The organism is Pseudomonas migulae NBRC 103157 (assembly GCF_002091715.1).
In the GTDB taxonomy this organism is placed as follows: domain Bacteria; phylum Pseudomonadota; class Gammaproteobacteria; order Pseudomonadales; family Pseudomonadaceae; genus Aquipseudomonas; species Aquipseudomonas migulae_A.
Map to the genome: position 1 here is coordinate 111181 of NZ_BDAG01000001.1, position 230686 is coordinate 341866.

At 56.0% G+C, this 230686-nt stretch carries 205 protein-coding genes and 4 pseudogenes (2 of these 209 running past the window's edge); 119 read left to right on the top strand and 90 right to left on the bottom strand.

Annotated features, from left to right (window positions below; all coding sequences use genetic code 11):
* The 3 genes from PMI01S_RS00580 to PMI01S_RS00590 form a co-directional block, all read right to left on the bottom strand.
* Positions 1 to 166, bottom strand: the 5' end (the start) of a protein-coding gene (locus tag PMI01S_RS00580; RefSeq protein ID WP_083375368.1) for a response regulator. It extends 500 nt beyond the left edge of the window; only the first 166 of its 666 coding nucleotides appear in the window; the start codon lies at positions 164 to 166; its stop codon lies beyond the left edge, outside the window.
* Positions 167 to 266: 100 nt separating this feature from the next.
* Positions 267 to 704 carry a hypothetical protein gene (locus tag PMI01S_RS00585; protein WP_083375369.1) on the bottom strand — a complete coding sequence of 146 codons (438 nt, stop codon included), beginning with the start codon at positions 702 to 704 and terminating at the stop codon, positions 267 to 269.
* A gap of 28 nt (positions 705 to 732) precedes the next feature.
* Positions 733 to 1497, bottom strand: coding sequence for a COG4705 family protein (locus tag PMI01S_RS00590; RefSeq protein ID WP_083375370.1), 765 nt, complete (start codon positions 1495 to 1497; stop codon positions 733 to 735).
* Between the two features lie 609 nt (positions 1498 to 2106).
* Between PMI01S_RS00590 and pmrG the strand changes: the two genes are divergently transcribed.
* Positions 2107 to 2778, top strand: a complete 672-nt coding sequence (gene pmrG, locus PMI01S_RS00595; RefSeq protein WP_084317564.1) for a lipopolysaccharide core heptose(II)-phosphate phosphatase PmrG — start codon at positions 2107 to 2109, stop codon at positions 2776 to 2778.
* Between the two features lie 145 nt (positions 2779 to 2923).
* Here pmrG and PMI01S_RS00600 read toward each other — a convergent pair whose 3' ends face one another.
* Positions 2924 to 3610, bottom strand: coding sequence for a response regulator transcription factor (locus PMI01S_RS00600; protein ID WP_084317565.1), 687 nt, complete (start codon positions 3608 to 3610; stop codon positions 2924 to 2926).
* A gap of 184 nt (positions 3611 to 3794) precedes the next feature.
* Between PMI01S_RS00600 and PMI01S_RS00605 the strand changes: the two genes are divergently transcribed.
* Together PMI01S_RS00605 and PMI01S_RS00610 are read left to right on the top strand one after the other, a co-directional pair.
* Positions 3795 to 4109, top strand: coding sequence for a hypothetical protein (locus PMI01S_RS00605; RefSeq protein WP_084317566.1), 315 nt, complete (start codon positions 3795 to 3797; stop codon positions 4107 to 4109).
* 156 nt (positions 4110 to 4265) lie between these two features.
* Entirely contained in the window at positions 4266 to 4946 is a 681-nt protein-coding gene (locus PMI01S_RS00610; RefSeq protein ID WP_083375374.1) for a class I SAM-dependent methyltransferase, read from the top strand.
* Between the two features lie 190 nt (positions 4947 to 5136).
* Here the strand turns inward: PMI01S_RS00610 and PMI01S_RS32280 are convergent.
* From PMI01S_RS32280 to PMI01S_RS00625, 4 genes and pseudogenes are all read right to left on the bottom strand, one after another.
* A pseudogene (locus PMI01S_RS32280) lies at positions 5137 to 5259 on the bottom strand (hypothetical protein); the annotation flags it as partial.
* 122 nt (positions 5260 to 5381) lie between these two features.
* Positions 5382 to 6452 (bottom strand): ABC transporter ATP-binding protein, encoded by a 1071-nt coding sequence (locus PMI01S_RS00615; RefSeq protein WP_084317567.1) that lies wholly within the window; start codon positions 6450 to 6452, stop codon positions 5382 to 5384.
* A complete protein-coding gene (locus PMI01S_RS00620; protein ID WP_084317568.1) occupies positions 6449 to 8047 on the bottom strand; it encodes an ABC transporter permease in 1599 nt (532 codons plus the stop codon). The genes PMI01S_RS00615 and PMI01S_RS00620 overlap by 4 nt, the downstream gene beginning before the upstream one ends.
* Before the next feature lie 4 nt (positions 8048 to 8051).
* Positions 8052 to 9065, bottom strand: a complete 1014-nt coding sequence (locus tag PMI01S_RS00625) for an iron ABC transporter substrate-binding protein (protein ID WP_084317569.1) — start codon at positions 9063 to 9065, stop codon at positions 8052 to 8054.
* Between the two features lie 552 nt (positions 9066 to 9617).
* Between PMI01S_RS00625 and PMI01S_RS00630 the strand changes: the two genes are divergently transcribed.
* Entirely contained in the window at positions 9618 to 11552 is a 1935-nt protein-coding gene (locus PMI01S_RS00630; protein WP_084317570.1) for an LTA synthase family protein, read from the top strand.
* A 305-nt stretch (positions 11553 to 11857) separates the two neighbouring features.
* Here the strand turns inward: PMI01S_RS00630 and PMI01S_RS00635 are convergent, their stop codons facing one another.
* Together PMI01S_RS00635 and PMI01S_RS00640 are read right to left on the bottom strand one after the other, a co-directional pair.
* The gene (locus PMI01S_RS00635) at positions 11858 to 12247 is read right to left on the bottom strand and encodes a hypothetical protein (protein ID WP_084317571.1); all 390 of its coding nucleotides are present in this window, start codon (positions 12245 to 12247) and stop codon (positions 11858 to 11860) included.
* A 350-nt stretch (positions 12248 to 12597) separates the two neighbouring features.
* Entirely contained in the window at positions 12598 to 16218 is a 3621-nt protein-coding gene (locus tag PMI01S_RS00640) for a hypothetical protein (RefSeq protein ID WP_139273144.1), read from the bottom strand.
* A gap of 548 nt (positions 16219 to 16766) precedes the next feature.
* Between PMI01S_RS00640 and PMI01S_RS00645 the strand changes: the two genes are divergently transcribed.
* The 3 genes from PMI01S_RS00645 (at position 16767) to PMI01S_RS00655 (ending at position 18821) form a co-directional block, all read left to right on the top strand.
* Entirely contained in the window at positions 16767 to 17840 is a 1074-nt protein-coding gene (locus PMI01S_RS00645; protein ID WP_084317573.1) for a DUF6516 family protein, read from the top strand.
* A gap of 159 nt (positions 17841 to 17999) precedes the next feature.
* Positions 18000 to 18218 (top strand): hypothetical protein, encoded by a 219-nt coding sequence (locus tag PMI01S_RS31890; protein WP_084317574.1) that lies wholly within the window; start codon positions 18000 to 18002, stop codon positions 18216 to 18218.
* Between the two features lie 270 nt (positions 18219 to 18488).
* Positions 18489 to 18821, top strand: a complete 333-nt coding sequence (locus PMI01S_RS00655; protein WP_084317575.1) for a hypothetical protein — start codon at positions 18489 to 18491, stop codon at positions 18819 to 18821.
* Between the two features lie 155 nt (positions 18822 to 18976).
* On the opposite strand, the gene PMI01S_RS00660 is transcribed toward PMI01S_RS00655, so the two are convergent.
* The 4 genes from PMI01S_RS00660 to PMI01S_RS00675 form a co-directional block, all read right to left on the bottom strand.
* Complete coding sequence (locus tag PMI01S_RS00660) at positions 18977 to 19678, bottom strand: DUF2290 domain-containing protein (protein WP_084317808.1); 702 nt, start codon at positions 19676 to 19678, stop codon at positions 18977 to 18979.
* A complete protein-coding gene (locus tag PMI01S_RS00665; protein ID WP_084317576.1) occupies positions 19671 to 21806 on the bottom strand; it encodes a DEAD/DEAH box helicase in 2136 nt (711 codons plus the stop codon). Before PMI01S_RS00665 ends, PMI01S_RS00660 begins: the two co-directional genes overlap by 8 nt.
* A 244-nt stretch (positions 21807 to 22050) precedes the next feature.
* Positions 22051 to 23043, bottom strand: a complete 993-nt coding sequence (locus PMI01S_RS00670; protein ID WP_084317577.1) for a hypothetical protein — start codon at positions 23041 to 23043, stop codon at positions 22051 to 22053.
* Between the two features lie 219 nt (positions 23044 to 23262).
* A complete protein-coding gene (locus tag PMI01S_RS00675; RefSeq protein WP_084317578.1) occupies positions 23263 to 23898 on the bottom strand; it encodes an antitoxin Xre/MbcA/ParS toxin-binding domain-containing protein in 636 nt (211 codons plus the stop codon).
* A gap of 370 nt (positions 23899 to 24268) precedes the next feature.
* Here PMI01S_RS00675 and PMI01S_RS00680 point away from each other — a divergent pair, with 370 nt between their 5' ends.
* The 3 genes from PMI01S_RS00680 to PMI01S_RS00695 all read left to right on the top strand — a co-directional run bounded on the left by PMI01S_RS00680 (position 24269) and on the right by PMI01S_RS00695 (position 27810).
* Positions 24269 to 24859 (top strand): hypothetical protein, encoded by a 591-nt coding sequence (locus PMI01S_RS00680; RefSeq protein ID WP_084317579.1) that lies wholly within the window; start codon positions 24269 to 24271, stop codon positions 24857 to 24859.
* Positions 24860 to 25532: 673 nt separating this feature from the next.
* Positions 25533 to 27086, top strand: coding sequence for a hypothetical protein (locus tag PMI01S_RS00690; RefSeq protein ID WP_084317581.1), 1554 nt, complete (start codon positions 25533 to 25535; stop codon positions 27084 to 27086).
* 103 nt (positions 27087 to 27189) lie between these two features.
* Positions 27190 to 27810 (top strand): HAD family hydrolase, encoded by a 621-nt coding sequence (locus PMI01S_RS00695; RefSeq protein ID WP_084317582.1) that lies wholly within the window; start codon positions 27190 to 27192, stop codon positions 27808 to 27810.
* A gap of 111 nt (positions 27811 to 27921) precedes the next feature.
* Here the strand turns inward: PMI01S_RS00695 and PMI01S_RS00700 are convergent, their stop codons facing one another.
* The 8 genes from PMI01S_RS00700 to dnaA all read right to left on the bottom strand — a co-directional run bounded on the left by PMI01S_RS00700 (position 27922) and on the right by dnaA (position 40353).
* Positions 27922 to 29751, bottom strand: coding sequence for a TniQ family protein (locus PMI01S_RS00700; protein ID WP_084317583.1), 1830 nt, complete (start codon positions 29749 to 29751; stop codon positions 27922 to 27924).
* 79 nt (positions 29752 to 29830) lie between these two features.
* Complete coding sequence (locus tag PMI01S_RS00705) at positions 29831 to 30772, bottom strand: TniB family NTP-binding protein (protein ID WP_084317584.1); 942 nt, start codon at positions 30770 to 30772, stop codon at positions 29831 to 29833.
* Positions 30769 to 32724, bottom strand: a complete 1956-nt coding sequence (locus PMI01S_RS00710) for a TnsB C-terminal domain-containing protein (protein WP_084317585.1) — start codon at positions 32722 to 32724, stop codon at positions 30769 to 30771. The genes PMI01S_RS00705 and PMI01S_RS00710 overlap by 4 nt, the downstream gene beginning before the upstream one ends.
* Positions 32705 to 33343: a TnsA endonuclease N-terminal domain-containing protein gene (locus PMI01S_RS00715; protein WP_084317586.1), complete on the bottom strand. Its 639-nt coding sequence runs from the start codon at positions 33341 to 33343 to the stop codon at positions 32705 to 32707. The genes PMI01S_RS00710 and PMI01S_RS00715 overlap by 20 nt, the downstream gene beginning before the upstream one ends.
* A 799-nt stretch (positions 33344 to 34142) precedes the next feature.
* Positions 34143 to 36560, bottom strand: coding sequence for a DNA topoisomerase (ATP-hydrolyzing) subunit B (gene gyrB, locus PMI01S_RS00720; RefSeq protein WP_031319202.1), 2418 nt, complete (start codon positions 36558 to 36560; stop codon positions 34143 to 34145).
* Between the two features lie 5 nt (positions 36561 to 36565).
* Entirely contained in the window at positions 36566 to 37669 is a 1104-nt protein-coding gene (recF, locus tag PMI01S_RS00725) for a DNA replication/repair protein RecF (protein ID WP_084317587.1), read from the bottom strand.
* Between the two features lie 20 nt (positions 37670 to 37689).
* A complete protein-coding gene (dnaN, locus tag PMI01S_RS00730; RefSeq protein ID WP_017341709.1) occupies positions 37690 to 38793 on the bottom strand; it encodes a DNA polymerase III subunit beta in 1104 nt (367 codons plus the stop codon).
* Positions 38794 to 38832: 39 nt separating this feature from the next.
* Positions 38833 to 40353, bottom strand: coding sequence for a chromosomal replication initiator protein DnaA (dnaA, locus tag PMI01S_RS00735; RefSeq protein WP_008027554.1), 1521 nt, complete (start codon positions 40351 to 40353; stop codon positions 38833 to 38835).
* 566 nt (positions 40354 to 40919) lie between these two features.
* Here dnaA and rpmH point away from each other — a divergent pair.
* From rpmH to rloA3, 31 genes are all read left to right on the top strand, one after another.
* Positions 40920 to 41054, top strand: a complete 135-nt coding sequence (rpmH, locus tag PMI01S_RS00740; RefSeq protein WP_003213577.1) for a 50S ribosomal protein L34 — start codon at positions 40920 to 40922, stop codon at positions 41052 to 41054.
* 16 nt (positions 41055 to 41070) lie between these two features.
* Positions 41071 to 41472 carry a ribonuclease P protein component gene (rnpA, locus tag PMI01S_RS00745; RefSeq protein ID WP_208603357.1) on the top strand — a complete coding sequence of 134 codons (402 nt, stop codon included), beginning with the start codon at positions 41071 to 41073 and terminating at the stop codon, positions 41470 to 41472.
* Positions 41465 to 41710, top strand: coding sequence for a membrane protein insertion efficiency factor YidD (gene yidD, locus PMI01S_RS00750; protein WP_010207715.1), 246 nt, complete (start codon positions 41465 to 41467; stop codon positions 41708 to 41710). Before rnpA ends, yidD begins: the two co-directional genes overlap by 8 nt.
* A gap of 2 nt (positions 41711 to 41712) precedes the next feature.
* On the top strand, positions 41713 to 43401 hold the full coding sequence (yidC, locus tag PMI01S_RS00755) for a membrane protein insertase YidC (RefSeq protein ID WP_084317589.1): 1689 nt from the start codon (positions 41713 to 41715) through the stop codon (positions 43399 to 43401).
* Between the two features lie 79 nt (positions 43402 to 43480).
* A complete protein-coding gene (gene mnmE / locus PMI01S_RS00760) occupies positions 43481 to 44851 on the top strand; it encodes a tRNA uridine-5-carboxymethylaminomethyl(34) synthesis GTPase MnmE (protein ID WP_084317590.1) in 1371 nt (456 codons plus the stop codon).
* Between the two features lie 551 nt (positions 44852 to 45402).
* Positions 45403 to 47301 (top strand): tRNA uridine-5-carboxymethylaminomethyl(34) synthesis enzyme MnmG, encoded by a 1899-nt coding sequence (mnmG, locus tag PMI01S_RS00770; protein ID WP_084317591.1) that lies wholly within the window; start codon positions 45403 to 45405, stop codon positions 47299 to 47301.
* On the top strand, positions 47298 to 47942 hold the full coding sequence (gene rsmG / locus PMI01S_RS00775; protein WP_084317592.1) for a 16S rRNA (guanine(527)-N(7))-methyltransferase RsmG: 645 nt from the start codon (positions 47298 to 47300) through the stop codon (positions 47940 to 47942). Before mnmG ends, rsmG begins: the two co-directional genes overlap by 4 nt.
* An 18-nt stretch (positions 47943 to 47960) precedes the next feature.
* Positions 47961 to 48758 (top strand): ParA family protein, encoded by a 798-nt coding sequence (locus PMI01S_RS00780; protein ID WP_017341702.1) that lies wholly within the window; start codon positions 47961 to 47963, stop codon positions 48756 to 48758.
* 9 nt (positions 48759 to 48767) lie between these two features.
* Positions 48768 to 49640 (top strand): ParB/RepB/Spo0J family partition protein, encoded by an 873-nt coding sequence (locus tag PMI01S_RS00785; protein ID WP_008027541.1) that lies wholly within the window; start codon positions 48768 to 48770, stop codon positions 49638 to 49640.
* Positions 49641 to 49788: 148 nt separating this feature from the next.
* A complete protein-coding gene (locus PMI01S_RS00790) occupies positions 49789 to 50196 on the top strand; it encodes a F0F1 ATP synthase subunit I (RefSeq protein ID WP_010465473.1) in 408 nt (135 codons plus the stop codon).
* Positions 50197 to 50212: 16 nt separating this feature from the next.
* The gene (gene atpB / locus PMI01S_RS00795) at positions 50213 to 51082 is read left to right on the top strand and encodes a F0F1 ATP synthase subunit A (RefSeq protein ID WP_084317593.1); all 870 of its coding nucleotides are present in this window, start codon (positions 50213 to 50215) and stop codon (positions 51080 to 51082) included.
* A 133-nt stretch (positions 51083 to 51215) separates the two neighbouring features.
* Entirely contained in the window at positions 51216 to 51473 is a 258-nt protein-coding gene (gene atpE, locus PMI01S_RS00800; protein WP_002555987.1) for a F0F1 ATP synthase subunit C, read from the top strand.
* Positions 51474 to 51529: 56 nt separating this feature from the next.
* Positions 51530 to 52000 (top strand): F0F1 ATP synthase subunit B, encoded by a 471-nt coding sequence (locus PMI01S_RS00805; protein WP_008027535.1) that lies wholly within the window; start codon positions 51530 to 51532, stop codon positions 51998 to 52000.
* A 12-nt stretch (positions 52001 to 52012) separates the two neighbouring features.
* A complete protein-coding gene (locus tag PMI01S_RS00810; RefSeq protein WP_054594854.1) occupies positions 52013 to 52549 on the top strand; it encodes a F0F1 ATP synthase subunit delta in 537 nt (178 codons plus the stop codon).
* Between the two features lie 21 nt (positions 52550 to 52570).
* Positions 52571 to 54115, top strand: a complete 1545-nt coding sequence (gene atpA, locus PMI01S_RS00815; protein WP_008155713.1) for a F0F1 ATP synthase subunit alpha — start codon at positions 52571 to 52573, stop codon at positions 54113 to 54115.
* 50 nt (positions 54116 to 54165) lie between these two features.
* Entirely contained in the window at positions 54166 to 55026 is an 861-nt protein-coding gene (atpG, locus tag PMI01S_RS00820; RefSeq protein WP_007934344.1) for a F0F1 ATP synthase subunit gamma, read from the top strand.
* A gap of 27 nt (positions 55027 to 55053) precedes the next feature.
* Positions 55054 to 56433, top strand: a complete 1380-nt coding sequence (atpD, locus tag PMI01S_RS00825; protein WP_008155715.1) for a F0F1 ATP synthase subunit beta — start codon at positions 55054 to 55056, stop codon at positions 56431 to 56433.
* A 45-nt stretch (positions 56434 to 56478) separates the two neighbouring features.
* Positions 56479 to 56904, top strand: coding sequence for a F0F1 ATP synthase subunit epsilon (locus PMI01S_RS00830; protein WP_007969909.1), 426 nt, complete (start codon positions 56479 to 56481; stop codon positions 56902 to 56904).
* A gap of 116 nt (positions 56905 to 57020) precedes the next feature.
* Positions 57021 to 58388, top strand: a complete 1368-nt coding sequence (glmU, locus tag PMI01S_RS00835; RefSeq protein ID WP_084317594.1) for a bifunctional UDP-N-acetylglucosamine diphosphorylase/glucosamine-1-phosphate N-acetyltransferase GlmU — start codon at positions 57021 to 57023, stop codon at positions 58386 to 58388.
* 196 nt (positions 58389 to 58584) lie between these two features.
* Complete coding sequence (locus PMI01S_RS00840; protein WP_084317595.1) at positions 58585 to 59361, top strand: DeoR/GlpR family DNA-binding transcription regulator; 777 nt, start codon at positions 58585 to 58587, stop codon at positions 59359 to 59361.
* A gap of 1 nt (position 59362) precedes the next feature.
* Positions 59363 to 61195: a glutamine--fructose-6-phosphate transaminase (isomerizing) gene (gene glmS, locus PMI01S_RS00845; RefSeq protein ID WP_084317596.1), complete on the top strand. Its 1833-nt coding sequence runs from the start codon at positions 59363 to 59365 to the stop codon at positions 61193 to 61195.
* A 283-nt stretch (positions 61196 to 61478) separates the two neighbouring features.
* Positions 61479 to 62336, top strand: a complete 858-nt coding sequence (locus PMI01S_RS00850; protein ID WP_084317597.1) for a TnsA endonuclease N-terminal domain-containing protein — start codon at positions 61479 to 61481, stop codon at positions 62334 to 62336.
* A complete protein-coding gene (locus tag PMI01S_RS00855; RefSeq protein WP_084317598.1) occupies positions 62333 to 64498 on the top strand; it encodes a TnsB C-terminal domain-containing protein in 2166 nt (721 codons plus the stop codon). Before PMI01S_RS00850 ends, PMI01S_RS00855 begins: the two co-directional genes overlap by 4 nt.
* Positions 64498 to 65967 (top strand): ATP-binding protein, encoded by a 1470-nt coding sequence (locus PMI01S_RS00860; RefSeq protein ID WP_084317599.1) that lies wholly within the window; start codon positions 64498 to 64500, stop codon positions 65965 to 65967. The genes PMI01S_RS00855 and PMI01S_RS00860 overlap by 1 nt, the downstream gene beginning before the upstream one ends.
* Positions 65968 to 65982: 15 nt before the next feature.
* Positions 65983 to 67707: a TnsD family Tn7-like transposition protein gene (locus PMI01S_RS00865; protein ID WP_084317600.1), complete on the top strand. Its 1725-nt coding sequence runs from the start codon at positions 65983 to 65985 to the stop codon at positions 67705 to 67707.
* A 274-nt stretch (positions 67708 to 67981) separates the two neighbouring features.
* On the top strand, positions 67982 to 69652 hold the full coding sequence (locus PMI01S_RS00870) for a TnsD family Tn7-like transposition protein (protein WP_084317601.1): 1671 nt from the start codon (positions 67982 to 67984) through the stop codon (positions 69650 to 69652).
* A gap of 565 nt (positions 69653 to 70217) precedes the next feature.
* Positions 70218 to 70610 carry a DUF6957 family protein gene (locus tag PMI01S_RS32285; protein WP_371850907.1) on the top strand — a complete coding sequence of 131 codons (393 nt, stop codon included), beginning with the start codon at positions 70218 to 70220 and terminating at the stop codon, positions 70608 to 70610.
* 424 nt (positions 70611 to 71034) lie between these two features.
* Positions 71035 to 73395, top strand: coding sequence for a heavy metal translocating P-type ATPase (locus PMI01S_RS00880; RefSeq protein ID WP_084317602.1), 2361 nt, complete (start codon positions 71035 to 71037; stop codon positions 73393 to 73395).
* Positions 73396 to 73449: 54 nt separating this feature from the next.
* Positions 73450 to 73860 (top strand): TFIIB-type zinc ribbon-containing protein, encoded by a 411-nt coding sequence (locus tag PMI01S_RS00885; RefSeq protein ID WP_084317603.1) that lies wholly within the window; start codon positions 73450 to 73452, stop codon positions 73858 to 73860.
* 179 nt (positions 73861 to 74039) lie between these two features.
* Entirely contained in the window at positions 74040 to 74954 is a 915-nt protein-coding gene (locus PMI01S_RS00890) for a cation diffusion facilitator family transporter (protein WP_084317604.1), read from the top strand.
* A 70-nt stretch (positions 74955 to 75024) separates the two neighbouring features.
* On the top strand, positions 75025 to 75540 hold the full coding sequence (gene rloA3, locus PMI01S_RS00895) for a retropepsin-like aspartic peptidase RloA3 (RefSeq protein ID WP_167362945.1): 516 nt from the start codon (positions 75025 to 75027) through the stop codon (positions 75538 to 75540).
* Positions 75541 to 75675: 135 nt separating this feature from the next.
* On the opposite strand, the gene PMI01S_RS00900 is transcribed toward rloA3, so the two are convergent.
* The 5 genes from PMI01S_RS00900 to PMI01S_RS00925 all read right to left on the bottom strand — a co-directional run bounded on the left by PMI01S_RS00900 (position 75676) and on the right by PMI01S_RS00925 (position 82949).
* A complete protein-coding gene (locus PMI01S_RS00900; RefSeq protein ID WP_084317605.1) occupies positions 75676 to 77253 on the bottom strand; it encodes a sensor domain-containing diguanylate cyclase in 1578 nt (525 codons plus the stop codon).
* A gap of 1030 nt (positions 77254 to 78283) precedes the next feature.
* A complete protein-coding gene (locus PMI01S_RS00910) occupies positions 78284 to 79696 on the bottom strand; it encodes a heavy metal sensor histidine kinase (protein WP_084317606.1) in 1413 nt (470 codons plus the stop codon).
* Positions 79693 to 80367, bottom strand: coding sequence for a heavy metal response regulator transcription factor (locus PMI01S_RS00915; protein ID WP_084317607.1), 675 nt, complete (start codon positions 80365 to 80367; stop codon positions 79693 to 79695). Before PMI01S_RS00915 ends, PMI01S_RS00910 begins: the two co-directional genes overlap by 4 nt.
* Before the next feature lie 480 nt (positions 80368 to 80847).
* Entirely contained in the window at positions 80848 to 82278 is a 1431-nt protein-coding gene (locus PMI01S_RS00920; protein ID WP_084317608.1) for a heavy metal sensor histidine kinase, read from the bottom strand.
* On the bottom strand, positions 82275 to 82949 hold the full coding sequence (locus PMI01S_RS00925) for a heavy metal response regulator transcription factor (RefSeq protein WP_084317609.1): 675 nt from the start codon (positions 82947 to 82949) through the stop codon (positions 82275 to 82277). Before PMI01S_RS00925 ends, PMI01S_RS00920 begins: the two co-directional genes overlap by 4 nt.
* 366 nt (positions 82950 to 83315) lie before the next feature.
* On the opposite strand from PMI01S_RS00925, the gene PMI01S_RS00930 reads away from it, so the two are divergent.
* The 5 genes from PMI01S_RS00930 (at position 83316) to PMI01S_RS00950 (ending at position 89924) form a co-directional block, all read left to right on the top strand.
* Positions 83316 to 84602, top strand: a complete 1287-nt coding sequence (locus PMI01S_RS00930) for a TolC family protein (RefSeq protein WP_139273142.1) — start codon at positions 83316 to 83318, stop codon at positions 84600 to 84602.
* Between the two features lie 88 nt (positions 84603 to 84690).
* Positions 84691 to 85914, top strand: coding sequence for an efflux RND transporter periplasmic adaptor subunit (locus tag PMI01S_RS00935; protein WP_084317610.1), 1224 nt, complete (start codon positions 84691 to 84693; stop codon positions 85912 to 85914).
* Positions 85915 to 85940: 26 nt separating this feature from the next.
* The gene (locus tag PMI01S_RS00940) at positions 85941 to 89108 is read left to right on the top strand and encodes a CusA/CzcA family heavy metal efflux RND transporter (RefSeq protein WP_084317611.1); all 3168 of its coding nucleotides are present in this window, start codon (positions 85941 to 85943) and stop codon (positions 89106 to 89108) included.
* A gap of 142 nt (positions 89109 to 89250) precedes the next feature.
* A complete protein-coding gene (locus PMI01S_RS00945; RefSeq protein ID WP_084317612.1) occupies positions 89251 to 89448 on the top strand; it encodes a co-regulatory protein PtrA N-terminal domain-containing protein in 198 nt (65 codons plus the stop codon).
* A gap of 143 nt (positions 89449 to 89591) precedes the next feature.
* Positions 89592 to 89924: a DUF2790 domain-containing protein gene (locus tag PMI01S_RS00950; RefSeq protein WP_084317613.1), complete on the top strand. Its 333-nt coding sequence runs from the start codon at positions 89592 to 89594 to the stop codon at positions 89922 to 89924.
* A gap of 374 nt (positions 89925 to 90298) precedes the next feature.
* On the opposite strand, the gene PMI01S_RS00955 is transcribed toward PMI01S_RS00950, so the two are convergent.
* Positions 90299 to 91624, bottom strand: a complete 1326-nt coding sequence (locus tag PMI01S_RS00955; RefSeq protein WP_084317614.1) for an OprD family porin — start codon at positions 91622 to 91624, stop codon at positions 90299 to 90301.
* Positions 91625 to 92555: 931 nt separating this feature from the next.
* Here PMI01S_RS00955 and PMI01S_RS00960 point away from each other — a divergent pair.
* On the top strand, positions 92556 to 92882 hold the full coding sequence (locus PMI01S_RS00960) for a hypothetical protein (protein WP_084317615.1): 327 nt from the start codon (positions 92556 to 92558) through the stop codon (positions 92880 to 92882).
* A gap of 30 nt (positions 92883 to 92912) precedes the next feature.
* Here PMI01S_RS00960 and PMI01S_RS31895 read toward each other — a convergent pair.
* Positions 92913 to 93244, bottom strand: a pseudogene (locus tag PMI01S_RS31895) (hypothetical protein); the annotation flags it as partial.
* A gap of 520 nt (positions 93245 to 93764) precedes the next feature.
* Here PMI01S_RS31895 and PMI01S_RS32290 point away from each other — a divergent pair.
* The 13 genes and pseudogenes from PMI01S_RS32290 to PMI01S_RS31900 form a co-directional block, all read left to right on the top strand.
* Complete coding sequence (locus PMI01S_RS32290) at positions 93765 to 94016, top strand: BPSL0761 family protein (protein WP_371850908.1); 252 nt, start codon at positions 93765 to 93767, stop codon at positions 94014 to 94016.
* A 284-nt stretch (positions 94017 to 94300) separates the two neighbouring features.
* Positions 94301 to 95446 carry a nucleoid-associated protein gene (locus PMI01S_RS00975; RefSeq protein WP_084317616.1) on the top strand — a complete coding sequence of 382 codons (1146 nt, stop codon included), beginning with the start codon at positions 94301 to 94303 and terminating at the stop codon, positions 95444 to 95446.
* Positions 95447 to 95448: 2 nt separating this feature from the next.
* Positions 95449 to 96711 (top strand): hypothetical protein, encoded by a 1263-nt coding sequence (locus PMI01S_RS00980; protein WP_084317617.1) that lies wholly within the window; start codon positions 95449 to 95451, stop codon positions 96709 to 96711.
* 318 nt (positions 96712 to 97029) lie between these two features.
* A complete protein-coding gene (locus tag PMI01S_RS00985) occupies positions 97030 to 97362 on the top strand; it encodes a DUF2790 domain-containing protein (protein ID WP_084317618.1) in 333 nt (110 codons plus the stop codon).
* 221 nt (positions 97363 to 97583) lie between these two features.
* The gene (locus PMI01S_RS00990; RefSeq protein ID WP_084317619.1) at positions 97584 to 98909 is read left to right on the top strand and encodes an OprD family porin; all 1326 of its coding nucleotides are present in this window, start codon (positions 97584 to 97586) and stop codon (positions 98907 to 98909) included.
* Positions 98910 to 99650: 741 nt separating this feature from the next.
* A complete protein-coding gene (locus tag PMI01S_RS00995) occupies positions 99651 to 100064 on the top strand; it encodes an arsenate reductase ArsC (RefSeq protein WP_084317620.1) in 414 nt (137 codons plus the stop codon).
* An 8-nt stretch (positions 100065 to 100072) separates the two neighbouring features.
* Positions 100073 to 100435, top strand: coding sequence for a metalloregulator ArsR/SmtB family transcription factor (locus tag PMI01S_RS01000; protein ID WP_030131004.1), 363 nt, complete (start codon positions 100073 to 100075; stop codon positions 100433 to 100435).
* Between the two features lie 8 nt (positions 100436 to 100443).
* Positions 100444 to 100608: pseudogene (locus tag PMI01S_RS01005) on the top strand (arsenical-resistance protein); the annotation flags it as partial.
* Positions 100601 to 101317: an arsenical resistance protein ArsH gene (gene arsH, locus PMI01S_RS01010; protein WP_084317621.1), complete on the top strand. Its 717-nt coding sequence runs from the start codon at positions 100601 to 100603 to the stop codon at positions 101315 to 101317. The pseudogene PMI01S_RS01005 and the gene arsH, both read left to right, overlap by 8 nt.
* 12 nt (positions 101318 to 101329) lie before the next feature.
* A complete protein-coding gene (locus tag PMI01S_RS01015) occupies positions 101330 to 101842 on the top strand; it encodes a cyclin-dependent kinase inhibitor 3 family protein (RefSeq protein ID WP_084317622.1) in 513 nt (170 codons plus the stop codon).
* A gap of 23 nt (positions 101843 to 101865) precedes the next feature.
* Complete coding sequence (locus PMI01S_RS01020) at positions 101866 to 102870, top strand: ArsJ-associated glyceraldehyde-3-phosphate dehydrogenase (RefSeq protein WP_084317623.1); 1005 nt, start codon at positions 101866 to 101868, stop codon at positions 102868 to 102870.
* A gap of 9 nt (positions 102871 to 102879) precedes the next feature.
* Positions 102880 to 104100, top strand: coding sequence for an organoarsenical effux MFS transporter ArsJ (gene arsJ, locus PMI01S_RS01025; protein ID WP_084317624.1), 1221 nt, complete (start codon positions 102880 to 102882; stop codon positions 104098 to 104100).
* Positions 104101 to 104186: 86 nt separating this feature from the next.
* Positions 104187 to 104336 (top strand): annotated as a pseudogene (locus PMI01S_RS31900) (hypothetical protein); the annotation flags it as partial.
* A 210-nt stretch (positions 104337 to 104546) separates the two neighbouring features.
* On the opposite strand, the gene PMI01S_RS01030 reads toward PMI01S_RS31900, so the two are convergent.
* A complete protein-coding gene (locus PMI01S_RS01030; protein WP_084317625.1) occupies positions 104547 to 105200 on the bottom strand; it encodes a transmembrane anchor protein in 654 nt (217 codons plus the stop codon).
* Between the two features lie 12 nt (positions 105201 to 105212).
* Entirely contained in the window at positions 105213 to 105950 is a 738-nt protein-coding gene (locus PMI01S_RS01035; protein WP_084317626.1) for a HupE/UreJ family protein, read from the bottom strand.
* A 513-nt stretch (positions 105951 to 106463) separates the two neighbouring features.
* Here PMI01S_RS01035 and PMI01S_RS01045 point away from each other — a divergent pair.
* The 4 genes from PMI01S_RS01045 to PMI01S_RS01060 are packed head-to-tail and all read left to right on the top strand — an operon-like array spanning position 106464 to position 109091.
* The gene (locus tag PMI01S_RS01045) at positions 106464 to 106763 is read left to right on the top strand and encodes a metal-sensing transcriptional repressor (RefSeq protein ID WP_047528761.1); all 300 of its coding nucleotides are present in this window, start codon (positions 106464 to 106466) and stop codon (positions 106761 to 106763) included.
* A gap of 7 nt (positions 106764 to 106770) precedes the next feature.
* Entirely contained in the window at positions 106771 to 107901 is a 1131-nt protein-coding gene (locus tag PMI01S_RS01050; RefSeq protein ID WP_084317628.1) for a nickel/cobalt efflux protein RcnA, read from the top strand.
* 12 nt (positions 107902 to 107913) lie between these two features.
* Positions 107914 to 108351: a YqaA family protein gene (locus PMI01S_RS01055; RefSeq protein ID WP_084317629.1), complete on the top strand. Its 438-nt coding sequence runs from the start codon at positions 107914 to 107916 to the stop codon at positions 108349 to 108351.
* Complete coding sequence (locus PMI01S_RS01060) at positions 108348 to 109091, top strand: TraX family protein (RefSeq protein WP_084317630.1); 744 nt, start codon at positions 108348 to 108350, stop codon at positions 109089 to 109091. The genes PMI01S_RS01055 and PMI01S_RS01060 overlap by 4 nt, the downstream gene beginning before the upstream one ends.
* 35 nt (positions 109092 to 109126) lie before the next feature.
* Here the strand turns inward: PMI01S_RS01060 and PMI01S_RS01065 are convergent, their stop codons facing one another.
* Entirely contained in the window at positions 109127 to 110443 is a 1317-nt protein-coding gene (locus PMI01S_RS01065; protein ID WP_084317631.1) for an MFS transporter, read from the bottom strand.
* 359 nt (positions 110444 to 110802) lie between these two features.
* Here PMI01S_RS01065 and PMI01S_RS01070 point away from each other — a divergent pair, with 359 nt between their 5' ends.
* The 4 genes from PMI01S_RS01070 to PMI01S_RS01085 are packed head-to-tail and all read left to right on the top strand — an operon-like array spanning position 110803 to position 112656.
* Positions 110803 to 111078: a metal/formaldehyde-sensitive transcriptional repressor gene (locus PMI01S_RS01070; protein ID WP_028621219.1), complete on the top strand. Its 276-nt coding sequence runs from the start codon at positions 110803 to 110805 to the stop codon at positions 111076 to 111078.
* Between the two features lie 11 nt (positions 111079 to 111089).
* Positions 111090 to 112055, top strand: a complete 966-nt coding sequence (gene dmeF / locus PMI01S_RS01075) for a CDF family Co(II)/Ni(II) efflux transporter DmeF (protein WP_084317632.1) — start codon at positions 111090 to 111092, stop codon at positions 112053 to 112055.
* A gap of 43 nt (positions 112056 to 112098) precedes the next feature.
* Positions 112099 to 112470 (top strand): hypothetical protein, encoded by a 372-nt coding sequence (locus tag PMI01S_RS01080; RefSeq protein WP_084317633.1) that lies wholly within the window; start codon positions 112099 to 112101, stop codon positions 112468 to 112470.
* 3 nt (positions 112471 to 112473) lie between these two features.
* Entirely contained in the window at positions 112474 to 112656 is a 183-nt protein-coding gene (locus PMI01S_RS01085) for a DUF1289 domain-containing protein (RefSeq protein WP_084317634.1), read from the top strand.
* 161 nt (positions 112657 to 112817) lie between these two features.
* Here the strand turns inward: PMI01S_RS01085 and PMI01S_RS01090 are convergent, their stop codons facing one another.
* The 6 genes from PMI01S_RS01090 to PMI01S_RS01110 all read right to left on the bottom strand — a co-directional run bounded on the left by PMI01S_RS01090 (position 112818) and on the right by PMI01S_RS01110 (position 117653).
* Positions 112818 to 113285 carry a DUF411 domain-containing protein gene (locus PMI01S_RS01090; protein ID WP_084317635.1) on the bottom strand — a complete coding sequence of 156 codons (468 nt, stop codon included), beginning with the start codon at positions 113283 to 113285 and terminating at the stop codon, positions 112818 to 112820.
* Positions 113275 to 114090, bottom strand: a complete 816-nt coding sequence (locus tag PMI01S_RS01095) for a c-type cytochrome (protein WP_084317636.1) — start codon at positions 114088 to 114090, stop codon at positions 113275 to 113277. The genes PMI01S_RS01090 and PMI01S_RS01095 overlap by 11 nt, the downstream gene beginning before the upstream one ends.
* A gap of 9 nt (positions 114091 to 114099) precedes the next feature.
* The gene (locus PMI01S_RS01100) at positions 114100 to 115074 is read right to left on the bottom strand and encodes a copper resistance protein B (RefSeq protein WP_084317637.1); all 975 of its coding nucleotides are present in this window, start codon (positions 115072 to 115074) and stop codon (positions 114100 to 114102) included.
* Entirely contained in the window at positions 115046 to 115294 is a 249-nt protein-coding gene (locus PMI01S_RS30790) for a hypothetical protein (RefSeq protein ID WP_174602641.1), read from the bottom strand. Before PMI01S_RS30790 ends, PMI01S_RS01100 begins: the two co-directional genes overlap by 29 nt.
* A 12-nt stretch (positions 115295 to 115306) precedes the next feature.
* Positions 115307 to 117226, bottom strand: a complete 1920-nt coding sequence (locus PMI01S_RS01105; protein ID WP_084317638.1) for a copper resistance system multicopper oxidase — start codon at positions 117224 to 117226, stop codon at positions 115307 to 115309.
* Positions 117227 to 117446: 220 nt separating this feature from the next.
* Entirely contained in the window at positions 117447 to 117653 is a 207-nt protein-coding gene (locus tag PMI01S_RS01110; protein WP_046056971.1) for a co-regulatory protein PtrA N-terminal domain-containing protein, read from the bottom strand.
* Between the two features lie 354 nt (positions 117654 to 118007).
* Here PMI01S_RS01110 and flgB point away from each other — a divergent pair, with 354 nt between their 5' ends.
* On the top strand, positions 118008 to 118418 hold the full coding sequence (gene flgB, locus PMI01S_RS01115; RefSeq protein WP_084317809.1) for a flagellar basal body rod protein FlgB: 411 nt from the start codon (positions 118008 to 118010) through the stop codon (positions 118416 to 118418).
* A gap of 116 nt (positions 118419 to 118534) precedes the next feature.
* On the opposite strand, the gene PMI01S_RS01120 is transcribed toward flgB, so the two are convergent.
* The 5 genes from PMI01S_RS01120 to PMI01S_RS01140 form a co-directional block, all read right to left on the bottom strand.
* Positions 118535 to 118735, bottom strand: coding sequence for a heavy-metal-associated domain-containing protein (locus PMI01S_RS01120; RefSeq protein ID WP_046056972.1), 201 nt, complete (start codon positions 118733 to 118735; stop codon positions 118535 to 118537).
* A gap of 111 nt (positions 118736 to 118846) precedes the next feature.
* Positions 118847 to 121204 carry a heavy metal translocating P-type ATPase gene (locus PMI01S_RS01125; RefSeq protein WP_084317639.1) on the bottom strand — a complete coding sequence of 786 codons (2358 nt, stop codon included), beginning with the start codon at positions 121202 to 121204 and terminating at the stop codon, positions 118847 to 118849.
* A gap of 2 nt (positions 121205 to 121206) precedes the next feature.
* Complete coding sequence (locus tag PMI01S_RS01130; protein WP_080932105.1) at positions 121207 to 121458, bottom strand: DUF2933 domain-containing protein; 252 nt, start codon at positions 121456 to 121458, stop codon at positions 121207 to 121209.
* 93 nt (positions 121459 to 121551) lie between these two features.
* Complete coding sequence (locus PMI01S_RS01135) at positions 121552 to 122088, bottom strand: cupredoxin domain-containing protein (RefSeq protein ID WP_046056975.1); 537 nt, start codon at positions 122086 to 122088, stop codon at positions 121552 to 121554.
* A gap of 165 nt (positions 122089 to 122253) precedes the next feature.
* Positions 122254 to 122607, bottom strand: a complete 354-nt coding sequence (locus PMI01S_RS01140; RefSeq protein ID WP_046056976.1) for a co-regulatory protein PtrA N-terminal domain-containing protein — start codon at positions 122605 to 122607, stop codon at positions 122254 to 122256.
* 205 nt (positions 122608 to 122812) lie between these two features.
* On the opposite strand from PMI01S_RS01140, the gene PMI01S_RS01145 reads away from it, so the two are divergent.
* From PMI01S_RS01145 to PMI01S_RS01185, 10 genes are all read left to right on the top strand, one after another.
* Positions 122813 to 123502, top strand: a complete 690-nt coding sequence (locus tag PMI01S_RS01145; protein ID WP_046056977.1) for a heavy metal response regulator transcription factor — start codon at positions 122813 to 122815, stop codon at positions 123500 to 123502.
* Positions 123499 to 124887: a heavy metal sensor histidine kinase gene (locus PMI01S_RS01150; protein WP_084317640.1), complete on the top strand. Its 1389-nt coding sequence runs from the start codon at positions 123499 to 123501 to the stop codon at positions 124885 to 124887. Before PMI01S_RS01145 ends, PMI01S_RS01150 begins: the two co-directional genes overlap by 4 nt.
* Before the next feature lie 369 nt (positions 124888 to 125256).
* Entirely contained in the window at positions 125257 to 125640 is a 384-nt protein-coding gene (copC, locus tag PMI01S_RS01155) for a copper homeostasis periplasmic binding protein CopC (protein ID WP_019821291.1), read from the top strand.
* Positions 125641 to 125643: 3 nt separating this feature from the next.
* On the top strand, positions 125644 to 126582 hold the full coding sequence (copD, locus tag PMI01S_RS01160; RefSeq protein ID WP_084317641.1) for a copper homeostasis membrane protein CopD: 939 nt from the start codon (positions 125644 to 125646) through the stop codon (positions 126580 to 126582).
* 95 nt (positions 126583 to 126677) lie between these two features.
* Complete coding sequence (locus PMI01S_RS32295; protein WP_371850909.1) at positions 126678 to 126857, top strand: co-regulatory protein PtrA N-terminal domain-containing protein; 180 nt, start codon at positions 126678 to 126680, stop codon at positions 126855 to 126857.
* A gap of 98 nt (positions 126858 to 126955) precedes the next feature.
* Positions 126956 to 127312 carry a hypothetical protein gene (locus PMI01S_RS31600; RefSeq protein ID WP_159439548.1) on the top strand — a complete coding sequence of 119 codons (357 nt, stop codon included), beginning with the start codon at positions 126956 to 126958 and terminating at the stop codon, positions 127310 to 127312.
* A 120-nt stretch (positions 127313 to 127432) separates the two neighbouring features.
* On the top strand, positions 127433 to 127876 hold the full coding sequence (locus PMI01S_RS01170) for a DUF411 domain-containing protein (RefSeq protein ID WP_235864457.1): 444 nt from the start codon (positions 127433 to 127435) through the stop codon (positions 127874 to 127876).
* Positions 127877 to 127943: 67 nt separating this feature from the next.
* Entirely contained in the window at positions 127944 to 128234 is a 291-nt protein-coding gene (locus tag PMI01S_RS01175) for a hypothetical protein (protein ID WP_084317644.1), read from the top strand.
* A complete protein-coding gene (locus tag PMI01S_RS01180; RefSeq protein WP_084317645.1) occupies positions 128227 to 128502 on the top strand; it encodes a hypothetical protein in 276 nt (91 codons plus the stop codon). The genes PMI01S_RS01175 and PMI01S_RS01180 overlap by 8 nt, the downstream gene beginning before the upstream one ends.
* 162 nt (positions 128503 to 128664) lie before the next feature.
* Positions 128665 to 129327: a methyltransferase family protein gene (locus PMI01S_RS01185; RefSeq protein ID WP_084317646.1), complete on the top strand. Its 663-nt coding sequence runs from the start codon at positions 128665 to 128667 to the stop codon at positions 129325 to 129327.
* A gap of 261 nt (positions 129328 to 129588) precedes the next feature.
* On the opposite strand, the gene PMI01S_RS01190 is transcribed toward PMI01S_RS01185, so the two are convergent.
* The 8 genes from PMI01S_RS01190 to PMI01S_RS01225 all read right to left on the bottom strand — a co-directional run bounded on the left by PMI01S_RS01190 (position 129589) and on the right by PMI01S_RS01225 (position 137424).
* On the bottom strand, positions 129589 to 129951 hold the full coding sequence (locus PMI01S_RS01190) for a copper-binding protein (RefSeq protein ID WP_084317647.1): 363 nt from the start codon (positions 129949 to 129951) through the stop codon (positions 129589 to 129591).
* Positions 129948 to 133106: an efflux RND transporter permease subunit gene (locus tag PMI01S_RS01195; RefSeq protein ID WP_084317648.1), complete on the bottom strand. Its 3159-nt coding sequence runs from the start codon at positions 133104 to 133106 to the stop codon at positions 129948 to 129950. The genes PMI01S_RS01190 and PMI01S_RS01195 overlap by 4 nt, the downstream gene beginning before the upstream one ends.
* Positions 133103 to 134587, bottom strand: a complete 1485-nt coding sequence (locus PMI01S_RS01200) for an efflux RND transporter periplasmic adaptor subunit (protein ID WP_084317649.1) — start codon at positions 134585 to 134587, stop codon at positions 133103 to 133105. Before PMI01S_RS01200 ends, PMI01S_RS01195 begins: the two co-directional genes overlap by 4 nt.
* Positions 134584 to 135840 (bottom strand): TolC family protein, encoded by a 1257-nt coding sequence (locus PMI01S_RS01205; protein WP_084317650.1) that lies wholly within the window; start codon positions 135838 to 135840, stop codon positions 134584 to 134586. Before PMI01S_RS01205 ends, PMI01S_RS01200 begins: the two co-directional genes overlap by 4 nt.
* 98 nt (positions 135841 to 135938) lie before the next feature.
* On the bottom strand, positions 135939 to 136280 hold the full coding sequence (locus PMI01S_RS01210) for a hypothetical protein (RefSeq protein WP_084317651.1): 342 nt from the start codon (positions 136278 to 136280) through the stop codon (positions 135939 to 135941).
* A gap of 160 nt (positions 136281 to 136440) precedes the next feature.
* The gene (locus PMI01S_RS01215; RefSeq protein WP_084317652.1) at positions 136441 to 136683 is read right to left on the bottom strand and encodes a DUF2933 domain-containing protein; all 243 of its coding nucleotides are present in this window, start codon (positions 136681 to 136683) and stop codon (positions 136441 to 136443) included.
* The gene (locus PMI01S_RS01220) at positions 136680 to 137090 is read right to left on the bottom strand and encodes a MerR family DNA-binding protein (RefSeq protein WP_235864456.1); all 411 of its coding nucleotides are present in this window, start codon (positions 137088 to 137090) and stop codon (positions 136680 to 136682) included. The genes PMI01S_RS01215 and PMI01S_RS01220 overlap by 4 nt, the downstream gene beginning before the upstream one ends.
* 100 nt (positions 137091 to 137190) lie before the next feature.
* Positions 137191 to 137424, bottom strand: coding sequence for a hypothetical protein (locus PMI01S_RS01225; RefSeq protein WP_174602643.1), 234 nt, complete (start codon positions 137422 to 137424; stop codon positions 137191 to 137193).
* 325 nt (positions 137425 to 137749) lie between these two features.
* Between PMI01S_RS01225 and PMI01S_RS31905 the strand changes: the two genes are divergently transcribed.
* Positions 137750 to 137920: a hypothetical protein gene (locus PMI01S_RS31905; RefSeq protein WP_235864455.1), complete on the top strand. Its 171-nt coding sequence runs from the start codon at positions 137750 to 137752 to the stop codon at positions 137918 to 137920.
* A 267-nt stretch (positions 137921 to 138187) separates the two neighbouring features.
* Positions 138188 to 138826, top strand: coding sequence for an antitoxin Xre/MbcA/ParS toxin-binding domain-containing protein (locus PMI01S_RS01230; protein WP_084317653.1), 639 nt, complete (start codon positions 138188 to 138190; stop codon positions 138824 to 138826).
* A 381-nt stretch (positions 138827 to 139207) separates the two neighbouring features.
* Here PMI01S_RS01230 and ppk2 read toward each other — a convergent pair whose 3' ends face one another.
* Entirely contained in the window at positions 139208 to 140029 is an 822-nt protein-coding gene (ppk2, locus tag PMI01S_RS01235) for a polyphosphate kinase 2 (RefSeq protein WP_084317654.1), read from the bottom strand.
* A gap of 107 nt (positions 140030 to 140136) precedes the next feature.
* Between ppk2 and PMI01S_RS01240 the strand changes: the two genes are divergently transcribed.
* From PMI01S_RS01240 to PMI01S_RS01260, 5 genes are all read left to right on the top strand, one after another.
* Entirely contained in the window at positions 140137 to 141039 is a 903-nt protein-coding gene (locus PMI01S_RS01240; protein WP_084317655.1) for a LysR family transcriptional regulator, read from the top strand.
* 127 nt (positions 141040 to 141166) lie between these two features.
* Positions 141167 to 141793, top strand: coding sequence for a glutathione S-transferase family protein (locus PMI01S_RS01245; protein WP_084317656.1), 627 nt, complete (start codon positions 141167 to 141169; stop codon positions 141791 to 141793).
* A 62-nt stretch (positions 141794 to 141855) separates the two neighbouring features.
* Positions 141856 to 143886 (top strand): pyridoxamine 5'-phosphate oxidase family protein, encoded by a 2031-nt coding sequence (locus PMI01S_RS01250; protein WP_084317657.1) that lies wholly within the window; start codon positions 141856 to 141858, stop codon positions 143884 to 143886.
* Positions 143887 to 143928: 42 nt separating this feature from the next.
* Positions 143929 to 145125, top strand: a complete 1197-nt coding sequence (locus PMI01S_RS01255; protein WP_084317658.1) for a DUF3142 domain-containing protein — start codon at positions 143929 to 143931, stop codon at positions 145123 to 145125.
* On the top strand, positions 145112 to 147235 hold the full coding sequence (locus PMI01S_RS01260; RefSeq protein ID WP_084317659.1) for a hypothetical protein: 2124 nt from the start codon (positions 145112 to 145114) through the stop codon (positions 147233 to 147235). The genes PMI01S_RS01255 and PMI01S_RS01260 overlap by 14 nt, the downstream gene beginning before the upstream one ends.
* Here PMI01S_RS01260 and PMI01S_RS01265 read toward each other — a convergent pair whose 3' ends face one another.
* A complete protein-coding gene (locus PMI01S_RS01265; protein ID WP_084317660.1) occupies positions 147236 to 147865 on the bottom strand; it encodes a LysE family translocator in 630 nt (209 codons plus the stop codon). It abuts the gene before it with no gap.
* A 146-nt stretch (positions 147866 to 148011) separates the two neighbouring features.
* Here PMI01S_RS01265 and PMI01S_RS01270 point away from each other — a divergent pair, with 146 nt between their 5' ends.
* A complete protein-coding gene (locus tag PMI01S_RS01270) occupies positions 148012 to 148485 on the top strand; it encodes an Lrp/AsnC family transcriptional regulator (RefSeq protein WP_038980472.1) in 474 nt (157 codons plus the stop codon).
* Positions 148486 to 148609: 124 nt separating this feature from the next.
* On the opposite strand, the gene lpdA is transcribed toward PMI01S_RS01270, so the two are convergent.
* The gene (lpdA, locus tag PMI01S_RS01275) at positions 148610 to 150010 is read right to left on the bottom strand and encodes a dihydrolipoyl dehydrogenase (protein WP_084317661.1); all 1401 of its coding nucleotides are present in this window, start codon (positions 150008 to 150010) and stop codon (positions 148610 to 148612) included.
* A 217-nt stretch (positions 150011 to 150227) separates the two neighbouring features.
* On the opposite strand from lpdA, the gene hflK (PMI01S_RS01280) reads away from it, so the two are divergent.
* From hflK (PMI01S_RS01280) to cfaB, 5 genes are all read left to right on the top strand, one after another.
* Entirely contained in the window at positions 150228 to 152186 is a 1959-nt protein-coding gene (gene hflK / locus PMI01S_RS01280; RefSeq protein ID WP_084317810.1) for a protease modulator HflK, read from the top strand.
* Entirely contained in the window at positions 152183 to 153223 is a 1041-nt protein-coding gene (gene hflC, locus PMI01S_RS01285) for a protease modulator HflC (RefSeq protein WP_084317662.1), read from the top strand. The genes hflK (PMI01S_RS01280) and hflC overlap by 4 nt, the downstream gene beginning before the upstream one ends.
* Positions 153220 to 154278 carry a protease modulator HflK gene (gene hflK, locus PMI01S_RS01290; RefSeq protein WP_084317663.1) on the top strand — a complete coding sequence of 353 codons (1059 nt, stop codon included), beginning with the start codon at positions 153220 to 153222 and terminating at the stop codon, positions 154276 to 154278. The genes hflC and hflK (PMI01S_RS01290) overlap by 4 nt, the downstream gene beginning before the upstream one ends.
* Positions 154275 to 156185: a heavy metal translocating P-type ATPase gene (locus PMI01S_RS01295; protein WP_084317664.1), complete on the top strand. Its 1911-nt coding sequence runs from the start codon at positions 154275 to 154277 to the stop codon at positions 156183 to 156185. The genes hflK (PMI01S_RS01290) and PMI01S_RS01295 overlap by 4 nt, the downstream gene beginning before the upstream one ends.
* 190 nt (positions 156186 to 156375) lie before the next feature.
* Positions 156376 to 157563: a C17 cyclopropane fatty acid synthase CfaB gene (cfaB, locus tag PMI01S_RS01300; protein WP_084317665.1), complete on the top strand. Its 1188-nt coding sequence runs from the start codon at positions 156376 to 156378 to the stop codon at positions 157561 to 157563.
* Here the strand turns inward: cfaB and cls are convergent.
* Positions 157560 to 158999, bottom strand: a complete 1440-nt coding sequence (cls, locus tag PMI01S_RS01305) for a cardiolipin synthase (RefSeq protein ID WP_084317666.1) — start codon at positions 158997 to 158999, stop codon at positions 157560 to 157562. The genes cfaB and cls overlap by 4 nt on opposite strands.
* A gap of 131 nt (positions 159000 to 159130) precedes the next feature.
* Between cls and PMI01S_RS01310 the strand changes: the two genes are divergently transcribed.
* Positions 159131 to 159652 carry a DUF3617 domain-containing protein gene (locus PMI01S_RS01310; protein ID WP_059403786.1) on the top strand — a complete coding sequence of 174 codons (522 nt, stop codon included), beginning with the start codon at positions 159131 to 159133 and terminating at the stop codon, positions 159650 to 159652.
* 79 nt (positions 159653 to 159731) lie between these two features.
* Here the strand turns inward: PMI01S_RS01310 and PMI01S_RS01315 are convergent, their stop codons facing one another.
* Genes PMI01S_RS01315 through folE2 form a run of 7 tightly spaced genes read right to left on the bottom strand, consistent with a single transcriptional unit; the run spans position 159732 to position 165851 of the window.
* Complete coding sequence (locus PMI01S_RS01315) at positions 159732 to 160622, bottom strand: His/Gly/Thr/Pro-type tRNA ligase C-terminal domain-containing protein (protein WP_084317667.1); 891 nt, start codon at positions 160620 to 160622, stop codon at positions 159732 to 159734.
* Between the two features lie 17 nt (positions 160623 to 160639).
* On the bottom strand, positions 160640 to 161977 hold the full coding sequence (locus tag PMI01S_RS01320) for a dihydroorotase (protein WP_084317668.1): 1338 nt from the start codon (positions 161975 to 161977) through the stop codon (positions 160640 to 160642).
* 2 nt (positions 161978 to 161979) lie between these two features.
* The gene (locus PMI01S_RS01325; protein WP_084317669.1) at positions 161980 to 162540 is read right to left on the bottom strand and encodes a gamma carbonic anhydrase family protein; all 561 of its coding nucleotides are present in this window, start codon (positions 162538 to 162540) and stop codon (positions 161980 to 161982) included.
* Positions 162537 to 163412, bottom strand: a complete 876-nt coding sequence (locus PMI01S_RS01330; RefSeq protein WP_084317670.1) for a metal ABC transporter substrate-binding protein — start codon at positions 163410 to 163412, stop codon at positions 162537 to 162539. The genes PMI01S_RS01325 and PMI01S_RS01330 overlap by 4 nt, the downstream gene beginning before the upstream one ends.
* An 11-nt stretch (positions 163413 to 163423) precedes the next feature.
* On the bottom strand, positions 163424 to 164290 hold the full coding sequence (locus PMI01S_RS01335; protein WP_084317671.1) for a metal ABC transporter permease: 867 nt from the start codon (positions 164288 to 164290) through the stop codon (positions 163424 to 163426).
* Positions 164290 to 164958, bottom strand: a complete 669-nt coding sequence (locus PMI01S_RS01340) for a metal ABC transporter ATP-binding protein (protein WP_084317672.1) — start codon at positions 164956 to 164958, stop codon at positions 164290 to 164292. Before PMI01S_RS01340 ends, PMI01S_RS01335 begins: the two co-directional genes overlap by 1 nt.
* Positions 164955 to 165851 (bottom strand): GTP cyclohydrolase FolE2, encoded by an 897-nt coding sequence (gene folE2 / locus PMI01S_RS01345; RefSeq protein ID WP_084317673.1) that lies wholly within the window; start codon positions 165849 to 165851, stop codon positions 164955 to 164957. The genes PMI01S_RS01340 and folE2 overlap by 4 nt, the downstream gene beginning before the upstream one ends.
* 85 nt (positions 165852 to 165936) lie before the next feature.
* Here folE2 and PMI01S_RS01350 point away from each other — a divergent pair, with 85 nt between their 5' ends.
* Complete coding sequence (locus PMI01S_RS01350) at positions 165937 to 167133, top strand: N-acetylmuramoyl-L-alanine amidase (RefSeq protein WP_084317674.1); 1197 nt, start codon at positions 165937 to 165939, stop codon at positions 167131 to 167133.
* Here the strand turns inward: PMI01S_RS01350 and PMI01S_RS01355 are convergent.
* A complete protein-coding gene (locus PMI01S_RS01355) occupies positions 167130 to 167507 on the bottom strand; it encodes a glutamine synthetase (protein ID WP_084317675.1) in 378 nt (125 codons plus the stop codon). The two genes, PMI01S_RS01350 and PMI01S_RS01355, sit on opposite strands and share 4 nt — an antisense overlap.
* Positions 167508 to 167650: 143 nt before the next feature.
* Between PMI01S_RS01355 and zigA the strand changes: the two genes are divergently transcribed.
* On the top strand, positions 167651 to 168859 hold the full coding sequence (gene zigA / locus PMI01S_RS01360; protein WP_084317676.1) for a zinc metallochaperone GTPase ZigA: 1209 nt from the start codon (positions 167651 to 167653) through the stop codon (positions 168857 to 168859).
* Entirely contained in the window at positions 168859 to 169509 is a 651-nt protein-coding gene (locus PMI01S_RS01365; protein WP_084317677.1) for a DUF1826 domain-containing protein, read from the top strand. The genes zigA and PMI01S_RS01365 overlap by 1 nt, the downstream gene beginning before the upstream one ends.
* Positions 169510 to 169513: 4 nt before the next feature.
* Here the strand turns inward: PMI01S_RS01365 and PMI01S_RS01370 are convergent, their stop codons facing one another.
* Positions 169514 to 169870 carry an NADH:ubiquinone oxidoreductase gene (locus PMI01S_RS01370; protein WP_084317678.1) on the bottom strand — a complete coding sequence of 119 codons (357 nt, stop codon included), beginning with the start codon at positions 169868 to 169870 and terminating at the stop codon, positions 169514 to 169516.
* Positions 169871 to 169897: 27 nt separating this feature from the next.
* Here PMI01S_RS01370 and PMI01S_RS01375 point away from each other — a divergent pair, with 27 nt between their 5' ends.
* Positions 169898 to 170863: a CobW family GTP-binding protein gene (locus PMI01S_RS01375; protein ID WP_084317679.1), complete on the top strand. Its 966-nt coding sequence runs from the start codon at positions 169898 to 169900 to the stop codon at positions 170861 to 170863.
* A gap of 84 nt (positions 170864 to 170947) precedes the next feature.
* Here PMI01S_RS01375 and PMI01S_RS01380 read toward each other — a convergent pair whose 3' ends face one another.
* The gene (locus PMI01S_RS01380; RefSeq protein ID WP_084317680.1) at positions 170948 to 171361 is read right to left on the bottom strand and encodes a DUF3301 domain-containing protein; all 414 of its coding nucleotides are present in this window, start codon (positions 171359 to 171361) and stop codon (positions 170948 to 170950) included.
* Between the two features lie 118 nt (positions 171362 to 171479).
* On the opposite strand from PMI01S_RS01380, the gene pdxY reads away from it, so the two are divergent.
* A complete protein-coding gene (gene pdxY / locus PMI01S_RS01385) occupies positions 171480 to 172352 on the top strand; it encodes a pyridoxal kinase PdxY (RefSeq protein ID WP_084317681.1) in 873 nt (290 codons plus the stop codon).
* Positions 172353 to 172664: 312 nt separating this feature from the next.
* On the opposite strand, the gene PMI01S_RS01390 is transcribed toward pdxY, so the two are convergent.
* Positions 172665 to 173147: an acyl-CoA thioesterase gene (locus tag PMI01S_RS01390; RefSeq protein WP_010465381.1), complete on the bottom strand. Its 483-nt coding sequence runs from the start codon at positions 173145 to 173147 to the stop codon at positions 172665 to 172667.
* A gap of 285 nt (positions 173148 to 173432) precedes the next feature.
* On the opposite strand from PMI01S_RS01390, the gene PMI01S_RS01395 reads away from it, so the two are divergent.
* On the top strand, positions 173433 to 175196 hold the full coding sequence (locus PMI01S_RS01395) for a cation:proton antiporter (protein WP_084317682.1): 1764 nt from the start codon (positions 173433 to 173435) through the stop codon (positions 175194 to 175196).
* Positions 175197 to 175217: 21 nt separating this feature from the next.
* Here PMI01S_RS01395 and PMI01S_RS01400 read toward each other — a convergent pair whose 3' ends face one another.
* The 4 genes from PMI01S_RS01400 to uvrD all read right to left on the bottom strand — a co-directional run bounded on the left by PMI01S_RS01400 (position 175218) and on the right by uvrD (position 179579).
* Positions 175218 to 175625 (bottom strand): SMI1/KNR4 family protein, encoded by a 408-nt coding sequence (locus PMI01S_RS01400; RefSeq protein ID WP_008073570.1) that lies wholly within the window; start codon positions 175623 to 175625, stop codon positions 175218 to 175220.
* A 135-nt stretch (positions 175626 to 175760) separates the two neighbouring features.
* The gene (locus PMI01S_RS01405) at positions 175761 to 176633 is read right to left on the bottom strand and encodes a Tim44 domain-containing protein (RefSeq protein ID WP_017341591.1); all 873 of its coding nucleotides are present in this window, start codon (positions 176631 to 176633) and stop codon (positions 175761 to 175763) included.
* A gap of 179 nt (positions 176634 to 176812) precedes the next feature.
* Positions 176813 to 177253 carry an EamA family transporter gene (locus PMI01S_RS01410; protein ID WP_007934436.1) on the bottom strand — a complete coding sequence of 147 codons (441 nt, stop codon included), beginning with the start codon at positions 177251 to 177253 and terminating at the stop codon, positions 176813 to 176815.
* A 142-nt stretch (positions 177254 to 177395) separates the two neighbouring features.
* Complete coding sequence (gene uvrD, locus PMI01S_RS01415) at positions 177396 to 179579, bottom strand: DNA helicase II (protein ID WP_084317683.1); 2184 nt, start codon at positions 179577 to 179579, stop codon at positions 177396 to 177398.
* Positions 179580 to 179837: 258 nt separating this feature from the next.
* On the opposite strand from uvrD, the gene PMI01S_RS01420 reads away from it, so the two are divergent.
* A complete protein-coding gene (locus PMI01S_RS01420) occupies positions 179838 to 182732 on the top strand; it encodes an EAL domain-containing protein (protein ID WP_084317684.1) in 2895 nt (964 codons plus the stop codon).
* A gap of 24 nt (positions 182733 to 182756) precedes the next feature.
* Here the strand turns inward: PMI01S_RS01420 and PMI01S_RS01425 are convergent, their stop codons facing one another.
* The gene (locus tag PMI01S_RS01425; RefSeq protein WP_084317685.1) at positions 182757 to 183071 is read right to left on the bottom strand and encodes a hypothetical protein; all 315 of its coding nucleotides are present in this window, start codon (positions 183069 to 183071) and stop codon (positions 182757 to 182759) included.
* A 354-nt stretch (positions 183072 to 183425) separates the two neighbouring features.
* Between PMI01S_RS01425 and hexR the strand changes: the two genes are divergently transcribed.
* Together hexR and PMI01S_RS01435 are read left to right on the top strand one after the other, a co-directional pair.
* On the top strand, positions 183426 to 184292 hold the full coding sequence (hexR, locus tag PMI01S_RS01430; protein WP_008027445.1) for a transcriptional regulator HexR: 867 nt from the start codon (positions 183426 to 183428) through the stop codon (positions 184290 to 184292).
* A 221-nt stretch (positions 184293 to 184513) separates the two neighbouring features.
* Complete coding sequence (locus PMI01S_RS01435) at positions 184514 to 184723, top strand: PA3496 family putative envelope integrity protein (RefSeq protein ID WP_017341588.1); 210 nt, start codon at positions 184514 to 184516, stop codon at positions 184721 to 184723.
* On the opposite strand, the gene PMI01S_RS01440 is transcribed toward PMI01S_RS01435, so the two are convergent.
* Positions 184665 to 185627, bottom strand: coding sequence for a LysR family transcriptional regulator (locus PMI01S_RS01440; RefSeq protein WP_084317686.1), 963 nt, complete (start codon positions 185625 to 185627; stop codon positions 184665 to 184667). The two genes, PMI01S_RS01435 and PMI01S_RS01440, sit on opposite strands and share 59 nt — an antisense overlap.
* A 190-nt stretch (positions 185628 to 185817) precedes the next feature.
* Here PMI01S_RS01440 and PMI01S_RS01445 point away from each other — a divergent pair, with 190 nt between their 5' ends.
* Together PMI01S_RS01445 and oadA are read left to right on the top strand one after the other, a co-directional pair.
* Positions 185818 to 187233 carry an acetyl-CoA carboxylase biotin carboxylase subunit gene (locus PMI01S_RS01445; RefSeq protein ID WP_084317687.1) on the top strand — a complete coding sequence of 472 codons (1416 nt, stop codon included), beginning with the start codon at positions 185818 to 185820 and terminating at the stop codon, positions 187231 to 187233.
* Positions 187234 to 187244: 11 nt separating this feature from the next.
* Positions 187245 to 189053 (top strand): sodium-extruding oxaloacetate decarboxylase subunit alpha, encoded by a 1809-nt coding sequence (gene oadA, locus PMI01S_RS01450; RefSeq protein WP_084317688.1) that lies wholly within the window; start codon positions 187245 to 187247, stop codon positions 189051 to 189053.
* 115 nt (positions 189054 to 189168) lie between these two features.
* Here oadA and PMI01S_RS01455 read toward each other — a convergent pair whose 3' ends face one another.
* The 3 genes from PMI01S_RS01455 to PMI01S_RS01465 all read right to left on the bottom strand — a co-directional run bounded on the left by PMI01S_RS01455 (position 189169) and on the right by PMI01S_RS01465 (position 193366).
* Positions 189169 to 191343, bottom strand: a complete 2175-nt coding sequence (locus PMI01S_RS01455) for an autotransporter outer membrane beta-barrel domain-containing protein (protein WP_084317689.1) — start codon at positions 191341 to 191343, stop codon at positions 189169 to 189171.
* Positions 191344 to 191711: 368 nt separating this feature from the next.
* A complete protein-coding gene (locus PMI01S_RS01460) occupies positions 191712 to 192548 on the bottom strand; it encodes an amino acid ABC transporter permease (protein ID WP_084317690.1) in 837 nt (278 codons plus the stop codon).
* A complete protein-coding gene (locus tag PMI01S_RS01465) occupies positions 192545 to 193366 on the bottom strand; it encodes an ABC transporter substrate-binding protein (RefSeq protein ID WP_084317691.1) in 822 nt (273 codons plus the stop codon). Before PMI01S_RS01465 ends, PMI01S_RS01460 begins: the two co-directional genes overlap by 4 nt.
* Positions 193367 to 193479: 113 nt before the next feature.
* Between PMI01S_RS01465 and PMI01S_RS01470 the strand changes: the two genes are divergently transcribed.
* Positions 193480 to 194379: a homocysteine S-methyltransferase family protein gene (locus tag PMI01S_RS01470; RefSeq protein ID WP_084317692.1), complete on the top strand. Its 900-nt coding sequence runs from the start codon at positions 193480 to 193482 to the stop codon at positions 194377 to 194379.
* Positions 194380 to 194498: 119 nt separating this feature from the next.
* On the opposite strand, the gene PMI01S_RS01475 is transcribed toward PMI01S_RS01470, so the two are convergent.
* Genes PMI01S_RS01475 through PMI01S_RS01485 form a run of 3 tightly spaced genes read right to left on the bottom strand, consistent with a single transcriptional unit; the run spans position 194499 to position 196268 of the window.
* Positions 194499 to 195170, bottom strand: coding sequence for a GNAT family N-acetyltransferase (locus tag PMI01S_RS01475; protein ID WP_084317693.1), 672 nt, complete (start codon positions 195168 to 195170; stop codon positions 194499 to 194501).
* A 17-nt stretch (positions 195171 to 195187) separates the two neighbouring features.
* Positions 195188 to 195634 carry a GNAT family N-acetyltransferase gene (locus tag PMI01S_RS01480; RefSeq protein WP_084317694.1) on the bottom strand — a complete coding sequence of 149 codons (447 nt, stop codon included), beginning with the start codon at positions 195632 to 195634 and terminating at the stop codon, positions 195188 to 195190.
* A 10-nt stretch (positions 195635 to 195644) separates the two neighbouring features.
* Positions 195645 to 196268, bottom strand: coding sequence for an FMN-binding negative transcriptional regulator (locus PMI01S_RS01485; protein WP_084317695.1), 624 nt, complete (start codon positions 196266 to 196268; stop codon positions 195645 to 195647).
* Between the two features lie 90 nt (positions 196269 to 196358).
* Between PMI01S_RS01485 and pdxR the strand changes: the two genes are divergently transcribed.
* The gene (gene pdxR, locus PMI01S_RS01490) at positions 196359 to 197906 is read left to right on the top strand and encodes a MocR-like pyridoxine biosynthesis transcription factor PdxR (protein ID WP_084317696.1); all 1548 of its coding nucleotides are present in this window, start codon (positions 196359 to 196361) and stop codon (positions 197904 to 197906) included.
* A gap of 31 nt (positions 197907 to 197937) precedes the next feature.
* Here pdxR and PMI01S_RS01495 read toward each other — a convergent pair whose 3' ends face one another.
* The 7 genes from PMI01S_RS01495 to aspA form a co-directional block, all read right to left on the bottom strand.
* Positions 197938 to 202518, bottom strand: coding sequence for a DUF6543 domain-containing protein (locus PMI01S_RS01495; RefSeq protein ID WP_084317697.1), 4581 nt, complete (start codon positions 202516 to 202518; stop codon positions 197938 to 197940).
* Between the two features lie 147 nt (positions 202519 to 202665).
* The gene (locus PMI01S_RS01500) at positions 202666 to 203766 is read right to left on the bottom strand and encodes a polyamine ABC transporter substrate-binding protein (RefSeq protein ID WP_084317698.1); all 1101 of its coding nucleotides are present in this window, start codon (positions 203764 to 203766) and stop codon (positions 202666 to 202668) included.
* A 13-nt stretch (positions 203767 to 203779) separates the two neighbouring features.
* Positions 203780 to 204811 (bottom strand): histone deacetylase family protein, encoded by a 1032-nt coding sequence (locus PMI01S_RS01505; RefSeq protein WP_084317699.1) that lies wholly within the window; start codon positions 204809 to 204811, stop codon positions 203780 to 203782.
* A 243-nt stretch (positions 204812 to 205054) separates the two neighbouring features.
* Positions 205055 to 206047 (bottom strand): AraC family transcriptional regulator, encoded by a 993-nt coding sequence (locus tag PMI01S_RS01510; protein ID WP_084317700.1) that lies wholly within the window; start codon positions 206045 to 206047, stop codon positions 205055 to 205057.
* 145 nt (positions 206048 to 206192) lie between these two features.
* Entirely contained in the window at positions 206193 to 207197 is a 1005-nt protein-coding gene (locus PMI01S_RS01515; RefSeq protein WP_084317701.1) for an asparaginase, read from the bottom strand.
* Between the two features lie 138 nt (positions 207198 to 207335).
* A complete protein-coding gene (locus tag PMI01S_RS01520; RefSeq protein WP_084317702.1) occupies positions 207336 to 208784 on the bottom strand; it encodes an alanine/glycine:cation symporter family protein in 1449 nt (482 codons plus the stop codon).
* Positions 208785 to 209344: 560 nt separating this feature from the next.
* Positions 209345 to 210769, bottom strand: a complete 1425-nt coding sequence (gene aspA, locus PMI01S_RS01530) for an aspartate ammonia-lyase (RefSeq protein ID WP_017341569.1) — start codon at positions 210767 to 210769, stop codon at positions 209345 to 209347.
* Between the two features lie 180 nt (positions 210770 to 210949).
* Here aspA and PMI01S_RS01535 point away from each other — a divergent pair, with 180 nt between their 5' ends.
* From PMI01S_RS01535 to PMI01S_RS01555, 5 genes are all read left to right on the top strand, one after another.
* Positions 210950 to 211867: a LysR substrate-binding domain-containing protein gene (locus PMI01S_RS01535; protein ID WP_084317704.1), complete on the top strand. Its 918-nt coding sequence runs from the start codon at positions 210950 to 210952 to the stop codon at positions 211865 to 211867.
* Between the two features lie 296 nt (positions 211868 to 212163).
* Entirely contained in the window at positions 212164 to 212655 is a 492-nt protein-coding gene (purE, locus tag PMI01S_RS01540) for a 5-(carboxyamino)imidazole ribonucleotide mutase (RefSeq protein ID WP_084317705.1), read from the top strand.
* Between the two features lie 11 nt (positions 212656 to 212666).
* Positions 212667 to 213749 carry a 5-(carboxyamino)imidazole ribonucleotide synthase gene (locus tag PMI01S_RS01545; RefSeq protein WP_084317706.1) on the top strand — a complete coding sequence of 361 codons (1083 nt, stop codon included), beginning with the start codon at positions 212667 to 212669 and terminating at the stop codon, positions 213747 to 213749.
* Positions 213750 to 214019: 270 nt separating this feature from the next.
* A complete protein-coding gene (locus PMI01S_RS01550) occupies positions 214020 to 214265 on the top strand; it encodes a GlsB/YeaQ/YmgE family stress response membrane protein (RefSeq protein ID WP_084317707.1) in 246 nt (81 codons plus the stop codon).
* Between the two features lie 88 nt (positions 214266 to 214353).
* Positions 214354 to 214890, top strand: a complete 537-nt coding sequence (locus PMI01S_RS01555; RefSeq protein ID WP_084317811.1) for a DUF3299 domain-containing protein — start codon at positions 214354 to 214356, stop codon at positions 214888 to 214890.
* 75 nt (positions 214891 to 214965) lie between these two features.
* Here the strand turns inward: PMI01S_RS01555 and PMI01S_RS01560 are convergent, their stop codons facing one another.
* Together PMI01S_RS01560 and PMI01S_RS01565 are read right to left on the bottom strand one after the other, a co-directional pair.
* On the bottom strand, positions 214966 to 215865 hold the full coding sequence (locus PMI01S_RS01560; protein WP_084317708.1) for a D-hexose-6-phosphate mutarotase: 900 nt from the start codon (positions 215863 to 215865) through the stop codon (positions 214966 to 214968).
* 56 nt (positions 215866 to 215921) lie between these two features.
* The gene (locus tag PMI01S_RS01565; RefSeq protein ID WP_007896491.1) at positions 215922 to 216326 is read right to left on the bottom strand and encodes an acyl-CoA thioesterase; all 405 of its coding nucleotides are present in this window, start codon (positions 216324 to 216326) and stop codon (positions 215922 to 215924) included.
* Between the two features lie 361 nt (positions 216327 to 216687).
* Here PMI01S_RS01565 and PMI01S_RS01570 point away from each other — a divergent pair, with 361 nt between their 5' ends.
* From PMI01S_RS01570 to PMI01S_RS01605, 8 genes are all read left to right on the top strand, one after another.
* On the top strand, positions 216688 to 217986 hold the full coding sequence (locus PMI01S_RS01570) for an MFS transporter (RefSeq protein WP_084317709.1): 1299 nt from the start codon (positions 216688 to 216690) through the stop codon (positions 217984 to 217986).
* A gap of 239 nt (positions 217987 to 218225) precedes the next feature.
* A complete protein-coding gene (locus PMI01S_RS01575) occupies positions 218226 to 219227 on the top strand; it encodes a phosphate ABC transporter substrate-binding protein PstS (protein ID WP_084317710.1) in 1002 nt (333 codons plus the stop codon).
* A 464-nt stretch (positions 219228 to 219691) separates the two neighbouring features.
* Positions 219692 to 221725, top strand: a complete 2034-nt coding sequence (locus PMI01S_RS01580) for an ABC transporter permease family protein (RefSeq protein ID WP_174602644.1) — start codon at positions 219692 to 219694, stop codon at positions 221723 to 221725.
* Between the two features lie 15 nt (positions 221726 to 221740).
* Complete coding sequence (gene pstA, locus PMI01S_RS01585; protein ID WP_084317712.1) at positions 221741 to 223411, top strand: phosphate ABC transporter permease PstA; 1671 nt, start codon at positions 221741 to 221743, stop codon at positions 223409 to 223411.
* Between the two features lie 182 nt (positions 223412 to 223593).
* Positions 223594 to 224427 carry a phosphate ABC transporter ATP-binding protein PstB gene (gene pstB, locus PMI01S_RS01590; RefSeq protein ID WP_084317713.1) on the top strand — a complete coding sequence of 278 codons (834 nt, stop codon included), beginning with the start codon at positions 223594 to 223596 and terminating at the stop codon, positions 224425 to 224427.
* A gap of 71 nt (positions 224428 to 224498) precedes the next feature.
* Positions 224499 to 225260 carry a phosphate signaling complex protein PhoU gene (gene phoU / locus PMI01S_RS01595; RefSeq protein WP_084317714.1) on the top strand — a complete coding sequence of 254 codons (762 nt, stop codon included), beginning with the start codon at positions 224499 to 224501 and terminating at the stop codon, positions 225258 to 225260.
* Positions 225261 to 225428: 168 nt separating this feature from the next.
* The gene (locus tag PMI01S_RS01600; protein WP_084317715.1) at positions 225429 to 226391 is read left to right on the top strand and encodes a response regulator; all 963 of its coding nucleotides are present in this window, start codon (positions 225429 to 225431) and stop codon (positions 226389 to 226391) included.
* A 206-nt stretch (positions 226392 to 226597) separates the two neighbouring features.
* Positions 226598 to 227494 (top strand): peptidoglycan DD-metalloendopeptidase family protein, encoded by an 897-nt coding sequence (locus PMI01S_RS01605; protein WP_084317716.1) that lies wholly within the window; start codon positions 226598 to 226600, stop codon positions 227492 to 227494.
* Between the two features lie 123 nt (positions 227495 to 227617).
* Here PMI01S_RS01605 and PMI01S_RS01610 read toward each other — a convergent pair whose 3' ends face one another.
* From PMI01S_RS01610 to phoB, 3 genes are all read right to left on the bottom strand, one after another.
* Positions 227618 to 228958, bottom strand: coding sequence for a hemolysin family protein (locus PMI01S_RS01610; RefSeq protein WP_084317717.1), 1341 nt, complete (start codon positions 228956 to 228958; stop codon positions 227618 to 227620).
* Between the two features lie 123 nt (positions 228959 to 229081).
* The gene (gene phoR / locus PMI01S_RS01615) at positions 229082 to 230368 is read right to left on the bottom strand and encodes a phosphate regulon sensor histidine kinase PhoR (protein ID WP_235864489.1); all 1287 of its coding nucleotides are present in this window, start codon (positions 230366 to 230368) and stop codon (positions 229082 to 229084) included.
* 81 nt (positions 230369 to 230449) lie between these two features.
* On the bottom strand, positions 230450 to 230686 hold the final stretch of the coding sequence (gene phoB / locus PMI01S_RS01620; protein ID WP_007896474.1) for a phosphate regulon transcriptional regulator PhoB. It continues 453 nt past the right edge of the window; the window shows 237 of its 690 coding nt (coding positions 454-690); its start codon lies beyond the right edge, outside the window; it ends in the stop codon at positions 230450 to 230452.

Sequence of the window (230686 nt, forward strand, 5' to 3'; positions counted from 1 at the left end):
CGGGTAACCCGAGATCCAGCAGTACGAGGTCATAGTGTTGGGTGACCAGCGTTGCAAGAGCAGTGAGACCGTTTTTCACCCAGTCAGTGGCATAACTCGCATCGTTCAGGGCGCCTTGGATGGCATCACCGATCATCGGGTCGTCTTCGACCAGCAATATCCGCATTTCCCGCTCCAGAAAAAAGCGCGACAGGCATGACCGTCGCGATTGTATTGAAGCACCAGCGCAAGCGTTTGTCCGCCGCGAAATCAGCGCTGCATAGGACTCATGATTTGCTTTTCATCAAATCGAAGGTGTTCAACAGCTCATCCATTTTTGCCTTGCAGTCACTCTGTTGCGGATTACCGGCGCGCAAGGCATCGAGTGCATGGTCGATCGCCTTGTCCACCACATGCCAATCGCTTGCGGCACGGGGTTTGATACCAGCTTCGGCGGAGTCCCAAGCGGTCTCCAGATCTTTGATGCGGGCTTTGGCGCCCGGCAAGTCATTTTTATCGACGAGGGCGGAGACGTCGGCGGCAATATTACGGAACTCAGACAGTTCTCCTAGTTTTGAACCAGGTTGGGGTTGTGTGCTAACAGAACCTGACGTGGCGCCGGCAATGGGCTTGTTGGCAGGCTTCGAGCAACCAGCGGCGATGCTGAGCAACAAGATGGAGGAGACGATGGCTACGTGACGAATGATGTTTTGAATCTGGCGCATGACGATTCCTTGATTGGCGTTTGGGCAATTACTGAGTGATGGTTTTGCGGTTGCCGACGCTGATTTGCGCCACCGCAACCAGAATGACAATGACGCACAAGAAGATGGCGCTGGTCCAGGTGGCACCCATTCCGAGGCCCCCGTAGGTTTTAGACTGGGTCAGCAGGTCACCGAGCGAGGCGCCGAAAGGACGAGTCAGAATGTAGGCGATCCAGAACGTCAGCACCCTATTGCAGCCCATGTGCCAGGCAACCAGAGTGGCAGCGATCAGTGCACCGAAAATGACAGCGCCGAGGGTGAAACCCAGGCCCAAGGCCTCGGTTGCCAGGTCACCGGCGGCGGTGCCCAGGGCGAAGGTGCAGAGTACAGTCGCCCAGTAGAACAACTCCCGGCGCGGCGTGACAATTTCGCGGATCGACAGGTTGTGTTCTACCCGGTACCAGACCAAGAAGTTGATCGCCAGCAGAGTGGAAAATACGGCCGTGCTGGTGTAAAGGCTGACGTCCAGTATGTCGGTCAGAATGTCAGTAATTTGAGTTCCGACGATGCTCACCAGAACGACTGTCAGCCAGTAGATCCAAGGCGTGTAGCCTTTAGTGCGAAATTGGCAGAACAGCGCGATTGCCAGTACTGCAGCCATACCGATACTGGTCGGCCCCGCGCCGAAACCAGCATCGACGGCCAGAAAGTCGGCGCCTGTTTCACCTACGGTCGTGGACAAGATTTTAATCATCCAGAATGACAGCGTCACTTCGGGTACTTTGTTGACCCAGCCGGCTATTGCGGATTTCATAGGCGGATAGCCTCTCTTAAGCAGCGCGAAATGCGCGCGGAAAGAGAAAGTAAGTAATGAAACTTAGCTGAGCCTGAGGGAAGGCAAATTGGCCGTCCGGTGTCTAGTTAATGACTGCCGGTTTCATGTCGTTCAGGCACGCCTCGGCTGAGACCGTATCCAGGCACAGTCCATTCTCCCGGCGTATGCCGACATGCTTTGGCGCGATAAAAATCAACGCATTAGGACGTCGTGTTTTGCGGTTCAAGACCATACCCAATATCCGACTTGGAAATCGCCGTAGTAGTCGGCTCAGCGAATACCGTCAGGCAAACGTCGCCATTATCGAGGGAAAACTTGATCGCATAATCCGGCAAGTAACATGGAAAAATCGCGTAGAGAGTCACCGCTTTCGAGCTTGCTTGGATTCAGCCATATGGATGTTGTTTTGCCGCTGAACGGTAATAGTCGTAGCCGACTTGGCCAATCAACGTCCGGGTTTACTGATTTTTGACATCGCTTTCACCGCTTCAGTACAGCGCCAAATCTATCGTTGCCCGAATGGCAGGGTGAAGTTCTAAGGGGTAACCCTGGCTGGCACCAGTGTCCTGAAGCTGAAGGTTCGATGGTATGCCCCACATCCTTATCAACGACTCGATAATTTCGAAATTCGTCCCGCGCGCTATCCGTTTGCACAGCAAATTTTTCGCGGTGATCCTCATTACGCTGCTGCTCGGCGTGATAGGCGTATGGTTTTCAACGGCGACATCTGTGGTGGATTTGGGCGCGGGAAACAACATGATCAAATCAGGACTTGAAGCGCAATGGAGGCGAGGTTCCGTAGTGGTCCTGGTCAGACACGCCGAACGATGCGATCGGTCTGCAAACCCGTGCCTCGGCGACATCGAGGGCATCACCATCGAAGGAAGCAATGCTGCGATGGTGGTCGGCAAAGGTTTGCGACGCCTGGGTCTCGAAAAAGCCCGGATGGTCGCCAGTCCCTTGCCCCGTGCACGCCAAACTGCCGATTTTATTTCAGGTCGGGTGGTGGCGACTCAGGAGTGGGTGAGTGAGTGCGATGATGGATTCAAAGGTGCCGTAATAGCTCATAAAAGCGACAACGAGAATTTGGTCCTGATTACTCACAGTGGCTGTATCGACCATTTCGAAAGACTGATGGGAGTACGTGCGGGAGCTCGTTCCAGCGCTTACACACAAGCCATATTCGTCCAAGTGGATGGGAGGCACAAACCAAACATCATCGGGTCGTTGGAAGCGACAGAGTGGGAAAGAATCAGATAACACACAGTTAAGTAAAGCTACATATTTTTACGGCGTTCAACACGCCACGCGCTGTGAGAGTTCACCTTGAATGTCAGAAACGTGGTTCTGCCAGCGTAAAAACTCTAGCGCCGATTGTCGCCCCGACGGGAGATACGCGCGGAGTTTATAAAGGGAGGGTGCTCAGGACGCAAAGCCTGTATCCAATGCCATGTACGGTATGAAGCAGTGGTTCATCAAAGGCTTTGTCCAATGCCCGGCGCAGCATATGGATGTTACTGCGGAGGCTGTCGCTGCTCGGACGGTTGCGCCCCCAGATGAGATCTTCGAGCTCGGTCCGTTTGACAACATGCGGACTTCTACGCATGAGGGTTTCCAACAGCTTCATGCAAATAGGATTTATCTTGATGGATGTCCCGGAGCGAGATACTTCCATGGTGTCCAAGTCAAAATGCAGATCGGCTACAACCATGACCCGATTCATTTTTCGAGCGCGGCGCGACACCACGGCTTCGATTCTGGCAAGAATTTCAGACATGGCAAACGGCTTGGTGACGTAGTCATCAGCACCGACCTTGAAGCCGATCAATCGATCTTCCAGTTGGTCTCGTGCACTTAACATGACAATGGCAACGTCGGATTTGGAAATCTGACGCAGGCTTTGGCAAATCTTGTTGCCATCGACTCCAGGGAGCATGACATCTAGAACAATCGCGTCGAAGAATTTTGAGGCAGCGAGATGAAGCCCGGTCAAGCCGTCGAGTGCTCCCTCGACGTGGTGACCCTTCAAAACAAAAAAGTCCATCAGGTTGTCGTGAATGTCACGATTGTCCTCAATGATCAGTATATTCATCGGCTACCTTCATGCTTCTTATCAAATTAACCTGTCTTCTATTCTGCCGCGTTTTTACAGCGTCACATGACTGATTAGAATAATCTTTTGTGCTTACGGAGGGCGGCAAGCCGCTTTGTCGCAGAATCGCCTACGCTTGAGACGGTCAGCGTAAAAAGGTTAATTCCATAAAGGAGATAGGGGTATGCATGGCTACGGAATGGCGGGGGATTTGCTTCATTTAGCCGTCTATTTGATGACCATTGCGTTCTGGGCGCTGTTTTGGATGGTCTGTATCTTCAACGCCAGAGGTCGGTTGAAAAGGCTTTTAGGCGCACATGCATTGATGATTTGTATTCTTTTTTTTCCAGCGTTGCCCGCCACCTTCATTGGTGGAGCATTGATTTCTTTTGGTATCGAAGGCCTGATCTGGAGCCTGTGTATTACTGGGATTGGTTTGCCGATTGCCGGCATGCAACTGGTCCAGCACTACGTTAAAAAATGCCAAGGACTAGAATGATAAGTCTACTACGACGCAGGGCCTGGTTACTGTAAATAGGCTAGCCGGATGACGTTACGAGGCTTGAGTTACAGCTATACAGAAAATTCACATCACGTTGACCTTCCAGCGACAGGCGGATGATTAGCATTGAGCCCTGACCACTGGAGATCGCCAATGAGCGCCCCTGTCAAACTTAAATTTTATGAGAAGTACGATAAAAATAACGTAAAACATTACTTCCTGAAGCATCAGGATGGACTGTCGCAAAAACTGGCCCATTATCGGGACGTACAGATGGCGCGCCATGCGTTACACGAGGCGGGAGACCCGGGGCTGGTTCTCGACCTTCCATGCGGCGCGGGACGGTTCTGGTCCGTACTTGCAGAAAACTCTAATCGAGTCATCATTGGCGCAGACAGTTCGTCGGAGATGATTACAGCAGCATTAGATAATCAACCTGCCGATATAGTCAAACGTGTAACGCCTCTAAAAACTTCAGTGTTCGCCATCGATTTACCTGGTAATTCGGTGGACAGCATTTTCAGCATGCGGTTGATTCATCATATTGGTGAATCCGTGCATCGATTGACGATGTTGCGAGAGTTTCACCGGGTGACGCGCGACACCGTTATCCTATCGATGTGGGTAGATGGTAACTTCAAGTCATGGAAGCGAAAGCGCCAGGGACAACGGCGTAGAGCCATGGGCGAGCAGACTAAATATCAAAATAGGTTTGTTATTCCTCGATCCGTCGCAGAAGCCGAGTTCAAGGAAGCTGGTTTCGTTATTGATAGCAAGTCTGACTTTATTCCGTTTTTTTCAATGTGGCGTGTCTACGTTTTGCGAAAGATTTAAATTCTGCGTCAGGCGTCCGGAGTTGTCAGAGGGGATTCGAGTCGGCTGAACAAGCTTTCCAATAACGTAATCAACTTTGCTTGATCAACCCGCTTCCGCGAGCTTTGCGCCACTTAACACCAGCACCGGGTTTCAGCAATCAATGCGCGACTGTGCCATTCCATTTTTGATACGGAATGGGCAACTTGCATTAGTCTCCCCGACCCATCGGGAAGTACATAAACCCGCTGCGCGTCAGTCGATCGGCGTCGTACAGATTGCGCCCGTCAAAGATCATGGGCGCCTTGAACTGTTGCCACCCGGTACAGATGATCTACCACGTGCCTTATAGCTATGCCTTTAAAAATCACTTCGCTATTCGCGTGATCGAAGAGCGCGACCTCACGAGAGCGTGGGCGAAGGGTGGTGGATCGTTTTAATCCCTGAATTTCAGCTTCAAGGCTCGTTCAGCACATGGGCATAACCTAGGGCTGAGACGTGCACCGTACTGCCGGCTGGCGGCGCGTAAAGCCCGGAACTGCGCACCATCAAAGATCTGCCGGGTTGCTCAGTGTCGGGCAACGCTTCGAGTTCCACGATCAATGTGCAGGTGTTGCCGCTGAAATCGCGCTCGGTCACCACGGCGCGGCAGCCGGTGGCCTCTACGGTGCTGGGCATGATGCCAACCAGTTGCAATTGCTCGGGCCGCAACATGATCTGCGCACAGCGGTTGTTGCGATGGTTATTGACGGGGATCCGCCCCAGGTCGCAATGGGCCCAGCCAGCTTCGATTCTGGCCGGCATGACCACGGCATCACCGAGGAACAGCGCGGTTTGTTCGTCGCCGGGATAACGGTAGAGATCCAGCGGATGGCCGGATTGCACCAGTTGGCCGTCACGCATGACCGCCAACTGATCGGCAAACGACAGCGCCTCACTCTGGTCGTGGGTGACCAGAATGGTGGTGACCCCTGCGTCGGCCAACAGCCGCGCCACCAGTTTGCGCATGGACGTACGCAAGCCGGTGTCGAGGGCGGAAAACGGCTCATCCAGCAACATCAGGCGCGGCTGTTGTGCCAAGGCTCGCGCCAGTGCCACCCGCTGTTGCTGGCCGCCCGAAAGTTCGTGAGGCCAACGATTGGCCATGTTCGCGTCCAGCGCCACGCTGTCCATCAATTCAGCGATACGTTCGTGTTTCCTGCTGCCCTTGCTTGTCAGTCCGAAACCGATATTGGCGGCCACAGTCATGTGCGGGAAGAGCGCGCCGTCCTGGGGCACGTAGCCGATCTGGCGTTGGTGTGCCGGGACCTCGTGAGTGTCGTCGACCAATGTCTGGCCGTTGAGGGTGACGCAGCCCCGGTCCGGGAATTCGAAGCCGGCGATCATCCGCAGCAATGTGGTTTTGCCCGAACCCGACGGGCCGACGATCACTGTGCGGCTGCCCGTCGGCACCACCAGGCTGATGTTTTCCAGGGCGCGGTGCGCGCCGTAGGATTTGCAGATCGAATGCAGTTCGAGGGCGTTCATCGGCCAGCCGTTCGTTTGGATTGGTGATAGAGAAGTGCGGTCAACGGAAGTGACAGCAGAATCATCAGCAGGGCATAGGGCGCGGCGGCGGCGTAGTCGATTTCGCTGGTCAATGCCCAGAATCCGGTCGCCAGCGTGCGTGTGCCGTTTGGGGCCAGCAGCAGGGTGGCGGTCAATTCGTTGGTGATCGCCAAAAACACCAGCGCCGCGCCAGCAGCAGCGCCGGGCGCGGCCAGTCGCAAGGTGATCAGCCACAGTGCCCGACCAGGCGAACGGCCGAGGCTGCGTGCAATGTTCTCCAGTTCAACCGGTGCCTGGGCGATACCGGCACGCAAACTCACCAGCGCGCGGGGCAAAAACATCAGCAGGTACGCCAGCAGCACGGTGATCGTCGTCTGATAAATCGGTCGGGCGAAATGCACCGTGACCGTCACCAGGGCCAGGGCAACCACAATCCCCGGCAAGGAACTGGTGATGTAGTTACAGCTTTCAAGAATGCGTTGCAGCCGCCCCGGCGAGCGAATCGACAGCCAGGCAATCGGGATGGCAGCGCAGGTGGTGAGCGCGGCGCCCGCGACCCCCAGCAGCAAGGTCTGTTGCAGCGCCGGCATCAGCTCGGCCATCCGCCAGACTTGCGTGCCCCCCGCGATCAGCCACTTGCTCAACGTGATCAGCGGCACCCCGAGCGCCAAGGCGCAGGTGACGATCAGTAAAGTGAGCGCAAGCACGGTTGGCGCGGTTTTCAGGCAGACGATTCGTTGTTCACGGGCACTTCCCGAACCGACACGGGCATATCGCGCATGGCCGCGCGCCGCCGACTCCACGGTCAGCATCGCCAGGCAACACAGGGCCAGCACGCCAGCCAGCATGTTAGCGGCGGGGCCGTTGAAGGTGGACTTGAACTGATCGAAGATCGCCGTGGTGAAGGTGTCGAAACGGATCATTGCGTACAGGCCATATTCGGCCAGCAAATGCAGCCCCACCAACAATGCGCCGCCGCAGATGGCCAGGCGCAATTGCGGCAACACCACCCGGAAAAATACTGCCCAAGGCTTGAGCCCCATCGACTGCGCCACATCCTCTATGGCCGGATCGAGCCTGCGCAGGGTCGCCGCAACCGGCAAATACAGGAACGGAAAGTAGGCGATCACCGAGACCAGCACCCCGGCAAACAGTCCGTTGATCGACGGCACCAGGCTGACCCAGGCATAGCTGTGAACGAAGGCCGGAACCGCCAGTGGTGCGGTCGCCAGCAACGACCACCAGCGCCGCCCCGGCAGATCGCTGCGCTCGGTCAGCCAGGCCAGCGTCACGCCGAGGCCCACGCACAGGGGAATCGTGATCACCACCAGCAACACGGTGTTGATCAGCAACTCGCCGACCCTCGGCCGGAACACCAGCGCCGCCAGCGTTGCCCAGCCGGTTTGCAACGACACGCCGATGATGAAGGCAATCGGCAACAGCGCCAGGACTGACACCAGCACCGACAAACCCATCACCCACGCACCGCCGCGCCCCGAGAACAGACCGCGGGAGCGGCGGCGCAAGTGTGCGGGTATCGCCGCAGCGACGTCCGCCGGTAGCGTTTCAGGCATCAATTCAAAGCAGTCCGGCCTGAGTCATCAGTTCCACGGCTTTTTTACTGTCGAGTTTTGACGCATCGACTTTCGGCGCGTCGAGCTGTTGCAGAGGCACTAATTTAGGGTTGGATTCAGCGTTTTTGCCTACCGCGTATTCAAAGGAGTTGCCGGTCTTGAGGATGGCCTGGCCGTCCTTGCCGGTCACCCACTTGAGGAACGCCTGGGCTTGTTCTTTGTGCTGGCTGGAGGCCAGAACGCCGCCGCCGGAGATACTCACAAACGCTCCCGGATCTTTGTGTTTGAAGTAGTGCAGGGCAGTGTTCTTGCTGTTTTCGCCGGTTTTGGCCTGATCGCCGAAGCGGTAATAGTGGTAGATCACACCACTGTCGATCTGCCCGGCATTGACCGCTTTCAACACGGAGCTGTTGCCGCGATACGCGGTGAAATTGGCCTTCATGCCTTTCAGCCACTCAAGGGTGGCGGTTTCGCCCTTGAGTTCCAGGACTGCAGCGACGATGGCCTGGAAATCGGCGCCGGCCGGTGAAGCGGCCCAACGACCTTTCCATTTCGGCTCGGCGAGGTCCATGAGTGATTTCGGTAAGTCCGCTTCCGGCAGTTTGCCCGGGTTGTAGACAAACACGGTGGAGCGCGCCGCGATGCCCACCCATTTGCCATGGGCCGGACGGTAGGCTGCGTCGACTTGTTCAAGGGTGGTCGGCGCCACTGGGGTAAACAGTCCCGCGTTATCCACCAGCACCATGGCCGGGGAATTTTCGGTCAGAAATACATCCGCAGGGGAGGCGGCGCCTTCCTGGACAATCTGGTTTCCCATCTCGGTGTCGTCGCCATTGCGCACTGTGACCTTGATCCCGGTCTCCTGGGTGAAGCCTTCGATCCAGGCTTTGGTCAGGCTTTCGTGTTGGGCGTTGTAGACCAAGATGCCATCAGCCTGTGCTGCATACACGTGACCGGTGCCCACCAGTGCAGTGACCAGCAGTGCTGTTTTGAGGAACGAGGGCATAGGGGAAATCATTTTGTTGCAGCTCCTGATTCTTTTGGAATTCACGCACACAGATTCACGTTCCATCAATGCGAATCATTTGCATGTTTTAGGGTGCCGCAAATGCAGAGTGCAAAATGAGAAAAAAACGTCAAAAAAAACGTTAATCGATGTAATTTTCATTTAGGTTGACACTCATCTGATCGCCAACTCTAAGCATTTATCGACGACGCTGTTCCACATGAATCGGCTTTCTTGATCACGATTATCTGCCCTCTTCTTGCGCACCACTTGTACGCGCATCAGATGTGGGGAAGTTGGCGATTGCATACAGCGCCATGCCGGACATATTAAGGCGGAAAGGTAGACGAGCTGACGGCGGACTTACTGTATCAAAATGTTTCATATCCGCTTTGAATAACCAGAATCCCGAATTTTTGACAAAATTTTACTAATTCGCCGTATAGATTCGCTTCCTCTCCAAATGAGTCGTAGCTCATTGCATTCAAAGACAGGAATGTCTTGGCTTACGGCCAATCGGCACAGTAATTTCTAATCTGGAGGGAGCACAACAAGGAGTTTTTAATGCGTTCGCCTGCTTCAGCCCCGCTGCGTTTTCTGATGATGGTCACAAGCCTGTGGCTAGTGATTTTTTTCCTCACCCGCCTAGTGTTACTTGCTACTCATCTTTCAGAGTCGGGCACTGCATTTGCGTCGATCTTTGGCATCGGCGTCTTATACGACCTGAGCTTTTTACTGTACGCCGCACTGCCGATGAGCCTTTATGTGCTGCTGTGCCCGCCGTCGCTTTGGCGTTCACGTGGTCACCAGTGGTTTTTGCAGGGGCTATTGACGCTCAGCGTTTTCGCCATGTTATTTACTGCGGTGGCTGAATGGCTGTTCTGGGACGAGTTCGGCGTACGCTTCAATTTTATTGCTGTGGATTACCTGGTGTACTCCGACGAGGTGTTTAACAACATCCTGGAGTCCTACCCAATCGGCAAATTGCTTAGCGGGCTGGCGGTGATCGCGGTGGTCATTTGCATTGCTCTGCACAAACCTCTACAGCGGGTAATTGATGCGCCGTTGCCGTCCTGGCGTCAGCGCCTGCTGAGTATTGCAGTGATTTTCGCTTTGAGTGCTGTCGTTTTGTTGGTCGTTGACCAAGACACTCCACGTGGCAAGGGCGGCAACACCTATCAGCATGAGCTGGCCAGCAATGGTCCCTACCAGTTCTTTGCCGCATTTCGCAATAATGAGCTGGACTACGATCAATTCTACGGCACCTTGCCGAATGACGTAGTTGGCAAGAACATCCACCAAGAGTTGGCGGAGGGCGATGTCCGGTTCATCGGTAAGGATTCGCTCGATGTCCGTCGAATCGTGACCCAGAACAATAAGACCCAGCGACATAATATTATCTTGGTGACTATCGAAAGCTTCAGCGCCAAGTACATGGGCAGCAATGGGAACCCTGGCAACCTGACGCCTAATCTCGACAAATTGCGTAAAGAGAGCCTGTACTTCAACAACTTCTATGCCACTGGCACCAGGACGGACCGAGGCCTGGAAGCCATTACGTTGTCTATTCCCCCAACGCCGGGCCGCTCTATTGTCAAACGGGTAGGCCGTGAAAGTGGTTTTGCCAGCCTGGGCCAACAGTTGAATCACGTCGGCTATGACAGCGTGTTTGTGTATGGCGGCCGTGGCTACTTTGACAACATGAACGCGTTCTTCAGCGGGAATGGTTATGAAGTTGTCGATCAAAGCAGTGTCGATGAAGCTGAGATCCATTTCAAAAATGCTTGGGGTATGGCTGATGAAGACCTCTACCAACAAACGCTGAAACTGGCAGACGAGAATTTCGCTTACCAAAAACCGTTCCTGCTGCAACTGATGACTACTTCCAATCATCGTCCATACACTTACCCTGAAGGCAGGATCGATATTGCATCCGGTGACGGCCGTGACGGTGCTGTGAAATACACCGACTATGCAATCGGCAAGTTTCTTGAAGCCGCCCGAAAGAAAGCTTGGTTCGACGACACTATCTTCGTCTTTGTCGCTGACCATACCGCTGGCAGCGCGGGTAAGGAAGATCTTCCGATTCGTAACTACCAAATCCCTTTGTTTATCTATGCGCCAAAGCTCCTTCCTGCGCGTGAAGACGGTCAGCTGGCAAGTCAGATCGACCTAGCCCCAACTCTGCTCGGTCTTTTAAACCTCAATTACGAATCGACATTCTTCGGCCGCAATTTGCTTCAGCCTTCAACCCTGCCGCCCCGCGTGCTGGTAGGAAATTACCAACACCTAGGTCTGTTCGATGGTAAAGATCTGGCGATTCTCAGCCCCCGAGCGATGTTACGACGCCACGATGACGCGCTGGGCGCCAGTCATGAAGTGACAGTTCAGCTCGACGACCCACTCATCGCGCGTGCGATTACCTATTACCAAGCCGCGAGTTATGGTTTCACCCATGGCTTGTTGAATTGGCCCGGCAGTGAAAACATCACCAAGTAATAGCCCTACCACTAGGCACCCCCGCATAGCGTTAATTTATGCGGGGGCGAAAGCCGGATAGCCGTCTAGCCAGCATACCCTCCTGATTGAGCGAGCCCTGCTGCTACTGGCACTTTTGTTGAGATGGCTGTAAAGGCCTGCTGTGGGAAAAGGCGGTATGTTGCAGCATCGAGCAAGGCAAACACCCAACGATGCTCGAAAACTTTGAAGGGTCCGAGGTAGCAGAATCCCCTATCAGAGGTTCCTGATCAGAACAGAGCTTTTTTCCCCGAGATGAAGGCGCCGTCATGTCCCCGCAGCGCAGTTCATGACGCAAGAAGCTGCCCTGACTCGTCGACGAAAAGCTCACCTCGCGCAGCTTCTACCTGGCGGATGAACCATATGGCGTTTTCATTCCTCAGTTGAACCGTGTCTTTGAGTAGATTTACCAAATCGTAAAGTGGATGCGCTCTGAGGCAGTTGCCGACATAGCGATAATGGTGCAGGTTCATTTCATTCTCAAGCACTCGCTCAATCAACAAGACGTGCGCACGACGGTGTAGAGGGTTGCTCGATTTACTTAATTGATAAAGTAATTGTTCTTGGTTGATGTCTTCGCAATGTATGGCCCTGATCACAGCCGACTCAGGAAAAGACTCAAAGCTGTCACTGAACACACGCGGGATCAGCGCGGCTAACTTTGGAGTAGCGACCATCTCTGTTGATGCCTACGCCGAATCGACCCACGTGCCGAGGCAAGACCGACCCATCTCCAAACCTACACAAATCCAACACAGACAATGATTTGCGAAGAGTCAGACTAGGTCAGTGAAATTTCGACAACTGGGTCAACTCGACGTCGGCGCCGACATCCTGCGAGCCTCTCGAAGTCGAGGCGCCAGTTTTTAAAGCTGAAATTCCAGCGTATGTGCCTCTCCGATCCGGCATTCGCTGCTGACGGTTTTCATTAATATTTCATTCGGCTCGTACTTGAGCTTGGGTGTCGGATTGGCGGAAAGGAGTGGGGCGCCGAAGGTGTACTCGGCTGGATGCGGACCAGATACCGCTATGTCTTGAGATCCGCAATCAAGAACACCACCGCTATTTCTCGGTGGTCGGCTCGATAGGTCGCGATATACCCGCTGGTCTCGTAATTCGGTGGGCCTACAATCTCACAGCCCAGATATGCAAGATCAGGAGGAATCTCGTGCTCAAGCATTTGTCTTATATAGTCAAGGAGAGGTTTTAGCTCTTTCGCGTACGAATACGTCACATGGAAGTAGATGTCGCACACACCATACGACAATAGCTTGTCGAAATGTCCCTTGATATACCCGCGATCGAGCCGGGAACAGACGAGCGCTTCGTAAATAGATATCTCCTGCCCTGATGCGCGGATGACGGCATCTCGCTCTCCAGGATTGCCGTTTGCGGTTACCCCTCCGAGCGATTGATCCGCCACATCCCACTTGACCACTGCCAGCGAAGCTCCCAAGACCTCTCTCACAGCGGTATTTAGATCGTTCTCAAACCTTGCTGTGTCTTCTGGATTTTTCCGGTCACGGAGAATTGCGGCCATGTGCTGAAGCGTGGCTACGGCACGTGAGACTTGCCGCACAAGGTATCCGCGGACTCCGCGCCCGGGAGGACCAAGTACGTCACCAACTTGAGTAGGAGGAAGTTCGGTTAGCTGGTGTAGGGCTGTCCGGATGGATGAAATCAAGTCAACGGTAGCTGACGCCGGAGCGAGAGTGGTTGTTACAACACCAGCTTGGAGGTCGTCTCTAACTACGATTAGCTGGTCGTCAGGTCCGAACTCTGCGATGGCCGCTTCCAATATCGCCATCGCTTCACTCTGGAATCCCATTTCGAATTTTGCTAGCACTGCTACCAGCTCGATGTCGGGGCTTCGTATCTCCCGACGATGCGTTACCACGCTCTTCAATGCGTCCTCTGGCCTTTCCAGGGCCAGCAGGAGTAGCCCTCGGTTAGCAAGTAAGCTGCTGGCTGGCTGATCGTCCACATCTATCGCAGCATTGATTTCCGCGAGGAGGCCTTCGCCGGTAACTTTGTCTGCACCGGTTAGTGGATGAAGCTGGGGGCCTAAGAGCTGTTGCATGGCAACTGCGAAGGCATTCTCTTTGTATGCAGAGGCAGCACCGGGTTGCTTCGAAAGGCGCTGTAGCACAACCCGGGCAGCTTCTAGGTTACCGTTCTGGCGCAGTAACTGGGAGGTTGCCCTATAGAAGTCCAATTGGTTGTGCGCTTGCCGCTTTCCGGGCATATCCAGCAATGGCGGGACAGTCACGCCATCGAGTGCAGTCCAGTTCTTCTCCTGCAGAAGTAGCCGAAGCTCGAGACCAAATAGCCCAAGTTGAAACTCTTGTGGCGCTCGATTTAAATCCTGCACGGTTTCATCCATGTGCTCGCGGGCGAGCTCGTATTCGCCCGCGATCAAAAGAGACTCGACCCTGTGCTGCAGTTCGGGCCAAGTCCAAAGCTCCGAAGCCTCTCCTGGCTTCAACTGACGCAACCTTTCTTGGAGGATGGGTTTCGATGCCGTGGGCAGGTGCTGACAGAGTTCAGCAAGTAGAGCCGGGTCATCGGACTGAACAAGCGTCCGCAACATCGTCTCTTGGCTTCTTTCGTCCAGCCGTCGCCATGCAGCCGTGAGATCTTGTGCTGGTGAGCCTTCCTCACGTACGAGAAAACGTCTTGAACCGTAACTATCTGTGAGGGCTCCGACGCGGCCCTTCTCTGCATGTTCAATCACGCTGCGCGAGATTAGTGTTAGAAATGCACCGCTCAACTCCTTTGGCACGACTCCGTCGGGCCAACCTGCTATAGCGCGTGCAAGTAGCCGCACATGTTCCCTCAGAGTCTGGGCAATTGAAGAGCGTAAAGATGGCCGTCCATCCTCCGGGGTTTCTTGTAGTAGCTTTGCAGTATCAAATGGTATTAGCAGGGCATCTCGGTCAGGCGCGTTCTGAGTAAGAGCAGTTGCGACGAGTCGCGCAGCCAGTTTCGAAGACAAGCTGGACGCATCAGTCCAATCCAGCTGTCGGTCGCGAGCAAACTTTGAGTACAGTGCGACGATTGGTAAGACGTCGACGTCTAGTTCGTTAGATAGAAAGCTTAGTCCTTCGAGCACCCCAGCAAACCGAGCTCTAGGCAAACGGTCATCGTCGGCTGCCTGTTCTATGAGATATCGCAGCACCTCGCACTGAAGCTCAACCTTTTCCTTGGCGATTGTGCGGAGAAGCTGTTCCCCAATGGGCCGTCTCGAATCTGGCAGAGCCCTAACGCCTCTAATACCGTCGACATAGCACCAAGTAACCAAAGAGGCGCATTCCTCAAGATCAAGCCTGCCCTCATCCAAGTGATGGGCGAGGAGAGAAAGAGCATCTTGGACGGCGAACGCTTTCGTCTGAGCTTCTCGGCTCGCATTGCGATCATTACCCCGCCCGAGCTGCGGGCGCCACTGGATTGCGCACTTAGCAGCCAGGCATGCGGTGCGTGGGTGCATAAGCATGTCCACCAATAGCGCTGGAGCGGCCTCCATTCGGAACAGGAGGTGTTGCAACGCCATAGGGTGATCGGCTGCGAACGATAGGACCGTATTTGCCGTAGCCGATACGCTTGGCCCGATGTCAGTCCCTTCGAGCTCGGAACAAAGCAGTCCAAATGCAAAGCCAACCGTGCGCATGCCAAATCGCTCCATGACGAGATGCTCGATCTCGGGCCATTTCAGCCAGTCTGCTCGAGACACCAGTGATCGCGGTGGCGATGTCCTTGTATTGGCGAAATACCGCAGCTCGTTGTGCGGAATCGCATACGTATTTTGGAGTACGTCCGAGTAACGCTCGATATCGTTGTCCCAGGTGCCCCAAAGAGTCTGGCGCTGCAGTGCCCGATGAGCAGCTTCACGGCAGTACCGCTTCTCATCGAGAGCCCATTCATTGTCCCATTTGCAGGCAGCTCCAAGGACGTCACACCAAGCCGACCATTCCACGAAGGATCTGTCGACAGTTTCGGCTTCGGCCTCTGGCGAGGCCGAAAAACCACTACCATCGTTAGTGGCAAGAGTAGCGTTCTGTTCTTCGTAATCGCTATTTTCCGTGGTTCGAGCCTGAGGCTTCGGACACAGTTGCTGCCACAGTCGACCTGCGAGCGAATCCGGGTTTCTGGTGGGAATATGCCGACCGGGTAAGATTTCGGTCATTATTTTAATTGCGAGTGCTTGGACGCGAGGAGGTGGTGACGTGTCAGGTTCTGCGACAAGCCGGGCTTTGCCAAGCCCTATTAGAAAGGCCCGCGTGCTCGGGCTCGGATACTTGACGTGCGAAGATGCTCCGACAGGTACACGCTGCATAACCCAACGGCCACCGTCGAAAAACACCCACCCAAGACGTGTTAGGTCTTCGAATGTAAGGCCGCCATCTGCAATACGAAGTTCTGAGTCGTCCCAGCTCTTGGCAATATCCTCTGCGCTTCCTGGGTACTCCAATCGGTAATGCTGGCATAGGTCGAGGAGCGTCAACTCGTCAACTACAAAGCCATGTTCAAAATTGCGACTATGGTGATTCAACCGTGACAACCAGCGCTCGAACGTCTGCCTCAGCTCGAGGCGTACCTGAAGCGGCGCCTGCATACCCTCTAGTAGGCGTACCTCTTCGAATCCTGCCACGATTTCCCCTCACTGATGTCTTTGCTGCATCGAGTGCGCCCTCAGGTTATTGCCCTACAGCAAGTGGCGCAGTCCGCTTCTGTAGCGACGCAGTTTAGCTCTACGTGATGTGAAAAAAAGCATGTTGATTCACGCTGCGAGCGCGCACATACCAGTTCATGGGTGAAGATAGGTATAAAACCATTCCCCATTGGATACCGATGCCCAGAAGTTTAAAGCGGACCTAAGCTGCGATAAGCACCTCGAGCTGACTGGCCGGTAACTTTCGCATGTGGAGACGAATGACTTGCATACGGCGATCAGTTAGGGGATGGCCCCGAGCAGCGGCTTATGGGCGATTGCTACCTCCGAAGGGCAACTGCCGGCCAGGAGCAGTCACCCTGTGCCTGCACCAGTTAGGGCGATTCACTTCCTTAAATAGGCGAATCGCCAAATCCCATTTTTGAATTTGACCATTTTTAATCTGCTCTATTGCTATGGCTTATCATTTGAGTCATCTTTTTTGACACGTCTGCACGACCTCAATGAAAACAAACTAGGTAAGCTACTTGAAGCTCAACGATGTAATAAAAGACTGCATCCGTCTTAAATTGAATGGATGTGCAACCGATACTGCAATTCAGTGTTTCGGAGGAAATATTCTTGAAGAAAAGCGACCCGTTTTGGCGATTGAAGTTTCAACTAAAGAAATATTGCTTTGGATGATGCAGGAAGCAACGAATGTTCATATTTATATCAGTGCAGGCGTTTTTCATATGAACGCACTGTATGAACCTAATGAACGTTTTCCTGCTGCAAGAATTTATTTCATGAAAACAGAAAACCTTCTTTTGGTTGGTAAGATTGGTGCTTATATCGAACAGTACGGAATCAAGCTCGGTCCGGTGAACGACGCCAGCTTTTCAAAACTCATTGATGATGCAGGGTATGCACAGCGCTATGAGGCATGGCATGAGAGATGGAAAGCCGACGCTAGGTCATTCGATGGCTTACTCGGAGGACGCCGCGAAAATACTGCCGTAGATCAGGGTATCTGGCTGTCTTCAGACGGACGATGCTTGGTTTGTGGCGTAAAAACCGATCGCATGGCGACCAGTACTGTTTGGGGGGAGTCAGGAATGATGGTTGGTTTGCAGCTTTGTTTGATGCACCAGGCCGAATCTCAAAAGCAATCGACTCTGCTTGACTATCTCGCTAAACATTTAGGGGGAACGGCTATGTTCTCAAGTACGCGCCCACGTACCGCTGAAGAAGCGCTTGAACAAACCTGTGAAACTCTTAAAGTCAAACTCGAGTGCACTGTCATGAAGGTGGAAGATCAAACTGTAACCGCCCGTAGACCTTCCGGGATTACCGTAGTAGTAAGGCAACACTCTCCGTCAAATTATGCATATAACATCCTGAGCCCTGAAGGTAGACAGCTGTCCAGAGTCGACTCAGCCAATCATCACAAAGTGCCTTACGGCCCAGATCACGTACATTCCGATCTGCGTAAGTCTAAGAAAAATGTCGTCGAGGCAAGTTTCACATACGGCGACGTAGGACTGGATGTAAAATTACTTTTGAAATTAATCCAAGAGGCTGAGAGTAAATTTTCAAGCAATCAGGGAGCGACCGTTTGAATCCACAGCCGTAAGGAGTCGCTCGCGAAAGTCTGCTGTTGGCCGGAAACCACCCATAGTGATCGTCTGCTTCTGGGCAATCTGTGCAATTACGCACCCAGCCTCAGCCTACGGCGAGATGAACTAGACTTCCTACATCACTCCTCAAGGACGCGCGCCATGTCAGATAACTCAGACTGCAAGATCGCCACGGCGGACGCTCTGACATTGCTCCTGCACAATCAGCAAGCCTTAGGCGCAGCGATAGACGAAATAACCAAGTGGCTCTCAGAGAATGGAGTGGAAAGTGTCGCTGCTAACGCAATGTCGGCCATGGAAACGCTGGACACAAATGCTCAATCCATCACAGATTCCATTATGAGGTTACGTCAATCATAGATTACTCAGTGATGCACTGCCTTCTACCCAAAACACAGATTTCAATTTCAAGCGCGAACTTTTCTGCCGTGGAAACCGAAACCGATTTTTCAACAGAATCGGTCGACAGCTGCCCGCTATGGTAGGTTGCAGATGGACAGACGCTGACGCTCGCCAGGTTCTGCTGGCCCTTTACCGCCTCAGGTCTGACTCCAGCGACGCTTTACTACAGAGTCCGGTCATCCTGATAGAATCCATAAGGTTATTGATAAAACCCTTATGAGAAATGGTATGAATACAGAATCGATAGAAGATGAGATGCGCAGGGCGCTATTCGGCGATTCTGCACCCTCTGCACCGGCAAATAACTCAGAAGTGCAGTACACAGTCCCGGATGTTGTGATCGTGCAACCGGTGAAGGCAGCGAAGAAAAAGACAGTCTCAAAAGGCTTCACGCCTAGGTTGAGAGTCACGCTCCGTGTGGGAAACGAATTTGAAGGCGAGATGCACGAGATGGTACATGAGGCAGATACGCTGAGCTCCCTAGTTGCAGAACAAGAAGCTACTAAGACCGCCAGAAAAAAATTCAGGTTTGTGGAAGTGGTCTCAGTCAAGTCGATGTAAGTGGGTACTTTCACTCAGCTCGCCTGCCTGGCATTAAACCGCATTGATTTCCGCGGGTCACCCAACAGGTTCGGGTCGTTGGAAGCCTCAAACATTGGGTGACGACAGGCAGAAATCGGCCAAAAGCGGAAGCTCGAACATTTCTATGCTTATGGCTATGAGAAGAAGAATGCCTGCTCTTCTATTTTTTCAAATAGATCGTCAGGGACGACGTGACAGTTTTGGCGCTCCCGGATTAAAGCACGCTCAAATGAGTTGCTGATTTCAGGGTCGTCGTCATCACCCAAAGCTCTCCATTCTTCTCCGTAATACTGTTTAAAAACCAACATCGAGAAGGCAAGAGGGGTCAGGGTTCTCTTGAGTGGCCACCGATTTTCAGAATGAAATCCAATATGAAAATGTGAGCAGGGATGAAAAAAGCGCTTGCGTTGATCGGGAGCATTTTCGTATCTCCACATGGGCTTTCCGTTCAAGCTCTTCTTGCTGTCCAGTAGGCTAAGATACTGCTCATGAGAAATAAATTCGTTTTCGAAAAGCTCGTTGATTTTTTTGAAAGACGTGGTTTCTGATTCTTTTCCTGAAATAAAAGGATTGGGATAATAAGCGTAGCGCACGTACCCATCACGCTCCATGCTGAATTGAAAGTATGAATAGTCAGACAAAATCATGTTGTGATGAGATAAGTTCATCGCCGTAAGATAGACGTCGATGTAAGTGCTATCTGCCGAAAGAATCGCATCTCGAAACTCGGTGTTTAATGGGAGTAAATTGGGATTGCTAAAAGCTGCAGCTAATCCAAGTTTATCCGCCAAATCCCAACTTTTGTGGATTCCTGACTGAATATCCTGTCTATTCATCATCGTAATCCAAATCGGCGTCTTCTTCTGACAATCCTTCACGACGAAGACTCTCTAGATACTCAACTCTCAATTTTTTGGCTTTGATAGAGCGCTGGCTGAGATCTCTCTGGATCATATCCAATTTGGAAAGGTCAGGCATGGTGAAACGCAAAGCAGGGAAATTTTGCTCTGCCTCAGACATCTCATTGATGATTTGGCTTGTAGATCCTTGCATCCCGGAGACGCGAAGCCACGCTTTTGTACGTGTGAAAGCCGTGAATAACTTGTTACGATCTCCTCGCGTTTTAAGTGAAATCGCATCGACACCAATGACAAATACTACAGCTGCCTCATTCCCTTTGGCGCGATAAATTGTGGAGAGTGTTACCTTGTTGGGTATCGTAAAGGGCGGGTCTGAGTACGGGTCGGCGTGAATGTTATTAGACGCAATTCCCATGTCCGCCAGTTTTGAAGACAGCTTTTTAAAGTAGCCCTTCATGTGGCGGTCATCAAGGGCGACAATTATTATGTCTTCCGGATTTAAGCCTTGCTCTAAAAAGTCAGATATCGAGGCTATAACCCAGTCTGTTTCATCATCCAATGACTGTGCGTTGTAATGCTCTATAAGTTCGGGTAGGTCTTCTCCGCTCAAGCTAACCGGGCTGTTTTGAACTGGGCGCAACACCTCAACTTCTGCGTTGGCATAATAGTTTGGTGAGATTACTTCGTAACCGACGTCTTTCCAGTGATCAGCACTTTCAAGTAATTGCACGATATTGGAATAAATTCCAAATCCAAGTGCGTGAGCAGTGATAAGTACCTCACGCTGGTTGCGATAGCACTTGCTAAGGACAGTGTCGTTGGTGAATTGAAACGGCAAGCCTATTGCTGCCCGTTCAAGTGATATGCGCGGTTCACCGTCGTGATCTATGCCAAATAGTTCAGCAGCACTCCGCATTCTCACCTTCATGATGTTTTGGAGGTCGTCGTACGCCCATACTATGTTTTTTTTGTCTCGGTGGCCTTTCGCAAGCCGGAAACTTAACTCATAAAATGCTGCTGGGAAATCTTGCCCTTCATCGATGAGGATGTGATCATAGTATTCTTCAATATCACTTTTTTGCATCAGGTCTTGGCATGCAAACTCAAATGGGTCAACGCCATTAGGTGCGCTAGAGCGTGCGGTACTAAAAGTGAAAGGTGTTCTCCCAGCGCGTAGGCAGGCGTCAGAGTAAGCACCACTGGTGTTAGAGCCGCCCCAACCATGCAGTATCTGAATATTGTTCCAGTCAGGGTCAACCTCTTTATAGTGTCTATAAAACTTGGTCACCAAGTTTTTTATGGAAGATTTCAGACTCTTTGTATAAAAGGTTAAGAGGATTTTGTCGTTTGGTCTGTTCATATGAAGGTGTGCGGCCTTCATCGCTAAAATGATCGTTTTCCCTGAGCCGGCAAGTCCACGTATACGTTGAGGGCCATTAATTGTTATCAAGGCCGCAGAGCGTTGCTTTTGGTCAAAGTTTGCAATTTCAGATTCGAGTTCAGCGAGCGCACTGGCTGCGCGCTGCTGCTCCGGGTTTTCGACCAGGCGCTTGTTCGATCGAGTGAGAGCTTTAGCCCCCTCGATCACAGATCGGGCTTCGTCGTATGCCTCTGGACTTAAAAGGTCTTCTTCAAGATCCTGAATCAGATCTTTCAATGAATCCATTGAAGAGACAATTTCAGAGTCGCTTGAATCGAAAATTCTGTCTGCTAAGTTACTGTCGCAAAAAATAATAGGTGTGACGTTCAGGGAGAGCTGCGAGCGTGACTTTCTCAATATCTTACTTTTTAATAGCCTTCCTATTAGGATGCTACAAAATTGATTCAGCGAATCATCGACTGCTAAAAGGCTGCTGGTGCTATCACGATCCACCTGGGTTGCAGTGATCACCCGGATGGCTAAGATTCCGCAACTGCGGCTAAGCACCAAAATATCTGGCTTATGATCTGCGCCGTCGTAGTCTGAATAAACAGGAAAATCATAGTAAAGAGCCGACGGTGAGGAACTGATAGCGCTTTCAGAATTCTTAAGCGATTCAATAAGGTCTCTGCCGAGTGGGTCTTCTTGCAATCTTTCTGTCGTGACTAGGATATCTACTGCCATGCCAGATGGTCCTTCATGAAATTTTATTAGTTGGCAATTATCTCTTTTGCCACGGTTAGTCTCTGGAGATCTACACATGTGCCGAGACGCTAGCGGAGTGAGCGTAACACGCCACACCCTCTAGGATGTACGACCTGCATCGCGTTGCCTAAGGCGGAGGAACCCTCAGCAAGCTGTTGATGATAGCGGACGTTGGTCTGGGGGAATGGCCATCTTGGCTACCCTGTGCATTTTCGACTCTAATTCACAGAGAATTGCTTCGAGTCAGACCGAGACTCAATCCCTTGGGAAGATTTTCAATCGCAATAAGTGCGAGGTTATCGGTGATGATCCGATCATCATTTAGTAAAACAAATGACGGTGCCCACAAAAGCGCTTCTTTATCGAATTCATAGACCATTTGCCGACTTACCTTTCCTTGAGATTTCAGCCTCGAAATTAGCCGAGCCGCTTGAGCCGCCGCACCAGCCAATGCGTCCATTGCTTCGTGAAGCTTTTTCTCATCGTTACCTCTGAATAGAAATGAGACCTGACAGCCGTCCTGATGTGAATGAAAATCGAGTATAGGGTTACGTCTTTCGGCCATCCGACTAAGCAGTTTCCGAAACCACGCATGTATTTCTGCATAGGTAGCCTTACCCGCCTCAGTAGCTATCGCTGTCACGAAGGGGTTCCAAACAAGGAGTACGTAGGGCAGGCCGACCCGAATCAGTTCTTGTAATGAGTCTGCTGCGTTGTGCGACAGTTCGGAACGCTCGACTCTAACGGGTGAGTCATTTGTAACCTGATCCAACCAATCTTCATCCACCTCCCTTGCATCCGTCGCGATCTGGACCCACACATCATCCAACAGCCTCGGAAGCTGTTGAGGTGGCGGTACTGATAAGTCAACATCTATCCCCAAGCCAAGAAAACTAAGAACGTCTCCTCCTGCGTAGTACCCTAGGACTGCGGCGACAAATTTTCGACCGTCAGGACTTTCGAACGATGCACTTTCCAGCAGTAGTCCCTTTGGACGTCCGGGATCGTGATTCTCAAGAAGTGTGAAAGGATTGCTGTTTATCTTGGTAACCAATCTGTCTGGATCGACAGCCACCAACAATTCACCATCTGAGCCGCGCGCATCCGTCCAGATCACCGCGCGCACAATTTCGCCAAATTTCCCGGCTTGGTGTCGCTGTTCAGCTTCATCTGCCCATTTGATGGCGGCAGGCGATTCTTGAAAAAAGTCAGACATGAATTCCCTGCCTTCCGATGTAGCGTGTCAAAAGAACAAGATAGACCATACCCTTGCTTACATCCCCTCCTGGCCGGAAACGGAAGCTCGTGACCGGCAGCTAATGACCGTTTTCTGCCCCTTGCCAATGACAGTGATCGGCCGTAAGCATTCAGTGGGAAGCACCGTCTTTAAAGACGTAGCTCTGGCGCGGCAGGTATTGCCTTGTTCACTAGTAAATTAACAATACAAGCCCTCAGCCACTTGAATCAGCATTTCCTCCACTCGATAGACGCCCAGGCTGGTGGAAAGCAGCTCACACGGACTTTTTCCCGAAAAGCGTGATTTGGGTTTGGACAACCAATGCTGGGCTTTTTCGGTGTCGCCAAAGACCGCCACGGCCATCGCGATAATATGCGCCGCACGATACATTCGATCACTCTCATCGGCTTTTAAGTGCTGGTTGCTGGCCAGGCGCATTTTAAAGGTCCGGTAGGGAATGATCCTGTCACGCTCGGCAGGGCTGATGATTCCCTGATCGCAAAGTACTTGGAGAATATTGGCGGGAAAGCCAGCTTCGATCAGTTCGTGAATAGCCTGATCCGAGGCTTGGGCGGGAATATGGAGATAGATTTCCAAGCGCATTCTGTACGCTTGGTAGAGGTCTTCTCGTAAAGCCCCGGCCGATGAGGAAGGAGTTGAGAGGCCGCGCAGTGGTTGGAGCACGATTACGCCGTTGACCACTTCGATGGTCAGTACGTCGCCGATGCCCAAGCCGAATTGTGAAAGTAGCTCTGGCGGCAAATCAACTATCGCATCGCCGCTGCCGTCGCCGGTGTCCTTGCATCTAACCGTCCAGCGCTCGCTTTCACTCATGATCTGCAGGTCTCACGTCATCATTCGAGTCATTTGATTATGCTCGCGTTGAGTTCCGCGTGCACGAACGGTGCGCTACGCGTCAGATCGCCACCACCATGGCTACACGGACGATTTCTGCGGTATGGCGTCTTTAGACGCAATGAGGGCGATTGGTGGACGAGGTGATGGCGGTGGAGTTACTGAAACTGAATATTGGTCGTCAGTGTTGTTGAGGCCTGCTGTCTGAGGCTTCATACCACGATGCTGGGCGTCGTCGTTATTTCCAAGAACGAAACGATTGCATACGAGTTTGTGTGTTGTGTATCGGCGAACAGGTCTCGACGAGTTCGGGGCTAGCATCACACTCTAATTGTCTAAAGGAAACTTCATGCGTTCTGTTGCTGGTTTTACTGTGGGATTGGGTCTGGCTGTGCTGGCAGGTTGTACGGGCTGGAACGCAAGCCACAGAGGGCCTGTCGTTGTCGATTACCGGGTCAATTCTGAAGATATTTCTGGTCGCCCGAAAATGAACATCGTGGAAGGAAACAGTTTTTTTGACGTTGCCGGGTCCACGAATAGCCAGACTTATCCGCCTGTCACTATTCGCCAATGTAATGCACAGCGGACAGAGTGCTCACTGGGGATTGCGACGCTCACAAGTCAAATCCAGATTCTTTCCGTTGACGAGCAATCCACGAAACTTCGGCTCGATTTTGTCTACAGGGTTGGGGAGGAGTGGCGCCGCGAGACGTCCTCAACAAAGCAGGTGCACAGTCTGCCTATGCCTGAAGTGATCAAGGATCAGGGGAGCGTAACGCGAACCGCCGACATCCCTTACGGCGAGACGCGGCAAGTAGAATTGCCGTATGGATTGAGCCTCTCCCTATGCGTTTCGGAGCCTGGAGTAACCACAATGAATCAAAGGCAGTGTACCAATCAGATGGTTCATGCGGGTGCGAAGAGCAGTCCAGCTTTCTAAAATCTTAAAAATCCCCGCGTTGCGGGGATTTTCCTAAACCAGATGTCAGCCGTCTGAGGAAAAACCATATCGAGTTTTCGTCTGCATGAAGATATTTGAGTCATACCTTCGTATGACTACTGAACCGAGCCAAGTATTCTTTAGTCGTCGCTACCTAGGCTACTGAACCTTTTTGGTCTTGGAATCGAACCTTTACCGCGTAATGCAGCTTTGACATATTGGGTCGCTAGTTCAAGGCTCTCTTGATCTGCCGCGTAAAACGCATCGATAAGCCTGGTTCTGGCTAGTCGTTTGACCTCCAATATATCCTCAGCACTCGAGTCTTCCGAAAGCTTGTGGTTTTTACTCATATGACTACCCACTTTTACGGGTGCCTGCCAAAAGTACACACCGATCGTAATGCTGTTTCCGCTTTTGACATAGGGCTTCAGCTCCTCCATCTCTTTTCTCTCTTGTGGTGAAAACCTTCAAGCTGCCTTATATCTGGATTGTCACCTCTTGGGCGAGAGCAACAGCCGGACGTATACCGCCAATCGCCGAGCCAACGGGATGAAAGTTCTAGTGCCTGATACACGTGTAAAGCTGGGCCATGTACCACGATTGCGATTTTGATACCTAGTACTGCGTGCCGTATTACCTAAAATGGCGGCACATTCATCAGAAGGACGGAACCGTGGTACTGACCGATCATAAAATGCCGACACTGGGCTACTTCAACAAGATGGTGTGTGATTGTTTGGGGCTATGGGCCAGCGATAATAACGACGTTACCTTCACGGTTCCCGCAACCGAAAAGAGCCGGCGCGCGGCTCTGCACGAAGCGTTCGAGGCTATAAAAAAAGCAGACGGTGTATACGGCTCGCTAAATGATTTGGTGGCCGTCACTACGCAAATCGCCCCCCAAGGAGCCACTCTTACCAAAAAAGACAGAACTGTTCATGCTTGGGTCCATGAGCTGGCCCATTCCGACTTTGGCTCGCATGATGAGTTTGTCGAGCTCGGGCAGTATATCGAAGCGTTGATAGAGGAGCGGTATACCCGCTTTGGCGTCTCGCAACTGGCGGTCTGCTTTTACCGCTCAGCGACGATGTACTATCGCGAATTCCTAAGAGAGTGCCCTGCCACCCAGGCGGGTCCTTTTCATCATTTTCTCGGCCAAACACTCACGCGTTTGGTCAGAACTCTGGTTGCCGAGTCCCCCGCAGGCACGATTTGGCCCTGCGCGACTCTGGCAGAGAGCCAGTGGCCCCTCGTCGACTTCCTTGACTCTGCCTTGAGCGAATGCGGTGTCTCCCGGCATAAGCTGTACCAGTTTCATCAAAGTGCCAAAACCCCGGATATAACCGACGCCGAGGTGTGGGCCCGCGACCTTAAATCAACGCTCACTGACACAAAGTCAAAACAGACCGTGGGGCGTTTCGCCAAAAACAACAAGATCAAGTTCTCCTGCGTATTCGACACCGTGCGGCCCCTGGCGTATCTGCTGAGAGACAAGGTCGATGAAAGTACGTTTTCGACCCAGGCCTTTTCGGCGTTCATCTGCCACAACCTCACCCTTCAGGTGCTCGAATGCGGAGCCACTGAACATTCCAAGCAAAGCGCTTCTTATCCGCAGCCAGGCACAGTGAGTAGCCTACTGCCAGTGACCGATACCTTGGACATGTTGTTTGAAAACGCTGACCCTGCGGATGGAGCCGTCATTGAAGCTTCGCTGGAAACTTATCGGCAATATGCAAAAACTCTCAGACTGTGGAGCAACCTTGCAGAGAGCGATACCCGCATTCCGACCGCCCTGGACTACTGGTACGGCCCGGCCTTTGACTCGCTAAGCGTCGACCGCTGGTATAACTGCACCCCAGCCTCGCCAGTGTGGATGAATGAATGGCGGGCAGCGGTGGAGGCTATGTCGTCAGGAAGCGATGACCTGGCACTCGAACATTTTCAGAATGCCTTAGCGGGCGCCAAATACACAGCTGGGCCGCTGTTCATTCCGCTTTACCTAGAGATTTGCGCATTCTGCAAACGCCAGTTCCAACGGCTACGCGCTAGCGGCGAAGAGGCAGAGTTCGACAGCCGATATGAGCCGCTGGGTGGGCAAGCCTCCAAGTACGCTGGCTTGATGGGATACACACCTGCACACTACCGAAACGCAGACACATTAATGCCGAGGATATTGTTGCGCTATAAAAACTCTCGCATTATTCGCAAGATAGATTCGCTGGTCTGACGTATAACCGCGCGCTGACATTAAGCCTGGAGGAGTCTATCATCGGTAATACGGTAAATATGCCGTCGCAACTAAAATCCCGTCCTAAAAGGGGTACTCTTGCATGCCCGTTTTGGCAGTTATATTTGATGCATTCGGCACGCTGGTAAAAATAGGTGTCGGAACAAATCCCTATCGGAAGATCCTAAAAATCGGGATCGAACAAGGTCGAAGACCCAAAGCCAGTGACGCGGAGGATCTACTGTCTATGTCAATGGACCTTAGACAAGCCGCCGAGTATTTCGGAATCACTGTTGAGAACAGGTACATGATTCGACTTGAGGAAGGGCTCCATGAAGAGTTGGCCAGCATCCAGGCTTATTCTGATGGAGTCGCTGCGGTGGCAGCTCTCCAGGCTGCTGGCGTAAAGGTCGCGGTTTGCTCCAATCTTGCCCAACCATATGCATCTGCAATCGAAAGGCTTTACCCACATCTGGATGGTTACGCCTACAGTTTTGCCATCGGAGCAATCAAACCATCATTCAAAATCTATCAGCATGTGACACAACTCGTTGGTGTGCTGCCTGGAGAATCGTGGATGATTGGTGATTCAAAGAGATGTGATTGCGATGGCCCCACAGAATTTGGTATGCATGGAGCCTATTTAGATCGGGCCGGTGGTGGGCACTTTGCGTCGCTACAGTCGTTTGCAGCAAAAATCCTGAAAACAAGAGATCAGACTTAAAAAAATAAGCCGGCTCTCAGTTGATCGGAAACTACATTCAAGATCAGATCATCTATTTGTTGATAAGGATAGTAACCATGCATCGGCAAGAAAAAATCATTCGCGTAACTTTCAAGGTTTTCCTGCTGTAGCAAGATAAGCCACTAATTTTTTACTCCGACGCCACACATATTGTCGGCAGCGGGCATTTAAAAGGCCAGGGCCCGCTACGGGAAAAAAACCTCCTTCTTGCAACTTGAATGTAATTCTTATTCTAGGTGCATTCAGAATCAGCGCAGCTTCTGGGGCGAAAATATAGTTTCGTTTAAAATGTTGTATCGCTTCGAGACTGACAACAAAGGCGGATCGTCGTGAACATTGAACTATGTCGCATCTCAACCAGCCAAGGCGTACCATTGCGTAAGCTACCTCTTCCTTGACACCTAACATTTTTGCTGCGTTGGCAACTGACATACCTTTCTCTTGAGATGAAATATTGACTAATATTTTATTTAGCACCAACTCATTCTGGCTAACCAGCCATTTACCCATGCTTATAATGTCTGAGTCTGCTCTGCAAAACGCAGATATTTCGCCAGACTGAATTGCTCTCACCAACTCCACTAACCCGCTCGATGTGGGCAGATAGTGCTTAGCAATCTGTGAGATAGTTAAAAAATCTTCGCCCGGACTTGTCAAAAACTCTAATGGCCTGAGCGCAACTATTGAATTGTAGTCAACCAACCACTTTTCTCCAGCACTCGGACAACCTCCAAAAAATCTAAGTACCCCAGCATCTATCAACTGCTCGATACGCTTCCGACTTAGGCTTAACAAACGAGACGTCTCTCGTAAATTAAGAGGTTCATGCCGAACCAAAGAAAGCTTACGAACTTCTTCGATATCAACCACCGCGACCGTTTTCCCACACGGGTACGTGAACTCTCGATCATCAAGCTCACCAGACAACCTCATCCTTCGGAGAAAGTTTTCAGGTAGCCCAACAGTTCGCGCCGCTTGATTGTATGGAAGCCAACGATGCGCAAGCAGCGTACATTCGCTTAAACGCCGGTTTCTTATAGCCAGCGGCCCTTCCCAGTACCGAATAACGTACTTTTCGAACTCACTACGAATAAAATCGTAGCACTGGTCGATTAACGACAAATATACATCGTTGTAAATCGGCCCAAATGCTAAACCTAATTTCCATGGATGACTAGAAGCCCTTTGCCTCTTTAAATCAGTGAGTAAACTATGAAACGTTTTAGGCCACCCCAAAAACATCTCGCCAGCAGCAACGGCTAAGTCAGGAGCCACATCCCGAAATACTGTTGTAACGACTATCATATTCATGAAACATTTAAGACTTATTACCCTTACTCCGAGGCGAATGGCTAAAAAGTTAAATTGTTGATATGTTAGTGAATCAATACCTTCTAAATTTTTGTCGCGACCGTGTCGAAGACGTTTTTCAAGTTCGGCCGAAATCCAATTTCTGAATTCGTCGACTAGCCTGTCTGGTTCCAACGTCTCAAATACAGGGTGCTGGCATTTATCACAGCACTTTGTGGTAAGGAGTTTTAGAGTAGATTTTTCTTGGCACATGGGACATTTATATACGAGGTTTACATTGTGGACTATGCAGGTCGTATAGAGCGTTAAATCCCATAATTCACGCCAATAAAATTCCCCTGCTAAGCAAACCGGGCAATACTTAATATTTATTAATGACCAGACATTCTGAATATTGAATTGTGGGGACCGAATTTCTAAGGCCACATCTTTCCAACTTACAGGCCTAATATCCTCATCTAGCCATTTACTCGCTTGTTCATCTGTGAGGTCTTTGAACAATTTTATAACTTCACCATTCCATAGACCATTACAATCCCCCAAGCGATGTAGATAACCAGATAAACTCTCATCGTGCTTAGGTGCAGGATTCACCAACAAATCAAACATAAATATTGTACCTATAGAACCTATCGAAAAAATGAAGCGATCATCAATGCCCGGTGATTACCACCGGGCATTGTTAGTCTTAAGCCGCGATAATGTCGAAGTTTTCGAAAGGTTCACGATCCCTAATCAATGGTTTGAAGTCGAACGCATCACTAAAGGGATTACGTTCCTCAGGCGCAGCACTCCATACTTCATCTTTAAACGCCTCACAAAGTATCGGAAGATTAATACCCTCTGCGTCTCGATGCTGCACCAACCAAACAGATCGATCTATAACTTTGATTAAATAGTCAATCAAACCAAACGAAGCCAGGTAAAAACGGCGGATCATTTCTTTGTCCGAAAAATTAATAGACGCCACCGGCAGCAATTCACGAATACCTTGGAGCAGCATCGCAAACTGTGTCCAACAGGACTCCGTCAGCATGAATCGGTTGTAATCAACCGTGGCAGAGAACCTTCGACGCAGTTGCTCGTTGGCCCAAAGCAGACCTTCAGTCCGCTTCAGGCCGACGAGCACGAAAGTAATACTAGTCTCGTTCATCATGCTCTTGATCCAATCTGCGGCTTCGTATGCATCATTACGCTTGTAATCCACGAGATGCTGCGCTTCGTCTAAAACGACCACCTCAACGCCAAGATTGCTTAAAAGTAGAATGATCCTTGCAAATTTCGTTTCTGCAGAGTGACTACGAGAGTCTGCGTAAGGGTCTTTCATCGCCGTCAGCATTGCCGTTGCCAGGTTTTTTTTGGTGGGAGAGGATGGAATTTCTACAATGAGTACAGAACGATGTACCCCCTCCTTTCTTTTTGCAGATTCCAACTCTCTAACATACTCTTTGATCAATGTACTTTTCCCCACACCACTTGGCCCTTGTATAACCAGTCCTTTGCTGGTCCCTGTCCGCCGCGTGTCTCCATGGACTTCAATCAGGCGGGTGAGGGCTCGCTCTGCTTGAGGGCTAAGGATGAAGTGGTGACGAAGGGAAAATTGGGCCAGGTTTTCTTTATAATTACTCATGATTTACTCCCCGTGTCTGGACGACGATAAGTAACTTTGAACGGTGTTGCGATACCGGTTGTAATCGGTTTGTCTAGCCAATCCATCTCAGCAGATACGGTTTGAGGCTTAGCTGCACGGATCTTCCAGCCGTCCTTATCTAACTTAGCGCGAGCTACTGCCCGACGTGTGCGTAGCTTTTGAGAACGGCGTGCCTGCTCGACATCATCTCTTATGTCGCGATAGCACTGGTGAACTTGCTCGAAACTAGGATTGAAGTTTCCACTCTCTTTAAGAGCTTTTTTTGCCGCTTTCAATAGTTCACGGCTCAGCCCGAGCATGCTTTTGTCCTTTATATGAACCTGCAAAAACACATTTCTAAAACGATCGTGAACCCAGACATGGTCAATCTCATCGCGATATCGAACACCTATTTTTTCTTTTGGTTTCAGCCGCGCTCTCAACTCTGAAAGTTCAGGGGAATGGTAACCATAACCGTCTATTTCAATACCATAATGATGTACCTGCACCAAACTTCGGCGTGCAAGAATACATTCAAGTGCGTCAGGATCAACGGGCAGCTTGATAAGTCGGCTTGCCTCACCGGAAGCCCATATTTGTGCAGGAGTCTTTTCGTTAAGACCTCGGTGGGGAGTTTGGTGGTAACCATCAACGATCCATTTCACGACGCTGGCTTCAAGCTGCGCGAGTGTGAAGCAAGCATGCTTCTCTGATTTATAATCACCCTTTTGCTGGATACTGGAAAAAGTCGTGCCTGGTAGGTTATGAATTAATCCCAGATTCTGAGTGCGGAAGAATCTTTCCACTGAACCTTTCAACTCTGGCCCCCTGGATCGAGGGTACATAATCTCGATACCTAGCTCGTTGAATCCAGCAATCAAATCGTCTGCATGGAATTCGGCGGCATTGTCAGGAACGAGTCGGGCGGGCAGCCCATGAGCACGCCACTCGTTCTGCACCTTAGGAAAGCGTTCTAAAAAAGCCGCCTTAGGACGAATGGAGCGCTCGATGACGCGCAGAACCGTCTCAGTGTTAGGGGCAGCTAAGTGAAGAAGATAGCCCATGATCATGCGGGAAAATTTATCCAGCACGACAGTGATGTAGGGGCGCCCAATCACCAACCCAGTTTCTTCGTCTACCAGCTGCACATCTAACTGGGTATGGTCGATCTCCCATCGATCCAAGATGCCGTCAACCACGAGCACTTCGCCCGCAACCCGGTGTTTTTTCTTCGCAGCATGCTTACCTATTCGATGTATATCCACCTCGTATGGGTCGAGCTTGGCAATGTACCTACGAACAGTCATAGAGCAAGGTTTGCTTAGCTGATCCGTTGGAAGGCGCAAAGCGTTTATCTCATCGACTCGTTTTAGATATTCCCCCACTACTACCGAAATTGTGTGCCGTTGTAATTGAAGATATATTTCATCTATCACATTTTTTAATATTTCTTCCAACTCACCAGATATTACGTTGGACCTCCCCTTTTCAGTATGTTTTGGAATAAGTTTTACAACACTTCCACCTACAAATCTTGAATACCATCTTCTAAGGGTAGAAACAGAAGGAATAGATTCATCTTCGAGATTGGCTGCGACCTGTGCTAATTTTTCTTTCAACGACTCTTTATTAGGTAAAACGGTATTGCCCTCCATTACGCCCTCTAGATATCTACGACGGCGTAAGGCTTCTTCACGGTGTTTCAAAGGGAAACAAGTCAGATCCGGGGCAACGTTCCTTACATGGGGAACCTCCCCTAGATAAGGTTGCTCTTCGCTAATTTCGATTTCCCGTCGTTCATAACCGAGCTGAAACTCATATTCGGTCAACGTAGTGGGTTCGCCCAATTCATCAAAGAAAAGCAAGCGTCTGTCGACTAGCCGTCTCTGAAGCGACATTGTCGTACCATTGATAACAACAACTAACTTCGCCTTAAGCAAAAAGGTTTGCATGGCGATGTCCTCCAGATAGAAAGACCGGTGTTTTGTGAGTCAGCGGCTTTTCCAAGTCGATACCGATGATGCACAGCCCTAGTAAACGCCAAGCTTCCATTTCTCCAAAAACTGACACGACTTCTCCAAACATCTGAGGTTCGTATTTATTCAATTCTAAAAAAACTTGGGCTTGATCAGAATGCGAGAGCAAAGGGCCACGTCGGTGATACAAAATGCTCCTTAAGTTTTTCGCCAGTGGTTCTCGCCAAATCTGACCATCCGTAACTACTGAAAAGCTTCGGTTAGTCGCAGAAAAGTGGACCTTGGCCGCATCCAACTTTTGCTTGACGCTGCTGATCAGAAGCTTTTTCTCTGGCTTCACTTCGAACCACCACTCTCCACCGTTTACAAGAAAAACGCGGAGATCAGGAACGTAATCTACGAACGAATCACCCAATCGAAACCTTTCCCGAGATGGCTGCACTTCATAGCGAAGGACGTCCGGGGATAGCTCGAGTAACCGAAAAAAACCTCCTTCCAGCTGTGACTCCCAGGCCACAGGATGACCATTTTTCAGAGAAGGGAAGTACCCCCTGAAATGACATGAGCTGCGAGTAACTACCTTACGTACTGCCATCGCACACCTCCATAGACGTGCACCGTCGCTGCACCTCGAAAGACGGGTGCAGGCCGGTAATCAAGGACTACAATCGACAGGCAACACTTTCCCGTCGAGCAGCCTCGATAAAGTCGAAATGATGGGAGGGGATTGACAAGAGCCGAAAAAAAGCTGAAATTGCGGTTTCCAAGCCTGCAATTCTGCTTCAAATCAGCGCGGTCAAAGCCCCTAGGTTTTGGTCGCGTTTTTACATTTCACACCTCCTGCGCTTCATTTTTCCTCTCTGGTTTTATAGCTAACATCATTTACGTTGCTTTCCGTTATACGGTTATCCTCTAAATGCGTTATCTCTAGAAATTCATGACTTGAGATTCGGCCTCAATCAATTTCAGTAAGGTTTTGATTTAACTATCAGAACAGTTTTTCACCTGAAGATTCAGGAATTAAATAGTATTCCAGCATGTTAGGAAAATCCATTACTCACACCAAAAATCCACATATTTTTTGACTTCGCTAACATATGGATGGTCTACCGATAAAACTAACAAGGTATAATGTACTTATACTTAAGCAACGCTGAAACCATCAAACCCATTATAATTCTAGTGCTATTTTTCATATCGCTTATAAATAAAATTGGTAAGTATTTTTCTGTTTAAATCACTGGCGCTAACTCTCTGGTACTTATTTGACCTTTTTCAAGTGCAAAAAAAGGCCCGCGTTAAGCGGGCCTTTTTTAATATGGTCATTAACCCTGGAGGTTGTAGAACCATTTATTTGTGAAAATACGCAACTATTCAGTGAACCTACAGCTGGATCAGAAGTCCAGGTTGGAAACTGCCAAGGCATTGCTTTCGATGAAATCACGACGAGGCTCGACCGCATCACCCATCAGGGTGTTGAAGATCTGGTCCGCGCCAATGGCGTCTTCGATGGTCACTTTGAGCATCCGGCGCTGGCTTGGGTCCATGGTGGTTTCCCACAGCTGATCCGGGTTCATTTCACCCAGACCTTTGTATCGCTGGATAGTGTGACGCTTGGTGCTTTCAGTCATCAGCCATTCAAGAGCTTCCTTGAACTCGGTGACTGGCTTCTTGCGCTCGCCACGCTGGATGTACGCGCCTTCGTCCAGCAAGCTGCTCAGCTGAGCGCCCAAAGAGACTACGGTCTTGTAATCGTTGCTGCCGAAGAAGTCGCGGTTGAAGGTGACGTAGTTCGACAGGCCGTGGGAGATCAACTCGACCTCTGGCAGCCAGACGTTACGTTCACGGTCTTCACGCAGGCTGGCTTTGTAGACCAGACCCGATTTCTCGACGGTACGCAGGCGAACTTCGTACTTGGCCAGCCAATCCTGCATCGCTGCGTGATCGGACAGCTGCTCCATGCTCACCGCTGGCAGGTAGATGAAGTGCTCGGTCAACTCCTGTGGGTACAGGCGCGACAGACGCTTGAGAGTCTTCATCACCAGACGGAAGTCGTTCACCAGGCGCTCGAGGGCTTCGCCGGAGATACCCGGGGCTTCTTCGTTCAAGTGCAGGCTCGCGTCTTCCAGGGCCGACTGCGTCATGTACTCTTCCATGGCGTCGTCGTCTTTGATGTATTGCTCTTGCTTGCCTTTCTTGACCTTGTACAGCGGCGGCTGGGCGATGTAGATGTAGCCACGCTCGATCAGCTCCGGCAGCTGACGGAAGAAGAAGGTCAGCAGCAGGGTACGGATGTGCGAACCGTCGACGTCAGCATCGGTCATGATGATGATGTTGTGATAGCGCAGCTTGTCGATGTTGTACTCGTCACGGCCGATGCCGCAGCCCAGTGCAGTGATCAAGGTGCCCACTTCTTGCGAAGAGATCATCTTGTCGAAGCGCGCCTTCTCGACGTTCAGGATCTTGCCTTTCAACGGCAGAATGGCCTGGGTCCGACGGTTGCGTCCCTGCTTGGCGGAACCGCCAGCAGAGTCACCTTCCACGAGGTACAGTTCGGAGAGGGCAGGGTCTTTTTCCTGGCAGTCAGCCAGTTTGCCCGGCAGGCCGGCGATGTCCAGCGCGCCTTTACGGCGGGTCATCTCGCGCGCTTTACGCGCCGCTTCACGGGCACGGGCCGCATCGATCATCTTGCCGACGACCAGTTTGGCTTCGTTCGGGTTTTCCAGCAGAAAGTCGGAGAAGTACTTGCCCATTTCCTGTTCGACCGCGGTCTTCACTTCGGAAGACACCAGCTTGTCTTTGGTCTGGGAGCTGAACTTAGGATCCGGCACCTTCACCGAGATGATCGCGGTCAAGCCTTCACGGGCGTCATCACCGGTGGTGGCAACCTTGTGCTTCTTGGCCAGGCCTTCAGCTTCGATGTAAGTGTTCAGGTTACGCGTCAGAGCGGAGCGGAAACCCACCAGGTGAGTCCCCCCATCGCGCTGCGGGATGTTGTTGGTGAAGCACAACAGGTTCTCGTTGAAGCTGTCGTTCCATTGCAGGGCGATTTCCACGCCGATGCCGTCTTCACGCTGAATGTTGAAGTGGAACACCTGATTGACTGGAGTCTTGTTGGTGTTCAGGTATTCAACGAACGCACGCAAGCCACCTTCGTACTTGAACAACTCTTCCTTGCCGCTGCGCTCATCCTTGAGGACGATGCCGACACCGGAGTTCAGGAAGGACAGTTCACGAATCCGCTTGGCCAGGATGTCCCAGCTGAAGTGAATGTTCTTGAACGTCTCAGCCGATGGCTTGAAGTGAATTTGGGTCCCCGTGGTTTCGCTTTCGCCAACGATCTTCATGGGTTCTTGCGGAACGCCATGGACGTAAGTCTGTTCCCAGATTTTGCCGCTGCGGCGAACAGTCAGGATCAGTTCTTTGGACAGTGCGTTCACTACCGACACACCCACACCGTGCAGACCGCCGGATACTTTGTAGGAGTTGTCGTCGAACTTACCGCCGGCGTGCAGCACGGTCATGATGACCTCGGCTGCCGAGACGCCTTCTTCTTTGTGCACGTCTACCGGGATGCCACGACCGTTGTCGCGAACGGTGATGGATTCGTCCGGGTGGATGATGATGCTGATGTCGTCGCAATGGCCGGCCAAAGCTTCGTCGATCGAGTTATCGACCACCTCGAACACCATGTGATGCAGACCGCTGCCATCGTCGGTGTCACCAATGTACATACCGGGACGTTTGCGTACGGCATCCAGGCCTTTCAGCACTTTAATGCTCGTTGAGTCGTACGTATTTTCTTCGCTCAATGCCTTCACTCCCGATGGTCGTGGGTCTGGGTGATACGGCCCTGTTCCACGTGGAACAGAGCGACTGGCGTTTCCGTCTGCCAGCCTTCCCTCAATAATTCGTGATCTACACAGGTGATAAACACCTGGCAGCGTAAGTCTTCCAGCAAGCGGCAAAGCGCGCGACGGTGGTGCTCGTCCAGTTCGGACGGCAAGTCATCCACCAGATAAATACACTGGCCGCGTCGGGCCTGGCTGACCAGATGCCCTTGAGCAATCCGCAATGCACAGACCACTAGCTTCTGCTGTCCGCGGGACAAGATGTCCGCGGCATTATGTGCGCCCAATCTGAGACGCAAATCAGCGCGTTGTGGTCCGGCTTGGGTATGACCCATTTGCTGATCCCGCTGAACGGACCCAGCGAGCACAGCGCTCAATTCGCGGTCCTTGTCCCAGCCTCGGTAATAGCTGAGCGTCAAACCCTCAAGCTCAACCAGTTCGCTCAAGGTCTGTTCAAAGACTGGTTTCAAGGCTTTGATATAAGCACGGCGGTATTCATCAATTTCAGCACTGGCCTGGCACAGTTCCCTGTCCCAAACCGCTTGCGAAACGGCGTCAAGTGTACCATGCCGCAGCCAAGAGTTTCTCTGGCGCAGGGCCTTCTGCAAGCGTTGCCAGGTAGACATGAATCGCGGTTCCACGTGGAACACGCCCCAGTCGAGAAACTGACGGCGGATCTTCGGTGCCCCCTCCAGCAAGCGGAAACTGTCAGGGTTGATCAGTTGCAGCGGCAAGATTTCAGCGAGTTGCGCAGCGCTACGGGCGTTTTGGCCGTCAATGCGAATCTGGAACTCACCCTGACGGTCACGGGATATCCCCAACGCGCTTTGCCCGCCCTCCGCCAGCTCAACCTGGCCAAACACTGTGCAGGCCAACTGCTCGTACTGAATCACCGGCAGCAGTCGGGTGCTACGAAACGAACGGGCAAGCCCCAGCAGGTGAATGGCTTCCAGAACACTGGTTTTGCCGCTGCCGTTGGCGCCGTAAAGAATGTTGATTCGGGGGGAGGGGGAGAAGGTCACCGGGTGCAGATTGCGCACCGCGGTGACCGAGACGCGACTTAAAGACATCTAGCTTCTGCTGAGCATGATTACAGACGCATCGGCATGACGACGTAGGCCGAGTCGTCGTTGTCCGATTCTTGCACCAGCGCACTGCTGTTGGAGTCGGACAAGATCAGGCGGACCTGTTCGGTGGTCATCACGCCCAGCACGTCGAGCAAGTAGCTCACGTTGAAACCGATTTCCAGGTTGCCGCCGTTGTATTCAACGCCGACTTCCTCTTCCGCTTCTTCCTGCTCCGGGTTGTTGGCCTGGATTTTCAGCTGACCATTGGCCAGTTGCAGACGGATACCGCGGTACTTCTCGTTGGACAGAATCGCGGTACGGCTGAACGCCTCACGCAATGCCTGGCGATCGCCGAGGACCAGCTTGTCACCGCCCTTCGGCAGAACGCGTTCGTAGTCAGGGAATTTACCGTCGACCAGTTTCGAGGTGAAGGTGAACTCGCCTGTGGTGGCGCGAATGTGATGCTGACCCAAAACGATGCTGACGATGCCGTCCGGCTCGGTCAGCAGACGCGCCAGTTCAAGGATACCCTTGCGCGGCACGATGACCTGGTGGCGATCCGGCTGACCGATGTCGGCCTGCATCGAGCACATGGCCAGACGGTGACCGTCGGTAGCCACGGCGCGGATGATACCGGCCGAGACTTCCAGCAGCATGCCGTTGAGGTAATAACGCACGTCCTGCTGGGCCATGGCGAAGCTGGTGCGCTCGATCAAACGACGCAGCTTGCTTTGCTCCAGGCTGCAGGTCAGCGAGCCCGGGCCTTCTTCAACAGTCGGGAAATCGTTGGCCGGCAGGGTCGACAGGGTGAAGCGGCTACGGCCAGCCTTCACCACCAGCTTCTGCTCATCGACCTTGATGTCGATCAGCGCATCGTTCGGCAGGCTTTTGCAGATATCCATCAGCTTGCGCGCAGGCACTGTGATGGAACCCGGATCCGCCGGCTCTTCGAGTTGCACACGACCGACCAGCTCGACTTCCAGGTCGGTACCGGTCAGCGACAGTTGCTGGCCTTCGACAACCAGCAGCACGTTGGAGAGCACCGGCAAGGTCTGTCGGCGCTCGACGACGCCTGCGACCAGTTGCAGGGGTTTCAACAGGGCTTCGCGTTGAATGGTGAAATGCATGGTCTAGTCCCTTGCCTTAATAAGCTGCGCTGGTATGCATCAAGTGGTCAGTGTACGCAGCAGGTTCTTGTAGTCCTCGCGGATGTCCGCGTCGGATTCCTTAAGTTCGTTGATCTTGCGGCAGGCGTGCAAAACGGTCGTATGGTCGCGGCCGCCAAACACATCGCCGATTTCCGGCAGGCTGTGGTTAGTCAACTCTTTGGACAACGCCATGGCAACCTGACGCGGACGAGCGACCGAGCGCGAACGACGCTTGGACAGCAGGTCGGAAATCTTGATTTTGTAGTACTCGGCGACGGTGCGCTGAATGTTATCCACAGAGACCAGTTTGTCCTGCAATGCCAACAGGTCTTTCAAGGATTCGCGGATCAGCTCGATGGTGATATCGCGGCCCATGAAGTGCGAGTGGGCGATCACGCGTTTCAGCGCGCCTTCCAGCTCACGGACGTTGGAACGAATACGCTGGGCAATGAAGAACGCCGCATCGTGGGGCAGATCGACTTTGGCCTGGTCGGCCTTTTTCATCAGGATCGCTACACGGGTTTCCAGCTCCGGCGGCTCGACGGCAACCGTCAGGCCCCAACCAAAGCGGGATTTCAGGCGTTCTTCAAGACCTTCGATTTCTTTAGGGTAGCGGTCACTGGTGAGAATGACCTGCTGGCCACCTTCGAGCAAGGCGTTGAAGGTGTGGAAAAACTCTTCCTGAGAACGTTCCTTGCGGGCGAAGAACTGAATGTCATCGATGAGCAACGCATCCACCGAACGGTAGAAGCGCTTGAACTCGTTGATCGCATTCAGTTGCAGCGCCTTGACCATGTCGGCCACAAAGCGCTCCGAATGCAGGTACACCACCTTGGCATTCGGGTTCTTCTTTAATAGATGGTTACCCACAGCGTGCATCAAGTGGGTTTTACCCAAGCCAACGCCGCCATAAAGGAAGAGCGGGTTGTAACCGTGCTTGGGATTGTCCGCTACCTGCCAGGCCGCCGCGCGGGCCAGCTGGTTGGACTTGCCTTCGACGAAGTTCTCGAAGGTGAACGTGCGGTTCAGGTAGCTGGTGTGCTTGAGCGCACCTTCGACCTGCACCGTGCGCTGCTCGGAACGCACCGGAGCCTGTTGAGAACTCGCACCGGCCATCGGGTCGAAACTGTCGCGCGATGGTTCTTCACTGACTTCGGCAACTTTCTGTGTCGAACGCTTGGTCGGTGTAGCCGTAGGGGCAGGTGCCGGAGCACTGACAGGCGCTTGCGCCGCCTGTGCCTGGGATGCGGCGGCAGCCAACGGCGCATTCGGAGCGGCACGCGGCGCCGAACTGCGTTTGCTGCCTATTAATAAGGAGAGCGCAGGCGCCATGCCGTTGCCATGCTCATCAAGCAGTTCAAGGACGCGGCCCAGGTACTTTTCGTTGACCCAGTCGAGAACAAAACGATTCGGCGCGTAAACACGCAACTCGTCGCCTTCGGCTTCGACCTGTAGTGGACGGATCCAAGTGTTGAATTGTTGGGCAGGCAGCTCATCGCGCAAAAGCTCCACGCACTGCTGCCAAAGTTCCACTGACACGGATATCCCCTAAGTTGAAAGCCGGTGAGGCAAAAACAAGCGGCCATTGTAGCGGCCAGACGCCGACTTATCCACACGTAGGTGGGTCACCGACCAAGAAGAATCAACGATTTATACGCAAAAAAGACGACCAATGGTCTGTGCATAAGCTCTGTGGATAACCGACCTTGAGGTCGTTGTACAAGTGGGGTCGAAACTCGGTGGATAACCAGCCTGTGGATAACCCCCCCTTTCACACACAGCTTATCCGACAGCGCAGCACAGGCTGACCACCGTTTTCCACTGTAGTTGTCATTCTCTGTACATCACGGAATAGAAGGCCTTAAGACAGTTATCCACAGAAGATCGGCGCCCTAGCTTTTATAAGCTTTACAGAAAAGCTTTAAATACTTTCCTTCTTTATTTTTATATTTGGCCAAGGCCGAAGGCGAGCAAAACCACTGGAGATCTATTTATAAGGAAACGCTGGTTGGAAATTGACCTAGAGGCTTGCTTTCTCTAGAATCCCCGGTCTCTTAAAACGGGGGCCATTCCGGCCCGTTGTGGACGAACCAGGTAACACGACAATGAAACGTACTTTCCAACCAAGCACTATCAAACGCGCTCGTACCCACGGTTTCCGTGCTCGCATGGCTACCAAGAACGGTCGTGCCGTTCTGTCGCGTCGTCGCGCCAAAGGTCGTGCGCGTCTGGCAGTTTGATAAGCCGGCACTGGAGGTGAGTCAGGACTTCAGTCGGGAAAAGCGTCTGCTTACTCCCCGGCATTTCAAGGCAGTCTTTGACTCCCCTACCGGCAAGGTTCCGGGGAAAAATCTCCTGCTCCTTGCGCGCAACAACGATCTTGATCACCCCCGTCTCGGGCTGGTTATCGGGAAAAAGAGCGTAAAGCTCTCCGTCGAGCGCAATCGCCTCAAACGTCTGATGCGCGAATCGTTCCGTCTGAACCAGGATTCACTGGTCGGTTGGGACATCGTTATCGTCGCGCGCAAAGGTTTGGGTGACGTAGAAAACCCCGAATTGATTCAGCATTTCGGCAAACTCTGGAAACGACTGGCACGCAGCACGCCGGTACCAGCAGTCAAAACCGAAACTGTAGGGGTAGACAGTTCCGATGCGTAAACTGGCACTCGTTCCGATCCAGTTTTATCGCTATGCCATTAGTCCTCTGATGGCCAGTCACTGTCGTTTCTACCCCAGTTGTTCCTGCTACGCGTTAGAAGCCATAGAAAATCATGGCCTTCTGCGCGGTGGCTGGCTGACCTTTCGTCGTTTAGGTCGCTGTCATCCGTGGAATCCCGGTGGTTATGACCCGGTTCCACCTATCCCTACCTCCCGTTCTTCTTCGATGGCCGAGTAATCATGGATATCAAACGCACGATCCTGATCGTCGCCCTGGCAATCGTGTCCTACGTTATGGTTCTTAAATGGAACCAGGACTATGGCCAGGCTGCCCTGCCGACTCAGAATGTTGCTTCCAGTACTACCGCACCGGGCCTACCGGATACGGCGACTGGCAATAATGCTTCTGTCAGTGACGACATTCCACGCGCCGCAAGCGATACCAGTGCTACTGCTCCTGCTGAAACGCCAGTAGCTGCAAGCAAAGATCTCATCCAGATCAAAACGGATGTGCTCGACCTGGCAATCGATCCACAAGGTGGTGATGTCGCCCAGCTGAAATTGCCGCTGTACCCACGTCGCCAGGACCATCCGGAAATTCCGTTCCAGCTGTTCGATAACGGTGGTGAACTGACTTACCTGGCGCAAAGCGGTCTGATCGGCACCAACGGCCCGGACGCAAGTCCTGCCGGTCGTCCGGTCTACACCTCGGAGAAGAAGATTTATCAACTGGCTGACGGTCAGGACCAATTGGTCGTGGACCTGAAGTTCAGCAAGGACGGCGTCAACTACATCAAACGTTTCACGGTGAAACGTGGTCTGTATGACGTAACCGTTTCCTATCTGATCGACAACCAGAGCGCACAGCCCTGGTCTGGTGCAATGTTCGCGCAACTGAAGCGTGACGCCAGCGGCGATCCTTCCTCGACTACCGCCACCGGCACCGCCACTTACCTGGGCGCTGCCCTGTGGACAAGTAACGAGCCGTACAAGAAAGTGTCCATGAAGGACATGGACAAGGCACAGTTGAAGGAAACAGTCAGTGGTGGTTGGGTTGCCTGGTTGCAACACTACTTCGTCACCGCCTGGATTCCGGCCAAGGGCGAAAACAACGTCGTCCAGACCCGTAAAGACAGCAAAGGCAACTACATCATCGGCTATACCGGCCCGGCAATAAGCGTTGCGCCAGGTGCAAAAGCCGAAACCAGTGCAGTTCTCTACGCCGGTCCGAAAAGCCAGGCCGTGCTGAAAGAGTTGTCCCCAGGTCTGGAACTGACCGTCGACTACGGCATTCTGTGGTTCATTGCCCAGCCAATCTTCTGGCTGCTGGGACACATCCACGCCATCGTCGGTAACTGGGGCTGGTCGATCATCTTCCTGACCATGCTGATCAAAGGGATCTTCTTCCCGCTGTCGGCAGCCAGCTACAAGTCCATGGCCCGTATGCGTGCAGTGGCTCCGAAACTGGCGGCACTGAAAGAGCAACATGGCGATGACCGGCAGAAAATGTCGCAAGCCATGATGGAGCTGTACAAGAAAGAGAAGATCAATCCGCTGGGTGGTTGCTTGCCAATCCTCGTGCAGATGCCGGTATTCCTTTCGCTGTACTGGGTTCTGCTTGAAAGCGTTGAAATGCGCCAGGCACCGTTCATGCTGTGGATTACTGACCTGTCGATCAAGGATCCGTTCTTCATTCTGCCGATCATCATGGGTGCAACCATGTTCATCCAGCAGCAGTTGAACCCGACTCCTCCGGATCCGATGCAGGCGAAGGTCATGAAAATGATGCCTATCATCTTCACCTTCTTCTTCCTGTGGTTCCCGGCTGGTCTGGTGCTGTACTGGGTAGTGAACAACTGCCTGTCCATCGCCCAACAGTGGTACATCACGCGTAAGATCGAAGCGGCTACCAAAAAAGCCGAGGCGTAACTTACTCTGTGGGTAACCACTCAAAACGCCCCCTAGTGGGGCGTTTTGCTATCTGTCACTTTTGTCTGGATACCGGTTTATGAGCGTTCCTCGTGAAACCATCGCCGCCGTCGCCACCGCTCAAGGTCGCGGCGGTGTGGGCATCGTCCGTATTTCCGGGCCGTTGGCGAGCGTTGCAGCCAAAGCGTTCAGTGGTCGTGAACTCAAGCCGCGATTTGCCCACTATGGCCCGTTCCTGAGTGGAAACGATGAGGTGCTGGACCAAGGCATCGCGCTCTATTTCCCCGGACCGAACTCGTTCACCGGCGAAGATGTGCTGGAACTCCAGGGCCATGGCGGTCCGATCGTTCTCGATATGCTGCTCAAACGTTGCCTGGAACTGGGTTGTCGTCTGGCCCGTCCGGGTGAATTCAGTGAGCGAGCATTCCTCAATGACAAACTCGACCTCGCCCAGGCTGAAGCCATCGCGGATTTGATCGAGGCAAGTTCTACACAGGCAGCGCGAAATGCACTGCGTTCCTTGCAGGGCGCTTTTTCCGAGCGTGTGCATAACCTCACTGAGCAATTGATTGGCCTGCGCATCTATGTCGAAGCGGCGATCGACTTTCCGGAAGAAGAAATCGACTTCCTTGCCGACGGCCACGTGCTCAGCATGCTCGACAAAGTACGCGACGAGTTATCCACCGTACTGCGAGAAGCCGGGCAGGGTGCCTTGTTGCGAGACGGCATGACGGTGGTCATCGCCGGTCGGCCGAACGCCGGCAAATCCAGCTTGCTGAACGCCCTTGCTGGGCGAGAAGCGGCGATCGTGACCGAGATTGCCGGCACGACCCGGGACATTCTTCGTGAACATATCCACATCGATGGCATGCCGCTGCACGTGGTGGATACGGCTGGTCTGCGAGATACCGATGACCATGTGGAAAAAATAGGTGTGGAACGGGCGTTGAAAGCCATCGGTGAGGCAGATCGCGTGCTGCTGGTCGTCGATGCCACCGCTCCTGAAGCACTTGATCCGTTTGCGCTATGGCCGGAATTCCTTGAAACCCGTCCGGATCCGGCCAAAGTCACGCTGATCCGAAACAAGGCAGACCTGACCGGTGAGCCTATTGCCCTGGATGTCAGCGAAGATGGCCACGTCACCATCAGCCTCAGCGCCAAGTCTGCAGGAGAGGGTCTGGAATTGCTGCGTGACCACCTCAAGGCCTGCATGGGCTATGAGCAGACTTCGGAAAGCAGCTTCAGTGCTCGCAGGCGTCACCTTGAAGCGTTGCGTCATGCCAGTGCTTCCCTCGAGCACGGTCGTGCACAGCTGACCCTGGCAGGTGCCGGTGAATTGCTGGCCGAGGATTTGCGCCAGGCACAGCACGCTTTGGGTGAAATCACCGGTGCATTCAGCTCCGATGATCTTCTGGGCCGGATCTTTTCCAGCTTCTGCATCGGTAAATAGTCGTTTCGTTGTCCACAGACAGGCCGTTCGTGCCTGTCTGTTCTCATTTCTTTTCCTGAATTGTCCCCTGTGCCGAGCAGATTCTTTCTGCCTGGGCGGATTTTCCGTGCCCTGGATCTGATCAATCGTCGCTTTTCTGTGGATTAAGCCCTGTGAATAACTGCCACTAAGGGCAGTTGATAAGAGGGCCTCAAAACTGAAGATAAACCCCTCTGTGGATAACCACCCCTTTCATCCACAGGCTTAACCCGGTTATCCAAGGACCTCATCGGCACATGACCACAGGGTTTTGAATCTCTGTACATATTGAAAATAAAGGCCTGTAGAGATCTATCCACAGAAAGGTGCCTCAGTAGAAATAAACATAAAAATAAAGATTTAATAAATTTCTCTCTTTTTAATTTCTATAACCCCGACTTCTCCACAGCTGGTTAAATTTTGTGCAAAGGGTTCTTTAGGGAGAACGAAGTCCCTATACTTGTCGACCAGGTCCAAAAACCTGAGCTCAAACCATTCCTGATTACCTAACTGAAGCAGGCACGAGGTGCGTGGTGGATTTCCCTTCCCGTTTTGAAGTGATCGTCATCGGCGGCGGTCATGCCGGTACCGAGGCAGCACTGGCCTCAGCACGCATGGGGGCAAAAACCCTGTTGCTGACGCATAACGTGGAAACCCTCGGTGCCATGAGTTGCAACCCTGCCATTGGCGGGATCGGCAAAAGCCACTTGGTGAAAGAAATCGATGCCCTCGGCGGCGCGATGGCCATGGCTACCGATAAAGGCGGCATTCAGTTTCGCGTGTTGAACAGCCGCAAAGGCCCGGCCGTGCGTGCAACCCGCGCTCAGGCAGACCGGGTTCTGTACAAGGCCGCTGTCCGCGAAACATTGGAAAACCAGCCGAACCTGTGGATATTTCAACAAGCCGCTGATGATCTGATCGTCGAGCAGGAACAAGTACGCGGTGTTGTCACCCAAATGGGCCTGCGTTTCTTCGCAGATTCCGTGGTGTTGACCACTGGCACCTTCCTCGGTGGACTTATCCACATCGGAATGCAGAATTATTCCGGTGGTCGCGCCGGTGATCCGCCATCGATTGCCCTGGCTCATCGTTTGCGTGAATTGCCACTGCGAGTTGGCCGCTTGAAAACAGGAACACCGCCGCGCATCGACGGTCGATCCGTGGATTTCTCGGTGATGACCGAGCAAGCCGGCGATACGCCGATCCCGGTGATGTCGTTCATGGGTTCCAAAGAGCAACATCCGAAACAGGTGAGCTGCTGGATTACCCACACCAACGCCCGGACCCACGAAATCATTGCAGCGAACCTCGACCGTTCGCCGATGTATTCCGATGCCGGGTTGATCGAAGGTATCGGCCCGCGTTATTGCCCGTCGATCGAAGACAAGATCCACCGCTTTGCCGACAAGGAAAGCCACCAGGTCTTCATCGAACCCGAAGGACTGACGACTCACGAGCTGTACCCGAACGGGATATCCACATCCCTGCCGTTCGACGTGCAATTGCAGATCGTGCAATCGATCCGCGGCATGGAGAATGCGCATATCGTGCGTCCGGGCTACGCCATCGAGTACGACTACTTCGATCCGCGTGACCTGAAGTACAGCCTGGAAACCAAAGTGATTGGCGGCCTGTTTTTCGCCGGACAGATCAATGGCACCACCGGTTATGAAGAGGCCGGCGCCCAGGGATTGCTGGCCGGGGCGAACGCCGCACTGCGCGCTCAGGGCAAAGACGCCTGGTGCCCGCGTCGCGACGAGGCGTACATCGGCGTTTTGGTCGATGACCTGATTACTTTGGGTACTCAGGAACCGTACCGAATGTTCACGTCTCGCGCCGAGTACCGCCTGATCCTGCGCGAAGACAACGCCGACCTGCGCCTGACTGAAAAAGGTCGCGAACTGGGCCTGGTCGATGACGCGCGCTGGGCTGCTTTCTGCACCAAACGCGAAAGCATCGCTCTGGAAGAACAACGCCTGAAAAGCACCTGGGTTCGCCCGGGCACCGAGCAAGGCGATGCGATTTCCGAAAAATTCGGTACGCCGCTGACCCACGAATACAACTTGCTGAACCTGCTGAGCCGTCCGGAAATCGACTACGCTGGTCTGATCGCCGTGACCGGCGGTGGCGCAGAAGATCCACAGGTTGCCGAGCAGGTCGAAATCAAGACCAAGTACGCTGGATACATCGATCGTCAGCAGGATGAAATCGTGCGTCTGCGGGCCAGCGAAGACACGAAACTGCCTGTGGATATCGATTACACGAACATTTCCGGTCTCTCCAAAGAGATCCAGAGCAAGCTCGGTGCGACCCGTCCAGAAACCCTGGGCCAGGCGTCGCGTATTCCGGGCGTTACGCCGGCAGCGATTTCGCTGTTGATGATTCATTTGAAAAAACGCGGCGCGGGCCGTCAGTTGGAGCAAAGCGCTTGAGTTCGTTGGTCACCTCGCAACACGCCGAAGAGTTATCCACAGGTGCTCGCCAGCTCGGTGTCACACTGACCGAAACCCAGCATGAGCAACTGCTGGGCTATCTGGCCCTGTTGATCAAATGGAACAAGGCTTACAACCTGACCGCCGTACGCGATCCGGACGAAATGGTATCGCGTCACCTGCTCGATAGTTTGAGCGTGATGTCGTTCATCGAAAACGGCCGCTGGCTGGACGTTGGCAGCGGTGGCGGCATGCCGGGCATTCCCTTGGCCATCCTGTTTCCAGAATCGCAAGTGACCTGCCTGGACAGCAACGGCAAGAAAACCCGCTTCCTGACCCAGGTCAAACTCGAACTCAAACTGGATAACCTGCAAGTTATCCACAGTCGCGTCGAAGCTTTCCAGCCTGCACAGCCGTTCAACGGGATCATTTCCCGGGCCTTCAGCAGCATGGAGAACTTCAGCAACTGGACGCGCCACCTCGGCGACGCCGATACACGCTGGCTGGCAATGAAGGGCGTTCATCCGGCCGATGAGCTGGTAGCATTGCCGGCAGACTTCCACCTCGATAGCGAACACGCCCTGGCCGTACCTGGTTGCCAAGGCCAACGCCATCTGCTGATACTGCGCCGCACGGCATGATTGGGAACACAAGCAAGAATGGCTAAGGTATTCGCGATAGCGAACCAAAAGGGTGGTGTGGGCAAAACCACCACCTGCATCAACCTCGCAGCGTCGCTGGTCGCTACCAAGCGCCGGGTGCTGTTGATCGATCTCGATCCACAGGGCAACGCCACCATGGGTAGCGGTGTGGATAAACACGGCCTGGAAAATTCGGTCTACGACTTGCTGATCGGCGAGTGCGATCTGGCCCAGGCCATGCACTACTCCGAGCACGGTGGTTATCAGCTGTTGCCGGCCAACCGTGACCTGACCGCGGCCGAAGTGGTTCTGCTGGAAATGCAGATGAAGGAAAGCCGCTTGCGCAGCGCGTTGGCGCCGATCCGCGAAAACTACGATTACATTTTGATCGACTGCCCACCGTCGCTGTCGATGCTGACACTGAACGCTCTGGTCGCGGCTGACGGGGTCATTATCCCCATGCAGTGCGAGTACTTTGCGCTCGAAGGCTTGAGCGACCTTGTGGATAACATCAAGCGTATCGCCGAACTGCTGAACCCGAACCTGAAAGTGGAAGGCTTGTTGCGCACGATGTACGACCCGCGCCTGAGCCTGATGAACGACGTGTCGGCTCAGTTGAAAGAACACTTCGGCGAGCAGCTCTACGACACCGTCATTCCGCGCAACATCCGCCTGGCCGAAGCGCCAAGCTATGGCATGCCGGCGCTGGCGTACGACAAAACATCACGGGGCGCCATTGCCTATCTGGCATTGGCGGGCGAGATGGTTCGCCGTCAGCGCAAAAACTCACGCACCGCCGCTGCTCAGCCAACTTAAGGAATCCCCATGGCCGTCAAGAAACGAGGTCTCGGACGTGGACTGGATGCACTGCTGAGCGGTCCGACTGTCAGCTCGCTGGAAGAGCAGGCGGTACAAGCCGATCAGCGTGAGCTGCAGCACTTGCCCCTGGACCTGATCCAGCGCGGCAAGTACCAGCCGCGTCGGGACATGGACCCGCAAGCGCTGGAAGAACTGGCGCAGTCGATCAAGGCCCAGGGCGTAATGCAGCCGATTGTGGTTCGTCCGATCGGTAGCGGCCGCTTCGAAATCATTGCTGGCGAACGCCGCTGGCGTGCCAGCCAGCAGGCTGGCCAGGAAACCATCCCGGCGATGGTTCGCGATGTGCCGGATGAAACCGCCATTGCCATGGCGCTGATCGAGAACATCCAGCGCGAGGACCTCAATCCGATCGAGGAAGCGGTAGCCCTGCAGCGTTTGCAGCAGGAATTCCAGCTGACTCAGCAACAAGTGGCCGAAGCGGTGGGCAAGTCCCGCGTGACCGTCGCCAACCTGCTACGCTTGATCGCGTTGCCGGAAGTTATCAAAACCATGCTGTCCCACGGTGATCTGGAAATGGGTCATGCGCGAGCTTTGCTTGGTTTGCCGGAAAATCAACAGGTTGAAGGGGCGCGACATGTTGTCGCACGGGGGCTGACTGTGCGCCAGACTGAGGCACTGGTTCGCCAGTGGTTGAGTGGCAAACAGGAGCCTGCCGAACCGGTAAAACCGGACCCGGATATCGCCCGACTCGAGCAGCGCCTGGCTGAGCGCCTAGGCTCTGCGGTGCAGATCCGACACGGAAAGAAGGGGAAGGGGCAGTTGGTGATCGGTTACAACTCCCTCGATGAGCTTCAGGGTGTGCTCGCACACATTCGCTGAAACATTTCCTCATGTAGCGTGCAGTCGGAAATCACTACCTGACAGTTGAATAGGGGCAGAACCGCCCCTATACTCTGCGCGCATTTTGTCGGCACAAATTATGCCAAGTTATTGAATTCTGGCAGCCGACCATTGGGGAGTAATTGTGATGGAAAGCCGCACGCCAAACCGCTTGCCGTTCCATCGCCTGGCAGTTTTTCCGGTGTTGATGGCTCAGTTTGTCGTTTTGCTGATCGCCGCTTTGGCGCTCTGGCAATGGCACGGAGTCGTTGCCGGGTACTCAGGACTCTGCGGAGGCCTGATAGCCTTGCTACCCAATGTTTATTTCGCTCACAGGGCATTTCGGTTTTCCGGCGCCCGAGCAGCTCAAGCCATCGTCCGGTCTTTTTATGCTGGCGAGGCGGGCAAACTGATTTTGACGGCAGTGCTCTTTGCATTGACGTTTGCAGGTGTGAAGCCATTGGCGCCGCTAGCTGTATTCGGCGTCTTCGTGTTGACCCAACTGGTCAGCTGGTTCGCGCCCCTGCTGATGAGAACAAGACTTTCGAGACCTTAGGGCGTTTGAGGCAACCATGGCAGAAACAACCGCTTCGGGCTATATCCAGCACCACTTGCAGAACCTGACCTTCGGTCAGCACCCAACCGGCGGGTGGGGTTTTGCCCACACCGCAGCAGAAGCCAAAGAAATGGGCTTCTGGGCTTTCCACGTCGATACTCTCGGCTGGTCGGTCGCTTTGGGTCTGATCTTCGTTCTTCTTTTCCGCATGGCGGCAAAGAAGGCGACTTCCGGTCAGCCTGGTGCTTTGCAGAACTTCGTTGAAGTATTGGTCGAATTCGTCGATGGCAGCGTGAAAGACAGCTTCCATGGCCGTAGCCCGGTGATTGCACCGCTGGCACTGACCATCTTCGTCTGGGTCTTCCTGATGAACGCCGTCGACCTGATTCCGGTCGACTGGATTCCTCAGCTGGCCATCCTGATCACTGGCGATGCGCACATTCCATTCCGTGCCGTATCGACCACTGACCCGAACGCTACCCTGGGCATGGCCCTGTCGGTGTTCGCGTTGATCATTTTCTACAGCATCAAGGTCAAGGGCATCGGCGGCTTCATCGGCGAACTGACCCTGCACCCGTTCGGCAGCAAGAACATCTTCGTTCAAGCCCTGCTGATTCCGGTGAACTTCCTGCTGGAGTTCGTGACGCTGGTGGCCAAGCCAATCTCGCTGGCACTGCGTCTGTTCGGCAACATGTACGCCGGCGAACTGGTCTTCATTCTGATTGCTGTGATGTTCGGCAGCGGTCTGCTCTGGCTTAGCGGCCTGGGCGTAGTTCTGCAGTGGGCGTGGGCTGTGTTCCACATCCTGATCATCACCCTGCAGGCGTTTATCTTCATGATGCTGACCATCGTTTACCTTTCGATGGCGCACGAAGAGAACCATTAAGACCAGTCTCGACTAGTCTGATGTCCCACCCGGTCAAACGGGTGGGTGCCCGAACAGGGCTATGAAACGATTTGTTTTACCGCTTTAAAATCTAAAAAACCTAAACCATACGACGTAAAAGTCGGGAGGAAAGATGGAAACTGTAGTTGGTCTAACCGCTATCGCTGTTGCACTGTTGATCGGCCTGGGCGCACTGGGTACCGCAATTGGTTTCGGCCTGTTGGGCGGCAAGTTCCTGGAAGGCGCAGCGCGTCAACCAGAAATGGTTCCAATGCTGCAAGTCAAAATGTTCATCGTTGCCGGTCTGCTCGACGCCGTAACCATGATCGGTGTTGGTATCGCTCTGTTCTTCACCTTCGCGAACCCATTCGTTGGTCAACTCGCTGGCTAATCACTCGAACCTTCGAGTGATTGGTTTGATGTGCAACGAACGAGCGAGGTGTTGGCGTGAACATTAATGCAACCCTGATTGGCCAGTCCGTTGCGTTCTTCATTTTTGTACTGTTTTGCATGAAGTTCGTGTGGCCTCCGGTCATCGCGGCTTTGCACGAACGTCAGAAGAAGATCGCGGATGGACTGGACGCTGCCGCCCGAGCAGCTCGCGACCTGGAGTTGGCCCAAGATAAAGCGGGTCAACAACTGCGCGAAGCTAAGGCTCAGGCAGCTGAAATCATTGAGCAAGCCAAGAAACGCGGTAACCAGATCGTTGAAGAGGCTGTTGAAAAAGCCCGTATCGACGCTGACCGTGTGAAGGTTCAGGCTCAGGCCGAGATCGAGCAGGAACTGAACAGTGTCAAAGACGCGCTGCGTGCCCAACTGGGTGCACTGGCCGTCGGCGGCGCCGAGAAGATCCTGGGTGCCACAATCGATCAAAACGCGCACGCGGAGCTGGTAAACAAACTGGCTGCTGAAATTTAAGCGAGGGCGATCATGGCAGAATTGACCACGTTGGCCCGACCTTACGCTAAGGCAGCCTTCGAGCACGCCCAGGCCCACCAGCAACTGGCCTCTTGGTCAGCCATGCTCGGCCTGGCTGCAGCAGTGTCGCAAGATGACACCATGCAGCGCGTGCTCAAGGCCCCGCGACTGACGAGCGCAGACAAGGCCGCCACGTTTATTGACGTGTGCGGCGACAAGTTTGATGCCAAGGCACAGAACTTCATCAACGTCGTTGCCGAAAACGACCGTCTCCCGCTGTTGCCGGAGATATCCGCTCTGTTCGACCTGTACAAGGCCGAACAAGAGAAGTCGGTAGACGTTGAAGTGACCAGTGCTTTCGCATTGAACCAAGAACAGCAAGACAAACTCGCCAAGGTTCTCAGTGCACGACTCAACCGGGAAGTGCGCCTGCAAGTCGAGGAAGACAAATCCCTTATTGGGGGCATTGTCATCCGCGCCGGCGACCTGGTTATCGATGGCTCGGTTCGCGGCAAACTCGCGAATCTTGCCGAAGCATTGAAATCTTGAGTTTGAAGGGGCAGCAGAGCAATGCAGCAACTCAATCCTTCCGAAATAAGTGAAATTATCAAGGGCCGCATCGACAAGCTCGATGTGACCTCCCAAGCCCGTAACGAAGGCACAGTCGTCAGCGTATCTGACGGTATCGTGCGGATTCACGGTCTGGCCGACGTTATGTACGGCGAGATGATCGAGTTTCCGGGCGGCGTCTTCGGTATGGCTCTCAACCTGGAGCAAGACTCCGTAGGTGCCGTAGTTTTGGGCTCTTACCAGTCTCTGGCTGAAGGCATGAGCGCCAAGTGCACCGGCCGCATCCTCGAAGTTCCGGTTGGTAAGGAACTGCTGGGTCGCGTAGTCGACGCACTGGGTAACCCAGTTGACGGCAAAGGTCCGCTGAACAACACCGAGACCGATGCGGTCGAGAAAGTTGCTCCAGGCGTGATCTGGCGTAAGTCGGTAGACCAGCCTGTACAGACTGGCTACAAGGCTGTCGATGCCATGATCCCTGTCGGCCGTGGCCAGCGTGAGCTGATCATCGGTGACCGTCAGATCGGTAAAACCGCTCTGGCGATCGACGCGATCATCAACCAGAAAAACAGCGGCATTTTCTGCGTCTACGTTGCAATCGGTCAGAAACAATCGACCATCGCCAACGTGGTTCGCAAGCTGGAAGAAAACGGCGCACTGGCTAACACCATCGTCGTGGCAGCGAGCGCTTCGGAATCTGCAGCACTGCAATTCCTGGCACCGTACTCCGGTTGCACCATGGGTGAATTCTTCCGCGACCGCGGTGAAGACGCGCTGATCGTTTATGACGATCTGTCCAAGCAAGCAGTGGCTTACCGCCAGATTTCCCTGCTGCTGCGCCGTCCACCAGGTCGTGAAGCTTACCCAGGCGACGTGTTCTATCTCCACTCCCGTCTGCTGGAGCGCGCATCCCGCGTTTCGGAAGAATACGTAGAGAAGTTCACCAACGGCGCAGTGACCGGCAAAACCGGTTCCCTGACCGCACTGCCGATCATCGAAACCCAGGCTGGCGACGTTTCCGCGTTCGTTCCGACCAACGTGATTTCCATCACCGACGGTCAGATCTTCCTGGAATCGGCCATGTTCAACTCCGGGATCCGTCCTGCTGTGAACGCCGGTGTTTCGGTATCCCGTGTGGGTGGTGCCGCTCAGACCAAGATCATCAAGAAGCTCTCCGGTGGTATCCGTACCGCTCTGGCTCAGTACCGTGAACTGGCGGCATTCGCCCAGTTCGCTTCTGACCTGGACGAAGCGACCCGTAAGCAACTTGAGCATGGTCAGCGCGTTACCGAGCTGATGAAGCAGAAGCAATACGCACCAATGTCGATCGCTGACATGGCGCTGTCGCTGTATGCCGCTGAGCGTGGGTTCCTGACTGACGTTGAAATCGCCAAGATCGGCAGCTTCGAACAAGCGCTGATTGCTTTCTTCAACCGCGATCACGCCGATTTGATGGCGAAGATCAACGTGAAGGGTGACTTCAATGACGAAATCGACGCTGGCATGAAAGCCGGTATCGAGAAGTTCAAGGCCACCCAAACCTGGTAAGCCGCAGCGGGGGCCGCAAGGCTCCCGCTTGCTAACCTGATAGGTGTTACATGGCAGGCGCAAAAGAGATTCGCAGTAAGATTGCGAGCATCAAAAGCACGCAAAAGATTACCAGCGCCATGGAAAAAGTGGCGGTCAGTAAAATGCGCAAGGCACAAATGCGCATGGCTGCTAGCCGTCCTTACGCGGAGCGCATCCGCCAGGTTATTGGTCATTTGGCCAACGCCAACCCGGAATATCGCCACCCGTTCATGATCGACCGTGAAGTAAAGCGCGTCGGTTACGTCGTGGTGAGCAGTGACCGTGGTCTGTGTGGTGGCTTGAACACCAACCTGTTCAAGGCTCTGGTCAAGGACATGGCGGTAAACCGCGAAAACGGCGTCGAGATTGATCTGTGTGTTGTTGGTAGCAAGGGTGCGGCTTTCTTCCGTAACTTCGGCGGTAACGTCGTAGCAGCTATCAGCCACCTGGGTGAAGAGCCGTCGATCAATGACCTGATCGGCAGCGTCAAGGTGATGCTGGATGCCTACCTGGACGGCCGTATTGATCGCCTGTCCGTGGTGTCCAACAAGTTCATCAACACCATGACGCAACAGCCTACCGTGGAGCAGTTGATTCCACTGGTGGCAACCCCGGATCAAGAACTCAAGCACCACTGGGATTATCTGTACGAACCGGACGCCAAAGAGCTGCTTGACGGCTTGATGGTCCGTTACGTGGAGTCGCAGGTCTACCAGGCGGTGGTCGAGAACAACGCGGCTGAACAAGCTGCGCGGATGATCGCGATGAAGAACGCTACCGACAACGCCGGTGATTTGATCAGCGATTTGCAGCTGGTCTACAACAAGGCGCGTCAGGCTGCGATCACCCAAGAGATCTCGGAAATCGTCGGCGGCGCTGCCGCGGTTTAACGGTTCAAATATTCAGAGGATCCAGCTATGAGTAGCGGACGTATCGTTCAAATCATCGGCGCCGTTATCGACGTGGAATTCCCACGCGACAGCGTACCGAGCATCTACAACGCGCTGAAAGTAGTGAGCGCGGCCGAAACCACCCTGGAAGTTCAGCAGCAGCTGGGCGACGGCGTGGTTCGTACCATTGCGATGGGTTCCACCGAGGGCTTGAAGCGCGGTCTGGAAGTCACCGACTCTGGCGCTGCCATCTCCGTACCGGTCGGTAAAGCGACTCTGGGCCGGATCATGGACGTACTGGGCAACCCGATCGACGAAGCTGGTCCGATCGACACCGAAGAGCGCTGGGGCATTCACCGTCCTGCGCCAACCTTCGCTGAACAAGCGGGCGGCAACGACCTGCTGGAAACCGGCATCAAGGTTATCGACCTGGTTTGCCCGTTCGCCAAGGGCGGTAAAGTTGGTCTGTTCGGTGGTGCCGGTGTAGGCAAGACCGTAAACATGATGGAACTGATCCGTAACATCGCCATCGAGCACAGCGGTTATTCCGTGTTCGCCGGTGTGGGTGAGCGTACTCGTGAGGGTAACGACTTCTACCACGAGATGAAGGATTCCAACGTTCTGGACAAAGTGGCACTGGTTTACGGTCAGATGAACGAGCCGCCGGGTAACCGTCTGCGCGTAGCACTGACTGGCCTGACCATGGCCGAGAAGTTCCGTGACGAAGGTAACGACGTTCTGCTGTTCGTCGACAACATCTATCGTTACACCCTGGCCGGTACTGAAGTATCCGCACTGCTGGGCCGTATGCCTTCCGCAGTAGGTTACCAGCCGACCCTGGCCGAAGAGATGGGTACTCTGCAAGAGCGTATCACTTCGACCAAAAACGGTTCGATCACCTCGATCCAGGCGGTATACGTACCTGCGGATGACTTGACTGACCCGTCGCCAGCGACCACCTTCGCCCACTTGGACGCCACCGTCGTTCTGTCCCGTGACATCGCTTCCCTGGGTATCTACCCGGCGGTCGATCCACTCGACTCGACTTCGCGCCAGCTGGACCCGAACGTGATCGGTCAGGACCACTACGACACCGCTCGCGGTGTACAGTATGTTCTGCAGCGTTACAAAGAACTGAAGGACATCATTGCGATCCTGGGTATGGACGAGCTGTCGGAAGCCGACAAGCAGTTGGTAAACCGTGCTCGTAAGATCCAGCGCTTCTTGTCGCAGCCGTTCTTCGTGGCTGAAGTCTTCACCGGTGCTTCGGGTAAATACGTTTCCCTGAAAGACACCATTGCTGGCTTCAAAGGCATCCTCAACGGTGACTACGACCACCTGCCAGAACAAGCGTTCTACATGGTCGGCGGCATCGAAGAAGCGATCGAGAAAGCCAAGAAACTGTAATCCCGGCGCCCGGCAACGGGCGCTAATTTAGGTTGAGGCAATCAGATGGCTATGACAGTCCATTGCGATATCGTCAGCGCGGAAGGAGAAATCTTTTCCGGCCTGGTCGAGATGGTGATTGCGCACGGTGCACTGGGTGATCTTGGTATCGCCCTGGGCCACGCGCCGCTGATCACTAATCTCAAGCCTGGCCCGATCCGCCTGGTCAAGCAGGGCGGGGAAGAGGAGGTGTATTACATCTCCGGTGGTTTCCTCGAGGTTCAGCCGAACATGGTCAAGGTTCTTGCCGACACCGTGCAACGTGCTGCCGACCTGGACGAAGCCTCCGCTCAGGAAGCCGTTAAGGCTGCCGAGAAGGCCTTGCATGAGCGGGGCGCGGAATTCGATTACGGTTCTGCTGCCGCACGTCTGGCCGAGGCTGCAGCTCAGCTGCGCACCGTCCAGCAGATCCGCAAGAAGTTCGGCCACTAACAGGCCATCACTTGTTGCGCGATTGATTAAAAAGGGTAGCCTCGGCTACCCTTTTTTCTTTTCCGATTTTCATAACCTGGTCGCAGCCGCTGACCACCCAGGATTGGTAGCCAGTCATGTCTCTTGAAATCGTTATCCTCGCTGCTGGTCAGGGCACTCGCATGCGTTCGGCGTTGCCGAAAGTGCTGCACCCGATTGCCGGCAATTCGATGCTTGGCCATGTTATCCACAGCGCGCGGCAACTTGATCCACAGCGCATCCACGTGGTGATTGGTCACGGTGCCGATGCCGTTCGTGAACGTCTGGCGGCGGATGATCTGAATTTTGTCCTGCAGGACAAACAGTTGGGTACTGGCCATGCGGTAGCTCAAGCCGTGCCATTCATTGAGTCCGACACCGTTTTGATTCTCTACGGCGATGTGCCGTTGATCGAAGTCGAGACTCTTCAGCGCCTGCTCAAGCACGTTGCACCGCAGCAATTGGGCTTGCTGACCGTCGAGCTTGATGACCCGACCGGCTATGGCCGCATCGTCCGCGATGCTGCCGGCAAGGTCACGGCGATCGTCGAGCAGAAAGACGCCAGCGAAACCGAGCGTGCGATCACTGAAGGCAATACCGGCATCCTGGCGCTGCCGTTCGCGCAGTTGGGTGGCTGGATGAGTCGTCTCTCCAACAATAACGCCCAGGGCGAGTACTACCTGACTGATGTGATTGCCATGGCGGTCAGCGATGGTTTGGTCGTCGCGACCGAACAGCCTCACGACGCGATGGAAGTGCAGGGCGCCAACGATCGCAAGCAGCTCTCCGAACTCGAGCGTCACTATCAATTGCGTGCGGGTCGTCGTTTGATGGCTCAAGGCGTGACCCTGCGTGACCCTGCGCGTTTCGACGTGCGTGGTGACGTCACTGTCGGCCGCGATGTGCTGATCGACATCAACGTGATCCTCGAGGGCAAAGTCGTCATCGAAGACGACGTGGTGATCGGTCCTAACTGCGTGATCAAGGACAGCACCCTGCGTAAAGGTGTGGTGATCAAGGCCAACAGTCATATCGAAGGCGCAATTCTCGGTGAAGGCAGTGACGCCGGACCGTTCGCCCGTCTGCGTCCCGGCACAGTGCTGGAGGCTCGCGCCCATGTGGGTAACTTTGTCGAGCTGAAAAACGCTCATATGGGCGAAGGCGCCAAGGCCGGTCACCTCGCGTACTTGGGCGATGCCGAAATCGGCGCGCGCACTAACATTGGTGCCGGCACCATCACCTGCAACTATGACGGTGCCAACAAGTGGAAAACCGTCTTGGGCGAAGATGTGTTCATCGGTTCCAACAACTCGTTGGTGGCGCCTGTGGATATCTCTAGTGGTGCAACCACCGCTGCCGGATCGACCATTACGCAGAATGTGGATAACGCACAATTAGCGGTGGGCCGTGCGCGCCAGAAGAACATCGATGGCTGGAAGCGGCCGGAGAAAATCAAAAAGGCGTAAGTTATCCACATCCTTGTAGGCGCTGGCTTGCTACCGATTGCGGTTGACTTGATACATCGAGTCTTCCCGGATCGCCAGCAAGCCGGCTCCTACAATGCTTTATCCACAGATCTTTTTTATCGCCTCCCGCTTGACGAAGTTTCGCTGATAGGTTTTGATTGCTTCCGTTATCTTTCGAATCGAAACTTACCAAGTCATGTCGAAACGCAATACTCCACAACGCCGCCACAATATCCTCGCCTTGCTCAATGAGCAGGGGGAAGTCAGTGTGGATGAGTTGGCCAAGCGCTTCGAAACCTCGGAAGTTACGATTCGCAAGGATCTGGCTGCACTCGAAAGTCATGGCTTGTTGCTACGCCGTTACGGCGGTGCCGTCACCATGCCCCAGGAGTTGGTGGCCGATATCGGTCAGCCGGTATCCAAATACAAGCAGGCCATCGCCCGCGCTGCTGTCACGCGAATTCGCGAGCATGCACGGATCATCATCGACAGCGGCAGCACCACCGCTGCGATGATCCCCGAACTGGGTCAACAACCAGGCCTGGTGGTGATGACCAATTCCCTGCACGTCGCCAACGCCCTGAGCGAACTCGAACACGAACCGGTGTTGTTGATGACGGGCGGCACCTGGGATCCGCATTCCGAATCCTTTCAGGGGCAGGTCGCCGAGCAGGTTCTACGCTCGTACGATTTCGACCAATTGTTCATCGGTGCCGATGGCATCGATCTGGTGCGCGGTACTACTACCTTCAATGAATTGCTGGGACTGAGCCGCGTAATGGCCGATGTCGCCCGCGAAGTGATTGTGATGGTCGAGGCCGACAAGATCGGCCGCAAGATTCCCAACCTGGAACTGCCCTGGAGCAGTGTCCATACCCTAATTACCGATGATCGCCTGCCGCAAGAAGCACGTGATCAGATTCAGGCCCGCGGCATCAATTTGATTTGCGCGGCTGTCAGTCAGGAGAAATAGCATGTGTGGAATTGTCGGCGCAGTCGCAGAACGTAATATCACCGCCATCCTGCTCGAAGGCCTCAAACGCCTGGAATACCGTGGCTATGACAGCGCCGGTGTGGCGGTTTTCACCAATGATGCCAAGATCGAGCGCATGCGTCGCCCAGGCAAAGTCAGCGAGCTGGAACTGGCACTCGAAGCGGAGCCGCTGGTCGGTCGCCTCGGTATCGCCCACACTCGTTGGGCGACACACGGTGCGCCGTGCGAGCGTAATGCTCACCCGCATTTCTCCGGTGACCTGGCGGTGGTGCACAATGGCATCATCGAGAACCACGAAGCCCTGCGCGAACAACTCAAGGCGCTGGGTTACGTGTTCACCTCGGACACTGACACCGAAGTCATCGCCCACCTGTTGAATCACAAACTCAAGGATCTGCAGGATCTGACCGTGGCGCTCAAGGCCACCGTCAAAGAGCTGCACGGTGCTTACGGTCTGGCCGTGATCAGCGCTGATCAACCGGATCGCCTGGTCGCTGCCCGCAGTGGCAGCCCGTTGGTGATCGGTCTGGGTCTGGGGGAAAACTTCCTCGCTTCCGACCAGTTGGCCCTGCGTCAGGTCACTGACCGCTTCATGTACCTGGAAGAAGGCGATATCGCCGAAATTCGTCGCGATAGCGTGCAGATCTGGGACGTCAGTGGCAAAGAAGTCGTACGTGAAACGGTGCAGTACCGTGACGGCGCCGAAGCGGCCGACAAGGGCGAATTCCGCCACTTCATGCTCAAGGAAATCCACGAGCAACCGGCCGTTGTGCAGCGCACCCTCGAAGGTCGTCTGAGCCCGAACGGTGTGCTGGTACAGGCGTTCGGTCCACAGGCTGCCGAGCTGTTCGCCAAAGTACGTAACGTACAGATCGTCGCTTGCGGCACCAGCTACCACGCCGGCATGGTTGCCCGTTACTGGCTCGAAGAACTGGCCGGCATTCCTTGCCAGGTCGAAGTCGCCAGCGAATTCCGCTACCGCAAAGTGGTGGTGCAGCCCGACACCCTGTTCGTGACCATTTCCCAGTCCGGCGAAACCGCCGACACGCTGGCTGCGCTGCGCAACGCCAAGGAACTGGGTTTCCTCGCCAGCCTGGCTATCTGCAACGTCGGCATCAGCTCGCTGGTGCGTGAATCCGACCTGACTCTGCTGACGCATGCCGGTCGTGAAATCGGCGTGGCATCGACCAAAGCGTTTACCACTCAGCTGGTCGGCCTGCTGTTATTGACCCTTTCCCTGGGCCAGGTTCGCGGCACATTGGCCAAAGGCGTCGAAGCCACCCTGGTCGAAGAACTGCGTCGCTTGCCAACGCGTCTTGGCGAAGCTCTGGCGATGAACAGCACCGTGGAAAAAATCGCCGAGCTGTTCGCCGAGAAGCATCACACGCTGTTCCTTGGACGTGGCGCGCAATTCCCGGTGGCGATGGAAGGGGCCTTGAAACTCAAGGAGATCTCCTACATCCACGCCGAGGCCTATCCGGCCGGCGAGCTGAAGCATGGCCCGTTGGCGCTTGTGGATAACGACATGCCCGTGGTGACCGTGGCGCCGAACAACGAACTGCTGGAGAAGTTGAAGTCCAACCTCCAGGAAGTCCGCGCCCGTGGCGGCCAACTGATCGTCTTCGCCGACGAGCAGGCCGGCATGACCAACGGCGAAGGCACCCATGTTGTGCACATGCCGCACATCCACGACATCCTGTCGCCGATCCTCTACACCATTCCGCTGCAGTTGCTGTCGTACTACGTCGCGGTGCTGAAAGGCACGGACGTTGACCAGCCGCGTAACCTGGCGAAGTCGGTGACGGTGGAATAAAGTTATCCACAGATGAAACAAGGGGTGGCTTCTAACAATAAAGATTGACACAAAACAATAAAGGTTGACACGACACAACATAGATTGACACAAAGCCTAAACCCCCGTATTTACGGGGGTTTCCATTTTTGGGCTAAGCCATCGGTCTAGATTCTTCGCTTCGTTTCGCTCCGGGAGTAGGCTAAAAAAGCGCTATGCCATCGGCAAATGGTGAACGATTTTTTCCTATAACTATTTTTTCAGGGCGAGGAAGAGGCGGTCCCGGCGGACGAAGGAGGTAGCATTGCGCGGTCGTAGGTTTTCGTCAGAGTTAGACATTCAGCGGCACATTACGAATGGATTCGGTAGCGGAGCTGGTGCCAGTTATCTGCCGTGGCTGCGCGTTCAAGATGTGCCTTCGAGAGGACGCTCCCACAAGATCCAAGGTGTGAAGATCGATCGCCTCCATCACCTCTTTTCTGACCTAGAACGCGCCTATTTTTTGGTATGTGAATTTTCGGAAGATGTTGTGGATATACGCGAGCAGTATCCATTGTTGCCGCGTGAAAGTGCTCAAGCAATCGCTAGCTCTATCGGAGTGAGATACCCCAGGTATCCGAAGACAGTACTTCCTTACGTTATGACCACGGATTTTTTATTAACAATCAAAAAGTCCGATGGCAGCTTTAAATCCGTAGCCCGCACAATCAAATACCGCAGCGACCTTGAAGGCAAACAAGCCAGGAGAACGCTGGAAAAACTTGAGGTCGAAAAGCGTTTCTGGACGGGTCAACACGTTGATTGGGCCATTGTCACTGAAGAAATGTTCAGTCCCGATTTGATCAAGAATTTAGGATTGCTCAGGAAGTTTGCTCAGCTGCCGCGCGCCTTGGCAGAGCCCTCATTACATTCAGATTTTCTGGAGCATTTAGCTAGCTGCCGTCCGTACCCATGGAGTACTGCTGAAAGTCTGCGAAAGATTTCCGCACGTTTATTTATTTCCTATCAAGATTCTCGGGCTTTATATCATCACCTGATATGGGCCAAGTCGATCAAGGTAGATTTGGTTGATACTCCCATTCAAATGACTGCACCACTACCAACCTTTGAAATCATCGAAAACCCCATAAAAATTTCACTGGTGGCGGAGGGCTTATCATGAAAGTCCAAGTCAATGATTTTTTCGAACCGGTCACTGAATTTTCCGTCGTGCCGGGCATTGTTAGGGTCTTGTATCTTAATGAGCGATACGATGCGGTGGTTTTGATTCAATTAACGGACCCGCCCCGCCAACCGATTGGTTTGGGATTGGAAGAGCTTCGCGGCTCCGTCATATCAGGCGATACGAAGCCAGCCAAGATTGTTACGCCTGAGTTTCTCTTAGTGCTAGAGGATGAGCTGGATGAGAAAAAGAAGCGGGAAAGGGATGAAAAGTGGAACATCATCGCGCCCCTGATCGACTCAGATTACCCAGGTCAGATATTTGCTCCCGGTGAGATGGGGCGAATGGTGGGAGCTAGAGCTGTTGAGCTTGGCATGCAGCGCAAGAGTATCTATCGACTTCTGTACCGTTACTGGATCAATGGCCAGGTTCGAAATGCGCTCTTGAAAAACTACGCGGGCGTCGGAGTTCCTGTGCGCAAGTATGATCCCGCAAAACCACCGGGCAGGAAACCACGATACCAAGGCATCGCTGTTTCGCCGACCAAGCTAATTGATGCCGTGGATAAGCGCTGTATCCGTGTCGGTTACTCGTTATTCGTCGGGGATAAGACTTCTACGATAACCAGCGCCTATGTCGAGATGCTCAGGAGGTTCTACACAGCGAAAGACCTGTCGAAAAATCCAGAATCGGGTGGTCGCCTCCTACCCGATTCGGAAATTCCTTCCTTCAGGCAGTTTGATTATTGGGGAAAGCAATATTTCGACGAAGTTGAAACTGAACGCGGTCGTAAGGGTATGCGAAAGTGGCTAAAAGATTGCCGCCCCCTGTCTGGAACCGTGCGTGACTGGCTTCGCGGTCCCTGCCATCAGTTTGAGATCGATGCCACCATTGCTGACATTTATCTCGTGAACGGCTACTCCAGACGGATGCTCATTGGACGGCCGGTGGTGTACGTCGTCATCGATAGCTTTTCCGGCATGATCGTCGGTCTCTACATCGGGTTGGAGGGGCCGAGCTGGAACGGAGCCAGGCAAGCGCTGTTCAACGCTTTCACTTCGAAGGTTCAGTTCTGCGCTACCAACGGGGTCACAATCGATCCCGAGGAATGGGCCTGTCATCACCTCCCACATCACATCTACGCCGATCGAGGCGAGATGTTGGGGAAAGCAGCTGAAGGTCTTGCCACTGGTTTGAATATCGAGCTGGGAATCGCTCCGCCTTACCGGCCGGACTGGAAGTCGATGGTGGAGAGCCGGTTCGGTATCCTGAACGATCTGACGGGCATCAGGTGGCTTCCAGGTGGCGTAGCGGCCAGGGAGAAGGAGCGTGGCGAGCGAGATTACCGACTCGACGCGACGCTGAGCATGAAAGAGTTCACTAAGATCATCATCCAGTGCGTCCTTCACTATAACCGCTTCAACCGGCAGCCCGACAGGCTCACTCAAGAGATGATGAGCGACGGTGTCGATCCGACGCCGGTAGGTATTTGGACTTGGGCGATGGAAAATGGCCACGTCGAACCAAATAATCATCCCGACGAACTGGTCTATCTCCATTTGCTTCCGCGCGAGCAAGCAACGGTGCAAAAGGGTGGTGTGTTATTCCGAGGGATGCACTATGTCTGTGATGCAGCGATCGAGAACAACTGGTTTGCGAAAGCCCGTAGCCGTGGGGTTTGGTCTATAGAGTGTTGGTATGACCCAAATTCCTCAGCACATATTTGGATCCGGGGAGACAACAAACAGTTCATCCGTTGCGATTTGCGTAAGTCTGACAGCAAGTATGCTGATTATCGATCCGATGAAATTTTCGACCTGCTCGAAGCTTACCGCCAGGCTCCACCAGCTCATAAACGCGCTGAGTTGGAGAGTCGGATTTCGCTTCTAGAGGAGGTTAATCAAATCGTCAGTGGTGCGATGGCTGAGCGAAAGGAAGAGCCTGCCCCTGCGACCAAGGCCGAGATGATTGGAAACATTCGTGAGAACCGCGCTGTTGAACGCCTCAAGGAACGGGAGACCGCCTATGTGCCAGAGGGTGTGAGGATTGACCCACCTACGCAGAAGGCAGAGACCGCCCCAGAGCGCTCCGAGAACTTTGCCGGCCCTCGCAGCGCTCAGGTCATCGATATGCTCAAACGACTCCGCCCAGGACAAAACTAATGAAAGGCGCCCAAGTTTTCGCAAGCTACACCAAGCAGGCGATCGCGGATTACGCGGGCAATCCGCTCATCGAAGCGCTGCCACCTATCTTCTCAGAAGAGGTAGCAGTCCAACTGATTTCGAATTTTCCCCGTCCTGTTGATCCAGAGGAGCTCACCCTTGACCGTTCGACTCGGATCCACTGTATCGACCGGTTGAGGACGGTGGTTCAGCCTCTGATGGTCCACATGGATCTGGAGTCCGTATTCTCCTTGCTGATCCGACGAGGGTACGTCGGACGCAACCCGACTTCTCCAGACACTGTCAGACATCTACACTCGCTTTCGGGGGCACAGCGCTACCACGATGGATTCAAGTCCACTGCCGAAACGTTCAGTCTGGTTGGCCTTAGTGGCATTGGGAAGTCCACCGCCCTCGAAGCCATTTTGAGTCTCTACCCTCAAACGATCCGACATGAGCGTTATGAAGGAAAGCAGTTCGTTCATACCCAGATCACCTGGCTCAAGCTTGACTGCCCCCGAGATGGGTCGCTGGCAGGCTTCTGTCAGCAATTCTTCTATGCGGTTGGGCGAGCGTTAGGTGATGAGGATTACTACAAGCGGTATCGGGCTCGGAACATCAATGACTCGTTGCAACAAATGGAGCAGGTTGCGAGTACATTTTTCATCGGAGCTCTGCTGATCGACGAACTTCAGAACCTGCACCTGGCGAAAACTGGGGGCAAGGACAACATGCTGAATTTCTTCCTCCATCTAGTGAACAACATCGGCATTCCCGTGGTGTTCATCGGGACAAATTCCATGATCAGCCTATTTTCGGACGTCATGCGTAACGCACGACGTTGCTGCGGCGTCGGGGTTCTAGAATTTAAACGCTTTGACAAGGACGATGACGAATGGCGAATGCTCGTTGAAAACCTCTGGAGCTATCAGTGGTACCAGCAGCCGGTCGAGCTGACCGAAGAAGTGTTTGATGCGCTGTATGAGCATACACAAGGCGTCACCGACTTTTTGGTGAAGCTTTTGGTGCTCAGTCAGAGGTATGCGATCCAGAGTGGTTCGGAATGCGTTACCGCCGAGACAATCGCGTTGGTGAGCAACACCAAGATGCAGATATTGAAGCCAGCTTTGTCCGCCCTGCGAAGCCGAGATCCTAAACGGATGCGGCAGTTCGACGATTTGCTTCCGATTGAAGACCAACTAAGCGACATGATGGCGTTCGATGGTTTGGCTCGGCCGGAGCGACTGGCATTGCTGCGCAGTGTCATCAGTCGCAGCGACAATAGTGCCCCAAAGCCGAATGCGGCGCCCGTTAACGCAGTCAAATCGCAGCCGCCTGCGGCGGTGGCGGTTGAGACGTCAGAGGCACAGGCGCTAAGTGAAAGTGAAGACTCCATTGAGGCGTTGAAGAGCGCCGGTTGGATAAACAGCGATCTATTTGAGTTCTCTCCGTTGTATCGGAAGGGGTGATTAAAAGGTGACGAAATGGGGCTCAAATTCCATTTCTTTCCGGCCGTGTTTCCCGATGAGACGCTTCACAGCGTCCTTTCAAGATATGCCCGGCTCTGTGGCCTACGTAGCTGCGGAGCAGTTTTCGATGGAGCGCAGTCCGCAAACTTCTTCTCGCAGAACGTGGCTTTTCCATGTCGACTAGCTGAGCTTGCCGAGGCGCTGCCGAGTGGCACGGGCCTATCGCTAGCGGAAGTGATAAAGCGCCATACGCTGCTGCCCTACTACGAACCTTTTTTGACCCAGCAACAGGTGGACGACGCCAATACCTTGATGGCGGGAAACGGCGAGGGGTTGATGCTAAGGTTGGGGTTGATTGCGAGTCGACTCGAGTTCGCTTCGAGAGTGCGATTTTGCTTCGACTGTATCGACCAGGACATGGCCTGTGTGGGAGTTGCGTACTGGCACCGTGTGCATCAGCTTCCAGGCGTTTTGATCTGTCCCCACCATGGAACCCTGCTGAGGTTCCTTGATTACCGCTGGTTGAGCCGAAACTCTCGACGTATGCACTTACCGGACGACGAAGGCGTTCAGTCTCACTCCATTTCGTTAGACATCCCTCAAAATCTACAAAGTGCACTGCGCGAAATAGCGCAGCGTTCGATGCAGGTGCTTCAGACAGATGTTTCTCCACTATGTCCAGATGCGATTCGCTCAGTGCTTCTGGATAAGGCTATCGCCTTGGAGCTGGCTTCCGGCTCCGGTCGGCTGCATTTAGGCAGATTGGCGCGGCACATGTCTGCGTTCTTTGAGGCTCTCCCCTCCTCAGGGGAGTACTCGATACTGAGCAAATCGTCTGCGGATATACCGGCGGCCTGGGTTGTGAAGCTTTTGCGTAAGCCGAGGGGCACCCATCATCCGCTGAAATTCATCCTGCTGGCCTGCGCGCTGAAGGTCGACATGGAAAGGATACTGCGGCAGAACTGGCCTATTACCGGTTCGCCTAACCGAACAGGCAATACCGAAACTCCTAGTAAACGCGCGGCCAACGGACCTCAAACCCATCGGTCAACCGCCAATGAACATATGAGTGAAGCATCTGAAGCGATCTGGACGCGGGCGCTCTCGGGGGCTGAGGCGAAGACCATAGCGTCAGAAACGGGGAACTCGGTTACGTGCGTTTACCGAATGATACGCGCGATTTCGGATGGTCCTGGCCGATGGAAAGAGGCCAGGCTTTCGAAAAACCTGGGTGATAGGAGGAATCGATTTGAGGGTGATTACAGGGCTCGCCTAGCTCATGAGTGTCGAGATTATCTGTGGCTTCATCGAAACGATCGGCAATGGCTGTCCGAGCGTACACAAGAGCCAGGTAAAGCCCACAGACCGTGCGGTCAGCAGACAGAAAGATTCAAAGATCTCGACCTTAACCTTGCCAACGAAGTTGTTCAATGCGCTGAAATGTTACGAACGCTTCCAGGTAAACCTGTCTTTATCTCACGGACAAAAATAGGCAGAGAGCTTCATGCATTATCTAGGTTTGAAAAGCAGCTCAACAAGCTGCCGCACTGTGCGGCTGCACTGGTAGCCGAATGCGAAACCCTGGATGCATTCCATAGGAGGCGTTTGAGCTGGGCCGAGCGTAAGCTAAAACTGGACGGCAAACCAATTACTCAATCATCGATATATCGAACAGCGTGTATCAGAAACCCGCGCACAGGGGGGCTGCATTCTGATTCTCGTATGGATATTGCTCTGTAACGCCGTCGCCAGAAGCCCCGTCAATGAGCAGCGCGTAGATTCGCTGTGTGAGTTTTTGGCGAAGCAATACACGAAGGGTATTTATATGTGTTCGGTATTATATTGTGACACCGAATAAAAAACGGCTGATTTTTTAAAGTAGTGGTTGGTGGCTGTTCGCTACTGTGTTGCGTTCATAAAAATCCTTGCCTGGGTACAGGGTGATATGTGATAAAAGTACTGCCTCCACAGGATTTGCGTCCTACCAGAACCCACGCTAGAAAGTCGGCTACTCATGTCCAGCATTCTTTTTTTTCCAATATCGATGCCAGACGAGACACTGTTGTCTCGTATCACGAGGTACCATTTTTTGTCCGGAAACAAAACCGAGGCAGAAACTTTTCGTGATCTTTTTGGCGTTGCACCATTTCAACTTTCGATTATACCCAAGCAATTAGAAAACCTTGCGTCTCGATTACCGGGAGTTAAAGAAAACAACTTGGCTGAATTGCTTGCAATTAATACTACGTTTCCTGCATACAAGCCTTTTATAGGGGTATCAAAAGACCCATCTAACGAACTGGACAGAGTTTTGTCAGATGTTGCTCGAGTGCCTAGGTGGGAGGGCACTAAAAATAGCAGAGCCAAGATTTGTTTAGCCTGTGTGCAGGCCGACCTCATAGAGTCAGGTTACGCATATTGGCACCGAGCTCATCATGTACCGGGCGTTACGGCCTGCTGGCGGCACGGCGAGGAACTTCTTCAATCTTGCCCGAATTGTTCTCACCCTTTCTTTCGTAGAAACAAGTTATTACCTAGTTTAACCGAAGATTGTGTTTGTGGGTGGAGCGCTATTAAACCTGCGAACCGTTTACTAGCCTCATCTGAAGAACGAGAGTATGCGGTTTTTGTAAATGATATTCTGCAACGCAATCTGCCATCGGTGGATTATAAGATTTTGGCTGCCTGTTATCGGCGTCAAGCAAAGAAGCGTGGGTTTGTTCATGGAAATCTGATTGGCACTGCTAAATTATTTAGCAGTATTCGTGATAAGTTCGGCGATGAAACTATTTCGAAAATTGACCTAGCATACGCAGCTGGCATCCGACGTCAATGGATTAGACTATCAACAACAAGAGGTCAAATCGACATGCCGTTGGCACGGCACCTTCTAATATCTCTCCATCTTTTTGGGAGTGCGGAAAAATTTGAGAAATGTTTGGCTGAAGAGTCTCTACTTACTAGTTCGGTAAACCCGACCGCCCGACTTAAAGAGAGAGCTTTGCCAGTAAGTAAAAAAAAGGCTTATCGAGAAAAAATCTCAATACTACTAGAAGTCAAGCCAGGTATCGGTATGGATTATCTTTGGGTCAATGCTTATCAAGTAACACGTTGGCTCAACGAGAATGATAGAGACTGGTTATTGAGTGAAATTACAAGGGACGTAAAGCAGAAGAATAGTGTCGAGTCGGTGGTGAGCGATGATGATGAAAAATACGCAAACATCCTTAAGGAAGGCGTAGAAAGCCTGTACCGAATCACACAAAAACAGGTTCGAGTAAATATTAGTAACATGCTTGCACTTTTACCGCGAAAAGTAAGTAGGGAACGTGCGACTCGTAAGTCGTTTCCGTTGGTGTCAGAACAACTTGAGCTTCATCTAGAATCTCTTTGGCATTTTCGGTTACGGAGAATGATATGGATGATTTCGGAAATTGCGAGGCTTAAGTTGCCACCAAACAGTTCCACCTTCAAATTGTTGACGACAGTGCCTCATATGGCCTGCCAGGCTCTCATAAATCACTTTGAGTGGGATTTGGACAATATGGTTAAGGAAGTTATTGATGGTGAAATGATGCTTAGAAATGCCGGCGTCTCGCGGCAATGGGAAGGGCCACCAGGTTATGATATTCCCATGGGTGGAAATGCATACATGGAGATGATTGCTTCCAATTCAAAGCTCTAGTAGATATTTTATGGAATGGCACACAATGCTCTTGATCCAATGAACGCTGAGGCTTATTGCTAGGCGGTGGATGTCACTATTTATACTGACCCAGCGGCACAGCGACGTGGGATTGGACGTGCACTCTATCAGCGGCTTCAGCAGACAAGGGTTCTATGCCGCGTACGCCGATATCGCCCCCCTCAATGCCGCAGACATCGGTATTCATGACGCCCCGGCTTCACTTCCATTGGCACCTATCCCGAATTGGGATTCAAGCAGGGCGATGGCATGACGTCAGTTACTGGCGCAAGCCACTCCAGGTGGCGACACCACCGATCGAAATTGTGGTGTTCAGTGAGGTGAGGGATACGTAGAGCTGTAGGTCTTGAGAACGTGAGCCCGCGATCAGAGGTATCGCGGGGTGAATCAGACCATAGCGACGGGGCAAGCATCAGCTTGTGAGGATAGGAGTCAAGTTTTGCGCGCTGTTCATCGGCGTTAAGATCAGGCGCTTTACGGGCAGCTATGCTGACTGGTGTGATTGATTATTCGACTCGATTGTTGAAGAGGGTCGGAGGGACGAATGAATCTTGAGGGCCTAGCCGAACTGCTTTCCGGTGGCGAAAAACTACCTGGATGTGAGCTAGCTCATTCAGACGCCTTGGCTCTGGTCGGACTTTACTTTCCTGGACGCGCCTATTGCCTGGTCGCTGACTGGACAGTGGTTGATATAGCGGTCTCCCCCCGTCAGTTAAAGGCCGTTGCTAGAAGAGGAGTCACTCCTACTTTAGTCAACGCTTTATGTGTTATCCACGATAGCAAAGGACGTTTCCCTCGCGGTCATTGGGTAAGAACCTCATTGGGTGTTTCCTTCACCCATGATTGCCTGTTCGAGACTAAAAACACCGTTTATGTGTTGATGGGACCCGGTCGAAGGGTACGAACAGACCTGGACGTCGCGCAGAGCCTGTACTGAAGATTCACTGGTGCGCAATGTCATCGACGTTCCGCGGTGTAAGTTTCGTCCGTCTCAGCCATCCCTATATTTTTCCGGTGTTTACGAAGACATAGCGCTGGACAGCAACCGTGTCGAACAGTACATGCATGTAGGCAGCACGTAGGTTTGCCCTTGCCCAAGATCGTGGTCATGTTGTGTGCGGGATTAACCATCCTTGAGCAACCAGGCTAGGCGATGTTCACTAGCAGTCCCACAATTCCAATGGGATGGCTTGGTCGTAGTGAATCGCAGAGGGGGATATCAACCGCTCAATCGATTGATAGAAATCACTGTGTGGGGCATACCATGCCACGACAAGAAACGGCAGACTTCATTCCGTGCTTGACCCTGTAGTAGGTACAGGCTGTTGAATGGTGGAATTATCCTCTGCGGTAGAAACACCATGAACCAGGAAAACAAGCTCAAGCCGGTCCTCCGTCTTCACGTACAGAAGAAAGAAGAGTGTTGCGGATCTGACCATCGGCATGGGTCTGTTGATGCTGCTGAACCTAGACATCATAAAGAACATGGTCACGACCACGACCACGACCACAAGCATGAGCATGCCCACGATCATGCCGATGCGTGTTGTCCTCATGGCACGCAAGCTACCGAAGGTGTTGCGATTATCAAGAGTAGTCCCGCTCCGGAAGGGACCAACAGGGTTCGATACCGCATCGACAAAATGGATTGCCCCACAGAGGAGCGCCTGATCCGTAACCGGCTGGAACCCATGTCCGGAATTGTCCGACTCGACTTCAATCTCTTGAATCGTGAGTTGACCGTGCATCACCGCTTGGATGATCCGCAGTCAATCGTCACCGCATTAGTCGCGTTGGACATGGGGCCGAGCTTGCTTGAGGCCGGTGCCGCGCCATCGGCGGTTCCCCCTGCCCTGAGCGCAAAATTGAAAGGATTACTGGCCATTAGCGGCCTGGCTGCTATCGCCGCTGAGGTCATCGCGTGGACAACTGGGCAGGAAGGCTCTTGGCCGGTGATGGTGCTTGCCGCTCTTTCCATTCTTAGCGCTGGCCTGCCTACCCTCAAAAAGGGTTGGATTGCGATCAAGAACTTCACGCTGAACATCTATTTTCTGATGTCGCTGGCTGTCGTCGGTGCTCTCGTCATAGGTAAATGGCCTGAAGCTGCGATGGTGGTTTTTCTCTTTGCTATTGCTGAAGCTATCGAAGCACTTTCTCTGGAGCGCGCGCGTAACGCGATCAAGTCGCTAACTGCGTTAGCGCCAGAAACCGCTGAAGTCATGATTGATGGCGGTTGGAAAGACCAGCCGGTGGCAAGTGTATTACTCGGTAGTCGTATTCGGGTTCGCACAGGTTCACGAGTACCCTTGGATGCTAGCGTCGAGTCTGGTCGTGCGGCCCTTGATCAGGCTCCAATTACCGGCGAAAGCCTGCCGGTTGATAAGCAGGTCGGTGATCCTCTTTACGCAGGCAGTATCGTTACTGATGGTGTGGTTGAAGCGACTGTGACGGCCGTAGCAGGAGAAAGCACTCTTGCTCGTATCGCGTCGGCGATACAAGACGCGCAATCGCAACGAGCACCTACTCAGCGCTTTGTGGATCAGTTTGCACGCTATTACACCCCGGCTGTAGTGGTACTTGCCCTCTTGGTTGCTGTATTGGGCCCTGTTCTGATCGGTGGGACCTGGGGCAATTGGCTCTATCAGGCGCTGGTCTTATTAGTCATTGCTTGCCCTTGTGCCTTGGTGGTTTCAACGCCAATTACTGTCGTCAGTGGTCTGGCTGCGGCTGCTAAACATGGCATCTTGATTAAAGGCGGCGCATACCTTGAAAGTGGTCGACTTCTGAAGGTTGTCGCACTCGATAAGACCGGCACCTTGACCCAAGGCAAACCAATACTGACTGATACCGAGCCGTTTGGTGATCTGCCCATCGGGATGGCCTTGAAGATTGCTGCGAGTCTCGATGACCACAGCACACACCCAGTGGCAAAGGCCCTGGTCAGCGGATGGAAACTACAGCAGCCAGACGCCTCGACTCTGCCGGTCGAGGACTTTGGTGTACTCAACGGGCGTGGCGTCAAAGGCACTATTGACGGTCAATCATGGCACTTGGGTAACCATCGCTTGGTAGAGGAGCTGGGTGTATGTTCGCCAGCGCTTGAGGCCCGATTGTCGTTGCTGGAAAACGCAGGAAAAACAGTAATCGTGCTCTGCGCCACCAGCGGCCCAGTGGCGATTTTTGCTGTGGCGGACACAATAAGACCTGAAAGTATTGCAGCCGTAACTGCTCTGAAAGCGTTGAATGTCGTACCGGTGATGCTCACGGGTGACAACCCTGCAACAGCCAAATCCATTGCCGCGCAGCTCGGCATTCAGGATGCGCGCGGAAACCTGATGCCGGAGGATAAACAAGCCGCCGTCGCTGAACTCAAACGCCGTTTTGGTTCTGTTGGCATGGTGGGTGACGGCGTAAATGATGCTCCAGCATTGGCACAAGCCGATATTGGTTTTGCAATGGGGGCCGCAGGGACTGCCACAGCGCTTGAAACGGCTGATGTAGCCATCATGGATGACGACCCGCGCAAGATTGCTGATTTTATTAGCCTGAGTCGTCGATGTGCCACTGTTTTGAAGCAAAACATCGGACTGGCGCTGGGCATCAAAGTTGTTTTTTTGACGCTTGCATTGTCTGGCCACGCTACGTTGTGGATGGCTGTTTTCGCCGATATGGGGGCGAGCTTGCTCGTCGTATTTAACGGCCTGCGGTTATTGCGTCGGTGATACGAAAGCTTCGACCTCTTCTTCAATTACATGTCCACACAAGGAAATCAAATCATGCAATGTCCGATCTGCAAAGATACTGCCCTCGTAATGACTGAGCGCCAAAGCATCGAAATTGATTATTGTCCTCAATGCCGTGGTGTTTGGCTCGACCGAGGTGAACTCGACAAGATCATCGAGCGCAGCCAACAGCAGGAGGCCGTCAGGTTTCTTCCACAGAACTTAACTTCACCTGTGCAAAGTTCTCCTCCAGCAGAACAGCCTGGTTACAACCAACATGAGAATGGTCATGGTCATGGAGATCAACGAGGAAGTCACGGTGGCGGTTGGAGAGACGGTGGCCATCAAAGCGGCCATCAAAGCGGCCATCAAAGCGGTCATCAGAGTGGCCATCAAAGTCAGGGTGGGCATCAGGGGCAACAGCCGTATCGCAAAAAATCGTTTTTGCAGGAGATGTTCGATTAAGGCTGCGATTTCGCGCTTTGATTGAGATTTACCTCAAACCACTATCAATCCTGAAGTGGGATATCGCTTAAGGGAACGGTTTGGGGTAGTCACAGGTCCTTATATTCTGCAACCGACTGTAGCAACGTAATACCAGGATGGGTGGGGTTTTCTCGAGTCACTATTAGGGGAGTAAGATTATGGGATCTGGACACAGTCACGGCCAGGTGCGCGCAGGCCATGAGAAGATGTTGTGGATCGCTCTCGCCCTAACGACGAGCTTTATGGTGGCGGAGGTCATCGGGGCCTTTGTCACCGGCAGTCTAGCCTTACTATCCGACGCGGCTCACATGTTGACGGATGTGGCCGCTTTAGCGATATCCTTGGTTGCTATTCATATAGCCAAGCGCTCTGCGGATAAAAAACGGACCTTTGGTTACGCAAGATTCGAAATACTTGCAGCCACATTCAATGCGGTTTTGTTATTTTTAGTCGCAATATATATCGTGTATGAAGCGTATCTGCGACTTAAGGCCCCTGCAGAAATTCAGTCGACGGGCATGTTGGTTATCGCGGTGATTGGGCTCATCGTCAACCTCATTTCAATGCGTTTGCTAAGTGCTGCCAGTGGTGAAAGCCTCAATGTTAAAGGTGCCTATTTAGAGGTTTGGAGCGACATGGTGGGGTCTATTGGCGTCATCATCGCAGCCCTGTTGATCCGCTTCACTGGTTGGAACTGGGTAGATTCCCTTGTCGCTGCCGGTATTGGGTTCTGGGTGCTGCCTAGAACGTGGTCATTACTTAAGGAAAGCTTGAACATATTGCTTCAAGGAGTTCCAGATGGCATCGATATACAGAAGGTGGAGGCGAAGCTTTATGGGATCGATGGCGTCAAAAATGTGCACGACTTGCATGTTTGGGCTTTGACCAGTGGAAAAAGTGTAATGAGCGTCCATCTTATCGCTGACTCCGTCTCCCGTAGCGAGCAAGATATTTTGTCCGAAGTAACTTCACTTATGAGTGAAGAGTTTCAGATCAGTCATACGACTGTCCAAATGGAAGGTTCGGACTTTCATAGCAAACTAGCTGACGACCATGAGGGTATGGTCCACTAACTGAGTTGCATTTATTTTAACCGGACGCAAGTTTTTACATCGCGGATACCGATCAATAGGGTTGATTAAAATGATCAGAAATATTTTAAGTTGTTCTGGGCTGGCAATGCTTTTGGCTTTTGTAGCACAGCCGGCTTTTTCAACACCTGCTAATCCAGAAAAGGTATTCGGGTGGATTGAAGAAGGAATACTTTTACCGGAAAATATTGCCGTGAAAGTAAAATTAGATACAGGGGCTCTTACCTCTTCGATGGATGCGAAAGACTTGGAACGATTCCGAAAAAATGGAGAGGAATGGGTTCGTTTCAACGTTAAAGTCAAAGATACCAAAACTAAGAAAGTGAGTAACGCACTCTTCGAGCGACGCGTCGAAAGAAATGTAAAGGTTAGAGGCGCCGGCGGCGCTGAACGTCGTCCAGTAGTCATGATGACGATGTGCATAGGTGATAAAATTTATGAGGAAGAGTTTTCACTGAAGGATCGAGGCGACATGAATTATCCCGTCTTGCTTGGTCGCCGAACTTTGGGGGCGTTGGGGGCGGTCGATGTCTCGCGCACCTTCACTGACGAACCCAACTGTAATTAGAACTAACATCCTACCTTTTATCTATACGTGCAGGGTGATTGTACGTAAACGGCTGGCGATCCCACCTTGCGTAATTACGCCGATTGCCACCGGTGGGATCGCCGTTCCTAATCTCACTTGCTCATTGTTGGTCAGTCAGTTAGCGATAACGCTCATATTTCTTCCGCTGGTTTTGGCGACATAGAGTGCCTTATCCGAGGCGTCAATCAAGTCGTCGGGTAATTCCTGGGATGTAGGATTGCAGGCGCTAACGCCAAGGCTGACCGTGACGGTGCCTTCTGTGCTGTTGTTATGCTCGATTCCTGCTTGCTGAACGGCACGGCGGATTTTCTCTGCAACCAGAAATGCCCCTACATAGTCAGTGCCCGGCAACACCACGGCAAACTCCTCGCCGCCATAGCGCGCAGCGAGATCCCCGGGGCGTTTGATGTTCTCTCTTATGATCGCGCCGATGGTGCGTAAACACTCGTCCCCGGCCAAATGACCGTATTGATCATTGAAGCGCTTGAAGTGATCGACATCGATCATCAGTAAGGCAAGGTTCCCTTGGCTGCGCTTGGCACGCCCCAATTCCGCCTGAATGAAAAGGTCGAACTGACGCCGATTCGCCAGCCCTGTCAGCGCATCCTCCAGTGCCAGCAACTCGAGCGTTCGATTGGCCTCGATCAAGTTGTCTTGAGTGCCCAACAATTCGTTTTGAATATGATTCTGCTGCCTCATCAGCCTGATAAGCCGATAGCCAAGCAGGCCCAGAATGCCCAGCAGCAATGAAACTATTGCCGCGCTTAGCCACGACTCCTGTCGCCAGCTCGCCAGGACTTCATCCTTGTTGAGCGCTGCAAATATGATGAGCGGATACTCATCGACGCGCCGAAACCCCACCACGCGTTCCACACCATCCACATAGGATTTAACGGTTGCGGTGCCAGAACTCCCCTTGGGCAGGAGTTGTGTGAAGAGCGGGCCATTGGCAACGCTGCTGCCGACTTTAGCTTCGCTGAAGGGGCGGCGAACGACGATTTTGGCGTCGGCCGATATTAGGTTGATAACGCCGTCACCGCCGATATCAATGCTGTTGTACAGCCGAAGAAAATGATCGAGGTAGAGAGTCGCCACCACCACGCCAGCAAAACTGCCATCGGGATGATTGATCCTGCGCGACACCGGGATGACCCACTCGCCCGTAGTACGACTTTTTATCGAAGGGCCGATATGCGGACTGCGATCAGGATGCTCGCGATGAAAGATAAAATATTCGCGGTCGGAGTTGTTGGTGGTTGATGGGGTGACCATGCTTGAACTCGCTACCCATTCACCTTTTTCGTCATGGATGAACAGGCCATGCAACTGAGCCAACTCGTTGCGCTGAGCAATGAGCAAACGCTGTAATCGGGGTAACTGGTCGTGGCCCATGCCATCGATTTCGAGGCGATCTACCAGACTGAACAAGACGGTGTCGGCTTGCTTGATCGACGCCTGCGCTTGCGATGACAGGGTCTGCGCAAGGTTCGACATCGCGATTTTTTGGTCATGCAAACGATACTGGCGAGAGTTCCAGCCCTCCCACATCACCACAACTACCAAGGACAGACACACCACCCCCAGAAAAAAGATTGCGGATCGAACCTTGAGTCTGGCCTCGAGCTTTTCAACTCTTCGAGATTCGGGGTCCTTTATTTTAGCGATAGGCTCTTCTAGCCACTCTTGCTGCATGACGCTCCCTAACACCTGATGAAATGGCGACACATCCCCTTAGCTATTTTTTAATAGCTACTTCGCCCATTTTTTTGCATTTATAACTATGCATCATCAAAGTTGAGATAGGGAGCTTTTACATGTCCTGGATGAGCAATCTGATTTGCGACCTAACACCTTGTCTGCTCGCTAGCGATCCTTGACGCTCGAAGGAATGCTCAAGCTTCTGATAATGGTCAGATCGGTCTGGTGGGTGCCTATGCTACGCGCGAGTGCAGAGTTACCCGCGTTAATGACAGTCGGCTAATCACGTAAGGTGGGATCCCCACAATGCTTAGAGCGTCAGTTAAAGCTGGCGGAGGATAGTCGATGAAAGTTCGATACTGGTAAGAAATGGCGAATCTACCGGACCCCGAGTCATGCATGTTGCACCGTGAGGTGCAGGGTGAAGCGTTGACAGAGGTAACCGATGGGCCAGCCATTGAGCCGCGTAATCAGGAATTCGGGATGCCGATGCTGTTAAGCGAAGCAGAAGGCAACACGGAGCATGGCGTTATACGCCAGTCATGCTCTGATTCCGCGCGGTCGGAGACCCTGTGCACGTCGGGAAGTCCTCCGCACAGAAACTGGGAGATCTCAGCTGCGCCCAGTGCGCAAGCACTGGGCGGAGCAGGAAAGGCCAAAAGCCGTAACCCTGCTGTTCACGTCGCTGAGAAGTCGGATACGTCGGTAGTACCTGAGAAGCCATCGAACAAAGGGCCTGGCCCTGCGGAGATAGTGGAGGAAAGGGACGTAGCCAAGGGAAACACCAACGTACCTCCCGCGCCCCGGACAATGGGCCGGATCAGCTGCGCGTCGATGGGACTTGACGGTGTAGGTGAAGCAGCCCTAAGGAACAAGGGCATGCAGTTCACGGCATTGCTGCACCACATCACACCGCAGTTATTGGCGCAGAGTTTCTATGCCCTGCGCCGCGATTATGGGTGTGTGTCGTAACACGCGCGAATGAACGGCTGATGTTATAGGGCTGTTTTTTCAACGGTTGGTGTCACCAGCTGGTTTGTCCATGGATGTTTGGAAAACCTAGCTTGAAGGTCGTGATCTTGCCTGGCGAGCTATTAACTTCTGCGACGCCCTGATGCAAACTCATGATCGATTTTACAATGGCCAAACCAAGCCCGGTACTTCCTTCCGCGCGCGAATGATGAGTGTCAACTCGATAAAAGCGATCGAATAAGTGCGGTAGATGTTGAGGTTCAATACCTGCGCCTGGGTTGGCTACAAGTAGCGAGACTTCTGTGGCATGGACTTCGATGGTGATTGTGATGGCTTGGCCTACTGGGCAATGGCGGATTGCGTTGGACATCAGATTGGAAATTGCCCGCTGAATCATCAACCGATCACCAATGGTCGACCCCCTGCCAGTAACACTCACGCTGATCTGTTTATCTTCCGCCGACAGTGAAAATAGATTGATGATCTTCAAGGCTTCATCCTCCAGCGCAATGGTCTCAAACGGGACCAGCGCAGCGGGATGACTGACCTGTGCCAGGAAAAGCATGTCCGAGACAATCCGGGTTACCCGCTCAAGCTCTTCGGTGGAAGACTCCAACACCGCTTTGTACTCCTCGGCCGGCCTCTCTCGGGACAGCGTCACCTGAGCCTTGCCCATCAGGTTAGAAATGGGCGATCGTAGTTCGTGGGCCAAGTCATCGGAGAACTGCGACAACTGCTGAACATCGCTGTCGAGTCGATGCAGCATAAAGTTGATGCCATGGGCCATTTCGCTGAGCTCCTGCGGCATCTTGACCACCGAGAGTCGATGGCTGAGGTCTTGAGCAGATATCATGGCGGCCACCTTACGAAACTCCCGCAACGGCGCGAGCCCCCGTTTTACCACTGCCCAGGCACTAAGACCGATAAGTAGCAGCAGCAACGGCAAGGCCATGACCGTCGAGCTTAGATATGTGCTGAGCAGCGCTTCATCGTTGGCGCAATCAAGTGACAGCAATACGGCGACATTCGTACCGTTCGGCAAGCGGATCAATCTGGACGCAGTCAGGAAGTGCCGGCCCTGATCATCAGTGCTTCGGGAGTACGAAACCTGGTCGGTGGCAGTCCCTGCCGCCTTCAACTCCACCCTGGGGTCCGTCAAGCCAAAGCCTGACTTCAAGAGCGGCGTCCTCATATTTATCAGGTCATAAATGGTAAGGTTGAGGTGGTCATGCCCCATCACCTGATCCAGCAAAACGTGCGGTTTAATGTTGATGTCGATAGGTTTTTCATACAGTGAAAGACTGTGCTCGATTTGCCGCATTTTCTCGCTAAGGCTGTCTTTTGACAGTTTATCTAACTCATGCGTTAGCGCGAGGAACGCAAGAACCGCCAGAAATAACACCAACAATGCGCCCATGATACTCACCGCCAAACCCAGCCGCATCGACAGGCTTGCCGACTTCATTCCCGGGCCTCCAGTACATAGCCAACGCCGCGCAGGGTATGGATTAGCTTCTTGTCAAAAGGATCATCAATCTTGGCCCTCAGGCGGCGGATTGAAACCTCGACCACATTGGTATCGCAGTCGAAGTTCATGTCCCAGACCAATGAAATGATCTGAGTGCGGGAAAGCACCTCACCCGACTGGCGCATCAAAAGGTGCAGCAAAGCAAACTCCTTGGTCGTCAGGTCGATGCGCTGCTCGCCCCGGAAGGCCCTATGGCGGCCCTGGTCGAGTTCCAGATCGGCGACTTTCAAGACCTCAGGGACGGAAACCTGTTCGCTGCGACGCATTAAAGTTCGTACCCGGGCCAATAGTTCCGGAAATTCGAATGGCTTGACCAGATAGTCATCGGCACCCATGTCCAGGCCGCGGATCTTGTCCGCTAGGCGCCCGCGAGCAGTCAGCATCATGACCCGGGTGTTACTGCTTTGGCGCAGTCGCTCCAGCACACCCCAGCCATCAAGTTGTGGTAGATCGACGTCAAGTATTACCAAGTCGTAGGTTTGTTGACGCGCAAGGTGAAGTCCATCCGTACCATTCGCCGCCCGGTCTACTATATAGCCGCTTTCAGTCAAACCCTGATGCAGGTATTCGGCAGTTTTAAGCTCATCCTCAACTACAAGCATTCGCATGATAGTGCCGCCCTATGTAATATGAATTGAATAATAAAATTTCGAAGTTTATTTAAGTGCCCGACTAAGAAATGATGTAGAACTATTCGATCATAAAAATCTCAAAACCGCGCATTGCTCAAGTGGTCAGTATCAAGCCTGAAGCAGCTACAGGGTCAACAGGAGGAGGACATTTTACGATAAAAGTATTTGCGACTATATGTCGCAGGCATGTTAATGCGCGACTCCCGTACATTTATTTGAGCCAGAAGCCAAGCTCCGCTCGGCTGATATCTATGGGGAATCGTTTCGAAGTGTTACGACGCAGATAGCCAGTTTAATGCTACACGCATTTTTTGAGGAGACTGGCAGGATGTACCAAGGGGCGTTGATCTCGCTTTGCGATTTGTATGTACCCCGCGCTATCTATGCTCTATGGATTTTCGGAGTCGCGTTCTTAGACTATTGTTTGTCGTGATTTTAGTTACGGCTTTACTAAAATCACTCCCTTGGTTTTTGGGATTTTAAGTTTCTTTGTGTACTATATTTTGGAAATGTAAGTCGAAAAACTGTCAGATGGCCCGGCATACTTTGGACCTCTGCCATTCCCTGGTGCAGGCTCATGATGGATCGGACAATGGCCAACCCTAATCCAGTACCACCTTCAGCTCGTGAGCGACTGTTATCCACACGATAGAAGCGATCGAAAATATGATACAAGTGCTGGTGCTCAATTCCTACCCCAGGATTACTTATTGATAGGGAGACTTTTTCAGATTGCGTTTCAATCGCTATAGCAATGGACTGCCCTGCTGGGCAGTGACGAATGGCATTTGATAAAAGATTGGAAATAGCCCGTTGAATCATGAGTCGATCACCTAAAACTTTGCCCCATCCGCTGACAGTTATACCAACGCTCTTTTCCTCAGCCGATAGAGAAAAAAGGTCGATGACTTTTAGCGCTTCATCCTCTAGTAAAATACTTTCAAACGGCACGAGTGCGGCCGGATGACTTACTTGGGCCAAGAAAAGCATGTCTGAAACAATTCTGGTGACTCGTCCTAGTTCCTCGGTGCATGACTCTAAAACAGCCTTGTACTCTTTTGCCGGGCGTTCTCGCGAAAGTGTTACCTGAGCTTTCCCCATAAGGTTCGTAATCGGTGACCGCAGCTCATGCGCCAAGTCATCAGAAAATTGCGATAGTTGTTGAACTCCGCCGTCAAGACGGTGCAGCATGAAGTTTATGCCGTGAGCAAGCTCACTGAGTTCTTGGGGCATATTGACAACTGAGAGTCGATGACTTAAATCATGGGCCGAAACCATTGCTGCAACTTTCCGGAATTCCCGGAGGGGGGATAAGCCACGTTGCACAATAGCCCAGGCGCTGATACCAATCAGAATTAGCAACAGTGGAACCGCTACAATGGTCGAACTCAGGTAGGCGTTCAATAGCGTTTCATCATTCGAGCGATCAATAGACAGTAGGACCGATACGAACTCACCATCCTTTAATTTCATGAGCTTAGAGGCGGTGAGGATGTGGATTCCGGACTCTTCGGCTGGGGAATAGTACGACAGTTTATTACTGGCGGCAGTTCCGGCTTGATTCGTAGATACTTCAGGTATATCTGCTCCAAAACTCAGCAGAGGTTCACTCATGTTGTCATCATCAAAGATGGTCAGGTTAAGATTGTCGTGTCCCAGCACTTGATCTAATAGCACGTGTGGTTTTAAACTCATGTCACGGGTACTGATATCCATCAGTAGACTGTGCTCAATCTGACTCATCTTCTTCTCTAGGCTATTTTTTGCGCGAGAATCAAGTTCGTGAGTAAGCGCAAAAAAAGCTAGTATCGCTAAAAGCACTACTAGTACCGCTCCCATAATGCTAACTGTCAACCCCAGCCGCATCGATAGGCTGACCGGTTTCATTTCCTCGCCTCCAATACATAGCCTACGCCACGGAGGGTATGTATTAATTTTGTTTCAAATGGATCATCTATTTTTGCTCTCAATCTTCGTATCGAAACTTCGACAACGTTTGTGTCGCAGTCAAAGTTCATATCCCATACTAAAGAGATAATTTGAGTACGAGATAACACCTCTCCTGATTGACGCATCAACAGATGAAGCAGCGCGAACTCCTTTGTCGTCAGATCTATGCGTTGCTTTCCGCGGAATGCGCGATGCCTGCCTTGATCAAGTTCAAGATCAGCGACTTTTAATACCTCTGGAACTGGAATATGTTCGCTGCGGCGCATTAACGTGCGTACTCTTGCAAGCAACTCAGGGAATTCAAACGGCTTGACCAGATAATCATCGGCTCCCAGATCCAATCCTTTGATTTTGTCTGCCAGACGCCCTCGTGCAGTCAGCATCATTACCCGAGTAGTACTAGTCTGCCGAATATTTTCAAGAACGTCCCATCCATCAATCTCAGGAAGATTTACGTCTAGTATTACCAGATCATAAGCTTGCTGACGTGCTAGATGAAGTCCATCAGCCCCGGTCGATGCGCAGTCTACAATATAACCACTTTCGGTCAGGCCTTGATGTAAGTACTCAGCAGTTTTTAGCTCGTCCTCTATCACAAGGATTCGCATAGAATTTCACCCTCTGGTAAATGTATCGAAATGGTTGAATGTTCGTAGAACTTGGTTCAAGGGTTTTATTAATCTGTATAAACGTTTCGACTCTGGCTATATCTTTAATTTGCTTGGCAATATGGTCTTCTAAAGCTTTGCAAGGTCCGTCATGTTTCCTTGCCCTCCTAAAGTACTAGGTCCGACTCCTTTTTTTTTGTTTCGGGTTGTTGCTTGGTGCGAGCACCTATTGAGTTCATCCTAATGCATTAATTTAAGTTTTTCCGCTGGATAACGTATTTGTAATTTTTCAGTCACCTTGTTGATAGGTGCGGAGAATTACATTTGCCTCATGGGAAATTCTTTTTGTTTTAAAGGTTTTAAGGAATGATGGAATTACTTCGGTGTAGAAAGTTTATTGCTCACCCAATCACGCATAAAACCATGCTAAGAGCAGGTCTAATTTCGATCCTCGCACTTTTGACTAGTCCTTTGTTCGCGGCGACCGCTCAAATGCTCACAGTGGATCAGGCGCTTGAAACTGCTTTTGCCAATAACCCTGATCTGGCGGCCGCTCAATGGGAGACTGGTATTGCTCAGGGAGAGCGACAGCAGGCAGGGTTGATCCCTAACCCTGAGGTTTCCTGGGAGGCTGAAGATACTCGGCGAAACTCACGCACTACAACGGTGATGATCAACCAGCCGATCGAGCTTGGCGGTAAGCGCGGGGCTAGGATCGAGGTGGCCAGTCGAGCTCAGGACGCGGCCGGGATTGAATTGGAACGCAAACGCAATGTTCTGCGTGCCGATGTCATTCAGGCGTTTTATAGCTCCTCAACGGCTCAGCAAAGGCTGCTGTTATCACGTCAATCACTTGAGCTCGCCGAGCGCGGTTTGCGTGTAGCTCAAGGTCGCATCAAGAGCGGTAAATCCTCACCCGTTGAAGGTACACGCGCAGAGGTTCAGCTATCAGAAGTGCGCCTGGAACTGAGGCGGGCTGAGCGGGATGAGGCCAGTGCCTACCAGCGACTCGCTCAGGTCATGGGCGCGCCTTTGCCTGCATTCGTGTCTGTGGGTGATCCAAGCCGGTCGATGCCAACCGTGCCGGATTCGTCACTGCTGCTTAATCGCATAGGTGAAACCGCGGAGCTGCGATTGGCAAAACTGCAAATAGATCAGCGGGAAGCCTCCCTTGGCCTGGAGAAGGCTCAGCGAATTCCGGACCTCACCGTGAGTATCGGGAGCCAATACGACGAGCGTGAGCGCGAGCGGGTGAATGTCGTGGGGTTGTCTATGCCCATCCCATTGTTTAACCGTAACCAGGGCAACGTACTGGCCGCCGCCCGCCGTACCGATCAAGCCCGTGACCTTCGTAACGCCAGTGAGTTACGACTGCGCACAGAAATCCAGACCACCCTTGATCAGTGGATGACGGCTAACACTGAAGTCGCGTCGTTCAATCAAACCATCCTGCCTGCCGCGCAAAGTGCCGTCGACACCGCTACCCGAGGTTTCGAAATGGGCAAGTTTAACTTCCTCGACGTGCTCGATGCTCAGCGCACTTTGATCAGCGCCCGAACGCAATACATCCAGGCCATCGCCGAGGCGACAGACGCCTGGGTGCGCATCGAGCGAATTTTCGGTGATGTCGCCCTTCTCACTCGAACCCCGTGAATTTCATATAACGCTTTTTTTACCGCTGCTCAGCATCGCAATACCACGGTAATCCGTGACTGCCGACTGGGCTGCGCAGGGAGTCTCCATGGATAAAAAACTAATCCTCGTCACTGTACTGACCTTGACGGTGGGTATAGGCATCGGCTCATTGTGGATGAGCAGCCCATCGGTGCCCTCAGCCGAAGCTCAGGCTCAGGAGGGCAAAGGCCATGACGATCACAGCGATGAAACTACGGGCGGAAAGTCGGCTGAGGGCGACCACGCGGAAGGCGAAGCGGAAGAGGGTCACTTGACACTGAGCCAGGAGCAGATCAGCTCAGCCGGCATCCAGTTGGTCGAAGCCAAGGCGCAGAGCATTAGCCTTTCATTGCCCTTTCCTGGAGAAATCCGTTTTGATGAAGACCGCACTGCGCATGTGGTGCCCCGCGTACCCGGTGTCGTTGAGTCGGTCCATGTCAATCTTGGTCAGCCGGTGAAAAAAGGCCAGTTGCTGGCCGTGATCGCCAGCCAACAAATTTCTGATCAACGTAGTGAACAAGCCGCGGCGCAACGTCGTCTTGAGTTGGCCCGTACTACCTACGAGCGTGAGCGACAGTTATGGCAGGACAAAATCTCTGCCGAACAGGATTTCCTGCAAGCCCGCCAGGCTTTGCAAGAAGCCGAAATCGCCCTCAGCAATGCTCGACAAAAAATCAGCGTACTCAGTGGCAGCTCGGTGGCCAGCGGGGGTAACCGATATGAATTGCGTGCGCCGTTCGACGGCGTAGTGGTTGAGAAACACTTGGGCCTCGGTGAGGTTGTCAGCGAAACCACTAATGCCTTCACCCTTTCCGACTTGTCGCGTGTATGGGTGACCTTTGGTGTCTCGCCAAAGGATTTGAACAAGGTACTGGTGGGCAAGTCGGTCACGGTCAGTGCGCCGGAACTGAATGCCGAAGTCACTGGAACCGTGGCCTATGTCGGCAGTTTGTTGGGTGAGCAAACCCGTACTGCCACGGTCCGCGTGACCTTGGCCAATCCACAAGGTGCATGGCGTCCCGGGCTATTCGTGACTGTGCAGGTTGACACTGATACTCGGCAAACAAAAGTCGCTGTACCCGAAGCGGCTATCCAGACCGTCGAGGACAAGCAAACTGTTTTCGTTCGAACGGACGACGGGTTTAAGGCTCAGCCAGTGGAGACAGGCGGCCGCTCGGCGGGTCTGGTCGAGATCACGGAGGGGCTGGAACCCGGTGTTCGAGTCGCCGCTGCCGGCAGTTTCATTCTGAAATCAGAACTGGGTAAAGCCTCGGCTGAACACGCCCACTGATCCGCCACTTCCACGAGAAGGTTCTCATGTTCGAACGCCTGATCCAATTTGCCATCGAGCAGCGCATCATCGTGCTACTCGCGGTTTTCCTCATGGCCGGCCTCGGTATAGCCAGCTACCAGAAGCTGCCGATAGATGCTGTTCCCGATATCACCAACGTCCAGGTGCAAATCAACACGGGTGCCGCAGGTTTTTCACCACTGGAGACCGAGCAGCGCATCACGTTTCCCATCGAAACTGCAATGGCTGGTTTGCCGGCTCTAGAACAAACTCGCTCGCTGTCACGCTCAGGTTTGTCGCAAGTCACAGTGATCTTCAAGGAGGGCACGGACCTGTTCTTCGCCCGGCAATTGGTCAACGAACGGTTGCAGGTGGCCAAGGAGCAACTGCCCGAGGGCGTGGAAGCCGTCATGGGGCCGATCTCAACCGGCCTGGGTGAAATTTTTCTGTGGACGGTCGAGGCTGAAGAAGGTGCAGTCAAGGAGGACGGCAGTCCCTATACGCCGACCGACCTGAGGGTGATCCAAGACTGGATCATCAAACCTCAGCTGCGCAATGTTCCCGGGGTCGCCGAAATCAATACCATTGGTGGGTTCGCCAAGGAGTACCAGATTGCGCCCGATCCAAAACGCTTGGCGGCTTACAAGCTTACACTGACTGACCTTGTTACAGCGCTGGAGCGCAACAATGCCAACGTCGGTGCCGGTTACATCGAGCACAGTGGCGAACAGTTACTAATTCGCGCACCCGGCCAAGTAGCTACCACCGACGATATCGCCAATATTGTCATGGCCAACGTCGACGGCACGCCCATCCGCGTCAAGAACGTCGCAACCGTGGACATCGGCCGTGAGTTGCGCACGGGGGCCGCGACCGAAAACGGTCGTGAAGTGGTGCTCGGCACAGTCTTCATGCTGATCGGTGAGAACAGCCGCACCGTAGCCCAGGCAGTTGCCAGCAAGCTTGAACAAATCAACCGCTCACTGCCAAAAGGGGTGGTAGCAGTCACCGTCTATGACCGTACCAATTTGGTGGACAAGGCGATCGCCACCGTTAAGAAGAACTTGATTGAAGGTGCGATCCTGGTAATCGCGATTCTGTTCCTGTTCCTTGGCAACATTCGCGCCGCGCTGATCACTGCAATGGTGATCCCGCTCGCGATGCTATTCACATTCACCGGCATGTTCACTAACAAGGTCAGCGCGAACCTGATGAGCCTCGGAGCTCTGGACTTCGGCATCATCGTTGATGGCGCGGTGGTGATTGTCGAAAACGCCATCCGACGTCTGGCCCATGCGCAGCAACACCACGGACGCATCCTCACCCGCTCCGAACGCTTTCACGAAGTGTTCGCGGCGGCCAAGGAAGCACGCCGACCGTTGATTTTCGGCCAGCTGATCATCATGGTCGTGTACCTGCCGATTTTTGCCCTCACCGGCGTCGAAGGAAAAATGTTTCACCCAATGGCGTTTACCGTAGTGATCGCCTTGCTCGGTGCGATGCTGTTGTCGGTGACCTTTGTCCCGGCGGCGATTGCGATGTTCGTCACCGGCAAGGTCAAGGAAGAAGAGAACATCATCATGCGTGGCGCCCGTCGGGTGTATGCCCCGGCGCTAGAATGGGTCATGGGCCATCGATCACTGGCATTCGCCATAGCACTAGGCATTATCGCGGTGTGCGGTGTGGTCGCTAGTCGAATGGGCAGCGAGTTTGTGCCGAGTCTCAGTGAAGGGGATTTCGCGTTGCAAGCATTGCGTGTACCAGGTACCAGCCTGACGCAATCGGTAGAAATGCAGCAACGTCTTGAAAACCTTGTGTTGGCAAAGGTACCTGAGGTCAAGCGGATGTTTGCTCGTACTGGTACAGCAGAAATTGCCTCCGATCCAATGCCACCAAACATCTCTGACAGCTATGTGATGCTCAAGCCGAAGAATCAGTGGCCTGATCCGAATAAATCCAGGGAGGCGTTGATAGCCGATATCCAAAAAGCTACAGCCGCGATGCCCGGAAGTAACTATGAGCTTTCTCAGCCTATTCAACTGCGTTTTAACGAGCTGATTTCAGGCGTGCGCAGTGATGTGGCGGTGAAGGTCTTCGGTGATGACATGGCGGTGCTTAACAGCACCGCTGCAAAAATTGCCGCGTCCATGCAGAAAATCAATGGCGCCTCCGAGGTCAAGGTCGAGCAAACGTCGGGGCTGCCGGTACTGACCATCAACATCGACCGTGATAAAGCCGCCCGTTACGGTCTGAACGTAGGCGACGTACAAGACACCATTGGGGTGGCGGTCGGTGGCCGTCAAGCCGGTACGATGTATGAAGGAGACCGCCGCTTCGACATGGTGGTGCGTTTATCCGATGCCATGCGTAAGGATCTCGAGGGATTGTCCACACTGCTAATCCCGGTGCCGGCGCTGCTTAACAGCAATGCCGATCAGATCGGGTTTATTGCTCTTTCAGAAGTGGCGAGCCTCGATCTGGTGCTGGGACCAAACCAGGTCAGCCGTGAAAACGGCAAGCGTCTGGTGATCGTCAGCGCCAACGTGCGTGGACGGGATATCGGCTCATTTGTACAGGAGGCCAGTAAGGCCATTGATAAAGAGGTGCAGATCCCGGTCGGTTATTGGACCACCTGGGGTGGGCAATTCGAGCAGCTCCAATCCGCTGCCAAGCGACTACAGATTGTCGTCCCGGTGGCCCTGCTCATGGTGTTCGCACTCTTGTTCATGATGTTCAACAACCTCAAGGATGGCCTATTGGTGTTCACCGGTATTCCATTCGCTCTGACGGGGGGGGTCATGGCTTTATGGCTCCGAGACATCCCGCTGTCGATCTCGGCAGGTGTTGGTTTCATCGCGTTGTCAGGCGTGGCGGTGCTGAATGGTCTGGTGATGATTGCGTTCATCCGCAATCTTCGGGAGGAAGGACATTCGTTGAGCTCTGCGATCAATGAAGGGGCTTTGACACGGTTGCGCCCAGTGTTGATGACCGCTTTGGTGGCCTCCCTTGGCTTTATCCCGATGGCGCTGGCTACCGGAACGGGGGCAGAGGTCCAGAGACCACTGGCTACCGTGGTAATCGGGGGCATCCTATCCTCAACTGCATTGACTCTGCTGATATTGCCTGCGCTTTATCACTGGGCGCACCGTCGAGATGAGGATGAAGCCGAAGACGACAAAATAGCAGCCCTATAGTTCTTTGGCTTTCAAGCCCACTATTGAGATTCAATAGTGGGCTTTTTTAGAAAAGTTACATAACGAATCTGTAATTTTGGCGCCACCGTGTTGATAGGTTCGAATTGATACCCTAATAGCGTTAACTATATGAGGTGTCAGTATGAAAATTGCTAAAATCTGCGCTTTTGCGGGTGCTTTAATCCTTTCTTCAGTTGCTTTGGCCGAAGGTGGGGGGGACAGAACCTTCGAAAAAATGATGGCCGCAAATGACCTGGCAATGGAGAAATACGCAGCTAAAGAAGGAAAGAGCGACCCCGTGGTGTCAAGTGATGCTAAAGATGAGACAGGTGAAATGTAGTAGTACTGTGTATAAAAAACCGCTACCGGTTTCCGGTCGCGGTTTTTTTGTACGGCTTTATTACACATTCGTAATTTAGGCGCCACGCCGTCGCAATGTTCGAATTGATATCCTTGTAACAGTTAATATATGAGGTGCAAGATATGAAGTTCATGAACATTATTACTTTCGCTGGAGCTCTGGCGTTTTCCTCTCTCGTACTTGCGGAAGGGGGAGGAGACAAGGCCTTTGAAAAAATGATGACGGCTAATGCCAGAGCGATGGAACAGTATGCAATTAGCCAGGGAAAGAGCGCTCCGGTGGCGAAAGAATACGAGTACGGGATGAAGGTGGATGTTGTAAAGGTGATAAGTGTGGTGAGGCCTGCGAAAGTCTGCGCAGTAGTGCCTGCTGCAATGACCTATGAAGATTCCGAAGGACAGCTAAATACGATCACTTACACGGTCGCTGGAGACTGCCGTAAACGAGGCGGCTAATATCTGCGTTGCAATCGGAAGAGTCATTAACGCGCGATCCGCCTCGTTATTCAAAGGTGTCGGGCGTTTTTTATTTGCTCAAGTTTTGACAGGCCAAAAAAAGACGTCCCGGAGGACGTCTTAAAAATTCACCTTTTCCAAAGGAGCAAAGGAGCTTCCAAAGGTGAGCGGATATTACAACTGAACAGCATTGAGTTCAGACTTTCGCAGACTAGTTACTCATCTATAGAATCCAAGCTAGATGCGCTAGCTAGAATTCTATTAACTCACGATAAGTATAAGAAACGTAACCTAACGTGAAGATGATTGAAAAATGACATTTTTGTAACTTTCAAAGAGCGGGATGCTCCGAGAGCGAGTCATCCCGCTCAATGTCACAGAATAGCCAGTGGATACTCAACAATCACACGTACTTCATCCAGATCCGACTCAAATGCGGTTGAGCGAATGGTCGCCTGCCGCAGGCGGAAAGACATGTCTTTCAAAGTACCTGTCTGAACGACGTATTTTGCCTCGATGTCGCGTTCCCAGCGTTTCTGATCGGTCAGCGGATTTCCGTCGGCATCGCGTCGCATGTACGTCGCGTTAGCGTTCGAGTAATCGGCGTCGGTGCCACGGCCGTAACGTGTCATAAACGATAACCCTGGCACGCCATACGTGGTCATGTCGAGGTCATAGCGAGCCATCCATGAGCGCTCTTTCGGCGAGTTGAAGTCGCTGTACTGGATTGAGTTATCAAGAAAAATTGAATCAGATTGACGCAGATAGTCGAAGTCGTCATTACCATTATTTCGTTGGTGAGACAGTGCAACCGAGTGGGCACCATACTTCACGCCGACTTTAGCACTCCAGATATTGTTATCGAACTCACCTAAAAGTTTTTTTCCTTCGTCGACGGCCTTGTAGTAGTTCACCCCACCGAATACGGAAAGCTCATCCGTCAATGCGTAATTTAACCCCGTGCCAGCATAGTATTGATTCCAAGCGTCTTTGAGGCGGCTGGAATAGAGGCTGACGATTACGTTCTTGTTTAGGTTATAGTCACCGCCAAAGTAGCCGACCCACGGCGAGTTTACTGGCCCTGCATAGAAGGTCGCGAAGTTGTCGCGCATATTACTGGAAGTCGGCTGACTCATAGAGTGAAGGCGACCCGCCTGAACTGTCAAACCTTCAATGCTAGTATTGGTCGCCGTCACACCACGGAAGCTTTCCGGCAGAAGTCTCGAATCACCAGCAGCGACAACAGGGTTGGCCGGAAATACATCACCGACTTTCACTACGGTGTCAAAAGCACGAACTTTAGCCGCACCACCTACTTTGGTGTATTCGTCCCGTGCCTCTCCGTCGCTATTGACAGGGAGTACGTCGAACGAACTACGGCCACCATTACGGCCGTCACCCGTGTCGAGTTTCAATCCGATCATGGCGAACGCGTCAACACCGACACCCACGGTGCCCTGAGTAAAACCGGACTCGAATTTACTGATGATTGCGTGTGCCCACGCTTCGGAATACCCGTTGCCTGTCGCGCTCGACTGACCGTTCCGGTGATCACGATTGAAGTAGTAGTTTCGGTTAAGAACCGTAAGGCTGCTGCCTTCTATAAACCCTTCGGCCTTCTCCTCCGCAAATACTACGGAAGGGCCAGAACTGACAACGATTGCCAACGCGGCCATCGAATATTTTGTGTTGTTATTCATCCATCACTCCTTAGGTTCGGCAGAACTAGAAAGCTCTTCGGCTGGAATTATTGTTTACGGGAAGCAGGTTGCGCCTCCCGTATCGTCGCCGAGCTGTATCGTTGCAATCTGGAGATAACGGGGACATGATTGGAAAATTACAATTTTGTAATGTTTATCTGCTCTCTTTATAAAATTGGCATGCGTGCGATCCACCAGCCAATGCGTAGCTCTTGTTTGCTACGTTCGTTTCCATGAGCGCTTCATGACCCGCAGCGCAAAACATCGCATTCACACGCAGCATGTTGCACAAACGCTACTGCCAGAATGTTCTTGATGTGCAGCCTCAATGGAGCGTGTCGATCCCCCAGGATCGTAGGTATTTAATTTGAATGAGCAAGCAAGCTGGCAAAAGGATCGTTGGCGCAGATGGTTCTACCTAACATCCATTGCCTTGGAACAGGAGGCGCAGATGCGAACTCTGTCGGGGACGGAGTCCCGGCAAGATCACAAATCATCCCCACCTCGCCGGGGGGTGCTAAATTTGGGTGGCGTGGCTAGTCACGAAGCCGCTCAAGTCTGAAGATCCGTGAGACATTTTTGCGTGCGGGGTCAGACTTTCAGAAATATTTTAGGAGTTCCCCCCATGGATGAAAGAGTCATTGTTTTGGCCGCCTCAGTTTGTCTCATTCTTTTGGTTGTAATTTTTTTCTTTACCTCCATGCATCATTAACTCGAGCCGGCAGCCGTTATCAACGATATCGGACGTGCGATCATCGACACATATTGGCAAGTCAGGTCGCCCCTCTGGGACTCCAAAGCAGTATCGTCGTACCGCAGACGATTATGTTTGATCACCATGCAAAAGGAGGCGTTCGTTCCTGGTTGATCGGACTGAAATCGCGAAGCCTTGTGTAGAATGTCCCATTCTTAAGCAACGAGAGAATTCCAGATGATGGCAGAACTGAGTGAGGAAGAAATGCGCCTGGCCCTGTTTGGCTCATCAAACCAATCGGATCCACAGCTTTCCACGGAAAAGCCTGAACCGGAGGTCGTCTCAAAAGCTGAGCCTAGCCCAAAGCCGAGATCCTTTGCTAAATCTCTCTCTCCGAAGCTTCGGGTTACCCTACACGTTACGATGGAGTTTGAAGGCGATGTAGAAGTGTTTATCTACGATGCGAATACCTTGAGCACGCTTGTTGCCGAACAAGACGCCAAAAATGAAGCTAAAAAAAAGAAATTTCGGTATTTCGACGTAATATCGGTCAAACCAATCTGAATTACTTGTGCGTGGTTAAGTAAATTGTGATCAGCGCGCAGCTGGTCCATCTTGAGTTGAGTTGCAAACCTGTGAGGTCACTGACACCGCCTGCGATTTTTTCCGCCAGACGAGTGCCGGTATTGCGCGGATGTAGATCAACGCAATCAACGTCTGGGTTATCACCGCAGCGGCAGCAAGCCCTCGAATTTCTTCAATGCCAGAGCCAGCGGGAGAACCACCAAAGAGTTACGTGTCGATGAGCTGAAGGTGACCGCTCTGGCAGCTGTCGACGGCAGTTTGGAAGCTTTCGAAGCCAAAGCGCCTATCAGAGGTGCCAGGAGCATAAAGCCGATCTACACAGGGATGACCGGAGCTAGCTGTCGGCTCCCAAAATAGGTGATTCCGAGCCCCAACAAACAATCACGAAAAATCATTTATTTTGTGGGGCCATCGATTAGACCTCACAAAATAGATGAGAAAAGCCTACACGACTCACTGAAATGATGCACCGCCAGAAAAGTACCCGAGCTTCTCCCAGCTATCTATCGATGGCGGTTGATGGGACCCGGTCGAAGGGTACGAACAGACCTGGGCGTCGCGCAGAGCCTGTACTGAGAGTCACTGGTGCGTAATGTGGCATTCATCGACGTTCAATGTTTTGGGCTTCGTCCGACTCAACCATCCCCGTATTTTCCCGGTGCTTACCAAGACATGGCGTTGGCGACGTATCAGCAATCGTCCCCGAGAACCAGGCCCTATGGGGGCCTGTTTACTTCAGAGGAGCCGAGCGGCGTGCTTGCTACAATTCAAACGAATGGCTCGCACCCACAGAGCTCTAGGCGATGGTGGTGGGCTCTCTAAGGTTAAGTGAAAAATCTAGCGGAGTGGCGACACATGACCATGCCCTGCGAGCGTACCCGGAGTATTGTCCAAACAGGCGAGTTCTTGCGTGAGCTGTCCAGAGATAAGACCCTCCCAGAATCTGTTCGTCAGCAGGCAAAACGCCTCCTGCGACATTACCCAGAACCATGGGTGATCTTTGGGATCGGCTCCTTTGAAGAGTTGCTTCAAACAAAGGATCCGAGCGATCCAACACGAGAGTTCGCGATAGTGGTCCACACTCCCCAGTTGAGCTCCAGCACTGACGGATAAGGCTGGAAAAACTCTCTCAGACTGAGTCTATGATAGAGACCATGGTTTGTGGCAATCCGAGATGGTGCTGTCCGCGCTTCAACGCTCCGACCCTCGTGTTGATGAACGGCATAGATTATCATGCTGTATGCATGTACAGTTATGGGGTTCTTGTGGTCTTACTCATTGCCTAAGTGTTGAAGCCCTTAGGCGGTGTCACGTGCCGAGATAAGCCCTGAAGTTTGTTGGGTAAAGTGTTATTTTCAGTGATTCCATATTGATACTATCGGAACGGAATTCGACCTATGATCACACTGAAAACTGCCATTATTCACAGCTTCAAGAAGCTGGCCAAGACCAGCTTTATCTCCGAGGTGGTCAAGAAGGATGTGGCGCTCGATACTGAAAATCCTGCATTACATTTTCTAGTCAATGGCATCCACGGCCTCATTGGCAAAGAAGGCAACAGCGTGGTCTATGGACAGTTTGCCAATGATGACCGTCAGGGGCCGTTTCCAGAGCGCTTCACCGCGTTCGTAGAAGTACAAGATGATAAAGCGCAATTTATCGACTTGACCCACTTGGCAATGGACCAACTGGTGGAGCAAGCCGGTAATCAAGTCTTGTCGACTGGTGGACACATCCTTTGCGCCCAGTACACCTCGGGCGCAACCGACTTTTTCCTGGTCGCCAGCATGAAGGAGCGCGGTGGTATTCAGCTGGACGAAAACTATGTGCCGAAGGAAATTCAAGAGGTCGATCTCAACAAGGTTCAGCAGGCCGCCAGGATCAACTTGGCTAGCTTCGTGGCCATAAAGGCTATGGCTGCTGCGGCCGCTGCTGCGCCTGAGCAGGATGAGGATGAGGATGAGGATGACGCAGAGGATGAAGTGGATTCAACCTACCTGTGCTTCATCAGCCGCGGCCGTGATAGTCAGGCATCTGACTATTTCATTTCTGCACTGGGTTGTGCGAAAGGAGTGGCCTCCGGACGCGCTACCAAAAATGCAATTGATAACGTTGCCCGGTTTTTTCGCGACAACAAAGCGTTAAAAAGCTTTGGTTATAAGGCCAAAGAGGCGGTGATCAAATATCTGGAGGAACAGTTGGCCGCAGGCAAGTCCGCGCGCCTGGACGCCATCTGCCACGTCGCGGTCGCACACGTACCCGCTGACTTAGTGGATGAAATCGTTGGTCTGAAAGACTATTTGAATAGTGAGAAACATAAGGTGCCGGACGACTTTACGGTCAATGCGAAATCGCTGAAAGAGAAGACCCGTATCAAGGGGGACGCTGCTAACTGGTCGTTGCAATTCGAGCGTGGAGCGTTAGGTAAGGATCCGGCCGCAGACGTTTACTATGATGAGGGACGGAAGAAGTTGACCCTGTCCAATCTGACTGCCGAACTGGTTGGTGTGATCGAGAAAGAATTGCTGGCTAGGGCTGGCTAAGAATGTTTTCCAATGTGGTAGCTCTCTACCGTGCCCTCGGAGCGCCCACCATTGAGGATGGGGTCATCCGCTATGACGGGAGGCCAACGCCCGACATTATCGGTGCGTTGCGAATGTGTGATGACCTGCCCGCAGCTTATGGCAAGTTCGAGCATTGCTCTGAAAAAGCTGACTCTCTCGATATTGAGTTTCGCTTGCCATCGAACGAGTCGGGCCGGTTCTACGCGAACTTAGGCGAGTTTGTCGCTCGCAATGGCTCATTGGGCAAGGGCCAATTTCCGAGCAACGTGTACATTGTTGAGCTCAGTTGGGCGGATAGTGATGACACCGAACCTTCGGCGATTAAGACGCTCAGGCGCGTTTGCCGGCTGATCGAGCTGCTTGCACTGCTAGCGATCGGTGTCGACAAAGACAGCAGTCTAGATGGTTATAACCTGTTTTTTGCCTTGCCTCCTGATGGGGCTAAGCCTCCGAGAACTTTTCTGTTGCCTACCCAGGTTGACGTCAAGGTTCTTGACTATGAGCTCAACCACCTGAGCTTGTTGGAAGAAATACTCAATCGAAAAAACGAAAACAAGGCGCACCTCTCCGAACGAAAATTGATGATTCGGATGGCGGTGGCGAGCGTCATCGAGAAGTTTGAGAGCGAGCCGAATCTATTCTTGGTGATCGTGCGGGAGTGGCGGGAGATCCTCGCCACGTACCGTGCGAATCTGCAAACCTACGTCTATAGCTTCTCGTTTGAGCGGGCCCGGCGCGAGGTGGCCCAGGCTGAAATCGACTATGGCACTAAGCTTAGTGGGGTACTGGGTGACATCGCGGGCAAGATGCTTGCCCTGCCGATATCGCTAGCGGGTCTGGTCGTGCTGGAGAAAACAACCTCAAAATTCGAAGGTTTTATTCTTGTCCTTGGGCTGGCAGTCGTCTCTGTGGTTCTGCTTGCGATCCTGCACAATCAAATGCTGCAAACAGAGCGCTTGCTACACAGTTTCAATGTCATCTTCGATGATTTTAAGGACAAGATAAAAACCTATCCCCCAAAACTTCAGGGCTTGCTCAGGATCACCATTGACCAGGTCGACAAGCAGGGCCGAACGCTCACCAGGACCTTTCGCTTGCTGAAGGGGCTGTCCTTGCTGCCAATCGTCGGGGCCTTGCTGCTGGCCGCGATAAAATACTGGGATGGTTTCGTATGGCTGTTGATGACCATCCTGTCGATCGTGTTTTCCGCGCTCAACGTAGCCCCGAACTTTCTCAGCCCGTAATGGCATTTGTAACACGTTCGCTGCCTAATCTAGCTGTGCGCAAACGACTCATGCTACTGGAGTGTGCCAAGCAGCTCTCCGTGATATGGGGGATATGTATTTTTCAATAAAAGGCTCATAGATACTCCATGTAGAACTCGAGCTAATTTCTGATGCTCGTATGACGCATTCAGAGTACCCGCCAAAAAATTAAATTTCTAAGAGTCGAACTCACGAGTACACGGGACACCTTACACATATGTAATATCCGCGGCAGCTTTCTGAAAGGCTTCATTGGTTATCCTCTAGTCAGAAGTAAGTGAGCTCTAGGAGAAAATCATGAAAGCATTAAAAGCACTTTTCGCCGTTTCTATTTTAACCTTGTCTTCATTGGCAATGGCTGAAGGCGGCGGTGACCGCGTTTACGGCCGGATGATGCAAGAAAACCAACAGGCGATGGAGCAATATGCCTTAAAAAATGGTAAGGCCATCCCTGAAGTTGTTCATTATGAGTATGGTATGAGCCTCGATATTCAGAAGGTTGTCAGTGTCACGCAAGCCAACAAATCCTGTAGTGTTGCGCCTTCGCGTATGACCTATGAAGACTCGGCTGGGAAGCTCAACACCGTGGAGTACAAGGTTATGGGTACCAACTGCCCACATGGAAGCTAGCCCCTAAGCGTCATGCCTACGTCAGATCATTCAATTATGCTTTTTAAGCATGCTTACTGGTCGCTGACGTATAAGTAATTTTCAGGTCACGCTGGAGTTATCTTTTGTATGGAATTATGTCTGCCGGCACCTAGAGGGAATCTCTACGTGCCGGTGGCTTTTTTATAATGATAAAAATATTTCATAAAGAAACTCTGCCAAGCTAAAGCCTGGAGTGTTAAATGAACAATAAAAGCTTTTATGGTCTTTCTCTCATTGCCCTTGGCATGAGCATGGGGCAAGTTGCAGTGGCCGTTGAGCAAAAACCTGAGGGGTTCATTGAAGGGAGCACCCTTAGTCTTCTCAATCGTAATCTCTACTTCAATCGTGACTATCGAAAGGGCCAGTCAAGTCCCACAGGCAATGGCTACGCTGAAGAATGGGCTCATGGGATTATCGGGCGCTTTGAGTCTGGCTTCACCGAAGGCACCGTCGGGTTCGGCATTGATGCATTTGCAATGGTAGGACTCAAGCTTGATTCGGGTGATGGGCGCTCGGGGGCTCGAAGCTCAGTGGATGTCATGCCCTATAACAGCAAAGGCCAACCTGAAGACTCTTACTCAAAAGTAGGCGGAGCTGCGAAGGCTCGCTTTATGGATACGGTGGTCAAAGTAGGAGACGTATTTCCATCCACGCCTGTCGTGGCATATGGCGATTCTCGACTGCTGCCAGAGAGTTTCCGGGGAGCAACGTTCACCAATACCAGCATTAAAGACCTGACCATTCAGGGCGGCCGGCTGCATGCGATGAGCCAACCCAACTCCAGCAGCATGCGTGACGGCTTTTCGACTTTCTATGCCGGTGCTGTTGATGCTCCGTGGATTGCTTACCTAGGGGGGGATTACACCGTCAATGAGTTTGTTGGTGTGAGTCTTTACGCCAGCCAATTCAAGGACGTTTGGAATCAGTATTACGCTGGCACTTCGCTTAGTTACCCGCTCTCAGACAACGTCGCGTTGATCGGTGGATTTAATTACTACCGCGCGGTCGACGAGGGTAAAAAACTCCTAGACAGCTTTGATAACAATATCTGGAGCGGAAAAGCCGGGGTCAAATTCGGCGTCCATACGGTGACCGTTGGCTATCAACGCAGCAACGGCAATGACGATTTCGATTACCTACGCCAATCGGACTCGATTTTTCTGGATAACTCCATCCAGTACAGCGACTTCAACTCACCGAAAGAGCAATCCTTGCAGCTACGCTACGACCTTGATATGCAAGCTTTCGGCATTCCGGGCCTTAGCTTCATGACTCGCTACGCGAAGGGGTGGGACGCTGATTATTCCAACGCGAACAGCGTGTACATGCGTCGCGGGGCAGATGGAGCGCCATTGCAAGACCAAAAGCGTTGGGAGCGAGACATTGAGGCTAAGTACATCATCCAGTCAGGCTCTCTGAAGGACATGTCTCTGCGTGTTCGCCAAGCAACCACGCGTGCTACCGATTTCGAATCTGATTTGGATGAGGTCCGACTGATTGTCGAGTACCCACTGCAACTGCTTTAACGAGCGCTAACCTGCGGCACCAATTGTTCGACTACCAGGTACACCCCGTCTCCTTGTTTCTCCTTTGGTTTGGGAGGCGGCTTAGGCGCCCTAGTGGCGCCTTTTTTTTTGTGGATTGACATAAGAGCAGGTCGCTCTGTTGTCAGTACCTGCGTTTGGCCCGCCTGGGAAATCTGTTAGCTAGGTTCTTTTGATCTGCTGATGGGTAAAATCCTTGCGGCGTATGCGCTGCGCTCACACACAAAATGCAGGAAAATTGCGTTAGATGAACAGTTCCCGCTGGCGCGTGGACCTTGCGGCTCGGCGGCCAGTCAACCAGTTGTTCACGAGGTTATTCTGCCGACGGAGCAATATCCACCACACCCAGCATATGTATCGAAGTTAGCGAGTTTATGCTCAGGACATAATTTCGCTAATTTCCATACACCTTGCGTCGCGACCGTAGAAAACTCCTCGTTTATGGCCGGGCGCCTACGTTCTTGTTGATGACGGGCTATGAGCAGGGAGTGCCTATCGTTTCTGCGTGAATGGCAGTCTCATTGCAAAATCATATATGCATATCTACATATACTTTCAAGCGAACCGGTTAGTAATTTCCCAAGAAGCCGTCAAGATTGAGGACTTCGGCGAAAGTAATCGGCAGTGCCTAAGCGCTTCGAAGGATTAGCCTATCGTTGACTCTTTACCTTTCATACGAAAAATCATATATTCGACAAACCGTATGTGTACTGAGACTTCACAATGATCAGCAAAGCCCGCGTCCTGTTCGTCTGTACCGCCAACGCGGCTCGCTCTCAGTTGGCCCAAGCATTGCTGAGGCATACCGATTCGGAGCATTTCGAGGCGTTCAGTGCCGGCACAACTCCGACTCAGGTAGATCCGCGCACCTTTGAGGCACTTTCCCACATCGGTGTGAGCACCGAAGGATTACGTAGCAAGTCGATAGAGGAGCTCCGTGGTGAGCGCTTCGATTACGTCATCACCTTGTGTGATAAAGCCGCAGCGGAATGCCTGTCTTTACCCGGAGCCGGTGAGGCGTTGGCCTGGAGTTTTGAGGACCCGGTCACCAGCGTCAAACCCGATGCCTTCCGTCACACCCTTCACGAAATTCATGAGCGCATCAAGATGTTCGTCTTGGTTAAAAACAAACACTGAGAACCGTTATGGCTGACCATCTGACACCGACCACTGTTTTCAAATGCCTGGCTGACGACACAAGGGTTCGCACGATGATGCTCATCACCCGTGAAGGAGAGCTATGTGTTTGCGAGTTGACCTGCGCGTTGAATGAGAGTCAGCCAAAAGTCTCCAGACACCTCGCGCAGCTGCGCAGTTGCGGTCTGTTGTCGGACCGTCGGCAAGGCCAATGGGTTTATTACCGGCTGCACCCGAATCTCCCAGATTGGGTCCATCAAGTGCTGACCACTGTGCTCGAAAGCAACAAGCATTGGTTGAGCCCTGACGCCAAGCGCCTTGATGAAATGGGCGACCGTCCTGAACGGGCACTCGCCTGCTGTGAAAGCTAAATCATCGGATTGCTATCTTCGGCCTGGCTTCGCCGGTCGCCTTCGCCACCGTGATTGGCCCGCTGGTGGAAGTACCGGTGCTGATTTCCCTAGTCGGTGTGGCTTTCTGGTTGAAACGCCGTTGGTCCGATGAATCCAAGAGCGCCATTGCGCAGGACAAAGACTATGTTTGATGACCCTATCCCCCATCTCGATACCGAACTGGTTGATCTCCCATCGGCTTACAAACTAGGCATTGAGAAGACCTCCATCCACAAGCCGCGCATTTTGCTGCTGTACGGATCGACCCGTGAACGCTCCTTCAGTCGTCTGATGGTCGAGGAAGCCGCTCGGCTGCTGGAACACTTCGGTGCTGAGTCGAGGATCTTCAATCCGTCAGGCTTGCCGCTGCCAGATGACGCCCCCGACGATCATCCACGTGTGAAGGAGCTGCGCGAGCTGATGCTGTGGTCCGAGGGGCAGGTCTGGTGTTCTCCAGAACGTCACGGTTCCATGAGCGCAGTGTTCAAAGCGCAGATCGACTGGGTGCCACTCGCGATGGGTGCGGTACGCCCGACCCAGGGCAAAACCCTCGCCGTCATGCAGGTGTGCGGTGGCTCGCAATCGTTCAATGTGGTCAATCAGCTGCGAGTGCTGGGACGTTGGATGCGCATGTTCACCATCCCCAACCAATCCTCCGTGCCGAAGGCTTATATGGAATTCGACGATAACGGTCGGATGAAGCCTTCTCCGTTCTACGACCGTGTCGTTGATGTGATTGAAGAGTTGGTGAAATTCACGCTGCTGCTCCGTGACCGTCAGGACTATCTGGTTGATCGTTATTCCGAGCGCAAAGAGTCAGCGGAAGAACTCATGAAACGTGTCAATCAGCGCTCCATCTGAGGATTTTTCACCGTGCAACAACACCCTTATTCCGTACTGCCTCTGGCACAGTTCAATGGCCAATTGATCTTCACCCCGTGCCCAGGTACGAAGGGCACCCGACCTTTCGAGGCGTTACAAACCCTTAAGGATGCAGGTGCATCGGCGTTGCTAACGCTGATGCCGACCGAAGAGTTGCTTCAGAACGAGATCGACCTGCTGCCCGAAGAGTGCCAAATGCTCGGCATCGAGTGGTTTCACCTGCCCGTCGAAGATGATCAAGCGCCTGGCGAAGCATTCAAAGCCGCATGGGAACAGCATCATCCGCGTCTCCAGCAGCTGCTGATCGATGGGAAAACCATTGCCATCCATTGCAAGGGCGGCTCGGGCCGTACCGGTTTGGTCGCCGCTCAACTGTTGATCGAGAGCGGTGTGCCATTCAGCGATGCCGTCCGCGATGTTCAGTCGCTGCGCCCGCGCGCTATTCAGCATCCTGCCCATATCGAATACATCGGCCAGTTCGACACCCAGTCGAACTCCCACTGACTACAGATACAGAGCACAACAACATGACTATCAAAGTTGGCATCAATGGTTTTGGTCGGATCGGTCGCCTCGCTCTGCGAGCAGCTTGGAGCTGGCCGGAGTTTGAGTTCGTGCAAATCAACGATCCGGCAGGCGATGCAGTAACCCATGCGCACCTGATCAACTTCGACTCGGTGCATGGTCGTTGGCACAGCGAAACCAGCGCCGAAGGCGATAGCGTCGTCATCGACAGTAAGCGGATCAAAGTAACGGCGAACAAAGCGATTGCCGACACCGACTGGTCGGGTTGCGATCTGGTGATCGAGGCCAGCGGCAAGATGAAAACCGTGGCGGTGTTGCAGGCCTACCTGGATCAGGGCGTTAAGCGTGTGGTGGTCTGCGCTCCAGTGAAGGAAAAAGGGGCGTTGAACGTCGTCATGGGCGTCAACCATCAGCTGTTCAATGCGGCGGAACATCGCATCGTCACGGCGGCTTCGTGCACCACCAACTGTCTGGCGCCAGTGGTGAAAGTGATCCACGAAAAGCTGGGCATTCGCCACGGCTCGATCACCACCATCCATGACCTGACCAACACCCAAAGCATCCTCGATCAGCCACACAAGGATCTGCGTCGGGCGCGTGCCTCCGGCATGAGCCTGATCCCAACCAGTACCGGATCGGCCACCGCCATTGCCGAAATCTTTCCGGAGCTGCGTGGGCGTCTGAATGGTCACGCCGTACGCGTGCCGCTGGCCAACGCTTCCCTGACCGATTGTGTCTTCGAGGTCGAGCGGGCCACCACTGTCGAGGAGGTGAATCAGTTCCTCAAGGATGCCTCCGAGAACGAGCTGAAAGACATCCTCGGTTTCGAGACGCGTCCACTGGTGTCCATCGACTACCGCACCGACCCACGCTCATCGATCATCGATGCGCTGTCGACCATGGTCATCAACGGTACCCAGGTCAAACTCTATGCTTGGTACGACAACGAATGGGGCTATGCCAACCGCACCGTCGAGCTGGCCAGAATGGTCGGTCTGGCAGTCTAAGGAGCGGTCATGAAAGCGTTGTCAGCCCTCGCTCCGGAAGTACGGCAGTACTTGCTCGTCACGGGCAACTACTGGGCCTTCACCCTCACCGACGGTGCCTTGCGCATGTTGGTGGTGTTGCACTTTCACGCGTTGGGCTACAGCCCACTGCAAATCGCGGCATTGTTTCTGTTTTACGAACTCTTTGGCGTGATCACTAACCTGGTGGGTGGCTACCTCGGCGCTCGGCTGGGTCTGAACCGAACCATGAACATCGGGCTGGGCCTCCAGGTTGCGGCGCTGTTGATGCTGACGGTTCCTGTGGCTTGGCTGACCATCCCTTGGGTGATGGGGGCCCAGGCGCTGTCGGGGATTGCCAAAGACCTGAACAAGATGAGCGCCAAAAGCTCCATCAAGCTTCTGGTTCCGGATGGGCAACAGGGCAAGCTCTACAAGTGGGTGGCGATCCTCACCGGCTCGAAGAACGCACTCAAGGGTGTCGGCTTCTTTCTTGGTGGAGCCTTGCTGGCACTCATCGGCTTCAAAGGCGCCTTGCAAGCCATGGCGGGTGTCCTGGCGCTGATCTGGATCAGCAGCTTGATCCTGTTGAAGAAGGATCTGGGCAAGGCCAAAGCCAAGCCCAAATTTCGCGACATCCTGTCCAAGAGCCGGGCAATCAATATCCTCTCAGCAGCCCGAATGTTCCTGTTCGGCGCCCGCGATGTCTGGTTTGTGGTGGCCTTGCCGGTGTACCTGAGCAGCGTGTTCGGCTGGGACTTCTGGAAGGTTGGTGGTTTCCTTGCGGCCTGGGTGATTGGCTACGGCCTCGTGCAGTCCTTTGCACCCAACATCACCGGAAAGAAACGTGGGCACGTACCGGATGGTCGTGCGGCGTTTCTGTGGGCACTTGCACTGGCGGGCCTGCCGGCGGCAATTTCTTTCGGGCTGGACACTGGGCTGTCGCAACAGGTGGTGTTGTTGGGTGGGCTGATGGTCTTTGGCGCGCTGTTCGCGGTGAACTCCTCGCTGCACAGCTACCTGATTGTGTCCTACGCCAAGGAAGACGGTGTATCGCTGGATGTAGGGTTTTATTACATGTCGAACGCCATGGGACGGTTGATCGGCACGGTGCTCTCTGGCTGGGTTTATCAGGTATCTGGGCTGGGGGCGTGCTTGTGGATATCGAGCGCATTTGTGCTGCTCGCAGCACTGATTTCTATCGCTCTACCGAGGCATGCCAAGGCGATCTGAAAGCGCTCTGAGAATGCTCGAAACCGATTGCTATCAGAGCAAGCGACATTCGAGTTAAGGCCGGCAAGTGTTGGAGGTAACGCCCGTTCGCCTTTTTGCTGAGAAACGCTAACAGCAACCTTAATACTTCCAAGCTGCCGCTGAGCCGAGTGATGGAATTGGGCACGCAAGAAAGATTTAGGAATAAACAAGGCCGCAAATGCGGCCTTGTTTTATTCAGGGTGTTACTCGTGTGAGTGTCCGTGCTCAGCGCTCTCGGAGGTTGCTCCTTTCTCTCCGCCACCGCATGCCGTCATCAGGCCAAGGAAACAGATCAGGAGCATTGAGCGAATCAGCGTTGTTGTGGTTTTCATGGAAGGACTCTTCAAAAAATGGATGAAATAAATGATCTGTGGTCAGGCTGAACGGTGCATTTTCGGCAATAGAACAGCCATCGCTGCTTCGGATTACTGTTTGACGCTCAAGTAATCGCCGGTCGTTTTCAGTGCGATGGTCACGTCGTTGTTGCTGCGATTGCGCCAAAACCAACCATGGGTGCCATCAAAAATGGCAGTGAATTCGCCCTTATCACTTTTGACCTGCTTGCCCTTGTTGTAGCTGTGGAAGTAACCCTTTTCACCGTTGTAGGGCTCTCCATGGGTGTCATAGTTCACAGGCCCACCAACGGCTGTCCATTCATAGCTGACAGTCTTGTTCTTCAGGACATCCAGTTTGATTTCTGTCCCTTCACCAGGTTTGAGCGTGACGCTCATTTGATTGGTCTTCAGAGCTGGGGTAGGTGTCGCCACTGGCTGATCAACAGGTTTCGCAATAGGTTGGACTTGCGCAACCTGCGGAGCTGGAGCTGGAGCTGGAGCTGGAGCTACTGCTTGCGGCGGCGCGGCATCCGCCAACGCCTCTTGGGCAAGGATGATCTTCAGTTCGCCCATCTGGGTCAGTCCCAGTGCTCGGCCCACACCCGTAGGATCAACGGCATATTCCGAAGGCATAACCACTGTCACCAGCAGGCCGACCGCAGTCAGTAGTGCAATGACAGTCGAACGCACCAGTTTGCGAGTGCTAGGCAATTCATTAACAGTTGGAAGCGGAGTATTGAACATGGTCAGAATTCCTTACGCGGAGACAAACAGGCCGGTGATCTGGTAACCCATCAGGAAGAAACCGGCACTCATCATGGCGACGTTGGCGGTATAGGCGTGGCGCCAGAAACTGCCGGTGCGACGCCAATACCCCATCAGAATGAGAATTGCGCTGAGGGCCAGCAATTGGCCGATCTCAACGCCAACGTTGAAGGCGATCAGGTTCGGAATCAGGCCATCAGGGGAGATCTCATACTCCTGGATCTTCGTCGCCAGACCAAAACCGTGGAGCAGGCCGAAGATCAACGTGGCCACTTTGGTGTTGGGTTGGAAACCGAACCAGCGCTGGAACGCGCCGAGGTTATCAAGCGCCTTGTACACCACCGAGAAACCGATGATGGCGTCGATGATGTACGAGCTGATGCTGACCTCGGTCAGTACGCCAAGCAGCAGCGTGACCGAGTGGCCTACAGCGAATAGCGTGACGTAAAGCCCCACGTCTTTCAGGCGGTAGAGGAAGAAGATCACCCCGAACAGAAACAGCAGGTGGTCGTAGCCCGTCATCATGTGCTTGGCGCCCATGTAGATGAAGGGCAGCAGCATGACGCCGGAACTTTCCTGGATGAAACCCTTGTCACCTTCCGCGACGGCGTGAGCCATCGCCTCGGGCATCCCGAGGAAAAGTGCGGCGACAAATAAAAACAACAGCAGTAGCGGGCGGTGCGATGGCGCAGTGAATGCGACAACGCCGCTCATCGAGTGCGAATGCATAGATCAATCCTACGTTGCAGGGATCAAAGGCCGCAGTGCGGCCATGGTCAGGATGCGAACGAAGGACGGGGTGGCCGCTCGATCAAGAAAATCGGCGGACGGGGAACGGAATAGCGTGGCGCATCAACCCGTATAGAGAGCTTCGGTTGCGCAGCCAAACTCAACGCAGAGGTGAGTTGTGGTGTTTCGTGCTGATGGTCAGGGGTCAACGGGGAGTGATAGTGATCCGAGCAGCTCGCACACGACATCTCGGCTTGCTGTTCATGGGAGTGATGGGCGTCTTGCGCAATCTCCCAGGCTGGCTGTTTCGATGTCACTGACAACGTATAGGTATGCCCGGCCCAGGCCACAAACATGGCGAGAGCAAGCGCGATTACCACCGTCGTTGTCAGGGTTCTGCTGAACATGGCGTTCGGATTTCAACTCGTTTTATAGGGCTTTCATGCGTTTGACCACATCCCCCTAGGGGGGATAGGATGCCAGCGTAATTCATTGAGGCCTGAGGCTCAAGTCATGAGTGAGCACGAACACGAACACAGCCATCCCCACACCCACCAAAGTCATGAGGCGATCATCAAGCGCCTCAAACGGGCGGACGGCCATTTACGCGGCATCATCGCCATGATCGAAGAGGGGCGTCAGTGCGTGGACATTGCCCAGCAGCTGCATGCGGTTGAAAAAGCGGTGTGCCAAGCCAAGCGCACGCTCATCCAGGATCACATCGATCACTGCCTGGAGGACACCGTCTCGGCGTTGAACAATGGCGAGCGCGCCCCCCTGGAAGCCTTCAAGCAAATCACCAAGTACCTGTAGGTCTGACATGCCCAACTTCGCTGAACTGCTGCGACAAGGCGGGGCTCACGCCTGGCTGTACTTCCCGAGCGCTATCTTGCTCGGTGCCTTGCATGGCCTGGAGCCGGGCCATTCAAAAACCATGATGGCGGCCTTCATCGTGGCCATCCGTGGCTCGGTCAAACAGGCCGTTTTGTTGGGCTTGGCCGCAACGCTGTCGCACACCGCTGTGGTGTGGTTGGTCGCCATCGGCGGCATGTACCTGGGCCAAGGTCTGGACGCTCAAACCACTGAGCCGTACTTTCAGCTCGCGTCCTCTGCACTGATTATCGTGATTGCGCTTTGGATGCTGTGGCGTACCTGGCGCGGTGAGCAGATGTTCAAGTTCGAGCAAGGTGATGATCACCACCAAGGCGAGCATGGCCATCATGATGAAACCCACCGAGTCGATACCGGCCATGGCCGCATCGAACTGTCGATCTTTGAAGAAGGCATGCCTCCGCATTGGCGCCTGAAGACAGTGACCGGACACGCCTGGACTGCCTCAGATGTTCACCTGATGACGACCCGTCCCGACGGCAGCACCCAATCGTTCTCTTTCGTCGAGCGCGAAGGTTTCCTGGAGTCGGCAGTCGATATCCCGGAGCCTCATGAGTTCAGTGCTCGCTTGAGTCTTGGGCATGCGGGGCACTCCCATGATTATGACTTGGACTACCAGGAGCATGATCACGGGCATGCGCATTCCGAACTGGAAGGTCTGGAGTTGTCGATTGACGGCTATCAGGATGCGCACGAACGTGCGCATGCCAACGATATCCGTAAACGCTTCACCAACCGCGAGGTCACCACGGGCCAGATCGTCATGTTCGGTCTGACTGGAGGTCTGATTCCGTGCCCTGCCGCCATTACCGTCCTATTGCTATGCCTTCAGGTTAAAGAAGTGGCGCTGGGTGGCATGCTCGTTCTGTGCTTCAGCATCGGCTTGGCGATCACCTTGGTGGCGGTGGGAGCTGCGGCGGCCATTGGTGCAAAACAGGCTTCTAACCGCTGGCCGTGGCTGGGCACCGTGGCTCGTCGTGCACCGTATCTGTCCAGCGTGTTGATCATCGGTGTAGGTCTGTACGTAGGTTTCCATGGCTGGGTCGGCCTGAACGCATAAGGTGACGTCCGAGTGTTTGAACTCACCAGCTACGTTGGTCTGTTCCTGGCGGCATTCGGTGCCGCCACGTTGCTGCCAATGCAATCTGAAGCCGTGCTGGTCGGGATGTTGCTCACCGACCGGTACGTCGCATCTACACTTTTGGCGGTCGCCACCTTCGGCAACGTTCTCGGCTCTACGCTGAATTGGATGTTGGGTCGCTCCATTGAGCGTTTGCGCCACAAACGCTGGTTCCCGGTGAGAGAGAGCAAGCTCGAAAAAGCCCAGCAGTCCTACCTGCGCTTCGGGCACTGGTCGTTGCTGTTGAGCTGGGTGCCCATCATTGGCGACCCACTGACGGTCGTCGCCGGAGTCATGCGCGAGCCATTCTGGAGTTTCCTTCTGATCGTTACCTTAGCCAAGGGCGTGCGTTATCTCGTGTTGATGGCCGTCACACTGGGGTGGGCATGACGACGGCTCATACGCCCCTCCATGCCGCGCTCAAGAGCCGAAGCAGCAGCCTGGATCTGATCAAGTGGCTGGCGATGCTGACCATGGTCATCGATCATTTGCGGTTGGTGTGGCCGGAGATGAGCTATCTGTTCATTCCGGGGAGGCTTTCCTTTCCGCTGTTCTGCGTCGCCATTGCGGCCAACGTAGCGCGCTCGAAACCAGGTGAGTTACTGACTGCCGCGAACGGTCGATACCTTGCGTTGATGTTGTTGTTCGCCGCGATTTCAGAAGTGCCTTACCGCTATATCAGCACTTCGGGATCATTCAACGTGCTGGTCACCCTGGCGCTAGGGTTGGTGATTGCTTTGGGTTGGCAGCATCGCACTTTGTTGAGCGGTGCAATGGCGTTGGTCGCCGCCGCAGTTGCCTATGTGCTGGATGATCCATTGATGTATGGATTTTACGGGGCACTCGTTCCTGCGGCTGTCTTACTAGCGATCAAGAAACCCGGTGTGGTTTGGTTGCTGCCAGCGGTTCTATGCCTGTTGAGCAATACTCGTAGCAGTATCGCGGCCAGAGCGTTGGATTTGGAACTCTATTCGTTGCTGGCCTTGAGCACTGCGTTCGCTGCTCCCCTGATTGGACTCTGGTTTCTACGTCAGACATTCACCTTCAAGGTCTGGCCGGTAAGGCAATGGGGATACTGGTTCTATCCGGGCCACCTTGCCGCGCTGCAAGCACTACGGTTTCTGGTCTGAAAACCGACCAAACAGCCTTAGCAAATCTGAGGAGCTTACGGTTGTCTATCTGGCCATCGGCGATGCTGGTCGTCGATCACATAAGGGTGTTCGTGAGTCACGCCATCTTGTCCGTCGAGGTGGGTGTGATCGACTGGCAGGTTCTCATGGGTGTGTTTGATCGACTCTTGGTCATGAGCCGGACGCCAGATCACAATGCTGACCACCAGTGCGCTACCGGCCACGACAGCGAGCCCAACAAACGACGCAGTGAGGCTGATGTTGGCACTCAGCCATCCCGCCAGCGGATAAGTAATCAACCAGCAGGCATGCGATAGCGCAAATTGCGCGGCAAACAACGCCGGGCGATCTTCGGTATGCGCCGAGCGACGCAACAGTCGACCGCTCGGGGTCTGGGCCAGCGAATAGCCCACACCGAGCACCATCCACAGCGGCAGCAGGAAGGTGTACGTGGTCAGGTTGATACCAACGGCCAAGCCTACTACCAAAATTCCTCCGCCAAACAGCATCGCCGTTCGGTCTTTTATATTTTTCAACAGGAGAGGCAAGACCAAGGCAGCGATCATCGAGCCGCCACCAAACGCGGCCAGCGCGAGTGCCGTAGAACTCTGTGGTAGAGCGAAGCGCGACTGCACCAGCACCACCGTATTGACGATGACCATGGCACTGGCGGCTGCTACCGTCAGGTTGAGAGCCAGCAGCCCTCGCAGGCGGGGTGTCGCTAGGAATATGCGCATGCCATGGGTAGTTCGTTCGTAGATGCTGCGTCGTGGCGTCGGCTTCGCCTTGGGCAGCACCACTGTGGCGACCAAGGCCGCTGAAGCGAGGAAACCGATAACCGTGCCGGCGAACAGGTTATGGAAGCTGATAACGGTCAGCAACGCGGCGGCGAGCATCGGACTGGCGACACTTTCAAGATCATAGGCCAGACGTGATAGCGACAAGGCGTGGGTGTAGTCGTCTTCATCCGGCAGGATGTCTGGAATGGTTGCCTGAAATGTCGGGGTGAACGCCGCCGAGGCTGACTGGAGAACAAAAATCAGCACGTAGATCTGCCAGACTTCCGTCACAAACGGCAGAGCGAGCGCGACCAAGGCCCGCACCAAGTCCAATGAGACCAGCATGGCCCGGCGAGGCAGACGTTCTGCAAAAGCTGCTGCAATGGGCGCCACGCCAATGTAGGCCGTCATTTTGATCGCCAGTGCTGTACCGAGGACAGCGCCTGCTTGGGCGCCCGCAAGGTCGAACGCCAGCAGGCCCAGAGCGACAGTGGCGAGCCCAGTCCCGACGAGCGCAATTACTTGGGCCAGGAAGAGATGACGGTAGGTTCGGTTGGCTAGGATTTTCAGCATGGAAGATCTCAGGTGGCGAAGCGTGTGACCAGGCGGTTACCGAACTTTTCACGAAGAGACGCAATCGGCTGGTTTCGTCTCTGTTCAATGTGAATATCCCCCCTGGGGGGATACGGTTCGATTTTAAATCATAGTCCATGGCAGCTCAAGAAATAGGCGCTACGCCATCTATCGAATGATTGAAGTACGGGCTCGTCCATCGGCTTGTATTGGTTCTGCACGGCGAGGCGACGTGTTCAATGTTTCGATTGCAGCATTCAAATGCTGCGACGCTGCCGGTCGGATGTATTCCCTCCCTGGCTTGTATGGCTAGTTGGAACGTGTGATCATACTTTCATTATAGGTAAGGGGGGTATGGTATGGGTCATGTGAGATCGAGCAAAGACAATCTTCTTAAGCGCGTAAAGCGAATCGCTGGGCAAATCCAGGCGATTGAGCGAGCACTCGACTCTGATGATGACTGCTCGAAAACCTTGCTTTTGGTCGCTTCGACCCGTGGCGCTATCAATGGGCTGATGGATGAAATCATCGAAGACCACGCTCGTGAACACGTCGCGAATCCGACACTCAGCAACGAAGAAAGAGCGAAAGGCGTCGATGAGCTTCTCGAAGCCATTCGCCGCTATTCCAAATAGGATTTGCCCAGATGAGTAATTCGTACACCGGCTATTCCCACGACCATATGTTCCTGGGGAAATCACATGAAGAAAACGCCAAGCGGACCTTGTGGGTAGTGGCTCTGACCGTCGTAATGATGGTTGCTGAAATCACCGCAGGTTATCTCACTGGCTCAATGGCGTTGCTGGCCGATGGTTTTCACATGGCAACGCACGCTGGAGCACTTGGCATAGCCGCAGCTGCTTACGGTTACGCAAAAAGACATGCCTCAAGTGCTCGCTACAGTTTTGGAACTGGCAAGGTGGGGGACTTGGGTGGCTTCGCCTCTGCTCTGATTTTGGGACTGGTCTCCTTGGGAATTGCTGGAGAATCGCTATTCCGTCTCTTTCAACCGACTCAAGTGCAATTCGGGACAGCGACTCTTATCGCAGTTGTCGGATTAGCAGTGAATGTGGTGAGCGCGCTTTTGCTTTCTGGCGGACATGATCATCACCATGGGCATGACCACGGCCACGATCAATCTCACCATGCGCATGGTCAAGACAATAATTTGCGCTCTGCTTACGTTCACGTTGTTGCAGATGCCCTGACCTCGGTTCTGGCCATCGCTGCTCTGCTTGCTGGCCGATACCTCGGTTGGGTATGGCTCGACCCTGCAATGGGGATTGTGGGTGCAGTTGTTATTGCACGCTGGGCTTGGTCGTTGATGCGGGTGACTGCGGGTGTATTGCTCGACCAGACAGATGATCATGTCGCTGAAGAGATTCGTGAACTGGTTGAGCGACCGGGAGATGCTTCGATCATTGATCTTCATGTCTGGCAGGTGGGGCCGCAAGCCCGGGCCGCGATTGTGAGTGTTCTGGGTAGCCCAGCAGTGAAAACCGAAGACATACGAGACCGGCTTGCTACGGTTCATGAGGTCACGCATCTGACTGTTGAGTACCGCACGAAGCCGGGAGCTGACTCACCGGTGCAAGTCTCCGTTCCGGCCTAGAAATGAACGCATAGTCGACTGAAATGAAAATAAGGATCGAGATATGCTTTTGAGCAAACGGGATCAGGCGCAAATCGAACGTCGTCTGATTGCGGCCCTGTCCAAGGCCTGCGAGACGGCCAAGGCGGAGATAGAGGGCTTCTCTTGGTTGACTCACGATGTGGATTACGAACGATTTCCCTCCAGTCTGATGATTGTTTGGGTCTTCGACACCGATGCCAGCAGGGATGAGGTGCTTGCCAATGGGCAAGACAAGCGGATGCTCGAACTGACGACCCTGGCGTTAAGTGAAGCGAATGTTCACGTCAATCAGGTGTCGGCCAACGTGCATTTCGATACTGAAGAGCAATGTCAGCGGTCAAATGCCGGTGACTGGCGGCAGCGTTTAACACGTACACGATCCACGCGGAGTTAAACCATGGCCAAGGACATCGAAAACCCATGTATTTCCGTTTGCCAGCTGAACAGCGAACTATGTTTGAGCTGCGGTCGCACCAAGGAAGACATCAGAAAATGGAAGCGGATGAAGCGTCCAGAAAAGATGGCCGCTGTACAACGCGCGACCCTGCGCCTGAAAAGCCTGCAAAAAAAGCACAATTGAACGCCGCAGTTTAGGCCACAGTAGTACTGCGTCCTCCCTTGCTGATGTCCTCGGCCCCCTTATGACTTCTTCTACTGCTTGAACACGTAATGGACAAAGCATTTCTCGCTGCATGGCCATAGTGGACGGTAGCCATGCAGTGTTAGATGGACAGGGCCAGATTAATTACCGGGGTATTCAGCAAGAACCTGATCCGTGCCGGCTTTGGTCAGGCCGATTACCTGATAAGCATCATGTTTTCCGTTGACTTCCATGCCTGGAGATCCAGCCGGCATGCCAGGAACGGCGATCCCGAGAAGGTCGTCACGTTTGCTCATAGCAATGATTTGCTCGGCGGGCACGTGACCTTCAACAAACTTTCCATTGATCATTGCTGTGTGGCAGGACGAGAGTCGTGGAGCAACACCGAGATCCTGCTTGACCGCGCTCATGTTGGTTTCTACATGATCAACGACGGTGAAGCCGTTAGCTTCAAGGTGCTGGATCCACTTCTTGCAGCATCCACAGTTAGCGTCACGATGGACATCGATCGTCAGCGACTCTGCTGCATGACCAGCTGAACTGATAAACAGAGCCGCGAATGCAGCGAGGCGAAGTGCCCGACCGGGACGAAGAAAGTTATTTCGCATGGGTATGCTCCTTCCCATCAGCGTGGGTATGAGTGTTTGGCTGAACGGCCGGAGTTGCAGCAGCGTCATGTGAAGCCTCCACAACCTGAGGATGGGCGTGTTCGGTACTTTCATCCTGAGAAGGCGCTGCGGCCGCCTCATGGGCATGGGCGCTGTTTCTCTCGCCACGATGGTCGCCTGCTTCGGCTATCTCTTCGGCTACACCCGCATCATGATGCCCAGCGACAGCCCCTTTTTGGCCCTCATGCTGGCCTTCATGGTTATGCATTTTGCTCTCGCCACCACCGTGTTGATGACCACCGCTGCTGGTTGCTAGAGCGTTGTATTGCGCTGCATCCAATGAAGGCAGCTGCTGGAGAAAAGCGACCATTCCCCATATGTAGGGATCGGCCATGCTTTTACCCCAAGCGGGCATGCCTGTGGATTTGATTCCATGCTTGATGATCCAGAAAGCTGCGGCAGGGTTTCCATCAACGCCCAGTTTTGAAAGATTCGGAGGTGCAGGGTAAAGGCTATTACTTAACTCGGTTCCTGCAATACCCGGAGCCAGATGGCAACCGATGCACATAGCGTTGTAGTTGCCAGCACCTGCGCGGATGAGAGCTTCTTCGCTCAGGTCGGGGACTTTAATGTCGCGTGAGCGCACTTCGATCGAGCGATCCCGAGCAGTGGAAAGTAGGGCGTAAACGGGATCGGAATGTGGATCATCCGCCCCAACATTGATCACACCAAAATACACCACGCCGGCACCTACTATTGCGGCGACCACCCCGGCAGCAGTCAATGTTTTCAATGTTCTTTTCATGTCATGCCCTCAAAACCACATCCGAACACCGGCGACAAATCGCGCCTCGTTCGCATCCTCTCCTTCATCGCTGGCCAGGTCTGCCGTATTGCCGTAGGAGCGGCTCCAGCTAACCCCAATGTAAGGGGCAAATTGGCGAACAATCTCATAACGCAATCGGAGTCCTACTTCGGTGTTTGCCAATCCAGACCCAATGCCGCGCTGAGGATCATTTTTTCCGTAAAAATTGGCTTCGGCCGTCGGCTGCAAAATCAGGCGATTGGTCAGCAGAATGTCGTAGTCGCCTTCCAGTCGAGCAGCGGTTTGACCGTTCTCACCGATGTAGGCAGTCGCTTCGGCTTCAAAGTTATAGAGGGCCATGCCCTGAATACCGAGCGCTCCCCAAGTTTGTGGTGACCCGGGCTTGAAGTCTTGTCGTACGCCGGTGACGACATCCCACCATGGACCGATGGAGTGCCCCCAAAGTGCTGAGAGTTCAGCGTTTTCCGTTACGCCATTGGTACGTTCGCCTTCCGAGCGCAACCACAGTCGGTCAACGTCACCGCCGATCCATCCTTTTGCATCCCAGGCCAATGCACTACCGTTGTCAGCATCCTGGTACTCAAACTTATCCAGCAGCATGAAGGAGTTGAGTTTTTTGTCGTGGACACCATGACCAGCAACATCTGGAAAGGCGGCTGCACGGTCAGCGTCGGTTAGTACGGGGACTGGGGTTCGACTGGTGGTAGTCGCCCCTCCATCCATACTTTCCATTCCGTCCATTTGCCCGTCATCCATACTCATCTTGCTGTGATCCATAGCCCCCATCTTGCTATGGTCCATCGCTCCCATTGAGCCATGGTCCATCTTGGAGTGATCCATCTCTTCAGCGGCGTGAGCCACGACAAAGAAAGCAGGACTGGTAGAGACTGCCAGTGCCATCAACGTTGGGCGTAAAAACTTACTGGTCATGATCTCAATCTGCCTTTTTGGTTTTTTGGTCATGATCCATCGACTCATGGCTCATCTTGCTGTGGTCCATTGACCCGTGATCGGTCTTTGACTCGTTTGTCGCAGTTGCAGGTTTGCTCGTTGTTTTCGCAGGAGTAGCAGGTGAATGCTCACTACTATCTTCGACTGCCAGCGCCACAGACGAGAGTCCACCCATCAAGCTGACGGCAAAGAGGCAACCGACCAGCGATTTACGATTTAGGTATGTGCTCACAGATCGTCTCCTTTACTCATCAACCCGTACTTCACGGAACATGCCCATTTCCATATGGAAAAGCAGGTGGCAGTGATAGGCCCAGCGACCTAAGGCATCGGCGGTGACTCGATAGCTGCGCTTGGTACCTGGTGGCATGTCGATTGTGTGCTTGCGCACCATGAACTTGCCGTTCTCATCTTCAAGGTCACTCCACATGCCGTGAAGGTGGATGGGGTGGGTCATCATGGTGTCGTTCACTAGGGTGATACGCAGACGCTCCCCATACTTCAGACGAAGCGGCTCGGCGTCAGAGAATTTGATGCCGTTGAAGGACCACGAAAACTTCTCCATGTGACCGGTCAGATGAAGCTCAATGGTGCGATTGGGTTCGCGACCGTCAGGGTCTTGGAAAGTGCTTTTCAGATCTGAGTAGGTGAGCACTCGACGACCATTGTTCCGCAAACCGATGCCTGGATCGTTTAGCTTTGGCGTTGGGTTCATGGCTTGCATGTCAACCAAGGGATTGTTGGTTTCGGACGCTGGGTGAGTCTGCATTTCGCCACCCATACCGCCCATCCCTGCCATCTTGCTGTGGTCCATGCCAGCCATGTTGGACATGTCGCCTTTGTCCGTTCCCGCCATCTTGCTGTGGTCCATACCGGCCATGTTAGTCATGTCACCGCTGTCCATGCCGGTCATCCCGGTCATGTCACTTTGGTCCATTCCCGCCATTTTGCTGTGGTCCATGCCAGCCATGCCTGACATGTCACCTTGTTTCATATCGCCGCCGCCCATACCAGCCATGCTGCCATGGTCCATGCCCGCCATACCGCCCATACCCATGTCATCCATGGTCAAAAGCGGCCGAGGATCGATCGCAGGTACCTGTGCCTTTAATCCTTCGCGAACTGCCAAGGTTCCACGTGCATAACCGGTTCTATCCATGGACTGGGCGAAGATTGTGTAAGCCTCTTCGCTGGCAGGTTCTACGATCACGTCATACGTTTCTGCCACGGCGATGCGGAATTCATCGACGCTGACAGGTTTGACATGTTGACCGTCAGCCGCCACAACGGTCATTTTCAAACCAGGGATGCGGACGTCGAAATAGCTCATGGCCGAGCCGTTGATAAAGCGCAGGCGCAGCTTCTCGCCCGGCTTGAAAATACCGGTCCAGTTACCGTTAGGCGCCTGGCCATTCATGAGATAGGTGTAAGTATCCCCACTGACGTCTGCGAGATCAGTGGGGTTCATTTTCATTTCAGCCCACATCTTCCGATCGGCCACGGCAGCAGACCAACCTTGCTTGCTGACGTCGTCGATAAAGTCGCCCACGGTACGTTTGTGGTGGTTGTAGTAGTCCGATTGCTTCTTGAGCTTGGCCATGACGCGACTAGGATCTTCATCGGTCCAGTCAGTCAACATCACTACATAGTCACGGTTGTATTGAAAAGGTTCAGGCTCTTTCGAGTCGATGACGATTGGACCGTAAACGCCTGCCTGCTCCTGCAAACCAGAGTGGCTGTGGTACCAATACGTACCGTTCTGATGCACCTTGAATTTGTACTCGTACATGCCATCGGGCGCAATGCCATGGAAACTCAAACCCGGTACACCATCCATGTTGGCGGGCAGAATGATCCCGTGCCAATGAATGGAGGTGTCTTGGTCTAGGCGATTTTTCACACGAAGTGTGACCGTCTCGCCTTCGCGCCAGCGCAGCAAAGGTCCGGGCAACGAACCATTGATGGTCAAGGCTGTGCGCGGCGAGCCAGTTATGTTTACAGGGGTTTCACCAATAAACAGATCAAATTCGTTACCGGTGAGAACGCTCGGCAGGCCAGGGCTGGTCACTGCCCATACAGGAGTGCGCCACAGACCAAGGCCGCTGAGAATGCCACCAGCGGCCAGGCCTTTAACGAATGTCCGCCTAGAGGTTTTGGAATGCATGCCGTTTATGTCCGATCAGTCAAAAGGGAAGCCGTGCGAAACAACCAATGAGTTGCACAAATAGGTGAAGGCACTCTTTCGGGGGAGGGGGTAATGAGCCCGAATGAGCTCGCTCGCCGTCACTAAAAACGAGTTCTTACGGCAAGCGAGCTCAGAAATTGCCACATTTGAACCACCACAGTGATTACATTTCTGTCAGCTTGGGAGCGCAGCAAGCTAATCAGCAATTCTTGTGGTCCATCGCTTTGGCTTGGCTTTCTGCGATGGGAGGTTGGGTGCTTTGCTTTTGGGCTACTTGATACGATTCCATTGAATTATTCCTAGCCGCTTCCATACGTGCGAACGCCCGGTCACCACCGCCTTCAGCCATTGCCAAAGAAGAGACGGTCAGGGCTGCGATGACGAACAAAGTTTTGATGGGGTTCATTTGAATTTCCTCTGATGATTATTGGTAACCCCCGAATCCACATCAAGTGATGATTCTTAGGGGAGAGCTTAAGGCTCAATAGGACTATAAGACTCATCCCCTGTCAGGAACCTTAGGTGAATATTACAGTTGTGTCAGGTTGCGATATTTCTCTTGAGGAACACGCTATTTAATCCGTAAGGTCCCGATCTTCCAACGTCACACCGCTATTGACTGAGTCTCTGTTTGAGATGCATAACTTTGTAAGTTTCTGTTAACTCCAAAGGTGAAAACGTTTTTTAGTTTCTGCACTGGTACTGCATATGTGTGTTCGATGTTCTTGAAAAATAGTAGCGCTACTGAGGGTGATTGATTGTGAGTATTAGTTTTGAGAAAGCGCTTGGCTCCGCAGAAAGAGCGTTAATTTATCGTAGCCAAAGAGCTGAGATTCTGAGTAACAATATCGCAAACGCTGATACACCGAACTTCAAGGCCCGAGACTTAGATTTTTCTACTGTGCTTGCAAGCGAGACAAAAGAAACTCCTACTCCGTTTTCTTTGAAAACAACAAATGTAAAACACATTACCGAAAAAGAATCAGCAGGTGATATTTACGAAGGTGCTTTGCTTTACAGCACACCGGCTCAACCTGCCATTGATCAAAATACTGTCGATCAGCAGGTCGAAGTCGCAAAGTACACAGAAAATGGAATACGTTTTGACGCCGCTTTTACTCGGTTGAATGGAGCGTTCAAAGGTTTGCTCAAAGCTCTGCGAGGTGATTAGTAGCGCAAGGGCTTGCGAGCGGTAATTGTGGCCGACGCGGCTGCTTCGGTACTCCTGAGGGTTCACCAAGGGGAGCCCCCTGCATACGGGGCTCTGACCATGGGAAGTGTCAGCATTCAAGCGTTGATCTGAGAAGGAAAACCTAACGCCTCGACAGTTTTACGAATCTGCTCTGGGCTTTCGCTGCTTTCAACACTCACCTTACCGGCTGACCGATCCACGGAAACCGTAGCTTCGTTGTCCAGTGACTGAATCGCTTTGGTGATTTTGCTGACGCAACTGCCGCAACCAATGCCTGATACATCTAAGACGAACATGGTTATTCCTCTCGTGCTGAGCGGTCTCTTTTCACCGCACCGACAGCATCAACGTTGACACGATGGCAAGGTCAACAGTTATCTGTTTCGGGTTGTGAGCGTCATTGAAGCTCAGTCAATTCGGGTATTCCTAAGTCTCAATGCATTGAAAACTACAGATGCAGAACTGACGCTCATGGCTATGGCAGCGATCATGGGCGACAGGAGATGTCCCGTCAGTGGATAGAGCAAGCCTGCGGCAAGAGGAATACCCATCGAGTTGTAAAGAAAGGCGAAACCCAAGTTTTGCCGCATGTTTTTTACTGTTGCGACCGAAAGAGCCCGTGCTCGTAAAATCCCCATCAGGTCGCCTTTTACCAGCGTGAGTTGCGCGCTATTCATCGCAACGTCAGTCCCTGTCCCCATGGCAATGCCCACATCTGCTCGCGCCAGGGCCGGAGCATCGTTGATACCGTCACCAGCCATGGCGACCTTCCGGCCGTATTGCTGGAGGTCTGCGACCAGACGTTCCTTGTCCTGAGGTTTCACTTCACCGTGGACTTCTTCAATCCCCATCTCCCTTGCGACAGCCCGGGCGGTGGTGAGCCCGTCGCCAGTAGCCATGATGATTTTGATGTCATCAGCCTTGAGCTTGGTGACTGCTTCTTTGGAGGTCGGTTTTATCGGGTCTGAGACCGCCAGTAACCCTGCCAATGCCCCGTCAACTGCGAGATAGATGATGCTGATGCCTTCAAGGCGCAACAACTCTGCACGCTTTTGTAGGGGCTTGGTGTTCACGCCTGCGGCTTCCATCAACGCGGTGTTCCCCAGCTGGATCTTCTTGCCATCAACGATGCCACTGACCCCGATACCTGAACCAGACTCAAAGGATTCTGGCTTGGTGAGCTTAATGTTCTTGGTTCGGGCATGATCGACGATTGCATGAGCCAAGGGATGTTCGCTGCCCTGATCAAGGCTGGCAGCCAGCTGAAGAACATCGGGGGGATTGAAACTGGGTGTGGCCTCCACACTGTGAAACACTGGCCTTCCTTCTGTCAGGGTGCCTGTTTTATCGACAATCAGCGTGTCGATCTTGCAAAGGTTTTCGATGGCACTGGCATCCCTGAACAGCACACCCATGCTGGCTGCTTTACCCGTCGAAACCATGATCGACATGGGCGTAGCAAGACCCAACGCACAGGGGCAAGCGATGATCAGCACGGCGACAGCGTTGATCAGACCAAACACCCAACTGGGCTCAGGGCCAAAAAGCCCCCAACCGACAAATGTCAGTATTGCAATCCCGATAACACCCATCACAAAGTAGCCGGCAATCGAGTCGGCCATTCGTTGCATTGGTGCTTTGGAGCGCTGAGCCCGAGCGACCATCTGTACGATCTGTGACAGCATGGTCTCGGCGCCGACCTTTTGCGCCTCCATTACCAAGCTCCCATGTGTATTCAGAGTGGCGCCGATCAGGCTATCACCAGCGCTCTTCATTACCGGCACTGGCTCGCCAGTGAGCATGGACTCATCCACCGCACTTTCACCCTCCAGTACTGAGCCATCAACGGGCACCTTTTCACCTGGCCTGACCCGCAGATGGTCTCCAAGGTGAACATGGGTGAGAGGAATGTCTTCCTCCTGTCCATCGGCATTGATCCGGCGTGCGGTCTTGGGCGATAAACCGAGAAGGGACTTAATGGCGGCGGAGGTTTGCGATCGGGCTTTGAGCTCAAGAATCTGCCCAAGCAAGGTGAGCGAGATGATGACCGCGGCGGCTTCGAAGTAGACGCCGATACGTCCATCTTGCATGAAGGTAGCGGGAAAGCTTTGGGGAAAGAGCGTTGCCATGACGCTGTAAAGGTAGGCTGCGGCGGTACCCAAACCAATCAAAGTCCACATGTTTGGACTGCGATTTCTTATAGAGGCTATGCCCCTTACAAAAAAGGGCCAACCTGCCCATAAGGTCACCGGTGTCGCCAGAGCGAACTCGATCCAGTTTTGGATCGAGCCATGGAGGAGTTGTAACGAGTGTCCCGCCATGGCGAGTACGGTCACTATCACGGTTAATGGCAGCGACCACCAAAAGCGGCGGGCGAAATCCCGGAGTTCAGGATTTTCTTCTTCATCGAGCGCGGGCATGACCGGCTCTAATGTCATGCCACATTTAGGGCAGTTGCCGGGTCCGGGTTGACGTATTTCCGGGTGCATCGGACAGGTAAACTCAGTGCCTGTTTGTACCGCAGGCACTGGAGCGGTGACGCGGGACTCGGCGCTCGAAACATTACCGCTGTAGCGCTCAGGATCAGCTCGAAACTTCTCCTGGCATTTCAGGCTACAAAATTGATACGTCTGTCCCTGATAAGACTCACCAAATTTACTTGGTGAAGTGACTGCCATTCCGCACACCGGGTCACGTAGATCATCGTCATTGAGCGGAGCAGCAGGGGCGTGATTGTGGTCGTGGTGGCTCGATATGGTAGGCATGGCTATTTCCCTTTTTCGTCCTTATGGGTTGTTGCCTGATCGCCATGGTTATGTCCGCCATGTCCATGTCCAAAAAAATGCATCAATGGGCAGATCAACAGAATCAGATAAGGCCAAAATGGATAAACGTGGCTGAAATGCTCCCGCAACACGTAGAAGGCACCAATCGCAATGAGCATGATCAGTACAACGCCTGTTTTGCGCCTCCAAAATGGTGCGGTGGTGTTTCCATCCGGATGCTGATGGTTATTCATGATCTAGACCCCACTGTGTAAGCGTTGTTGTGATCTCTGCGACAGAGCGTAGACAACTCGTGCGTCGAAGCGGTGTTAGCAGCCAGCTTCGGCTTACTTCAGGTCAAACGGACCAACCATCCCTGACTGATAATGCCCCGGCACGTTGCAGGCAAACTGAAGGTCTGTGCTGTTGTTGAAGGTCCAGATCAGCTCTTGGGTTGCGCCAGGCTCAATCAGGACGCTGTTCGGGTCGTTGTGCTCCATTCCGACCATCTTCATTCCACCCATGCTGTGGCTCATACCGCTCATCGTTTTCCCGGTACCGGTGGGGTTAAGTGTCCCGTTCTGGAACATGCTTGCCATTTCTTTTTGGTGTGCTGCATGAGCAGCGGCTTTGCCGATGTTGAACTCGTGCAGCAGCGAACCCTCATTGCGAAGGACAAATCGAATAGTTTCACCAGGCTTTACGTCGATGCTTTCAGGTTTGAAGAAAATATCGCCCATCTCGACCTCCACCGTACGGGTAACCTCAGAGGCGACTCCAGGCTTACCGATGTCCTCTTTCCCATGCCCTGCGCTGGCCATAGCCGTAGCACCGAAGAGTAGAGTGATTGCTGCGATGACTGGGGTAACGAGCCTAGCTTTCATAGTGACCTCGAGAGTAAGAGTGGGAACACTGGCTATGCTAAAGACACGGAGCTGCCAGTTAACTGACCTGAACACTACATTTCTGTCAGTTTTCAAAAAAAAACACGGCGTCCAAAGACGCCGTAGTCAACGGTACTGTTCAAAAAGCCCTTTGGAAGCCGGTTTTCACTGATGATTCTCTGAAAGCATCAATTTGTGCTCACGTTGCATTTGGCTCAAAACGTCGTCGGCAATTTTGTCGTGCTTTTCCATCCAGGCCAGGTGCTGTTGGGGTGACATTGAGGCGTCTGGATGATCTTTATGGAGTTGGCTCATGATGTCGCCGAGCATCTTCATATGCTCGGTCATGTGGACATGGCGCTGTCCTTCAGGGGCTTTTTCAGCTTGAACCAGTACGGCTTCAGCCTTGTCGCGCAGGCCTTCCATACGCTCTATCACCCGGTCTCCGCCACTTTCAGCCCATACAGAAGCTGAGACGAGTATCGAACTTACAAAAAACAGCATTTTCAGGCGATTCATGGGGCAACTCCTTATGGAATTGTTTTCCGGCTCCCAAACGTTTCATGCTGAAGAGTCGGTCGAGCACCAGGAAGTACTCATGCTTGAACCCTAGACAGCGCTTGCTGACATCTACCTGAAGCCAATATTACTTTTCTGTCAGTTGCTGGTTGGCTGGCGTGTTTCGATGCAGACTGCGCTTCATCATTATTCGAGAGCCACCCTCATGAGACTTCTGGTTGCTGAAGACGAACCCAAAATAGGTATCTATTTGGAGCAAGGACTCACGGAGGCGGGGTTCAATGTGGATCGCTTTACCAATGGCAAAGTGGCGCTTCAGCACGCTTTGAGCGAGGCCTATGACCTGCTGATTCTAGACGTCATGATGCCTGGGCTGGATGGCTGGGAAGTACTTCAGAAGGTTCGTGCATCTGGGAAAGATGTTCCCGTGCTCTTCCTCACGGCGCGAGACCGCGTTGAAGATCGAGTGAAAGGACTTGAACTCGGGGCAGATGATTACCTGATTAAACCCTTCGCATTTTCTGAACTGTTGGCTCGCGTCAGAACGTTGCTGCGTCGGGGTAACGGCGCTCCCTCGCAAACCTATATGAAATTGGCTGATCTGGAGGTGGACCTGCTCAAGCGTCGAGCCATTCGTGGAGGTAAGCGCATAGACCTTACGGCCAAAGAGTTTGCGCTGCTTGAGCTGTTGCTACGTCGTCGAGGGGAGGTGCTGCCAAAATCACTTATCGCCTCCCAGGTTTGGGACATGAACTTCGACAGCGATACCAATGTTATTGAGGTCGCGGTAAGGAGACTGAGAGCAAAAATCGATGATGATTTTGAGGTCAAGCTGATTCACACCTCGCGGGGTATGGGTTACATGCTCGACGCACCTGATTTGGAGTCGGAATGAAGCGAATGTCCCTGACAGCTCGCATGAGTCTGATGTTCATGCTCGCGGTAACGGCCGTGCTCACGGTTGCCGGACTCAGTTTCAATAACCTCAGCCGGCATCATTTCAAGATGCTGGATCAGCAGGCGCTGAACGAAAAACTCCATTCGACTCAAAGAATTCTGACGGGGTTGAACAGCATTGATCAATTCAGTGATGTTAAGCCTGAGCTAGAGGCGCTGCTTGGCGCTCACCGTGATTTGACTGCTCTAATAATCGATGGGGGCGGCAAACTACTGTTTGCTGATCCCGGTCCCGTAGATGTTCCTGAGGAATTCCGCAGCATCCCAAACAACAACGTCTGGGAGTGGCGAGATCAAGAGCAGATGTTCCGTGGCGTGACGGCACAAGCCATTGTGACGGGACAAGACAAGCCATTGACCGTCATGTTGATTTTTGACGTTACTCAGCATATGTCCTTTTTCGAGACGCTTGAGCGATGGTTTTGGATAGGGCTGGTGATCAGCGCGCTGGTCAGTGCAGCGTTGGGCTGGATGGTCGCGAGCAGTGGCCTGCGGCCTATTCGCCAAGTCACCCAGGTCGCGGCCTCAATGTCAGCTAAATCACTCAAAGAACGTATTCCATTAGCACCGGTTCCCAAAGAGCTTCAGCAAATGGTGCTGTCATTCAACGCAATGTTATCCAGGTTGGACGATGCATTTGTTCGCTTATCGAATTTCTCTGCGGACATTGCTCACGAGTTACGGACCCCCGTCAGCAACTTGATGACCCACACGGAAGTGGTGCTTTCTAGAAAAAGGAATATCGAGGATTACGAAGACAACCTGTACTCAAATCTTGATGATTTGAAGCGTATGGGGCGAATGATCGATGACATGCTTTTTCTGGCCAAGTCTGACAACGGTCTGATCACACACGAGAACAAACCAATAGACTTGGTGGAAGTCGTGGAAAAACTGCTTGAGTACTACCGCCTTTTGGCTGATGAGCGAGGGATTGAACTCAAGGTTTCAGGACGGGGCAGCGTCCGAGGCGATGTCCTTATGCTCCACAGAGCCATTTCTAACCTGCTCTCTAACGCGCTTCGCTACACCTCTGAAGGGAAGACGATCAGTGTCGAAATCCTCCAGAAGGAGATGTCGGTATTGGTCGTCGTGGAGAACCACGGAGAACCCATTGCCCCCGAACACCTTGAAAAGCTTTTTGATCGTTTTTATCGCGTGGACCCAGCGCGGAGAGAAGGAAGTCCAAGCAACGCAGGGCTAGGTCTGTCGATTACCCGATCAATTATTGAAGCGCATGATGGCAAGATCTGGTGTACGTCATGTGACGGGAAAACGGCCTTTCATCTAGAGTTTCCTAGTGTTGACTTGAAGGTCAGCTGAACAACGGCGCATTTGCGATCAACGGCGATCTCTCAGCCTGCGCCCAGCGCCCACTTTCGTTATTTTTGAATGAGTGAAAACCCTAGTATCGCGGGCACGCGGTCTCGTCTTTAAGTCTCGCTACGCCCGCCAATTCGAGGCCAAACACCGCGTCAAGCTGACTGAAATGTAATCGAACAGTTTGCGTTCGTGTGGCATCGTGTTCTTGCACTGTGACGTTGGGGCCTAGTGAGTTTCTCGTGTTCAACCTGCCCTAGAACACGGAGGCTACTAGCTAATCATCAGTGGTTTTAACAAGAATCGAAAAGTAAAAACTAGATATTCCCAAACAAACCTCGAATCAACAGCTCTTGCTGTGAGGAGTCTTGCATGTCATTCCTTAAAACTACGACCGTAGCTGTTGCACTTACCGCTGGTTTGCTTCTGAGTGCAGTTGCTCAAGCACATCCAAAGCTCCTTTCTTCCACTCCGGCAGAAGGCTCGAATGCGGCGGCCCCTTCGAAAATTGAACTGCACTTTTCTGAGAATCTCACCACTCAGTTTTCCGGTGCAAAACTGATCATGACCGATATGCCTGGCATGCCGAACTCCCCAATGGGTGTTAAGGCCGCAGTCGCTGGTGGCGGTGATCCGAAAACGATGGTGATTACACCGGCAGCACCTTTGACCACCGGTACCTACAAAGTCGAATGGCGTGCTGTCTCCTCGGACACTCACCCGATCACCGGCAACTTCTCATTTAAAGTGAAATGATTGATGAGCGACTCAATAAATATTGTGGTTCGCTTTGCTCTCTATTTCGACCTGATGTTGTTATTCGGATTGGCAATTTTCGGCTTGTACAGCCTCAGGGGAAAGGAAAGAGTATCGGGCACGGTCTTGAATTTTGAGTCGCTTCTTTACGGTACTTCTGTTGCAGGTGTAGCTCTGTCCCTTGCCGCGATGTTGTTGCTTGCCAAAGCAATGAGCGGTGTCTCCGAGCTTATGGAGCTACAGCAACATATTTTTGAAATGGTCCTTATGGGGACCGACGTCGGGTTGACCTGGATGGTCCGAATAGCTGCCTTGGTGATGGCAATTATTGGCGTCGCATTGAATAAGCGATTTCCGACACCCAGTCTCTGGATCGTCACCGTATGCGGAGCGATTGCGTTGGCGACGTTGGCTTGGACAGGGCACGGTGCCATGGATGAAGGCAGCCGACGCTACTGGCATTTCATCACCGATATATTCCATCTTTTAGCCGCAGGTGGCTGGTTGGGTGCTCTATTGGCATTCGCTCTACTGCTGCGGTTGAAATCGCTAAAGGGCGAACAAGAAGCTCGAATTCTTGCACGGGTGCTGACTGGCTTTGAGTCGGCCGGCGGAGTGATTGTTGCGATCATAACCGTCACGGGTGTAGTGAATTACCTTTTTATCGTCGGTCCAAATCTCGATGAAGTGATGCTCAGTACTTATGGCCAGCTGCTGTTTTTGAAGATCCTGCTCTTTGCCGGGATGATCGTGTTAGCCACGCTGAACCGCTTTCACCTAAGTCCGGTATTGGAGCGGTCAGTTCGAAATGGAGAATACTCTGCCGCGGTCAATGCCTTGCGTCGCAGCATGACACTCGAGTTTTTAATGGCAGTCATCATAATTTGTCTTGTCGCATGGTTAGGCACTTTAAGTCCGGAAATGGAAATGAGCGCGGGATAGAGGTTGGTGACAGCCGACAAAGGAGTCTAGAAGGTGAATTGTAAGGGCCATATCCACCCCCCCCTCAAGGGCGATCCACTCGCGCTCTGAAACTCATAAAAACTGCGATTGTGATCGGTTCTGTCCTTCTGTCGTCCATGGTGTGGGCTGAAGGCGGTGGAGACCGCGTTCTTGCACGTTTTGCCGCTCATCAGAATCAGGGCAAAAGCATGGTGCAGCAAGCTGTGAAAACGCAGCTAGCGCCTAATATAAAGGGGGTGATGGTTCATAAATAGGCTTAAATCAGGCATGAACCGCTGTGTGGTATTGGAGCGCTTCTGAGCTGGCCTCAGGTCAGGCGTACTCTTAAAAACTGAGGGAGCTATACATTGTGATGGCTCAAAATCTGGATAAAACCTTGATCAAGCTGCTCATGGTGCTGCTGTTTGTCGTAGCGGCAGCACATGGTCAAGCGTTGATGTTTAAATCCGAGCCGTCAACTGTTCCTCTTAACTGCCCGGCAGCGCAGACTATGCTTGCTGAATCCAGCAGAGTGAATATCTGCCCTGACATGTCGAACCAAGTCACTTGCTCGATAAGTTGTTCCATTCCCTCAACGGGAGCAGTCACGTTTTTTGTTTCAATCTGGCACGCCTTAAAGTCATCTCCATACGACTGCTATACAACTTCACTCGGTCGCATGCCCGTTGCTCCAGATCCTTTTCCTCCTAAACATTCCAGCCTCTCCTAACCACGCCGAGTGCTAGCTCGTTTGTTCTTCAGCAACACCACCAAAAGAACATTAGGTCCGTCGCTCGGGGCTACAGCTAATGTTTTTTATCGTCAACGGAAAAAGGATTAGGTGGTTACCGTGAATAAATCATCCACTTTTTTGGGTGGGATGTTACTCGCACTCACTGCCCTTGCGATGCCTATCGTTAACGCTGCTGAAGAAGCCATTCTCTATAAAAACCCAAGTTGTACGTGCTGCGATAAATATGCGGACTACTTGCGTGAAGGCGGGTTCAAGGTGTCGATTGTCGCGGATTCTGCACAGCTTCAGCAGATCAACAAGGCCGCTGGTCTTCCCTACTCTTTGGCAGGCTGCCATGCCGTTGCCATTGATGGTTACGTTATTAGCGGCCACGTCCCGCTAACAGCCGTCAATAAATTACTGGCAGAGCACCCTGCAATTCGCGGTATCACCTTGGCCGGGATGCCACCTGGATCGCCAGGCATGGACGGCACCCAGCAGAAGCCGTTCGAAATTTACGCCTTTGACGGAGATAAAAGCTGGCTCTACATGACCCAGTAGAAACGTCAGAGCGTTAGTTTTGTGGCTGAGGTATGTAAATAAATACTGAAAATTTAGAGGATTAACCATGACCAAGAATATAGCGCCATACGCAAGAGGTATGTTGCAACGTCACCCACTGCGTGCAGGGCTTGCCGTTGCAGTTGTTTTCACCTTGCTTTTTAACCTCCACAGTCTGTTTGCAGCAGCCACTCTGCCTGTTCTATTTTCTATTTTGCCCTGCCTGTTAATGATCGGGCTCTGCATGAAAAGCATGGGCGGTAAAACTGCATGCGAGCAGAAGGCTTCGGATCAGCCATTGCTTACCCAGAGCCTGTCGAAAACCCAGGTCGTTGATCAGGAGAATTATCATGCGTAACTCTTTTGCCTACACAGCCGTACTCGCCGCGATCCTAACTCTTGGAGTTATTTCCACGAGCTTTGCTGAACAGCCTCAAAGTACTACTAAGGACAGCTCTGACATGATGAAAGGAAAGGATTTGCCGATGATGGAGGGCGGTAAAATGCCGATGATGGACATGATGCAGGAGATGTCGGCAATGATGAAGAACTGCAATACGATGATGGAAAGCATGAATAAGCACATGAGCAGTGAGCCTGCCCAAGGCAGCACTAAAGTGCAATAACAGCTTCTTTAGTCGCAGGTCTTGAGCCCTCTTAGACAGAGAGAAACCAAGTCTGAGTAGTGGTATCGCACTCAAGCGGTATCGCTACTCAGATGCTCCGATGTTTCTTCCAAGTATCGGCGCTGAGTTCCGATCCGCTGTTGATCGAGATGGAGCCTAATCATGAATGACTTTTCCATGCACTATGGGCACTGGGGGTGGGTGCTGATCATGGTGCTCATTGCATCCTGGGTCCTCTACCGTTTTGTCGCTCCACGTAGTTGGCGCGACTGGATGGGCGCAGGTTTAGTGCAAGCGTTCATCATCGCGTTATACGCCGAAATGTACGGTTTCCCACTGACCATTTACCTGCTGACTGGTTTCCTGGGAATCGATCTCCCGCTGACCGGATTTTCGGGCCATCTCTGGGCAACAATGCTGGGCTACGGTGCTACCGGGGCCATGCTGGAAATGATGCTGGGCGGCGTGTTTATCGTGGTCGGCCTGGCTCTGTTAATCCGAGGCTGGGTTCAGGTTTACCGCACAAGTCTGGAGGGGAAGCTGGCGACACAAGGTGTCTACGGTCTGGTCCGCCACCCGCAATACACCGGGATCATGCTAGCGGTCTTTGGACAGGTGATTCACTGGCCGACGGTGATCACGTTATTGTTGTTTCCCCTGATCGTCTGGGCTTATGTCCGTCTAGCGAAGCGGGAGGAGTCGGCCTTGACCGAACGTTTTGGCGAGAAGTATCAGACCTATCGGCAGCGGGTGCCCATGTTGTTCCCACACTTGAGGAATTGGCGGGAGTTCATCCATTCACTGCTCTTTGCTGATCAGCAATAGCCTCATGTTCTCTGAGCCTGCGTGACGAACACGTCATCGCAAGCGGGTCACACAGAATACTGGTTTGACCGAAAAAAGGCGCCTAACTCAGGCGCCTGAAACCATCCTCCCAACCAAAGGAGTCAAACAAGAGGATGGTGGAGCAATCAACTCTTCATTACACAGCTTGGCTGCAAGCCTTTCGCTGATCTGTGCGCCTATCAATGGTGGATGGGCTGGTCCGGTCCCAGCTTGTGAATACCGAACCAAGCCATGCCATTGTTACTTCAGGGGCTTGATCGACACGATGGTGGCCGACATGCCCTCGGCACGAAACTCAAACGCTACTTGATCCCCAGCCTTCAGGCCTGCCAGTTGTTTGGTTGTTGCGTTGAATGCCATGGTCATGGCGGGCCACTGCACAGCCGGAACGGCGCCATGGGCGATAGTCACTGTATGTTTCGTGGTGTCGACAGCCTTGATCGTACCCTCGGCTTTGGCCACTGGAGCCTGCTCGGTCTCCTGCGCCATCTGCATGCCCTTCATGGGCATAGCGTCCATTTTCATACCCGGCATGTCTTCTGCCTGAGCAGTAAGAGACAGTGCGACAACGGTGCTTGCAACGGCGATCAGGGTCAGTTTCATACGACTTTTCCTTGAGTGGTGGTGGGTACAACGGGAAGGTGCCGGCGGCGCATCAAGCGGTAGGCCGCCGGAATGACGAACAGAGACAGTAAGGGCGCGGTGACCATGCCGCCGACCATGGGTGCGGCGATGCGACTCATCACTTCGCTACCGGTGCCACTGCCCAAAAGGATGGGTAACAGACCCGCAATGATGACGGCCACGGTCATGGCCTTGGGTCGGACCCGTTGCACCGCACCTTCGCGAATAGCGGCGATCAGCCCGCGCTCAGTGCTGTCACCGGCGTCTTCACGTTCGGCCCAGGCATTCTTCAGGTAGAGCAGCATGATTACGCCAAACTCGGCAGACACCCCCGCCAGCGCGATAAAGCCGACACCGGTGGCCACCGACAGGTTGAATCCCAACAGATACAGAAACCATGCTCCACCCGTCAGTGCGAACGGCAGAGTGGCCATGATCAACAAGGCCTCGTCGAAGCGGGCGAACGTCAGGTAGAGCAGGACGAAAATGATCAGCAGCGTGGCTGGCACCACCAGCTTGAGCCGTGCATTGGCTCGCTCGAGAAATTCGAACTGCCCCGAGTAGCTCAGGCTCATGCCTGGCTGTAACTTCACCTGCTCACTGACGACACGGCGCAGGTCGGCGACCACCGAGGCAATATCCCGGCCACGCACGTCGATATACACCCAGCCAGAAGGCCGGGCGTTCTCGCTCTTGAGCATTGGCGGGCCGTCGCTGACCTTGACCTTCGCCACAGTGCCGAGGGTAATCTGGCTCCCCAAAGGGGTGTAGATCGGCAGCTGCTCCAGGGCGCCGAGCGAGTCACGCCACTCACGCGGATAACGCACGTTGATCGGGAAGCGAGCGAGCCCTTCAATGGTCTCTCCGACGTTTTCACCACCGATAGCGCCGGCCACGATCGACTGCACATCGGCGATATTCAGCCCGTAGCGGGCCGCGGCCTTGCGATCGATATCCACATCGATGTAACGGCCGCCAGTCAGGCGCTCGGCCAGGGCCGAACTGACACCGGGCACATCCTTGGCCACGCGCTCGACCGCCTGAGTAGCCGTATCGATCTCCGTCAGATTGGGGCCGGCAATTTTTACCCCTATCGGGCTCTTGATCCCGGTGGCCAGCATGTCGATGCGGTTGCGGATCGGTGGTATCCAGATATTGGTCAGCCCAGGCACGCGGACCACTCGATCCAGTTCCTCCACCAGTTTTTCCTGAGTCATTCCGGGGCGCCACTGCTCACGCGGCTTGAATTGAATGGTAGTCTCGAACATCTCCAGCGGTGCCGGGTCGGTGGCGGTTTCGGCGCGGCCCGCCTTACCGAAGACGTGTTCGACTTCGGGCACCGTCTTGATCAGGCGATCGGTCTGTTGCAGCAGCTGCGCCGCTTTCTGCGCCGACAACCCCGGCAGAGCCGAAGGCATATAGAGCAGATCGCCCTCGTCCAGCGCAGGGAGGAACTCGCCACCCAGGCGAGAGATCGGCCATAGTGCGCTGAGAAAGACCAACAGTGCGACCAGCATGGTGACTTTGGGCCGGCGCAGCACCGCGTCCAGGGCCGGCTGATAGAGCCTGATCAACCAGCGGTTCAGCGGGTTTTGTTCCTCTTTGGGGATCCGTCCACGAATCCAGTAGCCCATCAGCACCGGCACCAGAGTTACCGACAGTCCGGCCGCCGCCGCCATGGCGTAGGTCTTGGTGAAGGCAAGGGGGCCAAACAGGCGGCCCTCTTGCGCTTCCAGGGTGAACACTGGAATGAACGACAGGGTGATGATCAACAGGCAGAAGAACAGCGCCGGCCCCACCTCGGCCGCCGCTTCGGTCATCACATGCCAGTGATGTTCGCCCTTCAGCTCTTCCCCCGGGTGGGCCGCGTGCCAGGCCTCGACCTTCTTATGGGCGTTCTCGATCATCACCACGGCGGCATCGACCATGGCGCCGATGGCGATGGCAATCCCACCCAAGGACATGATGTTGGCGTTGATGCCCTGGTAGCGCATGACGATGAAGGCTATCAACACTCCCACCGGCAGCGAGATAATGGCCACCAGGGATGAGCGCAGGTGCCAGAGAAATATCCCGCACACTAAAGCGACGACGATGAACTCTTCGATCAGTTTGTGACTGAGGTTTTCCACGGCGCGGTCGATCAGCTTGCTGCGGTCGTAGGTGGTGACGATTTCTACCCCGGCCGGCAGACTGCTTTTCAAGTCGTCGAGTTTGGCCTTGACCGCCGCGATGGTTTCGCGAGCGTTCTTGCCGCTGCGCAGAATCACCACGCCGCCGACGGTTTCACCCTCACCGTCGAGTTCGGTAATGCCGCGACGCATCTCCGGCCCCAACTGGATCGTGGCCACATCGCCAAGGGTCACCGGCACACCACCCGCACCCAACTTGAGCGGGATCGCCCGAAAGTCATTGAGCGTCTTCAGGTAGCCGGAGGCACGCACGATGAACTCAGTCTCCGCCATCTCCAGCACCGCGCCCCCCGTTTCCTGGTTGGCCTTGCCGATAGCGTCGGTCACCTCAGCCTGAGTGATACCGAGGCTGGCCAGTTTGAGTGGGTCAAGCTGGACCTGGTACTGTTTGACCATGCCGCCCACGGTGGCCACTTCCGCAACGTTGGGCAGGGTCTTGAGTTCGAACTTGAGGAACCAGTCCTGAAGTGCGCGGAGCTGCGCTAAATCGTGTCCGCCACTGCGATCCACCAGGGCGTACTGATAGATCCAGCCCACTCCAGTTGCATCCGGTCCCAACGCCGGCTTGGCGCTGGCAGGCAACCGACTTTGTATCTGACTCAGGTATTCCAGCACCCGCGAGCGAGCCCAATACAAGTCGGTACCGTTTTCAAACAGCACGTAAACGAAGCTGTCGCCGAAAAAGGAATAACCGCGCACGGTTTTGGCTCCCGGCACCGAGAGCATGGTGGTGGCTAACGGATAGGTCACCTGGTTCTCAACGATCTGCGGCGCTTGTCCCGGATAAGGGGTGCGGATGATCACCTGAACATCGGAGAGGTCCGGCAGTGCATCGATGGGCGTGCTCTGAACCGACCACACTCCCCATGCCGTAACGAACAGCGTGGCCAGCAGCACCAGGAATCGGTTGGCCACTGACCAGCGAATCAGGGCAGCAATCATGGCTGACTCCCCGATTTTTCCAGGCGTTCAATGCGCAAACCATCGTCGGTTTGACTGACTGATGCACGAACCTTGTCGCCAGCCTTGAGTCCTTGCATCAGAGCAGGGTCAGCCAATGGGAAGGTCATGGTCATGCCCGGCATGCCCAGCGTCTTGAACGGACCATGGGCGAGGGTCACGTCTTTGCTATTGATCTCGACGATCTGCCCGTCCGCCTCATGCAGGGCGCGTGTCGCGGCAGCAGGTGGCGGCATTTCCATCGTTCTCGCGACGATGCCCTTGAGGCTGGCCTCGGAGTCGAGCAGGAACTGTCCAGAGGAGACCACTTGCTGGCCTTCCTCCAGACCTTTCAACACCACTGTTTTGCCTTCGTTTTCCTGCCCGGGTTGCACCTCTACCGGTCGGTAGCGGCCCGCGTCTTCGGCGAGCATCACCAGGACGCGTCGGCCGGTGCGAATGAGCGCCTCGCTCGGCACCCACAACATGCTTTGCTCAGTCGAACGATTCAGGCGCACCTGCGCCGTCAAACCGGGTCTGAGGCGCCCGTCAGGGTTGGGCAGTTCGACCCGCACGCGAACGGTGCGGCTGTCCACATTCGTTTCCGGCAGAATGGCGCTGACCGTGCCATTGAGCACGGTCCCCGGGAAGGCTGGCAAACGTGCTTCTACCGTTTGACCGACGACGATCGATCCAGTCTCCGACTCTGGAACGGCTACGGCCAGCCAGACGCTACTCAAACCATTGACTCGGGCCAGAGTCTCACCGGCTGCCACGGTCATACCCGCACGCACGTTCAATTCTTGCAGCACGCCGCCAATGGGGCTGGTGAGGGTCAGGTTCGGCTGGACCTTAGCGCTGCGTTCTACTTGGGTAATCAGCGCCGCCGTCATCCCCGTGAGGCGCAGCCGTTGGCGTGCTGCCGCCAACAAGTCAGCATCACCGTTACGCTTCAGTGCAAGGAATTCTTCCTGAGCAGCAGCCCATTCCGGTACCAGGATATCGGCCAATGGCGCATTGGCTTTGAGCACATCGCCTGGAGCATGGGCATACACCTGCTCCACAAAACCCGCGGTACGCGCCTGGATCACGGCGACATCCCGCTCGTTGAACGCCAGCACGCCGACCACGTCCAGGCTGGAGGCCAGGACTCCACGGGTGACGGTGGCCAGACGCAAACCGAGATTCTGGGTCAGGCTTGGGTCGATACTCATGGCCGCATTGTCCGCCGCGGAATCAGCGTATCGGGGCACCAACTCCATATCCATGAAGGGTGATTTGCCCGGCTTATCGAATTTCTGTTGCGGCTGCATCGGGTCGTACCAATACAGTACTTTGCGTTCGTCTTGCGTTTTGGGACTCTGTTCGGCGAGTGCACCAGGTATTGCGATCATGCGCTGCTGAGCGAACCAGTAACCACCGCCAAGACCTACGGCCACCGAGAAGCCCGCCAGCAAAGCCCCTTTCCAGATTCGAGTGCTCATTGGCTGGTTTCTCCGTAAGTGAAATACAGACGGGCACTGGTCAGTGCCCGCTGTTCTTCGAAGTCAATTTGTTTGAGGCGGGCCTCGATGAGTTCACGTCGAGCGCTGATCACGGCGTTCAGGTCACCTTTACCGGCGCGGTAGCTGGCCATGCTCAGCCCGACCTTTTCCTTGGCCAGCGGCAACAGGCTGTCCTGGCTGCGGCGCACGGCACGGTTCAGGCGTTCGTATTCGGCCAGATCCGCCTCCAGTTGCTCGGTATGCTCACGTGCCAGGGCTTCGCGCTCGGCCTCCAACTGATTCAGTTCGGCGTGCTTGGCGGCGATCTTCGGATTTTGTCGGGAGCCGGGGAACAGTGGCAGGTCGAAGGTGAATTGCACGCTGACCATGTCGCCAAATTCCCGTCCGCGGCGCTGGTAATCAAGCTCCCAGCTCCAGTCGGACTGTTTTTCCGCTTCCGCTTCACTTATCTTGGCCTGCGCTTCGCGGGTCATCGGCGCGAACGCCGCCAGCGCGGGATGATGTTGCAGCTTATGGGAGTAACCCGAAGTATCGATGGGCCACTCCGGCAAACTGCCGGTTGGTTGGTCGTTGGCCGCGGGACCAATCCAGCGTTTGAGAGCGGCTCGGGCTTGTGCCCGCAGACGGACCAGGTCGTCCTGTTGTTCCGCCAACTGCGCCGCCTCCTGTTTCGGTGTGACAGCATCGGCAGGCTGAGCACGGCCGCCAGCGATCTGCGCCCGCACGGTATCGGTCAACAGACGATTTTCTTTATAAAAGTCCTGGAACAGCGCCTCTTTACGCTCGACGGAATAGCTGCTGATCCAGGCCAATGCGGTGGCCTGACGGACATTCAGTCTCTCCACACGGCCTTCAGCCGCAGCTCGATCGACGGCCGCTTCGGCGACCTCAATGCGTGCTTTGCGTTTGTCTCGGCTGGGCACTTCTTGCATGACCCCAACCATCTGCATGGTCATGAAGTCCTGCTCGAGTCTCCAGCGGTCGGGGCCGCCGATGGGAAAGTTTTGTACGCCCAGCAGTAGCTTTGGATCGGGTAGTTCGCCGGCTGGAATGGCAGCACTGCTGGCGGCTTGCAGTTTGGCGGCTTGGGCGGTTAGTGACGGGGCGTTGTTTTCGGCCAGCCGTAAGGCTTCATCGAGTGTCAGCGGAGCGGCGACGCTCGGCAATGCCAACACGCTTGCCGCCAAGGCGGCCACGACGGGCCAGCCTGTGCAATAGCGTAGGGAGTTCATGCTCACGATTCCTGTGATGTTCCACTGCGCGCCTCTTAGACATGCACGCAGAAATACCATCCCGCGAAGGCAGGATGAAACTCAGTGTGGTACAGGAATCAGGCGCGGGGCGGACGCCATACCCCGGATGGGGTTTGAATGGGCGGGAAGTCGCTGAAAAGGGATAGCACCAGCGGACTGGACAAGCGAGTGACAGGCTTGATGATCGATACTTGCAGCATACTGCCAGTCTTGCATTCCTGACCAGGTTTGCAGGGCTTCCCGTGATCGGAGGGGCTTTTCATGTCATGGCAGCAGTCCGGTCCCATGTCATCCATCATCGCCATACCCGCCATTTTCATCGGGCAAGGCTCTGTCGGTGCCTGAATGCCCGCCATCCCGCTGAGGGGAAGCGCCAAGCTAATCAGGAAAATGAGGCAACACCGCAGGTAGCGTTTCATGCGGGGGAGTCTAGTTGCTGGTAGCGGACTGTACAATTACGAATCTGTCAGGACGAGCCCGTCGGATAGAATCTGAAGGTCAATAAGAACCTCCTCGTATAGAGACAAGGACTCGCTGAACAGCCAGGCCCAACTCGCTGAGCATGGAAATAGTTACAGCTCACGGCCTATCGTTCGGGTCACGGTTGATTGGTTTTATCTCCTGTGTGTCATTGGTAGTTGGCGGATCCTTGTGCATGTTGCGCATACAAAACACCATCGACAGCGGGCACAGCAGCACCAGAAAGATCAGCGCATTCGCCGCGATCCAGGCTTGAAAAGCGGGAAACAAGACATAGGTAGCCGCCAGGATAATGGCCGCACCGATGCCCAGCTGAACTATTGAGGGTTTATTACGAGTCATGATGCTCTCCTCTCGGGCAAGTCATGGGGGCGTTCATCCAGAACCAGCCCAGGTGGTTGCTCAGCGTCATCGCAATGCTCGGCCACATACGACAGGGCCTCGCGCATGACCTGAAGCGTGGTAATACGCGCATTCAGCGCATCGATGTTGCTCAGCGCAATAGCCTGAACCTCGTCGTCAGAGCGATTGCGCTCCCGCCATAACGTCAATAAGGCACGAACCCGCTCGATCGATAATCCCAGATCTCGTGCATGGTGGATGAAGCGTAAAACGTGTACATCGCACTCGCAGTAGACGCGATAGCCACACCGCGTGCGCTGTGACGGCGGGATCAGATTGATGCGCTCGTAGTGGCGGATCATCCGGGCGGACAAACCGCTGACACTTGCCGCCTCACCAATGTTCATAAGATCCTCCTGTTCGCTGAACCACCGAATCAGCCCTATTCTCGTTGTGCCGGCTGCCAACAGTTCCGTAACAAGGTGTAAGTAACCACTGAGACCGCCCTTACCGCACCAGGACTGCCGGACCCAACACGCCCATTGCTGCTCGCGGAATACCGATCAGGTTGTAGACGAAGGCCCAGAGCGGACTCTTCAGAATCTGGCCATAAGTGCAACGGGACAGCATCAAGGCATCCGCCACCAGAGCCGGGTCGCCGCGCATACCCGCTACGCTGAGCCCCCATTGCTGGATAGGATTGGACGTGGCGGTAGCGGTATGGGGGAATAAGCTGACCATCACCAACCTCCTGAAGAGCCTCTCTCCCGTAAGGTTGGACCTTACTATTGGGGCAAGGTCAAGCAGCAACGCGATTGCTGGACGAGTCCTCGAAAAAAGGATTGAGGCTGGTCTGTTGACTTGGTAACTATCTCAATGCTGGTAACGCATAAAAGTTTTTAATTCAATGACTTACAGAATAAATACGCTGGTGTCCGCCTTGTCCTGGTATGTCTCCTATACTGACTCGCGCCGACCGGTTCAACGCAGACACTCGTACACCGTCGGAACAGCCGTCAGCGGGTTCTAACGGCTTCCTTACGACTCAACAGTAAGGAGAACGAAAATGGCAATCCGCATTGGCGACGAAGCACCGGACTTCACCGCCGAAAGCACCGAAGGCCCGCTCCACCTCTATGAGTACTACTGCGGTTTTGAGACGCCAGCAGTCGAGGTTCGGACTAGGTTGGATGATGATTCCAGCCAATGGAAAGTCACCAACTCGCGTTATGACTGATTTCCTTCCCTTCGGCGAGTATTTTTCTGACTAGACCGATGGCTGTCGCAGACCCATTTCCGTCCGATGTAGCACTCGAAAGTGAAAACGGCGGAAGTGCAGTCGAGCTTTTCGCGGCATCTTTGCCGATGCTCCGGAGGGCGCAGCCGCTCGTCGCAGTAACCAGCAAGAATTGCCTCTATGCACGGTTATCCAATGACGAGATCAGCTCTGCGCGCGAGCATAATGACGTGTCTTCTCTAATGACAAAATGAGAGCCGGACGATCATGAGTGAAAGCGAGCGTTGGATAGTCAAATGCCAGAATACTGAGGACGGTAGCGGCGATGTCATCGTTGATTTACCTCCAGAATTACTTGTCAAAATGGGGGTCGGTGTTGGGGACGATCTGACGATTACGGTAGCGAATGGCACAATAGTGCTGAAGCCTACGCATGGCACAACATCAGTGCAGCCCGTGTTTGCTGGAGTCCTGCGTGATGATGCTTATCATGCCTACCGCACCCGGCTGGAGGCGTCTCTAAATATCCCCTCAAACGCCTCTGATCAGGACATTCACGACATGATCGTAACTGGCTTCTCGGCCAGCATGTTCATGTCGCTTTGCGACGATGGAACCATAAGTCCGGAAGATCGCGACAGAATCATTCCACTCAAAACGCTCAAAACAAAATTGGTCAGCAATCAGCTCTTAACGGTAGATGAGAGCGATCGACTATTTCGCTTTGCACACATTACCGCCATGGCCGAGGTGATCTTTGGGGACGCAGGGAAGGCCAAACAATGGCTTTCCAAACCCAAATCCCGTTTTTCGGGCAAAAGTCCAACTGCGATGCTTACTACAACCCACGGCACACATCGGGTCGAAGAAATGCTGATTCAGGTAGCAGAGGGCATGTCATTTTGATCCAACCGCCGCTAAGTAGAACCATCACAAGCAGGTACGCGACCGCAACGGGCATTGTTGTCAAAATACTCATTCAGCTGGCGAGCTCCGTTAAGCCGTTTACCCCTGAATTCACTGAGCCGTTGTTGTCAAAATATTTTGTTCGGCAGCATTCTCGACTTTAAAAAGGCTCCTGCGGGTAGTGTCAAACTATGTTGTTATTGACTCATCCCGTCATTCGAATATCGCCATGGGTTGTGTCAAGTTATGTTGTCATCTGGGGAGTGCTGCAGGCCCTGTAAATGACTGATTTTATTGATGTTCGTGTGTCAAACTATGTTGTTGGGCACCAAGGGGCGAGGTCGCTGTCATGGACAGGACCTTGCCCCTTTTACATTCAGCTCAGAATTTTTCCGCGATCAACCGCAGTGGATAATTCGGTTCTTTATAACTGCCCGGTTTCTGCCGTTTGGGCAACTTCACGGCTTCCCTCGGAACTTCCTTGTAAGGAATGCGACTGAGCAGGTCGGTGATGATGTTCAGGCGAGCCCGTCGCTTGTCATTCGAGTTGGCCACTAACCACGGGGCATGTTCGGTGTCGGTCATCTTGAACATGTCGTCACGTGCGCGCGAATAGTCATACCAGCGGCTGTAGGACTTGAGATCCATGCCGGTGAGCTTCCAGATTTTGCGTCCGTCCTTGATGCGAGCCTGAAGCCGTCGTGTCTGCTCCTCCGGACTCACTTCCAGCCAGTACTTGATCAGAATGACACCTGAATCGACGATCGCGCGCTCGACTAGAGGGATGGCCTTCAGGAAGCTATCCACTTGTTCCTGGGTGCAGAACCCCATCACCCGCTCCACGCCCGCACGGTTGTACCAACTGCGATCGAAGATCACCACTTCGCCAGCCGCCGGCAGATGCGGCAGGTAGCGCTGCACATACATCTGACTTTTCTCGCGTTCTGTCGGCGCACTGAGTGCAATCACCCGGAAGACCCGCGGGCTCACCCGCTCGGTCAACGCCTTGATGGTCCCGCCCTTGCCAGCACCGTCGCGTCCTTCAAAAACGACGCACACCTTGATGCCCTTGTGTCGCACCCATTCCTGCAACTTGACGGTTTCGACGTGCAGTTCGCGCAGCGCTTTCAGGTAGTCTTTGTTGCTCATTTTCGGACTGTCAGCCATTTGTGGCTTTCGTGCCCGCTTCTTGTCCTTCGCCATGACCAAGACCTCTCTGTCTCCCGGTCATGTCAGACTAGGTCGTTTTCGACGTCGCGCTCAAATTTGAGCCTGACGATTGCTATTTTTTTGAATGGAGGACATGCCCGGTGGACCGATTTCAGGAAATGCAGGTCTTCGCCGCCGTTGCCCAGGAACAAGGCTTTTCGGCGGCGGCGCGGCGTTTGGGCATGTCGGCGGCCAGTGTCACCCGTGCAGTGGCGGCGCTGGAAAAACGCATCGGCACGCTGTTGCTGACCCGCACCACGCGCAGCGTGTACCTGAGCGAGGCAGGCCAGCGGTATCTCGAAGATTGCAGGAGGATTCTCGCCGAGGTGCAGGAAGCGGAGGATTCGGCAGCGGGCAGCCACGCCGAGCCCCGCGGGCAACTAACTGTTACGGCGCCAGTATTGTTTGGCGAAATGTTCGTCACCCCAGTGATGGTGGATTACCTGACGCAGTTCCCTGAAGTCTGCATCAATGCGGTGCTGGTTGACCGAGTGATGAGCATGGTAGAGGAGGGGATTGATGTTGCCGTGCGCATTGGTGAGTTACCCGACAGCAATCAGCACGCCATTCGTATCGGAGAAGTACGGCGGGTGATCTGTGGTTCTCCGCGGTTTCTGGCGGCAAACGGCAGGCCTGTACATCCGCAAGACCTGGCGCACGCACCGATCGTTGCAACGTCGGCTATCGGCCAGCAGAGAAGCTGGCCATTTCTGGTTGCAGGCGAGTCATTCAGTGTTCGGCCGGAGCCACGCCTGGTGGTGACGGCGAATCAAGCGGCCGTCAACGCTGCGTGCCTGGGGTTAGGGTTCACCCGTGTCCTGTCTTATCAAGTCTCGAGCAAATTAGCATCGGGCGAGCTGGAAATTGTGCTGGAGGACTTTGAATTGCCGCCATTGCCCATTCATGTGGTGTATCAGGGCGGACGCAATGCCCCGGCGCGGATTCGAAGTTTTGTCGACTACGCGGCGAAAGCGCTGAGGGAACACCCGGCCTTGAACGGCTGAGTGTTTATTGCTCAGGCTGAAATAATTGATTGCGTTTGCTGACTATTCTGTCGTTTTGATTGTGGGTGGAAGATGACTTCCATCGCGCTGATCTCCCGAACGGCGCTACCACCCAGTGGAGTCGACCATGCAAGCGATCAAACTTTATAACTTCCCGCGTTCCGGCCATGCGCACCGTGTGGAACTGATGTTGTCCCTGCTGCAACTGCCGACCGAGCTTATCCTGGTCGATCTGGCCAAAGGTGCGCACAAACAGCCGGAGTACCTGGCAATCAACCCGTTCGGACAGGTTCCTGCCATCGACGACCAAGGCGTGGTGCTGGCTGATTCCAATGCGATTCTGGTTTACCTGGCGCAAAAATATGGCAACGGTCGCTGGCTGCCAGCCGACCCGGTTGGCGCGGCGAAGGTTCAACGATGGTTGTCTGTGGCTGCCGGCCCGATTGCCTTTGGTCCGGCCAGGGCAAGACTGATCACTGTATTTGGTGCGGCTTATAACGCTGAAGAGGTGATTGCTTACTCTCACATCTGGCTCAAACAGATCGATCAGGAGCTGGCTGCTTCGCCTTATCTGGTTGGCACCGAACCGACCATCGCCGACGTCGCGGCCTACAGCTACATCGCCCATGCGCCCGAAGGCAATGTGTCGCTCGAAGACTACGCCAACGTACGAGCCTGGCTGACGCGTATCGAAGCCTTGCCTGGTTTTGTCGGTATGCCGCGCACCGTCGTCGGCCTGCAAAAAACTGCCTGATGCTGCGGCCCGACATCGTCGGGCCGTCCACACTGCGCCTGTCGCGCAGAGGAGAAGCCGTTATGGACCGTTCACCTTGGCACGTTGGCGAGAAACAGTTGCAGGCACACGTCGGTGTTGCCGAGCGAATGGAGACGTTGGGTCGTAGGGTGGTTCGCACCGAGATGCCGGACCAGCACCGCACGTTCTATGAGCAACTGCCGTTCATGCTGTACGGCGCAGTGGACGCCGACGGCAACCCTTGGGCCAGCATTCTTGAAGGGCCACCGGGTTTCGCTCACTCGCCCGAGCCGGATGCGTTGCTGTTCAACAGCCTGCCGGGGGCGGATGATCCTGCGCAGTTGGTCGATGGCGCGGCGATCGGTCTGTTGGGGATAGAACTGCATACCCGGCGGCGCAACCGCCTCAATGGTCGCGTCGGTGCCGTAACGGCAAAGGGGTTTGCTGTAACGGTCGAACAGTCCTTCGGCAACTGCCCGCAATACATTCAATTGCGGCAGTTTCGCTCGGTGCCGCTGGCGGATCCGGCGACGCGCATTGCTCAACACCTGAAAGGCCTGGATGACGCGGCCAAAGCCGTGATCACCGCCGCCGACACCTTCTTCGTCGCGAGTTATGTGGATATTGATGGCCAGCGCTCAGTGGACGTTTCACACCGTGGCGGCCAGTCCGGTTTCGTACGGGTGGAAGGCAATCGCCTGACCATCCCGGACTTCGCCGGCAACCTGTTCTTCAATACCTTGGGCAACTTGCTGGTAAATCCCCGGGCGGGCTTGCTGTTTATCGATTTCAACTCGGGCGACCTGCTACACCTCAGCGGTCGCGCCGATGTCATCCTTGAAGGCCCGCAGGTCGAAGCTTTCCAGGGCGCAGAGCGTCTCTGGACATTCGAGGTGGAGCAGGTGGTGCGTCGGCCAGCAGCGTTGGCTTTGCGTTGGCGCTTCGACGGCGTATCACCCAACAGTTTGATGACCGGAACGTGGGAGCAGGTCGAGGCCCGTCTGCAAGCCCAGGCGCTGGGTGATCGTTGGCGGCCGCTGCGAGTGGTGCGGATCGAAGCGGAAAGCCACAACATCCGCTCGATCTATCTGGAACCTGCCGATGGCGCGGGGTTGCCGGTGTTTCAGGCGGGGCAGCATTTGCCACTGCGATTCAACATTGGCGGTGAGGTGCATATCCGCACTTACAGCCTGTCGAGCGCGCCGTCCGACGACTTTTTCCGCATCAGCGTGAAACGTGAAGGGCTGGTGTCTTCGCACCTGCATGAGCAGGTGCGAGTCGGTGATCTGCTGGAAGCCCGCGCGCCGCAGGGGCACTTCACGGTGGCAACCCATGAACGTCGGCCGTTGGTGTTGCTGGCTGCCGGTGTAGGTATTACACCGTTGCTGTCGATGGTGCGGGAGGTGGTGTATCAAGGCCTGCGCACCCGGCACATTCGGCCTACATGGTTTTTCCAGAGTTCACGCACGCTGGCCGATCAACCGTTTCGTCCCGAGCTGGATCGCTTGCTCGAGAGTGCAGGTGAGGCGGTGCGGGTGCTGCGTCTGCTCAGTCAGCCGGAGGCCGATGCTCACGAGGGCGAAGACTTTGATATGACGGGACGGATCGACACGGCTTTACTCCAGTCCATGCTCGAAGTGGAGGACTACGATCAGCTGGACTTTGTCCTCTGCGGCCCGGGCAGTTTTACCCAAGGGCTGTACGACAGCCTTCGAGGACTGGACATCCGTGACAGCAGGATTCACGCCGAGACCTTCGGCCCGTCGACCTTGCGTCGCCAGCCAGACCCCGACGCGGTGGTCATCGAGCAACCGCCCGCCGCAACCACCTCGGTGCCGGTGGTGTTCCAGCGCTCGGCCAAAGAAGCTCGCTGGCAACCCGATGGCGGCAGTTTGCTGGAGTTGGCGGAAAGCCGTGGCTTGCGTCCGGAATTCAGTTGCCGCGGCGGTTCCTGCGGGACCTGCAAGACTCGCCTGGTCAGCGGCCAAGTGAATTATCCACAGCCGCCAGCGGAGGTTCCGGACGAAGGAAGCGTCCTGATTTGTTGTGCGATTCCGGCACAAGGCTCGCAGCCTTTGGTGCTCGACCTGTAGCATCTGACGGACGCTGCCTTCAGCAGCGACAAAGGATGCTTTATGGTTTTTCTCGCTCGCCTGTCGGGCTTTCTAGTGATGGTGGCGCTGCTTGCCGGTTGTGAACGACAGGACGCGCCGCCGCTTGATCAGCAACTCTACGTCTGGCAACGGCAATGGACGCCGGCCCACGAAGCTGCACTCAAAGACAGCCGCGCGGACTTTTCCACGCTACGAGTGCTGGCCTTGCAGGCTTTTCCCCGGGCGGGTTGGAACCGGGCGAGAATCGACGCGGCGTTGCTCAAACAGGATGGCCGGCCGCTGATCGCGGTGATTCGTCTCGATGGCCAGCTCAAGTCGCTGGACCAGGACGAAGTCGCCGCGCAGATCCAGCAGGTGCTTGGTGATTGGCAAGCGCAGGGGCTGATCCTCGCCGGTGTGGAAATCGACCACGATGCCGGCAGCGTCCGGCTACCGGCCTATCGGAAATTTCTCACGGCTTTGCGTGCGATTCTTCCCGCCTCCATGCCGCTCAGTATTACGGCATTACCCGCCTGGCTCGACAGCCCTGAACTGCCGGCGTTGTTATCCACAGTCGATAGCAGCGTGTTGCAGGTGCATGCGGTGAGCGATCCGCGCCGGGGCTTGTTTGACCCGGATCAGGCGCAAAAATGGGCGAAGGCCTGGAGCCGCATCACTTCGAAACCTTTTTATCTGGCGCTGCCGGCTTATGGCGTGGCGCTGTTGCCGCAGACCGGCGGTGCACCGCTGGTGGAGAGCGAAGTACCGGTTGAACGCGGCGGCGAGCGTCGGGAGTTGCTGGCCGATCCACAGCAACTTCGCACGCTGGCCACTGAATTACGCCACGATCCGCCGGCACATCTGGCCGGCCTGATCTGGTTTCGCTTGCCCCTGGCCAATGATCGCCGGGCCTGGAGCCTGACGACCTTGGGCGCCGTAGCCCGCGGTGACACACTCGACAGTCGCCTGACGCTGAAACTCTCGGCGCAGGATGGCCTCTATGACGTCAGCATCAGCAATCAAGGCAACCTCGACAGCGTCTGGCCCGAGCGTCTGACGCTCGCGGTGCGGGGCTGTGATGGCGCCGATGCCCTGGCCGGTTATGCGTTGCAACGGAACCCGGATCTGCTTACCTTCACCCGCCTGCGCGACGGACGAATACCGGCCGGCGGGCAGCGCGCCATCGGTTGGGCGCGTTGCACACACATTGATCAAGGAGGTTCGAATGTTCACCCGTAACTGGCCCCGCCATTTGCTCTGCCTGAGCCTCAGCTTGCCGCTGGGTTCGGCATTGGCCTGCGGGCCGGATTTCCCCATGCGCCTGCTCGACAACCGGGGGCAGTCGCTGGCGGAGCTGCCGGAAGGCAACTTCCAGTTCGAGATCAATCGTCTGGGGCATGCGATTGCGGGTCTGAAGAACGTCACCGAAGTCGTCTACAGCAGCATGGACGCGTCCGACTACGCCGGGCAGCGGGACAAGGCCGAGCAGGCCGGTTTGACCGTGGAGCAGCAAGCGCAGGTAACACAGTTGCGCAGTTTGACCGATGCTCATCAGGTTGAAGCACAGGGCGCTACTCTGCCGACGGAGCTCGTGCTCTATCTGGCGGGCGCCGTGGCGTTCAACGCGGGTGACCATGGATTGGCCGCCGAGTACTTCCAGAAAGTGCTGGCGCTCCCGGCGGATCAACGCGCGCTGCGCAGTACCTGGGCCGCGTATTCGCGGGGCCGCGCTTTGTTTGCCATGAGCGCTGAAGCGGGCGCAACGCCTGACCTGCTGGCGCAATCGCGCAAAGCCTTCGAGCAGACTCGGCAGCTGAGCATTGACGGTTTCAGCGACCCGCTGGAACTGGGCGTCGCCAGCCTCGGCGAAGAAGCGCGCGTGGCGCGTACGGCGGGCGATTGGAACCGTGCCATTGAGCTTTATGCCACGCAAAACCTCCACGCTTCAGCGGTGGGTTACACCTCGCTGAAACTGTTGGTGGCGGATCTGGCGGCGATGCCTGACGAGCAACTGGCTGTATTGCTGAAGGGGAAACCCGTGCAGCAACTGGTCACGGCGTCCCTGATCAGCCGATTGGGTTGGTCATTTGGTGATCAACCACCCACCGAACAAAAACTGATCAAGTTGCTGCAGGCCAGCACCCGCGGCAGTCTGGATAACGCCGATCGACTGGCAGCGATGAATTATCAACAGGGCGACTACGCCAGCGCCAAGGCTTTCCTCGAACACGCTGGCGACGGTGGCCTGGCGTGGTGGCTGCGGGCGAAACTGGCGATGCGCGAGGGCGATAAAACCGCCGCCGCCGCGGCGTACGCCAAAGCGGCCCAGGCCTTTCCCCAGAATGAATCCTGGGGTGAGCGGCGAACCCCGGACTGGGACTTCGAATCGCTTCAGCCCAAGTGCCGGGTCGAAGGCGAAAGTGCAATCCTGGCGTTGCAACGCGGGGATTATCTGCAGGCGTTCGATCAGCTTTATCGCAGCAACGATATTTACTGGTTTGACGCCGCAACCGTCGCCGAGCGTGTGCTGACCGTCGATGAGCTCAAGCAATACGTCGACACTCAGGTGCCGGCACCGCCGTCGCTGACTCAGCAGGATCGGGATAACTATGTGCCGTTGCCGGTGGCGGCGAAGTTGCGCAATTTGCTCGGGCGACGGTTGTTGCGTGAAGAGCGTTACGAAGCAGCGCCTGTGTATTTCGACAACGCCGAACTGCAAGCCAAGGCCAAGTGGTACGCAGAATTGCGCCACGACGCCGAATCGAAATGGTGGCCGACCAAACGGGCGTTCGCTTACTTCCACGCCGCCACACTGGCCCGTTTCGATGGAATGGAGCTGTTGGGCTACGAGATGTCACCGGATTACGCCACCTTCGGTGGCAACTACAGTCTTGAAAGCACCGAACTCAAGGTCGGCCCACTAGTGGCTGAAGAGGAGGTCAAGCGTCAGCAGGCCAGCGCGGCGCAACCCGATCAGCGTTACCACTATCGTTATGTCGCCAATGCATTGGCCAGTCGCGCCGCCGATCACTTGCCTCATACCAGTCAGGCCTTTGCGGCTGTGCTGTGTGCGGCGACAGGGTGGAACACTGATCAGGAGGAGAAAAGTGCCTTCTATCAACGCTACGTCAAAGAAGGTCCCTACGTGGATTGGGCACTTTTCTTCGGCGAGCGATGCCCTTATCCAGACTTCCAGAACGCAGACAAACGTTACGTCACCCAGGCGTTGAGTCCGATCCGGGCAACGCTACGCCCTTACAAAAAATGGCTGGAAATAGGCGGTGTCGTGCTGTTTACAGGCGTCGCCCTGTTGTTGATCAATCGTCACAAGCGTAAGGCGCGCCAGTAATCAGGCCTGTTGAACAAAGGTCAGTCGCACTGCGAAGCCAATCAGCAGGCTGCCAAACAACCATTGCTGGAAGCGCTGGGCCGAAGGACTGCGTTGCAGCCAGCGGCCAAGTGCGGCGCCCGCCAAAGCGTAGGCGCTGTCGAACAATAAACCGACACCGACCAGCACCACGCCCAGGGTCGCGAATTGTGCGAGCACCGGCCCTGCGTACGGATCGATGAACTGCGGCAACAGCACCGAGCAGAACAACAGTGCCTTGGGGTTAAGCAGGTTGGTCAGCAATCCGCGCCGGATCGCTTCGCGCCAACGTGGTTTTCCACAGGCTGCCTCTGCACCGTTCAGGTTCGGCAGCAGAGTAGTTCGCAAGCATTGAATGCCGATCCACAACAGGTACGCGGCTCCCGCCAGGCGCACCACATCGAAGGTCCAGGGCGCAGCCTTGAACAGTGCCGCCAGCCCCAATGCCGCCAGTAACACGTGACAGCCCCGTGCGATGCCCAAACCCACGGCCGTCGCCAGCGCCGCGCCTTTGCCTTGGCGTGCGCCAGTCTGCAGCAGCAGAATCATGTCCGGGCCCGGCAACAGGTAAACCACCGCCAGTGCCATGAAAAACAGCCAGAGTCCTGCCACGATGCACCCCCCATTCGTTGTCGATTCTGTAGGGGCAGTCTAGGGCTGAAGGGCAGGGCAGGTGGTTGCGTAGTTTGCTTCTAAATAATCTTTGGTTGGCATAATCTGCCATTGAATGACCACTGAACCATCAGGATCTGCCAAAGATGAAACTGGACGCCTACGACCGCAAGATTCTCGCAGCCCTGCAACGGGATGGCCGGTTGAGCAACGTGCAACTGGCGGACGAGATCGGTCTGTCTGCATCGCCTTGCTTGCGTCGGGTACGAATGCTTGAAGAAGCCGGGGTGATTCGCGGCTATCAGGCCAATCTGGATCGCGATGAAGTCGGGCTTGGGCTGACGGTGTTTGTCGGGGTCAAGGTTGAGCGCCACAACGATGAGCAGGCCGAGGCTTTTCGTCTGGCCGTGACGGCGTTACCCGAGGTGATTTCGGCGTTTCTGGTGTCAGGGGAATCGGATTTTTTGCTGCAGGTGGTGGTGCCGGATCTGCGTGCGTACGACCGCTTTCTCACCGGGCGATTGCTGAAATTGCCGGGCGTGAGTGACATCCGCAGCAACTTTGCGATTCACACGGTGAAAACGCCGGGGGCGTTGCCTTTGGAGCATTTGCCGCTTTAGACCGAGTTGCCCCCATCGCGAGCAAGCCCGCTCCCACATTAGATCGGTGGTGTTCACAGCAGATCTAATGTGGGAGCGGGCTTGCTCGCGAAGGCGGTCGACCGGCCCCGGCACATCACCAACCTTACATCTGCGTAGCCATCCCCTCCACATTCATCGCCGCCTGACGCAACGCCTCGGAACGCGTCGGATGAGGGTGACAAGTCAGCGCAATGTCTTCCGCGGAGGCGCTGAATTCCATGGCCACGCAATATTCGCCAATCATTTCGCTGACACTCGGGCCCACCAGGTGCACACCGAGAATTTCATCGGTGCGCTCGTCGGCCAGCACTTTGGCGAAGCCTTCAGTCTCGTGGTTGATCTTCGCCCGGCTGTTGGCGGTGAACGGGAATTTGCCGACCTTGTACGCGCGACCTTCAGCCTTGAGTTGCTCTTCGGTCTTGCCGACGCTGGCCAGCTCCGGTCGGGTGTAAATGACGTTGGGAATCAGGTCGTAATTGACCTCGCCGGCCTTGCCTACGATCTGCTCGACACAGGCCATGGCTTCATCTTCCGCCTTGTGTGCGAGCATCGGCCCGGACGTGACATCACCAATGACCCACACGCCTGGCACTTCGGTGCGATGGCCCTTATTAGCGAGCATGCCGCGTTTATCCGTAGTGAGTCCGACGTTCTCCAGGCCCAGGCCCTGGGTGTAGGGCCGGCGCCCGATGGCCACCAGCACGTAATCGGCTTCCAGCAACTCGGCGGTACCGCCGGCCGCCGGTTCAACGCTGAGTTGCACGCCATTTGCCGAGGTGGTGGCGCTGGTGACTTTCGAACTCAACTTGAAACTGATGCCTTGCTTGCTCAATGAACGTTGAAGGGTTTTGCCTGCTTCAGCGTCCACACCGGGGCAGATCCGGTCGAGAAATTCGACCACCGTCACCTGTGCGCCCAAGCGTCGCCACACCGAACCCAATTCCAGGCCAATGACCCCGGCGCCAATCACCACCAGATGCTTGGGCACTTCGGACAAGGAAAGCGCACCTGTGGAATCGAGGATGCGTTGGTTGTCGATCTCTACGCCGGGCAGGGGAGTGGGTTCCGAACCCGTGGCAATGATGATGTCCTTGGCGCTCAGCTCGGTTTTACCACCCTGGCTATCCGTTACCGTGACTTTGCCCGGGCCGTCGATATGCCCCCACCCCTTGATCCAGTCGACCTTGTTTTTGCGAAACAAGAACTCGATGCCCTTGGTCAGCCCGGTCACGCTTTCATCCTTCTGTTTCATCATTTGCGCAAGGTTGAGCGTGGGTTTGACCTCGATCCCCAGGTTGGCAAATTCCGCGCCCATGGCTGCATCGTACAGTTCGGAAGCATGCAACAGCGCCTTGGACGGCATGCATCCGACGTTCAGGCAGGTGCCGCCCAGGGTGGCGCGGCCTTCGACGCAAGCGGCTTTGAGGCCCAACTGGCCGGCGCGGATTGCTGCGTTGTAACCACCGGGGCCTCCGCCCAGAATCACGACGTCATAGCTGCTCATGTATTTGCTCCTGGATTGAATGGGAATCGGGCTGGATAAACGTAGCTCGCAGATAAAATTACGAGCGTAATATGTGCGCTTCTCGGTCTTTCGGTCAAGGCTTCAGCCAAGCGACAGGTCGAGCATCTTTAGATAGAGCGATTTAGTACAAAAATTTCACGACTTTCGTTATATCGTAACGAATTGCGACTTGAGCAAAGAAAAATACTGGGGTGGTATGCAAGTCGATCTCGAGGTTGAGGGAGCAGCGGTAGCCGGGTTGCCGCGCTTTCAACAGGCAGTCTTTCAAGGGCGACGATTGCGACAGTTGGCAATCGGCCTTGGCGCGCTCGCAGCGACAGGGTTGGTGCTGGCGTTTTTTGTGGGGCTGTTTGTGCCGCAGTCGTTTTGGCCGGCGTTGCTGGTCAATCAGAGCGCCGGTCTGCTAGTACTGATCGCCGGGCTGCAATCGGCGTGGTGGGTGGCGCAATGGCGCGCACGGGCGATGAATCCCCCGGCGCTGCCGGTGGAGATCGATGTCGCTGACGCTCCGGTGGGCTGGTATGAACAACTGCTGGAGCGGATCAGCCAACGATCGACGCGGATGCTGGTGCAGATCGGCGCACCGACGCTGTGGCTCGGTGGCTGGGCGTTGTTGGCGCTGTTCAGCATCAACCAGATCTGGAACCTCGCGCTACCGCCTGCCGCGCCAGGCTTTTCGGCAAATATCGGCGCTGCATTGTCGTTGCTGCTGGCTTTCGGTTTGCTGGTGCTGGAGCGGCAGCTTGCCCAGGAAAACGTGGCCCAGTGGCCTGAAGCAGGGCAGTTGGCACAGCTGACTCGCGTGGCAATCATCAGTCTTGTGTTGAGCGCATTGTGTCTGTTGTTCGGTAATGAAGTGTCGGTCTGGCCGGTGCGGCTGGCGGTGCTGATCGGGTTGCTGCCGGGGCTCGTCGCGGTCGAACTGTTGCTGCGTGCAGTGCTGTCATTGTTCAGTCCCCGGCGCGAACAACTGGAGCCTGCGTTGCTCGCCCGAAGCTTCGTCGCCGACATGCTGCGCTGGCCGCCACAACCCCTATTGGCGTTGCAGCATGAATTGCATAACCGCTTCGGCATCGATCTGCGGCAAATCTGGGCGTTCACCTACATGCGTCGCGCGTTGGTGCCGGTGCTGGCGGTGGTCGCCATGGTCGGTTGGTCGCTCACCGGCATTCACGAAATACCCCTGCAAGGGCGGGGCATTTATGAGCGTTTCGGCAAACCGGTGGAGGTGTTCGGTCCCGGCTTGCACGCGGGTTTGCCGTGGCCGCTGGGCCGAGTGTTGAGTGTCGAAAACGGCGTGGTCCATGAGTTGGCCACGAGCGTGGGCGAAGCGGCAGCACCCATTGCGGCGGCGCCCGCTGAAGGTCCGGCGCCGACAGTTGCCAATCGTTTGTGGGACGCCAGCCATGTGAATGACAAATCCCAGGTCATCGCCAGCAGCCGTGCCGACAAGCAGAGCTTCCAGATCGTCAACATGGACGTTCGGTTCGTTTACCGCATCGGCCTGTCGGATCAAGCCGCGTTGGCCGCGACCTACAACAATGCCGATGTACCGGCGCTGATCCGCAGCACCGCCAGCCGGATTCTGGTTCACGATTTCGCCTCACGAACCCTCGACGGTTTGCTCGGTGAGGACAGGGTAGGGCTCGCCGAAGAGATTGGTCGCGCGGTGCAGGCGGACTTGCAAACACTCGGCAGTGGCGTGGAAATTCTCGCGACCGTGGTCGAGGCGATTCATCCACCGGCCGGCGCGGCCAACGCTTATCACGGCGTGCAAGCGGCGCAGATCGGCGCCCAGACGCTGATCTCACGCGAACGCGGCGCAGCCGCAGAGGCGACCAATCAGGCGCAATTGCAGGCCAGCGTCGCTCGCGATCAGGCGACGGCCAACGCTCGTGAAATCAATGCAGCTGCGCAAGCAGCCGATCTGAAATTCAGCGCCGAGCAAAAAGCCTATGCCAGCGCCGGCCAGGCGTTCGTGCTGGAGCAGTATTTCAGCCAGCTTTCCCAAGGGCTGGCCAACACCAGATTGCTGGTGCTCGATCATCGTCTGGGCGGCAGCAACAACGCGCCGACCATCGACCTCCGAACGTTCACGCTGCCGGCTGACCCCGCGCCGTCGCGTCAAACTGCTCAGCCAGGAGCTGCCAAATGAGCCAGTCGCACACACACGATCATGCTGATCACGCCGGGCACGATCACGACCATGGCGGGCATCACCACGGGCATCACCATCATCACCACGGCGATCCGCAGGAAGCCGGTCCCTTCCCGTGGCGGCGCATGGGCTGGGGGGCGTTGCTGGTGGCGTTTGCCATCGCGGCGGCGAGCCTGGTGCAAGTGCGTTCCGGCGAAGCCACGGTCATCACGCGCTTCGGCAATCCTTCTCGGGTGTTGCTGGAGCCGGGGCTGGGCTGGCGCTGGCCCGCACCTTTCGAAGCGGCGATCCCTGTCGATTTGCGTCTTCGCACTACGTCGAGTGGGTTGCAGGATGTGGGCACACGCGACGGCTTGCGCATCATCGTTCAGGCTTACGTGGCGTGGCAGGTTCAAGGTGATCCGGACAATGTGCAGCGCTTCATGCGCGCGGTGCAGAATCAGCCGGATGAAGCGGCGCGGCAGATTCGTACTTTTGTTGGCTCTGCACTGGAAACCACGGCCAGCAGTTTCGATCTGGCGAATCTGGTAAACACCGACGCCAACCAAGTGCACATTGCTGACTTTGAAGCGCAACTGCGCCAGCAAATCGATCAGCAGTTGTTGACCACGTATGGCGTTCGCGTGCTGCAAGTCGGCATCGAGCGTTTGACCTTGCCGTCGGTAACCCTGACCGCCACGGTCGATCGCATGCGCGCCGAGCGTGAAACAATCGCCACCGAACGCACGGCGATCGGTAAGCGTGAAGCGGCACAAATCCGCTCTGCCGCCGAGCGTGATGCGCGAATCGTTCAGGCCGATGCCACTGTTAAATCCGCTGACATTGAAGCCCAGTCCCGGGTCGAAGCCGCGCAGATTTACGGACGTGCCTACGCCGGATCACCGCAGCTGTATAACTTGCTGCGCTCCCTAGACACCTTGGGCACCATCGTTACGCCTGGCACCAAGCTGATTCTGCGCACCGACGCTGCGCCGTTTCGGGTGCTGGTTGACGGTCCGCCGACGCTCGATACCAAGTCCGGGTCGCAGCCATGAGTTTGGTTCCACGTGGAACAAATGAGTTGAGCAGCCCCTGGATTCAGGCCGGGAGATTGGCGTTTCTCGCGCTGTATGCGGTGACGGTATTGGCCGCCTTGGCGTGGGCGTTTTCCAATGTTCGGCAAATCGATCCGCAGAATCGTGCGGTGGTGTTGCACTTTGGCGCGCTGGATCGCATTCAGAATGCCGGCCTGCTGTTGGCGTGGCCGCGACCGTTCGAGCAGGTCATTTTGTTGCCAGCCGCCGATCGGGTGATCGAGCGGCGGGTGGAAAATCTGTTGCGCAGTGATGCCGCGTTGCAGGCGGACCGGGTCGCCACATTCGCCACGCCGCTCAGTGATGCTCTCGCGGGGTCCGGTTATTTGCTGACCGGTGACGCCGGCGTGGTGCAACTGGATGTGCGGGTCTTTTACAAGGTCACCGAACCTTATGCGTTCGTGCTTCAAGGTGAACATGTGCTGCCGGCACTGGATCGACTTGTGACTCGCAGTGCCGTGGCGCTGACGGCTGCCCGTGATCTGGACACCATCCTGGTGGCGCGACCGGAGCTGATCGGCGCGGGTAGCCAGGCGGCCGAAAGACGTGAGCGCCTGCGTGGAGATCTGGTGCAGGGCATCAATCAGCGACTGGCTGATCTCGCGGCGACCGGGCAGGGCCTGGGAATCGAAGTGGCGCGCGTCGATGTGCAATCGAGTTTGCCGGGACCGGCAGTCAACGCCTTCAACGCGGTGCTGACGGCAAGTCAGCAAGCCGATAAAGCCGTGGCAAACGCACGCACCGAAGCCGAGAAACTCACCCAGACCGCCAACGAACAAGCCGACCGCACGTTGCAGGTTGCCCACGCTCAAGCGAGTGAACGGCTGGCCAAAGCGTCCGCCGACACGGCCACCGTATTGAGTCTGGCCAAGGCGCAACAACAGGGTACCGACCCGCAAATGCTGCTGCGCCTCTACCGCGAGCGCATGCCGAAAATTCTCGGTCAGGCCGGCTCGGTGACCACGGTCAATCCGAAAGACGATTCCCGCCTGATCATTCAGGGAGCTGCACAATGACCGCGCAAACCGCCGCTGCACCGAGTCTGTTGTCTTCGGCCGAACAACGCAGCGCCGCCCGCCAGTTGACCCTCGCCATGCTTGCATTGGGTTTGTTGGCGCTGGGTTTGATCTGGCGCTGGGTATCGCCGGAGCAGACCGGTGTCAGTCAATTGCTGTTGGGTTTTGCCTCATTGCTGGTGGCCGTTCCGGTGATGCGCTCGGCCTGGTACAGCTTGCGTTACCCGAGCTTGCACGGGATCACGGACCAATTGATTGCCCTGGCCATGCTCGGTGCCTGGGCGACCGGTGATCTGCTGACCGCTGCGTTGCTGCCGATCATCATGATCTTCGGCCACGTGCTGGAAGAGCGCAGCGTGATCGGTTCCCAGGAAGCGATTCACGCATTGAGCAAACTGACGCGCAGCCATGCGCGCAAGATTCAGGCAGACGGCTCTATCGTCGAAGTCGACAACGGCACGCTCAAGGCCGGCGACCGGGTAGAAGTTCGTGCTGGCGACCGAGTGCCGGCCGATGGTCGTGTGCTCTCCGGTCAGGCGAGTCTCGACACGGCTTCGATCACTGGCGAGTCGGTGCCGGTGGAGGCGGGTGTTGGCATGTCCGTGTTCGGCGGGGCGATTAACCTCGACGGGCTGCTGCGTATCGAAGTGACGCGTACGGGCAGCGAATCGACCCTAGGCAAAGTCATCGCACTGATGCAAAGCGCCGAACGATCCAAACCGCCGATCACCCGATTGCTGGAACGCTACGCTGGCAGCTACATGGTGTTGGTGTTGCTGCTCGCCGCCGTCACCTGGTTCATTACCAACGATGCGCAGGCGATGCTTGCGGTGTTGGTGGCGGCTTGTCCGTGTGCGTTGGTGTTGTCGGCACCGGCCACGGCGATTGCCGGGGTGGCGGTTGCCGCTCGCCACGGGATTCTGATTCGCAGTTCGGCGTTTCTTGAGGAGCTGGCAGACCTGACCTCGCTGGTGGTCGACAAGACCGGGACGCTGACCTTCGGCACCTTGCGCCTGCAATCCATCGACAGCCCGCTGGAAGATCGCAGTCACGTATTGAAACTCGCCGCCAGCCTCGGCTCTGCCAGCAGTCACCCGGTCAGTCGCGCACTCGCCGGGTTGGTCACTCAGGAACATTTTGTGTTGCTCTCGAACATTCACGAACGGCAAGGGCTGGGCGTGGTGGCGATGACGGAGCAGGGCGAAGCGGCACTCGGCCGGCCAGAGTTGTTTGCTCAATTGGGTATTCCCACATCAGCCGTTCCCGAACACGATGGCCCGATTGCCGGGCTGGCGCTCAATGGAGCGTTTCTCGCCTGGCTGTTGCTGGCGGACAGCGTCAAACCTGAAGCGCGTTTTGCCTTGAACGAGTTGCGAGAGCTCGGGCTGGGCCGGCAGCTGTTGCTCACTGGTGATCGCCAGAGTGTCGCCAATACCTTGGCGGGAGACGTCGGGATCGTCGATGTCGAGGCCCAGGCCTTGCCCGAGGACAAACTCAATCGCGTGCTCAAGGAGATCGACAGCGGCTTTCGGCCGATGGTGGTCGGTGACGGCATCAATGATTCGCTGGCTCTCAAGGCCGGCGTGGTCGGCGTTGCCATGGGGGCGGGCGGTGCGGATATTGCCTTGGCGTCCGCCGACATCGTGCTGATCGGCAGTGACCTGCGTCGGCTCGGTACCTGCGTGCGTTTGAGTCGCCAGTGCCGGAACACGTTGCAGGTCAACGTGATCATCGGTCTGGGCTGGACGTTGGCAATTGTGGCCTTCGCCGCATTCGGCTGGCTCGGCGCGGCGGGGGCGATGATCGCGGCGTTGCTGCATAACCTCAGTACTTTGCTGGTGCTGGGAAACGCCGGGCGGCTGCTGCGCTTTCAGGAGCCATTGCTCAAGCTGAAGGACGATATTTGAGGGATTGAACTTTTGAGAACTGTGCGCCCGATTCGTAGTCATCTAGGGTAAGGGCAATCATTTCTGTGAATTTGCGACGGGTTGGTTTGAACGTTGCGGGTCATAGAAAGGGGCTATGAAATCGATAGCCTGCTATTTTTCAAGGATGGTCTAACCTCACAGCAGACGTCTGAAACAAGGGGGATATTCCATGCTCGCGCAACTTCCACCGGCCTTACAGAATCTGCAGCTACCGTTACGCCTGCGACTCTGGGACGGCCATGAATTCAATCTGGGGCCGACGCCCAGCGTCACGATTGTGGTTAAGGACCCACAAATGGTTACCCAGTTCACCCATCCAAGCCTGGACGCGCTCGGAGCGGCGTTTGTCGAGGGCAAACTCGAGCTCGAAGGTTCCATCAGCGACGTGATTCGCGTGTGCGATGAATGGAGTCAGGCATTGTTGAGCGAGGACGACGACAACCAGCCTGTGCGCACCGTCCACGACAAGGAAACCGACGCCAAGGCGATTTCCTATCACTACGACCTTTCCAACGCGTTTTATCAGCTGTGGCTCGACAGTGACATGGCGTATTCCTGCGCCTATTTCGAGACCGGCAGTGAAACCCTGGAACAGGCCCAGCAAGCCAAATTCCGTCATCTGTGTCGCAAGTTGCGCCTGCAACCTGGCGAATATCTGCTGGATGTCGGCTGTGGTTGGGGCGGCCTGGCGCGTTATGCGGCGCGGGAGTTTGGCGCGAAAGTGTTCGGCATCACGCTCAGCAAAGAGCAGCTGGCGCTGGCCCGTGAACGGGTGACCGCTGAAGGCCTGGACGATCAGATTGAACTGCAACTGCTCGACTACCGCGATCTGCCTCAGGACGGGCGCTTCGACAAGGTGGTCAGTGTCGGCATGTTCGAACACGTCGGCCACGCGAACCTGGCCGAGTACTGCAAAACCTTGTTCGGCGCGGTGAAAGAGGGCGGTCTGGTGATGAACCACGGGATCACCGCCAAGCACACCGATGGCCGTCCGGTGGGACGCGGTGCCGGTGATTTCATCGAGAAGTATGTGTTCCCCAACGGCGAGCTGCCGCACCTGTCGATGATTTCTGCCGAGATCAGTGAAGCGGGGCTGGAGATCGTCGATGTCGAGAGTCTGCGCCTGCATTACGCGCGTACCCTGGATCACTGGAGTGAGCGTCTGGAAGACAATCTGGAGGCTGCCGGCAAGCTCGTGCCTGAGCAGGCGTTGCGCATCTGGCGGCTGTACCTGGCGGGATGCGCTTATGCGTTCGCCAAGGGCTGGATCAACCTGCACCAGATTCTCGCGGTGAAAGCGCACCCCGATGGCAGCCATGAACTGCCATGGACCCGTGACGACATCTACAACCCTTAAAGTATCGGGGAAATAAGCCGGGCGATCCGCATGCCGACCTGCTGCAGGCGGTGGGTCTCCCGGCTTTCTTCTTTGGCGACTTCATGGGCCTGTGCGAAATCGTCGTTGAGCATCTGTTCCACTTCGCCGGCAAAAACGCTGTCGACCGTCAGTAACATCACTTCGAAATTCAGCCGGAACGAACGGTTGTCCAGATTGGCGCTGCCGATGGCGCTGATTTCGCTGTCGATCAACACCACTTTCTGATGCAGGAAACCGGGTTCGTAGCGAAACACCCGCACGCCGGCGCGTACCGCTTCGAAGGCGTACAGGCTGGAGGCGGCGTAGACGATCCGATGGTCGGGCCTCGACGGCAGCAGAATTCGCACATCGACACCTCGCAGCACCGCCAGCCGTAACGCCGCGAACACTGCTTCGTCGGGGATGAAATAGGGGCTGGTTATCCACACCCGTTCCGTCGCTGCGTGGATGGCTTCGACAAAGAATAGTGAACAGGTTTCGTAGGAGTCTGCGGGGCCGCTGGCAAGCAATTGGCAGAGCACGCCGTCGTCCGGATAAACGTCCGGCAGTATCAACGGCGGCAACGACCGCGCTGCCCAGAACCAGTCTTCGGCGAAGGATTCCTGCATGCACGCCACCACCGGCCCGCGCACGCGAACGTGGGTATCGCGCCATGGCGCCAGAGGTGGTTTCTCGCCCATGTATTCGTCGCCAACGTTGTGTCCGCCGACGAAGCCGAGCACACCGTCGACCACGACGATCTTGCGGTGGTTACGAAAGTTGACCTGAAAGCGATTGAGCCAGCCGCTACGCGTCGCGAACGCTTTGACCTCGACACCTGCCTCGCGCAACGGCTGCACGTAACTGTGGGGCAGGGAGTGGCTGCCGATGCGATCGTACAGCAGATAAACGGCAACGCCTTCCGCGGCTTTTTTCAACAGCAGGGTTTGCAGGCGCCGGCCGAGGCGGTCGTCGTGGATGATAAAGAACTGGATCAGCACGGCTTCCTTGGCATGGCTGATGGCTTCGAAAATCGCCTCGAAAGTGTCCGGGCCATTGATCAGCAGGCGGACCTCATTGTTGGCCAGGCACGGCATGCGTCCCAGCTTCGGCATCGCTCTTAATGATGCATAAGCGTTGGAGGCGCGTGCGGTCAGCGCCTCTTCGACCCAGGGCCGCCAGTTCAACTCGGAGATGGCCTTGCGCATTTCCTCGTTGGCCTGTCGCCGCGCCTTGATGTAGCCATCGAAGGTGCTGCGGCCGAAGACCAGGTACGGGATAAGCGTGAGGTAGGGAATGAACAGCAACGACAGGGCCCAGGCGATCGAGCCCTGGGCGGTCCGAACGGTCAATACGGCATGGATGGCGGCGATCAGCCCTAACGAGTGCAGCAGCGCGATCAGATAACCGAAAACATGCGGTCCAAAATAATCCATGGGGCAGCCTTGCTCCTGAAGATTCAATGCTTAACAGACCATGTTCCGTGCAGAATGTCGCTATTTAATTGGTCCATGAACCGAAGCCTGTGGCTGACGTCTAACAGCCACTACTGATCAGGAGTTACACGATGAACGTTCGTCTGCTGGGTTTGGCCGTGGCTTTTGGTTTGGCTCTTCCTGTGGCCGCTCAGGCGCAGATGCTGCAGCCGGGCTTGTGGGAATTGACCTCGAGCAACATGAAGGTCGATGACCAGAACATGCCGGATTTGCAATTGATCCTCGGCCAGATACAAAGTCAGATCACCCCCGAACAGCGTGCGCAGCTGGAGAAGCAGGGCATCACGATGGGTGGCAAGGGGATCCGCGCTTGCCTGACGCCGGAGCAGGTGAAGAGCGACAACATTCCGCTGACGGATCCGCAATCGGGCTGCAAGCAGGAAATCACCGAGCGCACCGGCAACCAATGGAAATTCCGCTTCAGCTGCCCGAAAGCGCAGGGCGCGGGTGTGGCTACTTTCTTGAGTGATCGTGAGTTCACCACCAAGGTGAATGGCACGTTCAACGCTACGGGCATTCAGCAGAAGGGTAGCCTTGATACTCGCGCTGTCTGGTTGGGGCAGGATTGCGGGACTGTTAAGCCAAGGGCCTAAAAGCTTCGCGAGCAAGCTATGCTCCTACAGGGATGGCGTAAATCCCGTAGGAGCGAGGCTTGCCCGCGAAGGCGTCACTTCAAACACTGGCAATCCCTATGGACCTCAGCCAATTGCACACTGCATCAACCGCCATCCTGCCAAAATCCTCCCCGGTGCGACTGCGCACACTGACAAACCCGCCTTCTTTTTCTTTCTCCCCGATCACCACCAGATACGGCACTTGCTGACTGTGCTCGCGAATCTTGTGACGGACCTTCTCGTTACGCAGATCGGCGCGAGCGCGTACGCCGCTCCGGCGTAACGCTTCAGTCACCGATTGTGCGTACTCCGCCTGACGATCATCCATGCTGACGATCATCACGTGCGGCGGTGCCCGCCAGTTGTCCAGTTCCTCCTGGCAGGACCAGCAGGTGCCATAGATCCGTTGTGGTGACGTGCCGCTGATGTGATCGAGCGCGAAGGCCTGCAACACACGGGTGGCGGGAACATGCGGCCCCGTCGACACACACTCGAAGTCTCCCAGATGGTAGGACGATGACTGTTCGGCAGACATCGCGCGGCGGCGTATCGAATGATTGGTAGCCGCCAGTGTCCTCATGCGCGCTTCAATGGCAGCAAGGTCGACCAGGTTTAAATGACGTTCAAACTCGAATTCATGGAAGAAGCCATCACCCAGCACCGATCCCGTCTGCAAATGTGCTTTTGGATAAAGCTGTTTCACGGCCATCGCCAACACCAAGGCGCAGGAGCGGCGAAGAATCTCCAGCCCGTCGGGCTCTTGCGGCGTGACGATGCTGACCCGGGCATCGGCTGCGAGGATGAATTCACAATCCACCAACACGCCGTCAACCCTTCCCGCGACAGCCGCCTTGGCCAGCCCGGGACCGATACTCGCGGCGAGTTCGTACACCGACAATGGTTGGTCGAATTCACGCAATGAACCATCGCTCAGGGTGATGTGAATCATGTTGGTGCTCTCGGGTGCTAGCGCATAAACCGTAGTGGTAAACCCTGACAGTTGTCATTAAGACATTTGTCTCGCCATGCGATTTGTCCGGACACCAGCGTGGTGCTGACGCTGTGGCGAAAGCGTCGTCGGGCAAAGGGCGTCCAGCCGCATTGAGACAGAATCGGCTGCTCAGAGACGGCAATGCCGTCAGGCTCCGGTTTGATCAGCACCAGGTCTGCCCAATAACCTTCGCGCAAATAGCCTCGGTCGGGAATAGCAAACAGATCAGCGACACGGTGACTGGTCTTGTCCACGAGCACTGTGATCGGCAACAACTCGTCTGCCACCAACTCCAGCAACGCGGGGAAGGCGTGCTGCACCAGCGGCAGACCGGACGGCGCCTGACTGTAGGGACGTTGTTTTTCGGCCCAGGTGTGCGGCGCATGATCGCTGCCGATGACGTCCAGTCGATGGCTCAGCAACGCATAGCGCAAGGCATTGCGGTCAGCCTGAGTCTTGATCGCCGGGTTGCATTTGATCTGATTACCAAGGTCCGCGTAGTCGCGATCATCGAAGAGCAAGTGGTGCAGGCAGACTTCGGCGCTGATGTGTTTCTGCGACAGCGGTTTGTCTTCGAACAACGCCAGTTCCCGTGCGGTGGTCAGGTGCAGAACGTGAAGTCGCGTGCCGTGACGCCTGGCCAGATCCACCGCCATTGATGACGAGCGAAAGCAGGCCTCGGCATTGCGGATCACGGGATGCGCCGCGGCGGGAATGTGTTCGCCGAGCAGCGCTCGCAGATTCGCCGCGTTGGCCTCGATGCCGGGCGTGTGTTCGCAGTGAGCCAACAGAATCGTCGGCACCTCGGCGAACAGCCGTTCGAGAACCCTCGGATCGTCCACCAGCATGTTGCCCGTGGACGCGCCCATGAACACTTTGACGCCGGCTACTTCGCAAGGATTGAGTGCGGCGACGGTGTCGAGATTGTCGTTGCTTACACCGAAGTGAAAGCCGTAGTTGGCCACCGAACTGATCGCCGCTCGACGCTTCTTGTCGGCGAGTGTGGCAAGGGTCAGTGTCGCCGGATGGGTGTTGGGCATGTCCATGAAACTGGTGATGCCACCGGCCACCGCCGCCCGGGATTCGGTGTGGAAACTGCCCTTCTCGGGCGAGCCGGGATCGCGGAAGTGCACCTGATCATCGATCATTCCGGGTAACAGCCACTGGCCGTCAGCATCGATTTCTACGGCTGCATTTTCCCCTTCGATGCTGCTGGCGATCTTGACGATGCGGCCATGGCTGACTAACAGATCACCTTCAAATTCTCGACCTTCATTCACCAGCCGGGCATTGCGAATCAGCACACTGCTCATGGTCAGAACTCGTTTTGCAGGGCTTTGTAGCCGCGCACCAGATCGACATTGGTGCGCGCCACATCCTCGGAAAATTCCGAGGCGCTGACGCTGACCGGCGGGAACTGCGACAGGTCGGTGTTAGGCCCGATGCGGGTGGTGGAGGGCACGTAAAAATCCGTGGGCAGGTCGCGCCCATCGACCACCGAGTTGTGCCGCACCACGCAGCCGTCACCGACCGCGCAGTTGAACAGCACGCTGTTGAAACCGATAAACACCCGGTCGCCGACCGTGCACGGACCATGAACGATTGAACGGTGAGCAATCGAACTGAACTCGCCGATGGTCACCGCCGCCCCGGACTTGGAATGAATCACCACGCCATCCTGGATGTTTGAATTTGCACCAATGGTGATCGGCTCCATCGCGCCCGAATCGTCCACTTCATCGGCGCGGATCACGGCGTAGGGGCCGACGAAAACGTTCTCGCCGATCACCACTTTTCCGCAAATGATCGCGGTCTTGTCCACGTATGCAGATTCGGCAATCAGCGGCAAATCACCGGAAGGGTTCTTGCGGATCATGGTTTGCTCAACGCCTCGTATAGCGTGTTGAGGTTGTACTCGAACAGCCCGGTGAAGGTGCTGGCCGGACCGCTTGCGGCGAGCGCATCGGAGTACAAGGTGCCGCCAATGTGCGCGCCGCTTTCATCGGCGATCTGCTTGAGCAGACGGGCGTCCTTGATGTTTTCCATGAACACGGCTTTGACCTTGGCCTGACGAATCTGGGTGATCAGCGCGGCCACTTCCGCAGCCGACGGTTCGCGTTCGGTGGACAGACCTTGTGGTGCCATGAAGTCGATTCCGTACGCCTGACCGAGATAGCCGAACGCGTCATGGGACGTCACGATCTTGCGGTTGCCCGGCGGCAGCGATCCGAGCTTGGCTTTAGCTTCGGCGAGCAGCGCGTAAACCTGTTTCAGGTAGGCCTGGCTGTTGCGTTCGTAGTCGGTTTTGTTCGCCGGGTCGGCGGCAATCAACGCTTTGGTGATGTTGCTGATGTACAGCTCGGCGTTCGCCAGGTTGTGCCAGGCGTGAGGGTCGGGAACGGTCTCGCCGTCTTCATCCAGCGAGCGCGGAATGACACCGCGGCTCGCGCTGATGACCGTGGCTTTGGTTTCAGTACTGGTCACCAGGCGGTCCAGCCATGGCTCGAAACCCAGGCCGTTTTTGATGATCAGTCTGGCTTTGAGCAGCGCCTTGGCGTCGTCCGGTGTCGGCTCGTACGTGTGGGCATCGGCGTCGGGGCCAACCATGTTGGTGATCTGGATATGCTCGCCGCCGACTTGATGAGTCATGTCGGCAAGGATGCTGAAGCTGGTCACCACCTGCAGTTTTTCCGCAGCGGACAGCGACATCGACAGCATCAAACTGAACAGCACGAGTAAAGCGCGCATCGGGCAACACCTCATTGGGATGTGAGCAAAGGCGGGCGGCGCAGCAAACCGTGCACCGGTCCGAACACCACGGACAGCAGATACATACCGCCAGCCACCAGCACGATGGCCGGGCCGCTGGGCAGTGAGTAGTAGAACGACAGCAATAATCCCAGCCACACCGAAAGGCAGCCGAGCAGCGCGGCGATGCCCATCAGCACGGGCAAGCGCCGGCTCCAGAATCGTGATGCAGCGGCGGGCAACATCATCAGGCCGACGACCATCAGCGCGCCGATGGCTTGGAAACCGATGACCAGATTCAGTACCACCAGTGTCAGAAACACGCCGTGGGCCAAGGGACCGAGCCGGCTGACGGTTTGCAGAAAGAGAGGGTCGAGGGTGTCCAGTAGCAGCGGCTTGTAGATGAGCGCCATGGCGATAAGGCTGAACCCTGAGACCCACAACATGCCGGTCAACGTGGGGCCATCGACTGCCAACGCCGAGCCAAAGAGCAGGTGCAGCAGGTCAAGACGTTTGCCGGCGATGCCGAGGATCAGCACACCGCTGGCGAGGGAAATCGGGTAGATCGCGGCGAGGCTCGCGTCTTCTCGCAGCCCGGTGCGACGGGTGATCCACGCGGCGAGGCCGGCCATGCTCAGACCTGCACCGAGGCCACCGAGGGTCAGCGCTGGCAGATTCAGTCCGGCGAACCAGAAGCCAAGCGCAGCGCCGGGCAAGATGCCGTGTGCGACCGCATCGCCGATCAGGCTCATGCGCCGCAGGATCAGAAACACCCCGAGCGGTGCCGTGCTGCATGCCAAAACCAATCCACCGAGCAGTGCCCGGCGCATGAACACGAACTCGTGGAAGGGTTGCCAAAGTTGAGTGGCGACGAGCATCAGGCCACCTGCGTTTGGGGTTGTTGGCGGATCAGGTCGACGCTTGGGCCGAGGACGCAACCGCTGCTTTTGATCAACAGCGTTTGAGGAATGTGTAGGCGAACGGCGGCCAGGTCGTGGCACACGACGACCAGGGTTCGGCCTTCGGCGTGCCAGGCGTGGATGTGTTTCCACAGCAGTGACTGACCGAGTTCGTCGAGGGCGGCGTGGGGTTCGTCGAGTAACAGCAAGGGGGCTTCGGCGAGGCTTAAACGAGCGAGCAGGGCGCGCTGCAATTCACCTCCGGAGAGGGCCATCAACGGGCGCTGTTCCAGGCCGGTCAGGCACCATTTTTCCAGCACAGCTTTAAGACGTTGGTTTCGGACTTCGGGTGATTGTTTGCTGCCCCAGAAACCGGCGGCCACCAACTCTTGCAGACTGATGGGGAATTGCCGATCGAGGTGTTGTTGCTGGGGGAGGAATGAGAGTGAACCTTTGCGTGGAACATCAAGGATGACTTTGCCGGTCAGTGGTTTTTGCAGGCCGGCGATGACTTTCAGCAGGCTGCTTTTTCCCGAGCCGTTGGCACCGATGACGGCGGTCAGGCTGCCCTTGGGCAATTCGAAATCCACAGGCGGTGTCAGCGGTTGTCCGGGTGCTCCCCAGCGCAAAGCCTCGCAGCGAATCATGCGGCCTCCCAGTTCCAGCGACTTTCGGCGACAGCATCGTGGGCGTGCAGGCTTTCTGCGTGGACGACTTTCAGGTGAAAGGCGTTGATGCCGGGCGATCGTTTCAACGCCAGATTCAAGCGTCGAACGGCGTCTTCACAGAACATCAGGTTTTGGCCATTAGCCAGGGCGAAGGCTTGTTCGTCAGCGCGCTTTACGGCGGTTTGCACGGCGGTGCCCAAGGCTGCTTCGGCATCGTTGATCAGCGCAATCAGTGGCAGGTCATCCAGATAGTCGTCGAGACGAAGCTTCAGCTGCGCATTGCTGCGCTGGCTATGAGGTGTCGCGACGATGCCTTTTGTGGAGCCAAGCCAAGCTAAAACGTCGGCGTGTTGCAGTGACTTATTGGCAAAGTCATCGACGAACTGCTGTTGAATCAACTGTCGAGACAGCGCGGCTGAGCACGGACAGGTCGAGGAATAGGAGATGTCGATTTTTAGTTCCACGTGGAACATCGCGTTTTTCAAACGCGCTTCAATGCTGACTGGATAGCTTTTCCAACCGGACAAAGGACTGATGAGCGCCGGCCGTTTGAGCAGTAAATCAGCGTGAATGTTCAGGTAAGCGTTATTGGACAGACCTTCATGCGTATCGAGAAATTGCTGCAATACACGCCTTAACAGGGCAGGTGTCAGGTTTTCCTGCTCGAGCATTTCCAGCGCCAGGTACAGCCGCGACATGTGAATGCCCCGCGCTTCTCCATCGTCGAGGCTCACGCCCGCGTCGGCCTTTGCGCTCAATCGTTGGCCATCAAACAAAACTGGAAGAGCAATGCCGCACATGCCCACCCATTCAAGTGGCAGAGCTTGGCGTGAGGCCTGCGCGGCGATATCCGGCAGAGTCAGCGCATTCATGAGCAGGTCCATCGTGGAAGTCGGATCGACATGTTATGTTATTACATTAAAATCGACTACGCCTTTTTCACGAGCCGCTTTCACCATGCACAGACGTCACTTGCTCAACCTGATCCTGGCCAGCGCGGCCTTCGCATTACCCTTCGGTGTTGGTGCCACGCAAATTAGCAACGCGCGGCTTTGGCGCTCGGATGACAAACTGCGCCTGGTGTTCGATCTGAGCGGGCCGGTTCGCTACAAGACTTTTTCCCTGAGCGCGCCCGAGCGGTTGATCATCGATCTGAGCGGCGCCAACCTCAGTGGTGACTTCAGTCAATTGGCCCTCGGCGATACGGTCATTCGTTCGATCCGCTCCGGACATTTTGGTATGGGCGATACGCGGATCGTCCTCGACCTCAGCGGCCCGGTGCAGCTCAACAGCTTTCTGTTGCCGCCGCAGGACGGGCAAGGCCATCGGCTGGTGCTCGATCTGAAGACAGCAGCGCCGCTGCACATCGCCGCTGCGCCTGCGGTAGCTGTCGACAAGGCTCACCCCAAGCGGGACATCATCGTGGTGGTCGACCCCGGCCATGGCGGCAAAGACCCTGGCGCGGTCGGTGCCAAAGGTGAACGCGAGAAAGACGTGGTGCTGTCCATCGCACAACTGTTGGCCAAACGGCTGAAGCGCGAGAAGGGCTTCGACGTAAAACTGGTGCGCAATGACGACTTCTTCGTCCCGCTGCGCAAGCGCGTGGAGATCGCCCGCAAACACAACGCCGACATGTTCATCTCAGTGCATGCCGATGCGGCGCCGAGGCTCACCGCTTCGGGGGCGTCGGTGTATTGCTTGTCTGAAGGTGGCGCGACGTCGGCCACAGCGCGCTTCATGGCACAGCGGGAGAACGGCGCGGACCTGTTGGGAGCCTCCCGCCTGCTCAACCTCAAGGACAAGGACCCGATGCTCGCCGGGGTGATTCTCGACATGTCGATGAACGCCACCCTCGCCGCGAGTTTGCAGTTGGGCAGCACAGTGCTCGGCAGTCTTGCGGGCATCACCACGTTGCATCAGAAGCGGGTGGAGCAGGCCGGCTTTGCAGTGCTGAAGTCGCCGGACGTGCCGTCGATCCTGGTGGAAACCGGCTTCATTTCAAATGCTCGCGACAGTCAGCGGCTGGTCACGACGCGGCATCAGCAGGCCGTGGCAGACGGTTTGTTCGAAGGATTACAGCGCTACTTTCAGAAGAATCCGCCGGTTAACAGTTACCTCGCCTGGCAACTGGAACAGAAAAAAGCTCAGGTCTAGCACCCGGTGATCCTGCTGCAGGTGAACGTTGCACTGCTGCCTCCCGAGCTGGAAAACCGGTTGATGGTGGTCCAGCCAACCCGACGGTTGTAGCCCACCCAGGCCTCACCGTCGGAAGCGATGCCGGTGAAAAACGTCAGTTGTCCGTAGCGGCTGTTGGTCTGCGCCCAATAGCGTTTTCCCGCCCGTTCGAAGCCCCGCAAATAGATCGTGTTGCCGACGGTGTTGACGCTGTAGGCATTGCCGTCGGCATCCACGCAGGACAGCAGGTTGGCGCTTCGGGTGCATTGGGCCAGGCTAGGGATTTGCGCCCGGGTGTTTACGGCGAGCAGCAGCGAAACGCTCATCAGCGTTAGTTTCAGGGCAGTGCGCATGGGATTTCTCACGAATCGAACGGGCTCCAGCATCATGCCCTTTGTGATGATGGGCAATAGGAGAGTGGCTTGATTGCATTGTTATACTATAACATTGAATTAAGCCCGACACTGTGACCGGGCATCCCCGTGAGGAACTCCTGATGCCCCATCGTCTCCCCGTGACCGTCCTGTCGGGCTTTCTCGGCGCCGGCAAAAGCACACTGCTTAACCATGTACTGCGTAACCGTGAAAACCTGCGAGTCGCGGTGATCGTCAACGACATGAGCGAGATCAACATCGATGGCAGCGAAGTTCAGCGTGATGTCACCCTGAACCGCGCCGAAGAAAAACTCGTGGAAATGAGCAACGGCTGCATCTGCTGCACCTTGCGCGAAGACCTGCTTGAAGAAGTCAGCAAACTCGCCAGGGACGGCCGCTTCGATTATTTGCTGATCGAATCCACCGGCATCTCCGAACCGCTGCCTGTGGCGGAAACCTTCACTTTCCGTGACGAAGAAGGGCAGAGCCTGGCCGACATCGCACGGCTCGACACCATGGTCACTGTGGTCGACGGTATGAATTTCCTGCTCGACTATCAGGCCGCCGAAAGCCTCGCTTCTCGTGGCGAAACCCTCGGCGAGGAGGACGAGCGCTCGATCACTGACTTGTTGATCGAGCAGATCGAATTCGCCGACGTGATCCTGATCAGCAAGATCGACTTGATCAGTGGCCGCGAGCGTCAGGAGCTGATCGCAATCCTCGAACGATTGAACTCACAAGCCGACATCATCCCGATGGTCATGGGTGAAATTCCCCTGGAGAAAATCCTCAACACCGGTCGCTTCGACTTCGAGAAAGCTGCGCAGGCGCCCGGCTGGTTGCAGGAGATGCGCGGCGAGCACATTCCGGAAACCGAGGAGTACGGCATCGCCTCCACGGCCTATCGAGCACGCAGACCTTTCCATCCGCAGCGCTTCTTCAGCTTCATCGACCGGCCATGGGTGAACGGCAAACTGCTGCGCTCCAAAGGGTTTTTCTGGCTGGCGAGCAAGCCGATGGACGCGGGCAGTTGGTCTCAGGCGGGCGGTTTGATGCGCCATGGCTTTGCCGGACGCTGGTGGCGTTTCGTGCCGAAAGCCCAATGGCCGCAGGACGAAGAAAGCACCGCCGCGATCATGGAAAACTGGACAGCCACCACCGGTGATTGCCGCCAGGAACTGGTGTTCATCGGCCAGAACATTGACTTCACCCGACTCACCGCAGAGCTGGACGATTGCCTGCTGACCGATGATGAAATGGTCTCTGGCATCGAGGGCTGGCGATTGTTGCCTGATCCGTTCGGTCCTTGGCATGAAGAGGAAGCGGCGTGATGTTGGAGCCGACCTTGAAGTTTCGACCGGTCATGTCTCAGGTTCAGGACGATACGCCGCAAACCCTCGCCCGAATTCTCGATGACGACGTGAACCTCGCCATCTGGCAGCGCCAACTTCCGGTGCATATCGCCGATTTCGGCAGCCTGTTGCTGTCCTTGAACCAGCCGTTGGCCGAGTCGTTGTCGCTGGAAATCGCTGACGAAAACACTGAACCCAACCTCCATGGATTGGCCTCGGGCTTCAGTGATCTCGAGGGCTTTGAAGGTTTCATCGCCGACGTTTCCTGGCTGGTCAGCGCCTTCGCCTGCCTGCTCGGTGCCAAGCGTATTGGCGTGCGTTTGCGGGGGCTGGATAAAGCCATGTGCCCGCGCTTTCACGTCGATCATGTACCGGTGCGCTTGATTACCACGTACGCCGGTGTTGGCAGTCAGTGGCTGAAAGAGGGGGTGATGGATCGTCGCCGGTTGAGCCAGCCCGACGCCGAACCCACGGACAATTCGCTGATTCAGCAAGTCGGCAGTGGCGCTGTCGCCTTGCTCAAGGGCGAGAAGTGGCACGGCAACGAAGGTTTTGGCCTGATTCACCGCTCGCCGCCGCTCGGGCCGGGCGAGCGGCGTTTGATTCTGACCCTCGATTGGCTGGGTTAGCGGCTCATGGCTTGAGCCAGTTGCCCTGGTTCTGGCCTTCGCAAAACGGCTTCAGGTACGCCGCGTCGGTGGCCACGCCGTAATAGTGAATATCTTGCCGGTAAGGCATATTGGCGACTTGAGCATTGCTGCAAACACCGAATGCGCCGCCGGGGCATTGATCGACGTATTGCACCTCGACTTTCTGGCCAGGAAGGTTGGGCTGACAGAAGCCATCGGCAAAGAGTTTTTCCGGGATGTTTCGGTTCTGCTGACAGACTTTCACGTCCAGTCGCTCAGCCGTGCTATGTACCACGCAAGCCTGGGCCAGCGCTTCGCCGCAAACCAAAGCCAAGAGCAACGCCCAGCCGATCAACCGCATCCTTTTCCTCCTCAGAAAACACCGACCATGTTGCAGAACATTCCCACTCACGTCATTGCCGGCCCATTGGGCGCAGGCAAGACCAGTTTGATCAAGCACCTGCTGGCCCAGCGGCCGGCGAATGAGCGTTGGGCGGTGCTGATCAACGAGTTCGGCCAGATCGGCATCGATGCTGCGTTGCTGACCCGGGACGCCGATGGTATCGCACTGGGTGAAGTGGCCGGGGGCTGTTTGTGTTGCGTCAATGGTGCGCCGTTCCAGATCGGCCTCGGGCGTTTGCTGCGCAAGGCACGGCCGGATCGGTTGTTTATCGAACCGTCAGGGCTCGGCCATCCTGCGCAGTTGCTCAAGCAGCTGAATGAGGCGCCGTGGGTCGGCGTGCTGGCGGTTCAGCCCTGCGTGATGGTGCTGGACGCCCAGGCGCTCGCTGCAGGCAAACCGCTGCCGGTGACGCAGCAGGAGGCGTTGAGCGGCGCAGGGTTGTTGCTGTTGAACAAGTCTGAAAATCTCGAGGAGGGTGATCGACAGCGAGTCGTCGCGCAGTTGCCATTACGTCCGTTTTACTGGACGCAGCAGGCCATCCTTCCTTTGGAAGCGTTACCAGGTCTTGAGGTGCAGGCGGTGGCGGGTGTGGATAACTTCATCGCACCCCAAGGAGTGGCGCAGTTGCCGGCAGTCTGGGCCGACCCCGCGTTGCCGATTTGCCTGAGCCAGGAACAGGACGACGGCTGGAGCATCGGCTGGCGCTGGCATCCGAGCCAGACGTTCGATTCAGCGCGCGTTGGCCAGTGGCTCGAAAGCCTTGCATGGCGGCGGGCGAAGCTGGTTATCCACAGCGGCGAGGGTTGGGTTTCGGCGAATGCCTTGGATAACTCGACGCTCGATTGGCAGCCCAGCGAGTGGCGCCGGGATTCGCGGATCGAACTGATTTTTTCTGAGCCGCAGGATATTGAGTCGCTACAAAGAGGTTTGGCCGACTGTCGGGCGAATTAAAGATCAAAAGATCGCAGCCTGCGGCAGCTCCTACAGGATTTTGTATTTCCATGTAGGAGCTGCCGCAGGCTGCGATCTTTTGATTTATGGGCGCCACTTGGTGTGTTCTTGCCGCCACTGACTAAGCTCAATCACTTCTGCACGCGGTTTCACCACGTCGACCACCGAAGGCGTGTCGTCGAAGGGCATGGGGTAGGGGGCCAGTTCGATCTGCGCGCTGTGGGCACCGAATTGGGTGATGGTGCCGTTGTGGCGTGTTTCGCCGGTCACCGTGAACTCGAAGTTGTACACACGGGCCAGACGTCGCCGGCCATTGGCATCCTTGATGAAAGCAATTTTTTTCAGCGCCACGTTGCCATCAAGCAACTCGATCCCGAGATTGCTGCAATGCTGCTTGACCCGCTCCAGCGCGCGCTCGCGCAAGCCATGGTTGTGCCACAGCCAAGCGCCGGCGGTGGCGAGCAACATCAGCACGAAGATATTTCCGAGGGTCAGCATCAACAGGGTGCTCCAACAAGATAGTGCCAGCTTAACTGCGTCGCCGGTCTGTCGTACAGGCTGCGTTTAGTCGCATACTGCGCGGCTCGAATTTCAATCGTTTTACGGAACTCACCGCATGAAACGTACGCCCCATCTGCTCGCCATTCAGTCCCACGTGGTGTTCGGCCACGCTGGCAACAGCGCCGCGGTTTTCCCGATGCAGCGGGTCGGGGTGAATGTCTGGCCGCTCAACACCGTACAGTTCTCCAACCACACTCAATACGGGCAGTGGGCGGGTGAGGTGCTGACGCCACACCAGATTCCTGAATTGGTCGAAGGCATTGCGGCGATTGGCGAGTTGGGCAATTGCGATGCCGTGTTGTCCGGTTACCTCGGCAGTGCGGCCCAAGGCCGGGCGATTCTGACGGGCGTGGCGCGGATCAAGTCGATGAATCCCAAGGCGCTGTATCTGTGCGACCCGGTGATGGGCCATCCGGAGAAGGGCTGCAGTGTGCCGGCCGAAGTCAGCGATTTCCTGCTGGAAGAGGCAGCTGCCATGGCGGACTTCATGTGCCCGAACCAGCTGGAGCTGGACAGCTTCTCGGGACGCAAGCCGCAGTCGCTGTTCGATTGCCTGGCCATGGCGCGGGCGTTGCTGGCGCGCGGCCCGAAAGCGGTGCTGGTCAAGCATCTGGCCTATCCCGGCAAACCGGAGGATGCGTTTGAGATGTTGCTGGTGACGGGCGAAGGCAGCTGGCACTTGAGACGGCCAATGTTGGCGTTTCCACGTCAGCCAGTGGGTGTAGGCGACCTGACGTCCGGGCTGTTTCTGGCTCGCATCCTGTTGGGCGATAGCTTGGTGGCGGCGTTCGAGTTTGCGGCGTCGGCCGTGCATGAGGTGCTGCTTGAGACCCAGGCGTGCGCCAGCTATGAACTGGAGTTGGTGCGGGCACAGGACCGGATTGCGCATCCGCGGGTGCGGTTTGAAGCGACCGCGATCAGTCTCTGAGTTCGGCGTTGAACCCATTCGCGAGCAAGCCCGCTCCCACACTGATTCTTCAGTGAACACAAAATTTGTGTCCGACAAAGATCAAGTGTGGGAGCGGGCTTGCTCGCGAAAGCTATCTGAAGAACACCATCAAACGCTCTGACCAGCTCAGGCGTCGCCCTTGATCTCCTGATAACGCTTTTCCAGTTCCTGACGAATCTCCCACACTGATTCTTCAGTGAACACAAAATTTGTGTCCGACAAAGATCAAGTGTGGGAGCGGGCTTGCTCGCGAAAGCTATCTGAAGAACACCATCAAACGCTCTGACCAGCTCAGGCGTCGCCCTTGATCTCCTGATAACGCTTTTCCAGTTCCTGACGAATCTGACGACGCTGCTGGGCCTGCATGAAACGGCGTTTGTCCTCGCTGTTCTGCGGTTGCAACGGCGGCACTGCGGCCGGTTTGCGATCGTCGTCCACTGCCACCATGGTGAAGAAACAGCTGTTGGTGTGGCGCACCGAGCGCTCGCGGATGTTTTCGGTCACCACCTTGATGCCCACCTCCATGGAGGTGTTGCCGGTGTAATTGACCGACGCCAGGAAGGTCACCAGTTCGCCGACATGAATCGGTTCGCGAAAAATCACCTGATCCACCGACAAGGTCACCACGTAGCGGCCGGCATAACGGCTGGCGCAGGCGTAGGCGACTTCGTCGAGGTACTTGAGCAACGTGCCGCCGTGAACATTGCCAGAGAAGTTGGCCATGTCGGGGGTCATCAATACCGTCATCGACAGCTGGGCGTTTCCGGGTTCCATAGCGTTCTCACGGTTCAAGGCAAATTTCGGAGGAGTGCACCTCTGCGGGTGCCTGTTCGGTTTTTTCAAACCACAGTTATCGGGACGCCGGGCGGGTGGTCGCCGTCACGCGGAATCGATCTGTTTCCATATATTGCACCGCCTTTCTGCCGGAAGTCGCGGTGTTACCCTTCAAAAGCCCCCCCCAAGGGCAATTCCTACGCGGAAAGCGGATTTTTTACTTTGTTCGATCAGAACTTTCCCGCGTCTGGCGATTGAGCAATGTCATCCAAGGAGCCACACACCATGCATGCCATCAGTTTTATTCAGGATCTGGCAGTGATCATGTTGGTCGCGGGTGTGGTGACCGTGCTGTTTCATCGCTTCAAACAACCGGTGGTCCTGGGCTATATCGTGGCCGGCTTCATCATCGGCCCGCACACGCCGCCGTTCGGCCTGATTCACGACGAAGAAACCATCAAGACCCTCGCTGAACTCGGGGTGATTTTCCTGATGTTCTGCCTTGGCCTGGAGTTCAGCCTGCGCAAGCTGTTCAAGGTCGGCGCCACGGCGTTTATCGCGGCGTTCCTGGAAATCGTGCTGATGATCTGGATCGGCTATGAAATCGGTCGCTGGTTCGATTGGAACACCATGGACTCGCTGTTCCTCGGCGCGATCCTGGCGATCTCCTCGACCACCATCATCGTCAAGGCACTCAATGACCTGAAGATGAAGAACGAGCGCTTTGCGCAGCTGATCTTCGGTGTGCTGATCGTCGAGGACATTCTCGGCATCGGCATCATTGCCTTGCTATCGAGCATCGCGGTCAGCGGCACGGTCAGTTCCGGTGAAGTGTTCTCCACGGTCGGCAAGCTGTCGTTGTTCATGATCGTTGCGCTGGTGATCGGGATTCTGCTGGTGCCGCGACTGCTGGCTTATGTGGCCAGGTTCGAAAGCAACGAGATGCTGTTGATCACCGTGCTGGGCCTGTGTTTCGGCTTCTGCCTGCTGGTGGTGAAGCTCGAATACAGCATGGTGCTTGGCGCGTTCCTGATCGGCGCGATCATGGCCGAGTCCCGCCAACTTCTTAAGATTGAACGCTTGATCGAGCCAGTTCGCGACCTGTTCAGTGCAATCTTCTTCGTCGCCATCGGGCTGATGCTCGATCCGATGATTTTGCTGCAATACGCGTGGCCGATTGCGGTGATCACGGTGGCTGTGGTGCTAGGAAAGATGTTGTCCTGCGGTCTAGGCGCCTTTATCGCCGGCAATGACGGACGCACCTCACTGCGCGTGGGGATGGGACTTTCACAGATTGGCGAATTTTCTTTCATCATTGCGGCGCTGGGTATGACCCTGCAGGTCACCAGTAACTTCCTCTATCCGGTCGCCGTGGCGGTGTCGGTGATTACCACGCTGCTGACGCCTTATCTGATCCGCGCCGCTGACCCGCTGTCGATCAAACTGGCCAGCGTGATGCCGCAGCGGCTGGGCCGCGTGCTGGGGATGTACGGCGAATGGCTGCGCAGCATTCAGCCTCAGGGCGAAGGCGCGCTGCTGGCGTCGATGATTCGGCGAATTCTGTTACAAGTGGGCGTCAACCTGGCACTGGTGATTGCGATCTTCTTCTCGGGTGCTTATTTCGCCGAGCGAATGTCTGCTTACCTGCAAGACTGGATCAGCGATCCGAGTTGGCAGAAAGCGTTGGTCTGGGGCGGGGCGTTGCTGTTGTCGCTACCGTTCCTGATCGCGGCCTATCGCAAGCTCAAGGCGCTGTCGATGCTATTGGCGGAGATGGGCGTGAAACCGGAGATGGCCGGCCGCCACACGCAGCGAGTGCGGCGGGTGATCGCCGAAGTGATCCCGATCCTCTCGCTGCTGGTGATCTTCCTGCTGTTGGCGGCCTTGTCGGCCAGTATTCTGCCGACCAACAAATTGCTGGTGCTGATTGTCGTGGTCGCGGCCGCCGTGGCGGCGTTGCTCTGGCGCTGGTTTATCCGCGTGCACACGCGGATGCAGGTGGCCTTGCTGGAAACCCTGGACAACCACAAGGAATCGTCCGGGCATTGACCACGCGGCGCGTCAGACGGATCAGCTCTCCAGCCAGACGTCCCGCGCCCAGTGCCACACCGATTCCCAGGTTTCTTCGGCAAGCAGTTCTTCTTCGGCCAGCCACAGCACCACAGTGCCGTCTTCTTCGACCAGGTAGTAATTGTCGCCGTCCTGGCAGATTGGAATCATGCTGCGGTCGACGCCAGCATCCCATGCGTTGGCGGCAACGTCCGGCAGGTAGGTGTGGGACTGCGGGTCGGTGACAGTCACCGGCTCCAGGCTGCCGTAGACGACGTCGCTGACGGTCAGCAAAAACTCTCTGAAGACAAAGGGAATGTCGATGAACAGTTGTTCCTCGATTTCCACGATCTGGTCTTCGTCAGGCAATTCCAAGGGGACCGGTACCGGTTCGTTGGCTTCACGCAGTTGTTCGATGATTTCTTCCACGTCCGGGATCCTCTTGCTTGATGGCGCGGTTTAGTTGGGGCGGTTTATACAGTAGCTCGCTATAGATGCAACCGCGAAATAGAAAACCCCGGCAGAGGCCGGGGTTTTGTTGCGACACATTTAACGCGGGTCGGTTCAGCCGTTCTGGCGGATACCGGCAACCAGCCAAGGCTGGTTTTCGCCCTGTGGACGTTCCATGTTCCAGCTTTCGCTGAACACTTCGCCCTGGTCGAAACGCGAGGTTTTCGACACACCGCTGAAGGTCAGGGTGGCAATGGTCTTGTCGGCACGATCATCGACGCCGTCCAGTTGAACATTGAGGTTATCAATGTAGGTGGACTGGAAACCTTCACCCAGATCGGCACGTTCGCGCTTGAGGAACTCGAGCAGTTGCGGGGTCACGAACTCGGCGATCTTGTCCATTTCGTTGGCGTCCCAGTGCTGCTGCAGGGACTGGAAGTGGTTGCGGGCCGCTTCAATGAAGTTCTTTTCATTGAACCAGGCTGGCGCATTGATGACCGGACGAGCGGCAACCGGAGCGGCCGAACCACCGAAGATCGAACCCATGCCGGCTGGCTTCTGCTCGAACACTTCACGCTGCATCGGTGCGCCAGCCGGAGCCAGGTGCTCCTGCTGCTTGCGACGACGAGCGGCGATGAAACGGAAGACCAGGAAGGCGATGACCGCCATGATCAGGATGTCGAAGATCTGCATGCCCTGGAAGCCGCCGCCCATGAACATGGAGGCCAGCAGGCCACCGGCAGCGATGCCGGCCAGAGGGCCGAGCCAGCGCGAAGCTCCGCCGGCCTTGGCGGCAGCGCCCGCGGCACCCGCCGCGCCCGCAGTGGCAGCAGCGCCACCTGCAGCAGAAGAAGGAGCCATTTGGCTGGTCTGGTGAGTCGGCGCAGCGCCGGAGCTCTTGCCGCCACCAAAGCGCTTGGCGTTGGCGTCGAGGCTCATCGTCAGGCCGATGCACAACGCCATGGCGATGCTAAGAAAACGTTTCATAAAGGGAATTCCCATTTGTGGATGGCACGCGCGCCATGTTGCACAGCTGAAGTGTTACTGGCTAGCGGCAGAGTGTTTCGGGCTTTTGCCTGACAGGTTGCGTTCAGCTTCAGTCAGCGCAATAAGGCCTGTTAACTTTGGTCTGTAGGATGAATGGATAAGTTCTGTAGGAAAGGTGTCTAGCGTCGCAGCGCCAGCATCACGACACCGGCCGTGATCAGGCCGATCCCGCCCCATTGGCGCAGATCAAGTTTTTCACCCAGCAAGATCACGCCGAGCACCGCCACCAGCACAACGCTGAGTTTGTCCACCGGAGCGACCAGCGAGGCCGGCCCCAGTTTCAGTGCGCGGAAATAACAAATCCACGAAGCGCCTGTGGCCAGTCCCGACAACAGCAGGAACAGATAGCTCCTGGCCGAGATCGATCCTAATGACTGATATTGGCCCGTGGCGTACAAAATCAAGGCCAGGCTGACCAGCACCACTACTGTACGCAGCAGGGTAGCGAAATCGGAATTGACGTTTTCGATGCCGATCTTGGCGAAGATAGCGGTCATTGCCGCGAAAGCGGCTGACATCAGGGCCCAGAATGTCCAGGAAGAAAAGAAGCCTGAGCCCATAGGTCGTTTCCTTGCAGATCAGCCAACCCTAACCTTGTGGGAGCGGGCTTGCTCGCGAAAGCGATGGGTCAGTTAACGTTGATGTCGACTGGCACATCGCTTTCGCGAGCAAGCCCGCTCCCACATTGGACCTCTGTGGTCCTTAGATCGCTTCCAGTTTCGCGTAACCCAGCATCAGCCATTTGCTGCCTTCGCTGAAGTTCACCTGCACCCGCGCCTGAGCCCCGGCGCCTTCGAAGTTCAGGATCACGCCATCGCCGAACACCGAGTGCCGAACGGCTTGGCCGAGGCTGAAACCGGTGTCGGGGATCTCGCTGCCACCAAACAGGCTGCTGGAGCTCTGCTGCTGACCGCCGCCAAACGGACGACTGACGCTGTTGGACAGCCGCACTTCCTGGATCAGGCCTTTCGGCACTTCACGTACGAAACGCGACACTTTGTTGTAGGTCTCGCTGCCATACAGGCGTCGGGTTTCAGCATAGGTCATCACCAGATTCTGCATGGCGCGGGTGATACCGACATAGGCCAAACGCCGTTCCTCTTCAAGACGTCCCGGCTCTTCCAGGCTCATTTTGTGCGGGAACAGCCCTTCTTCCATGCCCACCAGGAACACGTAAGGGAATTCCAGGCCCTTGGCGCTGTGCAAGGTCATCAACTGAATGCTGTCTTCGTGCTCATCGGCCTGAGTATCGCCAGCCTCCAGCGACGCGTGGCCGAGGAATGCCGCGAGTGGCGTCAGGTCTTCATCCTCTTCCGAGTTTTCGAAGTTGCGTGCGGCGCTGACCAGCTCCTCAAGGTTTTCTACCCGTGCCTGGCCTTTCTCGCCTTTTTCCGCTTCGTGATAGGCAATCAGCCCGGACTGCTCGATGACGGTCTGGGTCATCAGGTGCAGTGGCATTTCCATGCACTTGGCGGCGAGGTTCTCGATCAGCTCGATAAACGCCCCAAGCGCGCCAGCGGCACGGCCGGTCAGCCCTTTATTGGCGACCAGCAGGCGCATCGCTTCCCACATCGACACATCGCTGTGGCGCGCATGGTCGCGAATCGCTTCAACGGTTTTCTCGCCGATGCCGCGGGCCGGAACGTTGATCACCCGCTCCAGCGCTGCATCGTTGCCGCGGCCTTCCAGCAAACGCAGGTAAGCCATGGCGTTCTTGATTTCTGCCCGTTCGAAGAAGCGCTGACCGCCATAGATGCGGTACGGAATGCGCTCGCGCAGCAACGCTTCTTCCAAAACGCGCGATTGGGCGTTCGAACGGTACAAAATCGCGATATCGCTGCGAGCCAAGCCGGTTTTCAGCGCGCTTTCGATGGTTTCCACCACATAACGTGCTTCGTCGTGTTCGTTGAACGCGGCGTACAGGTTGATCGCTTCCCCTTCGCCGCCATCGGTCCACAGCTCTTTGCCCATGCGCCCGGTGTTGTTGGCAATCAGGGCGTTGGCGGCCTTGAGGATACCGGCAGTGGAGCGGTAGTTCTGCTCCAGGCGGATGGTCTCGGCGTCCGGGAAATCGTCGGAGTACTGATAGATGTTCTCGATTTTCGCGCCGCGCCAGCCGTAGATCGACTGATCGTCGTCGCCGACCACCATCAGGCTGTCGCCGCCCTTGGCCAGCAGTCGCAGCCAGGCGTACTGCACGGCGTTGGTGTCCTGGAACTCGTCCACCAGAATGTGACGGAAGCGCTTCTGATAGTGCGCCAGCAAACCCGGGTGATCGCGCCACAGGTCGAGGGCTCGCAGCAGCAGTTCGGAGAAGTCGATGACGCTGGCGCGCAGGCACGCGGCCTCATAGGCTTCATAAATGCTGCGCATCGTGGCCAGGAACAGATCGCCGCTGGCTTGAATATGTTGCGGGCGCAGACCTTCGTCTTTCTGCCCGTTGATGAACCACTGGGCCTGACGGGCCGGCCAGCGTTGCTCGTCCAGGCCCAGTTCGCGGATCACTCGCTTGACCAGTCGTTGCTGGTCGTCGCTGTCGAGAATCTGGAAGGTCTGGCTCAGGCCGGCTTCCTGCCAGTGCGCCCGCAGCAAGCGGTGCGCCAGGCCGTGGAAGGTGCCAACCCACATGCCGGCCGGGTTGATGCCCATCAGCTGCTCGATGCGATGACGCATCTCGGCAGCGGCCTTGTTGGTGAAGGTCACCGACAGGATGGAGTGGGGCGAGGCGTTTTCGACCTGGATCAACCAGGCGATACGGTGCACCAGCACTCGGGTTTTACCGGAACCAGCACCGGCCAGGACCAACTGACGACCCACGGAGGCAGCTACGGCCTGGCGTTGGGCATCGTTGAGGGAGTTCAGCAGAAGGGAGAGATCATCGCGCATCGGGGCATTCTAGGGGGCCGCGTCACACCGGGCAAACCCCGCTTTGCTTTAGCCGATGAAAGATACGCGCAGGACGACCGGTCGGTCACTGGCTGCAAGCATTGGCGGGGCTCGCTTCCAGCGTTTTCGGGGGGCAAAGGGCCTCCGTGCTTTTGTTGAATTTATGATCTGGAGCAGTTTGGTAAGGGCATTGGCTTGTGTATGCTCCGTTCACGTTTCGGGCTCATGCTCATCATTATAAGAACAAGAACATTGCCTATGACCCTCAGCTCCGACCTGTCGGGCCCCACTGTGGAGCCCCGGGTTATCCGCAAACAGTACGCCATGGAAATGGCGGTCGAGCGCACGCGCCTGCTTTACCAGGGCTCGCTGCTGCCTACGCTGTTCATGCTGATCAATGGCCTGGTGTGTGCGGGATTGCTGTGGAGTCCGCAGCGCTACTTCCTGGTCAGCGTCTGGCTGGTGTGGTTGTTGTCGTTGGTGGCGTTGCGGGTGATCCAGGTCGCCGCTTTCGATTCGGCCATTCCCAATCGTCAGGCGCATCCGATCTGGCGTCGCATGTTTTTGCTGGGCTCGGCCATGACTGGCCTGACCCTCGCTGGCGCGGGCATCGCCCTGGTGCCTGCCGACAATTTCATCCAGCAAGCCTGGGTGTTCGGCCTGATCGGCGCGGCAGCGCTCTCGGCCAGCGTGGCCTACGCCGTCAGTCTGCCGGCCTTTCTATCCTTTACCTTGCCTTGTCTGTTGCCGGCCATCGCCTATTTATTCTGGGGCGGCGACCAGCAGGAACAGGGCTGGGGCTGGTTCGGGCTGATCTTGTTGGGGGCGTTGAGCGTGGTGGCCTGGCAGGTCAATCGGCTGATTGATCGCGGGTTGCTGCGACGTTTCCAGAATCAGGCACTGATCGAACACCTGCAGCAGACCCAAAGCCGTAGCGAACAGCTGAATCACGAACTGGCCAGGGAAATCGACCAGCGCCGTCGCGCCGAAGACGAGTTGCGCGAAATTCAGATCGGGCTTGAAAGCCGCGTCGCCCAGCGCAGCCTGGAACTGGACGCCGCCAACCAGGCCTTGAGCAAAAGTGAAGCGCGCCTGGCGCTGGCCTTGCAGGCCAGTGAGCTGGGGCTATGGGACTGGAACCTGCAAACCGACGAAGTCCATCACACCCATATCCAGGAATTGTTCGGCCTGGAGCCGGAGTTCGTGACGGCCATGTTGCGTCACCTCAAGCCGCGCCTGCACCCCGAGGATTTACCATCGCTGAAGCGCGCGCTGGTCGAGCATTTGAAGGGGCGCAGCGAGGACTATCAGATTGAATACCGCGTGCGCCATGGCGATGGTCATTGGGTCTGGATCGAAGACCGCGGCCGAGCGGTTGAGCGTAGCGAAAGCGGCCGGGTGATCCGCATGGTCGGCACCCGCCGTGACATCAGTGCCAGCAAGAGCCTGGAAGCGCAGCAGCAATTGGCCGCGACGGTGTTCGAGGCGGCCAGCGAAGGCATCATGATTTTCGATCCGAATTACGCGCTCATCGCGGTCAACCAGGCGTTCAGCCGCTTGACGGGCTATGACACCGACGACATGCTCGGACGCAATGTGGTGGAGTTGCCATGCAGTCGCGACGCCCGTCGCCACTACGGGGCGATTCATCAGGCGCTGGAGCAACACGGCAGTTGGCAGGGCGAACTGGTGGAAACCCGCAAGAACGGCGAACTGTATCCGCAATGGCTGCAACTCAATACCGTGCGCGATGCGCGGGGGAATGTCAGCCATATCGTCGGTTTCTTCGCCGATCTCTCGGCGCGGCGCGAATCCGAAGAGCGCATGCGTTACCTGACTCACTACGACGAACTGACGGGGCTGGCCAATCGTTCGTTGTTCCGCGAGCGCTTGCGCGAGGCCCATCAGCGCGTGCGCCAGGGCGGGCGTAGTCTGGCGTTGTTGCACATCAACCTGGACCGCTTCAAGTTACTCAACGACAGCCTTGGCCATGAAATTGCTGACCAGCTGTTGCAGAAGATGGCTCGGCGCCTGGTCAATGCGTTGCCGGAAGCAGACACCATTGCGCGATTGTCCGGCGATGAGTTCGCGGTGCTGTTCGATACTTACGGCAGCCTCTCAAGCCTGGCGCGAGTGGCAACGCGCCTATCGACCAAATTGCGTGTGCCGGTGACCGTCGACGGGCATGAGCTGGTCGTCAGCGCCTCCATGGGCATCAGCATGTTGCCGGATAACGCCCGGGAAATTTCCGCGCTGGTGAGCCAGTCGAACATGGCGATGCAACATGCCAAACACCTGGGCGGCAACAACTTCCAGTTCTACACCGACAGCCTGCAAGCCAGCACGCTCGAGCGCTTGCAGCTGGAAAACCAGCTGCGTAAAGCCATTGAAGAGAAGCAGCTGAAGGTGTTTTACCAACCGAAACTCTGCCTCGCCACGGGCCGGCTGAATGCCGCCGAGGCTTTGGTGCGCTGGGATCACCCCACCATGGGCAGCGTGCCGCCAGGAGACTTTATCGGCCTGGCCGAAGAAACCGGACTGATCGGCCCGATCGGCGAGTTCGTTTTGCGTCAGGCGTGCTGGCAGGCCTGTGAATGGCAGCGTCAGGGGCTGGAACCGATTCGGGTGTCGGTCAATTTGTCGGTGCATCAGTTGCGACAGGGCAAGCTGGTCAGCCTGGTGCGCCAAGTGTTGGAGGAAACCGGCCTGGCGCCGCACTACCTCGAACTGGAGCTCACGGAAAGCCAGTTGCTGGACAGCGTCGAACACATCATCGCGACCTTCCAGCAGTTGCGTGATCTGGGTGTGAAGCTGGCCATCGACGATTTTGGCACCGGGTATTCGTCCCTGAGCTACCTCAAGCGTATTCCGGTGGATTACGTGAAGATCGATCAGGCGTTTATCCGCGGTCTGGGAGAGGGGAGCGTGGATGCGGCGATTACCCGGGCGATCATTGCGATGGCTCACGGGTTGTCATTGAAGGTTGTGGCTGAAGGTGTGGAGCGGTCGGAGCAGCTTGAGTTCTTGAAGGTTGAACGCTGTGATGAAGTGCAGGGCTATCTGATCAGTCGCCCGATAGAAGCGGGTGGGTTGGCGGACCTTTTGCGAGCGCAGCCCGCCCACGTCGCACAATCAGACCTTCCCCCCACGTGAAGTGACGGGAAGGCGTTTACAGGCTTAGTGTGTAATCAGGACATCATCGATGTGGTGAATCTGTTCACCTTTATAGAAGATGCTCACGCCGGAAACATTAGAATTGCCCAGTGCTTTGTATTCGACAACTTTATCCGTTTCAACGGGCAGCGAAACGTCGTTGGAAGTTTCAAGAAGCAACTCCAGTCGCAGATCCAAGGACTTGTCCTGAATATCGGTCATCACCAGTTTAGGGGTGATGCCTGTGTGTGCGACGGTTACAGTGCCGAAGGCGCGGAAAGAAGCTGCGCCGGGCATGCGGTCAATTTGTGCGGTCCAGTTTTTGGTTTTAATGCTCATGGTGTGGAACTCCTTTAATTAAGTTTGATTGCTTCCTGCACGATTAAAGTAACGAGGAGAAGTTGTTTTTGGAAGAGGCTTGTTAGTTGCATTTGTAAGTTCAAGTGTTTCATTTGTTTGTTCTTATAACAACTAAGCTCCGGGAACTTCGATCAGGTCGTTCCGGGGTGGTTGTCAGCTTCAAGGGGGAGGCTTCGGTTGCGCTGAAGCGCTGACAATGAGTGCTACATGGAGCGCGCACGCCTGAAAACGAGGGATTCGGTTACGCATTGAGCAGGCAAAAAGCCGATTCATGTAGTATAACTACAAACTTGCTACATCCCCGGCGCCTGCCAATAACAAAGAGTCCAGACCTTGAATCTGCTGCAACACATCGCCCAGTCACGCCACCTGTTACGCAAGTCGGAGCTGAAGGTCGCCGACCACGTGCTGCTTGATCCAGCGGCGGTGATGCACAGTTCCATGGCCGACCTGGCCCACAGCGTAGGCATCAGCGAGCCGACCATCGTACGGTTCTGCCGCGCCATTGGTTGTTCAGGGTTTCAGGATCTGAAACTGAAGCTGGCGCAGAGCCTCGCGGCCGGTGCGAGCTTCGGCCAGTTTGCAATCCATGAAGACGATTCGGTCGCCGACTACAGCCTGAAAATTTTCGACACCACCTTGCACACCCTGATGGAAGTTCGCGAGAAGCTCGATCCGGTGGAGTTGCAGCGTGCGGTGTCGCTCATGTCCCAGGCTCAGCGTGTCGAGTTCTACGGTTTTGGTGCCTCAGGTGCCGTGGCTGCGGATGCCCAGCACAAGTTCTTCCGTTTGCTGCTGACAGCGGCGGCGTATTCCGACCCGCACATGCAGGCGATGTCGGCGGTCACGTTGAAGCCCACCGACGTGGCGATCTGCATTTCCCAGTCCGGGCGTTCCAAAGACCTGTTGATCACCGCGAACCTGGTGCGCGAAAGCGGCGCCTCGCTGATCACCTTGTGCCCGAGCCAGACGCCATTGGCCGAACTGTCGACCGTCAACCTGGCGATCGACGTGCACGAAGACACCGAAATCTATACGCCGTTGACCTCGCGCATCGCCCATCTGGTGGTGATCGACGTGCTGGCGATGGGTGTGGCCATGGCGCGCGGGCCGAGCCTGGTCAACCACCTCAAGAGCGTTAAACGCAGCCTTCGCAGCTTGCGGTTGTCGCCCAAATCGGTGAAAGCCCTCGACGACTGATTTGACCTGACATCGCCGGAAGGTCGTTCCGACCTTTTCGCGAGCAAGCCCGCTCCCACAGGAGACCGCGATCAAATGTGGGAGCGGGCTTGCTCGCGAAGGCGTCCTCAAAAGCGCCACATCTACTCTGCAATATTCACATCGCTGTAACGCGCAAGCCGCCAAACCGTCATCCCCCGCGCCCATCCTGTAACTCCCGTAATCGCCTTGGGAGACTCGAAATGGCCCAGCCCTACGAAGAACGCAACAGCGCCGTCAAAACCCGTCGTCAGCAAGAAGACCAGCGCCGCATGGAATTTCGCCGCGCCATCGAAGATCGCTGCGAGCGCCGCCAGTTGCTGGCAGAGATCGGCGACTTTCCTGATCTGGAACTCAACTACTGGCAGGCTGCGCCCGCAACTTCCCGTCGAAACGCTCAACCAGGGCGCTGATCTGCACCCGTTCGCTGCGGATAAACGCAAGGAATGCGTGGGCCACCGGCGACAGCCGTTTGGCCTTGGCCTGCACCAGGCACCAACTGCGAAACAGCGGCAGCTCTTCGACCGGTAATTCGATCAATCCACCGGTCGCCAACTCCAGGTTCAGGGCGTGGCGCGTCAACAGCGCGACGCCCAGACCCGCCAACACACATTCACGTTGGGCTTCGGCCGATGCCACCTCCTGGGTCTGGTTGAAGTGCACGCGTTTTTCCTTGAAATACTCTTCGCACGCCAGTCGCGTTCCCGAGCCGGGCTCGCGCAGCAGCAGCGTGTAGGGTTCGAGGTCCTGCAGGCGCAGCGGCCCCATGTGGCACAGCGGATGATCCGGTGGCGCCACGGCGACGATCGGGTTGTTGAGGAACGGCAGAAACTCCAGCCCCATGTCCTGAGGCACCATGGACATGATCACCAGGTCATCGCGGTTGTCGGAGAGACGCCGAATCACCTGCCCACGGTTGACCACGGTCAGTTGCAGGTTCACTTCCGGATGCTGGCGTTTGAACGCGGCAAACAGGTGCGGCACGAAATACTTGGCGCTGGATTCCACCGCGAGCTTCAGCTGGCCCTGCAATGAACCCTGCATGTCCGAGAGCTGCATGTCGAGGTTTTCCAGGCGGCCGAAAATGTCCCGGCTGGCGCGTTGCAGGGCTTCGGCGGCCTCCGTCATGTAGAGTTTTTTGCCGACGTAATCGAACAGCGGCTGGCCGATCAGCTCCTCGAGTTGACGAATCTGCAGGCTCACGGCAGGTTGTGTGAGCGACATTTCGTCCGCTGCGCGGCTGTAGGATCGCAAATCACAGACTTCATTGAAGATCTGCAATTGACGCAATGTCATACGCATCAATGACTTACGCATTTTCTACACGCTCTCGAACCAGGCTGACGGTTCAACTATAAGTCTTTACTTATGCCTAACCCAATAATTAATCATTTTTGTTAATCCCTTGCGGGGGCTAGTGTGGGGCTGCGACTAAATCGAAACATTTAGTCACGCGTCGACCTCCTCTAGCAGGTCGTGGGTACCACCGGCTCAAGGGAAATTCCAAGTGATAACAAAGATCCTGATCGCCAACCGTGGTGAGATTGCCGTACGAATCGTGCGTGCCTGCGCCGAAATGGGCATTCGCTCGGTCGCGATCTATTCCGATGCCGACCGTCATGCCTTGCATGTGAAACGCGCGGATGAAGCCCACAGCATCGGTGCCGAGCCACTGGCCGGTTACCTGAATGCGCGCAAGCTGGTGAATCTGGCGGTAGAGACCGGTTGTGATGCGTTGCATCCCGGCTACGGTTTCCTCTCGGAAAACGCTGAGCTGGCAGATATCTGCGCAGAGCGCGGTATCAAGTTCATCGGTCCATCGGCTGAAGTGATTCGCCGCATGGGCGACAAGACTGAAGCCCGTCGCAGCATGATCAAGGCGGGTGTACCCGTCACCCCGGGGACCGAAGGCAACGTCGCGGGCATCGAGGAAGCTCTGGTCGAAGGCGATCGTATCGGTTATCCGGTGATGCTCAAGGCAACTTCCGGTGGTGGTGGCCGCGGTATCCGTCGCTGCGACAGCCGGGAAGAGCTTGAACAAGCATTCCCTCGGGTCATTTCCGAAGCCACCAAGGCTTTTGGTTCTGCGGAAGTGTTCCTGGAAAAATGCATCGTCAATCCGAAACACATCGAAGCGCAGATTCTCGGCGACAGCTTTGGCAACGTGGTGCACCTGTTCGAGCGTGACTGCTCGATTCAGCGCCGCAACCAGAAGCTCATCGAAATCGCCCCGAGCCCGCAACTGACCCCGGAACAGCGCGCCTACATCGGTGACCTGTCGGTGCGTGCGGCCAAGGCGGTGGGTTACGAAAACGCCGGCACCGTGGAGTTCCTGCTCGCCGAGGGCGAGGTGTACTTCATGGAAATGAACACCCGGGTGCAGGTGGAACACACCATCACCGAAGAAATCACCGGCATCGATATTGTGCGCGAGCAGATCCGCATCGCGTCCGGCCTGCCGCTTTCGGTGAAACAGGAAGACATCCAGCACCGCGGTTTTGCGCTGCAGTTCCGGATCAACGCCGAAGACCCGAAGAACAACTTCCTGCCGAGCTTCGGCAAGATCACCCGTTACTACGCGCCCGGCGGCCCCGGCGTGCGCACCGACACAGCGATCTACACCGGCTACACCATTCCGCCTTTCTACGACTCCATGTGCCTGAAGCTGGTGGTGTGGGCGTTGACCTGGGAAGAGGCGATGGACCGTGGCTTGCGCGCCCTCGACGACATGCGTCTGCAGGGGGTCAAGACCACCGCCGCGTACTACCAGGAAATCCTGCGCAATCCGGAATTCCGTAGCGGCCAGTTCAATACCAGCTTCGTTGAAAGCCACCCTGAACTGACCAACTATTCGATCAAGCGCAAACCCGAAGAGCTGGCCCTGGCCATCGCCGCCGCCATCGCCGCCCACGCAGGCCTGTGAGGAATATTCCAATGACCAAGAAAATCCACGTTACCGACACAATCCTGCGCGACGCCCACCAATCGCTGCTCGCCACCCGCATGCGCACCGAAGACATGCTGCCGATCTGCGACAAGCTCGACAAAGTCGGCTACTGGTCGCTGGAGTGCTGGGGCGGCGCGACCTTCGACGCTTGCGTACGTTTCCTGAAAGAAGACCCGTGGGAGCGTCTGCGTCAGCTGCGCGCTGCGCTGCCTAACACGCGCCTGCAAATGCTCTTGCGTGGCCAGAACCTGCTGGGCTACCGCCATTACAGCGACGACGTGGTCAAGGCTTTCGTCGCCAAGGCGGCGGTCAACGGCATCGACGTGTTCCGTATCTTCGATGCGATGAACGACGTGCGTAACCTGCGCGTCGCCATCGAAGCCGTAAAAGCGGCCGGTAAACACGCCCAGGGCACCATCGCGTACACCACCAGCCCGGTGCACACCATCGACGCGTTCGTTGCGCAAGCCAAGCAAATGGAAGCCATGGGTTGCGACTCGGTGGCAATCAAGGACATGGCTGGCCTGCTGACGCCATACGCCACCGGCGAATTGGTCAAGGCGTTGAAATCCGAGCAGTCGCTGCCGGTCTTCATCCACTCCCACGACACCGCTGGCCTGGCCACGATGTGCCAACTCAAGGCCATCGAAAACGGTGCCGATCACATCGACACTGCGATCTCCAGTTTCGCCTCGGGCACCAGTCACCCAGGCACCGAGTCGATGGTTGCCGCCCTGAAAGGCAGCGAGTACGACACCGGCCTGAACCTGGAACTGCTGCAAGAGATCGGCCTGTACTTCTACGCCGTGCGCAAGAAATACCACCAGTTCGAAAGTGAATTCACCGCCGTCGACACCCGCGTGCAAGTCAACCAGGTACCGGGCGGGATGATCTCCAACCTGGCCAACCAGTTGAAAGAGCAGGGCGCCCTGAACCGCATGGCGGAAGTGCTGGCCGAAATCCCGCGGGTTCGTGAAGACCTCGGCTTCCCTCCGCTGGTGACCCCGACCTCGCAAATCGTCGGTACCCAGGCGTTTTTCAACGTGCTGGCCGGCGAGCGCTACAAGACCATCACCAACGAAGTGAAGCTTTACCTGCAAGGCGGCTACGGCAAAGCGCCGGGCACCGTGAACGAAAAACTGCGTCGCCAGGCGATCGGCAGCGAAGACGTGATCGACGTCCGTCCTGCCGACTTGCTCAAGCCGGAAATGACCAAGCTGCGTGCCGAAATCGGCGCCGTGGCCAAGTCTGAAGAAGACGTGCTGACCTACGCCATGTTCCCGGACATCGGCCGCAAATTCCTCGAAGAACGTGCTGCCGGCACGCTGACTCCAGAAGTGCTGCTGCCAATTCCTGAGCCAGGTGGCGTGGCTTCGGCCGGTGGCGAAGGCGTGCCGACCGAGTTCGTTATCGACGTCCACGGTGAAACCTACCGCGTCGACATCACCGGTGTCGGCGTCAAGGCTGAAGGCAAGCGTCACTTCTACCTGTCCATCGACGGCATGCCGGAAGAAGTGGTGTTCGAACCGCTCAACGAATTCGTCAGCGGCGGCAGCAGCAAGCGCAAGCAAGCCACTGCACCGGGCCACGTCAGCACCACCATGCCGGGCAATATCGTCGACGTGCTGGTCAAGGAAGGCGACACCGTCAAAGCCGGCCAGGCCGTGCTGATCACCGAAGCGATGAAGATGGAAACCGAAGTCCAGGCGGCCATCGCCGGCAAGGTCACCGCCATCCACGTAGCCAAGGGTGACCGAGTGAATCCGGGCGAAATCCTGATCGAGATCGAAGGCTGAGTTAACAGCCTCGATATAACGCTTTAAACCTCGGGGGGGCATGTGCTCCCCTTTTTTTTCGCCCGGAGTTCGTGGCGCCACTCACCAATACTGTGGGAGCGGTGTCATTTGCTGATTAGAACGTCATTCGCCACTGACCTGTGACACCGTGACTGCGGCTGTCGCTGCCCATTTCACCCGTGAGGCCCAAACCGAGGGTATTGCGTGTGGAAAGCTTGAGGTCCACGCCCGCATCGACCATCAACGAGTTCCGATCCAATGGCGCACTGTAGACGCTGTAGTCATTCCCTCCGGTGACAAGACGTTGCCTGGTTTCGGTGTAGATCTTGCCGTATGAGTGTTTCCAGCCAGCGCTCACGCGCGGTGACAGTTGCACACCGTTATCCAGCGTATTGAGCTTCGCCAGACGGAGGCCGAATGCGCTGCTGAAGTTTTCCTCGGACTGCCCGTGGACGTTCAGCGCTGCATCGCCACCTTTTTCCGTGAAACTGTCGCGCTGATAACGTTGGTATCCAACGCTCGCAAATGGCTCGATGCTGAAGTTGGCGCGGCCCAGGTTGTAACCGACTTCCGCGAAGGCTTGTTGGGTAGACGCATCGTAGCGGCCTTTGGGGCGATCCTTGAAACCGGAGAATTCGACCCGGCGAGCGCTGTTTCCGTCGTGGCTATTGTGAGTCGCACCCATGCGCAAGGACATCGGTCCGTCCTGAAGCAGGGCGTAAGCCCCCACGTGCCAACTGTCCAAATCACCCTCGAGCTCCGTGCTTTTCTGACGGGTACGGGATTGGCCTGCCATCACCCCCAGTCGCCAGTGTTCATCTACTTGCCTATCGGCTCCCAATACCAAACCTTGGCTGGAGTGCTGCAAGGGATGATATTCGCGATCGAGTTTCCCGCTGTGTCCCAGCGCCTGAAGCCAGACCCTGCCACTCCCTTCGCTTCCGGCCGCCAGACGAGGCGTACGGTTCTGATGGTAAGAGACACCGGTGTTGTTTAGCTGGCGCATGGCCGAGAGAAGGGTGGCGGTGACAGGGCCGTCGCTGTTCAGCGTCGCCTTGGCGAGATTGGCGTTGCTGTCGCCGGCCAGAATTTCGAGGGCATAGGGGGCGGTCGCTCTATCGGAGGCGAGAAGGGCGGTAACGGCGGCGTTCGTTGAGGTGGACGTTTGTTGAGCTACGGCGGCAGTGCTTGTGGCAGCAGATGGTTGCGCGGTTGTGGCGGAGTCTTCAGTTGTCTTTTCGACGATGCTGCTGGGCATGCTCTCAGAGGATGTTTGAGTTTGGGCAATGTTTTGCGGCTCGATGATGCTTTGGCCGAACGCCTGCCCGCTTTCGGAAGTAGCGAAACTCGCGATGGGCACACCGTTACGGGCGTAGGTCAGACCGACCGTCTTTTTGTTGTATTGCAGAGAGGGTTCCATATAGGCCAGGTCGTGGAGGACTTTGCCGAATTCGCCTTCTACCTTTTTAGCCTCAATGATGGTGTGCTGGCTGCTTTGCGGATACTCGCCCGGCATTGCGACGATTTTCAGAGTGGCGCCGCCCAGGCTGGCAGTGCCTCCGACCTTTATCGTTCCTGCGCTGCCATCAGGATTGACCTCGTACGCCAATACGGCTTTCTCGGATAGGCTCAAGTCACCTCTGACCTTGGGCGCGCCGTGCAATCTGTTGATATCGACAAGACCATGCACGCCTAGGCTGCCGACGGTGCCAGACCCCGCGAAAGTACCACCCTCTACGACGTCGACGTGACCCTTTATTTCGCCGTTATTGAAGAGCTGCCCGACTGTAACCGCGTCCCCCAGGATTTTCCCATTATTGGTCAGGATTCCGTCATTCAGGACCACCACGCCTTCTATGAAGTCGCCTTTACTGGACAGTGTCCATGAGCCCTCTGAAAGGTAAAGCCCGTGGAAGTTGCGTGTGTCGCCCAGCGTGCCACCGTCTGAGGCATCAAGATGGATGACGTTGGTTCCGCCGCCACCTTCAGCGCGTCCTTTGAAGCTGCCCCCGTTCTTGACGATGATGAGGTCGTGGTCGTCTCCTCCTTTTACAACGCTTTGTGGCGAGTCGATCACTGTGGTCTGGGTGTCGCTCGCCCCGATAAAAGCTGAAAGTCTGGCAAGCGGATCGGTCTTCAGCCCGACATCTGGCTGTTCGGTGACCTCGACAAGGGCTGAGGGGGCGGTAGCCGTTGTCGGATCTTGGGCGTGGGAAAATCCAGTGCAACCCAGTGCAAGTGCAATCGCCAGGGCGAGATTGTGGGGACGGTACGTGTGTTGAATGGGCATCGAATTTGGCCTCTGTTGACAGGAGGCCAAACTCTAAAAGGCGGCTGATTTTGCGGATGTCAGCCGGTTCCGGCGCGTAGCGCGGGTAGTGTCGGATCGTTTTGTGGAAAAAAGGCTGGCTACAGGGAAATTAAGGTTTCTGCTGATGCCGCGGCGCTGGTTTTCCCTACATCCTCTCCGTACGAGAGTACATTTCACACAATCAAAAACTCATTTACCTCTGCCTATCTACCCCTGATTGCTGATGCCGCTGCCGCCGTCTAGTCATTGTAGGAACCCGGCTTGCCGGCGATGGCGCCCTTGAGATCGCCATCGCCAGCAAGCCGGCTCCTACAAGGGTGCGTGTGTTTGAAAGCTGCAATCCTTCCCTAGCTTCGACTCAAATACGCCTTCCCATAATGCCGCTCCATCCTCGCCTGAATCAGCTCCAACCCGATCGACATCACCCAGTAAATCACCGCCGCCGTCGTCAGCATTTCGATATAGCGATAGCTCGATCGCCCATACGACTGCGCCAGGAACATCACTTCCCACACCCCCATCACCGAGATCAGTGACGAGTCTTTGAGCATCGAGATGAATTGATTGGTGGTTGGCGGGATGATGGTGCGCATGGCTTGCGGCAGGGTGACGCGCCAGAAGATCACGGTTTCGCGCATGCCCAGTGCCAGCGAGGCTTCGCGTTGGCCGTGGGGGACGCCGAGGATGCCGGCGCGGAAGATTTCGCTCAGGTAGGCGCCGTAGTTCAGCGACAGGGCGATGATGCCGGCGGCGATGGCGCCGGGCACGATGCCGAGTTGCGGCAGGCCAAGGTAGATCAGCAGGATCTGGATCAGCAGCGGTGTGCCGCGAAAGAACGAGGCGTAGAAACTCGCAATCCCGAAGGCCACGGCGCTTTTCGACAACCGCGCGAGAGCGGTGATGAAGCCCAGCAGCGACGACGCGACGATGGAGCACAGGCACAAAAACAGCGTCAGTGCCGCGCCTTGCAAAAAGCCGTTTGGCGCCAGGTGCAGGCCGATCAGGTTGGGCAGTTTGTCGAGGATGATCGAGAACTTCAGGTCGAAGCTCAGGAAGAAACTGGTGAACAAACCGAGCATCGCTGCCCAGGTCAGGTACAGCCGCGTGCGAAAACCGAAGATCCGTTGCAGCCGGGACTCAGCCACCGGTTGTGGCGGCTGAGGAGGGGTTGGGAAAGAGGTCATTGGCTGATATCGGCACCGATCCATTTTTGCGAGAGCCTGGTCAGGGTGCCGTCCTGTTTCAATTGCGCGAAGACGTCACGCACCTTGGCGTCCCATTGGGCATCGCCTTTTTCAATGGCCACCGAGTTCGGTTCCGAATAAAGCGGTGCGCCGGCGAGCCTGAAGCGTTTGTCTTCGGTCAGGCGCGGCTGCGCGGTGACGAGGTTGGTGAGGACCGCATCCAGTCGCACGCCCGCGCCCAGTCCCAGGTCCTGAAACGCTACGTTGTCGGTGTCGTACGGGGCGATCTGCACGTTTTCGAACGGGTACTGCAACTGCGTGTCTTCGGCGCCTTCGATCACCAGGTTTTTGTTCAAGTAGCTTTCGTAGCTGGAAGCACTGGTAAGGCCGACTTTCTTGCCGCTCAGGTCTTTGGCGCCGTGGATGCTGTCGTCCTTGGCGTTGACCACGATCACCGCTGGCGAGGCGTAGTACTCGACCGGGAAGTCGAAGACCTCGGCGCGGGCCTTGCTCGGGGTCATCGAGCAAATGCAAATGTCGTAGCGCCCGCTCCAGTGGCCGGCCGCGATCACGTCCCAGGACGGGGTTTCGAGGCGCAGTTTGACGCCGAGTTTGTCCGCCACTGCTTTGGCCACATCAACATCGAAACCGTCGAGCTGGTTCTGGTCATTGAGGAACGAGAAGGGTGGATAGCTTTCCATCAACACGCCGACCAGTTCTTTCTTTTGCTCGATGCGGTCCAGCGTGGCGCCAGCAAAAGCCTGGGTGGAGGCAGCCAGAATCGTCAGGCCCAAGGCCAATAGCGGTTGAAATTTCACAGTTCGGTCCCTGATAAAAAAATGGTTGTTATTAACCGGATGGTGCGTATTAAATAGTTATAAGAACGACTCCGGTAGTGAGTTATTTTCATAAGCTTATGAGTGAAAAGCATATGGGCGCAGCAAGCACAGTGATTCTGGATGGCGGCATGGGTCGTGAGTTACAGCGCCGGGGCGCGCCGTTCAGACAGCCCGAATGGTCGGCGCTGGCCTTGAGTGAAGCGCCTCAGGCTGTGGAAGCGGTGCACGCGGCTTATATCCAGAGCGGCGCGAACGTGATCACCAGCAACAGTTACGCGGTGGTGCCTTTTCACATTGGCGAGGAGCGCTTTGCTGCCGAAGGCCAGGCCCTCGCGGCGTTGGCCGGGGAGTTGGCCCGGCGTGCAGTTGAGGCTGCGGGTAAACCGGTTCGTGTGGCGGGGTCACTGCCGCCGTTGTTCGGCTCCTATCGTCCGGATTTGTTCGACGCGACCCGGGTGACCGAACTGCTTTCGCCGCTGGTCGAGGGGCTGGCGCCGTATGTCGACCTGTGGCTGGCGGAAACCCAAAGTTCGATCGTTGAGGCGCGAGCGATTCACGCCGGTCTGCCGAAGGACGGCAAGCCGTTCTGGCTGTCGTTTACCCTCAAGGATGAGGACACGGACGAAGTGCCGCGTTTACGCTCCGGTGAACCGGTGGCTGAAGCCGCTGCGGTAGCGGCCGAGCTGGGCGTCGAGACGTTGCTGTTCAACTGCAGTCAGCCGGAAGTGATCGGGGCTGCGATTGATGCGGCGCGGGAAACGTTCGAGCGTTTGCGGGTGAAGATTCACATCGGCGCCTACGCCAATGCCTTCCCGCCGCAACCGAAAGAGGCGACGGCCAATGACGGTCTGGACCCGTTGCGCGAAGATCTGGACCCGCCGGGATACTTGCATTGGGCGGCGGACTGGAAAGAGCGCGGTGCCAGCCATTTGGGTGGTTGCTGCGGGATCGGGCCGGAGCATATTGCGGTACTGGCCCAGAAGTTGGCGTGATGCCCATCGCTAGCAAGCCAGCTCCTACAGGATTTCGGTGGATCACGATGTTGTGATCAACGCATAACCCTTGTAGGAGCTGGCTTGCTAGCGATGGCGTCCGAAAGGGCGCTGCTAAATTACCCGCGGCACTCCGCCAACGTTTTCACCTGCCCCGATCCCGCCTGATTCTCATCGCTCAACCAGCGCTCAAACCCCGCACCAATCGCCGGCCATTCCGAATCCAGAATCGAATACCAGGCCGTATCCCGGTTCTGACCCTTGACCACCATGTGCTGGCGGAACACCCCTTCAAAACTGAACCCCAGCCGCTCCGCCGCGTACTTGGAGCGTGCATTGCCGTTATTGCACTTCCACTCCAGGCGTCGATAACCCAGTGCAAAGGATTCCTTGGCCAGCAGATAAACCGCTTCAGTACTTTTCGGCGAACGCTGCATCGGCGCGCCGAAGGTCACATGGCCGATCTCGATGCGGCCCTGAGACGGCACGATAGACATCAGACTGAGGATGCCTTGCACGTCGCCGCTAGCCCGGTCGATCACGCTGAAGAAATACGGGTCGCTGTTGGCCGCGTGGTTGTTCAGCCAGTCGTTGAATGCGCTGCGCTCCGGGAATGGACCGTAAGGCAAGTAATCCCAAAGTTTCGGGTCGGAGCCGGGGCCTTGCAGGGCTTTCCACAAGCCGTCGGCGTGACGCGCCGGGTCGAGTTTTTCCAGACGGATGAAACGACCTTCGATGGTTTCAACGGACGGTGCCGGGACACCTTTCCAGTCCGCGAGTGAAGTCGACATGCTGTTCTCCTTGAACCTTAAATGGCTTTGCGAAACTGGATGAAACCAGGACGTTCGGCGATGCGCTCGTAGAGCTGGATCGCGGTGGCGTTGGTTTCGTGGGTCAACCAATGGACCTTGCAGCAACCGTCCGCTTTGGCGGTGGCGTAGACGAATTCGATCAGCTTGCGGCCAACACCAGTGCCGCGGGTTTCGGGTGTCACCAGCAAGTCTTGCAGGTAGCAGGAGTTTTCGATGCTCCAGTTCGAGCGATGGTAGATGAAGTTCACCATACCCACCGCTTTGCCATTGACCCTCGCCAAGGCCGAATGGGTCAGTTCGGTCGGGTCAAGCATGCGTTGCCAGGTACTGTCAGTCACGGCCTCGGGCAGTTCGGTGTTGTAGAAACGCAGGTAGGCTTGCCACAACGGCAGCCATTCAGCGTGATCGCCGGCGGTGACCTGGCGGATGTCGATCTGACTCATGTGGGGTTCCTTAACGCATCAAGTGGGCGAGGGCCTGATCATGCGCATCGGAGCTGGCGGCGAGCCCCTCGCGCACACCGGCGATATCTGCAGCGCTGCGGTTCTGGCTGAGTTTGCGTTTGCCTTCCAGGCGCTGGATCGGCAGGGCAAACCCGACGATGGCCTTGAGCATTCCGTCGATGTAATCGGCGGGTGCGTCGGCAACTGTCCACGGTTGGGCGCGACCGGCCTCGTGGCGATCGGTCAGTGCGCTGACCAGGTTGAGCAGGCGCTCGGCGTCTGTGAACACTTCAGCCGTGCCGTAAGCGTGCACAGCGACGTAGTTCCAGGTCGGCACGACTTTGCCGTGCTCGGCTTTGCTCGGATAAAAACCGGGGCTGACATAAGCGTCGGCGCCAGCAAAGATCACCAGCGCTTCGGCACCACTGTGCAGTTCTTTCCACTGTGGATTGGCTCGGGCGAAGTGACCGTAGAGGGTGCCGTTCGGACCTTGGTCAGGGCGGAACAGCAGCGGCAGATGGCTGGCTTGCAGGCCTTGCTCGCCGTGGGTAACGACCATCGCGAGACGGGTGCCGAGTATCTGTTGCTGCAGTTCGTCCAGATCGTTGATGGCAAAGCCGCTGGGGGTGTACATGGAAAAACTCCTTGGCGAATGCCTGCATCCTAGGCAGGCTATTGGTCTGTTGTAAGAGCCATTAATGACGAATTTCATAGGTCCATTGTCATGACGGATGCGCCGCTTTCCTTGTCGTTCAACCCTGCGGGTATCGAACTTGATCGCCGTCAGGGCCTGAGTCGTCAGCTTTACCAGGCCTTGCGCTTGCGTGTGCTCGACGGTCGATTGGCCAGTGGCACGCGATTGCCGGCCAGCCGCGATCTGGCGGCAGCACTGGCGATTTCCCGCAACAGCGTGGTGCGGGCTTACGATCAGCTCTATGCCGAAGGGTTTATCGAAGGGCGTGTCGGTGACGGAACCTATGTCGCGCAATTACCGCAAACGGCGCTCCCGGCAAAAAAACTATCCACAAAAGTATCCACAGGGTTTTCAACAGGGTTACCCACAGCCTTATCCACAAATTGGCTGGATTTACCTGTGGTTCCATCCAGTAAAGTTATCCACAGTGGGGCGCTGGGGCGCGTTGAACACAACCATTTGGCCCTCCCCCCGAGTGGTCCGCCGCGCGCATTTCGGGTAGGCGTTCCGGCATTCGATCTGTTTCCCTTCGAGGTCTGGGCCAAGCTGAATGCGGCTTTCTGGCGAAAACCGGATTTGCAGCAGCTGTGCTACGGCGATCCGGCGGGCGATGCGCGATTGCGCGGAATGATTGCTGCTTATTTGCGCAGCTCCCGGGGCATGCAGTGCACGGCTGAGCAAATAGTGATCACCAGTGGCGCCCAGCAGGGGATTAGCCTTTGTGCACAGCTGCTGGTGGAACCTGGCGATGGGGTGGCGGTTGAAAATCCGGGGTATCGGGCGGCGGGTCATGCGTTCGCGGTGGCCGGTGCGAAATTGCATGGCGTGGCGGTGGACAGCGAGGGCATAGATTGCACCGAACTGACCCGGCTCGGCGATTGTCGGCTGGCCTACGTCACGCCTTCGCATCAATACCCGACCGGGGTGGTGATGAGCCTGGCGCGGCGTCTTGAGTTGTTGGCGTGGGCCGAGCGCACCCAAGGCTGGATCGTCGAGGACGACTACGATGGCGAATACCGCTACAGCGGCGCGCCCCTGGCACCGTTGGCGGCGCTCGATCGCCAGGGCCGGGTTTTGTACGTCGGGACCTTTGGCAAAGTCGCCTTCCCGGCACTAAGACTGGGTTATCTGGTACTGCCGCCCGGTTTGGTCCAGGCCTTCTCGCAACGCCGTGCGGTTGATGTTCGACATTCCGAAGTAAGCACCCAGGCGGTCATGGCCGAGTTCATGGCCGCCGGGCACTTTCAGCGGCATATCCGTCGCATGCGCAGGGCCGCCTTGAGTCGACGCAATACGTTGTTGGCAGGCTGGCCACAAAACATCCCCGGCGTCGGCAGCCCGCCGAGTGTCGCGGCAGGGCTGCACATGACCGTGGCCATCGACTCCCAGGCTCGCGAGCTCGAGCTTGTCGAAAAAGCCGCCAGTGTCGATGTCGAGATCAACGCCCTGAGCAGCTACTGGTTGCCGGATTCGCAAACCCCGCCGGACCAGCGCGCCGGGCTGGTCCTGGGATTCGCAGCGGTGCCCGAAGCGGCCATCAGCGCAGCACTCGGGCGTCTGGAAAAGGTCTGGCGCTAACCGGGTGTTCGCTTTTTAACTGGCGTGAGACTCACGCCTTTGAGGCAGTGGAACTGGCCTTGGGCAAGAACAGCGCTCTGGCCAGTTGGGGGCTGATTTCGCTGCGTTCGATCGCGATCAATTCGTTGTTGGTGCGCGCTGTTCGCCAATCAAACGCTCCGCCCAGTGTTCGTTGTGCGACGGTTTTCAGATGGGCAGCGGTATATCCACCGACCGCGGTGTCGGGTTTTTGATAATGAAAGTGGGCGTACCAAAGTACATTCCCGGTGGAAGAGTCACGAATTTCATACTCATCGAAATAGTCCTTTCTGCGTTTTGTCTGTTTTCGAGCGGCGTTCTTGACGATATTCACCAAGCCTCTTTCGTGCAGCCAATCCACGCGAGCCGCAATGGGGAGTTGCCGCTTGATCATGTCGATCCGGGTCACGCGGCCCTTTTCGTAAAGGCGGGTCGCTTCTTCATTGAGCCTCTTGGCAAGGCTGGCGCCAGAACCCGGCCCGCTGTCGGTGAGGTTTTTATCGATCAGGGCCTTTTCGATGGCGTCGGCGGCGGCTTCCATCTGACGGGCCTGTTGATGAAACACCTCCTCGATTTCCACCGGGATGCGCCCGGCCCGTAGTGCATCTGCCTCGGTGCGGTGGGTCAATGCCCCTGATCGATCCAACAGTGACTGGCCCGCCTGGACGCTGGCTGTCAAATCCGGTCGCGGGGTGGTCGGCACTTTTGCCGTGAGCGGCACATGTTCGAGCCACACACCGGGGGTTTTCTCATGAAAGGTCGCGATGACTTTGTTGGTGAGCGGTGAAGTCACGTCGATCAGGTCGGTGTTATCAACGGCTGTGCGCTCGCGGAGCTTGCCGACCACCGTGCCCTTGAAGCGAGTCTTGATCAGGCGTTTGGTCGACGGAGCCGGGCGGGAAGGCCCCGGTGCAGGCTCCAGCAGTCTGCGCTCGTGCAACAAGCCCACCAGTTGACTCATACACTGTTCCTTGAACGCTTCGATCCGCTGACGCATGAGGTCCAGCGGCGTCTGCAGCAGCTGTTGCGGGAATTCTTCGGGCAGATCGAGAATCCGCAGGTCCAGGGTTGCAAACTGCTCCACCAGATCATTGAAACCGTCGATCCGTTCAAGCAGCGGCAGGGTGGTGTGGTCGGCGGCAAGGTCCATCGAGGACTGAATGGTGAGCCCGGCATCTTCGACCATTTGTTGCATGGCCTGGCGAGCCAGCGGGGTGGTGACTGTAACGGTGTCGTTGAGGCATAGCTCCTGGGCAAGGCTGATCTGGAAAAGTTTCAGGTCGTGCAGGCAGAACGTCGGCAGCTGTGCCCGGTACTCACGGGCGGTTTCTGCCCCTTCTTTGCCCAGACGCAGCAGCTCCTCGATGCGCGCGTGGGCGAACTCGATCTTGTCGATAAAACCCTGGGTCATGTCACTGGTGAGTTGATGCGCCTGGCGCGCTGATCGAGCGTCCGACGGGGGCTCATCGTCCAGTAGTTCGAGCGATTCGCGCATACGCTCACCGAACACGTGATTTTGCCGCTCGAACCATTTCTGGGTCAGTGACAGTTGATAATCCAGACAACTGACCATTACCGGGCGGTAGTTGGGGATGGACTCGAGGGTGTTGTAGGTCTTGAGCTGCTCGATATAGGCGCCATATTCCGTCAGCTGTGAGTCCAATACATCGATCAAGGGCTGGCGATGGGTGTCGGCGGTCTTTTCCGCGGCTTCGAGCTCGTTTTGCAAACCCCGTTTGCGGGCATCGAACGTTGTCAGTTGCCGTCTCAGGTTCTCCTTATGCTGTTGGTTTTTGCGCTCGATTTCCTTTCGGCCCTTACCCCCGCCACGCAACCTCAGGCGCGTGTCGATGAACCATTCGCCCTTCGCGGAATGAAACAGCAGCGGGCCCGTTGTTGCAGGCGTTTGCCGTGAGTCGATGATCTGCACATCATCATTGTCGTCAAGCATGACTTCAAACCAGCGCTGACCGACCCTGGCATACCATTTCTGGTTGAGGGGGCTCATGAACCGGTGACGGCCGGGTAGGGTCAACGGCTCTTTCAGTTCAGCAGGTTTCGCAATTGCCAACCCGTTCAGCAGGGTGGCCAAAGGACCCGGCATCAACACGCCTTGGTGGTGCACGGACGTTTCATGGTTGGCAGGTAAATAATCTGCGGCGAGATCGGGCAGTTGCGTCAGGGTGATTTTTGCCGCCGGCAGCGGCTTTATGGCGAGGGGCAAGCTCTTCTCTACAGCGCGTGGCGCGGGTTTGCTGCGCGTGGCCGCGTGATGGGCGAGCACCATGCCCAGTGATAGAAACAGATCGGTCAGTGCGGCCCATGCCTGATCGCTGTCGCCAGCTTCGCTGGCTTCATTGGCTTCGTGCAGGTCGTCCATGATTTGCCAGATCCAGGCCGCCGCTGCGCCCGTGCGGCCGAAAAAGGGCAGTGCAACATTGAACAGCATCCACGCGGCCTGTTTGAGCGTGGCCCAGCGACGTTCCGCATTGGAGACCGATTGCCGGTCGGCCAGGGTGACCAGCGCGTTGGCATTGGCGGTGAACAGTGCCTGCACAGAAGGCTCGACGGCGGGCGTCTCGCTTAAGGTCAGCGTTCCCATCATGCCCAGTGTCGACGTCGGGTCGGTCAGCCATTGCGACAGCGTCCAGACAGAGGGCAACTGACCGGGGAACACATACTGCGAATAGTTGAACTGCACGTCCTCCGGCAGCCAGGCCAGGACTGACTGACGAAGCGCTTTGTTGTGCTTGATCGCATACAAAAGGTTGGCTTCGCCGCAATACTGGATCAGCGGATGATCGAGCAAGGGTCGTAACAGGAGGCAGGGGCCTTTGTCGGCCAGTCGGGGTCCGATCACGAACATGTTGGCGACGACGTCGGCCTCGCTGTCCGTGCGTCCTCCCGGAATGAACGCCAGCGGGCGAATGACGATTTCCAGCCCATCGACATAACGATCGGCTGGCTTTTCCTGCATGGCCGCGACAAGGAAGCGATAACCCTGTTCGTCGATGCCGGCTTCGCCGCGAATCTTGAGTTGCAGCGCCTGTAGCGGCAGTTGTATGCGCAGGTGGCTGGTGTAGAGGTTCTGTCGACGCAGACTTTCCGCGGGACCGGTGAGCAGTTTGCTTTTGATCAGGGCGGGGTAGGTTTCCCCGATGTTAACGCGGGTGACGAGTTCCTCCAGGTAAGCCGGTGTCATCCACACAGGCGCCGCTTCGCCGTTTTTGTATTGCACGGTCTTGTTGCCCGCAGGCGCGGCGATCAGGTTTTGCAGTGCCAGTTCCATCAGCGTGAGGGTCTGGGTCTGGGTCTTGCCCGGTACGATGACCGCGCCGAGAACGACGAGGCTGGTGATGCAGACTTCGATGTCGTTCAGTTTCAGCGCCGTTGCAGCCGATTGGTCCCGAATCTTTTTGTCCTTGATCATCTGATCGATCAGCGCTTGCAAGGTGAAATCGGGCAGAGAGGGAATGCCTTCATCGAAGGATTTACCGGCGTTCTGTTCCCGCAGCAGTGCCAGGTCCATCAGGTGTCGGCTGTAGCGTGTGAGGTCGGAGGGTGGGGCGCTGGTCATCCAGTCGGGCAACAGACGCTGGATCTGGCTGAAACGTGAAGCGGGCTGTTCGTGATAGTCCGTGAAATGTTTTGCCGCGGCGCTGATCTGCGGGGCATGGGTGGGGGCCAACGGTGCAGGCGTGTCACCGAGTGAGCCGATGGCATCGATTTCCAGCGCGATCAGGGCGCAGGCCTGGTGATCGAAGAAATGGCCGGTGGGTTCATACAGGCGCCATTGAAGCGCACGATCGGTCGCGGATGCAGCAATGCGCGCGGACAGCGTTTCACCCAATGCCGCCAGTGAGTCGTAATGCTTGAAGCCTTCTGCAATCGAATGGGTAACGATCAGCGTGCGCTCACCCAGGGTGCCGACCGCTACTGCAATGTCCAGCAGTCTCAAGTGCCGGGCGGGCTGTTTGCCGAGGTCGTCGATATCGATCAGGCAGGCCTTGGTTGCGTATTGGTCGTTTGATAGTCGCTCGGCCCGCTGCGGGTGATCATGGAGGGTGCGGACCATGGCCCGCTGGTCTTCGTCCCAGCCAGCCTTTTCGTCGACGTTCCAAAGGTCGCGCAGTGCCGCAGAGAGTTGATGCCAGCGAGTCTTCGACCCGGCGATGTGCTGGTTCCAGTAATCGAGCTGTCGTTCCTGATAGGCCACGAACAGCTGTCGGGCCAGTTTGTTGAGCAGGCACCCGAGGGCATCGATCTTTACCGGCAGCTGAACGGCCGGGTCGACGATGGGGGGCCGGGTCAGAAAATGTTCCCCGTCGATGTAGGTCACTGTCGTGCCCGCTAAACCGAGTCGCACCAACACGTCGGTCAGGGATTCAAACCGGTTGTTGCCCGGCGTGACCTCTTTGCCGGCGATGGTCCAGACGGGCGTTACCACCATGGTCAGGTTCGGGTCGATGTGCAGCTGTGGATACGCGGTACCGAGGGCGGTTCGCAGTGAATTCGAAGCAACTTCCCTGATCGAAGGGCCAGTCACCAGTTGGGTCAATATATCTTCAGAGATTTCGGAGGGCGTGTCGGGCATGGCCGTTTTTCCTGTTGCCGATGTAGCGCTGACGGGGCAGCGCGATGTCCGGGCAAGGTAGAGGGCCGTGAAGGATTGAAGGTGGTAGATAGTTATCGCAGGCAAAAAAAGACCCGCTATTGCGCGGGTCTTTGATCTTGCGTGAGATCAGGTCCCGGACTTGATCTTGGTCCAGGCCCGCGTGCGCGCACGTTCGGCATCACGCGGCAGCGGTTGCAGTGTGTAAAGCGTGCCCATGGCCGCTTCGGTCGGATACAGGTTCGGGTTGTTGCGGATCGCCGGGTCGACCATTTCCGTGGCGTCCTTGTTCGGGTTCGGGTAACCGACGAAGTCGCTGACCGGGGCGATCACCTGCGGTTGCAGCAAGTAGTTGATGAAGGTGTAGGCGTCTTCCGTATTCTTCGCGCCCTTCGGAATGGCGAGCATGTCGAACCAGATTGGCGCGCCTTCCTTGGGCAGGCGCATGTCGACGATCACGCCGTTCTTGGCTTCCTTGGCGCGGTTGGCGGCCTGGGAGAAACTGCCGGAATAACCGACCGCGACGCAGATGTCGCCGTTGGCGATATCGGCCATGTACTTGGAGGAGTGGAAGTACGTGACGTACGGCCGGATTTTCATCAACAGCGCTTCAGCCTTTGCGTAGTCCGCCGGCTTTTTGCTGTTAGGGTCCAGACCCAGGTGTTGCAGGGCCAGCGGCAGGATCTCCGACGGCGAGTCGAGCAGGGCGACGCCGCACTGCTTGAGCTTGCTGATGTTCTCTTCCTTGAAGATCAGGTCCCAGCTGTCCACCGGCGCATTGGCGCCCAGCGCGGCTTTGACCTTGTCCGGGTTGAAGCCGATCAGGATGGTGCCGTACATGTACGGCACGGCGAATTTGTTGCCCGGGTCGTTGGCTTCGATCAGCTTCATCAACTTGGGATCGAGGTGGTTCCAGTTCGGCAGTTTGCTGCGGTCCAGCGGCTGGAAAACACCGGCCTCGATCTGCTTGGCGAGGAACACGTTGGACGGCACCACCACGTCGTAACCGGAGTTGCCGGTCAGCAGTTTGGCTTCCAGCGCTTCGTTGGTGTCGAAGATGTCGTAGACCAGTTTGGTCTGGGTGTTCTGCGCCTTGAAGTCTTCCAGCGCTTTGGGGGTGATGTAGTCGAACCAGTTGTAGACGCGCAACGTTCGCTCTTCGGCGTGAGCGGCCCCGCTGAGCACTGTGGCGCACAGGGCGGGGACGATAAGACGCTTGAGTCTGTTCATTATTGTTGATTCCTCATTGAGCGCTTTCAAAACCTTCAAGAACGTTCACGGCGTTGATGCCGATTTCTTCGACCGCGTAACCGCCTTCCATCACGAACAGCGTCGGCACGCCGAGCTTCGCAATGCGCTCGCCCATCGCCAGGTAATCCGGGCTGTCGAGTTTGAATTGGGAGATCGGATCGTCCTTGAACGTATCGACGCCCAGGGACACGACAACGATGTCGGCGCCGTATTTTTCGATCTCTTTGCAGGCGTTTTCCAGTGCTGCGCTCCAGATGTCCCAACCGCTGCCGGCGGGCAAAGGGTAGTTGAAATTGAAGCCTTCGCCCGCGCCTTCGCCCAGCTCGTCCTCATAACCGAGGAAGAACGGGAATTCGGCTTCCGGATGGCCGTGGATCGAGGTGAACAGCACGTCGCTGCGCTCGTAGAAAATCGATTGCGTGCCGTTGCCGTGGTGGTAATCGACGTCGAGGATCGCCACTTTCCTGTGGCCCTGATCAAGGAACGCTTGAGCGGCGATGGCGGCGTTGTTGAGGTAGCAATAACCGCCCATCAAGTCGCTGGCGGCGTGATGTCCCGGTGGGCGGCACAACGCGAAGGCGCTGCGTGCGCCGCGCTGGATTTCTGCCTGGGCGGTGAGCGCCACTTGGGCTGCGCTGTACGCCGCTTGCCAGGTGCCGGCGGTAATCGGCGCGCCACCGTCGAAGCTGTAATAACCGAGCTGGCCGTGCAGGCTGGTGGGCTTGATGGCGCGCAAGGTGCGGGCCGGCCATGTGTAGGGCAGCAAGTCGCCGTCGGTGTTGAATTCGGTCCAGCGGGACCAGGCGCCTTTGAAGAAGTCGAGGTAGTCGCGGCTGTGGATGCGCGCGATCGGGTCGAGGCCGAAGTCCTTCGGCGCTTCGACGGGGCCCAGGTTCTGGTTTTGCACCCGCGCCAGCACGTGGTCAGCACGCGAAGGCATTTCAAAGCAGGGCTTGAGTTGCCCGTCTATCAATTCACAACGGCCGTGGTGCAGGTGGTGATCGTGCGAGTAGATCGTCAGCATTTCTTGTTCTCCGCAGGCTGATTCGGTTGGCTACAGTCTTGCGGCGGATGGCGATTCGGAGAACGGCAGGAAAGGCCAAAAGGGGATTGATATGGCCAAAATAGTTGACCGAAATTCGCCCCTTGTTAGCGCAACGGTGTTCGCTCTTGTAGGAGCCGGCTTGCTGGCGATCCGCTGAACGCGGTATATCAGGAAAACCGCGTTATCGTTCTTCGCCAGCAAGCCGGCTCCTACAGGCCTGTGTTACGGGCGGAACTGGCTCGGCGCCACCCCACTCCAGCGCACAAACGCATGGCGGAAACTTGCGGTCTCGCTGAAGCCCAGCGCTTCAGCGATCCGGTAAATGGGCATCTGGTCTTCGCAGAGCATGTGTTTGGCCTGCTCGAACCGCAGCTCATCCAGCAATTCCTGATAGCTGCACCCCAGATCCTTGAGGTGTCGGCGCAGGGTTCGCGCCGAGCAATTCATCTGCTCGGCCAACCCTTCGAGCCCTGGCGCCGCATTCAGTTGAGCGCTGAGCAGTTGGCGAATCCGCCCCAGCCACGCCTGGCGCCCGGTGAACTCGATGTTCTGCTTGCGGCAGCGTTCGGCCATGGCCTGATGGGTGATGACATCCGCGAGCGGCAGGGGCTGGTCGAGCCAGCGCCTGTCGAAGGCGAAGGCGTTGTCCCGCGCGTCGAAGTGCAGCGGGCAGTCGAAGTGTTCGGCGTAGGTCGCTTGATAGTCCGGCGCAGCATGTTCGAAACGTGCTGCGATCAACGGCAGCGGGTGACCGAGCAGGTCGTCACAGATGACTTTCAACGACACCAGGCAGAATTCGGCATTGAACACCGCCATCGCCGGGCTCTCCCGGTAGTCGGCGGCGACGAACCAGACGCGTTCGCCGTCCTCCTCCAGGCTCAGCTCGAAAAGTGTTCCCAACAGCGCCGGATACCGCATTGCCAGGCGCAAAGCGTCACCGAAGGTGGCACTGGTGAGCAGTGCATAACCGAGCATCCCGTAGCAGGAAACGTGCATGCGCCGACCCAGTTCCAGGCCGATGTCACGCTTGAGCGCGACCGCGTTGGCGCAGACCTGCATCTCCTGATTGGTGGTGATGCGCGTGTCGGCCCGGTTCAGATCTGCCGCACTGATGCCACTTCCGGCGAGTAGCGCTTCGCTCGACAGACCTTCGGCCTTGAAGGTGTTGAGCACCAGAGAGACGGCGTTGAGGGTGGTGAGGTGGGAGTGGAGCATGGGATGTTCCAGCCTTGGGATGGCTGGAAAGCAGCAAGTTACATGCCGAGCACTTGTAGGCGCCGGCTTGCTGGCGAAGAACGATAACGCGGTGTATCTGATGCACCGCGTTGGCCGGATCGCCAGCAAGCCGGCTCCTAGAAGGTCAGCTGAGTTCGCCGCAGAGATCGAGTTCTACCAGTCGCCGAACCTCGGCGGTGTCGAGGCCGGCACCCAGCAACGCATGCAACTTGCCGAACGCCGCTTCTCGCGTCATGCCGCCACCGGAAAGTACGCCGACGCCGCGCAGCCGACTGCCAGCCTCATACACATCCAGCTCGACACCGCCTTCATGGCACTGCGTCACCGCAACCACCACCACGCCGTTGTCCCGCGCGCACGCGAGGCTGGAAAGAAACTCGGGGTTGTCGCTCGGCCCGGTGCCGCTGCCGTAGCACTCCAGCACCAGCCCCTGAATGCCGCTGTCGAGCAGGCCATCAAGGATTTCGGCGCCGATGCCAGGAAACAACGGCAACACCGCGACCTTCGCCAACTGCTTTGGCTGGTTGTAGTTCAGTTGCGCAGGTATCGAGGGCGCTTTCACGCCGCCACCCTGACGCTCCAGGCGTTTGAACGGATGCCGACCGAAACTGCGCACCTTCGCGCAACGGGTCGGGTCCAGCAGTTCGCCATGGAAGTACAGATGAACGCCCGGCGCCAGACCTTGGCCGAGGGCGACCAGCGCGCCGCCGAGGTTTTCCCAGGCATCGCTGTCAGTCACACCGGCCGGCAGCATCGAACCGGTAAAGCACACGCGGGCGTGGAGACCGAGCAATTGAAAGCTCATCGCCGCAGCACTGTAAGCCAGCGTGTCGGTGCCGTGCAGGATCAGCACACTGTCGCAGCCCTGTACGTCGACGGCATCGACCACCGCTTCACGCAGTTGCTGCCAGTACGCCGCAGACATGTTGGCGCTGTCGATCAGCGGCGACATCTCGCGAAAGCGCCATTGCGGTACTACCAGCTCTGGCTGGCTGTGCAGATAGTCGCGCATCCGCGCTTCAAAACCGGATGCCGGTGCCAGACCATGTTCGCTGGCTTGCATGCCGATGGTGCCACCGGTGTAGAGCACCATGACGTGCTGGGCGGCAGGGTAGGTCGAGGAATTCATGGCGTTCTCCGAAACAATGACTCCCTATGTGGGAGCGGGCTTGCTCGCGAATGCGGTTGATCATTCAACATTGAAGTCGACTGACACACCGCTTTCGCGAGCAAGCCCGCTCCCACAGGAATTTCGCACTTTAACCGATCAGCGTTGCGCTGCGGGTACGCCTTGAGGCTCGGCTTGAGCCTTGGTGGCGGCCGGCGGGTTGGCTGGCCAGGCGTTCAGGTCCAGATCCAGATCCGGGAATTTGCTCGAATCGAACACCGGGGTCTTGATGCCGGCAGCGCGCTGGTCATCGTAGTCACGCAGGATGCGCATGCCGACCTTGAACAGCAGGAACAGAGCGATCAGGTTCACGAACGCGAGCAGGGTCATGGTGATGTCGGCAAACGCGAACACCGTGCCGAGGTTCTCGATCGCACCCCAGAAGATCAACACCAGTACCAGCGCGCGGTAGCCGATCAGCGCCTTGCGGTTTTCACCGATCAGGAAGCGCAGGTTGCTCTCGCCCAGGTAGTAGTTGTAGAGAATCGAGGTGAACACGAACAACGCCAGTGCCACGGAGATGAACATCCGGCCCCAGTCGCCCACGACAGCGGCGAGCGAGTTCTGGGTCAGGGCAATGCCGTCGCCTTCGAAGCCCGGAGTGTAGAAGCCCGAGAGCAGGATTAGCAGCGCGGTGCAGGTGCAGATCACGAACGTATCGAGGAACACGCTGAACGCCTGAACCACGCCTTGTGCCACCGGGTGTTCGACCGACGCTACGGCCGCCACGTTCGGCGCACTGCCCAGGCCCGCTTCGTTGGCGAACACGCCACGCTTCACGCCCATGACGATGGCACTGCCGATCAGGCCGCCGAAGGCCTGGTCGAGACCGAAAGCGCTTTTGACGATGGTCATCAACATGCCCGGAACGTGGTCGAATTGCAGCACGATCACGTAGATGGTCACGCCGATGTACACCAGGGTTTTCACCGGTACCAGCAGGTCAGCGACCTTGGCGATACGCTTGATCCCACCGATAAACACCAGGCCCAGCAACACTGCCAGGGCCAGGCCGGTCCAGGTGGTGTCGAGGCCGAACGCATTGTTCAGCGAGTGGGTCACGGCGTGGGATTGCAGGCCGTTGAACGCGAACCCGAAGGTCACCAGCAACAGGAACGCCATGATCATGCCCAACCAGCGTTTTTGCAGGCCGTGCTGGATGTAGTAGGACGGGCCGCCACGGTAAGTGCCGTCGGCGTCGGCGCGTTTGTAGAGCTGGCCGAGGGAGCATTCAAAGAAGCTGCTGGACATGCCGACCAGTGCGGTCACCCACATCCAGAACACTGCACCTGGCCCACCGAGGGTCACGGCAATGCCGACACCGGCGATGTTGCCTGCACCGACGCGGCCGGCGAGGCTGAGCATCAGGGCCTGGAACGAGCTGAGTTGCCCGGCGCTGCTTTTGAGGCTGTCGCGGAACACCGCGAACATGTGGAAGAAGTGACGCAATTGAACGAAACGCGAGCGGATCGTGAAGTAGCTACCGAGCCCGACAATGAGCACGATCAGTACTTTCCCTGAGAGGAAGTCGTTAATGACTTCGAGCATGGATTATTCCTCGCTGTTTTTTGTGTAGGCAAATGCTAGGCGGTCGGAAACATCGCGTTACACCGGTTTGCGCGCGGCAAAACAGGCGAGGCGAAGGTTCGTCCCGATTTCATATTGCGGGTTTGTTATTAGTTCGGGTTTCGCATGGGTTTGGGCCTCGTTACCGACGACCGCTCACGCGAAGAGGGGCGGCACTATACCTATGAGAGTGTCGTCCGTCTGCACGGTTGTGGTGCAAGCATCGAAACGAAGCCTTTGAAACGCCCGACGTTACCGGCGTCGGGTTTATGCGGGATCTGCTTTTCTGTGGGAGCGGCGGTGCGACGATTCGACTTGCTCGCGAATGCGGTCTGACATCCACTATTGATGGTGACTGACACATCGCTTTCGCGAGCAAGTCGAATCGTCGCACCGCCGCTCCCACATTTCTCAGCCCCCAGACATTCTGATTTACTGCCAAAGAGTTAAAAAAAAGGGCCTGGGGAATAAACCCCAAGCCCTCAAAAGGTGAGAGGTGTCTAGTCCCTCGACCTGGTGAGCGGTGCTACTGATACGTCGGATCAGGCTTTAAGCGGAACCAGACGCGGAGCAATCATGTTTTCCGGGCGCAGGATGTCGGCGAGCATTTCTTCGTCGAGCAAGCCTTCTTCGCGCACCAGTTCCAGCACGCCGCGGCCGCTTTCGAGGGCGATACGGGCGATGCGGGTGGCGTTTTCATAGCCGATGTACGGGTTCAGCGCGGTGACCAGGCCGATCGAGTGCTCGACCAGTTCGCGGCAGCGGGCTTCGTTGGCGGTGATGCCAGTGATGCAGTGCTCACGCAGCATGTCCATGGCGCGTTGCAGCAGGCGGATCGAGTCGAAGATCTTGAAGGCGATCAGCGGCTCCATCACGTTCAGTTGCAGCTGGCCGCCTTCGGCCGCGATGGTCAGCGCCAAGTCGTTGCCGATGATCTGGAACGCAACCTGGTTTACCGCTTCCGGGATTACCGGGTTGACCTTGCCAGGCATGATCGAGCTGCCTGGCTGACGCGCTGGCAGGTTGATTTCATTGATGCCGGTGCGTGGACCGCTGGACAGCAGGCGCAGGTCGTTGCAGATCTTCGACAGCTTGACCGCGGTGCGCTTGAGCATGCCGGAGAACAGTACGAAGGCGCCCATGTCGGAGGTGGCTTCGATCAGGTCGGCCGCCGGTACCAGCGGATGACCGCTGATGGTCGCCAGACGTTGAACGGCCAGGTGCTGGTAACGCGGGTCGGCGTTGATGCCGGTGCCAATCGCGGTACCGCCCAGGTTCACTTCGGTCAGCAGTTCTGGTGCCAGTGTCTTCAGGCGTGCCAGGTCTTCGCCCAGGGTGGTGGCGAAGGCGCGGAATTCCTGGCCGAGGGTCATCGGCACAGCGTCTTGCAGCTGAGTACGGCCCATCTTCAGGACGTGGCTGAATTCTTCACCCTTGGCGGCGAACGACTGGATCAGGCTGTCGAGGCTGGCCAGCAAGGCGTCGTGACCCAGCAGCAGACCCAGGCGGATCGCCGTCGGGTAGGCGTCGTTGGTCGACTGCGCCATGTTCACGTCGTTGTTCGGGTGCAGGTATTGGTATTCGCCTTTCTGGTGACCCATGGCCTCCAGCGCGATGTTGGCGATGACTTCGTTGGCATTCATGTTGGTCGACGTGCCAGCGCCGCCTTGAATCATGTCCACCACGAACTCTTCGTGGAAATCGCCGCGGATCAATCGTGCACAGGCTTCGCTGATGGCAGCGTGCTTGGCTTCGCTCAGGTGACCCAGCTCACGGTTGGCGTCAGCGGCGGCCTGCTTGACCATTGCGAGGCCGACAACCAGCTTCGGGTAGTGCGAAATCGGAACGCCGGAGAGACGGAAGTTGTTCACCGCTCGCAGGGTCTGGATGCCGTAATACGCTTGAGCCGGTACTTCGAGTACGCCAAGCAGGTCTTTTTCTGTGCGGAAAGATGCAGCGGAGGACATGATAGAAATCATCTCGATATGGACCCGGTCTGTGCCGGAACGCTGCAAATGCTAGGCTTGTAGAGAATTTTCGGCCAATGCTGTTAAACACTGGCCTATGCACATTCGGCATAATGCCCATGTGACGCCGTGTAGGCGGCGAGCGTGTGACCTAAATTGGTGCGTGTCCGGGAGGACGTGATGAATCTGGAAAGTAAATGGCTTGAGGATTTCAGTGCCCTGGCCGCCACCCGCAGTTTCTCCCAGGCTGCAGAACGCCGCTTCGTGACCCAGCCGGCATTCAGTCGGCGGATCCGCAGCCTCGAAGCCGCGCTGGGGCTGCAACTTGTCAACCGCTCGCGCACGCCGGTCGAGCTGACGGCGGCGGGGCAGTTGTTCCTGGTCACCGCACGGACCGTGGTCGAGCAGCTCGGTGAAGTGCTGCGCCACCTGCATCATCTGGAAGGCGGGCAGGGCGAAGTGATGCAGGTTGCCGCCGCCCACTCCCTGGCGTTGGGCTTCTTTCCGCGCTGGATCGCGCAGTTGCGCAATGAAGGTCTGAACATCGCCACGCGGTTGGTGGCCACCAACGTTGGCGACGCAGTGCATGCGTTGCGCGAAGGCGGTTGCGATCTGATGCTGGCGTTCTACGACCCTGACGCCGCCATGCAGATGGACCCGGAGATCTTTCCGTCGCTGCACCTGGGGCACACGGAAATGCTGCCGGTGTGCGCGGCGGATGCCAATGGCAAGCCACTGTTCGATCTGGAAGGCGAGGCCAGCGTTCCGTTGCTGGCCTACAGCGCCGGAGCGTTTCTCGGGCGTTCGGTGAACGGCTTGCTGCGCCAGCGTGCGCTGCGGTTTACCACGGTGTATGAAACCGCCATGGCCGATAGCCTGAAAAGCATGGCGCTGGAAGGGCTGGGTATCGCCTGGGTGCCGCAACTCAGCGTGCGCGCCGAACTGGCGCGCGGTGAGCTGGTGGTTTGCGGTGGCCCGCAATGGCATGTGCCGCTGGAGATTCGCTTGTATCGCTGCGCACTGGTGCGCAAAGCCAACGTGCGATTGCTGTGGCGAAAACTGGAAGGTGGCGCAGCCCAAACGCCTACCGGACTGTAGGAGCCGGCTTGCTGGCGATCCAGACGACGCGGTCCGTCTGACACACCGCGTTGCGGGGATCGCCAGCAAGCCGGCTCCTACAAGGATCGCGGATTGACCTTCGAGTCAATAAAACCGGGCTTTTGCGCCGTATGACAGATGGTCGTTTCGGGGGCTGTTTATCTGCTTCATTGAGGTATACTGCGCGGCCTTCGGCCGGTTCGTCCGGCCATTTTTCGTACAATCAAGCCACGCATTTTGCGTGGCTTGTTGTTTTTTGACGCGCCTGCGGGCGCCCAGAGAGAAGAGGCACGACGATGAGTGCACTGGTTGGCGTGATCATGGGCTCCAAGTCCGATTGGTCCACCCTTAGCCACACCGCCGATATGCTGGAAAAGCTCGGCATCCCTTACGAGGTGAAAGTGGTCTCTGCCCACCGCACCCCGGACCTGCTGTTCCAGTACGCCGAAGAGGCCGAGGCGCGTGGCATCGAGGTGATCATCGCCGGTGCCGGTGGCGCGGCCCACTTGCCAGGCATGTGTGCGGCCAAGACCCACCTGCCGGTGCTGGGCGTGCCGGTGCAGTCGTCGATGCTCTCGGGCGTCGACTCGCTGCTTTCCATCGTGCAGATGCCTGCGGGCATTCCGGTCGCCACCCTGGCCATCGGCAAGGCTGGCGCCATCAACGCCGCGCTGCTGTCAGCGAGTATCCTTGGCGCCAAGCACCCGAAGTTCCACGCGGTGCTGAAAACCTTCCGTGCTGAGCAGACAGACAGCGTCCTGGAAAATCCAGACCCACGCATCGCCTGAGGTTGTTGACGATGAAGATTGGTGTAATCGGTGGCGGCCAGTTGGGTCGCATGTTGGCGCTGGCGGGCACTCCGCTGGGCATGAACTTCGCTTTCCTGGACCCCGCGCCGGATGCTTGCGCAGCCGCGTTGGGCGAACACTTGCGGGCCGATTACGGCGATCAGGACCACCTGCGCCAATTGGCCGATGAAGTCGATCTGGTGACCTTCGAGTTCGAGAGCGTCCCGGCTGAAACCGTGGCGTTCCTGTCGCAATTCGTGCCGGTCTACCCGAGCGCCGAAGCCCTGCGCATCGCCCGTGACCGCTGGTTCGAGAAGAGCATGTTCAAGGACCTGGGGATTCCGACCCCGGCGTTCGCCGACATCCAGTCGCAAGCCGATCTGGACGCCGCCGTGGCCTCCATCGGTCTGCCAGCCGTGCTGAAAACCCGCACCCTGGGTTACGACGGCAAGGGCCAGAAAGTCCTGCGCACCGCTGAAGACGTGGTTGGCACCTTCGCGGAGCTGGGCAGCGTTGCCTGCTTGCTGGAAGGCTTCGTGCCGTTCACCGGCGAAGTGTCGCTGATCGCCGTGCGCGCCCGCGATGGCGAAACCAGGTTCTACCCGCTGGTTCACAACACCCACGACAGCGGCATCCTCAAACTGTCCGTGGCCAGCACCGACCACCCGCTGCAAGCCTTGGCCGAAGACTACTCCAGCCGCGTGCTCAAGCAGTTGAACTACGTTGGCGTGATGGCGTTCGAGTTCTTTGAAGTCGACGGTGGCCTGAAGGCCAACGAGATTGCACCGCGCGTCCATAACTCCGGGCACTGGACCACCGAAGGCGCCGAATGCAGCCAGTTCGAAAACCACCTGCGGGCCGTTGCCGGTCTGCCGCTGGGGTCGACAGCCAAGGTGGGCGAGAGCGCCATGCTCAACTTCATCGGTAAAGTGCCGGAGACCGAAAAAGTCCTGGCCATCGCCGATTGCCATCTGCATCACTACGGCAAAGCGTTCAAGGCCGGCCGCAAGGTCGGTCACGCCAACCTGCGTTGTGCAGACCGCGAGACGCTGGCGGCACAGATCCTCAAGGTCGAAGCGCTGATCGCGGAATAAATAGTTTCATGTGGCAGCGGCGGAACCATTCAGGGGCCGCCGTTCTCTCATGGCAGGATGCGAAAGTCTGACTAGGCTTTCGCTAGGTGTCCTGTCTCACCAATACTGTTCCTTTTTGACGGCGTCTGTTGTCGTCATGCTGCGTTGCCGTTCCTCGCCGTAGCTGGCTATGACTCGTCGCGGCGCCTTGCCCGACGGCAACAGCCACTCGTCAAAAGAGGAACATTATTGGTGAGACAGGACACAGCCATTCAATCAGAGGGAAATGCCATGGGAATTATTGGAACCATCTTTATCGGCTTGATTGTCGGCCTGCTGGCCCGGTTCCTGAAACCGGGTGATGACAGCATGGGCTGGATCATGACCATCCTGCTCGGTATCGGCGGTTCGCTGGCGGCCACTTACGGCGGTCAGGCCCTGGGCTTCTATCAGGCAGGTCAAGGCGCAGGCTTCCTGGGTGCGCTGGTTGGCGCCGTGATTTTGCTGGTGATCTACGGCTTGATCAAAAGAAACTGATCCAGGCGACAAAGCTCTCTCTGCGCCGCACGCAGGGAGGGCTAGAATGCTCGGCGTTATACCGTCCTCTCTCATGCCGAGCACCTTCATGCGCCGTCTTCTGTTGACACTTCTTCTACTGGGTTCGGGCCTTGCCCATGCCGGCGAACTGCCGGAAACCGACTGGCTCGAACTGATGCCAAAGTCGGACCAGAAAGCCCTCGAGGCCATGCCCGAAATCGACCACAACTCCCCCGAAGCCAATGGCACCTTTACCGAAAAGGGTGGCATGAAGCAGAGCAAGGGCTTGCCGGCGGTGATGTACTCGACCAAAACCGTGCCGTCGATGAACGATAAGAACATTCGCATCGGCGGTTATCCGGTGCCACTGGAATCCGACGCCAAGGGACGCAGCACGCTGTTCTTCCTCGTGCCGTATCCGGGCGCCTGCATCCACGTGCCGCCACCGCCACCAAACCAGTTGGTGCTGGTGCGCTATCCGAAAGGGTTGAAGCTGGATGATATCTACACGCCGCTGTGGGTAACCGGCACGTTGAAGATCGAGAAGGTCAACAATGATTTGGCCGACGCGGCGTATGCGCTGGATGCGGCGAAAGTGCGGGTGGTGAAAGAGTCGGATCTGTAAAAACATTGTAGGAGCCGGCTTGCTGGCGATAGCGTCCTCATGATCGCTATCGCCAGCAAGCCGACTCCTACAGTTTTACAGCGCAGTGCTGCCGATGCTCACGCCCAGGGTATGGCTCGCGCCCGGCGCCAGCGTCACCACATCATCCATCACATTCGCCGTCTCAATACACAGCATGCGTTGCCAGCCATCGTCTGCCATGTCACTGAACGCCGCCGCGCGATCGATCCACGGGTTCCAGATCACCGCCGAACGCGAACCGCTGCTGGTCAGCTCGATGCGCCGTTCCCAGGCGGGATCGACAATGGTCAGTTTCGCCGGGGTGTTGAGGTAGATGCGATCAGTCTCGCCGGTAAAGGTCAGATCACCAGACTGAGTCACGGTTTTCCAGTCATCCAGCGTCTCGATGTAATTCAAGCCATCCAGCCCTTCAACATGCACATTGCGCACGTCGCTGACCGCGAAATAGCTGTGCAGTGCCTGGCTGATGGTGACTGTTTCGGTGCCCTGGTTGTGGCTGGTCAGGCTGATGTGCAGTTGTTCATCCAGTCGAATGCTCAACTTCAAATCCACCTGATGCGGCCAACCGGGGAAGCCGCCTTCAGGGTAGGGCAGGACGAATTCCACTTTCAGGCTTTCACCTTCGGTTTCGATGCCGCCCAGTTCCCAGTCCATTGCCCGTACAAAACCGTGGGCGGTCGGCGGTTCGTTGCTGACGCGCATCGCCTGGACGCTCTGCGGGTTGCGCGAAAAGTTGCCGAACCACGGCCAGCACACCGGCACGCCGGCGCGGATGCTCTTGCCGGTCTTGAACACAGCCTCGTCGTTGAGCCAGATCAGCGGCGGTTTTCCAGCCAATTGATAACTCAGGATGTGCGCGCCTTGCTGGGCCACCAGTAATTCGGCCTGACCGTGGCGGATGCGCCAGCAGTTCAGTTCATCCAGTTTTACGGCTTCAACGTTGGGCGTGCTCATGGGGCAACTCTCGATCGGTTACAAGACTGCAATGGACCGCAAAACGGTCGCCGTGTTTAACGCGCGCGCGGCGGAACCGAACGGGTGCGACCGCTGCCGTCGATGGCCACGAACACAAACACGGCTTCAGTCACTTTACGCCACTCGCTCGACAACGGATCGTCGCTCCAGACCTCGACCATCATCTGGATCGAGCTGCGGCCGATTTCCAGTGCCTGGGTATAGAAGGAGAGCTGAGCGCCCACCGCCACCGGCACCAGGAATGCCATGCGATCGATCGCCACGGTAGCCACCCGGCCGCCAGCGACTTTGCTGGCCATTGCGGTGCCGGCCAAATCCATCTGCGCCACCAGCCAGCCGCCGAAAATATCGCCGAAGCCGTTGGTTTCACGGGGAAGCGCGGTAATTTGCAGGGCCAGGTCGCCTTGCGGGATTGGATCTTCTTGTTCGAGCTCTATCATGCCGGGGGTGCCTCTGACCCGTGACTCTTCATTGGTACTTCAGGTGAATAGCCGTCTCAGAAAAAACGATTCAGCCCCGAACATACTACGTTCGTCACGTTTTTCGTAAGGCGCCTAAAGGGAAACTCTGCGAAATCGACTGGTAGGCCAGCAGCGTCTTCGCACAGCAACCCTTTCAAACTGTTGCAAGATCACGAGTATATCGATCGGTAGACTCCGAGACGACCGTCCGGTTCTCATTTTGACCGTCAAATACGCACCTCTATGTGCTTTTTCGAACAATTTGCTATCGTGCCGAACCTGCCCAAGCCTCCGCCAGCGTTGTTGGGGTTGCAGATCCGACTATAAGAGAAGCCTTGCCATGACCACAGCGCCTTCGAGCACTGCGCAGCCAACACAATCCGCACGTCCGTTGACCCGCAATGACTACAAGACTTTATCGCTGTCCGCCCTGGGCGGCGCGCTGGAGTTCTACGACTTCATCATTTTCGTGTTCTTCGCCACGGTGGTCGGCAAGCTATTCTTCCCGGCCGACATGCCGGAGTGGCTGCGCCTGATGCAAACCTTCGGCATCTTCGCCGCTGGCTACCTGGCGCGACCGCTGGGCGGCATCGTGATGGCGCACTTCGGCGACCTGCTGGGTCGCAAGAAGATGTTCACCCTGAGTATTTTCATGATGGCGGTGCCGACCCTGATCATGGGTTTGCTGCCGACATACGCGCAAATCGGCATGTGGGCGCCCATCCTGTTGCTGCTGATGCGGGTGATCCAGGGCGCGGCAATTGGCGGTGAAGTGCCGGGCGCATGGGTCTTCGTTTCCGAACACGTGCCGCAGCGGCACATCGGCTACGCCTGCGGCACCCTGACGAGTGGTCTGACGGCGGGCATCCTCCTCGGTTCGCTGGTCGCCACCGCGATCAACAGCATCTACACCCCGGTGGAAGTGGCGGATTACGCCTGGCGGATCCCGTTCCTGCTGGGCGGTGTGTTCGGGCTGTTCTCGGTTTATCTGCGCCGCTGGTTGCACGAGACCCCTGTTTTCGCGGAGCTGCAACTGCGCAAGGCGCTGGCCGAAGAAGTGCCGCTGCGCGCAGTGTTGCGCGACCATCGCGGGGCTATTCTGATTTCCATGCTGCTGACCTGGTTGCTGTCTGCCGCCATCGTGGTGTTGATTTTGATGACCCCGACTGTGTTGCAGACGGTCCATCACTTCTCGCCAACCACCGCCCTGCAGTCCAACAGTGTGGCGATCGTGTTCCTGAGCATTGGTTGCATCGTTGCCGGCGCCCTCGCGGATCGCTTCGGTGCGGGGCGGGTGTTCGTGTTCGGCTGTGCCGCGTTGCTGGCCAGCTCCTGGACCTTCTACCACAGCCTGGCCGAGCATCCTGACTGGTTGTTCCCGATGTACGCATTGACTGGCTTGCTGGTGGGCACCATCGGCGCGGTTCCGTACGTCATGGTCAAGGCATTCCCGCCTGTGGTGCGCTTCAGCGGCCTGTCGTTCTCCTACAACGTGGCTTACGCCATTTTCGGTGGCCTGACGCCGATGATCGTCAGCCTGCTGCTCAAGGAAAGCCCGATGGGCCCGGCGTATTACGTCGCGGTGCTGTGCGGGGTCGGGATTCTGGTGGGTGCTTATCTGTGGAAGAAGGGGCGTTAGTCCGCACGCCTTCGCCAGCAAGCCGGCTCCTGCAGTTGATCACTGTCGTTCACATGATTCGTGCCTGACACGAAATTCCTGTAGGAGCCGGCTTGCTGGCGATGAATGATCACGCGGTATTACTTCGAAACACTGAATGCTGGCCTTTCATCCAATTGTCATATTTCAGCCATAGAGTGTTCACACGGCCTGCTGATACTTGGCCCCGACTAACACACCCTATCTGCTAGGAGTAAGGCATGAAACTGAAGCGTTTGATGGCGGCAATGACTTTTGTCGCTGCTGGCGTTGCGACTGCCAACGCGGTTGCCGCTGTTGACCCTGCTATCCCGAGCTACACCAAGACCACTGGTGTGTCGGGCAACCTGTCCAGCGTCGGCTCCGATACCCTGGCCAACCTCATGACCCTGTGGGCTGAGAACTACAAAAAAGAATACCCGAACGTAAACATCCAGATTCAGGCCGCTGGCTCCGCCACTGCGCCACCTGCGCTGACTGAAGGCACCTCCAACCTGGGCCCGATGAGCCGCAAGATGAAAGACACCGAACTGGCTGCCTTCGAGCAGAAGTACGGTTACAAGCCAACCGCGATCCCGGTTGCCGTGGACGCCCTGGCTGTGTTCGTGCACAAAGACAACCCGATCCAGCACCTGACCATGGAACAAGTCGACGCGATCTTCTCGTCCACTCGTCTGTGCGGCGCTAAAACCGAAGTGAAAACCTGGGGCGACCTGGGCGTGACCGGCGACCTGGCCAACAAGCCGGTTCAGCTGTTCGGTCGTAACTCGGTATCCGGCACTTACGGCTACTTCAAAGAAGAAGCCCTGTGCAAAGGCGACTACAAGCCAAACGTCAACGAACAACCAGGTTCGGCTTCGGTCGTGCAGTCGATCAGCTCCTCGCTGAACGGCATCGGTTACTCGGGCATCGGCTACAAGACCGCTAGCGTGAAGACTGTTGCACTGGCCAAGAAAGGCAGCACTGACTTCATCGAAGACTCCGAAGAAAACGCCCTGAACGGCAAGTATCCGCTGTCGCGCTTCCTCTACGTTTACGTCAACAAAGCCCCGAACAAGCCTCTGGCCCCGCTGGAAGCCGAGTTCGTGAAACTGATCCTGTCCAAACAGGGTCAGGAAGTGGTTGTGAAAGATGGCTACATCCCGCTGCCAGCCAAGGTTGCTGCCAAAGCACTGGCTGACCTGGGTTTGAAGGAAGGCGGCGCTGAAGTCGCAAAAAAGTAAAACCCTAGGCCCGGGGCACGCCCCGGACCTGTAGGAGCCGGCTTGCTGGCGATCCTGACGACTCGGTCTGACAGGACACCACGGTGATGCAATCGCCAGCAAGCCGGCTCCTACACCCCCCAATTTTTGATCCACTGCCAGTTCCCGCTGGCGGCGGATTTGTTGCGTCACTGCATTGTCATCTTTCTGTCATACAGGATCGCTAGGGTGTGCGCATGAATGATCTGGCCAATTCCACCATGACTACAAATCCCCCCAAGCGAATTGATTTCAATACGCCTGAGTTACAACGCAAGCGCCGCATCCGCGCGCTCAAGGATCGCCTGACCCGCTGGTACGTCCTCGTGGGCGGCCTCGCCGTTCTCGGCGCGATCACGCTGATCTTTTTCTTCCTTGCCTACGTCGTCCTGCCCCTGTTCCAGGGGGCCGACCTGACCGCCAAGGAATCCATCACGCCCGCCTGGATGCAGGACGCCGGCAAGCCGCTGATGATCTCCCTGGAAGAGCAGAACCAGGTCGCCATGCGGGTTTCCGACAAAGGGCAGGCGCTGTTCTTTGATATCGACAGTGGCGCTGAACTCAAGCGCGTCGATCTGCCGGTTCCGGCCGGCGCTACCGTGACCTCCATCGGCGAAGACCAACCGGGCCATCCATTGGTGGCGGTGGGCTTCTCCAACGGCCAGGCGTTGGTGTTCCGTCACACCTATAAAGTCAGCTACCCGGATGGCAAGAAAACCATCTCGCCAGCTATCGAATACCCGTACGGTGAAACCCCGATTGCGCTGAACGAGGCGGGCGGTGCCCTGGAGCACGTCAGCCTCAACGCTACGGATTCGACCCTGATGCTGGTCGGTTCCACCGGTTCGCAACTCAATGTGCTCTCGCTGACCAGCGAAGAAAACATGATGACCGGCGAAATCACCAACGAGCAGAAGCGGATCGAGCTGCCGCAGATGACCGAGCCGGTGAAGAACATCTTCGTCGACCCGCGTCAGCAATGGCTGTATGTGATTAACGGTCGTGCGCAAGCCGACGTGTTCAGCCTGCGCGACAAGAGCCTCAACGGTCGCTACAAGTTGCTCGAAAACGGCGAGGCCGAAATCACCGCCAGCACCCAACTGGTGGGCGGTATCTCGTTGATCCTCGGCGACTCCAAAGGTGGTCTGGCCCAGTGGTTCATGGCCCGCGACCCGGATGGTGAGCTGCGCCTGAAGCAGATCCGCACCTTCCAGATGGGCACCACGCCGATCGTTGAAATCACCGCCGAAGAACGTCGCAAAGGCTTCATCGCCCTCGACGCCTCCGGCAAGCTCGGCGTGTTCCACAGCACCGCGCACCGCACCTTGCTGGTGGATCAGGTCGTGGAAGGCCAGGGCCTGTTCGGTCTGTCGCCACGGGCCAACCGCGTGATCGTGGAAGCCGGCGGCAAGATTCAACCACTGCTGCTCGACAACCCGCACCCGGAAGTATCCTGGAGCGCGCTGTGGAGCAAGGTCTGGTACGAGAACTACGACGAGCCTAAATACGTCTGGCAATCGACCGCCGCCAACACCGATTTCGAACCGAAGCTGAGCTTGTCTCCGCTGACCTTCGGCACCCTGAAAGCCGCGTTCTACGCCATGCTGCTGGCCGCTCCACTGGCCGTTGCCGCGGCGATCTACACCGCGTATTTCATGGCCCCGGGCATGCGCCGCAAGGTCAAGCCGGTGATCGAGCTGATGGAGGCGATGCCGACGGTGATCCTCGGTTTCTTCGCCGGCCTGTTCCTCGCACCGTATGTAGAAGGGCATTTGCCGGGCATCTTCAGCCTGTTGATGCTCTTGCCGATTGGCATTCTGGTGGCCGGCTTCGTCTTCAGCCGCCTGCCTGAATCGATCCGCCTGAAAGTGCCGGACGGTTGGGAAAGCGCGATTCTGATTCCGGTGATCCTGTTCGTGGGCTGGCTCTCGCTGTACATGAGCCCGTTCATGGAGAACTGGTTCTTCGGCGGCGACATGCGCATGTGGATCTCCCACGACCTGGGCATCACCTACGACCAGCGCAACGCACTGGTGGTCGGTCTGGCCATGGGCTTCGCGGTCATCCCGAACATCTACTCCATCGCCGAAGACGCCGTGTTCAGCGTGCCTCGCGGCCTGACCCTCGGTTCCCTGGCCCTCGGTGCCACGCCGTGGCAGACCATGACTCGCGTGGTGATCCTCACCGCCAGCCCGGGCATCTTCTCGGCGCTGATGATCGGCATGGGCCGCGCGGTCGGTGAAACCATGATCGTGCTGATGGCCACCGGCAACACCCCGGTCATGGAAATGAACCTGTTCGAAGGTCTGCGAACGCTGGCCGCCAACGTCGCGGTGGAAATGCCCGAATCGGAAGTCGGCGGCAGCCACTACCGCGTGCTGTTCCTCTCGGCGCTGGTGCTGCTGTTGTTCACCTTCGTCATGAACACCCTCGCAGAACTGATTCGTCAGCGTCTGCGCAAGAAATACTCGTCGCTTTAAGAAAGGTAGAAGTCTGTGAAACAGAACTCCCTGAATGGATGGTTCAAGAGCGGCGCCCCGGGCGTCTGGATCAGCGGTGGCGCGGTGTCCATCGCGGTCATCATGACCATTGGCCTGCTGGCGGTGATTGCCGTGCGCGGTCTGGGTCACTTCTGGCCGGCGGACTTGATTCACGCCAGCTACGACGTGCCGGGCCAGGCCAATCACCTGGTCATCGGCGAAGTGGTGCAGAAAGAAGAAGTGCCGCGCGCGCGCCTGAAAAGCGCCGGGCTGCCGGTGCCTGACGAAGGCCCGGAGTTCATGACCCGCGAGCTGATCAAGGTCGGCAACCGTGACTTGAACGGCAACGACTTCACCTGGATTGTCGGTGAGTGGCTGACCAACCAGAAAACCCCGCCTGAGCTGATGGCTATCGAGCGTCGCGAGTGGGGCAATTTCTACGGCTACCTGGTCAACGTCAAACAGGATGGCAAAGTCATCGCTGAAGGCGAAGCCGCATGGCCTGAGTTGCAGGCACGGGTGGATCGCGTGAACAAGCTCGCCGCCCAGCTCAAGACCCTGGAAAAAGTCGACATCGGCGCGATCAACGCCGGCCTCGAGCGCATCCGTCTGCACGGTCGCAAACTGGAACTGGCCGGCAAGCTCGATGCCACCGCGCAAGCGGACATGGAATCCGAGCGCGCCGAGCTGAACGCACGTTATCAGGACATCGAAGCACGCCTGAACGACCTGCACGCCCAGTTCAATCGCGACAGCCTGACTGCTCGCGACGCCAACGGCAAAGAGGTTGAAATCGGCATCGGCAAAGTGGTTCACGCCTACCAGCCGAACGCCATGGGCACGATGACCAAAATCGGTTTCTACTTCAGCAAGGTCTGGGAATTCCTCAGCGACGACCCGCGTGAAGCGAACACCGAAGGCGGGATTTTCCCGGCCATCTTCGGCACCGTGATGATGACCCTGATCATGGCGATGATCGTGACGCCGTTCGGCGTGCTGGCGGCGGTTTACCTGCGTGAATACGCCAAGCAGAACGCGCTGACGCGGATTATCCGTATCGCCGTGAACAACCTGGCGGGCGTTCCGGCCATCGTTTACGGCGTGTTCGGTCTGGGCTTCTTCGTTTACGTGCTGGGCGGCTCGGTCGACCGGTTGTTCTTCCCGGAAGCGCTGCCGGCACCGACCTTCGGTACGCCGGGTCTGCTCTGGGCGTCGCTGACCCTGGCGCTGCTGGCGGTGCCGGTGGTGATCGTGGCCACCGAAGAAGGCCTGGCGCGGATCCCTCGCACCGTTCGTGAAGGCTCGTTGGCCCTCGGCGCGACCAAGGCCGAAACCTTGTGGAAGATCGTGCTGCCGATGGCCAGCCCGGCGATGATGACCGGCATGATCCTCGCTGTGGCTCGCGCCGCCGGTGAAGTGGCGCCGTTGATGCTGGTGGGTGTGGTGAAACTGGCGCCGTCGCTGCCGCTGGATGGCAACTACCCGTACCTTCACCTCGACCAGAAGATCATGCACCTGGGCTTCCATATTTATGACGTCGGCTTCCAGAGCCCGAACGTCGAAGCCGCCCGACCGCTGGTGTACGCCACGGCGCTGCTGCTGGTACTGGTGATCGCGACATTGAACCTGTCGGCCGTTTATATCCGTAACCATCTGCGCGAGAAATACAAAGCGCTGGACAGCTAATACAAATCCTGTGGGAGCTGGCTTGCCAGCGATGGCATCACCGCGGTGTTACTGAAACACCGCATCGCCTGCATCGCTGGCAAGCCAGCTCCCACAGGGACCGCGATAGATACAGAATTTGAGTAACCCGCTGGCTCCGCCGCGGTTAAACGAACCGAATTTGTCAGCACAGGGAGCCTCCCATGCAGCACGAAGCACATACCCACGGCATCAACATGTCTGCCTTGGGCCGCGACAAACAGAGCCTGAGCCTTGCACAGGAAACCGTGGCCATCGAAGTGCCGGGCCTGAGCCTGTTCTACGGCGACAAACAAGCGCTGTTCGACGTCAGCATGAACATCCCGAAACAGCGCGTGACTGCCTTCATCGGCCCGTCCGGCTGCGGCAAGTCCACGCTGCTGCGCACCTTCAACCGCATGAACGACCTGGTCGACGGTTGCCGCGTAGAAGGCGAAATCAACCTCTACGGCAATAACATCTACCGCAAGGGCGAAGACGTGGCCGAGCTGCGTCGTCGCGTCGGCATGGTGTTCCAGAAGCCGAACCCGTTCCCGAAAACCATCTACGAAAACGTGGTCTACGGCCTGCGCATCCAGGGCATCAACAAAAAGCGCGTCCTCGACGAAGCTGTCGAGTGGGCATTGAAAGGTGCGGCGCTGTGGGATGAAGTCAAAGACCGTCTGCACGAGTCGGCGCTGGGCCTGTCGGGTGGTCAGCAACAACGTCTGGTGATCGCGCGCACCATCGCCGTGGAGCCGGAAGTGCTGCTGCTCGACGAACCGTGCTCGGCACTCGATCCGATCTCGACGCTGAAAGTCGAAGAACTGATCTACGAACTGAAATCGAAATTCACCATCGTCATCGTGACCCACAACATGCAACAGGCCGCGCGGGTTTCCGACTACACGGCGTTCATGTACATGGGCAAACTGGTGGAATTCGGCGACACCGATACCCTGTTCACCAATCCGGCGAAGAAGCAGACCGAAGACTACATTACCGGTCGCTACGGCTAGGAAGCGGTTGTTGCTCACTGAACTGACGCTGCGGCCCACCGCACCTCACCGGACGCTCCAAGGACGCCAACATGATTAGTAAAGAAGGCCTTACTCACCACATTTCCGCGCAGTTCAACGCCGAGCTGGAGGAAGTGCGCAGCCACCTCCTGGCCATGGGCGGGCTGGTGGAAAAGCAGGTCAACGACGCGGTCACCGCGCTGATCGAAGCCGACTCGGGCCTGGCCCAGCAGGTTCGTGAGATCGATGACCAGATCAACCAGATGGAACGCAACATCGACGAAGAATGCCTGCGCATTCTGGCCCGTCGTCAGCCGGCGGCGTCCGACTTGCGTTTGATCATCAGCATTTCCAAGTCGGTAATCGACCTTGAGCGTATCGGCGACGAAGCGACCAAGATTGCCCGCCGCGCCATCCAGTTGTGTGAAGAAGGCGAAGCCCCGCGCGGCTACGTCGAAGTGCGTCATATCGGCGACCAGGTGCGCAACATGGTTCGCGACGCCCTGGACGCATTTGCCCGCTTCGACGCCGACCTGGCGTTGTCGGTGGCGCAGTACGACAAGATCATCGACCGCGAATACAAGACCGCCCTGCGTGAGCTCGCCACCTACATGATGGAAGACCCGCGCTCTATCTCGCGGGTTCTGAGCATTATCTGGGTGCTGCGTTCGCTGGAGCGGATCGGCGACCATGCGCGCAATATTTCCGAGCTGGTGATTTACCTGGTGCGTGGTACCGACGTGCGTCATCTGGGCCTCAAGCGCATGAAGGAAGAAGTTGAAGGCACAAGTGGTGAAACCGCTAATGTTCCGGGCAAAGTTGACGATAAGTAAGATTGCCCAAGTAAAGCGCCCGGCCTTTTGGCCGGGCGTTTTTGTTTGCGGGTTTACGAAGTCGAAAGCAGCACCCGCGAACGAAAAGTCCCGGCGTGACTGAAGGTTTTTGGCAATGTGCCATCAGCAAAGCGGTATGCTTGCCGGGATTTTTTAAAGGGGTGATGGATGAGTAAGGTCAGTGTGTTGGTCGTGGACGATGCGTCGTTCATTCGTGACCTGGTGAAGAAGTGCCTGCGCAACTACTTCCCGGGGATCCGGATCGAAGACGCGGTCAACGGCAGGAAGGCTCAGGCCTTGCTGGCACGGGAGGCGTTCGACCTGGTCCTGTGCGACTGGGAAATGCCGGAAATGTCCGGCCTGGAATTGCTGACCTGGTGTCGCGAGCAGGACAACCTCAAGACCATGCCCTTCGTGATGGTGACCAGCCGTGGCGACAAAGAGAACGTCGTCCAGGCGATCCAGGCTGGGGTTTCCGGTTACGTCAGCAAACCGTTCACCAACGAACAACTGCTGACCAAGGTCAAGCAGGCGCTGAACAAGGTCGGCAAGCTCGATACCTTGATGAACAGCGCGCCGACCAAAATGAACTCGGCGTTCGGTAATGATTCCTTGAGCGCATTGACCGGCGGCAAGGCTGCTGTGGTCGCGCCCGCAACAGCGCCGGTCGCGGCCAACCCGTTTGCCAAGCCTGTCGCCGCACCTGCCCCGGCCCCTGCGGCTGCTGCACCGTCCCGCGGTTTGCTCAACAGCCCGCCGGTGAAGGCGCCAGCAGCGTCTGCCGCACCATCCGGCGGTCGTGGCCAGGGTCAATTGCGCCTGCCCAATGGCATTCAGCAATGCGTGATCAAGGCTTTGAGCCTCAAGGAAGCGCTGCTGGTGGTCAAACGCACCGAAGCCCTGCCGCAAGTGCTCGACAGCGCTGTGCTCGATCTGGAGCAAGGTGACAACGCCGAAGTCGCCCGCCTGAACGGTTACCTGCACGCCATCGTCGCTCATGAACAGAAACCCGACAGCGAATGGCTGCAGCTGACGTTCCGCTTTGTCGACCAGGATGCGCAGAAACTGGATTACATCTCCCGTTTGATAGCACGTGGTACGGCGCAGAAGCATTTCGTACCCGGCGCGTGATCTTCGTCGCCTGACAGTCCGTCTTCGCGAGCAAGCCCGCTCCCACAGGTACCGAGTGAATCCTGTAGGAGCGGGCTTGCTCGCGAAGGGGCCCTCAAATTTGCCGCACATCTGCGGAACTGCCCATTTTGAAACATCTGCCGACTACCCGGGTCCATTGCAGCTGCTAGGCTCATCCCCAGGCCTTACTCGACAGAATCCTGCCCATGCTCGCGCGCCTGCTGTTTTGCTGTGGTCTGTTCATGGCGTCCACCTCGGCCATGGCCATGACCATCTACAAGTCCACCGATGCCAATGGCGTGATCTCCTACAGCGACCGCCCCACGAAGGGCTCCCAGGTGTTCACTTTTCGTGATCGCATGGTCGAGCACCTTGAACGTCAGGTGTACCTCGTCATCACCAAGAAAAAAGGCGTGGACAGCGTGTACGTGCGCAATGACCTGTACGCGCCGGTAGAGATCGAGTTGAGTTTCGCCGGTCTGAAAAACGTCAGCGGTGCGCCGAGCCGGCCGATTCGCCGGGTCATGCCGGCGCGCAGCAGCATTCGTCTGGCGCTGCTCACGCCCACGAAAGCGCAGATGCCGCTGGCGTATACCCCAAAATTCGAATACTCCCTGGGTGATCCCTCAGGGGCTGCCATGGCCTATCGATACCCCTTCCCCTGGCGTGGCGGACCGTTTCGGCTCAGTCAAGGCGCCAACGGTCAATACAGCCACTTCGGTCCGAAGAATCGCTATGCCATGGACATCGCCATGCCTGTAGGCACGCCGATCGTCGCGGCACGAGGCGGGGTGGTGGTGAAAACCGAGAATGCCCAGACCGGGCGCGGCAACGATCCGTCGGGCAATTTCGTGCGAGTGCTGCACGATGACGGGACGATGGGCGTTTATCTGCACCTCAAGCAAGGGTCGGTGAGTGTTCGCGAAGGGCAGCGAGTGTCGGTGGGGCGCCCGCTGGCGCTTTCAGGCAATACCGGCAACAGCAGCGGGCCGCACCTGCATTTCGTGGTACAGCGCAATACAGGGTTGGGGCTGGTGTCGATTCCGTACCAGTTCAATCAACCGGTGGGGGCGTTGCCCAACTTTGCGTTGGGCAAACAATGATGTGTGGTCCGGACTGACGCCTTCCTTGTAGGAGCCGGCTTGCTGGCGATGGCGCCGCCGCGGTGTCTTGTGAAACCGCGTTATCGTTTATCGCCAGCAAGCCGGCTCCTACAGGGGGAGGGCTCAATCCAGCATCAACACCTTGGCCAGGATGATCTTCGGCCCTTTCATCTTCTTGATGATGATCCGCAAACCTTCGACTTCCAGCACTTCTTCCTCTTCCGGCACCCGTTTCAGGGTTTCGTAGACCAGCCCGGCGAGGGTTTCGGCTTCGATGTGATCCAGGTCGATGCCCAGCAGGCGTTCGACCTTGAACAGAGGCGTATCGCCGCGCACCAGCAGCTTGCCCGGCTGATACGCGAGAATCCCGCGCTCGGCCTTGCGATGTTCGTCCTGAATGTCGCCGACCAGCACCTCCAGCACGTCTTCCATGGTCAGGTAACCGATGACGTTGCCATCGGCCTCTTCGACCAGCGCGAAATGCGAGCCGCCTTTGCGGAACTGTTCCAGCAACTGCGACAGCGGCATGTGGCGCGATACGCGTTCCAGTGGTCGGGTCAGCTCAGCGAGGTTGAACGACTCGGGAATGTGGTCCAGCGCGGCCAGTTCCAGCAGCAGGTCCTTGATGTGCAACAGGCCGACGAACTCCTGACGATCACTGTCGTACACCGGATAACGGCTGAATTTGTGGCGACGGAACATCGCCAGGATTTCCTTGAGCGGCGCATTGAACTCCAGCGTCACCAGGTCTTCGCGGGAGTTGGCCCAGTCGACCACTTCCAGTTCGCCCATTTCCACGGCCGAGGCCAACACGCGCATGCCTTGGTCGCTCGGGTCCTGGCCACGGCTGGAGTGCAGGATCAGTTTCAGTTCTTCACGGCTGTAGTGGTGTTCGTGATGCGGGCCGGGTTCACCCTGGCCGGCGATCCGCAGGATGGTGTTGGCGCTGGCGTTGAGCAGGTAAATCGCCGGGTACATCGCCCAATAGAACAGGTACAGCGGCACGGCGGTCCACAGCGACAACAGCTCGGGTTTGCGGATGGCCCAGGATTTCGGGGCCAGTTCGCCGACCACAATGTGCAGGTACGAGATCACAAAGAACGCGGCGAAGAACGACACGCCTTTGATCACTTCGGCCGACTGTACGCCGACGGCTTCCAGCATCGGCTCGAGGATGTGTGCGAACGCCGGTTCACCGACCCAGCCGAGACCGAGGGAGGCGAGGGTAATACCCAGTTGGCACGCCGACAGGTAGGCATCGAGCTGACTGTGCACGGTGCGCAGGATATGCCCGCGCCAGCCGTTTTTATCAGCGATGGCCTCGACCCGGGTCGAGCGCAGTTTGACCATGGCGAATTCTGCCGCAACGAAGAATCCGTTGAGCAATACCAGGATCAGAGCAAAAAGAATCATGCCGAAATCGGCGAAGAGTGTCGCGAGGGTCAAGCCAGGGGAAGGGTCCATGATGGAGTTTTGCGGGTTCCGTGTATTCGAAAAGGGGGTCAATGCGGTGCCTGAAAGGCAGGCACAAGTCAGCCAATGTAGCGGCTGACCGGGTGCTTGCCTAGTGGCGAATGCTGGCCGGTATCAGTCGGCCGTGCTGATGGCCCGGGATTTGGTGACCTGGGCGGGCGCGAAATGGCAGGTAAATGTACTGCCGTGGCCCGGTACGCTGTTGATTTCCATCCGTGCGCGGTGGCGCAGCAGCACATGTTTGACGATTGCCAGCCCAAGCCCGGTGCCGCCGGTGTTGGAGTTGCGGCTGGAGTCGACGCGATAGAACCGTTCGGTCAGACGCGGCAGGTGTTTGCTATCGATGCCGATGCCGGAGTCCTGCACGCTCAGGTGCGCGCCTTGCTCGTCGCCCCACCAGCGAATGCGGATATTGCCTTCGGCCGGGGTGTATTTCACCGCGTTGAACACCAGGTTGGAAAACGCGCTGCGCAGTTCGGCTTCGCTGCCCTTGAGCTGAATCGCCGGGTCGGCTTCCAGGGTGATGTGCTGATTCTTTTGCCCCGACAGTTGCTGGGCGTCGCTCTTGATCGATTGCAGCAAGCCGTCGATGGCCACGGGCTGGTTGTCCGACGGGTAATCGGTGGCTTCCAGTTTGGCCAGCAGCAGCAAGTCGTTGAGCAACGTTTGCATGCGCCCGCCTTGCTGCTGCATTTGTTGCAGGGCACGGCTCCAGCGCGGGTTCACGTCCTCGACATTGTCGAGCAGAGTTTCCAGATACCCGCAGATAACCGTCAACGGCGTGCGCAATTCGTGGGAGACGTTGGCGATGAAGTCCTTACGCATCTGTTCCAGCTGATGGATACGTGTCACGTCGCGCACCAGCATCAAATGCTCGTTGTTGCCGTAGCGGGTGATGTACAGCTGAATGCGCAGACGATCGTTGATCGGCGAAGGGATTTCCAGCGGCTCGGCGTAGCTGTCCTGCTCGAAGTATTCCTTGAAGCGCGGATGGCGCACCAGGTTGGTCACCGGCTGGCCGCTGTCCTGCGGGGTCTTGAGGCCGAGCAGGGTTTCCGCCGCGCGGTTCCACCATTCGAGGTTGCCGTCGGTGTCGAGCATGATCACCGCGTCTTTCAATGCGGCGGTGGACTCCTGGACCCGGTCGATCACCGCTTGCAGGCGTCCGCGCACGCGTTGGTCGCGGCGTTGCAGGTGATAGATGCTGTCGAACACTTCGCCCCACAGGCCATAGCCGTCGGGCGGTGCTTCATCGGGTTTGTGCAGGCGCAGCCACTCGTGCAGACGCAGCAATTGCTTGAGGGTCCAGGCCAGGTAAAGACCCAGGCCCGCGGCGAGGCTCCAGCCGTAGTAGCCGGTGATCAGTCCGATCACCAGGCAGGCGGTGACCAGTAGCAGCATGTGGCGAATCAGGGTGCCATGCCAGTTTTGGTTCACTTGAACGCGCGTCCTTGTCAGCTTGTCGGGCGGGAAAGGTCCGTATCAGGCTTTGGTAGAAAAGCGGTAGCCGGTGCCGCGCACGGTTTGTACCAGATTTTCGTAGGCATCGCCGAGGGCTTTGCGCAGGCGACGGATGTGCACGTCGACGGTGCGTTCCTCGACATACACATTGCCGCCCCAGACCTGATCCAGCAACTGGCCACGGGTGTAGGCGCGTTCCTGGTGGGTCATGAAGAATTGCAGCAAGCGGTATTCGGTCGGGCCCATCTCGGCGGGTTT

Bases quoted from the DNA above. Each gene is read 5' to 3' on its own strand.
- PMI01S_RS00975 (WP_084317616.1), top strand. From the start codon at position 94,301: ATGATCACACTGAAAACTGCCATTATTCACAGCTTCAAGAAGCTGGCC.
- PMI01S_RS00710 (WP_084317585.1), bottom strand. From the start codon at position 32,724: ATGCAAACCTTTTTGCTTAAGGCGAAGTTAGTTGTTGTTATCAATGGT.
- PMI01S_RS00950 (WP_084317613.1), top strand. From the start codon at position 89,592: ATGAAGTTCATGAACATTATTACTTTCGCTGGAGCTCTGGCGTTTTCC.
- PMI01S_RS01255 (WP_084317658.1), top strand. From the start codon at position 143,929: ATGGTTTTTCTCGCTCGCCTGTCGGGCTTTCTAGTGATGGTGGCGCTG.
- PMI01S_RS01545 (WP_084317706.1), top strand. From the start codon at position 212,667: ATGAAGATTGGTGTAATCGGTGGCGGCCAGTTGGGTCGCATGTTGGCG.
- PMI01S_RS01390 (WP_010465381.1), bottom strand. From the start codon at position 173,147: ATGGAACCCGGAAACGCCCAGCTGTCGATGACGGTATTGATGACCCCC.
- PMI01S_RS00700 (WP_084317583.1), bottom strand. From the start codon at position 29,751: ATGTTTGATTTGTTGGTGAATCCTGCACCTAAGCACGATGAGAGTTTA.
- PMI01S_RS01060 (WP_084317630.1), top strand. From the start codon at position 108,348: ATGACGACGGCTCATACGCCCCTCCATGCCGCGCTCAAGAGCCGAAGC.
- PMI01S_RS01100 (WP_084317637.1), bottom strand. From the start codon at position 115,074: ATGACCAAAAAACCAAAAAGGCAGATTGAGATCATGACCAGTAAGTTT.
- copD (WP_084317641.1), top strand. From the start codon at position 125,644: ATGAGCGACTCAATAAATATTGTGGTTCGCTTTGCTCTCTATTTCGAC.
- PMI01S_RS01520 (WP_084317702.1), bottom strand. From the start codon at position 208,784: ATGCTCGAAGTCATTAACGACTTCCTCTCAGGGAAAGTACTGATCGTG.
- PMI01S_RS00585 (WP_083375369.1), bottom strand. From the start codon at position 704: ATGCGCCAGATTCAAAACATCATTCGTCACGTAGCCATCGTCTCCTCC.
- PMI01S_RS01475 (WP_084317693.1), bottom strand. From the start codon at position 195,170: ATGTCGACTTCACTCGCGGACTGGAAAGGTGTCCCGGCACCGTCCGTT.
- PMI01S_RS01230 (WP_084317653.1), top strand. From the start codon at position 138,188: ATGAGTGAAAGCGAGCGTTGGATAGTCAAATGCCAGAATACTGAGGAC.
- PMI01S_RS00680 (WP_084317579.1), top strand. From the start codon at position 24,269: ATGCGTTCTGTTGCTGGTTTTACTGTGGGATTGGGTCTGGCTGTGCTG.
- PMI01S_RS00990 (WP_084317619.1), top strand. From the start codon at position 97,584: ATGAACAATAAAAGCTTTTATGGTCTTTCTCTCATTGCCCTTGGCATG.
- PMI01S_RS01610 (WP_084317717.1), bottom strand. From the start codon at position 228,958: ATGGACCCTTCCCCTGGCTTGACCCTCGCGACACTCTTCGCCGATTTC.
- PMI01S_RS00955 (WP_084317614.1), bottom strand. From the start codon at position 91,624: ATGAATAACAACACAAAATATTCGATGGCCGCGTTGGCAATCGTTGTC.
- PMI01S_RS01375 (WP_084317679.1), top strand. From the start codon at position 169,898: ATGTTGCAGAACATTCCCACTCACGTCATTGCCGGCCCATTGGGCGCA.
- ppk2 (WP_084317654.1), bottom strand. From the start codon at position 140,029: ATGGCGAAGGACAAGAAGCGGGCACGAAAGCCACAAATGGCTGACAGT.
- PMI01S_RS01320 (WP_084317668.1), bottom strand. From the start codon at position 161,977: ATGAGCAGTGTGCTGATTCGCAATGCCCGGCTGGTGAATGAAGGTCGA.
- PMI01S_RS01500 (WP_084317698.1), bottom strand. From the start codon at position 203,766: ATGAACAGACTCAAGCGTCTTATCGTCCCCGCCCTGTGCGCCACAGTG.
- PMI01S_RS01020 (WP_084317623.1), top strand. From the start codon at position 101,866: ATGACTATCAAAGTTGGCATCAATGGTTTTGGTCGGATCGGTCGCCTC.
- PMI01S_RS01195 (WP_084317648.1), bottom strand. From the start codon at position 133,106: ATGATTGCTGCCCTGATTCGCTGGTCAGTGGCCAACCGATTCCTGGTG.
- PMI01S_RS01335 (WP_084317671.1), bottom strand. From the start codon at position 164,290: ATGCTCGTCGCCACTCAACTTTGGCAACCCTTCCACGAGTTCGTGTTC.
- PMI01S_RS00995 (WP_084317620.1), top strand. From the start codon at position 99,651: ATGATCAGCAAAGCCCGCGTCCTGTTCGTCTGTACCGCCAACGCGGCT.
- PMI01S_RS00780 (WP_017341702.1), top strand. From the start codon at position 47,961: ATGGCTAAGGTATTCGCGATAGCGAACCAAAAGGGTGGTGTGGGCAAA.
- PMI01S_RS00865 (WP_084317600.1), top strand. From the start codon at position 65,983: ATGGGGCTCAAATTCCATTTCTTTCCGGCCGTGTTTCCCGATGAGACG.
- PMI01S_RS01045 (WP_047528761.1), top strand. From the start codon at position 106,464: ATGAGTGAGCACGAACACGAACACAGCCATCCCCACACCCACCAAAGT.
- PMI01S_RS01260 (WP_084317659.1), top strand. From the start codon at position 145,112: ATGTTCACCCGTAACTGGCCCCGCCATTTGCTCTGCCTGAGCCTCAGC.
- PMI01S_RS00610 (WP_083375374.1), top strand. From the start codon at position 4,266: ATGAGCGCCCCTGTCAAACTTAAATTTTATGAGAAGTACGATAAAAAT.
- PMI01S_RS01125 (WP_084317639.1), bottom strand. From the start codon at position 121,204: ATGCCTACCATATCGAGCCACCACGACCACAATCACGCCCCTGCTGCT.
- PMI01S_RS00605 (WP_084317566.1), top strand. From the start codon at position 3,795: ATGCATGGCTACGGAATGGCGGGGGATTTGCTTCATTTAGCCGTCTAT.
- PMI01S_RS00810 (WP_054594854.1), top strand. From the start codon at position 52,013: ATGGCAGAATTGACCACGTTGGCCCGACCTTACGCTAAGGCAGCCTTC.
- PMI01S_RS01310 (WP_059403786.1), top strand. From the start codon at position 159,131: ATGAACGTTCGTCTGCTGGGTTTGGCCGTGGCTTTTGGTTTGGCTCTT.
- PMI01S_RS00910 (WP_084317606.1), bottom strand. From the start codon at position 79,696: ATGAAGTCGGCAAGCCTGTCGATGCGGCTGGGTTTGGCGGTGAGTATC.
- PMI01S_RS01435 (WP_017341588.1), top strand. From the start codon at position 184,514: ATGGCCCAGCCCTACGAAGAACGCAACAGCGCCGTCAAAACCCGTCGT.
- PMI01S_RS00695 (WP_084317582.1), top strand. From the start codon at position 27,190: ATGCCCGTTTTGGCAGTTATATTTGATGCATTCGGCACGCTGGTAAAA.
- PMI01S_RS01220 (WP_235864456.1), bottom strand. From the start codon at position 137,090: ATGAACATTGGTGAGGCGGCAAGTGTCAGCGGTTTGTCCGCCCGGATG.
- PMI01S_RS01105 (WP_084317638.1), bottom strand. From the start codon at position 117,226: ATGCATTCCAAAACCTCTAGGCGGACATTCGTTAAAGGCCTGGCCGCT.
- atpA (WP_008155713.1), top strand. From the start codon at position 52,571: ATGCAGCAACTCAATCCTTCCGAAATAAGTGAAATTATCAAGGGCCGC.
- PMI01S_RS01180 (WP_084317645.1), top strand. From the start codon at position 128,227: ATGCGTAACTCTTTTGCCTACACAGCCGTACTCGCCGCGATCCTAACT.
- PMI01S_RS31890 (WP_084317574.1), top strand. From the start codon at position 18,000: ATGTCAGATAACTCAGACTGCAAGATCGCCACGGCGGACGCTCTGACA.
- arsH (WP_084317621.1), top strand. From the start codon at position 100,601: ATGTTTGATGACCCTATCCCCCATCTCGATACCGAACTGGTTGATCTC.
- PMI01S_RS01515 (WP_084317701.1), bottom strand. From the start codon at position 207,197: ATGAATTCCTCGACCTACCCTGCCGCCCAGCACGTCATGGTGCTCTAC.
- PMI01S_RS00930 (WP_139273142.1), top strand. From the start codon at position 83,316: ATGATGGAATTACTTCGGTGTAGAAAGTTTATTGCTCACCCAATCACG.
- PMI01S_RS01550 (WP_084317707.1), top strand. From the start codon at position 214,020: ATGGGAATTATTGGAACCATCTTTATCGGCTTGATTGTCGGCCTGCTG.
- PMI01S_RS01495 (WP_084317697.1), bottom strand. From the start codon at position 202,518: ATGCCCGACACGCCCTCCGAAATCTCTGAAGATATATTGACCCAACTG.
- atpG (WP_007934344.1), top strand. From the start codon at position 54,166: ATGGCAGGCGCAAAAGAGATTCGCAGTAAGATTGCGAGCATCAAAAGC.
- PMI01S_RS00945 (WP_084317612.1), top strand. From the start codon at position 89,251: ATGAAAATTGCTAAAATCTGCGCTTTTGCGGGTGCTTTAATCCTTTCT.
- pdxY (WP_084317681.1), top strand. From the start codon at position 171,480: ATGAAACGTACGCCCCATCTGCTCGCCATTCAGTCCCACGTGGTGTTC.
- PMI01S_RS01340 (WP_084317672.1), bottom strand. From the start codon at position 164,958: ATGATTCGCTGCGAGGCTTTGCGCTGGGGAGCACCCGGACAACCGCTG.
- PMI01S_RS00925 (WP_084317609.1), bottom strand. From the start codon at position 82,949: ATGCGAATCCTTGTGATAGAGGACGAGCTAAAAACTGCTGAGTACTTA.
- phoR (WP_235864489.1), bottom strand. From the start codon at position 230,368: ATGCTGCTACTGGTCACCGCCTGCCTGGTGATCGGACTGATCACCGGC.
- PMI01S_RS01485 (WP_084317695.1), bottom strand. From the start codon at position 196,268: ATGTACACCCCCAGCGGCTTTGCCATCAACGATCTGGACGAACTGCAG.
- aspA (WP_017341569.1), bottom strand. From the start codon at position 210,769: ATGTCCTCCGCTGCATCTTTCCGCACAGAAAAAGACCTGCTTGGCGTA.
- PMI01S_RS01065 (WP_084317631.1), bottom strand. From the start codon at position 110,443: ATGCTGAAAATCCTAGCCAACCGAACCTACCGTCATCTCTTCCTGGCC.
- PMI01S_RS01470 (WP_084317692.1), top strand. From the start codon at position 193,480: ATGGGCGCAGCAAGCACAGTGATTCTGGATGGCGGCATGGGTCGTGAG.
- atpB (WP_084317593.1), top strand. From the start codon at position 50,213: ATGGCAGAAACAACCGCTTCGGGCTATATCCAGCACCACTTGCAGAAC.
- PMI01S_RS01455 (WP_084317689.1), bottom strand. From the start codon at position 191,343: ATGCCCATTCAACACACGTACCGTCCCCACAATCTCGCCCTGGCGATT.
- PMI01S_RS01460 (WP_084317690.1), bottom strand. From the start codon at position 192,548: ATGACCTCTTTCCCAACCCCTCCTCAGCCGCCACAACCGGTGGCTGAG.
- PMI01S_RS01420 (WP_084317684.1), top strand. From the start codon at position 179,838: ATGACCCTCAGCTCCGACCTGTCGGGCCCCACTGTGGAGCCCCGGGTT.
- lpdA (WP_084317661.1), bottom strand. From the start codon at position 150,010: ATGAGCAGCTATGACGTCGTGATTCTGGGCGGAGGCCCCGGTGGTTAC.
- PMI01S_RS00625 (WP_084317569.1), bottom strand. From the start codon at position 9,065: ATGATTTCCCCTATGCCCTCGTTCCTCAAAACAGCACTGCTGGTCACT.
- PMI01S_RS01330 (WP_084317670.1), bottom strand. From the start codon at position 163,412: ATGCGCGCTTTACTCGTGCTGTTCAGTTTGATGCTGTCGATGTCGCTG.
- PMI01S_RS00615 (WP_084317567.1), bottom strand. From the start codon at position 6,452: ATGAACGCCCTCGAACTGCATTCGATCTGCAAATCCTACGGCGCGCAC.
- PMI01S_RS01560 (WP_084317708.1), bottom strand. From the start codon at position 215,865: ATGAGCACGCCCAACGTTGAAGCCGTAAAACTGGATGAACTGAACTGC.
- rloA3 (WP_167362945.1), top strand. From the start codon at position 75,025: ATGATCAGAAATATTTTAAGTTGTTCTGGGCTGGCAATGCTTTTGGCT.
- dnaN (WP_017341709.1), bottom strand. From the start codon at position 38,793: ATGCATTTCACCATTCAACGCGAAGCCCTGTTGAAACCCCTGCAACTG.
- pdxR (WP_084317696.1), top strand. From the start codon at position 196,359: ATGACGGATGCGCCGCTTTCCTTGTCGTTCAACCCTGCGGGTATCGAA.
- PMI01S_RS01410 (WP_007934436.1), bottom strand. From the start codon at position 177,253: ATGGGCTCAGGCTTCTTTTCTTCCTGGACATTCTGGGCCCTGATGTCA.
- PMI01S_RS32290 (WP_371850908.1), top strand. From the start codon at position 93,765: ATGCCCTGCGAGCGTACCCGGAGTATTGTCCAAACAGGCGAGTTCTTG.
- PMI01S_RS01050 (WP_084317628.1), top strand. From the start codon at position 106,771: ATGCCCAACTTCGCTGAACTGCTGCGACAAGGCGGGGCTCACGCCTGG.
- PMI01S_RS01405 (WP_017341591.1), bottom strand. From the start codon at position 176,633: ATGAAACGTTTTCTTAGCATCGCCATGGCGTTGTGCATCGGCCTGACG.
- PMI01S_RS01380 (WP_084317680.1), bottom strand. From the start codon at position 171,361: ATGCTGACCCTCGGAAATATCTTCGTGCTGATGTTGCTCGCCACCGCC.
- PMI01S_RS01070 (WP_028621219.1), top strand. From the start codon at position 110,803: ATGGGTCATGTGAGATCGAGCAAAGACAATCTTCTTAAGCGCGTAAAG.
- PMI01S_RS00985 (WP_084317618.1), top strand. From the start codon at position 97,030: ATGAAAGCATTAAAAGCACTTTTCGCCGTTTCTATTTTAACCTTGTCT.
- hflK (WP_084317663.1), top strand. From the start codon at position 153,220: ATGAGTTTGGTTCCACGTGGAACAAATGAGTTGAGCAGCCCCTGGATT.
- PMI01S_RS01225 (WP_174602643.1), bottom strand. From the start codon at position 137,424: ATGGTCAGCTTATTCCCCCATACCGCTACCGCCACGTCCAATCCTATC.
- PMI01S_RS01130 (WP_080932105.1), bottom strand. From the start codon at position 121,458: ATGAATAACCATCAGCATCCGGATGGAAACACCACCGCACCATTTTGG.
- PMI01S_RS00660 (WP_084317808.1), bottom strand. From the start codon at position 19,678: ATGAATAGACAGGATATTCAGTCAGGAATCCACAAAAGTTGGGATTTG.
- glmS (WP_084317596.1), top strand. From the start codon at position 59,363: ATGTGTGGAATTGTCGGCGCAGTCGCAGAACGTAATATCACCGCCATC.
- PMI01S_RS01135 (WP_046056975.1), bottom strand. From the start codon at position 122,088: ATGAAAGCTAGGCTCGTTACCCCAGTCATCGCAGCAATCACTCTACTC.
- cfaB (WP_084317665.1), top strand. From the start codon at position 156,376: ATGCTCGCGCAACTTCCACCGGCCTTACAGAATCTGCAGCTACCGTTA.
- PMI01S_RS01085 (WP_084317634.1), top strand. From the start codon at position 112,474: ATGGCCAAGGACATCGAAAACCCATGTATTTCCGTTTGCCAGCTGAAC.
- PMI01S_RS01270 (WP_038980472.1), top strand. From the start codon at position 148,012: ATGAAACTGGACGCCTACGACCGCAAGATTCTCGCAGCCCTGCAACGG.
- PMI01S_RS31905 (WP_235864455.1), top strand. From the start codon at position 137,750: ATGGCAATCCGCATTGGCGACGAAGCACCGGACTTCACCGCCGAAAGC.
- PMI01S_RS01000 (WP_030131004.1), top strand. From the start codon at position 100,073: ATGGCTGACCATCTGACACCGACCACTGTTTTCAAATGCCTGGCTGAC.
- PMI01S_RS00940 (WP_084317611.1), top strand. From the start codon at position 85,941: ATGTTCGAACGCCTGATCCAATTTGCCATCGAGCAGCGCATCATCGTG.
- PMI01S_RS01200 (WP_084317649.1), bottom strand. From the start codon at position 134,587: ATGAGCACTCGAATCTGGAAAGGGGCTTTGCTGGCGGGCTTCTCGGTG.
- PMI01S_RS01365 (WP_084317677.1), top strand. From the start codon at position 168,859: ATGTTGGAGCCGACCTTGAAGTTTCGACCGGTCATGTCTCAGGTTCAG.
- PMI01S_RS01090 (WP_084317635.1), bottom strand. From the start codon at position 113,285: ATGCGAAATAACTTTCTTCGTCCCGGTCGGGCACTTCGCCTCGCTGCA.
- hflC (WP_084317662.1), top strand. From the start codon at position 152,183: ATGAGCCAGTCGCACACACACGATCATGCTGATCACGCCGGGCACGAT.
- PMI01S_RS01510 (WP_084317700.1), bottom strand. From the start codon at position 206,047: ATGCTCCACTCCCACCTCACCACCCTCAACGCCGTCTCTCTGGTGCTC.
- PMI01S_RS01210 (WP_084317651.1), bottom strand. From the start codon at position 136,280: ATGAAACGCTACCTGCGGTGTTGCCTCATTTTCCTGATTAGCTTGGCG.
- PMI01S_RS01295 (WP_084317664.1), top strand. From the start codon at position 154,275: ATGACCGCGCAAACCGCCGCTGCACCGAGTCTGTTGTCTTCGGCCGAA.
- rpmH (WP_003213577.1), top strand. From the start codon at position 40,920: ATGAAACGTACTTTCCAACCAAGCACTATCAAACGCGCTCGTACCCAC.
- purE (WP_084317705.1), top strand. From the start codon at position 212,164: ATGAGTGCACTGGTTGGCGTGATCATGGGCTCCAAGTCCGATTGGTCC.
- PMI01S_RS01355 (WP_084317675.1), bottom strand. From the start codon at position 167,507: ATGCGCACTGCCCTGAAACTAACGCTGATGAGCGTTTCGCTGCTGCTC.
- PMI01S_RS00590 (WP_083375370.1), bottom strand. From the start codon at position 1,497: ATGAAATCCGCAATAGCCGGCTGGGTCAACAAAGTACCCGAAGTGACG.
- dmeF (WP_084317632.1), top strand. From the start codon at position 111,090: ATGAGTAATTCGTACACCGGCTATTCCCACGACCATATGTTCCTGGGG.
- PMI01S_RS00790 (WP_010465473.1), top strand. From the start codon at position 49,789: ATGGAAAGCCGCACGCCAAACCGCTTGCCGTTCCATCGCCTGGCAGTT.
- PMI01S_RS01250 (WP_084317657.1), top strand. From the start codon at position 141,856: ATGGACCGTTCACCTTGGCACGTTGGCGAGAAACAGTTGCAGGCACAC.
- PMI01S_RS00885 (WP_084317603.1), top strand. From the start codon at position 73,450: ATGCAATGTCCGATCTGCAAAGATACTGCCCTCGTAATGACTGAGCGC.
- PMI01S_RS01185 (WP_084317646.1), top strand. From the start codon at position 128,665: ATGAATGACTTTTCCATGCACTATGGGCACTGGGGGTGGGTGCTGATC.
- pstB (WP_084317713.1), top strand. From the start codon at position 223,594: ATGCAGCACGAAGCACATACCCACGGCATCAACATGTCTGCCTTGGGC.
- oadA (WP_084317688.1), top strand. From the start codon at position 187,245: ATGACCAAGAAAATCCACGTTACCGACACAATCCTGCGCGACGCCCAC.
- arsJ (WP_084317624.1), top strand. From the start codon at position 102,880: ATGAAAGCGTTGTCAGCCCTCGCTCCGGAAGTACGGCAGTACTTGCTC.
- PMI01S_RS01205 (WP_084317650.1), bottom strand. From the start codon at position 135,840: ATGAACTCCCTACGCTATTGCACAGGCTGGCCCGTCGTGGCCGCCTTG.
- PMI01S_RS01565 (WP_007896491.1), bottom strand. From the start codon at position 216,326: ATGATAGAGCTCGAACAAGAAGATCCAATCCCGCAAGGCGACCTGGCC.
- PMI01S_RS01395 (WP_084317682.1), top strand. From the start codon at position 173,433: ATGCATGCCATCAGTTTTATTCAGGATCTGGCAGTGATCATGTTGGTC.
- PMI01S_RS01600 (WP_084317715.1), top strand. From the start codon at position 225,429: ATGAGTAAGGTCAGTGTGTTGGTCGTGGACGATGCGTCGTTCATTCGT.
- mnmE (WP_084317590.1), top strand. From the start codon at position 43,481: ATGAGCGTTCCTCGTGAAACCATCGCCGCCGTCGCCACCGCTCAAGGT.
- PMI01S_RS01575 (WP_084317710.1), top strand. From the start codon at position 218,226: ATGAAACTGAAGCGTTTGATGGCGGCAATGACTTTTGTCGCTGCTGGC.
- PMI01S_RS00960 (WP_084317615.1), top strand. From the start codon at position 92,556: ATGATGGCAGAACTGAGTGAGGAAGAAATGCGCCTGGCCCTGTTTGGC.
- PMI01S_RS00675 (WP_084317578.1), bottom strand. From the start codon at position 23,898: ATGAGTGAAAGCGAGCGCTGGACGGTTAGATGCAAGGACACCGGCGAC.
- PMI01S_RS01315 (WP_084317667.1), bottom strand. From the start codon at position 160,622: ATGATTCACATCACCCTGAGCGATGGTTCATTGCGTGAATTCGACCAA.
- copC (WP_019821291.1), top strand. From the start codon at position 125,257: ATGTCATTCCTTAAAACTACGACCGTAGCTGTTGCACTTACCGCTGGT.
- PMI01S_RS00665 (WP_084317576.1), bottom strand. From the start codon at position 21,806: ATGGCAGTAGATATCCTAGTCACGACAGAAAGATTGCAAGAAGACCCA.
- PMI01S_RS32285 (WP_371850907.1), top strand. From the start codon at position 70,218: ATGAATCTTGAGGGCCTAGCCGAACTGCTTTCCGGTGGCGAAAAACTA.
- PMI01S_RS00860 (WP_084317599.1), top strand. From the start codon at position 64,498: ATGAAAGGCGCCCAAGTTTTCGCAAGCTACACCAAGCAGGCGATCGCG.
- PMI01S_RS01095 (WP_084317636.1), bottom strand. From the start codon at position 114,090: ATGAAAAGAACATTGAAAACATTGACTGCTGCCGGGGTGGTCGCCGCA.
- PMI01S_RS01110 (WP_046056971.1), bottom strand. From the start codon at position 117,653: ATGAACCCCATCAAAACTTTGTTCGTCATCGCAGCCCTGACCGTCTCT.
- yidC (WP_084317589.1), top strand. From the start codon at position 41,713: ATGGATATCAAACGCACGATCCTGATCGTCGCCCTGGCAATCGTGTCC.
- PMI01S_RS01605 (WP_084317716.1), top strand. From the start codon at position 226,598: ATGCTCGCGCGCCTGCTGTTTTGCTGTGGTCTGTTCATGGCGTCCACC.
- PMI01S_RS00980 (WP_084317617.1), top strand. From the start codon at position 95,449: ATGTTTTCCAATGTGGTAGCTCTCTACCGTGCCCTCGGAGCGCCCACC.
- uvrD (WP_084317683.1), bottom strand. From the start codon at position 179,579: ATGCGCGATGATCTCTCCCTTCTGCTGAACTCCCTCAACGATGCCCAA.
- PMI01S_RS01215 (WP_084317652.1), bottom strand. From the start codon at position 136,683: ATGACTCGTAATAAACCCTCAATAGTTCAGCTGGGCATCGGTGCGGCC.
- PMI01S_RS00855 (WP_084317598.1), top strand. From the start codon at position 62,333: ATGAAAGTCCAAGTCAATGATTTTTTCGAACCGGTCACTGAATTTTCC.
- PMI01S_RS00920 (WP_084317608.1), bottom strand. From the start codon at position 82,278: ATGAAACCGGTCAGCCTATCGATGCGGCTGGGGTTGACAGTTAGCATT.
- PMI01S_RS01030 (WP_084317625.1), bottom strand. From the start codon at position 105,200: ATGTTCAATACTCCGCTTCCAACTGTTAATGAATTGCCTAGCACTCGC.
- PMI01S_RS01370 (WP_084317678.1), bottom strand. From the start codon at position 169,870: ATGCGGTTGATCGGCTGGGCGTTGCTCTTGGCTTTGGTTTGCGGCGAA.
- atpE (WP_002555987.1), top strand. From the start codon at position 51,216: ATGGAAACTGTAGTTGGTCTAACCGCTATCGCTGTTGCACTGTTGATC.
- recF (WP_084317587.1), bottom strand. From the start codon at position 37,669: ATGTCTTTAAGTCGCGTCTCGGTCACCGCGGTGCGCAATCTGCACCCG.
- PMI01S_RS01570 (WP_084317709.1), top strand. From the start codon at position 216,688: ATGACCACAGCGCCTTCGAGCACTGCGCAGCCAACACAATCCGCACGT.
- zigA (WP_084317676.1), top strand. From the start codon at position 167,651: ATGCCCCATCGTCTCCCCGTGACCGTCCTGTCGGGCTTTCTCGGCGCC.
- PMI01S_RS01035 (WP_084317626.1), bottom strand. From the start codon at position 105,950: ATGCATTCGCACTCGATGAGCGGCGTTGTCGCATTCACTGCGCCATCG.
- PMI01S_RS00935 (WP_084317610.1), top strand. From the start codon at position 84,691: ATGGATAAAAAACTAATCCTCGTCACTGTACTGACCTTGACGGTGGGT.
- PMI01S_RS00830 (WP_007969909.1), top strand. From the start codon at position 56,479: ATGGCTATGACAGTCCATTGCGATATCGTCAGCGCGGAAGGAGAAATC.
- PMI01S_RS00670 (WP_084317577.1), bottom strand. From the start codon at position 23,043: ATGTCTGACTTTTTTCAAGAATCGCCTGCCGCCATCAAATGGGCAGAT.
- PMI01S_RS00600 (WP_084317565.1), bottom strand. From the start codon at position 3,610: ATGAATATACTGATCATTGAGGACAATCGTGACATTCACGACAACCTG.
- PMI01S_RS00870 (WP_084317601.1), top strand. From the start codon at position 67,982: ATGTCCAGCATTCTTTTTTTTCCAATATCGATGCCAGACGAGACACTG.
- PMI01S_RS00915 (WP_084317607.1), bottom strand. From the start codon at position 80,367: ATGCGAATGCTTGTAGTTGAGGATGAGCTTAAAACTGCCGAATACCTG.
- PMI01S_RS01325 (WP_084317669.1), bottom strand. From the start codon at position 162,540: ATGATCCGCAAGAACCCTTCCGGTGATTTGCCGCTGATTGCCGAATCT.
- PMI01S_RS00630 (WP_084317570.1), top strand. From the start codon at position 9,618: ATGCGTTCGCCTGCTTCAGCCCCGCTGCGTTTTCTGATGATGGTCACA.
- yidD (WP_010207715.1), top strand. From the start codon at position 41,465: ATGCGTAAACTGGCACTCGTTCCGATCCAGTTTTATCGCTATGCCATT.
- PMI01S_RS01535 (WP_084317704.1), top strand. From the start codon at position 210,950: ATGAATCTGGAAAGTAAATGGCTTGAGGATTTCAGTGCCCTGGCCGCC.
- PMI01S_RS01120 (WP_046056972.1), bottom strand. From the start codon at position 118,735: ATGTTCGTCTTAGATGTATCAGGCATTGGTTGCGGCAGTTGCGTCAGC.
- PMI01S_RS00890 (WP_084317604.1), top strand. From the start codon at position 74,040: ATGGGATCTGGACACAGTCACGGCCAGGTGCGCGCAGGCCATGAGAAG.
- PMI01S_RS00880 (WP_084317602.1), top strand. From the start codon at position 71,035: ATGAACCAGGAAAACAAGCTCAAGCCGGTCCTCCGTCTTCACGTACAG.
- pmrG (WP_084317564.1), top strand. From the start codon at position 2,107: ATGCCCCACATCCTTATCAACGACTCGATAATTTCGAAATTCGTCCCG.
- PMI01S_RS01425 (WP_084317685.1), bottom strand. From the start codon at position 183,071: ATGAGCATTAAAACCAAAAACTGGACCGCACAAATTGACCGCATGCCC.
- PMI01S_RS00715 (WP_084317586.1), bottom strand. From the start codon at position 33,343: ATGGCAGTACGTAAGGTAGTTACTCGCAGCTCATGTCATTTCAGGGGG.
- PMI01S_RS31600 (WP_159439548.1), top strand. From the start codon at position 126,956: ATGGCTCAAAATCTGGATAAAACCTTGATCAAGCTGCTCATGGTGCTG.
- PMI01S_RS01080 (WP_084317633.1), top strand. From the start codon at position 112,099: ATGCTTTTGAGCAAACGGGATCAGGCGCAAATCGAACGTCGTCTGATT.
- PMI01S_RS01145 (WP_046056977.1), top strand. From the start codon at position 122,813: ATGAGACTTCTGGTTGCTGAAGACGAACCCAAAATAGGTATCTATTTG.
- PMI01S_RS01555 (WP_084317811.1), top strand. From the start codon at position 214,354: ATGCGCCGTCTTCTGTTGACACTTCTTCTACTGGGTTCGGGCCTTGCC.
- PMI01S_RS00705 (WP_084317584.1), bottom strand. From the start codon at position 30,772: ATGAGTAATTATAAAGAAAACCTGGCCCAATTTTCCCTTCGTCACCAC.
- PMI01S_RS01505 (WP_084317699.1), bottom strand. From the start codon at position 204,811: ATGCTGACGATCTACTCGCACGATCACCACCTGCACCACGGCCGTTGT.
- PMI01S_RS01580 (WP_174602644.1), top strand. From the start codon at position 219,692: ATGCAGGACGCCGGCAAGCCGCTGATGATCTCCCTGGAAGAGCAGAAC.
- PMI01S_RS01175 (WP_084317644.1), top strand. From the start codon at position 127,944: ATGACCAAGAATATAGCGCCATACGCAAGAGGTATGTTGCAACGTCAC.
- PMI01S_RS01140 (WP_046056976.1), bottom strand. From the start codon at position 122,607: ATGAATCGCCTGAAAATGCTGTTTTTTGTAAGTTCGATACTCGTCTCA.
- PMI01S_RS00840 (WP_084317595.1), top strand. From the start codon at position 58,585: ATGTCGAAACGCAATACTCCACAACGCCGCCACAATATCCTCGCCTTG.
- hflK (WP_084317810.1), top strand. From the start codon at position 150,228: ATGCAAGTCGATCTCGAGGTTGAGGGAGCAGCGGTAGCCGGGTTGCCG.
- phoU (WP_084317714.1), top strand. From the start codon at position 224,499: ATGATTAGTAAAGAAGGCCTTACTCACCACATTTCCGCGCAGTTCAAC.
- PMI01S_RS01480 (WP_084317694.1), bottom strand. From the start codon at position 195,634: ATGAGTCAGATCGACATCCGCCAGGTCACCGCCGGCGATCACGCTGAA.
- cls (WP_084317666.1), bottom strand. From the start codon at position 158,999: ATGGATTATTTTGGACCGCATGTTTTCGGTTATCTGATCGCGCTGCTG.
- PMI01S_RS01350 (WP_084317674.1), top strand. From the start codon at position 165,937: ATGCACAGACGTCACTTGCTCAACCTGATCCTGGCCAGCGCGGCCTTC.
- PMI01S_RS00655 (WP_084317575.1), top strand. From the start codon at position 18,489: ATGAATACAGAATCGATAGAAGATGAGATGCGCAGGGCGCTATTCGGC.
- atpD (WP_008155715.1), top strand. From the start codon at position 55,054: ATGAGTAGCGGACGTATCGTTCAAATCATCGGCGCCGTTATCGACGTG.
- folE2 (WP_084317673.1), bottom strand. From the start codon at position 165,851: ATGAATGCGCTGACTCTGCCGGATATCGCCGCGCAGGCCTCACGCCAA.
- PMI01S_RS00620 (WP_084317568.1), bottom strand. From the start codon at position 8,047: ATGCCTGAAACGCTACCGGCGGACGTCGCTGCGGCGATACCCGCACAC.
- PMI01S_RS00900 (WP_084317605.1), bottom strand. From the start codon at position 77,253: ATGCAGCAAGAGTGGCTAGAAGAGCCTATCGCTAAAATAAAGGACCCC.
- glmU (WP_084317594.1), top strand. From the start codon at position 57,021: ATGTCTCTTGAAATCGTTATCCTCGCTGCTGGTCAGGGCACTCGCATG.
- PMI01S_RS01190 (WP_084317647.1), bottom strand. From the start codon at position 129,951: ATGAAACTGACCCTGATCGCCGTTGCAAGCACCGTTGTCGCACTGTCT.
- PMI01S_RS00785 (WP_008027541.1), top strand. From the start codon at position 48,768: ATGGCCGTCAAGAAACGAGGTCTCGGACGTGGACTGGATGCACTGCTG.
- PMI01S_RS01150 (WP_084317640.1), top strand. From the start codon at position 123,499: ATGAAGCGAATGTCCCTGACAGCTCGCATGAGTCTGATGTTCATGCTC.
- PMI01S_RS01440 (WP_084317686.1), bottom strand. From the start codon at position 185,627: ATGCGTAAGTCATTGATGCGTATGACATTGCGTCAATTGCAGATCTTC.
- PMI01S_RS00635 (WP_084317571.1), bottom strand. From the start codon at position 12,247: ATGGTCGCTACTCCAAAGTTAGCCGCGCTGATCCCGCGTGTGTTCAGT.
- PMI01S_RS01245 (WP_084317656.1), top strand. From the start codon at position 141,167: ATGCAAGCGATCAAACTTTATAACTTCCCGCGTTCCGGCCATGCGCAC.